A 212,445-nucleotide genomic window follows, 5' to 3' on the forward strand; every position below is an offset into this window, starting at 1 on the left:
CTTCGTTTCGCTCTACCTGATCTGTCTGTTCTGTCTGGTCTGCATCAGCAGCTGACTCAGTAGCGAAGCTCGCCACCGCGACGGTGCGGTGCTCCCCGCTTTGTGGACGTGCCAAACATCCGCAGTCGAGAAAACGTCCTCATTCCGGGTAGTTCCACTCGTCGTCGGCGGTCTTTCGTTGCCCGTTGCGAAGGAGCCTGCCCATGTCGATGATTCGCGACCTGCGCGCCGCAGTCCGCCCGTCCCGCCCCGCTCTGCGCAAGGACACCGGCGGCTACGACACCACTCGCGACCCCGCGACCTCCTCGGCCGTCGTCGACTGCGCCGTCTACCGCGACGGAGCCCGCGTGGCCAGCTCCCGGCCGCTGACGCCGCAGGAGGCGATGCGCCAGGTGCGCCGCGACGGAGGGTTCGTCTGGATCGGGCTGCACGAGCCGACCGAGGCCGAATTCGCCGGTATCGCCAGCGTGTTCGGGCTGCACCCGCTGGCCGTGGAGGACGCCGTCCAGGCCCACCAGCGGCCCAAGCTGGAGCGCTACGACGACTCGCTCTTCACCGTCTTCAAGACCATCCACTACGTCGAGCACGACGAGCTGACCGCCAACAGCCAGGTCGTCGAGACCGGCGAGGTGATGTGCTTCACCGGCCAGGACTTCTTCATCACCGTCCGGCACGGCGGCCAGGGCTCGTTGCGCGGGCTGCGGCACCGGCTCCAGGACGAACCGGAGCTGCTGGCCAAGGGCCCCTCGGCGGTGCTGCACGCCATCGCGGACCATGTCGTCGACGGGTACATCGCGGTCGCCGACGCGGTGCAGGACGACATCGACGAGGTGGAGACCGAGGTGTTCTCGCCGGGGCGCAAGGGCACCCCGCGCGGCACCGACGCCGGGCAGATCTACCAGCTCAAGCGTGAGGTGCTGGAGTTCAAGCGGGCGGTGTCGCCGCTGGTGCGGCCGATGCAGCTGCTGAGCGAGCGGCCGATGCGGCTGATCGACCCGGACATCCAGAAGTACTTCCGGGACGTCGCCGACCACCTGGCCCGGGTGCAGGAGCAGGTCATGGGCTTCGACGAGCTGCTGAACTCCATCCTCCAGGCCAACCTCGCCCAGGCGTCCGTCGCGCAGAACGAGGACATGCGGAAGATCACCTCGTGGGCGGCGATCATCGCCGTACCGACGATGGTGTGCGGCGTGTACGGGATGAACTTCGACTACATGCCGGAGCTGCGGTGGAGGTTCGGCTACCCGATGGTGCTCGGGATCACCGCCATGATCTGTTTCGGGATCCACCGCACGCTGAAGCGCAACGGCTGGCTCTGACCCGGGCCGGGCGCGAGGGCCTGGATAGGCTGGGCCCATGACAACCGAGCTGCTCGACCGGGCCCTCGTCGAGGAGGCCACGAAGAAGTCCGGGCTCATCTGGGTGAACGGCCCCGGGGTCCCCGCCCGTGCGCTGTGGCACGCCTGGCACGAGGGTGCGGCGTGCGTGGTCGGCGACGGGCCGGGCGAGCAGCCGCTGCCGGGGCTCACCGACGGGGCCACCGCCGAGGTGACGGTGCGCAGCAAGGACAAGGGCGGCCGGGTGGTGGCCTGGACGGCGACGGTCGTGGAGCTGGCGCCGGAGTCCGAGGCGTGGGAGGCCGCGGTCGCCGAGCTGAAGGGCAAGCGGCTCAACGCGCCCGACGGCGAGGCGATGCCCGAGCGCTGGCGCCGCGAGTGCAGGGTGCTCCGCCTGGAGCCGACGGGTGTCACGCTGCCGCTGCCCGAGGGCTCCCTCGCACAGGCGCCGCTGCCCAGCCCGGCGACGACCCGGCGTCCGATCCCGGCGGCGCTGCCGCGGCTGCTGATGAAGCGACGCAAGCGCAAGTAGCCCGCCCTGGGGCGGACCGTCCCGGCATCGCCGGACTGCGCGGCGGTGCGATCGCGGATCGCCGCCCAGTGGGCGGGGATGACAGGCGCGCCCCTCCTTACGACGTCGGCAGCTGCCGGCCGTAGTCCACCGTCTCGTTCTTGTCCGGCTCGGTCAGCGGGAAGTCCTTGCCCCAGGCGGAAAAGGTCAGGGTGCCCGCGTCGCCGCCGCGGACCAGGCGCAGGGGGTAGGGCTTGCCCTCGAGGGAGACGTCGAGGGTGCCGCCGGAGCCCTGGTCGCCGGTGATGCGGATGGTGCGCACGCCGGCCTGCCGGTGGCGGCCGTCGGTCTTCAGGGTGCCGTGCAGGGTGAGCAGGCTGTCGAGGAGGACGTCCTTGTCGGTGAAGCCGCTGAAGCGCCGGTAGGAGGGGTCGCCCTCGGGCACCTTGACGTACTTGCCGTTCAGCTTGGCCGCGGCGGCGGCGTCGCCGTTGCCGCCGTTGCCGCCCTCCGGGTTCCAGAACGCGCTGTCCGCCTTCAGATAGAGCTGGTCCCCGATCCGCAGCAGCTCGAAGGACGCCCCGCCGGCGGTGACGGACCCGGTGCCGCCGTCACCCTTGAGCCGCATGTCCAGCTTGTACGTGCGCCCGCTGGTCACGACCGTCCCGGAGAGCCGTACCGCGCCGGCGGACTCCGCGGCGGCCAGGGTCTTGGCCTGGATCTTCTCGGGGGGCAGCTTGCCCACTCCGTTGGTGCCCGCGTCCGGGTCCTCGCTGCTGCATCCCGTCAGCCCCGCCCCGGTCACCACCAGCGCGCACAGCGCGCTCGCCAGCGTGGCCCGACGGATACGGCCCTGGGGAATCGCGGTCACAGGTGGGGCTGCCTTTCTCACGGGGGTCCGGTCGGCGTACCGCAGAGTACCGGGGTGCGGAGGGTCGAACGGAGCCAGTCCGTCCGGACCGCTCACCAGGGCGTATCCGATCCGGACGGGCTAGCCTGAAGCCCACCCGAACGGGCAATCCGGATAACACGCGCGGTACACCGAAACAGCACGGAAGCGGCACAGCGGTCGTACGGAAGCGGCCAGGCTGCCGTACGGAAGCGGGACCGAGCGGCGTCATGGAAGCGGAGGTGCGAACAACATGGCAGCGGGCGCTCCCCGGATCTTCGTCTCGCACCTCGCCGGCATCGCCGTCTTCGACCCCAACGGCGACCAGGTGGGGCGGGTGCGCGATCTGGTCGTCATGCTGCGGGTCGCCCGCCGGCCGCCACGGCTGCTCGGCCTGGTCGTCGAACTGGCCACCCGGCGGCGGATCTTCCTGCCCATGACCCGGGTCACCGGCATCGAGTCCGGCCAGGTCATCACCACCGGCGTGCTGAACGTCCGCCGCTTCGAGCAGCGCCCGACCGAGCGGCTGGTCTTCGGCGAGCTGCTGGACCGGCGGGTCACCCTGGTCGAGACCGGCGAGGAGGTCACCGTCCTCGACCTGTCGGTGCAGCAGCTCCCGGCCCGCCGCGACTGGGAGATCGACCGGGTGTTCGTACGCAAGGGGAGGAAGGGCGGCGCCTTCCGCCGCGCCAAGGGCGAGACGCTGACCGTCGAGTGGTCGGCGGTCACCGGGTTCTCCCTGGAGGAGCACGGGCAGGGCGCCGAGAACCTGCTCGCCACCTTCGAGCAGCTGCGCGCCGCCGACCTGGCGAACGTGCTGCACCACCTCTCCCCCAAGCGCCGCGCCGAGGTCGCCGCCGCCCTCGACGACGACCGGCTCGCCGACGTCCTGGAGGAGCTGCCGGAGGACGACCAGATCGAGATCCTCGGCAAGCTCCAGGGCGAGCGCGCCGCCGACGTCCTGGAGGCCATGGACCCGGACGACGCGGCCGACCTGCTCGCCGAGCTGCCGAAGGAGGAGCAGGAGCGGCTGCTGGGCCTGATGCAGCCCGACGACGCGGCCGACATGCGCCGCCTGATGTCGTACGAGGAGCACACCGCCGGCGGTCTCATGACCACCGAGCCGATCGTGCTGCGCCCGGACGCCACCGTCGCCGACGCGCTCGCCCGGGTCCGCAACCCCGACCTCTCCCCCGCGCTCGCCGCGCAGGTCTACGTCTGCCGCCCGCCCGACGAGACCCCCACCGGCAAGTACCTGGGCACGGTCCACTTCCAGCGGCTGCTGCGCGACCCGCCGTACACCCTGGTCAGCTCGCTCGTCGACGACGACCTCCAGCCGCTCGCCCCGGACGCCGCGCTGCCGCTGGTCGCCGGGTTCTTCGCGACGTACGACATGGTCGCCGCGCCCGTCGTCGACGAGTCCGGGTCGCTGCTGGGCGCGGTCACCGTGGACGACGTACTGGACCACATGCTGCCGGAGGACTGGCGGGAGACCGAGTTCCACCTGGACGAGGGGACGGCCGCCCATGGCACCTGAGCGGGACAGCGCGCGCGAGCGGACGCCGGCCGGGGCGACGGCGACCGGCCGCCCCCGCGCCCGCCTCGACCAGCCGGCCCCGCCGCGGCGCCGCTATCTGCCCGAGTACGACCCGGAGGCCTTCGGGCGGCTGTCGGAGCGGATCGCCCGGTTCATCGGCACCGGGCGGTTCCTGGTCTGGATGACGGTGACGATCATCTGCTGGGTCGCCTGGAACACCCTCATGCCGCGGTCCGTGCGGTTCGACGAGTATCCGTTCATCTTCCTGACCCTGGCGCTGTCGCTCCAGGCCTCCTACGCGGCCCCGCTGATCCTGCTCGCGCAGAACCGGCAGGACGACCGCGACCGGGTCAACCTCGAACAGGACCGCAAGCAGAACGAGCGGTCCATCGCGGACACCGAGTACCTGACCCGGGAGATCGCCGCGCTGCGCACGGGCCTGGGCGAGGTCGCCACCCGCGACTGGATCCGCTCCGAGCTGCACGACCTCGTCAGGGAGCTGGAGCAGCGGCGGGACGGCCACCGGTCGGAGGCGGTCGTATTCCCGGCGGAACGGTCGCACGGACGTGACGTAGACGACCGCTGACAGCCTTTCCGAGGGGTGGCTACCGGGCCGTACCATCGTCCTATGGCTACGGAAGACGCGGTGCGCGAAGCACTGGCGACGGTGAACGACCCCGAGATCAACCGCCCCATCACCGAACTCGGGATGGTCAAGTCGGTGGACATCGGGGCGGACGGAGCGGTCGCCGTCACCGTGTACCTGACGGTCTCGGGCTGCCCCATGCGCGACACGATCACCCAGCGGGTGACCGAGGCGGTCTCCCGCGTCGAGGGCGTCACCCGCGTCGACGTCACGCTGGACGTGATGAGCGACGAGCAGCGCAAGGAGCTGGCGGCGGCGCTGCGCGGCGGCCAGACCGAGCGCGAGGTCCCGTTCGCCAAGCCCGGCAACCTCACCCGCGTCTACGCGGTCGCCTCCGGCAAGGGCGGCGTCGGCAAGTCGTCCGTGACGGTCAACCTGGCCGCCGCGATGGCCGCCGACGGCCTGAAGGTGGGCGTGGTCGACGCCGACATCTACGGCCACTCGGTGCCCCGCATGCTGGGCGCGGACGGCCGTCCCACCCAGGTCGAGAACATGATCATGCCGCCGTCGGCGAACGGCGTGAAGGTCATCTCCATCGGCATGTTCACCCCGGGCAACGCGCCGGTCGTCTGGCGCGGCCCGATGCTGCACCGCGCGCTCCAGCAGTTCCTGGCGGACGTCTACTGGGGCGACCTCGACGTCCTCCTCCTCGACCTGCCGCCCGGCACCGGCGACATCGCGATCTCCATCGCCCAGCTGATCCCGAACGCGGAGATCCTGGTCGTGACGACCCCGCAGCAGGCCGCAGCCGAGGTGGCCGAGCGGGCCGGCTCGATCGCCGTGCAGACCCACCAGAAGATCGTCGGTGTGGTCGAGAACATGTCCGGCCTGCCCTGCCCGCACTGCGGCGAGATGGTCGACGTCTTCGGCACGGGCGGCGGCCAGAAGGTCGCCGACGGCCTGACCCGTACGACGGGCACGAACGTCCCCGTCCTCGGCTCCATCCCGATCGACGTCCGCCTGCGCGAGGGCGGCGACGAGGGCAAGCCGGTCGTCCTGACCGACCCGGAGTCCCCGGCGGGCGCGGCCCTGCGCGCCATCGCGGGGAAGCTGGGCGGACGGCAGCGGGGTCTGTCGGGGCTGTCCCTGGGGATCACCCCGAAGAACAAGTTCTGAGCAGTCTCCAGCGGGTCCATGTGACTCCGGCTGGTCCCACGTGACGCGAAGGGGCGCCGTCCGCCGACGGCGCCCCTTTTTCCGTGCGCGGCTCTGCTCGTCAGGCCGCGTGGCTCTACTCGTACGCGGCGATGTCCTTGATCGCGGCGAAGCCGAGCCCGTACGCGCTCATGCCCCGGCCGTACGCCCCGACGTGCACCCCCTGCTGGGTCGACCCGGCCAGGACCCAGCCGTACTCGGACTCGCGGTAGTGGAACGGCGTCGGCACCCCGTCCACGGGAAGGCTCAGCGTCGACCACTCGGGCCCGTCGAGGTCGTCGGCGAGCTCCCACGCGGTCTCGGTCTGCTGCTCCAGCCAGTCGTCGCGCAGGCTGTGGTCCATCTGTCCGGGCCAGGTGAAGGACAGCAGCCCCACCCCGGCCAGCCAGGCCGCCGAGGAGACCGTGGTGGCCTCCAGCAGGCCCGTGCCGTCGGCGCTCCTGCGGGAGGGGTTCGCCGCGACGGTCACGACGACCGCGAAGCGCTCCCGGACCTCCGCCGCCACGTCCCCCCTTAGCGAGGGCTCGTCGCCGTGTCCGATCGAACCGTGCTCCACGGCTCCGTCGGCCGCCGTACCGACCTGCATCAGCCAACGCGGCCCCGTGAAGGCCTCGTCGAGGCCGTACCACGGGAAGGACGCTCGCAGGTAGCCGTCGACGGCCCGCCGGGCGGCGGGGACCTGTTGTCCACCCTCCGCGGTCGGCGCCTGCGCGACTGACCGACTCGTCGTCTCCATGTACCCGGACGCCTCCTCGCTCTCGTCGGACCGGTCGCCCGCCCCCCTTCGGGCGGCGTTGCTAATTTGCGTACGGTCCGCACAACAACTCGGCAGCATATCCACACCGCTCGGGGCAGCCGGGAATGCGCCCGGCGCGTGGGTCGCCCGAGAGCGGGTTCGAGCCGTGGCAGGGCGCGCGACGCGGTGCGCGCGGGACTCGAGGAACTCGGCGGACTCGGCGGACTCGGTGGCCTCCGCGGTGCTCGGCGAGGCTCAGGTGGCGTCGGCGTCGAACGGCGGGCGGGTGTCCGCGGGCTCGGGCTTCTTGGTCATGTCGACGCGGGAGCCGGAGGACGAAGACGTCGAGGACGCCGAGGCCGGCGAGGAGTCCGTGTCGCGGCCGTGGACCGCGTCCGTGACCTCGGCCATCTCCTTCTTCAGGTCGAAGGTGTTGCGGATCTCCTTGAGCCCCAGGTCGTCGTTGTCCAGCTGCTTGCGGATGAACGTCTTGGGGTTGAGGTCCTCGAACTCGAAGTCCTTGAACTCCGGCCCGAGTTCCTGCCGGATGTCCTGCTTGGCGCTCTCCGAGAACTCACGGATCTTCCGGATCGTGCGCATCACGTCCTGGATGACCTTCGGGAGCTTGTCCGGACCGAACACGAGCACGGCGAGGACGATGAGCGTCACCAGCTCGAGCGGTCCTATGTCATTGAACACCTGAAGCTCCTTGCGATGTCCTCCCGTGGTCCCGGGCCGCATCCACGGTACCCGTCGATCGTGTCCGACCGGTACCGTCCCGTGACCTCCGAGTGTGTGTATGTGAGCGGTTTCTCGGTTTCCGTCCTCGGGTGATCAGTCCTCCGACGAGCCGAGGACCAGGGAGATCGTCCGCTCGTCGCCGTCGCGTACGACGGTCAGTTCCAGGCGGTCTCCGGGGCGGTGGGCGCGGGTCTTGACGATCAGTTCCTCGCCGGAGTGCACGCGCTGACCGTCGACTTCCGTGATGACGTCGCCGGGTTCGATGCCGGCCCGGTCGCCGGGGCCGCCCGGGGTGACCGCGGAGCCGCCGTCACTGCCCTTGGCGCCGACGCGGGCGCCGTCCCCGGTGTAGCTCATGTCGAGGGTGACGCCGATCACGGGGTGGGTGGCCTTGCCGGTGTTGATCAGTTCCTCGGCGACCCGCTTGCCCTGGTTGATGGGTATGGCGAAGCCGAGGCCGATGGAGCCGGACTGGCCGCCGTCCAGGTCGCCGCTGCCGGCGGAGCGGATCGCGGAGTTGATGCCGATGACCCGGGCCCGCGCGTCGAGCAGGGGGCCGCCGGAGTTGCCGGGGTTGATGGGCGCGTCGGTCTGGAGGGCGTCGACGTAGCTCACGTCGCTGCCGTCGCCCTTCTCGCCGCCGGCCGTGATGGGCCGCTCCTTGGCGGAGATGATGCCGGAGGTGACGGTGCCGGCCAGGTCGAAGGGCGCGCCGATGGCCACGACCGGGTCGCCGACCTGGACGTTGTCGGAGTTGCCGAGCGGCAGCGGCTTCATTCCGCTGACGCCGCGGACGCGGACGACGGCGAGGTCGTAGCCGCTGTCCCGGCCGACGACCTCGGCTTCGGCGGTGTCCCCGCTGTTGAAGGTGACCGTTATCTCGCCGTCGGCGCCGGCGGGCTCGACGACGTGGTTGTTGGTGAGGATGTGACCGCGCGTGTCGAGCACGAAGCCGGTGCCGGTGCCCGCCTCGTCGCCGCCGGAGACATGCAGGGTGACCACGCTGGGCAGCGCACGGGCCGCGATCCCGGCGACGCTGTCCGCGGCCCGCTCCGTGTTCTCCTTACCGGCCTGCGGCAGTTCCACCTGCCCGACACCGCCGTTGCGCTCCAGATAGGCCCCCACGAGGCCACCGACACCGCCGGAGACCAGGGCGAGCAGTACCGCGGCGCCGATCAGCGCCTTCCTGGCCCGTCTGCGCCGCTGGCGCTCCGTGGGCACCGCGGCACCGGTCTGCTGAAGCGGGCCGACGGCGGCAGGTGCGGCCGTCGCGGATGCGGCTGCCGCGGCCCAGGGGTCATAGCGCTGCCACGGGTCGGCGGGGGGCGTTGAGGCGGGGCCGCCGGGCGCGGGCGCGGAGGCGCTGGGGGCGCCCGCCATGGGCGCGGCACCGGGTTCGTGCGCTGGGACGGCACCGTGCGCGGGGGTGGTGTCGGGCGCGAGGGCTGCTTGCGGCGTTGCGGAGCGGGGCGCGGCCGGGGCGGAGGGGGGTGGGGCGAGGTGGGTCGCCGGAGGAGGGGCTGCCGCTGGGGCGGACGGGTTCACCGGGGCGGGGGCGGCGGCCATCGGCACCGCCGGGTGCGCCGGGGGGTGGTGGGGTGCGGGGGTGACCAGGGCGTGCGGCGGTGGCACGGGTATCGCCGTGCCCTGAGCGGGCGTCGCCGCCGGGTGCTGTACGGGCGGGGCGGGCGCCCAGGGGCCCGGTTCGCCGTAGGGCGGGGTGCTGTAGGGGTCGGGGTCGTGGAGGGGCTTGGGCGCGTGGGTGGGGGGCGTGGCGGGCAGGACAGCGGCCTCCACGACCGCCGGGGGCTCCGCAACCGCCGGGGGCTCCAGGCCCGACCCGGGCTCCACAGCCGCCGGGGGCTCCACAGCCGCCACGGACTCCAGGCTCGACCCGGGCTCTACGACCGCCGCGGGCTCCACAACCGCCGCGGGCCCCAGACCCGACCCGGACTCCACGACCGCCGCGGGCTCCACAACCGCCGCGGGCCCCAGGCCCGACCCGGGCTCCACGATCGCCGCCGGCTCCAGGCCCCACCCGGTCGCCTCGGCGGGGGCCGCTTCCACGGCCGTGGGCGCATCGGCTTGCCGGGCGGAGCCTGAGCCGGTGGTGGCCGGGCCGGTGGCAGCCAGGGCGGTGGTGGCCGCGGCCTCCGCCTCGGCGGATCCGGTCGCACCCCGGCCCGCGGCGATGGCGGCCCCGGTGGCGCCGTCATACGTCCCGGAGGCCGCCTCCGCGGCGACGCGGGCCGCGTCGGCCCGGTCCTCCGGCTGCTCCGGGCGTCTCAGCTCGAAGTCTCCGTCATCGTCACCATTCCCGTCCCCGGCCCCGTCGGAGGAAGCCACGCCGTCCTCCGGCCGGTCACCGCTCGGCTCGCTCGCCTCCGCGGTGGGAGAGCCGCCACCGGGCGCCCCCACGGAAGCGCCCGGAGCCGTGGGCGTGGGCCGCCTCAGCTCGAAGTCGCCGTCGGGCTCGGCGTCGCGGGCGGGGGCGTCGACGGTCTCCGTCGTGCCCGTTGGCGGCGTCGCCTCGTCCGGTCGGCCCGAAGGGCTCTGCGTGGGCTTCCCCTCGTTCATGCTCTCCCCACAGCCGGCCGCGGCTCGGCTCGTCGATGGTGGCCGCGGTTGGTCGCTTCCGCGTCCCCGTGTGCGGGGGGCGCGGTCCTCCCCGGGATTCAACCAGGTTCGCGGGCCGGTCCGCAGAGGCCGGTCGGCGAACGGAGATCGGTCAGCGAGCGGTGCGGGTACTGCCCGGGTCGGGTGTGGGGGAAGCCGCGAGCAGGCCGGGCACGGTGAACTCGGGCGCCATGGACCAGCCCGTCAGGCTGACCGGTGGGGTCGGGCTGAACGGACGTATCAGGGGGGACATGGCCGACACACCGGCCACCGCTGGCGTGGTGAGGGGATGCGCGGACCCATGGGACGTGACGCCGGGCAGCAGCGGGGCCGACACCCCGGTCGTGGCGGCAGGTGTCTCGCCCAGCGCGCGCCCGCCCTGGCTCTGCGCCAGCAGGGGGCCCACCGCGCGCCGCCGCTGGCTGTCCGGCGTGGTGGCGGTGCCCGCACCCGGCGTGCGCATCGGCGTCACGTTGCTGCCGGAGCCGCCGCGCGCCTCCGGGTCACCGGGCGCGCCGGTGGTGACGCCGCCCAGCGCGATCGCGGCCAGCGACACCGCCCCGGCGGCCACGAACGCGAACCGCCGCCCGCGCGAGGCACGCTCGCCGTCGGACCGGCCGACGTCGTGAATACGGAAGCCGCGCTGCGCGGCCGGGAGCACGGAGCCGTGCGCGCGGGCCGGGAGGTAGTCCAGCTCGAAGCGCTCACCGCCCCGCCGCAGCCCGAAGACGCCCCCGGCGCCGGGGCGCCCGGGCAGGTCACCGGTCAGTCCGCCCCTGCCGAACGGCGGGTCACCGCCGTCCAGGTCGCTTCCCCCCGGCAGCCCCTGGAGCCGGGCCAGGAAGCTCTCGGAGGGCGGCGGCGGGGCCGCTTCCGCGAAGACGTTCTTCAGTCGGCGCTGGGCGTCCACCTCCGCCTTGCACTTCGGGCAGGTCGCCACATGCGCCAGCACGCGCTCGCGCGCGTCATGACCGAGCTCACCGTCGACCAGGGCGGCGAGTCGGTCTCCCAGATGCTGCTCTGCGAGGTGTCCCTCGGCAGGTTCCGGCCGTGATCCACTCACGCGGACGCGCCCCCTCCCCCCAGCGCGGGGACACGGGCGAGGAAGGAGCGGCGCTCGGCGCGCGCCTCCGGAGAGCGGTGCGCGAGGGCCTTGCGGAGCTGGGAGCGGCCGCGGTGGATCCGGGAGCGGACGGTGCCGAGCTTCACGCCGAGGGTCGCGGCGATCTCCTCGTACGACAGTCCCTCGATGTCGCACAGGACGACCGCGGCGCGGAACTCGGGCGCCAGGGTGTCGAGGGCCTGTTGGACGTCGGCGTCGAAGTGCGCGTCGTTGAGGACCTGCTGCGGGGACGGCTCACGGCTGGGCAGGCGCTCCGCCGCGTCCTCGCCGAGGGCGTCGAAGCGGATGCGCTGCTTGCGCCGCACCATGTCCAGGAACAGGTTGGTGGTGATGCGGTGCAGCCAGCCCTCGAACGTGCCGGGGGTGTACGTCGACAGGGAGCGGAAGACGCGGACGAAGACCTCCTGGGTGAGGTCCTCGGCGTCGTGCTGGTTGCCCGTGAGGCGGTACGCCAGGCGGTAGACGCGTCCGCTGTGCGTGCTGACGATCTCCTCCCAGGTGGGCGGAGTCCACGCCTGCCCGTCCGCGTCGGTGGAGAAGGTCGCGGTCTGGGCAGGGCCGACGGCGTGGCCGGCTGCGTGGCTGTGGTCAGCGGTGTCGTTCACGGATTTCGGCCTGCCTGCCGACCCGAGGAAGCGCCGGAGCACTCCTCCCCGGTCCACAGGCGCAGCCGCACCTCCCCTGTCGGCTCTGGTGGTGTCCAGTGGAGCCCCTACCATAGCCACCTCGTCCGTTAGCTCCGGATAAGCGGTTTTACGAGAATTTGATCTGGGCTGCCACGGCTCATACGGCTGCGTCAGCACTTGCTCGCCGCACCGCTCCTCTTCGTGATCCAACTGTGTCCCCCGCTCTCGTCTCCCACCCCTCTAAACGCCCGGTCCCATCTGCGGGTTCCCGGCGCCAACGGATACAGTCACGCCGAGGCAACCGTGGGGACAGGAGAGGGTCATTACCGGCAACCGGCAGACGAGCTGGGCGTTCGCCGACGCCTATGTCGCCGAGGACGAAGCGCTGCGCTGGGCCCGCGACCGGGCCCGTGAGGCGGGGCTGCGCCCGGTGTCGCCCGGCGCGGGCGCCGCGCTGCGGTTGCTGGCCGCCTCCGTGGACGCGAAGGCGATCGCGGAGATCGGCACCGGGACCGGCGTGTCGGGCATCCATCTGCTGCACGGCATGCGCCCCGACGGCGTGCTGACCACCGTGGACCCCGAGCCGGAACACCAGCAGTTCGCCCGGCAGGCGTTCCGGGCGTCCGGGTTCGCGAGCAACCGGGCCCGGTTCATCCCGGGCCGGGCGCTGGAGGTGCTGCCCCGGCTCGCGGACTCCGGCTACGACCTCGTCTTCTGCGACGGCGACCGGCTGGAGGTGCTGGACTACCTCGCTGAATCGTTGCGCCTGCTGCGGCCGGGCGGGCTGGTGGTCTTCGAGGGCGTCTTCGCGCACGGCCGCACGGTGGACTCCGGGCCCCAGCCCACGGAGGTCGTACGGCTGCGCGAGCTGCTGCGCACCGTGCGCGAGAGCCAGGAGCTGGTGCCGTCCCTGCTGCCGGTGGGCGACGGTCTGCTGTGCGCGGTCAAGCGACCGGACACCGCGCGCCCGTAGAGCCGCGGACGCGCGGACCGGGGGGAACGCAGCCGCCCCGGCACCGTGTGCGGTACCGGGGCGGCCGAAAGGGTATGGTCGCTTGCGCGCGTTCAGCCCACGACCTTCTTGAGGGCGTCGCCGAGCGCGTCGGCCTCGTCCGGGGTCAGCTCGACGACGAGCCGACCGCCGCCTTCGAGCGGAACGCGCATGACGATGCCCCGCCCCTCCTTGGTCACCTCGAGCGGGCCGTCACCCGTTCGCGGCTTCATGGCCGCCATGCTCGTTCCCCTTCCTGAAACCAGCTCATCGTCAAAGCCGACGGCCCACTGGGGGGCACGCGCGCTCCGTGAGCGGGACACGCGACACCGGCATCGAACACATTGCTTCCAAGCCATTATCCCGCATCTCACGACCCGATGACCAACATCGGTCGGCATCGCTTGGGCAACGCGCCCGAGCAAAACCACTCAATTCGGCGATGTGACTGCGATACTGCGCGGCCGCAGGTCGCCCCGCCGAGCGGAAACCGGTCCGCATTCTTTGACGCAGGTCACACGACGTTGTCAGTGATCTCCGCCATGCTGTCCTTCGTACCCGGGGCGGCACACAGGGCCCCGTACACAGGACCCGTACCGGAGGGGAAAAGCCATGGCCGACACCGTGCTCTACGAGGTGACCGACGGACTCGCGACGATCACGCTGAACCGCCCCGAGGCGATGAACGCGCTGAACATCGCGACCAAGGTCGCCCTCCGGGAGGCGGTGCAGTCCGCGGCGGCCGACGACGCCGTCCGGGCGGTACTGCTGACCGCCGCCGGGGACCGGGCGTTCTGCGTGGGCCAGGACCTCAAGGAGCACATCGGGCTGCTGGCCGCCGACCGGGAGGCGGGCGAGGGGCAGACCATGAGCACCGTGCGGGAGCACTACAACCCGATCGCGCGGGCGCTGGTCGGGATGCCCAAGCCCGTGGTCGCGGGCGTGAACGGCGTGGCGGCCGGGGCCGGGTTCGGGTTCGCGCTGGCCGCGGACTACCGGGTGGTGGCGGACACCGCCGCCTTCAACACCTCCTTCGCCGGGGTCGCGCTCAGCGCGGACTCCGGCATCTCCTGGACCCTGCCGCGGATCGTCGGCCCGGGCCGCGCCGCCGACCTGCTGCTCTTCCCGCGCAGCGTCAAGGCACAGGAGGCGTACGAGCTGGGCATCGCCAACCGGGTGGTGCCGGCGACGGAGCTGCGCGCCGCGGCGGAGAAGGTCGCCCGCGAGCTGGCCGAGGGGCCGACGGTGGCGTACGCGGCGCTGAAGGAGTCCATGGCGTACGCGCTCACCCACACCTTCGAGGAGTCCCTGGAGAAGGAGGACGAGCTCCAGGGACGGGCGGGGTCCTCCGAGGACCACGCGATCGCGGTGCGGGCGTTCGTGAACAAGGAGAAGCCGAAGTACCTGGGCCGCTAGCGGGGACCGGTCAGGCCGCGCGGCGTGCGGTGCAGTCGGCGAGGTGGTCGTCGACCAGGCCGCACGCCTGCATCAGCGCGTACGCCGTCGTGGGGCCGACGAAGCGCAGGCCCCGCTTCTTCAGCGCCTTGGACAGGGCCGTCGACTCCGGCGTGATCGCGGGGACGTCGGCGAGGGTCTTGGGGACCGGGCGGCCGGCCGGGTCCGGGGCGTGGGACCAGATCAGCTCGTCCAGCTCGCCGGGGGACCACTCGGCCAGCACCCGCGCGTTGGCGAGCGTGGCGTCGATCTTGGCGCGGTTGCGGATGATGCCGGGGTCGGCGAGGAGGCGGGCCCGGTCCTCGTCGGTGAAGGCGGCGACCGAGGCGATCTCGAAGTCCGCGAAGGCGGCGCGGAAGCCGGGGCGGCGGCGCAGGATGGTGATCCAGGACAGCCCGGACTGGAAGGCCTCCAGGCAGAGGCGTTCGAAGAGCGCGTCGTCGCCGTGGACCGGGCGGCCCCATTCCTCGTCGTGGTACGTGAGGTAGTCCGGCGCGGACAGCGCCCAGGGGCAGCGAAACGCGCCGTCCGGGCCCTTCAGGGGGGTGCCGTCGGTCACCGCTCGCCGTCCTGTCCGGGCTGGTCGGCCCGGTCGGGCTTCTCCATGGAGATCCGGTCGTCCCGGTCACCGGCGCTCCCGGCGGCCCGGGCGCCGGTCAGGGCGGTCTCCAGGTCGGCGATCCGGGCGTCGCGCTCGGCGAGTTCGGCGGCGAGGCGGTTCAGGGCGTCGTCGACGTCGCTCATGCGGTAGCCGCGGGCGGCGAGGGGGAAGCGGAGGGCGTCGACGTCCGCGCGGCCGACCGGGCGGTCCGGCGGCAGCGGGTCGTACAGCCGTTCGGGCGCTGCCTCCGGCAGCGGTGCCTGGTCGCCGCCGCCCACCACGGCGAGCGTCACCGCGGCGACCACGACGGCGAGCGCGACGACCAGGAACAAGAACATCACCATCGCTGGGGCCCCCACGGTCGGGTAAGTCGAGTCGGATGAATCGAGTCGGACGTGTCAGGGTCCGATCGTGCCATGCGAGTCTGACAGTTAAGGTCGCAGGCGGCCGAAAGGCCACTGGTCGCGGTACCCGCGACGCACGGCGCACGACGCACGAGGAGAGGTCACAGGGGATGCTCAGGCTGGGCAGGCGTGAATTCGACCCGCACGAGCCGGTGATCATGGCGATCGTGAACCGGACCCCGGACTCCTTCTACGACCAGGGGGCGACGTTCCGCGACGAGCCCGCCCTCGCGCGCGTGGAGCAGGCGGTGGCCGAGGGCGCCGCGATCATCGACATCGGCGGGGTCAAGGCCGGCCCGGGCGAAGAGGTGACGGCCGAGGAGGAGGCGCGGCGGACCGTCGGGTTCGTCGCCGAGGTGCGGCGGCGCTTCCCGGACGTCGTGATCAGCGTGGACACCTGGCGGGCGGAGGTCGGCGAGGCCGTCTGCGAGGCGGGCGCGGATCTGCTGAACGACGCGTGGGGCGGGGTGGACCCGCGGCTCGCGCAGGTCGCGGCCCGCTACGGGGTGGGTCTGGTGTGCACCCACGCGGGCGGGGCGGAGCCGCGGACGCGCCCGCACCGGGTGACGTACGACGACGTCATGGCCGACATCCTGCGCGTGACGCTCGGGCTCGCCGAGCGGGCCGTGGCGCTCGGGGTGCCGCGTGAGTCGGTGCTGATCGACCCGGGGCACGACTTCGGCAAGAACACCCGGCACAGCCTGGAGGCGACGCGGCGGCTCGGCGAGATGGTGGAGACCGGGTGGCCGGTGCTGGTGTCGCTGTCCAACAAGGACTTCGTCGGGGAGACGCTGGACCGCCCGGTCAAGGAGCGGGTGATCGGCACGCTGGCGACGACCGCGGTGTCCGCGTGGCTGGGCGCGCAGGTGTACCGCGTCCACGAAGTCGCCGAGACGCGTCAGGTGCTGGACATGGTGGCGTCGATCGCCGGGCACCGCCCGCCGGCGGTGGCCCGCCGCGGCCTGGCGTGACGCCAGGCCGGACGGGGTGGGACGCTAGCGGCCCGCCTCCTTCGACACGAGGGCGACCGCCTCGTCGACGTCGTCGGTGAGGTGGAAGAGGGTGAGGTCCTTCATGGCGGCCTTGCCCTGGGCGATCAGGGTGTTCTTGAGCCAGTCGACCAGCCCGCCCCAGTACTCGGTGCCGAACAGCACGATGGGGAACTGGGTGACCTTCTGGGTCTGGACGAGGGTCAGCGCCTCGAAGAGTTCGTCGAGGGTGCCGAGCCCGCCGGGCAGGACCACGAACCCCTGCGCGTACTTCACGAACATCATCTTCCGCACGAAGAAGTAGCGGAAGTTCAGGCCGATGTCGACGTACGGGTTCAGCCCCTGCTCGAACGGCAGCTCGATGCCGAGGCCGACCGAGATCCCGCCCGCCTCGCAGGCGCCCTTGTTGGCGGCCTCCATCGCGCCGGGCCCGCCGCCGGTGATGACGGCGAACCCCGCCTCGACCAGCCCGCGGCCGAGCCGCACCCCCACCTCGTACTCCGGCGAGTCCACCGGGGTGCGCGCCGATCCGAACACGCTGATGGCCGGCGGCAGTTCGGCGAGGGTGCCGAAGCCCTCGATGAACTCCGACTGGATGCGCAGGACCCGCCACGGGTCGGTGTGCACCCAGTCGGAGGGAGCGCGCTCGTCCAGCAGCCGCTGGTCCGTGGTGCTCGTCTGCACCTGATCCCGCCTCCGGAGGACCGGTCCCAGGCGCTTCTCCTCCGGCGGCTGCTTGCTGCCCTCAGGGTTGCCGGTAGCCATGTGCGCTCCCTCCGGTTGCCACGTCTTTCGGTCTTCAGCGTAGATCTACGCGGGTTACGGAGGGGGGACGCGCGCGTGTCCGCCGTCGAGCGCCCTGGGGCACACACCGCCGGGCGCCCGGGGCACACCACCGGGGTGCGCGCTCAGGCGGTCAGCCAGGCGCGCAGCCGCTCCTCCGCCGCGAGGATCTTCCTCGTCTCTACCCGCTCGTCCCGCTTGTGTGCCAAGTGCGGGTTCCCGGGGCCGTAGTTGACCGCGGGGACGCCGAGCGCGGAGAAGCGGGAGACGTCCGTCCAGCCGTACTTCGGCATCGGGGTGCCGCCGACCGCCTCGATGAAGGCCGCGGCGGCCGGGTGGGACAGGCCGGGCAGTGCGCCGGGGCTGTGGTCGTCGACCACGAACTCCGTCACCCCGCAGTCCGCGAACACCTCGCGGACGTGGGCGATCGCCTCCTCGGGCGTGCGGTCGGGCGCGTAGCGGAAGTTCACGGTCACCACGCACTCGTCGGGGATCACGTTCCCCGCGACGCCGCCCGAGATGAAGACCGCGTTCAGGCCCTCGCGGTACTCCAGCCCGTCGATCACCGGCCATCGCGGCTCGTACGCGGCCAGGCGCTCCAGGATCGGCGCCGCCGCGTGGATCGCGTTGGAGCCCATCCAGCCGCGCGCCGAGTGGGCCCGCTCGCCGGTCGTCTTCAGCAGCATCCGCAGGGTGCCCTGGCAGCCGCCCTCGACCTGGCCGTCGGACGGCTCCAGCAGCACCGCGAAGTCGCCCTCCAGCCACTCGGGGTGGGCCTCGGAGACATGCTTGAGTCCGTTGAGGTCGGCCGCGACCTCCTCGTTGTCGTAGAAGACGAACGTCAGGTCGCGGTTGGGGGCGGGGACGGTGGCCGCGATCCGCAGCTGGACGGCCACGCCCGACTTCATGTCGCAGGTGCCGCAGCCCCACAGCACGCCGTCCTCGTCCAGCCGGGACGGCACGTTCTCGGCGATCGGGACGGTGTCGATGTGCCCGGCGAGGATCACCCGCTCCGCCCGGCCCAGGTCGGTGCGCGCCACGACGTTGTTGCCGAAGCGGTCGACCGTGAGGTGCGGCAGGGCGCGCAGCGCGGTCTCGATGGCGTCCGCGAGCGGCTTCTCGCCGCCGCTCACCGAGGGGAAGTCGACGAGCTGCGCGGTCAGCCGCGCGGCGTCCAGCGTGAGATCAAGCGGGATATCGGCCATGCCCCCGACCCTAGCGCCCGCACCGCGCCCACCGGCCGGGCCGAGGCTCCCGCGGGGACGTGACCTGCGAAGCAATGGCCCCACCCGGCGCCGGGTGTCCGACGGGCTCCAGTACCTTGTACGCGTGCCAGAGCCGTCCCCTTCTCCCAAGCGTCGCGGCCGTCTCCTGCGTTGCGGGGCGGCCTTCGTGGTCCTGCTCGCGGTCGCGGGGTATCTCGCGGTGCAGTACATCACCGGCGGGGCAGGCGGTCCGGGCTGCAAGGTCGTCTCCGGCAAGGGCGACGGGGCGACCTACGAGTTCTCGCCCGAGCAGGCGGTGAACGCGGCGACGATCACGGCCGTGGGCACCGCGCGCGGACTGCCCGAGCGGGCGGTGACCATCGCGCTGGCCACGGCGCTCCAGGAGTCCGCCCTGCGCAACATCGACCACGGCGACCGCGACTCGCTCGGCCTGTTCCAGCAGCGGCCCTCGCAGGGCTGGGGCACCGAGCGGCAGATCATGGACCCGATCTACTCGGCGGGCATGTTCTACGACCATCTGGTCGAGGTGCCCGGCTACACCCGGCTGCCGCTCACCGTGGCCGCCCAGCGGGTGCAGCGCAGCGGCTTCCCCCAGGCGTACGCCAAGCACGAGCCGGACGCGACGCTGCTCGCCGCCGCCCTGACCGGTCGCGCCGAGGCCACCCTGACCTGCGCGGGGCGCCCGGACGCCACCCGGGTCACCGGCCCGGACGCGGTGCGCTCGGCGCTGGTGCGGGACTTCGGGCAGGACGCGATGCAGGAGACCGGCGCCGAGGTGAGCGGCGCGGCGACCCCGCGGCCGACCGTGACCGCCGAGACCAGCGGGCGGACCGTGACCGTGCCGGTCACCGAGGAGGGCTCCGGGGACGGGCGGGCCACGCGGGAGCGCGGCTGGCAGCTGGCGCACTGGGCGGTGGCCAACGCCTCCCGGCTGCACATCGAGCGGGTCTCGTACGCGGGCCGGGAGTGGGTGGCCGGCACCACCGACAGCCGGTGGCGAGCGGCGGACGAGGCGCCGGACGGCGGCTCGGCGGACGGTTCCGCGGGCGACGGGAAGAACGGCGCGGGCGCCGACGCGGTGCGGATCGTCACTGCGCAGTAGTACGGACGCTCACCCGCACGGGTTAATACCGGCGATGCGGGCACGACGGTGTGCGCAGGTTTTCGCCCGGTCACCCCGACAACCCGGAGATCCCTTGGGAGCAAAGGGCTGTAAGGATTCCGCAGACTTTCGGACCGACAGCCCTTTGCCCCTTTTTATCCACAGCCGATAATGCGACGCATTGCCAACTCTTTACGTTTGCCGTGCGCAACCTCGGCGGGGGGTCGAGCGGTAGTAACGGCGCACGTCCTTTCACGTTCCATCCCGTCAAAGGAGCAACATGTCCTTCCCCCTGACCCGCCGGATCGCCCGTGCCGCGCTGCTCACCGCAGCGGGAGCGGCCTCCGTGGTCGGTGCGACCGGCTCCGCCAACGCCGCTCCCGACCTGTCGGCCGCGCAGAACCTCGGCGGGCTGTCCGCCGTGGACGCCGCGAGCGCCGGCACCACCGTCGACGGCGCCACCACGAAGGTCACCGACCTCACGGGCGAGACCGGCGGCAAGGCGGTCAAGCAGTCCGGCAAGACCACCGGCAAGGCTGCCAAGAAGGCGACGCCGGCCGCGCAGAAGGCCGCCGGGGACGTGGCCGGTTCCGCCGGGGACATCGTCGGCGACACCACCAAGACCGCCACCAAGGGCGGGCTGCCCACCGACTCGCTCACCAAGGGCGGCGGGCTGCCGACGCAGCAGCTGCCGACCAAGGGCCTCCCGCTCGGCTGACGCACCGCCGGTACGGCGCGATGGGGTCCGGGGAGACACTCCCCGGACCCCTTCGTCGTCTCCCGCGACAGGCGAGCCCGCGGCTAGCGCGCCAGCCGCTCCACCGCCGCCCGCACCCGCTCGTCCGTGGCGGTCAGGGCCACGCGCACGAAGCGGTCGCCCGCCGGGCCGTAGAAGTCGCCCGGCGCGACGAGGATGCCCAGCTCGGCGAGGTGCGCCACGGTGTCCCAGCAGGACTCGTCGCGGGTGGCCCACAGGTAGAGGCTGGCCTCGCTGTGCTCGATGCGGAAGCCGTGGCCGAGCAGCGCCTCGCGCAGGGCGGTGCGGCGGGCGGCGTAGCGCTCGCGCTGCACGCGCACGTGCTCGTCGTCGCCGAGGGCCGCCACGACGGCGGCCTGGGTCGGCGCGGAGGTCATCATGCCGCCGTGCTTGCGGATCTCCAGCAGCGGGCCCAGGACGGCCGGGTCGCCGGCGATGAAGGCCGCGCGGTAGCCCGCCAGGTTCGAGCGCTTGGAGAGGGAGTGGACGGCGACGATGCCGTCGTACGAGCCGCCGTTGACGTCCGGGTGCAGCACCGAGACCGGGTCGGCCTCCCAGCCCAGCTCGAGGTAGCACTCGTCGGAGAAGAGCAGCACGCCGTGCTCGCGGGCCCAGGCGACGATCCTGGTCAGCTCCTGCTTCGACAGCACCTTGCCGGTCGGGTTGGACGGGGAGTTCAGCCACAGCAGCCTCAGACCCGACGGGTCCAGCTCGGTCGGGTCGTCGTACACCTCGTACTCGGCGCGCGCGAGGCGGGCGCCGACCTCGTACGTCGGGTAGGCCAGGCGCGGGTAGGCGACCCGGTCGCCGGGGCCGAGGCCGAGCTGGGTGGGGAGCCAGGCGACGAGTTCCTTGGAGCCGACGACCGGCAGCACATGGTGGTGGGTGACCCCGCGGGCGCCCAGGCGCCGCTCCAGCCAGCCGGTGATCGCGTCCCGCAGCTCCGTCGTGCCCCACACCGTCGGATAGCCCGGCGAGTCGGCCGCGGCGACCAGCGCCTTCTGGATCAGCTCGGGCACCGGGTCGACCGGCGTGCCCACCGACAGGTCGACGATGCCGTCGGGGTGCGCGGCGGCCGTTTTCTTGTAGGGCGCGAGCTTGTCCCAGGGAAAGGTGGGAAGACGGTCGGAGACTGCGGACACGGTTTCGCTCACTCTCTTCGATACGGCAAACGCCTCGGTCCCGTGCGGTGATCAGGGGCGATCAGACCGTACGGGACCGAGGCGGCGCGAATGACGGGCCGCTGACGCGGGCCGGGTGTTACTCGCCCTGCGGCGGCAGACCGGCGACGAACGGGTGGTCGCGCTCGATCAGGCCGAGCTTGCTGGCACCGCCGGGCGAGCCCAGCTCGTCGAAGAACTCGACGTTCGCCTTGTAGTAGTCCTTCCACTCCTCCGGCACGTCGTCCTCGTAGAAGATCGCCTCGACCGGGCAGACCGGCTCACAGGCACCGCAGTCGACGCATTCGTCCGGGTGGATGTACAAGGACCGCTGGCCCTCGTAGATGCAGTCGACCGGGCACTCCTCGATGCACGCCTTGTCCTTGACGTCGACACAAGGCTGCGCGATGACGTAGGTCACGCTGTCGTTCCTCCTCGATAGGGCGCTGGCGGGCCTCCTCAGGCTCCGCCGCCTGGCGCGCGGGAGCGCGGCGTCGTCGATGCCCGCACCTAGTATCTCCGTTCTTGGGCATGATCCGAACAGGAGGGGTGAACCGACCTGTGGAAATCTCTGCGGCAGGGCGCCTTGAGGTCCGTATCACCGCTGCTGACGTGGGCAAACGCGTCTCCGTACGGCGCTTGAGCAACACTAGTGCCAGTGCGGTAACGGGTGAGAAATTCACCGACACGGTCGGTGTTCTCACATCGTGGAACGAGGGTGTGCTGGTGATCACACGGCGGGACGGCGAACTCGTCCGTATCCCGGAATCCTCACTGGTGGCGGGCAAGGTCGTGCCCGCGGCACCGGCCCGCCGCCGGGGCCCCGCCGCCTCCTTCCCGGAGCTGGCGCGAGTCGCCGCCCGGGCGTGGCGTCCGGTGGAGAGCGAGCGGCTGGGCGAGTGGGAGCTGCGGGCCGCCGGCGGGTTCACCCGGCGCGCCAACTCGGTCCTGGCGCTGGGCGACCCGGGGATGGCGCTCGACGACGCCCTGACCGTCGTGCGGCGCTGGTACGGCGCGCGCGGCCTGCCCTCCTACGTCCAGGCCGCCACCGGGGCCGAGGGGACCCAGGAGGCGCTGTGCGCCGCGCTGGCGGAGCGAGGGTGGGTGCGCGAGGTGACCGCCGAGCTGTGGATCGGCTCCCTCGCTCCGCTCGCCGACCGGGAGGCGCCTGCCGGGGTGGTGCTGTCCCGGGAGGCCGACGAGGCGTGGCTGGCCCGCTATCAGCGCAAGGGGCTGAGCGAGGTCGCGCTGCGAGTGCTGCACGGAGGTCCGTCCGTGTGGTTCGCGACCGTGCCGGGTGGGACGGCGGGGGCGCCGCCCGCCGCGATCGGGCGGCTGGTGGTCGACGGGCGGTGGGCCGGGTTCGCCGCCGTGGAGGTCGATCCGGCGCTGCGGCGGCGCGGGCTGGCCACCGCCGTGATGGCCGCGCTCGCCGGGCGGGCCCTGGAGGAGGGGGCGTCCGCCGGCTGGCTGCAGGTCGAGACGGACAACGCGGGCGCGCGGGCGCTGTACGGCGAGCTGGGCTTCGCCGCGCACCACGCGTACCACCACTACCGGGAGCCGGAGGCGCGGGGCGCGTCCGGAGCCGGGCGGGGCTGAGGGGTGCCTGCCGTGCTGCGTCCTCCGTTCCCGCCGCCGCCCGAGCGCGCCGCCGAGCTGCGGCTGCGGTTCGCCGACGAGGCGCGGGCCGAGCGGCCCGATCTGTCGCTGCTGTGCCTGCTGGTGGCCGCCGCCGGGGACGCCGCGCTGGACGAGCCGGGGATCGACGGCGCGCAGATGGAGCTGGACCGGCTGGCCGGGATGCTGCCGTACCGGCCCGGCGGGCCGCGCGACTGGGCGGAGGCGACGCGGGAGCTGCTGGGCGAGCGGCTGGGCTTCCGGGGCACGCCCGGGGACTACCGGCGGCTGGAGTCGTCGCTGCTGCACGAGGTGCTGCGGCGGCGCCGGGGGCTGCCGATCCTGCTGTCCGTGGTGTGGATGGAGGTCGCGCGGCGGGCGGGGGCGCCGGTGTACGGGGTGGCGCTGCCGGGGCACTTCGTCGTGGGGTTCGGGGCGGCCGGGGAGCGGGTGCTGGCCGATCCGTTCGACGGGGGGCGGGTGCTGAGCGGGATGGACGCCGAGCTGCTGGTGGTCGGCGCCACTGGGGCGCCGCTCGATCCTTCGCTGCTGTCGCCCGCGCCGACCGGGGAGGTCGTGCTGCGGATCCTGAACAACATCCGGGCGTGGGCCGCCGCGCGGCCGGAGCGGTCGGATGTGTCGCTGTGGGCGGTGGACCTGTCGCTCCTGCTGCCGTCGCATCCGGCGCGGTTGCGGTACGAGCGGGCCCGGCTGCTGGTGCAGCGGGGGGAGTTCGCGGCGGGGGCGGAGGAGCTGGAGGCGTACGCGGACGTCGTCTCCGCGGTGGACGCCGCCGCTGGGGAGCGGGTGCTGGGGGAGGCTCGGGCGGCTCGGGCGTTGTTGAATTAGCCCGTCGCCGTGGGGGGTGCTGTTCGATCGCGGGTGCGGATTGTTCGTGGCTGGTCGCGCAGTTCCTCGCGCCCCTTAAGAGGTTGGGGGCACCCGGCGTCTCGCAGGGTGCCCCTCATTTTGAGTCTTTAGTTCGGGTTGGTTTCGATCACTGCCGTTCTGTTCGTCTTGCTCGTCAGGGCCGTGCGCAGGGCGCCGTAGACGTCCTCGGGGGTCACCGGGGTCTTCTCGCCGGTGGCCCGGGTGATGAGGACGCCGTCGAAGGTGCTGCCGTAGAGCTGCTTGAGGGCGGTCAGGTCGGGGCTGTCGACCAGCTTGCCGTCGACGGCCTTGACGCGGAGGAACCTCCAGAGGGAGTTCTCCGGGCTGAACTTGATCGAGTGCGCCGCGTCCGTGCGGACCGTGACGAAGCCGGACATCGCGGGCTGCGCGAACTCCTTCATCATCCGGTCGACCTCGGCGTTCGAGACCGTCGGCTGCCGGGTGGTGGTCGGCAGGGCGACCGCCTCGGCGTCGCCGGTCTCGACCTGGGTGCGGTAGGCCGCGGCGACCGCGTCGGTGGCGCCGTCGACGTCGACACCCTTGCCGGGCTTGCCGTAGACGGGTACGGCCTTGCCGGAGACGAACTTGATGGTGCCGTCGCTCGCGCTGCCCGCGCCGCCCGCCGCCTTCTCCAGCGCGGCGTGCAGCTTCTCCTCGTCGACCGGCATGACGGGCTCGACGACCCGCTGCTCGCCGAAGAGGGAGCCGATCACGGAGACCGGGTTGTAGTCGCTGGTCGCGGCCTCGCGGACGGTGGCCTGGGCGTCGAGGGACAGGCCCGCCTGGTCCGGCCGGAGGGTGACCGTGTCACCGTCGACGGTGAGCTTGACCGGGTCGTCGACGCGGTCGCCCAGGGCCTCGTCGAGCTTCTTGACGGCGTCGTCGCGGGTGCCGCCGCCGATGTCCACGCCGAGCACGGTGGTGCCCTTGGGCACGTCGGAGTGGTTCATCAGCAGCCCGGCGCCGTAGGCGACACCGGCGAGGGCGATCACGCCGCCGCCGAGCAGCACCAGCTTGTTGCGGCCCTTCTTCTTGCGGGGCGCGGCGGCCGGGGCGCTCTGCTGGGCGGGGGCGGGCGCCGCGGGGGTCGCGGCGGGGCCGGCCGGCGGGAAGCCGGCGGCGCGGTCGGGGCCCGGGACGACCGGGATGCCGCTGGTCACCGTGTGCCCGGAGACGTTGTCGTGCGGCGGGGTGCGGAAGTCGGCGCCGGGCGGGGGCTCGGGGACCTGCTTCTGCGGCGTGAGGATGGCGGTGTCGTCGCTGAGGCCGCCGCCGGGGCCGGGGGCGCCGCCGCCCGCGGGCGCGGTGCCGGGACCGGCGGGGACACCGGGGGCTCCCGGTGCGCCGGGCGGGACCATGGGGCCGTCGCCGGTGACCGGGCCGCCGGTGGGGCCGGACGGAGCGGAGGGGCCGCCGGTGGGGCCGGAGGGGCCGCCGCCGTAGCCGTTCGCGCCGGAGGGGTCCGCGTAACCGGCCGGCGCACTCTGCCTGTTCGGCCCGTTCTGCCCGTTCTGCCCGCCGGGCTGGGACGAGGGCCGCGGGCCGGTCTGCTCGTTCTCCGGGAAGTACGCCAGGTCCTCGCGGCGCGGTCCGGTGGAACGGCCGCCGTTGCCCAGCGGACCCGCGGCGAGTGCCTCGGTGACATCGAAGGAGCCGGTGCCGCCGCCGTGGCCGGGCGCGACCGGACCACCGGTGGCGCCGGGCAGCCCGGAGCCGTTGGTGGAGCCGGACCGGCCGGTGCCGGGCACGTTCACGGAGCCGACGACGCCGCCGGGGCGGCCGGCTCCGGCCGCCGGGCGCGCGCCGCCGGACGGGGCCGCGCCGGACCCGCGGGACCCCGCGCCGGACGCGGGCGCCGCGGCGCCCGAACCGCCGGACGTGCCGGGCGCGTTGCCGGAGCCGCCGGTCTGACCGCCCTTGGGGGCCGCCGACTTGCGGGGAGCGAACCAGTCGCTCGTCTTCTCCTCGGCCTGCGCGGCGGGCTCGGCGGGGGCGGGAGGCTCGACGGTCCCCGTGGTCGTGGCGGCGCCCGGCGCCTGGGCCTCGGCCTCGGGGCCGTCGGCGGACTCGGCGTCCCCGACGGGCTTGCGTACGACGACCGGCGGGATGGGCCGTGATCCGGGGATGTTGATCCGGATACGCGTCGTCAGCGTGGTCTCGGTCTTGCGTTCCTCCGGCCGCGCGGCCGAACGCCCCGCTTGCGTACCGCCGTCGGAAGCCATGGGGGTACCGTACGGCGGCGTGCCCGAGGGGTAAGCGGCTCCGCCGCGCCCGTGGGGCCCGGAGGACGGACTGTCAGTTTCACGACTCAAGGCAGGTTCTCCCGGTTGGCTCCGCCGCCCGCGGTACGACCTCACTCTGTTCGGGCGGCTCGGCGGCGCGCACAACCATACTGTCCGCTTCCGGCGCTTATCCCATGACCGCTGGGGAAACCCACACGGGACTCGCACGTGCGCTTGACGGCGAAGTGGTACGTCACTTGCCAAGTCGGACGGCGGGACCCCCGGGTTGCCGTACGACGCCGAGGGTGGCGCAGATCACAGCCACGGCCATGCCGCCGAGCAGGAAGAGATACGAGCCGACGCCCGCCGCGAAGACGAAGTCGCCCTCGGGGCGGCTGGTGGTGAGCAGCACGACGGCGATCATCCAGCCCGCGGCGGGCGCCAGGGCCCCGCCCCGGCCGCCGGTGGCCCGGGACCCGCCCAGGAACGCCCCGGCCGCGCCGGCGAGGGCGAGCAGCAGGCCGCCCGGGAACCAGGCGCTCTGCACCAGTGCGCCGGCCGCGCCGACGACCGCGCCGAGCAGGAAGAGCCCCAGATGGGCGGCGATCCGGCCCGCGGAGGGCCGGGTCAGGGGCTGGGCGAGCGGGGAACCTCGGTCCGTCATGACGCCTCCTCGGTGGCGATCCCGGCGAACAGGTCGGTCTCCCGGCCCACGCCGGCCTCCCCCCGGCCTTCGGCCGGGGGGACCCCCGTCTCGCCTCGCTCGCCCCGTACCAACTCGTAGTACTCGGTACGCAGGACGGGCTGCGCCAGTTCATTGGAGAGGACGAAGAAGTCGCCCTCGACCGTGATCTGGGTGGCGTGCGCGGCCATCGCGGCGGCCTTGGCGGCGGCGTACGCGTCCCCGCCGTCGATCTCGGTGGTGATCCGCTCGTCGTCGACGACGCCGGGGACGTCGTCGAGGGCGGCGGCCCGGGTGAAGGAGAGGCCCGGCAGTTCCTGGTGGAGGCGGGCGAAGGCGGCCTCGCCCGCGGTGCGCGGGACGCGGTTCCAGTAGACCTTGGCGGGGGCGCAGCCGGCCTGCTCGGCCAGTTCGACGGCGCGCATGGCGACGCGGTGGGCCTGGATGTGGTCGGGGTGGCCGTAGCCGCCGTCGGGGTCGTAGGTGACGAGGACCTGGGGGCGTACCTCCCGGATCACCGCGAGGAGGTGTCCGGCGGCCTCGTCGACGTCCGCCTGCCAGAAGCAGGCCGGGTCGTCGTTGTCGGGCAGGCCCATCATCCCGGAGTCGGCGTAGCGGCCGTCGCCGCCGAGGCGGCGGAAGTCGGTGACGCCCAGCTCGGCCATGGCGGCGGTCAGCTCGCGCAGGCGGTGCGCGCCGAGGGCGGAGCCGGTCAGGTGCGCGAGCGCGGGCGGGATGACCTCGCCGCGCTCGCCGAGGGTGCAGGTGACCAGGGTCACGTGGGCACCCTCGGCCGCGTACCGGGCCATGGTGGCGCCGTTGTTGATCGACTCGTCGTCCGGGTGCGCGTGCACCAGGAGCAGACGCCGGGAGGGCAGGTCACTCATGAGGCCCACCCTAAAGGGATCAGAACTTGATACTGCCGATCATCCCGGCGATGTTGGTCGTCAGCTCGCTGATCGTCGGGGCGACCGTCGAGGAGGCGAGATAGAAGCCGAGGAGCATGCAGACCACGGCGTGGCCGGCCTTCAGTCCTGACTTCTTGATGAGCAGGAAGACGATGATCGCCAGCAGCACCACCGCCGAAATCGAGAGTGCCACGGCGGCTCACCTCCAAGGTCCCGGGAACGTGGGGGCACAGAGCAGGGGAACGTGTAAATCCATACAGCGGCCAGCAGGTTCATACCCACACAGCGCTAGTGATCATAACTATCCGTGCGCGCGCATCTCTCGGCGCACAGCCGCACAAGGGGGCGCATGGCCAATATGGTCGGGGCATGACGACCGAGCCTGATTCCTTCCCCCGACGGCACGCGCGGACCCAGCGGTTCACGCTCGGCGCGCCGCGTTCGTTCACCGTGGCGCCCGACGCGTCGCGGGTGGTGTTCCTGCGCTCGCGTTCCGGTACCGACCGGGCGAACGCGTTGTGGGTGCTCGACCTGGCGGAGGGCGCCGAGCGGGTGGCCGCCGACCCGGCCGTGCTGCTGGGCGGCGCCGCCGAGGACCTTCCGCCGGAGGAACGGGCGCGGCGGGAGCGCAGCCGCGAGGGGGGCGCCGGGGTGGTCGGCTATGCCACCGACACGGCGGTGGAGTTGGCGTCTTTCGCCTTGTCAGGGCGGCTTTTCACGGCGGAGCTGCGGGCCGGTACGGCGCGTGAACTGCCCGTCGCCGGCCCGGTGATCGACCCGCGCCCCTCCCCCGACGGCCGCCTGGTGGCGTACGTGGCGGGAGGTGCGCTGCGGGTGGTCGGCGCGGAGGGCGCGGGCGACCGGGCGCTCGCCGAACCGGAATCGGACGGGGTGACCTACGGGCTGGCGGAGTTCATCGCGGCCGAGGAGATGGGCCGTTCGCGGGGTTTCTGGTGGGCGCCGGAGTCGGACCGGCTGCTGGTGGCGCGGGTGGACGACACGCCGGTGGAGCGGTGGTGGATCTCCGATCCGGCGGAGCCGAAACGTGACCCACAACACGTCCCCTATCCGGCGGCGGGGACGGCCAACGCGGAGGTCCGGCTGTTCGTCGTGGACCTCGACGGGGCCCGCACGGAGGTCGTCTGGGACCGGGCACGCTACCCGTATCTGGCGCGTGTGCACTGGTCAGCGGCGGGTGCGCCGCTGTTGCTGGTCCAGGCGCGGGACCAGCGCAGCCAGTTGTACCTGGCGGTGGATCCGGACACCGGCGCGACCCGGATGGTGCACGCCGACGAAGATCCGATTTGGCTTGATCTTTTCCCTGGGGTGCCCTGCTGGTCGCCCTCGGGGCAGCTGGTGCGGATCGCCGACGAGGGCGGTGCGCGGGTGCTGGCGGTCGGCGAACGGGTGCTCACCGGGGGGCAGTTGCACCTTCGCGCGGTGCTGGACGTGTCCTCCGACGACGTGCTCGTCTCGGCGTCCGCGGGCGCGGAAGCGGAACGGCCGGAGACCGGTGAGGTGCATGTCTACCGGGTCAACGAGCTGGGTGTCGAGCGTCTGTCGGAGGAGCCCGGGGTGCACTCGGCGGTGCGGTCCGGGGACGTGACCGTGCTGGTGTCGGCGACGCTGGAGCGGCCGGGGGCGCGGGTGCGGGTGTTGCGGGAGGGGAAGCAAGTCGCGGTCATCCCGTCGTACGCCGAAGACCCCGGTATGTCCCCGCGGGTCACTCTCACCCAGGGGGGCGCACGGAGAATTCCGTGCGCCGTGCTTATGCCACGGGACTACCCCGGTGACACTCCCCTGCCCGTCCTCCTGGACCCCTACGGCGGCCCCCACGGTCCGCGGGTGGTCGCCGCCCACAATGCCCATCTGACCTCGCAGTGGTTCGCCGACCAGGGCTTCGCGGTGATCGTCGCCGACGGGCGCGGCACCCCCGGCCACTCCCCCGGCTGGGAGAAGGCGATCCACCAGGACTTCACCGTCTCCCTCGACGACCAGATCGAGGCACTTCAGGATTTGGCGCGGAATCGTCCGCTGGATTTGAGCCGGGTGGCCATTCGCGGCTGGTCCTACGGCGGCTGGCTCGCCGCCCTCGCGGTGCTGCGCCGCCCGGACGTCTTCCACGCGGGCATCGCGGGAGCACCGGTGACGGACTGGCGGCTGTACGACACCCACTACACCGAGCGCTATCTCGGCGACCCGGCGGCGTCCCCCGAGGCGTACGCGCGCAGCTCGCTGGTGACGGACGAGGGCCTGTCCGCCCCCGCCGAGCCGCACCGGCCGCTGATGATCGTGCACGGCACGGCCGACGACAACGTGGTCTTCGCCCACGCCCTGCGGCTGTCCTCCGCGCTGCTGGCGGCCGGCCGCCCGCACGAGGTGCTGCCGCTGTCCGGCGTCACCCACATGACCCCGCAGGAACAGGTCGCGGAGAACCTTCTGCTGCTCCAGGTGGACTTCCTCAAGCGGGCCCTGGGGCTCGGGTAGGACGGCAACGGGCCGGGACGACATGGCGCGTCCCGGCCCGTTTACGGCACCCGCACGGCCGTACGGTGTTCAGCCTGACGCGTCCGTATATCGGAACAGGGTCGGGGGAGTTGCCGGTGTGTTACCGCGGTTGCTCCGAAGGGACGACGTGCTTCTCCTCGGCGAAGTGGCAGGCGCTGGGGTGGGCGGCGGGGCCGGTCGCGCGCCGGAAGGACTCGGGGACGGCGAGGGCCGGGACCTCCAGGGCGCAGCGTTCGCGGGCCTTCCAGCAGCGGGTGCGGAAGCGGCAGCCGGAGGGGATCTTCGTGGGGGACGGGACGTCGCCGTGCAGGATGATGCGCTCGCGGTGTTCGCGGGCTTCGGGGTCGGGCACGGGGACGGCGGAGAGCAGGGCCTGGGTGTAGGGGTGCGTGGGGTGGTCGTAGATCTCGGTGTCGCTGCCGGTCTCGACGATCCGCCCCAGGTACATCACCCCGACGCGGTCCGAGATGTGCCGGACGATCGACAGGTCGTGGGCGATGAAGACGTAGGAGAGGTCGAACTCGTCCTGGAGACGTTCCATCAGGTTGATCACCTGCGCCTGGACCGAGACGTCCAGGGCGGACACCGGTTCGTCGGCGACGATGACCTCCGGGCGGAGCGCCAGGCCGCGGGCGATGCCGATGCGCTGGCGCTGGCCGCCGGAGAACTGGTGCGGGTAGCGGTTGACGTACTCCGGGTTCAGGCCGACGACGTCCAGCAGCTCCTGCACCCTGCGGCGCCGGTCGCCCTTGGGGGCCGCCTCGGGGTGGATGTCGAAGGGTTCGCCGATGATGTCGCCGACCGTCATCCGGGGGTTGAGGGAGGTGTACGGGTCCTGGAAGACCATCTGGATGTTGCGGCGTACGGCCCTGAGGGCGCGGCCGGAGAGCCGGGTGACGTCCTCGCCCTTGTACCTGATCGAACCGGAGGTCGGCCGCTCCAGGCCGACCAGCATCCGGGCGACCGTGGACTTGCCGCAGCCCGACTCCCCGACGATGCCCAGGGTCTCGCCGCGGTGGAGGGTGAAGTCCACTCCGTCGACGGCCTTGACCGCGCCGATCCGCTTCTTGAGGAGGACGCCCCGCGTCAGCGGGTAGTGCTTGACCAGTCCGCGCACCTGGAGGATCGGCTCAGCCATGCAGGCACTCCCTCCAGAAGTGGCAGGCGCTGCCCCGGTCGCCGTCCACCTCGTACAGGGGCGGTACGTCGGTGCGGCAGACGTCCCGGGCCATCGGGCAGCGGGGGTGGAAGGGGCAGCCGGGCGGGATGTCCAGCAGGTTGGGCGGCAGGCCCTTGATGGCGTACAGGTCCTGGCCCTTCTGGTCCAGGCGGGGGATGGAGTCGAGCAGGCCGCGGGTGTAGGGGTGCGCGGGGGCCTTGTAGATGTCGTGGACCGGGGCGGACTCGACGATCCGGCCCGCGTACATGACGGCGATGCGGTCGGCCACGTCCGCGACGACGCCGAGGTCGTGGGTGATGAGGATCAGGCCCATGTGGTACTCGCGCCGAAGCTCCGCCAGCAGGTCCATGACCTGGGCCTGGACCGTCACGTCCAGCGCGGTCGTGGGCTCGTCGGCGATGATCAGCGCGGGCTCCAGGGCCATCGCCATGGCGATCATGATGCGTTGGCGCATCCCGCCGGAGAACTGGTGCGGGTACTGCCGGACCCGTTCCCTCGCGGCCGGGATCCGCACCCGGTCCATCAGCTCCACGGCCTTGGCGCGGGCGTCCTTCTTCGACATCCCCCGGTGCACGACGAACATCTCGCCGAGCTGGTCGCCCACGGTCAGCACCGGGTTCAGCGCGGACAGCGCGTCCTGGAAGATCATCGCCATCTCCGCGCCGCGCACCTTACGCCGTTCGTCCTCCTTCAGTTTCAGCAGGTCGCGGCCCCGGAAGAGGATCTCCCCCGCCGTGATCCGCCCCGGCGGCATGTCGAGGATGCCCATGACGGCCTGCGCGGTGACCGACTTGCCGGACCCGGACTCCCCGAGCACGGCCAGCGTCTCCCCCGCGTCCACGCCGTAGGTGACCCCGTTGACGGCCCGGGCGACGCCCTCCCGGGTGCGGAACTCCACATGCAGATCACGCACTTCCAGCAGCACGTCTCACCTCAGCTTCGGATCGAGGGCGTCGCGGACCGCGTCGCCGAGCATGATGAAGGCCAGGACCGTGATCGCCAGGGCGCCGGAGGGCCACAGGAGGGCGTGGGGGGCGTTGCGGATGTAGGGGGAGGCCGCGGAGATGTCGATGCCCCAGGAGACGCTGGGCGGTTTCAGGCCGACGCCGAGGTAGGACAGGGTGGCCTCCAGGGCGATGTAGGTGCCGAGGGCGATGGTCGCGACGACGATCACGGGGGCCACGGCGTTGGGCGCGATGTGGCGCAGCAGCATCCGGGAGTTGGAGGCGCCGAGGGCGCGGGCGGCCTGGACGTAGTCGTTCTGTTTGACGGTGATGACGGAGCCGCGGGCGATCCGGGAGATCTGCGGCCAGCCCAGCAGCACCATGAAGCCGATGACCGGCCAGACGGCGTTGCTGGTGACGACCGACAGCAGGACCAGGCCGCCGAGGACGACCGGGATGGCGAAGAAGATGTCGGTGACGCGCGACAGGACCGAGTCCCAGACCCCGCCGAAGAAGCCGGCGAGTCCGCCGAGCACGCTGCCGAGGATCGCGACGCCGAGGGTGGCGCAGACGCCGACCGCGACGGACGTACGGGCGCCGTAGACGGTGCGGGTGTAGACGTCGCAGCCCTGGCCGTTGAAGCCGAAGGGGTGGCCGGGCTGGGAGCCCTGCTGGGCCTTGGCGAGGTCGCAGTGCAGGGGGTTGCCGGAGGCGATCAGGGACGGCCACAGGGAGATGACGACCAGGAAGAGGATCACCAGGCCGGAGACGAGAAAGACCGGGTTGCGGCGCAGGTCGTGCCAAGCGTCGGACCACAGCGAGCGGGGTCTGCCGGCGGGGCCGCCCGCGCCCTCGGGGCCCTTGCCGCCTTCCAGGGGTTTCTCCAGCGTCACCGCCTCGCTCGCCGCGAGGTCCATCTGGCCGCCCATGCCGGTGCCGGCGATGGTGCGCTCGGGCTCGAACGGCTGCTGCTCAGGCATAGCGGATCCTCGGGTCGAGTACGGCGTACAGGAGGTCGACGAGGAGGTTGGCGAGCAGGAACACCAGGACGAGGACGGTCACGAAGCCGACCACGGTCTGGGTGTTCTGGCGGAGGATGCCCTGGTAGAGCTGGTAGCCCACGCCGTGGATGTTGAAGATCCGCTCGGTGACGATCGCGCCGCCCATCAGCGCGCCGATGTCGGTGCCGATGAAGGTGACGACCGGGATGAGGGAGTTGCGCAGCAGGTGCCGGGTGACGACCCGGTGGCGGGGCAGGCCCTTGGCGATCGCCGTACGGACGTAGTCGGAGCGCTTGTTCTCGGCGATGGAGGTGCGGGTCAGCCGGGTGACGTAGGCGAGGGAGACGGAGGCGAGGACGAGGCCGGGGACGATCAGCTCGCCGAAGCCCGCCTCCGGGGACACCGAGGGTTTGATCCAGCCCCACTTCACACCGAGCAGCAGCTGGAGCAGCAGGCCGGTGACGAAGGTGGGGACGGAGATGACGACGAGGGTGACGAGGAGGACCGAGGTGTCGACCGGCCGGCCGCGGCGCAGGCCGGTGACGACGCCGAGGGTGATGCCGATGACGATCTCGAAGAGGACCGCGACGATCGTCAGCCGGATGGTGACCGGGAAGGCGGAGCCCATCAGCTCGGTGACCGGCTGCCCGTTGAAGGCGGTGCCGAAGTCGCCGGTGAAGACGTTGCCCATGTAGGTCAGGTATTGCTCCCACACCGGCTTGTCGAGGCCGAACTCCCGTCTGAGCTGGGCGGCCGTCGCCGGATCGCACTGCCGCTCGCCGCACAGGCCCGCGATGGGGTCGCCCATCACGTTCACCATCAGGAAGATCAGCAGCGTGGCCCCGACGAAGACCGGGATCATCTGGAGCAGCCGCCGGACGACGTACAGTCCCATGGCGGTGTCCTCAGCTCACCTTGATCTGGTCGTACACCGGGACGCTGAACGGGTTGAGCCGCACGTTCGACAGCCGCTCCGAGTAGCCGGCGCTGCCGTTCTGGTACCAGAGCGGGATGGCGGCCATGTTGTCCCGGACGACCTCCTCCGCCTGCTGGAACTTCTCCACGGCCCTGGTGGTGTCGGTCTCGGCGTTGGCCTCGTCGACGAGCTTGTCGAACGCGGCGTCGGACCACTTGCCGTCGTTGGAGGAGGCGTTGGTGTAGTAGAGCGGCTGGAGGAAGTTCTGGATGAGCGGGTAGTCCATCTGCCAGCCCGCGCGGAACGGCCCGGACATCTTCCGGTCGGTGATCTGCTTGCGGAAGTCGGCGAAGGTGCCGACGGGGTTGCCGACGCAGGCACGGTCGTTGCCGAGGGTGTTGTTGATGGAGTTGCAGACGGCGTCGACCCACTCCTTGTGGGAGCCGGTGTCCGCGTTGTACGTGATCTTCACCTGGCCGCCGGGGAGCCCGCCGCCCTCCTGGATGAGCCTCTTGGCCTCCTCCGGCCGGTACTCGCAGGCCTGACCGCACAGCCCCGCCCGGTAGCCGCCGTCCTCGCCGAGGACCGGGGAGGACCAGTCGGTGGCGGGGGTGCGGGTCTTCTGGAAGATCGTCTCGGTGATCTGCTCGCGGTCGATGGCCATGGACAGACCGCGGCGGACCTTGTCCATGCCCTCCCTGCCCCAGGCCCGGTCGTAGTACGGGAAGGCGAGGGTCTGGAGGATGCCGGCGGGGGTGTTGAGGTAGCGGTCGCCGAGGTCGCTGCGCACGTTGCGCAGCTGGGCGGCGGGCACGTCGTCGACCAGGTCGAGGTTGCCGGCCATGAGGTCGGTGTAGGCGGTGTTGTTGTCGGTGTAGACCTTGAGGTCGACGCCGCCGTTCTGCGCCTTGTCCGGGCCGGGGTACTCCTCCCAGGCGCGCAGGGACATCTGTGAGCCCCGGGTGTACGACTGCACGGTGTAGGGCCCGTTCCCGACGGGTCTGGCCAGCCAGGCGTCGTGGTCGTCGAAGAAGACGCGGGGCAGCGGGACGTAGGCGTTGTAGCCGAGGGTGTCGGGGAAGGTCGAGAACTTCTGGGTGAGTTCGACGGTGAAGGTGCGCTCGCCGGTGACCCTCAGTCCGGAGAGGGTGTCGGCGCTCTGCTTCCCCTTCGCCGGGTGGACCTTGTCGTAGCCCTCGATGTAGCTGAAGAAGTGCGCGTTGCGCTGGTTGTTCCGCAGGCTCGCGCCGTAGTTCCAGGCGTCGACGAAGGACTTGGCCGTCACTTTCTCGCCGTTGCTGAAGGTCCAGCCGTCCTTGACGGTGATGGTGAAGGTCCGGGAGTCCGTCGTCTCGATCTTCTCGGCGAGCATGTCCTCGGCCTCGCCGGTCTCCGGGTCGTACCGCTTGAGGCCGCGGAAGACCATGTCGAGGACCTTGCCGCCCTGCACCTCGTTGGTGTTGGCCGGTTCGAGCGGGTTCTGCGGGTCTCCCCAGGAGGAGCTGAGCACCGCGTCGGCACCCCCGCCGCTGCCACCGCCGCCCCCGCAGGCGGTGGCCGCGAGGGCTGCCGCCGCCGCGCATGCGACCCACTTGGCGTGCGTGGCTCCGCGCATGGTGTGCCTCCTCAGACCCAGCCGATCCGGCACCGGCGAACACCGATGCGTTACCGGCAAATATCGGCGCAAACAGTGCACACCGCATACGCTCCCGTCCTTTGGGGTGATCTTGTCCCCGGCTGTCCCGTGAGCGGAAGTGGACCGTCGAATCCCGTGCAACAGATCGACGGGATCCGATGCCGAACCGTTGAAAACCGAACCCGGCATGTACACATTTCGACACCTCGCCGTCCGCATATCGAACACATCGCCCGTTTGGCGCAGTTGGCCGGATGTAAGACACAACTTGATCACGGAAGCGCTACCCGCGTAGCTACGAGGTGGTCAAGCGGAGGCAAAGAAGGTAAAGAGCAACCCAACTCGGACCAGATTTTGTTGACCTTGAATGAATTGCGTTGAAAAAGTCCCGCGTAGCCCGTAGGGAACGCCCTGCGGAGCCTTGACCCGCAAGGCACGGAGCATCATGACCCCCCCAACCCCTTCCACGGCCACCCCTGTTGAGGTGACCGACGAAGACAACGCGAAACCGGCGAAGTCCTCGGCCCCGCAGGGCAGCGAGAGCCGCTCGCCGGGGCGGCTCGCCTGGAACCGCTTCAAGCGCGACCGGACGGGCGTGATCTCCGCCTGTGTGGTGCTCTTCTTCTTCGTCATCGGCATCTGCGCGCCGCTGATCGCCAAGCTCTACGGGAAGGACCCGTACACCACGTACGGGATGAACATCCCGGGTCTGCTGAACGAGTTCAACTTCCCGGTGAAGCCCAACGGCGGCATCGACTCGGAGTTCTGGTTCGGCATCGAGCCGCAGCTCGGCCGGGACGTCTTCACGTTCCTGCTCTACGGCATCCGCAACTCGCTGCTCATCGCGGCCGTCGCCACGCTGCTGACCGCGCTGCTCGGCGTCGTCATCGGCATCACCGCCGGCTACCTCGGCGGCAAGACGGACTACCTCGTCGGCCGGGTCATCGACATCCTGCTGGCCTTCCCGCAGACCCTCTTCTTCATCGCCTTCTGGCCGGTGGTGCTGGCGATCTTCGTCTCGCCGGAGGAGAACACCCCGGTCTGGCTGACCGTCACCAGCCTCATCCTCGTGATGACCGCCTTCGGCTGGGCCTCCGTCGCCCGCCTGCTGCGCGGCGAGGTCCTCGCCCTGCGCGAGCGGGAGTTCGTCGAGGCGGCGAAGGTCACCGGCGCGTCCCCGGCGCGGATCATCTTCAAGGAACTGCTGCCGAACCTCTGGACGCCGATCCTCATCCAGTCGACGCTCATGCTGCCGGCCTACGTCACGGCCGAAGCGGGCCTGGCCTTCCTCGGCGTCGGTCTGTCGGACCCCACCCCCGACTGGGGCGTGATGATCCAGAACGGCGCCAAGTACTACCAGGACGACATCACCTTCATGCTCTTCCCGGGCGTGTCGATGATCATCTTCGTCGTCGCCTTCAACCTCCTCGGCGACTCGGTCCGCGACGCTCTGGACCCCAAGACCAAGCGCTGAGTTTCCACCCCGGCCGCGGCGACGGGGCCCGGCCGGGGCGCCAGTACCACCCTTCCTTCCTCCACAGAACGGGGCCAGCCATGTCCTTTTCCCGCAGAAACTTCCTGATCGCGACCTCGGTCGCGGCCGCCGGCTCGACGCTGCTGTCCGCGTGCAGCAGCGGCAACGCCGGCGGCGGCAAGGGCACCCCGAGCGCGGGCGCCACGGAGTACACCGGCACCCAGGTCACCATCGGCACCGCGGCCGACTCCACCGGCCCGGCCCCGGAGATCCCCGGCGCGAAGAAGGGCGGCACGATCTACGGCTTGGCCCCGGACGACGTCTCGCACCTCGACCCGCAGCGCATCTACTACGCGTACAACTCCACCGTCGCGCTGCTGCTGCACCGCTGCCTGACCGGCTACAAGATCGACTCCGAGGGCCGGCAGAAGCTGGTCGGCGACCTGGCCACCGACACCGGCACCGCCTCCGACGACAACAAGACCTGGACCTTCACGCTGAAGGAGGGTCTGAAGTGGGAGGACGGCAGCGAGCTGACCGTCGAGGACGTCCGCCACGGCTTCGAGCGCGCCTGGGCGCCGTTCATCACCGAGGGCGCGGACTACGCGCAGCGCGCGCTGACCGGCAAGGGCGGCAAGTGGCGTGACGCCTACGAGGGTCCGTACGGCGGCAAGCACCTGGACGCGATCGTCACCGACAAGGCGAAGCGGACCATCACCTTCAAGCTGGCCGAGCCCAAGCCGGACTTCAACTTCACCTTGGCGATGCACTCCTACGCCGCGGTGCCGGTGAAGCTGGACACCAAGGAGAAGTACGACAAGAAGCCGGTCGCCTGCGGCCCGTACAAGATCAAGGCGCGTACCACCGACAAGTCGATGGTGCTGACCCGCAACAAGCACTGGGACCCGAAGACCGACTCGATCCGCAACGCCTACCCGGACAACTTCGAGTTCACCTTCGGCATCGAGACCCTGGACTCGACCGACCGTCTCATCGCCTCCCAGGGCACCGACGCCTACGCGGTCTCCATCTACAAGGGCGTGCCCGCCGAGCGCATCCAGAAGGTCCTCACCGACCCGGAGCTGAAGAAGCGCACCTTCAACGGCCTGCTCACCGGCACCTACTTCTACTGGATCAACACCAAGCGGGTCACCGACCTGAAGGTCCGTCAGGCCCTCATCCACGCCTGGCCGCTCCAGCAGATCCGGCAGATCTACGGCGGCCCGTCCGCCGGTGACCTCGCCACCTCGGTGCTCAGCCCGGACATCATCGGCTTCCAGAAGACCGACGTCTACGGCAAGCTGAAGAAGCCGCAGGGCGACCCGGAGGCCGCGAAGAAGCTGCTGAAGGAGGCCGGCAAGCTCGGCCAGAAGATCGTCTACGCCTTCCCGCAGGACCCGACCTACAACAAGACCAAGGTCGTCATCGAGAACGCGCTCAAGGCGGCCGGCTTCACCCCGGTCATCAAGCCGGTCGACTCCACGTCGTACTACGACCAGATCCAGCAGACCGACAACAGCTACGACGTGATGTGGGGCGGCTGGTCCCCGGACTGGCCCACCGCCTACACGATGATCCAGCCGCTGCTGGACGGCGACGCCATCGGCAACGGCAAGAACAACGTCTCGCAGACGGACGTCGACTGGATCAACGAGGGCATCAAGGAGAACGCGGTCATCGCGGACCAGGAGGAGGCCGGCAAGGCCTGGGCCGCGCTGGACAAGCGGATCATGGAGGAGGTCGCTCCGATGATCCCGGAGACGTACTCGCGTCGCTTCTACGTCTACGGCAACAAGGTCGGCGGGGCCCAGTTCGACCCGAACTTCTCCGCGACCCTGCTCTACAAGACCTTCGTCAAGGCCTGACGAACGGCCCTTTGGCGGGGCGGCCCGCGTGCCGCCCCGCCGTCTCACCCCCTACGGCATCCGTCAGGAAACCCCAACTGCCATGTTCCGCTTCCTTGCCCGCCGGATCCTCGGCGCCGCGGTGATCCTGCTGATCATCAGCGCCCTGGTGTTCGTCCTGTTCTACGCCGCTCCGCGCGACCCCGCCCGCATCGCGTGCGGCAAGGTCTGCACCCAGGAGACCCTGGAGTTGGTCAAGCAGAACCTGGGGATCGCCGACCCGCTCCCGGTGCAGTACTGGGAATGGCTCAAGGGTCTGTTCGTGGGGCGTGACTACACCTCGTTCGGGCGCTGCGACGCGCCCTGCCTGGGCTACTCGTTCCAGAACCGCGAGCCGGTGCTGGACACCATCCTCGACCGCTTCCCCACCACGATCTCGCTGGCCATCGGCAGCGCCGCGGTCTTCCTGCTCTTCGGCATCGGCACCGGCATGCTGGCCGCCGTCAAGCAGGGCAAGGCCCTCGACAAGATCGCCAGCTCGGCATCGCTGATCGCGTCCTCGATGCAGATCTACGTCGTCGGCGTCTTCGCCACCTACCTGCTGGTCGACCAGTTGCAGGTGCTGGACCGCGCGCACTACACGCCGTTCACGGACAACCCGGCGGAATGGGCCACGGGACTGCTGCTGCCCTGGCTGGTGCTGTCGCTGATCTTCACCGCCAACTACACCCGGATGACGCGCTCGCAGATGGTCGAGACGCTCAGCCAGGACTACGTCCGCACCGCCCGCGCCAAGGGCCTGTCCGGCCGCACGGTGTTCTTCCGGTTCGCCTGGCGCGGCGCCATGGGCCCGATCGTCACGATCTTCGGCCTCGACCTCGGCACCCTGCTCGGCGGCGCCATCATCACCGAGTCCACCTTCAGCCTCCAGGGCCTCGGCATGCTCTCGGTGAAGGCGGTCAGCACCAACGACCTGCCCATGCTGCTCGGTGTCGTCCTGGTCGCCGCCGGCGCGATCGTGCTGTTCAACATCCTCGTGGACGCCGTGTACGCCCTCATCGACCCGCGCGTGCGCCTCGCCTAAGGAGAGACCCATGAGCACCCCCTTCCTCTCCATCCGCGACCTGAAGGTGCACTTCTCCACCGAGGACGGCATCGTCAAGGCCGTCGACGGGCTCTCCTTCGACCTGGAGAAGGGCAAGACCCTCGGCATCGTCGGCGAGTCCGGCTCGGGCAAGTCCGTCACCAACATGGCGATCCTGGGCCTGCACGACCGGCGCAACACCGCGCTCGACGGCGAGATCCTGCTCGACGGCAAGGAGCTGATCACCGCCACCGAGAAGGAGCTGGAGCGGCTCCGCGGCAAGAAGATGGCCATGATCTTCCAGGACGCGCTGGCGTCCCTGTCGCCGTACCACACCATCGGCCGGCAGATCGGTGAGACCTACCGCAAGCACACCGGCTGCTCCAAGAAGGAGGCCCGGGACCGCGCGGTGGAGATGCTGCGCCGCGTGGGCATCCCGCAGCCGGATGTGCGGGTGGACGACTACCCGCACCAGTTCTCCGGCGGTATGCGCCAGCGCGCGATGATCGCGATGGCGCTGGTCTGCGACCCGGAGCTGCTGATCGCGGACGAGCCGACGACCGCGCTGGACGTGACCGTGCAGGCGCAGATCATGGATCTGCTCAAGGACCTCCAGCAGGAGTTCGGCACCGCGATCATCTTCATCACCCACGACCTCGGCGTGATCGCCGACGTGGCCGACGACGTCCTGGTGATGTACGGCGGCCGGTGCGTGGAGCGCGGGACGAAGAAGGAGGTGCTGGCCGCCCCGCGGCACCCGTACACGCTGGGGCTGCTGGGTTCGATGCCGAGCCTGGACGGACCGGTCGACGTACCGCTGGCGCCGATCCCCGGCTCGCCGCCCTCGCTGCTCAACCCGCCGTCCGGCTGCCGCTTCCACCCGCGCTGCCCCTTCGCCGAGAAGGTCGCGGGCGGGCGGTGCTCCGGCGAGGCCCCGGTCCTGGAGATCGTCGACGGGCGGGGTGCGGCCTGCCATCTGACGCCGGAGCAGAAGCGCGAGCTGTTCGACGACCACGCCGCGGCCCGCACGCACTGACGGACCTCAGACGGGACTTCACCACCATGAGCAGCACCACCCCCCTCCTGGACGTCTCCGGGCTCACCAAGCGCTTCCCGATCAAGGGCGGCTTCCCCATCCGCCGCACGGTCGGCGCCGTCCAGGCCGTCGACGGGCTGGACTTCCAGGTCGCCGAGGGCGAGAGCCTGGGCCTGGTCGGCGAGTCCGGCTGCGGCAAGTCGACGACGGGCCGCCTGATCACCCGGCTGCTGGAGCCGACGGCCGGCACCATCTCGTACCGCGGCCGGGACATCACCCACGCCGACCGCAAGCAGCTGGCCCCCATCCGCTCCGAAATCCAGATGATCTTCCAGGACCCCTATGCCTCGCTGAACCCGCGGCACACGGTCGGCAAGATCATCTCCGGTCCGATGGAGATCACCGGCATCAACCCGGCGGGCGGGCGCGAGAAGCGCGTCCGGGAGCTGCTGGAGATCGTCGGCCTGAACCCCGAGCACTACAACCGCTTCCCGCACGAGTTCTCCGGCGGCCAGCGGCAACGCATCGGCGTGGCCCGCGCCCTGGCCCTGGAGCCGAAGCTGATCGTGGCCGACGAGCCGGTCTCCGCGCTGGATGTGTCCATCCAGGCACAGGTCGTCAACCTGCTCCAGCAGGTCCAGCGGGACCTCGGCATCGCGTTCGTCTTCATCGCCCACGACCTCGCGGTCGTGCGGCACTTCTCACAGCGCGTCGCCGTCATGTACCTCGGTAAGATCGTGGAGATCGCCGACCGCGACGACCTGTACGGCAACCCGCGCCATCCGTACACCCGGGCGCTGCTGTCCGCCGTACCGGAAGCCACGGTCGCCGACGACGGCCAGGCTCGTGAGCGCATCCGGCTCACCGGCGACGTGCCGTCTCCGATCAACCCGCCGTCGGGTTGCCGCTTCCGCACACGCTGCTGGAAGGCGACCGACAAGTGCGCGACGGAGGCGCCGCCGCTGGTGCAGGTGGAGGGCAACAAGCCCGGCCATCTGACCGCCTGCCACCACCCCGAGACGGAGGGAACCGTTCCGGCCCCCCGTCTCTCCAAGGACCCCCAGGCGACGGCCTGACAACACCCCTTTTCCGTCAGCCGCCGCCGCGGAACGGACCTTCACCGGCCCATTGACCCGAGCCCGCGAACGTCCGCTTCCCGGGGCGGAAGGCCCGCGCCTCCCCAGGTGCGGGCCTTCCTTTTCCCGCTGCGTCAGTGCCGCGCCGGTGCCGGTGGTGCCGCGTCAGTGGCCGCCCTCCTCCAGCGCCGCCAGCGCCGGGTCCAGCACGATGTCCTCGGCGCGGGCCTCGGTCGTCGGGTCCTCCGGGAAGTGACAGGCCGTCAAGTGGCCCTCGCGGTTGCCGGAGAGCCGGATCAGCGGCGGCTCCTCGGCCGCGCACTTGTCCTGCGCCTTCCAGCAGCGGGTGCGGAACCGGCAGCCGGACGGCGGGGAGATCGGGGACGGCACGTCGCCGGCGAGGCGGATGCGCTCGCGCGGGCCCGCCGACTCGCCGGCCACGGACACCTCGGGCACGGCGGAGAGCAGGGCGTGGGTGTACGGGTGCCGGGGCCGGGTGTAGATGGAGGCGCGGTCGCCGACCTCGATGATCTTGCCGAGGTACATGACGGCCACACGCTGCGAGAAGTGCCGTACGACGGCCAGGTCGTGGGCGATGAACAGGAACGCGATGCCGAGGTCCCGCTGGACCTGCTGGAGCAGGTTGACGACCTGTGCCTGGATGGACACGTCCAGCGCGGAGACCGGCTCGTCGGCCACGATCAGCTTCGGCTCCAGGGCCAGGGCGCGGGCCACGCCGATACGTTGCCGCTGGCCGCCGGAGAACTCGTGCGGGAAGCGGTTGTAGTGCTCGGGGTTCAGGCCGACGATCTCCAGCAGCTCCCGGACGCGCTTCTCCCGGCCGCCCGCCGGGTTGATCCCGTTGATCTCCATCGGGCCCGAGATGATCTTGCCGACCGTCTGGCGCGGGTTCAGCGAGGAGTACGGGTCCTGGAAGATCATCTGGATCTCGGAGCGGATGGGGGCCAGCTGCTTGCGCGTGGCATGGGTGATGTCCCGGCCGCGGTACGAGATCCGGCCCGCCGTCGGCTCCATCAGGCGCGTGATCAGGCGGCCCGTCGTCGACTTGCCGCAGCCCGACTCCCCCACCAGCCCGAAGCTCTCCCCCACGTGCACGGTCAGGTCGATGCCGTCCACCGCCTGGACCTGGCCGACGGTGCGCCGGACGGGGAAGCCGCCCTTGACCGGGAAGTGCTTGGTCAGCCCTGCCACCACGAGCAGCGGTTCCTCCTCCCGGTCGCCGGCCGCCTCGCGCGGGGCGGGGAGGACGAGGTCTTCCTTCATTGCTCCTCTTTCTCCTCTGTCAGCCCAGCCGGGGCTTGATCTCTTCGATGAAGACGGTCCGCTTCTGCTCCGCCGTCAGATGGCAGGCGGAGGCCCGGTCCGGTGCCAGCGTCGGCCGCTCCGTGACACAGCGGTCGCCGCCGACGCGGTCCTGGAAGGTGCAGCGCGGGTGGAAGCGGCAGCCGGACGGCGGGGTGAGCAGCGAGGGCGGCGTGCCGGGGATGGGCGCCAGGGGCACGGAGACGTCCGAGTCGAGGCGGGGCATGGAGTTCAGCAGGCCCCAGGTGTAGGGGTGCTGGGGTGCCCTCAGCACCTCGTCCACCGTTCCGCGCTCCACCGCGTTGCCCGCGTACATCACCATGATGTCGTCGGCCATGTCGGCGATCACGCCGAGGTCGTGGGTGATGAAGATGATGGCCGAGCCGAACTCCTGCTGGAGGTCCTTCAGCAGGTCCAGGATCTGGGCCTGGACCGTCACGTCGAGGGCCGTGGTCGGCTCGTCGGCGATCAGGAGGTCCGGGTCGCAGACCAGGGCCATGGCGATCATCGCGCGCTGGCGCATACCGCCGGAGAACTGGTGCGGGTAGTCCTTGGCCCGCTGCTTCGGGTTGGGGATGCCGACCTTGCCGAGCATCTCCACAGCCCGCTCCCAGGCCTCCTTCTTGGAGGCGCCGGTGTGCTTGCGGAACGGCTCGGCGATCTGCCGGCCGACCGTGTAGTACGGGGAGAGCGCGGTGAGCGGGTCCTGGAAGATCATGGCGACCTTGTTGCCGCGCAGCTTCTCCAGCTCGGACTCGCGGGCGGTGGTCAGCTCCTTGCCGTCGAGCACGATCTCGCCCTCGACCGTGGTGAACATCGGGTTGTGCAGGCCGAGGATGGTCAGGTTGGTGACGGACTTGCCGGAGCCCGACTCGCCGACGATGCCGAGGGTCCGGCCGCGCTCCAGGTCGAAGGAGAGCCCGTCGACGGCGCGGACGATCCCGTCCTCGGTCCGGAAGCTGACGTGCAGGTCCCGCACCGAGAGGAAGGCGTCCCCGGCGGCCGGGCGCGGGGCGCCGGCTTCCTTGGTCAGAGTGGTCACGACAGTGCTCCTAGGACAGCCGGACGCGCGGGTCGATGAAGGCGTAGGCGGCGTCGACGACGATGTTGAACAGCAGGATCATCGAGGCCGAGAAGAGCATCACGCCGAGCAGCAGCGGCAGGTCGCTGAAGGCGACCGCGTCCACCGCGAGCCGGCCGAGCCCCGGCAGGCCGAAGGTGTACTCGGTGATGATGGCGCCGCCGAACAGGGACCCCATGTCGATGCCGAAGATGGTGACGATCGGGATCAGCGAGCCGCGCCAGGCGTAGCGGAAGAAGACGTATCGCCGGGACATGCCCTTGGCGCGGGCGGTGCGCACATGGTCCTCCTGGAGCTGCTCGATCATCGCCGAGCGCGCCATACGCGTGTACTGGGCGGCGAAGATCGTCGACAGGATCACCCAGGGGATGATCAGCCCGGTGAACCAGGCGACGGGGTCCTCGGTGAACTCGTTGTAGGCCGGCTTGTCGAACAGCTGCATCTGGTAGACGAGGATCGCCAGCGCCAGCGGGCCGAGGAAGTAGATCTGCATCGAGCTGACGACCATGGCGGTGGCGGTGGCCGTCTTGTCGATGAGGGTGCCGCGCCGCCAGGCGGCGAGCAGTCCGGCGCCCAGACCGAAGGCCAGGAAGCAGACGGCCGCGCCGAGGGTGAGCGAGATGGTGGTCGGCAGCCGGTCGATGAGGGTGCCCCAGACGGCTTCACCGGTGTGGAAGGAGTAGCCGAAGCAGGGGGCGGGGCAAGGGCCTTGCAGATAGTCGTCGCTACCCAGGACCAGGTTGTGCAGGAACAGCCAGTACTGCTCGGGGATCGACTTGTCGAGGCCGAGCACATGCCGGATGTTCTCCAGGTTGGCCTGCGTGCACGACTTGCCGCAGATCAGCAGCGCCGGATCGCGTGGCATCCCGTAGAAGATCAGGAACGTCACGATGGAGAGCAGGAAGAGGATGACGGCGGCGCCGAGGGCGCGGCGGACGAGGAAGCGCAGCATGGCAGGGGCAGCTCTCAGACGTCAGCGGGCCGGGCGGTGCCCGGTGCCCGCCGCCGGGTCGCGGACGGGGGCACCGGGTGCCGGGCGGGCAGGGGTTACTTGACGTACAGGCGACGCGGGTCGACGCCGCTGATCACGTCGTCGTAGACGAGACCGCCGATCTTCGAGCCGGCGATCTGGACCTGCTTGTAGTACGCGGTCGGGACGACGTTGACGACGTCCTTGACGATGTACTCGTTGAGCTTGCCCCACTCGGCCGCGGCCTTCGCCGGGTCGGTGATCTTGCTGATCCGGTCGATCTCGCTGTTGATCTTCGGGTCGTTGACCTGCGAGTAGTTCTGCGCGCCCTCGGCGATCGCGCGGCCGTCGTACAGCGGCGGGATCACGGTCGAGGCGGACGGCCAGTCGGCGCCCCACGCGGTGTGGAAGATGTCGAAGTTGTTGTCCAGGGCGCTGACCTGGTCGTAGTAGGTCTCGGCCGGGATCTCCTGGCGCTGGACGTCGAAGCCGGCCTTCTCCAGGCCCGCGGCCATGGCGGTGGAGTACTGCTGGCCCTCGGGGGTGTTGATGTAGCCGAAGGTCAGCTTCATGCCGGACTTGCCGGCCTCCTTCAGCAGCTGCTTGGCCTTCTCCGGGTCACCGGCGGGGTTCTTCTTCTTGCCCCACGGGTCGAAGGCCGGGTTGTAGCCGCTGACGGTCGGGGAGAGGATGCCGCCGGCGACCTCCATCGCGTCGGTGCCGCCGTAGGCGCGGACGAACGGCGTGACGGGCAGCGCGTAGGCGATGGCCTGGCGGACCTTGATGTCCTTCAGCTCCGGGTGGCTGAGGTTGATGTTCATCTGGCCGACGTACGGCTGGTAGCCGGTGACCGTACGGTCCTTCAGCTTCGGGTCGTTCAGGACCTTGGACAGGTTGCCCGCGTCGACCGCGTTGCTGAAGCTGACGGCGGTCTTGTCCTTGCCGCTGTCGGCGAGCATCGCCTTGGTGGACTGCTCGTACTGGTGGTTGAAGGTGATGTCGAACCGGTCGACGTACTGGTGGCGCAGCGGGTCCGTCTTCGGGTCCCAGTTCTCGTTGCGCACCAGGGTCATCGACTTGCCGGACTTGAACTCCTGGATCTTGTACGGCCCCGCCGCCACCGGGTCCTTGTCGTACTTGGCCTTGGTGTCGAGCTTCTCGGGGACGATCGCGTAGCCGGCCATGGCCAGGGCGTACGGCAGGTCGGGGCGGGCGGTCTTGAACTTGAAGACGACCGTCTTGTCGTCCGGGGTCTCCAGGAGACTGTCCGGGAGGTGCTTGCCCTTGTAGGGGCCGTCCTTCAGGAGCTTGCGGTAGTCGGCGCCGGGCGTGTCGGCCAGCCACTGCTGGAGGTAGGGCGGACCCTGGTTGATGAACGGCGCGAACAGGCGCTCGACGCTGTGGCGGACGTCCTTGGACGTGATCGGGGAGCCGTCCTCCCACTTGATGCCGTCCTTGAGCGTGTACTTCCAGGTCTTGCCGCCGTCCGTGGTGGTGCCCGGGTCGGTGGCGAGGTCGCCGACGACCTCGTGCTTCCTGCCGTCGCCGCTGGTGGCCTTGTAGCCGGTGAGGCCTCTGTGGATCAGCTGCGAGACCGCCATCTCGTCCTGGACGTAGATCTGGCCCGGGTCGAGGTGGGCGTAACTGTCGCGCGCCAGCACCGAGATGGTGCCGCCGCTCTTGGCGCCGGGCACCTCGGGCGCGGGGCCCTCGGAGTCCTTGGCGTCGCCGAACGGGATGGAACTCTGCTGCCGCTGGGCGTTCTGCTGCTGCTCCTTGTCGTTCTTGCCGTTCCCGGTCTTGCTGCCGCCCTCGCTGCAAGCGGTGAGCACGAGAGCTCCGGCCGCGACTGCTGAGATTGCGGCGTATATGTGGCGTCCGCCCCTACTCATCACTCAGATTCCACCCATCTGTGTTGCACCAGTTGCACATGGAATGGTCAGCGCGCTGTCTTGGGATCGAAGGCGTCCCTGACCGAGTCCCCGAGCAGGTTGAAAGCCACGATGAAGATGATCATCGAGACGCCGGGGAAGAACATGTACGTGATGTCGTTCTGCATCACGAGTTCGGTGGACGCCTTGGAGAACATCTGTCCCCAGTCCGGCGTCGGTTCGACGATGCCCACCCCGAGGAAGGACAGACCGGCCTCGGCGGTCACGAAGTTGGGCAGCAGATACGTGGCCTGTACGAGGATCGGGGTGACCACGTTCGGCAGGACCTCCTTGCGGATGATCCGCCACGGCGAGGCCCCGCTGACCTTCGCCGCCTCGATGAACTCCCGTTCTCGCAGGGCGAGTGTGGTGCCTCTGAGGATCCGGCCGAGACTCATCCAGCCCAGGAACCACTGCACCATGATCAGGGCCAGCACCCGCACATAGGTCGGGGTCTCGTCCTGCGGGTGGACGAAGAGGGCGACCACCACGGGCATGCTGGCGATGAAGAACAGCTGGGCCGGGAAGGCGAGCAGGAAGTCGATGATCCGGCTGATCCAGTAGTCCGTCCTGCCGCCGAGGTAGCCGGCGGTGATGCCGAGCAGGATGCCGGTCAGGACGACCGTGATCGTCACCGCGACGGAGATCATCAGCGAGGTGCGGATGCCGTAGAGGAGCTTGGTGAAGACGTCGTAGCCGTTGCCGGGTTCCAGACCGAACCAGAACTCGCTGCTGATACCGCCGTTGGGCTGCACCGGCACGCCCGCGCTGTCGAACAGCTCGGGCCGCTCGTCGGCGTAGACGGTGTACGGGTCCTTGCCGTACAGCTTCGAGATCACCGGTGCCAGCAGGGCGATGAGGAAGTAGAACCCGACGACACAGGCGGCGATCACGCCCGTGCGGTCGCGTTTGAAGCGCAGCCACATCAACTGGCCGGGAGAGCGGCCGACGAGCTTGGCCTCCTCGGCCTTCTTCGCCGGTCCGGGTTCGCCGTCGGTGACGGCCGAGGCTCCGCCGCCCTCAAGGTCGATAGGACTTGTCACAGTTCGCCCATTTCACAGGTGTGGGTGTGCCGAACCGCCGGCTCGCGGGGATGTGCGAGCGCGGTTTCGGTGCATGAAGAGGCGTCAGGGCACCCTGAACCAGACGGGAAACCCGCAGCCGGACGCGCGTAGGCGCGGGGCGTCAGCGGCTTCCCGGGCGGGGCTCAGCGCGGATCGGTGTACGGCGAGGGCCGGTGGACGACGGCCTGCGATGTGACTGTGGCCCGCCTCGCGCTTGTGACACCGCGCATGGGACTCCTCCTCATGACTCCACGTGTTCACCAACAGGAGGGGGCACTTCCGCTGAACCTCCGACACCCCTGACGGAAGTTCAGACACCCCCCGGTGCTCGTGAGTCGGGCGCTGTCCCCACAGCGCGAGACCCATTGACCCGAGCGCTACGCGGCTAACTATCTGCCATGAGCCAACTACCGACCACCGTTCTTAAATCTCAATTCAGTCACAGCTCACCTGTAGACCTTCCAAAATCTGGACAAAGTGTTCGGGCGAAGAAGGCCGCGAAACGGACGTGTTACATGGCTATCGGGCGGCGATCTCCGCGTTTCGGACAACACGGGGGTCGGACGGCGTGAAAAAACGGGTTGAAAAAGGCCCGGGCGCCCCCATGCTGGGGACGCCCGGGCCTGGATGCCGGTGCGGGTGCCGGTGAACCGGCGCCGGATCAGCTGTGCTTGGCGCGGCTCGCGGCGCGGGCACGCTCACGCTGGTCGAGCACGACCTTGCGGATGCGAACGGCCTCCGGGGTCACCTCGACGCACTCGTCGTCGCGGCAGAACTCCAGCGACTGCTCCAGCGACAGCTTGCGCGGCGGGACGATCGACTCGGTCACATCGGCCGTGGACGACCGCATGTTCGTGAGCTTCTTCTCCTTGGTGATGTTGACGTCCATGTCGTCGGAGCGGGAGTTCTCGCCGACGATCATGCCCTCGTACACCTCGGTGCCGGGCTCCACGAAGAGCACGCCGCGCTCCTGGAGGTTCGTCATCGCGAACGCGGTGACGGCGCCGGCGCGGTCGGCGACCAGGGAGCCGTTGTTGCGGGTCTGCAGCGGACCGAACCACGGCTCGTGGCCCTCGTGGATGGAGTGGGCGATGCCCGTGCCGCGGGTCTGGGTCAGGAACTCGGTACGGAAGCCGATCAGACCGCGGGACGGCACCACGAACTCCATGCGGACCCAGCCGGAGCCGTGGTTCGACATGTTGTCCATCCGGCCCTTGCGGACGCCCATGAGCTGGGTGACCGCGCCCATGTGCTCCTCGGGCACGTCGATGGTCATGCGCTCGACGGGCTCGTAGACCTTGCCGTCGACCTCCTTGGTGACCACCTGGGGCTTGCCGACGGTCAGCTCGTAGCCCTCCCGGCGCATGGTCTCGACGAGGATCGCCAGCGCCAGCTCGCCACGGCCCTGGACCTCCCAGGCGTCCGGGCGGTCGGTGTCCAGGACGCGGAGGCTGACGTTGCCGATCAGCTCGCGGTCCAGGCGGTCCTTGACCTGGCGGGCGGTGACCTTGCGGTCCTTCACGGCCGCCTTCGCGTCGGCGCCCTTGCCGGTGCCGCCGCGGCCGACCAGCGGGGAGGTGTTGGTGCCGATGGTCATCGAGATCGCGGGCTCGTCGACCGTGATCAGCGGCAGCGGAACCGGGTTCTCCGGGTCGGCCAGGGTCTCACCGATCATGATCTCCGGGATGCCGGCGACGGCGCAGATGTCACCGGGGCCCGCCTTCTCGGCCGGCTTGCGGGTCAGCGCCTCGGTCATCATCAGCTCGGAGATGCGCACGTTCTGCACCGAGCCGTCGCGCTTCATCCAGGCCACGGTCTGGCCCTTCTTCAGCTCGCCCTGGTGGACGCGCAGCAGGGCGATACGGCCGAGGAAGTTGTCGGCGTCGAGGTTGGTGACGTGGGCCTGGAGCGGGGCGCCCTCGTCGTACGTGGGGGCCGGGATGTGCTCCAGGATCGTCGAGAAGAACGGCTCCAGGCTGGTGGAGTCCGACGGGACCGTGCCGTCCTCCGGCTTGGTCAGCGACGCGACGCCGTCCCGGCCGCAGGCGTAGACGATCGGGAACTCGATCTGCTCCTCGTCGGCGTCCAGGTCGAGGAAGAGGTCGTACGTCTCGTTGACGACCTCGTCGATCCGGGAGTCCGGGCGGTCCGTCTTGTTGATGCACAGGATGATCGGCAGCCGCTGCTGGAGCGCCTTGCGCAGCACGAAGCGGGTCTGCGGGAGCGGGCCCTCGGACGCGTCCACGAGCAGCACGACACCGTCGACCATCGACAGGCCGCGCTCGACCTCGCCGCCGAAGTCGGCGTGGCCGGGGGTGTCGATGATGTTGATGGTGATCGGGTCCCCGCCGTCCTTCGGGTGATACTTCACCGCGGTGTTCTTGGCGAGGATCGTGATGCCCTTCTCACGCTCCAGGTCGTTCGAGTCCATCATGCGGTCGTCGACGGAGTCGAGCTGGTGAGCGGCGAAGGCACCGGCCTGCTTCAGCATGCCGTCGACGATGGTGGTCTTGCCGTGGTCGACGTGGGCGACGATGGCGACGTTGCGGATGTCGTGGCGCGTGGCCATATTGAGGCGTACTCCCGGAGTGTGCGGACGGCTGCGCGTAGACCTGCGTTACGCGCGCCCTGCCGGGCTTGACATGCCACGGCCTCACCCCATGTTACGGGGCCGCGCCCGAACCAACCTCCCGAGCCCCACCCGGCCCGGCCTCCGGGGGCCGCCGGGGGCGATCCGGCGACCCCGTCCGCACCCGTCCTCGCGGGTCCGGCCCGGCTCAGTTCCCGGAGGGGCTCGGGGACACCCGGACGCCCTTCTTCAGGAAGCCGATGTCCTGGAAGACCGGGGTCTGGAAGCCGAAGGCGCCCGCGTTGGCGAGGTTCTTGCGGGCCGCGATGAGCTGGGGGCGCTGGTAGAGGGGGATGGAGCCGGCCGCGGCCCAGATGCGGGCGTCGGCCTTGCGGATCAGGGAGCGGGACTCGGACTCGTCCAGGGTGCCGATGGCCTGGTCGAAGAGCTGGTCGACCTGGTCGGTGCCGACCCGGGTCCAGTTCTGCTCGACCGCGAGGGAGCCGTCGGCGGCCGGGACCGGCTTGGCGTAGATCGGGCGGGCGTCGGTGGCGGGGAAGGCGGAGGCGGGCCAGGAGTAGAGGGCCAGGTCGTACGCGCCCGAGGCGATGTGGTCCTTGAAGTAGCTCTCGTCGCTGACCTTGATCAGCTCGGTGCGGATGCCGATCCGGTCCAGCATGCGGCTGATCCGCTGCGCGACCGTGTGCAGGCTCTCCGAGCCGGGCCCGGAGGGCAGCACGAAGCGCAGCGCGAGCGGCTTGCCGTTCTTCGCCAGCACCCCGGTCCGCGCGCCCGCCGGGGCGGCGGTGCCCTTCGGGGCGTACGCGCCGGGAGCGCCGCCCTGCCGGAGCTGCTGGGTGCCGTCCTGGGCCAGGTGGTGCCGGCCGTCCTGCCCGTCGTGGTCCTTCCGGGCGGCGCGGGCCTTGTCGTCCTGGCCGACGATGTACACGCCGTCGTCGTCGCTGCCGGAGCTGTCCTCACCGTCCGCCGGCCGCTGTGCCTTCTCGCCGCGGGCGCCCGCCGCCTTCTCGCCCTGCTCGGTCGCGTCCAGCGGCCCGCCGCGCACCCATCCGGCGTCCGCGAGCAGCGCCTGCGCCGCGTCGGTGTCCTGGCTGCCGAGGGCGCCGCTGTTGTCGGCGTAGGCGGCCTGGCCGGCGAGGGCGAGGTGGCTGCCGACGGGGACGGCGGGCAGGCCCAGCGGCTTCAGGACGGCCTCGGCCAGCTCCTCGCGGTCGAGGGCGCGGGCGACGGCCCGGCGCACCCGTTCGTCGGCGAGCGGGCCCTCGGAGCCGTTCAGGGCCAGCTGGGTGTACGCGGGCTCCAGGGACTTGCGGACCTCGAAGGTGCTCAGCTCCCGCTGGCGGCGGATCTGCTTCCCCTCACGCCCCTGCGCGCGGCTGCCGGCCTCCCCGTCGCCGCCCCCGTCACCCGAGGACGCGGAGGCCCCGCCGTCCGGCGAGGCGGTGGTGGCGGGTGGGCCCGCGGCGGCGGTGATCCGGCGGGCGGCGGCCGGGTCGATCTCGGCCAGGTCGACCTTACCGGCGGCAAGCGCGGCGGCCCGCTCCTCGCGGTCCACGGCGGTCAGCACGATCTGGGAGAGCTTGGTCGGGTCGCCCCACCAGCGCGGGTTGCGGGTCAGGGTGACCTCGTCGCCCTTGCGGTCGACCTTCTTGACGGTGAACGGCCCGGCGGTGATCTTCAGCTTCCTGCGGGCGCCGTCGTTGAAGGCGTCCGGGGTGCCCATGACCTCCTTCGGGTAGAGCGGGGAGAACAGCGAGCGCCAATCCGCGTAGGGGCGGCTGAAGGTGACCCGGACCTCCAGGTCGTTCGCGCCGCGCTCGATCCGCTCGATGCGGTCGTAGCCGGCGTTGCGGGCGGTCCAGTAGGCGCTGTCCTTGCCGGACAGGGCGCGCCACTGGGCGGCGAAGTCCGCGGCGCCGATCTCCCGGCCGTCGCTCCAGACGGCCTGCTGGTTGAGCTTGTAGAGGACGACCTGCCGGGGCTCGGTCTCGACGACCTCGGCCGATTCCAGGTAGTCGGAGTCGGGCTTCGGGCGGCCGGCGGCGTCGAGCCGGTACATCGAGGGCAGGACGGCCTGGGCGATCCGGGTGGTGGCCGCGTCGGCGTCCGCCTGGAAGGTGTTCAGGGTCTCCGGTACGGCGTCCACCGCCCAGCGCAGCGTGCCGCCGTCGGCGACCTGGCCGCGCGCGGCGGGGGCGATGTCCTGGGCGGCCAGCGGCTTGCCCGCCGGGTCCTTCGAGCTGCACCCGGTCAGCACGGGCACGGTGAGCACGCCCGCGGTCAGGAAGGCGACCGAGCGCATGACCGCGCGTGTGCTGACGACGCCGTCGTGGGACATCTCGTGTTACCTCCGGGGGCCGCGGGCGTTACGCTCACTTTTGGCGGTATATGGAAGCTGATCACATGTATTGCGGATGTATGCGGCCACTGAAGAGGAAAGGGTTCGGCAACGGACGGCGACACGGCGGTGACCGACCGGAAGGTCACCCGTCCGGCGCAGCGCACCACGGGATGCACCCACACGCCTCGGCCAATCGGTGCACATCCCCTTCCCACCGACAGGTGTGACGCGCAACACTCGCAGGCGCATGACCGTTGCCGCCCACGGCCAGCCGGCCGACGGAAGTGAGGTCACGTCATGTCCGTGCACGATGAACTGGCATCCGTCCAGCGGTGCCTCGACGACCTGAGCCGGTCGGTGAGCCGTCTGGAACAGCAGATGGGCAGCGGCGGAATCGACATCCGCCGGGTCCGCGCCGACTGCGAGCACCTGCGCGAGAGCGTCGCGCTGCTGCGCGAGACGGCCTCCGGGGCCGCCTCCGCCCGGCACCCGGAGCTCGTCACCATCTCCGACGACCCGTACGACGTCACCCTGTGGAGGGACTCGGACGACGAGGGTCTCGGGGCTCGTGACCGCCGCGCCCCCTGAGCCACCGAGCCGACCGGAGTCACACCTTGGCCACTGGTACGGAACCTCCGACAACAGAACAGCCTCCGGCCGCCGGCGGCGTACGCGCCGCCGGCCGCGCCGCGATCGCCGCGCCGCATCTGCGGACCGACCGCTGGTGGCTGGCACCGGCCGCCACCGCCGCCGGACTGCTCGCCTTCGTCGTCTACTCGACCTGGCGGGCCTTCGCCAACGCCGACTACTACGCGGCCCCCTACGTCTCGCCGTTCTACTCCCCGTGCCTCGCGGAGAACTGCGAGCCGATGAAGGCGGGCCCCAACTGGGAGATCTTCGGCAGCTGGTGGGGGATCTCCCCCGCGATCCTCATCCTGATCTTCCCGCTCGGCTTCCGCCTGACCTGCTACTACTACCGCAAGGCCTACTACCGGGGCTTCTGGGCGTCCCCGCCGGCCTGCGCGGTCGCCGAACCGCACGAGAAGTACACCGGTGAGACCCGCTTCCCGCTGATCCTGCAGAACATCCACCGCTACTTCTTCTACGCGGCGATCCCGGTCGCGGGCATCCTCACCTACGACACGGTGCTCGCCTTCCGCGACGAGCACTACGACTGGGGCCACATGGGCCTCGGCAGCCTGGTGTTCCTGATCAACATCGTGCTGATCTGGGCGTACACCCTCTCCTGTCACTCCTGCCGGCACATCGTCGGCGGCAAGCTCAAGCACTTCTCCCGGCACCCCGTGCGCTACCGCATGTGGCAGTGGGTGGGGAAGCTCAACGCCCGGCACATGCTGCTCGCCTGGACGTCGCTGGCGAGCGTGGCGCTCGCCGACTTCTACGTCTATCTGGTCGCGTCCGGTGTCTTCGAGGATCCGAGGTTCTTCTGATGTCCGTGGTGGAGCGGCAGGAGTGGGACGTCGTCGTGGTCGGGGCCGGCGGGGCGGGGCTGCGCGCCGCCATCGAGGCCCGCGAGCGCGGCGCGCGTACGGCGGTGATCTGCAAGTCGCTGTTCGGCAAGGCGCACACGGTGATGGCCGAGGGCGGCATCGCCGCGGCGATGGCCAACGCCAACGAGAACGACAGCTGGCAGGTCCACTTCCGCGACACGATGCGCGGCGGCAAGTTCCTCAACCAGTGGCGGATGGCCGAGCTGCACGCCCGGGAGGCGCCGGAGCGGGTGTGGGAGCTGGAGACCTGGGGCGCCCTGTTCGACCGTACGAAGGACGGGCGGATCTCCCAGCGCAACTTCGGCGGCCACGAGTACCCGCGCCTCGCGCACGTCGGCGACCGCACAGGTTTGGAGCTGATCCGCACCCTCCAGCAGAAGATCGTCGCGCTCCAGCAGGAGGACCACCGGGAGACCGGGGACTACGAGTCCCGGCTGAAGGTCTTCCAGGAGTGCACGGTCACGCGGGTCCTCAAGGACGGCGAGCGGGTGTCCGGGGTCTTCGCCTACGAGCGCGAGACGGGCCGTTTCTTCGTCCTGGAGGCGCCCGCCGTGGTGATCGCCACGGGCGGTATCGGCAAGTCCTTCAAGGTGACGTCGAACTCGTGGGAGTACACCGGCGACGGCCACGCGCTGGCCCTGCTGGCCGGGGCTCCCCTGCTGAACATGGAGTTCGTGCAGTTCCACCCGACGGGCATGGTCTGGCCGCCGTCGGTGAAGGGCATCCTCGTCACCGAGTCGGTGCGCGGCGACGGCGGGGTGCTCAGGAACTCCGACGGCAAGCGGTTCATGTTCGACTACATCCCGGACGTCTTCAAGGAGAAGTACGCCGAGACCGAGGACGAGGCCGACCGCTGGTACGAGGACCCGGACCACAACCGGCGCCCGCCCGAACTGCTCCCCCGCGACGAGGTCGCCCGGGCCATCAACACCGAGGTCAAGGAGGGCCGGGGCTCCCCGCACGGCGGGGTGTTCCTGGACGTGTCGACGCGGATGCCCGCCGAGGTGATCAAGCGGCGGCTGCCGTCGATGTACCACCAGTTCAAGGAGCTGGCCGACGTCGACATCACCGCGGAGCCGATGGAGGTCGGCCCGACCTGCCACTACGTGATGGGCGGCATCGCCGTCGACTCGGACACGGCGGCGGCGCGCGGCGTGCCGGGGCTGTACGCCGCGGGTGAGGTCGCGGGCGGGATGCACGGCTCCAACCGGCTCGGCGGCAACTCGCTGTCCGACCTGCTGGTGTTCGGCCGGCGGGCGGGCCGGCACGCCGCGCAGTACGCGCAAGGGCTGACCGGCCGGCGCCCGGCCGTGGACACCGCCCAGGTGGACGCGGCGGCCGAGGAGGCGCTGCGGCCGTTCTCGGTGAGCGGCGAGAACCCGTACACCCTGCACCAAGAACTCCAGCAGACCATGAACGACCTGGTCGGCATCATCCGCCGCGAGGCGGAGATGGAGCAGGCACTGGCGGCCCTCGCCGCGCTGCGCGCCCGGGCGGCGCACGCGGGCGTGGAGGGGCACCGCCAGTTCAACCCGGGCTGGCACCTGGCCCTCGACCTGCGGAACATGCTGCTGGTCAGCGAGTGCGTGGCCCGGGCGGCGCTGGAGCGCACCGAGTCGCGCGGCGGCCACACGCGGGAGGACTTCCCGTCGATGGACCGGGCGTGGCGGCGGGTGAACCTGCTGTGCGCGCTCGGCGCCCGGGAGGAGGTCGTCCTGACCCGGGAGACCACCGATCCCATCCGCCCCGACCTGCTCTCCCTGTTCGAGAAGGAGGAGCTGGTCAAGTACCTCGCCGAAGAGGAGCTGGTCACATGAGCGGCTACGAGGCGCGCTTCAGGGTGTGGCGGGGCGACGCGGACGGCGGCGGCCTGGAGGACTTCCGGGTGGAGGTGAACGAGGGCGAGGTGGTCCTCGACATCATCCACCGCCTCCAGGCGACGCAGGCGCCCGACCTGGCCGTGCGCTGGAACTGCAAGGCGGGCAAGTGCGGTTCGTGCTCGGCGGAGATCAACGGCCGGCCGCGGCTGATGTGCATGACCCGGATGTCGGTGTTCACCCGCGACGAGACGGTCACGGTGACCCCGCTGCGGGCGTTCCCGGTCGTGCGGGACCTGGTGACGGACGTCGGCTTCAACTACGCCAAGGCGCGCGAGGTGCCGGCGTTCGTGCCGCCCGCCGGGGTCGGTCCCGGTGAGTACCGGATGATGCAGGAGGACGTGGACCGCTCGCAGGAGTTCCGCAAGTGCATCGAGTGCTTCCTGTGCCAGGACACCTGCCATGTGGTGCGCGACCACGAGGAGAACAAGGCCGCGTTCGCGGGCCCGCGCTTCCTGATGCGGATCGCGGAACTGGACATGCACCCGCTGGACGCGGCGGCCGAGAGCGGCGTCGACCGCAAGAGGACGGCGCAGGACGAGCACGGCCTCGGCTACTGCAACATCACCAAGTGCTGCACGGAGGTCTGCCCCGAGGGCATCAAGATCACCGACAACGCGCTGATCCCGCTGAAGGAGCGGGCGGTGGACCGCAAGTACGACCCGCTGGTGTGGCTGGGCTCGAAGATCAGGCGCCGCTCCTCAGCAGGCTGAGGGTCTGCCGGAGGTTGTGTTCCGCGATGGCCCGCATCGGCTCCGGGTGCGGGAAGTCGCCGTCGAGGAGGCGCAGCGGCCCGGCCACCAGGGACAGGTGCGTGGCCAGGCGGTACAGGCGCAGCCGGTCCTCGTCGAGGTCGGGGGCGCGCAGCACCTCGTAGTGGGGGCCGAAGCGGATCCGCAGGGCGCACGACCGGCTGACCGCTGCCGGTGTACGCACCCCGCGCCTGCTGTACGCCGACGCCACGCACACCCGACCGAGGCCGGCGGGCGGTGGCGGCCGAGGGCGGTTCGGGCCAGGGGGGCGAGGTCGTCGCGGGACAGGGGCGTACGGGTCACGGGGTGCGCCTCCGGGCGTACGGGTCGAACCGCGGATTTTCGCAGCCGGGCCGCCGGGGCCGGGAGGGAATTTCCGTCCGCGAGGGCCCCACCGGGGACGCACCCCGCTCGCGGCGGGGCAATCCTGCTCATACGCTCCGAAATGTGACGAGCTCCTTGATCCGCGGCCGGCCCCGGCGAGCGGCCTCGCACATATCGGCACGGGTGGCGCACGCCGTGCTGGGCGCGGTGGTCGCGGTGCTGTGGCTGGTCCTGCCGGGGATGACGCCGGACCGGGGCACCCCGGCCGGGCCGGCGCCGAGCGCGGCGGCGCAGGGCCAGGAGGTCGAGGAGACGGCGACCGCCGATCTCGTACTGCCGCTGCTGGCGCTGGGCGCGGCGGTGGTGCTCGGCGCGTACGGGTACCTCCGGCGCAGCCGCCGCACCCGTACCCGCACCACGCCGGGCGGGCCTCGCCCGGGCCCCGGGTCCGGCGCGCCGCTCGCCGAGCTGGACGAGCGGGCGCGGGCGGCGCTGGTGGTGGCGGACGACTGCGTGCGGGTCGGTGCCGAGGAACTGGACTTCGCCGCCGCCCGCGCGGACGCCGACGCCGTGGCGCCGTACGCGCGGGCGATGGCGGCGGCGCGGGCCGAGCTGACGGAGGCGTTCCGGATGCGCCGGCGGTACGACGAGGGGGTGCCGGCCGAACACGCGGCCCGGCGGCAGGCGCTCGCCGGGATCGTGGGGCGCTGCGCGGAGGCGGGCCGGCTGCTCGACGAGGAGGCGGCCGGGTTCGACCGGCTGCGCGATCTGGAGGAGGCGGAGGGGTTCGGCGGGGCGCTGGACGTGGCGGAGGCGCGGTTCCGGGGGCTGGCGGGGCGGACCGGGGCGGCGGAGGCGGCGTTCACGGATCTCGCCCGGCGGTATCCGCCCGCCGCGCGGGCACCGGTCGTGGGGTGCGTCGAACAGGCCAAGGACCGTCTGGTGTTCGCCACCACCCGGCTCAACCAGGCCCGCCAGTGCGCCGACCGCGGCGAGCGCGGCCGGGCGGTCGCCCATCTGCGTGCCGCCGAGGGCGCCGTGGCCCAGGCCGGGATCCTCGTCGGCGCCGTCGACCGGCAGGTGGCGCTGCTCGCCCGGGCCGCCGAGCTGGTCCCGGCCGCGCTGACCGGGGCGGAGGCGGAGCTGGCGGGGGCGCGCGCACAGGCGGGGGCGGCGGCCGTGCCCGCCGGTGAGCTGCGGGCGCGGCTGCTGCACGCCGACGCGGTGCTGTCCGTCGTACGGGAGGAGCTGACCTCCGGGCCGTACGACCCGCTGGACCTGCTGCACCGGATCGTGCGGGTGACCGCGCCGGTCGCGGCCGGGCGGGCGGCGGTGCTGTCGGCCGCGGCGGCGCTGGTGGCCCGCGGTGCCGTGGCCGCCGCGGCGGACTACGTCGCCACGCACCGCGGCGCGGTCGGCGCGGAGGCCCGCACCGTGCTGGCCGCGGCGCAGGACGCGGAGGAGGCGGACCCCCTGGCCGCGGAGGCCCTCGCCCGCCAGGCCCGGCAGCTCGCCGAACGCGACGTCCGCGCCCACGGCCACCCCGACGCCGCCCCCGGCACCGGCACCGCCGGAGCCCTCCTCGGCGGCATCCTCCTGGGCCCCGACCCCACCGAGGCGCCACCGGCGAGCTACGGCGGCCCCCGCACCCGCGCCCGACGGACCCCACGACTGCCCTGACCTGCCGGTTGCGGACCGCCGACGCGCAGGACCGGAAGGGGGGGCGGCAGGGGCCCTCCGCCCTGGTCAGAAGAGGCTCAGCAGGGCCTCCGCCGGGTCCGTCACGCCGTTCTCGCCGTCCGGGAGGGCCAGTTCGAACCAGACCGTCTTGCCGCGGTGGGTGCGGCGGGAGCCCCAGGCGGCGGAGAGGAGGCCGACGAGCTGCAGGCCCCGGCCGCCCTCGTCGGTGTCGCGGGCGCGGCGGCGGCGGGGCTGGACGAGGCCGGAGTCCCAGACCTCGCAGACCAGGGTGCGGTCCAGCAGCAGACGGAGTCTGATCTCGCCCTCGCCGTAGCGCAGGGCGTTGGTGACCAGCTCGCTGACCAGGAGTTCCGCCGTGTCCACCAGCGGCTCCAGGTCCCAGGACAGCAGCTGTCCGCGGGCGTACTCGCGGGCCCGGCCCACGCTGCGCGGCTCGCGCGGCAGCGTCCAGTCGCCGACGGACTCGGCGGGCAGGCCCTGGACGCGGGCCATGAGCAGGGCGATGTCGTCCTCGCCGTGGTGGGTGTCGAGGGTGTTGAGGACGTGGTCGCAGACGTCCTCCAGAGGGCTGTTCGGGTCCCTCAGGGCTCCGACGAACGCCTGGAGGCCCTCGTCCAGCGGGTGGTCACGGGACTCGACGAGGCCGTCGGTGTAGAGGGCCAGCAGCGCACCCTCGGGGAGTTCGATCTCCACCTCCTCGAACGGCTCCCCGCCCACGCCGAGCGGCAGCCCCGGCGGCACGTCCAGCATCAGCGCGGACTCGCCGGGCTCCACCAGCACGGGCGGCAGATGGCCCGCGTTGGCGAAGGTGCAGCGCCGGGTGACGCTGTCGTAGACCGCGTACACACAGGTGGCCAGATACACCTCGGACAGGTCGGCCTCGCGGGGGCGGCGGGCGGCGCGGGTGGCCTGCTGGATGCCCCCGGAGGTGCCGAGACCGCGCGCGATCTCGTCCAACTGGGAGAGCACCTCGGCCGGTTCCAGGTCGAGCTGCGCCAGCGTCCGTACGGCCGTGCGCAGTTCGCCCATGGCGACCGCGGCGCGCAGGCCGCGCCCCATGACGTCGCCCACCACCAGCGCCGTGCGGTGGCCGGGCAGTTCGATGACGTCGAACCAGTCGCCGCCGACCTCACTGGGGCGCCCCGTGGAGGCGTTGCCCGGCAGATAGCGGCAGGCGATGTCGAGTCCGGCGGCCACCGGGTCGCCGGGCGGCAGCAGGGACCGCTGCAGTATCAACGCGCGTTCGTGCTCACGCCGGTAGAGACGGGCGTTGTCGATGCAGACGGCGGCGCGCGCGGCCAGCTCCACGGCCAGGTCGCGGTCCCGGTCGCCGAACGGCTCGCTGCCCTTCGTACGGGAGAACTGGGCGAGTCCGACGACGGTGTCGTGGGCGACCATCGGCACCGCGAGGGTGGACTGGACGAGTCCGCCCTCCTCCGGTGGGACGAGCCGCGGGCGGGCGGTGCGCAGGGCGTGCGCGCACGGGGAGTTGAAGGGATAGTGGTGGACGGCGCCGACCTTGACGGGCTTGCCGGTGCCGGTGAAGGGGGCGTCGGAGACGGCGCTGGCGAAGGCGACGCGGCGCAGTTCGGCGCTGCCGTCGGGCAGGCCGGGCGGGGTCTCGTCGCCGACGAGCAGGCCCTGGTAGAGGTCGACGGTGGCCAGGTCGCAGAAGCCGGGGACGACGACGTCGAGGAGTTCGCGGGCGGTGGTCTCCAGGTCGAGGGAGTTCCCGATGCGGGCACCGGCCTCGTTGAGCAGGGCGAGATTGCGCCGCGCGTTGGCGGCCTCGCGGGCGGCGGCGCGGCGGGCGGTGATGTCGGTTCCCAGCCAGGCGATACCGATGGGCCGGCCGCTGCCGCTGTGCACCCGGTAGAGGTTGATCGACCAGTGGCGGCGCTCCTCGGACCCCGGCACGAACCCCGTGACGTGCATGTCGGTGATGGAGTCGCCGGTCTCCAGGACGCGGCGCAGGGTCGCGGAGACGCGCTCGGCCTCGGCGCGCGGCAGATAGTCGTGGACGCCCTTGCCGCGGTGGTCGTCGGGGGTGCCGCCGAAGATGGAGGCGAACCGCTGGTTGGCGCGGCGCACCCGCAGATCGGTGTCGATCAGCAGGAACCCGAAGGGAGACTGACCGAAAATCGCCTGCGAGGCGGCGAGGTCGGTCTCGATGCTGCGCAGCACCCGGACGTCGACGACGATGCAGACCGCGGCCTTCTCGCCGTCCTCGGTCCGGGTCGGCATCACATAGACCTCGGCGAGCCCCTCCGTGCCGCGCCCGCCCTCCGGGTCCGGTGTCCGGAAGGGGACCACGCCGGTCCACTCCCGCCCGTCCAGGATCTCCGCCATCTTCCGCTGGCCGCGCTCGCGCAGGTCGGGGTCGATGAACGCCTCGATGGGGTCCATGCCGACGGCCCGCCGGGCGGGGATGCCGAACAGTTGCTCCGCGCGCAGGCTCCACTGGTCGACCAGCCCGTCGGGTCCGATGGAGAAGGAGGCGACCTTTATGTAGTCGTACATCGAGCCGGGTGGGCTGCTCTGCCAGAGGGCGTCGGCGGGCGGCGCCGGTGCGTCCGTGCCCGTGGTGCCCGCGGCACCCCCGGCCCGCACCCTCGCGCCGTCCGACGGGTCCTCGGACTCCGTGGCCTTCGCTGGTATCTCGCTCACGCGAACCGTCCCCTCCAGCTCACCGCGTCCGGTACCGGTCACCGGGGGCGGCTGCCCGCAGTATCCAGCACTACGGCGCCGCGCAACACGGTGTTCACGATCACAGCACGGTCCAGGTGCTTTTCGGACCGTGCTGCGAGAACACTTCCAGACTTCTAACCAGGGGACCCGCCCGCGAATCACTTCTCGGACCACCGGCTGGTGGCCTGATCCGCAGGTTTGGACAGTCGTGCGGGAACAGTACGACCGTGCGCCGGTCGTGATGCGCCCCTCAGGTGGGCACCGAGAGTTCGAACCAGACCGTCTTGCCCCGGTCGCCGGGGCGGCTGCCCCAGCGGCGCGAGGCGCGGGCGACCAGTTGCAGTCCGCGCCCGCTCTCGTCCTCGGGCCGGGCGACACGTTCGCGGGGCAGGTCCGGGAGCGGGTCGGAGACCTCCACGAGGAGCACGGCGGGCAGGCCGGCGGGGCGCAGCAGCCGTACGCCGATGGGGCCGGAGGCGTGCCGCAGGGAGTTGGTGACGAGTTCGCTGACCAGCAGGGCCGTCAGGTCACCGAGGCTGTCCAGGCCCCAGCCGTGCAGCTGGCGCCGGACGGCGGAGCGGGCGGTTCGCACGGCTCCCGGGTCCGCGGGGAAGGTCCACTCGACGCAGTCGCCTTCGGTGTCGAACACACCGATCACATCCCAGGCCAGCAAGCCCACCCATGTCCGGTTTCATGGGGTTAATGGGCACATACCCGATATTCGGGGGTGGTACCGCGCGAGAGGGCGCACTGTGGCACGGACGGCGTACGGGAGAGAAGGGGGCGCACGCGCGATCATCGGCGCGTGGCCTCCACGCCGTCACCTTCACTCTCGTTCCCGGCCCGACCCGCGCTCTCGCTCTGGCCTTCGCCCCCGCCCGCGCTCTCGCTCTGACCTTCGCCCCCGCCCGCGCTGTCGCCCTGGTCTTCGCCCCCGCCCGCGCTGTCGCCCTGGTCTTCGCCCCCGCCCGCGCTGTCGCTCTGCTCTTCGCCCCCGCTCGCGCTGCCGCCCTGGTCTTCGCCCCCGCCCGCGCTCTCGCCCTAGCCCTCGCCCCCGCCCGCGCCCTGGCTCTCGTTCCCGCCCTGCCCCTCGCCCCCGCCCGCGCTCTCGTCGGTGAGGCGGGCCGCGACCTGGCGCACCGCCGGGACGTCCTGCTCGAGCCAGTCCACGTCCCAGATCTCCGCCGGGGTCAGCCAGCGCAGCGCGTCATGGTCCTGGAGGGGCTTGGGCGCGGCGGAGCCGGAGCGCAGCCGGGCGGTCCACACGTGCAGGACGTACGGGCTCCTCAGGGGCCACTCCCCCGGTACCCGCTCGACGGCCTCCGTCTCGACGCCCAGCTCCTCGCGCAGCTCGCGCACGAGGGCGGCGTCCGGGGCCTCGCCGGGTTCCACTTTGCCACCGGGCAGCTCCCAGCGGCCGGCCAGCTCCGGGGGCGCGCTGCGGCGCGCGGCGAGGAGGCGGCCGTCGTCGAGCAGGGCGGCGCCGACCACCACGGTCCGTTGCGTCATGCACCGGAGCCTATCGGGGGCCGATCTGGTCGTTCGGGCCGATCCGGCCGACCTGGTCGACCCGCTGGACCCAGTACAGCTGCTTGTGTCCGCGGCGGTCGAGGCTGTCCGCGATCTTCTGGGCCTCGTCTCGGGTCGCGTAGCGGCCGACGCTGTAGCGATTGCCGTTGTCGTCCTGGCGTATGACGAGCCAGGGAAGAGTGACCGTCCCGTCGTTCATCGCGCCCCTCCGCTTCCCGCCCTGCGCGCCCCGCCCGCTAAGGAAACCGCAATCCGCATATGCCCGAGCCTACGCCTAACCTTCACTCAGCGAATACGGCTTTTCACGAAGAGGTACGCAACAAGCCAGCGCTCAGGGGGCGCACGGTATCGAACGCGCCGTCGACGCGGACCGGCGGGTCCGGTCAGCGGCATTCCCGTCATCGCACGGGCGACCTGCGAAAACGACCGGATTCCAACCGGCGCGCGCCGCTCGGCCGATGGGCCGATGCCCCCGGCAACTGCCGCCAGGGCGCGCGCCGTCGGACGCGTGCGCGCTCCTGCGGCCCGTGTGATTCCCGGGGGCGGCGCACGCGACTCGCGGAAAGGGGAGGGAACCCGCCTCGGCGAGCGGAAGGAACCCCTACTTCACGGGCAGGTGGTACGCCACCCGGTAGCGGTCCGCCGGGATCACCACGTCGGCGGTCTCGACGGGGCGGCCGGAGGCGTAGAAGGTGCGCTGGACGACGAGGACGACATGGCCGGGGACGCCGCCGAGGGTGAGGAGTTCCTCGGCGAGGCCGGGGCGGGCGCCGACCTCCTCGGTGACGTTGTCGACGACGACGTCGATCGCGGCCATGCGCTCGACCACCCCCATGCCACCCAGCGGCCCCTCCTCGGGCAGCATCACGGGGGTGCGGCCGGTGACGGCGAGGGGTTCCCAGGAGGTGGAGAGCATCATCGGCTCGCCGGCCTCCCGGTAGACGTACTTGGTGCGCATCACGCGGTCGCCGGGCTTGATCGCCAGTCGTTCCGCGATCACCCCGCTCGCCTCGGTCTGCTCGCTGCTGGACTCCCAGGTGCCACGCACGGAGCTGTCGGCCTGCTCCTGCCGGAACGGGGTGGCGGTGTCGGCGGGCCGGAATCCGGAGCGGGCGATCCGGCGGGGCACCGGCCGCTCCCGGACGTACGTCCCGGAGCCGGAGCGGCCCTCCACCAGCCCCTCGGCCATGAGCACCTTGCGCGCCTCCAGCGCGACCGTGTCCGAGACGCCGTACTCCTCGCGGATGCGGGCCTGGGACGGGAGGCGGGTGTGCGGCGGCAGCAGTCCGTCGACGATCTTCTTGCGGAGATCACCCGCGACACGCAGGTACGCCGGCTGCTCACCGAATGTCACTGGCCGCTCCCATCAGGTTGTACAGACAGCAACAGCGTGGCAACCGTAGGTTGTGCCGAGCAAGCAAAGGCCAGAGAATCACTCGATGTGATGACATAAGCCCGCGAGGGGCTTTACGCAGGCACTTTCTCCCCGCTATAGCCGTGATCACACATCGAGATCGCCGCCGCTGTCCTCCCCGCTGTCGTAGTCGTACTCCGGCGGGCTGGTGTCCAGTCCCAGCGCCTCGCGCACGTCGATCGTCTTCGCGCCGTCGTAGAACGCGTACCCGGCGTCGTAGTGCTCGTAGAAGGTGTCCGGGTCGCCTGCCGTCGCCGCGTTCGCCCAGTGCTTGCGGGCCGTCTCCAGCTCCTTGACCAGGGCGGTGACGGGCCGCTCGGCGTCGCCGGTCCAGGTGTGCCCGCGCAGCGCCTCGGTCTGGGCGGCGACCGCGTCACGGACCTCGCCGGCCCACTCCGTGTTGGCGTCCAGGTCGTCCTCGGCGTAGGCCTCGGGCTCGCGGTCCAGGACGGTGTCGAGGTCGCGCACCGACTCCAGGTAGGCGAGCTGGTCGGCGTCGAGGGTGGTCGCGTCGTTGCGCAGCGAGCCGGTCAGGGTGCCCTTCTCGTCGGTGTTGCCGAAGGCGCAGGTGATCTCGCGGTCGCCGAGCCGCCAGCTCTGCCGGGTCGGGGTGAGGTAGTACACGTCCACGTGGTCGGGCACGGCCCAGACGTCCATGGCGTAGTCGTTCTGGAGCGCGTAGCACTTGTCGTCGGCGATGCTCGTGATGCGGTCGTCGCCGGGGTAGGAGCCGTCCGGCACGGTGACCGTGGCGAACACCTCGCCGTCGTGCTCACCGTCGCAGGGCACGATGTCGAGGTCGTACGTCTCGCCCTCCAGCGACCCGCCGGGCGCGTCGAAGCACTGGCCCTTCCTCACGGACAGGGTCTCCTCGGCGGCGCCCTCCTTGAAGCCCTCCCAGGCCTCGGAGGCGACCCCCGTGGGGATCGCCAGCGCCCACAGGGCCAGTCCGACGGACGACAGCGCGGCACCGGCGATCGCCATACCCTTGCCCCGCTCGCCCCGCTTCTTGATCTGCCGCAGCGCCACCAGGCCCAGCACCAGCCCGACCCCCGGCAGGAAGCACAGCACGCCCAGCACGAGGGCGGCGATGGCGACACCGTTGTGCGAGGGCTGCGGCGGGTGCGGGTACGGGTTCCAGACGCCGTACGGCGGCGGCGCGTAGGGCCCCTGGGGGTACGGGCCCTGCGGGAAGGAGTCGTGGGGGTACGGGCCTTGCCCGTACGGGCCCTGCGGGTGCGGAGCCGGGTACTGGCCCTGGGGACCCTGGGGCTGCTCCGGCCCTGGGGGCGGCGGTGTGGACACGAGTACCGTGCTCCTGACTTGGATCATGAGGAACTGACGTACGACGTGGCGCATCGTAAGCGCGGGACGGGCGGGGGCGGTATGGGGGTCGCGAAAGCGACGATCCGGGCGGTCAACGGGTTGACGGCGCGCTGGGCGCCGACGGTAGAGGGCGGCACCGTGTTCTCCGCGCCCGGGGTGTGGCCGCTGCTCGCCCTCCTCGCGGACGGCGCCGGGGGCACGGCCCGCGACGAACTGGCGGACGCGGTGGGGCTGCCGGCGGACCGGGCGGGAGCGGCGGCACGGGAGTTCCTGTCCGGGCTCGCGGCGCTGCGGGGCCTGGACTCGGCCGTGGGGCTGTGGACCAAGCGCACCCTGGAGCTGCGGGAGGCGTGGCGCGCCGGGCTGCCCGCCGGGGCACACGGGGTGCTGACCGGTGACGCGGGCGCCGACCGGGCCGCCCTCGACACCTGGGCCGCCCAGCGGACCGGCGGTCTGATCAAGGGAATGCCGGTGCAGGTGACGGACCGGACCGAGCTGGTGCTGGCCGGTGCGCTGGCGATGCGCACCCGGTGGCTGCGGCCGTTCCACGAGGAGCCGCTGTGCCCGGAGACCGGGCCGTGGGGCGAGCGGACCCTGCTCGGGCTGTGGCGCCGCAGCGAGGTGCTGGACCGGGTCGGCGTCGCGGACACCGCGCACGGCTTCGTCACCGAGCTGAAGGTGCTGGGCGACAACGCGCTGGACGTGCATCTGCTGCTCGGCGAGGAACACATGACGCCGGGGCAGGTGCTGGCCGCGGGCGTGGACGTGCTCGGCCGGCGGTGTCCGGTCGTGCCCGGTCCACGGCTGCCGTTCGGCGAGGCGGGTCCGGGCCTGCGGGTCGTCCGGGAGCGCTCCACGCGGCCGCGGCCGCCGGTGCTCGACGTGACGACGGCGGCGTACGACCTCACCGGCAGCCACGATCTGCTGGAGCGACACGCGCTGTTCGGCCTCACCACGGCGCGGGACGACCGGGCCGGGCACTTCCCCGGCGTCAGCGCCTTCCCGCTCGCCGTCGGCTCCGCCGAGCAAGCCGCGATGGCAAGGTTCGGGGCCCTGGGCTTCGAGGCGGCGGCGGTCACGGCGTTCGGCGCGGCCGGCGCGGGGATCCCGCAGCTGCGCTGGCTCGTCACCACCGTCGAGGCCCGCTACGACCGCCCGTTCGGCTTCCTCGCCGTCCACCGCCACACGCGCCTCGTCCTCGCGGCGGGCTGGGTCACGGACCCGGAGCCGTTCCGCGAGGACGAGGAGGTCGACCTGGGTCGGACCTGACGGGAAATCAGGGCCGACCCGGGTTCAGAGCCGACTCGATCAGAACTGGAGCGCCCAGGCGTCGATCCGCCCGGTGTCCAGGTTGGCGTTGTCGCTCACCCGGAGCTTCCAGGTGCCGTTGGCCGGCTCCGAGGAGGCGTTGACCGAGTAGGTGGTGTTGATGTTGTCCGAGCTGCCGCCGGTGCCGTAGCCCTTCAGCGTGTACGCCGTGCCGTCGGGGGCGATCAGCTGGACCTGGAGGTCGCCGATGTAGGTGTGGACGATGTTGACCTGGACGGCGAGGGTGGCGGGGGCGTTGCCGGAGACGCCGGAGACGGTGATCGGGGACTCGACGGTGGAGTTGTCGTTGATCGCGTAGTCACCGGTGTTCTCGAACCGCGGTCCGGGCGGGGTGGTGGTGCCGCCGCCGACGTACAGCAGCCGGTTGGGCGAGCCGGTGCCCGGGTTGGTGACGACGTTCGGGGTCGCCGCGGTCGTCAGCGCGGAGGACACCTGGGCGGGCGTGGCCGTCGGGTTGTCGGCCAGGTAGAGCGCCGCGGCTCCGGCGACGTGCGGGGTCGCCATGGACGTGCCGGAGATGGTGTTGGTGGCGGTGTCGCCGCTGTTCCAGGCGGAGGTGATGGAGGAGCCCGGGGCGAACAGGTCGAGGACCGAGCCGTAGTTGGAGTAGCTGGCGCGGGCGTCGGAGGAGGTCGTGGCGCCGACCGTGATCGCCTCGGTGACACGGGCGGGCGAGCGGGTCGAGGCGTTCGTGTTCTCGTTGCCCGCCGCGACGGCGAACGTGACCCCGGAGGCGATGGCGTTGCGTACGGCGGTGTCGAGCGCGGTGTCGGCGCCGCCGCCGAGGGACATGTTGGCGACGGCCGGCTTGACCGCGTTGCGGGCGACCCAGTCGATGCCGGCGACGACCTGGGCGGTGGTGCCGGAGCCGGAGTTGTTCAGCACCCGGACGCCGACGATCTTCGCCTTCTTGGCGACGCCGTACGCGCTGCCCGCGACGGTGCCGGCGACGTGCGTGCCGTGGCCGTGGCCGTCCTGGGCGACGTTGTCGTTGTCGATGGCGTCGTAGCCGTTGAAGGCCCGGCCGCCGAAGTCGCTGTGGCTGATGCGGACGCCGGTGTCGATGACGTACGCCGTCACGCCCTGCCCGGCGGAGTCCGGGTAGGTGTAGGAGTTGTTCAGCGGCAGCGCGCGCTGGTCGACGCGGTCCAGGCCCCAGGAGGGCGGGCTGGGCTGGGTGGCGTCGATGCTGAAGGTGCGGTTCTGCACGACGGAGGCGACGGCCGGGTCGGCGGCGAGCCTCTTGGCCTCGGACTCGGAGGCCTCGATCGCGTAGCCGTTGAGCGCCTTGGTGTAGGTGCGCTCGATGGTGGCGCCGTACTTCTTCGCCAGCGCGCGGCCCTCGGCGGAGCCGGAGCGGGCCCGGTCTGCCTTGAGGGTCACGATGTAGCTGTCGGCGACGGCGTTCGCCGCGCCCTCGTACTGGATGCGGCCTTCGGCGGCGGCGGGCGGCGCGGAGACGAGGCCCGCGGCGAGGGCCGCGGTGCTCGCGACGGCGAGGGCGGCCAGTCTTCGCCGGGTGGTGCTGTGGGGAGTACGCATCACTGCCATCTGAGGGGTCCTCCTCAATCGGTGGTGCGTTGGTGGGGTTACGCGCCGCATGGCAGGATCATGTCAATCCGTCGCCGCACGGTCGCGTCAGCCGAAAGATTGAGGCCTCCACAGGAATTGCACAAGGGTCCTGCACAGACGTAACCGCACCGCCTCAGATGTTGCATGACGAACCGTCACCTTTGCCGGAGGCGGATCGCGCCCCCGGCGGAAGGTGCCCGTCAGGCGTCGAAGCCGGTGTCCCGGGTGCGCTTCTCCCAGGCCGTCACGTCGCCCCGCACCTGGTCGAGGTGGTCGAGGACGGCGGTGACCGCGTCGTCGCCGAGCGGCAGGCGCAGCGGGGTCCGCTCGGCCTCCAGGGCGGCGCGGATCAGGGCCGCCGCCTTCGCCGGGTCACCGGCCTGGGTGCCGTCGCCGTTCGCCACGTAACCGCGGGTCTGGGAGACCTTCGGGTACGCGCCGCTGTCGGGGCTGAAGCCGGCCCGGTTGCCCTCGAACAGCGAGGTGCGGAAGGCGCCCGGCTCCACGATGAGCACCTTGATCCCGAACTCCGCCACCTCGTCGGCGAGCGCCTCGGACATGCCCTCCAGCGCGAACTTCGTCGCGCTGTACGCGCCGAACCCGGCGAACGACATCTGCCCGCCCACGCTGCTCATCTGCACGATCGCGCCCGAGCGCCGCTCCCGCATGTGCGGCAGCACCGCGCGGGTGAGCGCGGCGGGCCCGAAGACGTGCAGGTCGAACAGGGCCCGCAGCTCCTCCTCGGTGGTCTCCTCCACGGCGCCGACGTGGGTGCGGCCGGCGTTGTTGACCAGCACGTCGATCCGCCCGTGCCGGGCCACCACGTCCTGGACGGCCGCGTCGGCGGCGCCCGTGTCGGTGACGTCCAGCCGCAGCGCCTCCATCTGGTCGGGATGCGCGGCCACCAGATCGTCCAGGGCCTCGGTGCGCCGCGCGGCCCCCACCACCACATCCCCGGCGGCCAGCGCCGCCTCGGCGATCGACCGCCCGAATCCGCTGCTCGCGCCCGTGATCAGCCAGACCTTGCTCATGTCCCCTCCTCATATGGCTGTCGTGACGCGAACAAGCCTGTGGGAAAACGATGTTGCCCGTCCAAGATTTCCGGTGATAACCGTGAGGCATGACAACCGACGCACACGGCAGGGAACTTCGCGCCTTCGTCGCCGTGGCGGAGGAGCTGCACTTCACCCGCGCGGCGGACCTGCTGTACGTCTCGCAACCGGCACTCAGCAAACGGATCCGCTCGCTGGAACGCCAGTTGGGCGTCGAGCTGTTCCGGCGCGACCGGCACAGCGTGGCGCTCACCGAGGCGGGCGAGGCGCTGCTGCCGCACGCCCGGCGGGTGCTGGCCGCGTGGGAGGAGGGGGCCGGCGCGGTCGCGCGGGTCCGGGCGGCCCGGCGGACGACCCTGGTGGTGGGCATGAGCACCAGCCCCGGCCGGGGCGGGCTGCTCCCCGCGATCCGGTCCCGCTTCAGCGCCGCGCACCCGGAGGCCACCGTACGTCTGCGCCAGGTGAGCTGGGAGGACCCCACCGCGGGCCTGGCGGACGGCGAGGCCGACGTCGCCTTCGTCTGGCTGCCGCTGCCCGACCCCGGCCGCTACGCCTGGACGGTGGTCGCCGAGGAACCCCGCCTCGTCGCCTTCCCGGACACCCATCCGCTCGCCGCCCGCCCCGAGGTGGACTTCACCGACCTGCTCGACGAGCCCTTCCTCGCCCTCCCGCCCAGCGCCGGCGCCCTGCGCGACCACTGGCTCGCCCTGGACGCCCGGGGCGGCCGTCCCCCGCGCATCGGCGCGGAGATCGCCGGCACGGAGGAGACGTACGAGGCACTGGTCGCCGGCCTCGGCGTCTGCCTGGTCGCGGAGGGCAACGCCCCCCTGATCCGCCTCGGCGGCGTCACCACCCGCCCGGTCCGCGGCATCGGCCCGACCCGGTACGCCCTGGCCTGGCGGCGCGAGGACGGGGGGCGGGCGCTGGTGCGGGGGTACGCGGAGGCGTGCAGGCGGGTGCGGGACCGGGGGTGAGGGAGATCTGGCCGGGGACGGAGCTTGGTTCGGGGCTGGAGTCGGGGGCTGGGAGCCCGGAGCTGGGGTCCCGGGGCTGGGGTCGGGGCCTGGGGGAGCCCGGGGTTGGGAGTCCGGGGCTGGGGGTTCGCGGCTGGTGGTTCGGGGCTGAGGTCAGTGAACGCTCCGAGGCGGCCCGCCATCTTCCTCCCTGTGTACTCCCCGAAGATCATCCGGTTCGCCCCTTCCGCCACGGATCGACGGCGCCACCCCGTGGCGACGGCGTCCCCCCGTCTGGCTGCCACCGGTGCTGTGGACCCTCGCCCTGGGTCTGTGGGGTCTGTCGCGGCAGGGCAGCGTATGGCGGGACGAGGCGGCGACCTGGCAGGTGGCCCGGCGTTCCACCGCCGAGATCTGCCACCTGCTGGAGAACGTGGATGTGGTGCACGGCTGCTACTACCTGCTGATGCACCTGCTCTTCGAGTGCTTCGGCCCGGGCACGACGACGCTGCGGCTGCCCTCGGTGCTGGCCATGGCCCTGGCGGCGGGGTGTGTGGCCGTCATCGGCCACCGGCTGGCGGGCGTGCGGGCGGGCACGGCGGCCGGACTGGCCCTCGGACTCCTCCCGGCAGTCCAGTTCCACCTCCAGGAGGGCCGCCCGTACGCCCTGGTCGCCGCAGGGGCCGCCATCTCCACCCTCCTCCTGGTGACGGCCCTGCAACGACCGGTCCGCGCCCGGCACTGGCTCGCCTACGGCAGCACCCTCGTGCTCATGGGCCTGCTGAACTGGCTGTCCCTGATGATCGTCCCGGCCCATCTGGTGACGCTGCTCTGGAGCCGGACCCGGCGCGAGGTCCGCATCCGCTGGACGGCTGCCACCGCGACCGCCACGCTCTGCGTCCTGCCCCTGATCCTGTTCAGCCGGACCCAGTCCCGGCAGGTGTCCTGGATACCGCCGCTGACCTGGCACATGCTGATCGGCCCCGCGATCCTGCTGGCGATCGCCGGCGTCTGCGCCCTCCTGACCCGACCGCGGACGGCCCGCGTGTCCCCCGCGAGCGTCGGCCTCCCGCTGCTCGCCATCCCCCACCTCGGCCTGATCGCCCTCTCCCTGAACCGGCCCCTGTTCCTGGACCGGTACATCCTCTACAGCCTGCTGGGCCTGGCCCTCCTCATCGGTGCCGCCGTGGACACGGCGATACGGGCCCTCTCCCGCCGGAACCCGCCCGCGTCACGCTGCCTCCTACCGGTCGTGATCACGATCGCGGTGATCGCCCTGCTGCCGCAGTCCCTCGCCAAACGCTCCCCGGAGAGCCGCGTGGACGACGTCATGGCCATAGCCTCGGACGTACGCCGCGCGAAGCAGCCCGGAGACGCGGTCCTCTTCCTCCCGGCGGCCCGCCGCGACACCAAGTCCGTCTCCCCCGCCTCCTTCACCGGCCTGCGTGACATCGCCCTCCGCGAGACCCCCGAGGAATCCGGAACCCTGAAGGGAGTCGAGGCCGGCCCGGAGCGCATACGGGCCGCCATGCTCGACCACCGGCGCATCCTGCTCGTGACGGACGCCACCGCGGTGGCGAGACCGCCGACGGCAGAGCGGGAGCGGGTGAAGGCGTCCGTGCTGAGCACGTACTTCCGGCCGGTGTCCGACGAGGAGGTCAGGGGCCGGAGGCTGACCGTGTACGAACGACTGGAGCGTCAGCCGGCCCCCGGCATGGTGGGGAATCACAGTGAGGTGAAGCCAGGTTCGTCAGCACTCTCGGCAGCCGAACGCAGTGATCACCGTTACTCTCCCCAGTCCTCTTCGACATCGGGCGCGAGCGCGAGCACCACGGGGCTCAGCGCCACGATCTCCAGCTCGATGCGACAGCCCGCGCACTCCAGAATCTCGTTGAGCCGCACCGAATCGCCGATCTCCACCGACTCCTCGCACTCCGGGCAGGCGTGTGCAATGGCCGTGGTCATGAGATGCGCTCCTTCCGATCGGTAGGCATCGCTCTCCGCAGCAGCGGGGGCGGCCGGATTTCTGTGACGGCCGGGGATATCCACCGGTGCGCATATCCCTTTTCCGACGGAGGACATCGCCCATGCCCTTCAAAGGCATCGTTGACCTGGATCACCTGCGGGGTGATGTGTCCGGCGGCGGGAGAGGCCAGCCAGTGCAGGGTCTCGGCGACGTCCTCGGGCGTGCCCGCTCTTCCGTTGGAGGTCTCGGCGATCCACATCACCCGCCGGTCCTCGGGCGCCTTCCCGCCGAAGAACCCGGTGTCCTCGATGAAGCCGGGCGCCGCCAGATTCACCGTGATCCCGCGCGGCCCAGAACGCGGGCCGGTTCATGGGCGTACAAAGTTGACCGTCCAGTCGTGGGCGATCGCATCCAGCGGATCGTCCGAGGTGACCGGGGGCTCGAGGCCACCGTTGCCGCCCACGCCGTGAATCAGCACATCGACCCGTCCGCCGAGCTCCGCGGCCACGAACTCCCTTACGCCCCTCACCTCTTCCGGCTCGGTCAGATCGGCCGGGTACACGAGCGCGCCCGGCACCCCGGCCTTCTCCAGCACCTCGCGTCGCCGCCCGAGCAGCAGCACCCGGTCCCCGCCCGCCGCGAAGGTCCGCGCGGCCGCGAGCCCGATCCCCGTTCCCCCACCGCTGATCACCACATTGTTGCGCGTCATGCGATGGTCGTACCGTCGAAGATCTTCTCCGCTCGGCGTGGACTGCGCGACTGGGATTCCTCCTCCCATGCCATACGGGAATAAGGCGGGGGCGCACCATCTGGCAGAGGACGAAGAGGGATGCTATCCGGTCCGCATGGCGGCGGCGATCCGCTCGACGATCTCCTCGATCTGAACCAGGCACTCGTGCACTTGTGGTGGAGGTGCGCCAAGCGGGTCCGCTACGTCCACGTCACCCGTGCCTGTCGACAGGGCACCACGGCGAGCGGCCGCGCCCCGGACGAGGATCACAAACCGTGCGGCCGGATCCACCACGCCCGCGGCGTCCTCCGAACGCACCAGCCGGGCGAACTCACGGAAGGTGAAAGCACGGGACAGCGCCCGCACAGGGGACAACCGCACAGCGGCCTCACGATGCTCCGTCTCAGCGCCCAGCACCAGGTCCGCGTTTTCGACCATCTCCTTGGTCAGCCGGCAGGAGCCCATCGCGCCGGGCTGGACGCCACGTCCGAGGAGGAAGGAGGCGACAGCAGCCGCCATTGGCATACCCGTGACGGCTTGGGTGCCGGCACTGCTCAGATGGACCACTTGCCGATACTCGAGCAGTTGGTGCCTGAGCAGGCACTCGGCAAGCGGAGAGCGATAGACGTTGCCGGTGCACACCACAAGTACGCGGAACGGGGGCACACACCCTCCAGGAGGAGAAGAAAAGGGGACCAAGACGTGAGACGCAATGTCAGTATTAATCCGCGATCTCCGCCGGGTGAGGACTTCAAAGAGCGTTTCTTCCCGGCTGTGGTGTTGGTGTCGGGTTTCAGGATCGCGCCATCCGGTCAAGCGGCGGTCGTCGGGTGAGCGTCGCGGCCCGGGCGGTGCTGACGCTCGACGACACCGGCTTCACCAGGAAGGGAGTGGGCCGACCCAGGGAATCACCGGTCAGGCCAGTCGCCACAGGGCGGGCCAACCGAATGGCGCATATCGGCCCCCTTCGCTCCTCGCACCCGGGGACTGACGGCTGATCCGGTGATCTGCATACGCCATACAGCGCCTTGTCTCCCGAAAATGCTTAACAGGCGCTATTAGGCGCTACTTATGCCCATACCGCACTCGCGGGCCGGACCATGCCGTCGCCTGATTCCACTTGAGGAGCGTGAATACGATGACGGCGTCATCGAAGTGTCGTGCCGCCTTCGCGGCCACAGCAGCCTCTGCTGTCCTGGCCGCAGTCCCCGTCGTGGGGGCCCAACCAGCCCACTCCCAGCCGTATCCACCCGATGCCCCGAGCCTGACCCTCAGCGCCACCACCGTCAGACCAGGAGACATCCTCGGCTTCACAGGGACCGGGTTCATCCCGTTCGAGGGGGTGGACGCATTCCTCCTCTCCAAGCCGATCAAGCTGGGCCACTTCACCGCCGACGCGAACGGGACGGTGGAGGGTACCGTCACCATCCCCAGGTGGACCGATCCGGGCGAACACATCTTCCGTCTCAAGGGAGAGAAATCGAAACTGACCCTCTCGGCCGAGATCACCGTACTCCCGAACAAGCCTCACCTCGCCGACACCGGTGAGGACCACTCGGCCGTTCTGTTGGGCGGAGCCGCAGGGCTGCTGGCGCTCGGAACCGGCACGATGATGGCCGTCCGGCGACGGAAGCAGAACTGACCACCCCGCCCCATCGGGCAGCTGCGAAGGCCGTAGCACTACCGGCGGCCGGCAGCGGAAATTCCGACACATGACCCCAGGTTGCCGTCAGGGTATCCGCCTTCGGCCGCTGCTGCTTTGACCTCCTGAAGCAAGCCCCTCCCGGAAGGCGGTCGAAGCCGAGGCGGCCGGACCCCGGTGAGGCACAGCAAGCAGTCCGCCGTATGACCTGGCATCCCGCCTTCCAGGGCTATGCGGCGTCGATGAGTTCATGCCGGACGCCCGACCTTGCGCCACCCCAACAGAACGGCCAGGGCACCAGCGTGACGCCGAGCCCTCTGCCTATGTCGAAGTGATCGATGTAGGCGCCCTCGCACACTTCGACGGGAAGCCCCGTGGGCTGAGCCGGCCGACGTGCCACGCCGACCAGGACGACACGTGCGCCGGCCCCTCCCAGGCGGCTTCGCAGACAGCGGGGCCGTGTCACGTGGCTCTGGCCGTCACAGGACAGGGGTCGTCAGGAGCGGGCCGCGGGCTCTTCCGCGGATGCCGCCGCGGGGGCGGTTCGCCTTCGGCCCTCCCCCCCCGGCCGCCGCGGAGTCCGTCAGTGCCGCAGTGTGCCGGACTCGAGATTTTCCACGTACCAGGCGTACGTCCGGGCGATTCCTTCTCGCAGGCCGATACGAGGGACCCAGCCGAGCGCGGTGAGCCGGGATACGTCGAGGAGCTTGCGCGGGGTACCGTCCGGCTGCTTCGTGTCCCACTCGACGCTCCCCCGGTACCCGACGACGTCCGCGACGAGCTCCGCCAGTTCCTTGATGGTCAGGTCCGTGCCGGCGCCGACGTTGACCGGACTGTCCGCGTCGTAGTGCTCGATCAGGTGCAGGCACGCCCGTGCCAGGTCGTCCACGTGAAGGAACTCCCGACGAGGCGTGCCACTGCCCCAGTTCGTTACCCGTCGCGCACCCGACTCCTTCGCCTCGTGGAAGCGCCGCATCAGGGACGGCAGCACGTGAGAGTGCTCGGGGTGGAAGTTGTCGCCCGGACCGTACAGATTGGTCGGCATGGCGGAGATCCACGGCAGACCGTACTGACGTCGTACCGCCTGCACCTGCAGAATGCCGGCGATCTTGGCGATGGCATAAGCGTCATTGGTCGGTTCCAAAGGACCCGTCAGCAGCGCCTCCTCGCGGATCGGCTGCTCGGCGAACTTCGGGTAGATGCAACTGGAACCCAGGAACAGCAGCCGCTCGACCCCGTGAGTCAAGGCCGCGTCCAGCACGTTCACCTGGATGCGCAGGTTGTCGGAGAGGAAATCGGCGGGCCGCGTGGCGTTCGCCTTGATCCCGCCCACGCGCGCCGCGGCCAGTACCACCACGTCCGGCCGTATGGCGGCGAACCAGTCCAACACTGCCTGACGCTCCGTCAGGTCCAGCACGGCCGAGCCGGGTGCGACCACATCGGTGAACGCTTCCCGGCGGAGCTCCCTGCGCACCGCCGAACCGACCAGCCCCGAGCCCCCGGCCACGAACACGCGCGCCGAGCGGTCGAGGGGGCGGTGCACCCTGGCTTGGACCGTGGCACCTGTATCAGTACAGGCGGACATGGGCTTCGACGTCCTCCTTCACGGGCGGTGCGTCGAAAGCCGCCGCCTCCGCACAACCTTTGAAAACTGAGGGCCTGTCAACTGGTGGACTCGACATGTAATCCACGAAAAGCGACACAAGGTAATGATACGGATGATAGCGCCCATATCCGTAATCTTTGTCGGGTGCCACAGGTTCCGGAAGTGCCGGAGGTGCCGGAGTTAGGGGCCACATCTTGTCCGTCCTGACGGCTCTGCCGAAAGACGAGGCGCCTGACCGTCGAGACGTGCAGCGCCGCACGACACGTGGCCAGGAGGAAGCAGCATGCTGAAGACAAAGATCGCCGATCCCACGAGGCCGGGATCCCTTGCCCACTCGGCGCGCGCCAAGCGCTGGGACGAACTGCTGCGATGCTTTCCCGATCTGGCCGAGATGCACGTTCTCGACCTCGGCGGCACCCCGACCGCCTGGCGTGGCGCACCTGTCCGGCCGGCGCACGTGGTGACCGTCAATCTCGACCCGCGCACCGCCCGGCATGCCGAGCCCGGGATCACCCCGGTCGTCGCGGACGCGTGCAGCCTCACCCTGCCGACCCACCTGGTCCCCCGGCGATTCGACCTCGTGTACTCGAACTCCGTCCTGGAGCACGTGGGAGGTCACTACCGGCGGAAGCAGTTCGCCGACACGGTGCACAGCCAGGCGGACCACCACTGGGTACAGACCCCCTACCGCTACTTCCCCGTCGAGCCCCACTGGCTGTTCCCAGGGCTGCAGTGGCTCCCGTTCCGGGCTCGCGTGGCCGTCTCCCGGCACTGGCCGCACGGACACGTCCCACGCGCGGGGCATGCGCAGGCCACCCGCGACGTCCAGGAAGTCGAGCTCCTGTCCGCGGCCGAGATGCGGTCCTACTTCCCTGCTTCCACCATCTGGTTCGAACGCTTCGCCGGACTTCCCAAATCACTGGTCGCGAGGAAGTGAGCCGTGCCCGCCGTCCTCCCCCGCCCAGGTGCGTTCAACAGCCCCACAGCCCAGCAGAAGGAGTCCGCATGACGGACAAGACCGCGCTCATCACCGGCATCACCGGCCAGGACGGCTCCTACCTCGCAGAATTGCTGCTGCAGAAGGGGTACGTGGTGCACGGAATCGTCCGCCGGGCCTCGACCTTCAACACGCAACGCATCGACCATCTCTACCGGGATCCGCACGACCCCGAGGCGCGCCTCTTCCTGCACTACGGCGACCTGACCGACGGAACCCGGATCACTGGGCTGCTCGAGCGGCTGCGGCCCGACGAGGTCTACCACCTGGCCGCCCAGTCCCATGTACGCGTGTCGTTCGACGAGCCGGAGTTCACCGGGGACTCCACCGGGCTGGGCACCACGCGGTTGCTCGAGGCCATCAGGACGACGGGCCTGCCCTGCCGGTTCTACCAGGCGTCCAGCTCGGAGATGTTCGGTGCTTCCCCGCCGCCTCAGCACGAGGGCACCCCGTTCCACCCGCGCTCCCCGTACGGGGTCGCCAAGGTGTACGCGTACTGGGCGACGCGCAACTACCGGGAGGCGTACGGGATGTACGCGGTCAACGGCATCCTGTTCAACCACGAGTCTCCTCGCCGTGGCCCGACCTTCGTCACCCGCAAGGTGGCGACGGCCGCCGCACGCATCAAGGCCGGCCTGGAGGACGTCGTCTACCTGGGCAACCTCGACGCCCGACGGGACTGGGGATACGCGGCGGAATACGTCGAGGCGATGTGGCGGATGCTGCAACAGGACGAACCGGATGACTATGTGGTCGCCACCGGCGTCAGCTACAGCGTGCGCGACTTCGTCGAGCAGTGCTTCGCTCATGTCGGCCTCGACTGGCGCGACCATGTGCGGTTCGACGAGCGATACCTGAGGCCGACCGAGGTGGACGACCTCGTCGGAGACGCCTCCAAGGCAGAGCGGATCCTGGGGTGGCGGCCGACGGTGCGAGCCCCGGAGCTGGCCCGCCTCATGGTCGACGCAGAAATCGCGGCCCTCTCCCCGGCGCCTGCCGCTCCCATCGGTGCACCCGCCGCAGCAACGGCGCTCGAGCTGGTCGGGCAGTGACGCGTACAGGAAGGGCGACGCCGGGGAAGGCAGCCCTCCTGATGAGCAGCCACCCCCTCACGTCCAACCATCACCTGCCCTTCTGAAACGTCCCTTCACAGCCACGGCATGCCACCGCGTGCTTGCGCCTCCGGCTCACCCCCCTCAGGACGGACCAACGGTGCACGACCTAGCCGTCACCTCGGACATCACTCTGACCCTCTTCATGGGACTGGCGCTCCTCGCCGTCCTGTTGTGGATCTTCGCGCAGCACTGCAACACCGCCATCGGCCTCCTCCTGGGCGTACAGGTGTGGATGATCGCCGCCGATGGAGAGATCCCGGTCTTCGATGTCGGCGTCACCCTCCACGCAAGTGATCTGCTGGCCGCCTGCGCCATGCTGGTGGCCGGCGCCCGGCTGCTGCGGCGGGGCGTGCCGCCGCGGGCCGAGTTGCTGCTCGTACTGGCGGTGATGTGCCTGATCGCATGGTCGATCCAGCGGGGAGTCGGCCCATGGGGTCTGCAGACCGCCGCCAATGACGCCCGCGTCTACTTCTGGCAGGTCTTCGCCTCGGTCCTGTATGTCGCGACCGCACCCCTGCATCCCGGCAGGGGCCGGGCCGTCGTGCGGCTGTGGCTGGTCTCAGCCGCCGCGTACGCCGCACTGAGCCTGGCCGGATGGCTGAACACGGGACTGCATTCGGTCGTCGATGCCGTCACCGTAGGAGGGGTGCTGTACGACCCCAGGCCGGTGCCGGCCAGGTCTGCTCTGGTCCTCGCGCAGAGCGCGGTGCTCTTGCTGTGCCCCTTGGGCGGGGGCTCGTCCGGGCCGAACACGACCGCGGAGAACGGCCCGGGAAGAGACCGGCCGGGGCGGAAAGGCCGGCCGGACGGCGGCCGCGGCAAGATCCTGCCGGCGTTGCTCTGTCTGGCCTTCGTGGTGCTGCTGCAGCACCGGACCGTCTGGGCGACCACCATCGTGATGGCGGTCGTGTGGTGGGCGCTGATTCCTTCCCGACCAGGTCAACGCCTGGCCTACGCCGCGGCAGCCGTGTTGTCGTCGTGCGTGGCCGCACTGACGTTCGCCGCCGGCATGTTCGGCGGGATCGGCAGCGTCCTCGCCGACTCCTTCACGGAGACTCAGAGCGCGAACAGCACCTTCTCCTGGCGGGTTCACGGCTGGCAGGAGCTCATGGACGGGCCCAAGACCCTGACCGAATGGTTGCTGGGCAGCCCGTTCGGCTCCGGCTACGACCGGTGGGTCGGAGGCGTGCTGATCTCCGTCACCCCGCACGACTACTACCTGCACGTCGTGCTTCGCCTGGGCGTGGTCGGACTGCTCACGTTGCTGACCCTGTACGTTCTCTTGTGGCGGCGGCTCGGTCGCGGCGGGAACGGCACGCCGGCATTGCGTCTGATGGTCGTCTCCCAACTCGTGCTCTTCGTCTCGTACGCTCCGTTCCCCGAGCAAGGGGTCCTCCTCGGGCTGTGTCTGTGGCAGGTGCGTGCCGACGCGGCGGGCCGGTTCAGCGATGTGCGGAGCAAACCGCTCGTCGGCCGGCAGAGAAGTGACACAGAAAAGGAGCGGATCCGGAGCACGGTGAATACCGGGAAGGGACCCGAGTAGTCCCGACAATGGGGAAATGACTCTCCTTCACCGCGTCCGCGTCGCCGCTCAGCGCGTCGGCCTTGATGTGAACCGGTTTCCGCAGTGCTCACCCGATTACCGCGTCGTGCGGCTGATTCTCCGCAGCCGCGTCGATGTGGTGCTGGATGTGGGGGCGAACCGTGGTCAGTACGGAACGATGCTGAGGCGGTTCGGATACCGGGGAAGGATCGTCTCGTTCGAGCCGCTCCACGAGCCCTTGCGAACACTGCGCCGCCGCGCCGCGGCGGACGCGCTGTGGAAGGTGTTTCCGTATGCCCTCGGTGACAGGAACGGCACCGTCCACGTCAACGTGGCCGGTAACGGAGGTGCCAGCAGTTCCGTACTGCCCATGTTGTCCAGGCACGCAGCGGCCTGCCCGGAATCCCGATACGTGGACGTCCAGGAAACCGAGCAGTTTCGTCTCGATGCCATCTGGCCGCAAGTGGCCGGGCCCGAGGAGCGCGTGTTCCTGAAACTCGACGTCCAGGGATATGAAGGAGCCGTCCTGGAAGGGGCCGCGGACCGCGTCGGTCAGTGCACGGGACTGCAGATGGAAGTCTCGTGCGTCCCGCTGTACGAGGGAGGTCTGCTCCTGGAGGACGCGCTGGGAATCGCGCAGCGCCGGTACGGGATGACTCTGGCGGCACTGGTGCCCGGCTTCAGCGACAACCGGACCGGGCAGATGCTGCAGTGCGACGCGGTGTTCCTTCGTGATCTCGCACGGGGTGACGGCGCAGCATCACGGATGACGGGGGCAGTCGACCGCCCTTGATCAACACGGTCGGTCGGACGGATCCGTGGCCGCAGACGGCGGGGGCGGGGAAGTGGCCGCTCTCCGGTTCCGCAGCAGGCCCGTGGCGACAGCAACCGTGAACACGGGAATCCGGCCACGCAGAAGCACGCACACCAGGATGACCGGCAGCATGGCGACCAGGCCATATCCCAAGGCCACCGCCGTGGAACGGTCCGCGGAGCCGAGCGCGGCGGCGCCGCCGAGCGCCGCACCGACGACGAGGTGCATCCCGTGCATGCGCAGGGCGGTACCGGCAGGCATCAGGCCGGACCGATGCCAGGCCGCCAGCTGCACGAGATGGCCCACCGTTTGCCCCACGGCGGCCGCGACCGCCACCAGCAGAAGGTCCTGGGTGAGCGCGGCAGCGGCAACCCCCGCCACGGTCGCGACGACCGTGGCCGTCAGCGTGCCGAGCAGGGCCCGTGGTGCGTTCCGTACCTGGTCGATCAGCCCTCCGCAGTAGCACAGCAAGGTCATGGCCGCCGCCGCGGACAGGACAGGCACCAGTGCCACGGCCGGCTCCCAGCCCGGTCCCAGCAGCAGGCGGAGGACCCCCGGCCCGATGCCTGCCGTGATGCCGAACCCGATGAACGCCACGGCCGACGCCGCACACAGCGTTCGCTCCACATCCTGGCCGAAGCGGAGACCTTCGGCGCGCCGCTCGGCGAGCAGCGGAGTCACAGCCCAGTTGATCCCTTGGTACAAGAACGTCAGAAGCAGTCCGGTGAACAGGGACGCTCGGGAGTACGCTCCCGCGGCACCCGAGCCGAACAGCCGGCCCGAAACCCACAGGGGGATGTTGTTGGTGATGAACTGCCCCAGGCTGTGGCTCGTCATGAATCCCGAAGGGGCGAGGAGATCGCGAGCCCTGACGGGTGGCCCGGGAGGCAGAGGCCGACGAGCAATCCAGGCCGTGCCCACGGACAGGGCCACGGCCGCCGCGACCGGCTGTGCGAGAGCCAGTCCGAAAGGGCTCCAGCCGCATACGAGGAGACCAGTCGCCGTTGCCACACCCACCGCCTGGCCCAGCGACTCGGCCAGCACCGCCATCGGGGCCGCACCCGCGCGGCGCATGGCCGTGACGGTCACGTTGGCGCTCGGCTGCACGAGGAACACGCAGGCCAGCAGACGCGCCATGACGGTGAGGTCCGGCATGTGGAACAAGGAGCCGAAGACCGGGGCCACCGCTTCCACGAGGAGGAAACACACGGCGCCGGAGATCATTCCGAGACGCCGGGCGGCACGCACGAAGGGCAGCGTCAGGCGCTCCGACCGGAGCACGCAGGCCGACAGCCCGGCGTTCGCGAAGTAGCCGAAGAACGGCACCACGGTCAGCGTGATGGCGTAAACGCCGTAGGCATGGGCATCCACGGTGCGGGCGGTGTAGGCCGTGTAGCCGAGCTGGAGCAGCACGACCACCACGGAACCGGCGATGTTCCAGCGCAGGTTGATCACGGCTGACCGGGATGCGGTTTCCGAAGATCGAGGCTGGGCGGAGCCGGTCGCACGGTGAGCCGCTGACATGTCCGATGGTTCAGCCGTTCACGATGCTCTGCCGGGTGAGTTCGCCCGCGCGCAGGCTGGAGATCGCGTCCACGGCCGGGGCCAGCTCAGGGCTCGCCAGTACGATGCATCCCCGCTTCGCGCCGGTCTCGTCGACCGAATCGCTCTTCGGGTAGAAGGCTTTCCACCCGGGGAGTCCGGGGAGGTAGTTCACATCCAACGGAATTCCGTGGTACGAGGTGAACTGATAACCGGGGTCGCCCGGTACGCGGAAGTCGTCGATCATCACGACCGCTCTGCTCCAGCGCGCCTCGATGATCTCCAGTTCCTGGTATCGAGGCACGTCCTCCTGCCAGTGAGCGTCGAGATAGAAGAGCAGCGCGGGGTTTCCCGGCCGCTTCGAGAGGACGTGCAGCATCTTCCGTGAGTCCGCGTGGTACAGCCGGATCCCTGGAAGACCGCGGCATTTCACCGCGGCGTACCTGTAGAACCTCTCCTCGATCTCCGCGGAGTGGACGGGCAGGCCGGAGATGTCACTCAGGAACCTCGTCGTGGTGCCGCGGAAGGAGCCCGTCTCGACGATCTCATCGAAGCTGATCGCCGCCAACAGCCCGCGGATGATCTCCTGGCGCTTGAGCTGCCCGTTGAACGGCCCCAGTTCGGGCAGCCCCAGGCGTGGGAACAGCAGATCCGTCCGGAAGGAGAGCGCGGCGGGCAAGGCGGCGCTGACCTTGATGTAGGCCCGCTGCGAAAGGTTCACCGTCCGCTCCGATGTGTCGGGTCGCCTTCCGGCTTCACCACCACCGCGACCATCATGTTCCCCAGCCGGTTCACCGGCCGCAGCACTTGATAGATCGCTTTGGCCACTGTCAGGCGCCAGCGCTCCGGGAAGCGGCCCGCCGCCTTGCCGACGGCGAGATTGTGGTCCCACAGCCTGCGGAGCAGCACCTCGGCCTGCGGGCACAGGAGATAGCTTCGGGTGGTCTGGTTCACCAGCGAGTGATTCCACCGGAAGACATAGTTGACGAATTCTCCTTGCCGCTCCCATTCGGTGCCGATGAGCCTGCCCACCAGACCGTCGTGCGGCTCGATCACGATGACGGCCTTCCGGGCCACCCGTAGCATCTCCGTGAAACCCAGGACCGGGCGCGGCAAGTGGTGCAGGCCATCCTGGACCAGGACCAGGTCGTAACTGGAGTCGGGAATCTCGGCCATGCTCTCCGCGTTCAGAGGCATGGTCCGAATTTTCGGTTCCAGACTGCGGCAGACTCCGAGTGCCTCTTCGGACAGATCACTGACAGTGACGTCGGTGAACCCACTGCGGCTGAGGAAGAAGCCTTCTCCGCCCACACCGCCGCATACGACCAGAACACTCTGTCTTGCTGGATCGAGCAGTCCGCGCACACGCAGCATGCGCAGAGCGATCCGCAAGCGTCGATCGCGCAGGAAACGGGTCAGCGGATCGCTGGTGACGTGAAAGGACCAGTCATCCCTGTTGCTGCAGATTTCCGCCGTCGCGGCACGCTGCATATCAATTCCGCTTGTCACGGTTCCTCCTCTGCAGCGCGTGGTCGTCCACGCCGGATCAGTTTGTCACGACTGTATGCAATGAATCCGTCGCACGCGCCGCACGGACATGAAGTCGGGATTGCCGGCCGTCCGGGCGATCGGAATTCACGGACTGCTCCGGAACTATCTGACAAGGACCCGCGCTCCACTGCGCATTCGGACGAGAGCAGCACCGGCGAGGAGCCGCGCGTAGGGCGAGAGCCAGTACACCGGCCACACGGGGCCGGCGTGCCGCCGCGTGAACCGCAACCAGCTGCCCGGTGGCAGGCCCTTGGGGGCGCACGCCAGACGCAACCTCTGCCGGACGGGCAGTGCGGGGTCGGTCCAGTTCCCCGCTGTGGGGTTGCGTGCACAGGTGCCCAGCGTTCCGGGGGCGACCCAGACGGCACATCCGAGACGCCCGGCGCGCAGGCCGTAGTCGAAGTCCGCCAGCCCATGGCTGAAGCCCGCGTCGATCTGCCCGACACGTTGGACCACTGGACGGGGAATCAGCACCAGGTTCCCGTTCATGGTCTCGGCTCGAACCGGCCTGTCGGCCGGAGTGACCATGGTGAAGTGCACCGGGCGCAGACGGCTGCGCCGGTGAACACCCGAGTACGTCACCGCGCCGGTGTGCGGATCGCGCAGACCGCCCGCGACGATCAGGTCGCCCTTGTCCGAACCGGAGAGCGATGCGTGGGTCCGGAGCAAGCGCGACAGCGCTCCGGGGTCCAAGGTCACGTCGTCATTGAGCCAGAGGAGGAAGTCGCAGTCGCCCGCGGCCGACGCCGCGAGTGCCATCGCCTTCGCCCAGAACAGCTTGCCGCTGCCCTGGAGCACGTGGATGCCGGGCCATACCTCGCGGGCAGCGTGGGCGGTGCCGTCGGTGCTGCCGTCGTCGGTGAGCACGACACGCACGGATACCTCGGGCCCGCCCTGCCCGATCAGCGACCGCAGGCACCGGACCGTGGTCTCGCGACGGTTGTGACAGGCGATCAGCACGACCACCCGCGTCATCGGCGCCGTCGACGGTCCCAGGGCTGTCTCTCCTGGTTCACGCCTCACCGCTCGGGCACTGCGAGAGCTTCGGCGCGACGCACTTCAGGGAGCTCGGACACCTGCTGTGCGACGTCCGGGGCGGCCAGCACCACGCAACCGCGGCGGCGCCCGCTCTCCATGCTGGACGGGCAGTTCGGCCAGAAGGTGTCGTAGGGCGCGACGGTCTCTCCCAGATAATCCATCGACAGCTGCAGGTCGCCGTAGGTGTCGAATTCATAACCGTCGTCGTCGGGGACCTTGAAGTCGTCGATGACGATGACCGAGTCCGTCCACGCCTTGGTGATGATGTCGACTTCCTCCCGGAGGGGAAGATCCTTTTCCCAGTGGGCATCCAGGTAGAACAGGACCCGCGATCGGGGAAACCCCGCGGAGTCGCGCAATGTCCGCAGCGCGTCCCGGGAATCCGCGTTGAGCACCCGGACCTCTGGATTTCCGCGGAAACGTCTCTGGGCGCAACGGGCGAACCCGCGATTCTTCTCGACGGTGAACACAGGAGCGCCCGACACGTGCCACAGGAACTGCGTCGACCCTCCGCAGTAGGTGCCGGATTCGAAGACCGCCCGGGGCTGGAGTTCGCGGACCAGGGAGCGGAACAGGTTCTGCCGGAATCGCTGCCCGTTGAGGGCGGCGGGCAAGGGTCCGTAGAGCCATGGCCGCATAGTGCGGATGGGCTTGGTGATCGAGCGCCGGAGCCGAGCGGGCAGGACGCCGTCCGGACGTGGATCGGTCCGTCTGTCCGCCGGTCTTGGAATGGTCATTTCAGTGACCCCTTCATGAAAACGGCTCGTCGGTCTGCGAAATGCATCAATGGACTCACGTATTTCTATCGAGCATATGCAGCAAACCGTCGCAGAAACGCTCCGCCATGCCGTCTGCCGTATAGTCGGCGGCGTCCTTGCGGCAGGCTTCGCGAAGCGATTCCAGGCGGGAGCGGTCGGTCAGTACTCGTTGCACCGCCAACGCATAGGCCTCCGGATCGTCTCGGCTGACCACTGCGTTTCGCCCATGTTCCAGGTATTCGAACTCCGGCGCGTGCCAGGGCCAGTCGGTGGTGACGATGGGTGTTCGGAGGGCGAACGAGTCCACCGCGCACAGTCCCACACGCCCGGGCATCAGCATGACGTCCGACACTGCTCCGAGCAGCGCGACGTCCCGTCCGGCTCGGTGGCCGAGAGCCACCACCGGGCTGTCCGGGGCGGAGGCCACGGCTTCCACCAGGGGCCGGTCGACACCGTCGCCGGCCACCAGCAGCTTGAACCCCGGCAGGCCGGTCGCGAGACGCCGCGCGCATTGGAGCAGGAAGGGAATCCGCTTCGGGGCGTCAAGTCCCCCCACGTAAAGGGCTGTTCGTCCCGGCTCGAGGTGGTGGCGTGCGCGCAGCGCGGCGGCTGCGGCATGCTCGGGCGTGCCCTGGACGTCCGCGCGCTCACGCGTGACGGTCAGCTCCGTGGTGTCCACGGAGTTGCGCAGCACCGTGATGCTGTCGCGCGGGAAACCCCGCGATGCGACGTATGAGGCTCCCCCCTCCGTGTAGGCGAAGAACCAGGCGGCCCGCCGCGTGAGGGCGTCTTTGGCGCATTCCTGGAGCCGGCTCGTCTTCTTGGTGTAGGTGCGGCCGTGGCCCCAGAACGCGACCCGCGGAGGGCGCCCGCCGACCCGTCGGGACAGCTGACGCAACAACAGCGGATATGCCTCCAGATTTCGAAGTGCCTGCTCAAGCACCACCGCATCGGCGGCAGCGGCCCGGTCCGTCACCTGACGCCAGAGGAGGGACCGTCCGCCAGGGGCGGGCAGCCGTCGCGAGGGCACCTGAACCGCGCAAGCGCAGGGAGCGGCGTCGCGCCGGGCCGCCTGCTGCGGTGGTACGAGCCCGTACAGCACTTCCAGGGCAACACCCGTGGAGTTCAACCGGTCCTGCAGGTGATTGAAGAACGACGTCCGATAACCGGGGACGTAGGGCTGTACCACGACGACGCGCCGCCGGGTCTCTCGGGGTGTCACCGAAGTGATCGTCATGGCCGCACCCTAGGAATCCTGGCGGGGATTTCCCGGCCATGGCCGACGAGTCGGCCCGGATTCAGGCGATCGGATGTCGCGTGCACCGAGCCGCTGTCCGGTCGTACCGGGCGGGTCGCCTGGCGCACCACCCCGTGGACGAAGCGCGCGTTGCCGAACAGGTACCGACGCCACAGGCGGCGTGGTTCGCACCCGAGCCGGAAAAGCCATTCCAGCCCGTTGTGCCGCATCCAGTGCGGTGCCTGCGGTTTGCTGCCGGCGATGAAGTCGAAGGCCGCGCCCACGGCCACGGCCACCACGGGCAGTGCCGCACACAGTTCGGCGGCCCAGCGGTCCTGCTTGGGCGTGCCGAGTCCGACCCAGACGATGTCCGCCGCGGCGGAACGGATGTCCTCCACCTGCTGCCGCCGTTCGTGGTCGGTCAGGGGCCTGAAGGGCGGGGAGCACGTGCCGACGATCCGCGCCCCGGGATAGCGCCGCCGCAGTTCCCGGTGCAGTGCGTCGAGCACCTGGGGCGTGGAGCCGAGGAGGTAGTGGTTCAGTTCGGTGTGCTGGCTCAGGGCGAAGACGTCCATGAGGAGGTCGGGGCCGTAGACACGTGTGCCCGGCAGTGCGGCGCCGCGGTGGAGCAGTCGGTTGGCCCACACGACCGGCTGCCCGTCGGGGAGGTTGAGGGAGGCCGAGCGGAGGATGCCGCGCAGCTCGGGGTCCCGGTCCGCCAGGGCGAGCGTGTAGGCGTTGGACAGGTGTACGTCACTGCCGCGCCGGATGTCCGAGGCGCCGGGTCCGTCGGTGAGCCCATGCCGTGCCTCACGCATCCGGCCGGCCAGGTGCACGACGTGGCGGGCCGCACTGGCGCGGGTGTGCGCGGTGATGGGCACACCGAGGCACTCGACCACGGGAGCCGCCGTCACCGATGTCGTTCGACTGCTCACAGGGGCGGTCATGAGCGGGCGGCTTCGGAGCTCGGGGTGGATCCGGCGGGCCGCGCGCCGTTCCCGGTGTACTCCCCGAGGGCCAGACGCCGGCGGAAGTCCGCGATGGTGTCGCACAGGCCGCGCTCCAGGGGAGTTGTGGGCTCCCAGTTGAGCAGCTCACGGGCCAGTGTGATGTCCGGACGCCGTCGCTCGGGGTCGTCCTGGGGACGAGGAGTGAGCGTGATCTCGGAGCGGGACCGGGTGAGCTTGCCGATCCACTCAGCCAGCTCCAGCATGGAGACCTCGTGGGGATTGCCCAGGTTGACGGGTCCGCAGTGGTCGCCGGCCAGCATCAGCAGCAAGCCCTCGACCACATCGTCGACGTAGCACAGGGACCTGGTCTGGCTGCCGTCGCCGGTGACCGTGATCGGCTCCCCGCACAGCGCCTGGCGGATGAAGGTGGGGATCGCCCGTCCGTCGTCCGGGCGCATCCGCGGCCCGAAGGTGTTGAAGATGCGCACGATCTTGGCGTCCACCCCGCGGCTCCTGCGGTAGGCCATCGTCAGCGCCTCGCCGAAGCGCTTCGCCTCGTCGTACACCGAACGCGGGCCCACGGGGTTCACATGGCCCCAGTAGCTCTCGGGCTGAGGATGGATCAGGGGGTCGCCGTACGACTCGGACGTGGAGGCCAGCAGGAAGCGGGCGCCCTTGGCGGCGGCAAGGTCCAGGGCGTGCCAAGTGCCGGCCGAGCCCACTCGGAGTGTCTCCAGAGGCAGTCTCAGGTAGTCCGCGGGCGAGGCAGGTGAAGCCAGGTGGAAGACGGCGTCCACGGGCCCCGGCTCGTCCACGCCCTCGGTGATGTCCCAGTGGCGGAACTGGAAGTGCCGGTCGCCCATGAGGTGCTCGATGTTCTCGGGGCTGGAAGTCAGGAAGTTGTCCACGCAGACCACTTCGTGGTCTGCCTGAAGCAGCCGCTCGCACAGATGGGAACCGATGAACCCGGCCCCACCCGTCACTACTGCACGCATGCAGGTCCTCTCGGCCGCCCCGCCCGGGCTGGTGGACGAGGGCAAGCTTCGGTGTCATTGCCGAAGCTCGGAACGATGTCGTGTTTCTATTCATTAGTCAGAAATGACCCAAATGAGACGTCGTGCGGGTCGAAATGCCCCTAGCCAGGGCAGGTTTCACCCGTTCTGCCGCAGAAGGCGAAGGGATGCGGAATGCCGGTGTCCACTGCTAAGACGGCTCATCACCGGCCGGCTCCGTGTGAGCGAGCGCACTGGGGAATCCGGGCGGCCAAGCGGTCCATCGACTGTGTGGGGGCCGCCGTCCTGCTCCTGCTGGTGGCGCCGGTGCTCCTCGCCGCCGCCGTCGCGGTGAAGCTCGACACTCCGGGCCCGCTGCTGTTCCGCCAGCGCCGCACCGGCTGGCGGGGCAAGGAGTTCCACGTCCTCAAGTTGCGGACCATGTACGTCGGTTCGGAGCGGATGCGCGCGGCCATGGAGGTGCGCAACGAGGCGGACGGGCACCTCTTCAAGATCCGGGAGGATCCGCGGGTGACCGCGGTCGGGCGGTGGTTGCGCCGTTATTCCCTGGACGAGCTGCCGCAGTTGGTCAACGTGCTGCGGGGGCAGATGTCCCTGGTCGGTCCCCGTCCGCTCCCCGTCGAGGACTCGGCGTTCACCGGGAGGGCCCGCCGCCGTCTGCTGGTCCGGCCCGGGATCACCGGACTGTGGCAGGTGAGCGGACGGTCCGACCTCGCCTGGGAGGACGCCCTGCGCCTGGATCTCGAGTACGTCGACACCTGGTCGATCAGGCTGGACCTGGCGATCCTCTGGCGGACCCTCCCCGCCGTGCTGCGCGGTGAGGGCGCCTACTGAACCGGCGCGCGCGTCGCACGGTGGGGCTCACCTCCACACCCGGCGCCCCGAAGGGTGTTGCACGGGGGCGGCCACAAGACCCATCGAACGAGATCAGCCAGGGAGTGACACCAGATGTCCGAGACTCGCCGGGATGGGTCGCGTGTGCAGGAGCTCCCGCTCAGTGCCGAGCGTGCCGGACGGATCCCGCGCCGGCGGAGGAAGCGGGTTTTGCCCGTCGTCATCGTCCGCCGGCTGCGCGACCGTCGCGTCAGGATGCCGGTGTACGCCGCGGCGGGACTGCTCCTGGCCGGTGCCGCCTGGATCGCGGTCACCGGAGTGCTCGCCCGCAATGAGCTGCTGGCCGCCCAGCGGAGTCTGGAGACGCTGCGGCGGCAGCACCTCGTGCAGCCCGCAGCGGACCCGGCCACCGCAGCCGGCCCGCCGGCGACGCGGACCGCGTCAGCGCAGGACGCGGTGCGCAGCGCCGCCGGCCATGCCGCCCGGGCGCATCGGCTCACCACCGGCCCCGCCTGGTTCCCGGCGGCCCATCTGCCCGTCCTCGGCGGCCCCTTCCGTACCGTACGCGGTATCGCGGAGGCCTCCGACCGGCTGACCCACGACGTGCTGTCCCCCATGGCGCGCGCCGTCGCGGAACTCCATTCCACCGGCACGGACGACGGCGGACACCTGAACCTCTCCGCGCTGCGCGGTGTGGCTCCGCGTCTCGAACAGGCCTCGCGCACCGCGTCGCAGGTGCGCGCCGATGTCGACGACCTCCCGGACGGCACCTGGCTGCCGGCCACCGACCGGGCGCGCACCGAACTCGCCCGACAGCTCGACCGGATCGCCCCTCTCACCCACGATGCCGCCGCGGCGGCCCGGTTGATGCCCTCGATGCTCGGGGCGGACGGACCGCGGCGATACCTGGCGGTGTTCGAGAACACCGCCGAGGCTCGTGGAACGGGCGGGCTCCCCGGGGCCTTCGCGGTGCTCAAGGCGGACCGGGGCCGGCTGGGCTTCGAGTACTTCGGCAACGACACCGAACTGAGCGAGGCGCATGCGGACATCGAACTGGGAGCGGAGTTCGACGCGCTGTACGGCCCCAACGCCCCCACCCGGACCTGGGTGAACTCCAACATGAGCCCGCACTTCCCCTACGCGGCGCGGATCTGGGCCGCGGCGTGGCAGCGGCACAGTGGCCAGAGTGTGGACGGTGCCTTCGGTCTGGACCCCGGTGCGGTCTCCGGGTTCCTCGCCGCCTCCGGCCCCGCCCGGATGCCCGACGGGAGCGCCATCGCCGCCCACAACCTCGTGGACCTCAGCGAGCGCGCCAGCTACGCGCTCCACCCGGACTTCAAGCAGCGCAAGGCGTACTTCCTCGACGTGGCGCGGGCGGTGGCCGTCCGGTTGCTGGGTGCCTCGACCGACCCCGCGCGCCGGGCCCTCCTCTTCTCGGCACTGCACCGGCAACTGGATGAGGGGCGGATCAAGGTGTGGAGTGCCCACTCGGCGGAGCAGCGCGAACTCCTGGCGCGGTCGTTCGGCGGGGCGCTGCCCGAAGGGTCCGGTCCGCTGGCCGGACTGGTCGTCAACAACGCGGCGGGCACAAAGCTCGACTACTACCTCGACCGCCGGCTCGTGTGGGCACCGGGCCGGTGTGTCGGCGGCCGGCGCGAGGTCACCGTGACCGTCCGCCTGACCAACCGGGCTCCGGTGTCGGGGCTCCCCCCGTACGTCGTCCAGCGGGTGGACGACCCGCCCTACGACACCCGGCCAGGTGACAACCGCCTGCTGGTGTCCTACTACGCCAGTGCGGAGGCCACCCTGTCCCGTGCCACCCTGGACGGCCGCCCCACTCAAGTCGGCCACGGTGCCGAGCGGGGCCACCCGGTCTTCACCCTCGATGTCGAGCTGCCCGCGCGCGGCACGCGCACCCTCGTACTCCACTTGCTGGAGCGGCCTTGGGACCGTTCTCCCGTCGTGCTGCGTCAGCCGCTGGTGCATCCCCTGCGGGCCACGGTGCTCCCGAACGGTCCGTGCGCCGGCTGATTTCCCGCCCCCGCGGCGGGAATACCCTCGGCGCACGCCCTGCCGTTGCAGCGCGTGCGTTCACACGGCGCGAATTCGCCGGCCGCTGTGGGCCGGGACGCACGGGAGCCAGCCGGTCCCACCGACCGGCTCACCGCTCGTCCGGGGAGCGGCCGCCCGGCGCGGAGCCGAGCGGGCGCAGGACGATGACGATGACGTGGCCGGTCCCATGGGGCCGCCCCCAGCAGGCATGGCAGTGCGTGATGCGCGTCGAGGAGTCGGCGGAGACGATCGCCGCCGCCGTGCGGACCGCTGAGGCGTAGGACAGATGGTCGTACGCGCCTCCGGCTGAACTCGGCGGAAGGTCGCCACTCCTACACGTTTTCACCGGATATCACAGATATGGTCACTCGGCTAATGAATGTCCATATTGCCGCCTCCTTGCACCCCTGGGATGGGTACCTTGGATCTGTCCGACTACCTCCGGTTCCTGATCAGGCGTTGGCGCGCCATCGCGGTGCTGGGCCTGCTCGGAACAGCGGTCGGCGTGTTCGTCACCAACGCCACCACACCGCAGTACCGGGCCACCTCGACGCTCTTCGTGTCTCTTCAGGACTGGGACGACACGGTCAAGCTCAATCAGGGCAACACCTTCGCCCAGGCTCGCGTCCGCTCCTACGCGGAGGTGGTCACGAGCCACCGCGTGACCGGGCCGGTCGTCGAGTATCTGCGCCTGGATATGCCGCCCTCACAGCTGGCCCGAAAGATCACCACAGAGGTACCCCTCGAAACGGTGCTTCTCAAGATCACGGTCACAGACACCCGACCGTCCCGGGCGGCCCGGATCAGCAACGCGGTCGCCCGCCGCTTCGCCGAGGTCATCGCCGAGATCGAACGACCGGAGGGTGCCCGGCTCTCGCCCGTCCGGCTGAGCATCACCGAGCCCGCCCACACCCCGAACGCGCCGGCTTCTCCGAACCTGGTGCTCAACCTCGCGCTGGGGCTCGTGGCCGGCCTGATCCTCGGTACCGGCCTGGCGGCCGCGCGGGAGTCGCTGGACACGTCGGTGCGCAGCCGCAGCGACCTGACCCGGTGTCTCACCGATGTCGGCGGACCGGCCGTACTCGGCAGCGTCGTCCTCGACCAGCGGGTCTCCCGGCACCCGGTGGCGATGAACGACGACGCGTTCGGTCGGCGGGCGGAGGACTTCAGACGGCTGCGCACCAGCCTCCGGTTCGTGGACATCGACGCTCCGCCCAAGGTCATCGCGGTCACCAGCGCCGTGCCCGGCGAGGGGAAGACGAGCATCTCGATCAACCTGGCATCCGCCTTGGCCGAGTTCGGCTCCTCGGTCTGCGTGGTCGACGCGGACCTGCGGCGCCCAAGCGTGGCCCATGCGCTCGGTCTGGTACAGGACGCCGGACTGACCACCGTGATGATCGGCCAGGCGAACGCCGAGGACGTGATGCAGTCGGCGGGCTCCTTCTCGGTGCTGGCCAGCGGGGTGCTGCCGCCGAACCCGGCGGAGATGCTGGGCTCGGCGCAGTTCCGCACCGTGGTGCGCTCGCTCGCCGACAGGTTCGACCACGTGGTGATCGACACCGCACCGGTGCTCCCGGTGGCGGACACACCGGCGATGGCGTCGGCGGTCGACGGCTACCTGTTGGTGGCCCGGTACGCGAAGAGCACCCGGGGCCAGCTCGCCGACGCCGTGCGCGCCCTGCTGGACGGCGGCACGCCTTTGCTCGGCAGCGTCCTCAACATGGTGCCCGCCAAGCGCGACAGCGAACACTACGGCTACGGGTACGCGTACCGGCCCAGGACCTCGGGACGCCGAGACTGGCTCCCGAGCCGGCTCCGGCTCCGCCGCCGCGGCAGGCCCGCGACGATCGGGGCCTTCCCCGCGCCGACCACGCCAGCGGGGGAGGACACCGCCCCGGCCGCTGCCAGGGAAGGCGGAGAGCATCACTGAGCGAACGGAGGATGCCGCGGACGCCCGGGACCGTACGGCAGGCCCGGGCGCCGGCGTCCGGCAGGCGTGGCACCGCCGGCCCGGCGTTCGTGGGCGCCGGGGATCCGGCGCGGCGGTTCGCGTCTGCCGGCCGATGGCCCGGTCCGCGCGGACGCGTGCGCTCCTGGCGCTCCCCACCATCGCGGCCGCGGCCCTGGCGGGCGCGACACTGCTTGCCTCGTGTGCGGCTGACGGCCGCTCACCAGTGCGCAGACAGGCCGCGGCCGGGTCTGCCGCGGAGCGGGTCGAGCAGCTCGGGGTCAGGGTCCTCGGCGTCCTGCCCCATGACCCGAATGCCTACACGCAGGGCTTGGAGATGGCCGGGCGAACCCTCTACGAGGGGACGGGCCTGGCCGGCGAGTCGTCGATCCGTCTGGGCCCGCCCGGCCGGCCTCCCACCGTCCGCGCCGACCTGCCGGCACCGCTGTTCGGGGAGGGGATCACCGTCCTCGGACCGACGCTGTGGCAGCTGACCTGGCGGGATCACATCGCGATCGAACGGGACGCCGGAACCCTGGCCGAGCTGCGCCGTCTCCCCTACGCACAGGAGGGCTGGGGGGTATGCCACCAGCCAGGGCGCGGGCGGCTGGTCACCAGTGACGGTTCCGCCCGGCTGACCTTCCGGGACCCGCGGACGCTTGCCCCGACGGGTGAACTCCTCGTCACCCTCCATGGCCGTCCGGTACCGCGGCTCAACGAGCTGGAATGCGTGGGCGACAGTGTGTACGCCAATGTCTGGCCCTCCCACCGGATCGTGCGCGTCGACGCGGGCACCGGCGTGGTGACCGCTCAGATCGATGCCTCAGGGCTGTTGACCTCGAAGGAGCAGCAGCGCGCCGAGGTGCTGAACGGCATCGCCGCCGTCCCCGGCACCGATGAGTTCCTGCTCACCGGCAAATGGTGGCCGAAGATGTTCCGAGTGCTCTTCGTCGCCAGGTGATCCGGTCTCCGGTCCGGTCGGCAGGGACGCGCGGACGGGCCGGGGACGGATCAGTGCGGGGGCGACCGACGCCCAGGGGGTGGCAGGCGCACATCCCTCCGGCGGTGCGCTTGCGCCACAAAGCCCTCGCAGCGCACACAGCGACCGCTGCCCCTCACCCGGGGACGGTTGTATCCGCGGCGGAGTCGGCCGAATCATTGGCCGCGCCCCGTATGCCGCACTCCCCACCGCACCCGACCCACCGCCCAGCAGCATGGGCTGCTCGTAGCGGAGCCTCCGGGCCGGCTTCGGCGACCGGCATACGGGCCCGCCCCGAAGCCGCCCGCTAAACGTTGAAGCGGAACTCCACCACGTCCCCGTCCTGCATCACATAGTCCTTGCCCTCCATGCGCGCCTTGCCCTTCGCGCGGGCCTCGGCGACCGAGCCGGCTTCGACGAGGTCGTCGAAGGAGATGACCTCGGCCTTGATGAAGCCCTTCTGGAAGTCGGTGTGGATGACACCGGCGGCCTCGGGGGCGGTGGCGCCCTTCTTGATGGTCCAGGCGCGGGATTCCTTGGGGCCGGCCGTGAGGTAGGTCTGGAGGCCGAGGGTGTCGAAGCCGACGCGGGCGAGGGTGGCGAGGCCGGGCTCGGTGGCGCCGACGGACTCCAGCAGCTCCATGGCGTCCGCCTCGTCCAGCTCGGCCAGGTCCGCCTCCAGCTTGGCGTTCAGGAAGATCGCCTCGGCCGGGGCGACCAGGGCGCGCTGCTCGTTCTTGAAGTCCTCGTCGACCAGCTCGTCCTCGTCGACGTTGAAGACGTAGAGGAACGGCTTGGTGGTGAGCAGGTGCAGGTCGTGGAGGAGCTCCGCGCGCTCGCTGCCCTGGACGATGCCGTGCGCGAAGAGCGTGTCGCCCTTCTCCAGGATCTCCTTGGCCTCCTCGACGGCCTTGACCTTCGGCGCGACGTCCTTCTTGATCCGCGACTCCTTCTGGAGGCGGGGCAGGACCTTCTCGATGGTCTGGAGGTCGGCGAGGATCAGCTCGGTGTTGATCGTCTCGATGTCGTCCTTCGGCGAGACCTTGCCGTCGACGTGGACGACGTTCTCGTCCTTGAAGGCGCGGATGACCTGGCAGATCGCGTCGGACTCGCGGATGTTCGCGAGGAACTTGTTGCCCAGGCCCTCACCCTCGGACGCGCCGCGCACGATGCCCGCGATGTCGACGAAGTCCACCGTCGCCGGCAGGACGCGCTCCGACTTGAAGATCTCGGCCAGCTTCGCCAGACGGGGGTCGGGGACACCGACCACGCCGACGTTGGGCTCGATCGTGGCGAACGGGTAGTTGGCCGCCAGCACGTCGTTCTTGGTCAGGGCGTTGAACAGGGTCGACTTGCCGACATTCGGCAGACCGACGATTCCGATCGTGAGCGACACGTTGCGACTTCCCGTACGTGAGAGATGAGGACTGGCAGAGTGGGCCGATCCACCAGTCTACGGGGTACCTGTCCGGGGCCGACGATGCGTCGAACGCTTGGCCAAGCCGGGCGCACGGCGTGTCGGACGGGCTATTCGACACATAAAACGACCTAAGTTGGGCCAGTGGAGCAACACAGGACACGTTCCCCGCAGCAGCACGGACCGGGCCGCGACACCTCGCCGCCCCTGCCACCGCAGGCGACCCGCGGCGGCGTCCGTACGCCCGGGCAGCCTCCGCCGCAGCCCCCACAACCACCGCGGCCCCCGCAGCAGGCGCGTCCGCAGGCGCGTCAGGTCCCGCAGGGGCGGCCGGCGCAGGCACGCCCAGCGACGCGACCCACGGCGCGGCCCGCCCGGCCCGGGCCCCAGCGCGGTGCGGCGGCCGTCCGGCGGCCCGCTCCGCCGCCCGCCCAGGCACCGCGCCGGCTGCCCAACCCGCGGCTCACCGGTCTCGGCTGCGGCCTGTTCTGCGGCACCCTCATGCTCACCCTGGGCTTCCTGGACCGGCTCCTCTTCGGGGCCTCCCACCTCGTGTACGGCGTGCTGTTCCTGCCGGTGTGCGTGCTGACCGGGCTCTGGGTGCGCCGCGGTGACCTGGTGACCGCGCCGGTCGTGGTCCCGATCGCCTTCGCCCTGGGCCTGTTCCCGATCACCCACGCCGACGGACCCGGCGCCCGTCTGATGGCCCTTTTCACGGCACTGGCCACGCAGGCCGGGTGGCTGTACGGCGGCACGCTGATCGCCGGTTCGATCGTCACCGTCCGGAAGCTGAGGCTGATGGCCCAGCGGGCCGCGGTGGCCCGCCGCCACCCGGCCGCGGGCGCCTAGCCGGCGTTGCCGCCCGGCCGCGGGCACCTGGTCGGCGTTCCCGCCCTGGCGAGCCCGGACCGGCTGCCCTGCCCGGCGCCCCGCCCGGCTCGCACGAGGCCGGTCGGTCAGGCCCGTGCGCTCTCTCTGTTCTCCCTGTCCTGCGCCGCGTGCATCGCCGCTCCCACGATGCCCGCGTTGTTCTGCAGCTCGGCCGGGACGATCTCGGCCTTGATGCCCTCGATGTAGTGCAGGAACTTGTGCGCCTTGCGGCTGACGCCGCCGCCGATGATGAACAGCTCGGGGGAGAACAGCATCTCCACGTGCGCGAGATACCTCTGGACGCGGGCGGCCCACTCCTGCCAGGAGAGGTCGTGGTCGTCCTTCACCTTGCTGGAGGCCCGCTTCTCCGCGTCGTGCCCGTTCAGCTCCAGGTGGCCCAGCTCGGTGTTGGGCACGAGCGTGCCGTCGACGAAGACGGCGCTGCCGATGCCGGTGCCGAAGGTCAGCAGGATCACGGTGCCCCTGCGGTCGCGGCCGGCGCCGAAGGCGACCTCGGCGACGCCCGCCGCGTCCGCGTCGTTCACCACCGTCACCGGAAGGCCGCCGAGCCGCTCGGAGAACAGCGCTCTGGCGTCGGTGTCGATCCAGCTCCGGTCGACGTTCGCCGCCGTACGCACCGTGGAACCGCCGGTGACGACGCCCGGGAAGGTCAGCCCGACGGGCCCGGTCCAGCCGAAGTGGTCGACGACCTGCCTGACGCCGTCGGCCACCCCGTCGGGCGTCGCCGGGTGCGGGGTGAGCACCTTGTGGCGCGCCTCCGCCAGGTCGCCCCTGTCCAGGTCCACCGGGGCGCCCTTGATTCCCGATCCGCCGATGTCCACGCCGAAGATCTGCATGGCTCCACGTTACGACGGACGACTGACAGTCACTCCCCCGCCGAGGTCACTCCCCGGCGGCACCCGCGGCCGGACCGGCCCCGCCGCGGTCGGCGACCAGCGCCGCCGCCTCCTCGCGCAGGTCGCGGCGCAGCTCCTTCGGCAGCGAGAAGGTGATGGACTCCTCGGCCGCCTTAACGATCTCGACGTCCTCGAAGCCGCGCTGCGCCAGCCACTCCAGCACCTGCTCGACCAGCACCTCCGGCACGGAGGCGCCCGAGGTGACGCCGACCGTGGTCACGCCCTCCAGCCAGGCCTCGTCGATCTCGTCGGCGAAGTCCACCAGGTACGCGGCGCGGGCGCCGGCGAGCTTGGCGACCTCGACGAGCCGCTTGGAGTTGGAGGAGTTCCGGGAGCCGACGACGATCACCAGGTCGGCCTCGGCGCCCATCTGCTTGACCGCGAGCTGGCGGTTCTGCGTGGCGTAGCAGATGTCGTCGCTCGGCGGGGAGATCAGCTGCGGGAACTTCTCCTTGAGGGCGTCGACGGTCTCCATGGTCTCGTCGACGGAGAGGGTGGTCTGGGACAGCCACACCACCTTCGACGGGTCGCGGACCTCGACCTTCTCCACGTCTCCCGGTCCGTCGACGAGCTGGATGTGGTCGGGGGCCTCGCCGGAGGTGCCGATGACCTCCTCGTGGCCCTCGTGGCCGATCAGGAGGATGTCGTAGTCCTCGTTGGCGAAGCGGACGGCTTCCTTGTGGACCTTGGTGACCAGGGGGCAGGTCGCGTCGATGGTGGCGAGCCGGCCGCGCTTGGCCTCCTCGTGGACGACGGGGGCCACTCCGTGCGCCGAGAACATGACGATGTTCCCCGGGGGCACCTCCTCCGTCCGCTCGACGAAGATCGCGCCCTTCTTCTCCAGGGTCTGCACCACGTACTTGTTGTGGACGATCTCGTGCCGGACGTAGACGGGAGCCCCGTACTGCTCCAGGGCTTTCTCGACGGCGATCACGGCGCGGTCCACACCCGCGCAGTAGCCCCGGGGGGCGGCGAGCAGGACACGGCGGCCAGGCGAAGCAGTCATGGCACCCATCGTAAGGCCGCGTTCGGCGGGTCAAAGATCGCGTCCCCGTCGCGTCCCCGGGGAGACTGGCGGGAGCTGTGCGGAGGGAGCGGCGGGACGAGGCAGGACGGACGCGACGCGCGGAGGAACGGATGTCCGACACCGGCACGGCGGTGCCCCGGGCCGACGAGCATCACCGGTTGCGCCGCAGCCTCGGCTTTCGCGACCTGGTGGTCTACGGGCTGCTGTTCATCGCGCCCATGGCCCCGGTGGGGGTGTTCGGCACCCTGGACGCCCGCTCGCACGGCGCGGTGGCGCTGGTCTACGTCGTCGCCACGGTGGCGATGGCGTTCACCGCTTTCAGCTACGCCCAGATGGTGCGGGTCGTCCCGCAGGCGGGCTCGGTCTTCGCCTACGCGCGCGTGGCGCTCGGCAAGGAGGCCGGTTTCGTCGCCGGCTGGATGGCGATGCTGGACTACCTGCTGATCCCGGCGGTCGCCTACCTGTTCTCCGGGATCGCCATGGAGGCCCTGGTTCCGCAGGTCTCGCGGTGGGTGTGGACGGCGCTCGCGGTCGTCGTCACGACCCTGCTGAACCTGTGGGGCGTACGGGTCGCCGCGCGCGTGGGTTTCCTCGTGCTCGCGATGGAGATCGTGGTCCTCCTGGTGTTCGTGGTCGCCGCGATCGTGGTCCTCGCGCGAGGCGGCGCCGAGCGGGGCTGGCTGTCGCCGCTGTCCGGGGACGGCTCGCAGGGCGCGTTCGCGCTGTCGGCGGTGGTCGGGGCGGTGTCGATCGCGGTGCTGTCGTATCTCGGCTTCGACGCGATCGCCTCGTTCGCGGAGGAGGTCACGGGGGGCTCGCAGAAGGTGGCCCGCGCGGTGCTGTTCTGTCTGGCGCTCGCCGGGGTGCTGTTCGTCGCGCAGACGTATCTGGTCGCGCTGTTGCAGCCGGTGTCCTCGGCGGAGCTGGCCGCCGATCCCGCCCGGCAGGGCTCCGCGTTCTACGACGCCGTCGACGTCTCCGTGGGGACCTGGCTGCACGACCTGGTGGCGGTGAGCAAGGCGATCGGCGCGGCGTTCGCGGCGCTGGCGGGGCAGGCGGCGGCGGGCCGGCTGCTGTTCGCGATGGGCCGCGCGGGGCGCCTGCCGCGCGCGCTGTCCCGCACGGACGCGGGGGTGCCGCGCGTGGCGCTGCTGTGCGCGGCGGTCGTCACGCTGGTCGCCGCCGTGTGGGCGGCCCGCCGCGACGACGGGATGGACCATCTGGTCTCGGTGGTCGACATCGGCGCGCTGACCGCGTTCACCCTGCTGCACGCGAGCGTGCTGGCGTGGTTCGCGCTGCGGCGGCGCGGGGGGCCGGTGAGCTGGTGGCGGCATGTGCTGGTGCCGGTGCTGGGGGCGGCGATCACGCTCGCGGTGATCGTGGAGGCGTCGGGGGCGGCGCAGGTGGTGGGCGCCGTCTGGCTGGCGGTGGGCCTGGTGGTGCTGGTCGTCCGGCGGGGCCGCGCGGGCCCCGCCGAGGAGGGCTGAACCGTGGACACGGAAACGGACGCCCGGGACGGCAGCGGCACGCACCCGGCCGGCGGCACGCGCCACGCCGGATTGTCAGTCGCTGCCGTTACGCTCACGAGCATGGCTGTCAACACGTCCCCGGAATCCCCGCTCCCCGTCGGTGAGGTGTCGCGGCTCATCGGGGGCTGGATCGACCGGCTCGGCGCGGTGTGGGTCGAGGGGCAGATCACCCAGTTGTCCCGGCGGCCGGGCGCCGGCGTGGTGTTCCTGACGCTGCGGGACCCGTCGTACGACATCTCGGTGAGCGTGACCTGCTACCGACAGGTGTTCGACGCGGTGGCCGACGTGGTGAGCGAGGGCGCGCGGGTGATCGTGCTCGCGAAGCCGGAGTGGTACGCCCCGCGGGGGCAGCTCTCGCTGCGCGCGGCGGAGATAAGGCCGGTGGGCGTCGGCGAGCTGCTGGCACGGCTGGAGCAGCTGAAGAAGGCGCTGGCGGGCGAGGGTCTGTTCGCGCCGGAGCGGAAGAAGCCGCTGCCGTTCCTGCCGCAGCTGATCGGCCTGGTCTGCGGCCGGGCGTCGGCGGCGGAGCGGGACGTGCTGGAGAACGCCCGGCACCGCTGGCCGCACGTCCGCTTCGAGGTGCGCAACGTCGCCGTGCAGGGCGTGCACGCCGTGCCGCAGGTCGTGCAGGCGGTGAAGGAACTCGACGAGATCGACGACGTGGACGTGATCGTCATCGCGCGCGGCGGCGGCAGCGTGGAGGACCTGCTGCCGTTCTCCGACGAGCAGCTGGTGCGCGCGGTGGCCGCGTGCCGGACGCCGGTGGTGTCGGCGATCGGCCACGAACCCGACAACCCGCTGCTGGACTACGTGGCGGACCTGCGCGCCTCCACCCCGACCGACGCGGCCAAGAAGGTCGTGCCGGACGTCGGTGAGGAGCTGGAGCGGGTGCGGCAGCTGCGCAACCGCGCGCTGCGCTGCGTGGAGGCCTTCGTCGACCGGGAGGAGCGCGGCCTGGCGCACGCGCTGGCCCGGCCGGCGATACAGAATCCGCACCGGATGATCGACGAGCGCGCCGACCTGGTGGACTCGCTGGCCGAGCGGGGCCGCCGCTGCCTGGGCCACCTCCTGGACCGCGCGGAGTCCGAGCTGACCCATACCCACGCGCGCGTGGTGGCCCTCTCGCCCGCGGCCACGCTCCAGCGGGGGTATGCCGTGCTGCAGAAGGCCGACGGGCATGTGGTCCGCGATCCCGGCGAGGTCTCGGCGGACGAGCCGCTGCGCGCGCGGGTGGCCGAGGGCGAGTTCTCCGTACGAGTCGAACCTAGGGTGGGTGGATGACCAGCAAGGTGGATGAGGCGCTCGGGTACGAGCAGGCCCGGGACGAGTTGATCGAGGTCGTACGACGGCTGGAGGCCGGCGGGACGACGCTGGAGGAGTCCCTGGCGCTCTGGGAGCGCGGCGAGGAGCTGGCCAAGGTGTGCCGGCGCTGGCTGGAGGGGGCGCGGGCGCGGCTGGACGCGGCGCTGGCCGAGGAGGCCGCGGTGGAGGAGGCCGAGGCCGAGCGGGAGTAGCCCGGCGGCGGGCGCCGGGGATTCACGGTGCGGGCTGTGAAGCGGATCACCACGCTCCCCTTTTGATTGAACGTTGAACTTCAACGTCGTAAGGTCGTCGTCGTTCAGCACCACCCGTGGAAAAGGTTCAACCATGTCCCTCGTTCTTGACCCCGCCGCCCAGGACCTGCTCTTCCGTGAGGCCCGCACCGCGAACACCTTCACCGACGAGCCGGTGACCGACGAGCAGGTCCAGGCGATCTACGACCTGGTCAAGTACGGCCCGACCGCGTTCAACCAGTCCCCGCTGCGCATCACCCTGGTCCGCTCCGCCGAGGCCCGCGAGCGCCTGGTGAAGCACATGGCCGAGGGCAACCAGCCGAAGACGGCCGCCGCCCCGCTGGTGGCGATCCTCTCCGCGGACAACGAGTTCCACGAGGAGCTGCCCGCGCTGTTCCCGCACTTCCCGCAGGCCAAGGACGTCTTCTTCGCCGAGCGCCCGGTGCGGGAGAACGCCGCCGCGCTGAACGCCGCCCTCCAGGCCGCGTACTTCATCATCGGCGTCCGCGCCGCCGGCCTCGCCGCCGGCCCGATGACCGGCCTGGACTTCGAGGGCGTCCGCAAGGAGTTCCTGGACGACGACCACACCCCGCTGATGGTGGTCAACATCGGCAAGCCGGGCCCGGACGCCTGGTTCCCGCGCTCGCCGCGCCTGTCGTACGAGCAGGTCGTCACGACCGTCTGAGGTCCGCCGCACCCCCGCGGACCCGAAAAGGGCCCCGGCACTCGCCGGGGCCCTTTCGCGTTCCGTCGACGGCTCACGCCGCAGCGGCTCACGCCAGCTTCAGCGCCGCCGCCATCTGCTTGAGCTGGGCGAAGGAGCCCGTCCCCGCCACCACGGTCGTCGCACCCTCGGCGCCCGCCTCGGCCGCCTTGTCCGTCTTACCGGCCTTACCCGTCTTGCCCGCCTCGTCGGCCGTCAGCACCAGCGCGTCGTAGCGGCCGCCGGTCCAGCGCGTCCAGGTGCGGCCGGCGATCTCCTCGGTGGCCTTGGTCGCGTGGGCGCCCTTGGTCGCCTCGTCGATGAACCGCGACGGCTTCTCGGTGGACTGCTTGACCTGGACGTACTGGCCGTCGGGCGTGTGGAAGCCCAGGTGCCAGGTGTCGTTCTCGGCGCCCTGGAACCGCACGGACGTCGCCTTCCAGCCCTCCGGCAGGCCCCCCGGCGCGGCCACCGGGTAGGGCGCCGCACGGCGGGCCGTGAGCAGCTCGACGCGGTAGTCGACCGGCTTCAGCTCCGGTTCGCTGTCGTCATGCGGGATGAAGAGGTACATGACCCCTCCCGCGAGCAAGGTCACGCCCAGGGAGAGCACCATGCTCCGGGCCGTCTTCTGCTTGCCGTTCGTACCTGCCACATCTCTATCGTCGCAGGTGCCCTGGTCCGCTCATCCGTGGGGTGCCCTGCTCATTTTGTCTGCCCGAGGATAGAGTCATGGCCAAGACCCTCATCCGGCCGTCGTCGTATCAGAAAGGTGCGCTCCGATGACCGAGCATCATCTGCCGTCCGAGCTCGATGTCCCCTCCGAGGCCCCCGACCGCAACCTCGCCCTGGAACTCGTCCGCGTGACCGAGGCCGCGGCGATGGCCGCCGGCCGCTGGGTGGGACGCGGCGACAAGAACGGCGCCGACGGTGCCGCGGTGCGCGCCATGCGGACCCTCGTCTCCACCGTCTCCATGAACGGCGTCGTCGTCATCGGGGAGGGCGAGAAGGACGAGGCGCCGATGCTCTTCAACGGGGAGCGGGTCGGCGACGGCACCGGTCCCGAGTGCGACATCGCCGTCGACCCGATCGACGGGACCACCCTGACCGCCAAGGGCATGCCGAACGCGATCGCCGTGCTGGCGGCGGCGGAGCGCGGGTCCATGTTCGACCCGTCCGCCGTGTTCTACATGGACAAGCTGGTCACCGGCCCCGAGGCGGCCGACTTCGTCGACATCGACGCGCCGGTGTCGGTCAACATCCGCCGGGTCGCCAAGGCCAAGCGGTCCACGCCGGAGGACGTGACGGTCGTCATCCTCGACCGGCCGCGGCACGAGGGGATCATCCAGGAGATCCGGGAGACCGGGGCGCGCATCAAGCTGATCTCGGACGGCGACGTCGCCGGCTCCATCCTGGCGCTGCGCGAGGGCACGGGCGTGGACCTGCTGCTCGGCATCGGCGGTACGCCGGAGGGCATCATCTCGGCCTGTGCGGTGAAGTGCCTCGGCGGCACCATCCAGGGCAAGCTGTGGCCGAAGGACGACGAGGAGAAGCAGCGGGCGATCGACGCGGGGCACGATCTCGACCGCGTGCTGACGACCGAGGACCTGGTGACCGGGGAGAACGTGTTCTTCGTCGCCACCGGCATCACCGACGGTGAGCTGCTGCGCGGGGTGCGGTACCGGTCGGAGACGGCGACGACCGACTCGATCGTGATGCGGTCGAAGTCGGGGACGGTGCGGCGGATCGACTCGGAGCACCGGTTGAGCAAGCTGCGGGCGTACAGCGCGATCGATTTCGACCGGGCGAAGTAGCGGCTTTCGGGCACCTTCTGAGGGGGTGGCGCGGAGCGTCGGCGGGTGCGGGGTCGTGGGGGGTCTCGCGCAGTTCCCCGCGCCCCTATAGGTGGGACATCCCGCCCGGCGTTCAGGACAGCCCCCCCGTGCGGAAAGAAAACGGCGCCCCCTGTGCGGAGGGGGCGCCGTTTCGCGTGTTCGGGCGGTCAGCCCGCCGCCGCTATGTGGTTCGCCGCCCTCGCCGCCTTCTTCAGTTCCAGGTCGCGGCGGCGGCGTCGGGCCAGGACGACGCGGCGTTCGGCGGCGGTGAGGCCGCCCCAGACGCCGTAGGGCTCGGGCTGGAGGAGGGCGTGCTCGCGGCACTCGACCATCACCGGACAGCGCGCGCAGACGCGTTTCGCCGCCTCCTCGCGCGACAGGCGCGCGGCGGTGGGCTCCTTGGAGGGGGCGAAGAACAGTCCGGCCTCGTCGCGTCGGCACACCGCCTCGGTGTGCCAGGGGGCGTCTTGATCCCTGTCTCGCGCTGGCACCCGCGGGGCCGGAACGGCAGCTACCTGCAGGGACGAATGCGGCGGTTGCAGCACGGTCTACTCCTGACGACGGCTTCGCGAGCGAGAGACGATGCAGCAAGGTCTACCCGCTGTACGCGCGCCTATGCAGGGAGTCCCCGACCGCCGGGTCGGTCGCCCGTGACGAGCGCCGACGCACGACCGTCAGCGGTCCTGGCGGCCCCGCAGACCCCGGTCGGCCGTGCGCCGGACGCGGTCGAGGATGTCCGCGACGGTCCGTCCCCGCCGGGGGCGGGCCTCCACGTTCCCGAGGACCGACCAGCCGTCGACGTAGACGACCGGCGCGTTCGGGTCCTCCGCGTCCAGCGAGTCCACCTCGAACTGGCCGAGGACGCCACCGCCGGTGCCGCGCAGCGAGACGTTCTCCGGGACGGTGACCTCGACGTGCCCGCAGAGCGAGAAGGCCTTCACCACCACCTGCTGGTACTCGAACAGCGCCTCGCTGAGGTCGATCTCCACACTGCCGAAGATCGCGTACGCGTGGATCCGGCGCCCGGCGCGCCAGCGGCCCTTGCGCATCGCGCCGCTGAACACCGCGACCACGTTCTCGTCCGGGTCGGGCGGCAGGGCGGCGGTGGGGCGGTCCGGCGCGTGGCCGTACGCCGGCGTGGCCGCTCGCTGCCGGTGCGGGCCGGGCAGGTCGCGGACCAGCGGTTCCAGCTCGCCGACCGTACGGGCCCGGAAGGCCTCCTCGATCCGCTCGGCGTGCTCGTCGGCGGTGAGGCGGCCCTCGCCGAGGGCCTGGCCGAGGAGGTCCGCGACGCGGTCGCGGTCGGCGTCGGAGGCGCGGAGTTCGGAGGCGGGCGCGGTCTGCTTCTGAAGGTCCACGGCAGCAGCGTAGCGAAACACGATAGATCGCGATAGCCCCGCCGGGCCGGGAACTGAGCCTTACCTCACAGGCTCGCCGTCAGAGGCAGGTTCTACGCTGGGGGGCGCTGCCAATGGATGCCAGCCGCTGTCTGTCGTGAGTGAGGAATGGGCGAGATGCCTGAGTTCGCGTACACCGATCTGCTCCCCATGGGAGAGGACACCACCCCGTACCGGCTGGTGACCTCCGAGGGCGTGTCCACGGTCGAGGGACCGGACGGGCGGACGTTCCTGAAGGTGGAGCCGGAGGCGCTGCGGAAGCTGGCCGAGGAGGCGATCCACGACATCCAGCACTATCTGCGGCCGGCCCACCTGGCGCAGCTGCGACGGATCATCGACGACCCCGAGGCGTCGAGCAACGACAAGTTCGTGGCGCTGGACCTGCTGAAGAACGCGAACATCGCGGCGGCGGGCGTGCTGCCGATGTGCCAGGACACCGGCACGGCGATCGTCATGGGCAAGCGCGGGCAGAACGTGCTGACCGAGGGCCGCGACGAGGAGGCCCTGTCGCGCGGCATCTACGACGCCTACACCAAGCTCAACCTGCGGTACTCGCAGATGGCTCCGCTCACCATGTGGGAGGAGAAGAACACCGGCTCCAACCTGCCCGCGCAGATCGAGCTGTACGCGACGGACGGCGGCGCCTACAAGTTCCTGTTCATGGCGAAGGGCGGCGGCTCCGCCAACAAGTCGTTCCTGTACCAGGAGACGAAGGCCGTCCTGAACGAGGCCTCCATGATGAAGTTCCTGGAGGAGAAGATCCGCTCGCTGGGCACGGCCGCGTGCCCGCCGTACCACCTGGCGATCGTCGTCGGCGGTACGTCGGCGGAGTACGCGCTGAAGACCGCCAAGTACGCCTCCGCCCACTACCTGGACGAGATCCCGACCGAGGGTTCGCCGCTCGGGCACGGCTTCCGGGACAAGGAGCTGGAGGAGAAGGTCTTCGAGCTGACGCAGAAGATCGGCATCGGGGCGCAGTTCGGCGGCAAGTACTTCTGCCACGACGTGCGCGTGGTGCGACTGCCGCGGCACGGCGCGTCCTGCCCGGTGGCGATCGCGGTGTCGTGCTCCGCCGACCGGCAGGCCGTCGCGAAGATCACCGCCGAGGGCGTGTTCCTGGAGCAGCTGGAGACCGACCCGGCGCGGTTCCTGCCGGACACGACGGACGCGCAGCTGGAGGAGGCCGGTGACGTCGTCAGGATCGACCTCAACCAGCCGATGGACGACATCCTCGCCGAGCTGACGAAGTACCCGGTCAAGACGCGGCTGTCGCTGTCCGGGCCGCTGGTTGTGGCGCGGGACATCGCCCACGCCAAGATCAAGGAGCGGCTGGACGCGGGCGAGGAGATGCCGCAGTACCTGAAGGACCACCCGGTGTACTACGCCGGGCCCGCGAAGACGCCCGAGGGGTACGCGTCGGGGTCCTTCGGTCCGACGACGGCGGGCCGTATGGACTCGTACGTCGAGCAGTTCCAGGCGGCGGGCGGCTCGAAGGTGATGCTGGCCAAGGGCAACCGGTCGAAGCAGGTCACCGACGCGTGCGCCGCGCACGGCGGGTTCTACCTCGGGTCCATCGGCGGCCCCGCGGCTCGCCTCGCCCAGGACTGCATCAAGAAGGTCGAGGTCATCGAATACGAGGAGCTGGGGATGGAGGCGGTCTGGAAGATCGAGGTCGAGGACTTCCCCGCGTTCATCGTCGTCGACGACAAGGGCAACGACTTCTTCCAGAACCCGGCCCCGGAGCCGACGTTCACGCACATCCCGGTGCGGGGGCCGGGCCTGGCCTAGTTGCCCCTTCCGGGGGGCGCGCGTCGCCCCCCGGAACATCACACCGGCGCCGATCGCTATAGCCGGTATGAGCGAATACCGCATCGAGCACGACTCCATGGGCGAGGTCCGGGTCCCCGCGGACGCGAAGTGGCGGGCGCAGACGCAGCGGGCGGTGGAGAACTTCCCGATCTCCGGGCAGCGGATCGAGCGGGCGCACATCGAGGCGCTGGCGCGGATCAAGGCTGCGGCTGCGAAGGTGAACGCCCGGCTGGGAGTGGTGGACAAGGACGTCGCGGAGGCCATCCAGGAGGCCGCCGCGGAGGTGGCGGAGGGGCGCTGGGACGAGCACTTCCCCGTGGACGTGTTCCAGACGGGGTCCGGGACCTCGTCGAACATGAACACCAACGAGGTCATCGCCACCCTCGCCAGTGAGCGGCTGGGGAAGCCGGTGCACCCCAACGACCACGTCAACGCCTCGCAGTCCTCCAACGACGTCTTCCCGTCCTCCATCCACATCGCCGCCACCGCCGCCGTCACCCGCGACCTGATCCCCGCGCTGGAGCATCTCGCCGCCGCCCTCTCCCGCAAGGCGGAGGAGTTCGCGGACGTCGTGAAGTCGGGGCGTACGCACCTGATGGACGCGACGCCGGTGACGCTGGGCCAGGAGTTCGCGGGATACGCCGCCCAGGTGCGGTACGGGGTGGAGAGGCTGCGGGCCTCCCTCCCCCGGCTCGCCGAACTCCCGCTCGGCGGGACCGCCGTCGGCACCGGGATCAACACGCCGCCCGGGTTCTCCGCCGCCGTCATCGAGGAGGTCGCCCGGGCCACCGGGCTGCCGCTGACCGAGGCCCGCGACCACTTCGAGGCGCAGGGCGCCCGGGACGGGATCGTGGAGACCAGCGGGCAGTTGCGGGTCATCGCCGTGTCCCTGACGAAGATCGCCAACGATCTGCGGTGGATGGCCTCCGGGCCGCGCACCGGGCTCGCCGAGATCTCCCTGCCCGACCTCCAGCCGGGCTCCTCGATCATGCCCGGCAAGGTCAACCCGGTCATCCCCGAGGCCACCCTCATGGTCGCCGCGCAGGTCATGGGCAACGACGCCACCATCGCCGCCGCGGGAGCCGCCGGCAACTTCGAACTCAACGTGATGCTGCCGGTCATCGCGAAGAACGTGCTGGAGTCCGTGCGGCTGCTCGCCAACGTCTCGCGGCTGCTCGCCGACCGGACCGTCGACGGGATCGTCGCGCACCGCGAAAGGGCCCGCGAGTACGCCGAGTCGTCGCCCTCCGTCGTCACCCCGCTCAACAAGTACATCGGCTACGAAGAGGCCGCCAAGGTCGCCAAGAAGGCGCTCGCGGAGCGGAAGACCATCCGGCAGGTGGTGCTCGAGAGCGGGTACGTCGAGCGGGGCGACCTCACCGTCGAACAGCTCGACGAGGCCCTCGACGTGCTGCGGATGACACATCCGTAACCAGCGGTTCCGCACGTGTGAACCGTGACGCGTACCGCAGCGTCGTATGACAGTGACACCTAATATCTGTGCATGGCAGACGACGGAGCGGTGAGAGAAGTGGAAGCGGGCGGGACGACGGACTTCTGGGCGCCCGGGAGTCAGATCCTGTGGCGGTACCGGGAGAACGCCGGCGACCGCTTCCACATCGCGCGCCCCGTCACCGTCGTCCGCGACGACGAGGAGGTGCTGGCCGTCTGGATGGCGCCCGGCACCGAGTGTGTGAAGCCGGTGCTCGCCGACGGCACTCCCGTGCATCTGGAGCCGCTGGAGACCCGCTACACCAAGCCGCGCACCGTGCAGCGCGACCGCTGGTTCGGCACCGGGGTGCTGAAGCTGGCCCGGCCCGGTGAGCCGTGGTCGGTGTGGCTGTTCTGGGAGCCGGGCTGGCGGTTCAAGAACTGGTACGTCAACCTGGAGGAACCGCTGGCTCGTTGGGACGGCGGCGTGGACTCCACGGACCATTTCCTGGACATCTCCGTGCACCCGGACCGCAGTTGGCACTGGCGCGACGAGGACGAGTTCGCGCAGGCCCAGCGGGACGGCCTGGTGGACGCCCGGCTCGCCGAACGGGTCCGCGCGGCGGGGCGGGACGCGGTGGAGGTGATCCGCGCCTGGGGCCCGCCGTTCTCGGACGGCTGGCAGCACTGGCGCCCGGATCCGTCCTGGTCCGTCCCCGTCCTCCCGGACGACTGGGATCGCACGCCCGCGCATCTGTCCTCATGAGACCCTTGATGCGCCCCCGGGCAAGAAACGTAGGATCGTCCTCCGCAAGGGCGCGCGGCGGCAAATCCCGGGGCGCGCAACGGGCCTGACCACATGTCACCGAGGGGCGGCAGGACGTGAGCGAGGGGTACGAGCGCACTGGCCGTGCGGGCCGCGGCCGGTCCGCGGGTGGTACGGGAACAACCTCTGACCACGCGGGAAATCCGTTCCCCAGGCGCGTATTCGGGGTATCGGCCTTCCTGCGGGACGAACTGCAGCGGCGCACGCGGAACGCGCGGCGCGCAGCCCCGGACGGATGGATGCGACACGCGTGACGGAGCAGCCGACCTCCTTCGAGCGCCCCCAGGCGGGCACCGACCCCGTGGATCCCCGCGGGGCGCTCCTGCGTGCCCCGGGGCCACAGCGCGGCGCCCCCGGCGGCACCGGGTTACCCCAGCCGCAGGCCGCCCAGGCCCAGGCCCGCGGCGCCGGTGAGACGCCCGCGGGCCCGCCGGGTCAGCCGGTGGCCCCCGTCCCCGACGGCACCGGCCCCGAGCACTCCCAGCCGGCCGCCGACGAGACGGTGGGGGCACCTCCCGCGCGGGCGAAGCCGGGCGTGGGGGAACACCGGCCCCGTCCCACGCCGGCGCCGGACGCCATCCCGGTGCAGCCGCCCGGCCTGGAGCAGGAGCGCCGCACCGGCCAGGGCCTGCCGCCCGGCCGGCCCACCCCGATGCGCCGGGACGGCGACCGGCTGCGCTTCGTGGGCGCCGCGACCCGGCGGATCGCCCGCGGCATCGACCTGGACGAGATCGTCATGGGGCTGTGCCGGGCGACCGTGCCGACCTTCTCCGACGCGATCCTGGTCTATCTGCGCGACCCGCTGCCGGTCGGCGACGAGCGGCCCACCGGCCCGGTTGTGCTGCGGCTGCGCCGCACCGACCGGATCCCGGAAGAGCGGGACACCGAGGGCGGTTTCCTGCCCGTGTTCCAGCCTGAGCCGTCCGAACTGTCCGCGCTCACCGCCGAACTGTGCGAGGTCCGCCCCGGCGGCGCCCTCAACGAGGTGCTGCGCGGCGTCCGTCCGGTGTTCGCGGACGCGCCCGCCGCCCGTGCCGCGCTGCCCGAACTTCTCGGCGAGGACGGCGAGTCGCTCGTCCCGGGCGGCCAGCGGGCCATCCTCGCGCCGCTGCGCGGGCGCCGCCGGGTGATCGGCGCGGCCGTCTTCCTGCGCGGGCCCGAGCGCGTCGCCTTCGAGGCCGACGACCTCCTCGTGGCCGCGCAGCTCGCCACGCACAGCGCGCTCGGCATCGACAAGGCGGTGCTGTACGGCCGTGAGGCGTACATCGCCGACGAGTTGCAGCGCACCATGCTCCCGGAGACGCTGCCGCAGCCGACCGGCGTGCGGCTCGCCTCGCGCTATCTGCCCGCAGCGGAGACCGCGCGGGTGGGCGGTGACTGGTACGACGCGATCCCGCTGCCCGGCAGCCGCGTGGCGCTCGTGGTGGGTGACGTCATGGGCCACTCCATGACCTCCGCCGCGATCATGGGCCAGCTGCGGACGACCGCGCAGACCCTCGCCGGGCTTGACCTGCCGCCGCAGGAGGTGCTGCACCACCTCGACGAGCAGGCCCAGCGGCTGGGCACCGACCGGATGGCGACCTGCCTGTACGCCGTCTACGACCCGGTCTCGCACCGCATCACCATCGCCAACGCCGGCCATCCCCCGCCCGTGCTGCTGCACCTGGGCGGGCGCGCCGAGGTGCTGCGGGTGCCCGCGGGCGCCCCGATCGGCGTGGGCGGCGTCGACTTCGAGGCCGTGGAGCTGGACGCGCCCGCCGGGGCGACGCTGCTGCTCTACACCGACGGTCTGGTGGAGTCCCGGCTGCGGGACGTGTGGACCGGCATAGAGCAGCTGCGCGAGAAGCTCGCCGCGACCGCGCAGCTCACGGGGCCCGATCACCCGCCGCCGCTGGAGGCGCTGTGCGACGAGGTGCTGGACATGCTCGGGCCGGGCGACCGGGACGACGACATCGCGCTGCTCGCGGCGCGGTTCGACGGGATCGCGCCGAGTGATGTCGCCTACTGGTACCTGGACCCGGAGGACGCCGCGCCCGGCCGGGCCCGGCGGCTGGCCCGGCGGGCGCTGGCCCGGTGGGAGCTGGAGGAACTGACCGACTCGGTGGAGCTGCTGGTCAGCGAGGTCGTCACCAACGCGGTGCGGTATGCCTCGCGACCGATCACGCTGCGGCTGCTGCGGACCGATGTGCTGCGGTGCGAGGTCGGGGACGACGTGCCGCAGCTGCCGCGGCTGCGGCAGGCCCGGGCCACCGACGAGGGCGGGCGAGGGCTGTATCTCGTCAACCGGATGGCCCGGCGGTGGGGAGCCACTCGGCTGAGCACCGGGAAAGTCGTCTGGTTCGAGCTGAACCGCACCTAGGGGGTGTCTCGTCGATCATGCCGGGCTCCCGGCGCCTGGCACCGTGCCTCGCCGCGTTGTCGTCGGTCGCCAACTCCCCCACGCTCGGCTGCGCTCGCGCGGGGGCACCCCCATCGCATCGACTCCCTCCTCCGCCTTGCGATGCACGGCACCAGACGCCGCTCGCTGATCCGGCCTGATCGACGAGACACCCCCCAGCGCGCACCCGCCGTGACGACGTTCGTCGTCCGGCGGGTGCGGGCTGTCTACTGATCCTCGTCTTCTTCCGGGTCGAACGGGTTGTCCGGGATGCCTCCGCCGCCACCGTTGCCGCCCCCGCCGTTCGCCGGCGGAGTCGTCGTGGGCGTCGTCCTCGTCGGGGTCGGCGTCGGGGTCGGGGTGGGCGTCTGGCTCGGGGTCGGCGAGGGAGACTCCGTCGGGGACTCCGACACGCTCGCGGACGGCGACGGGGACTCCGTGGTCGGTTCCTCGGTCGGCGTCGGGGTGGGCGTCGCGGTCCGGGTGGGCTGCACCGCGGCGCCCTGGGTGGTGTTCAGGTCGAACCTGGTGACCTTGCCCATCGCGCCGAAGGTGTACTGGGCCCAGATCTGCGCCGGGAAGCCACCGCCGTTGATCCGGGGCTCGCCGCCCGCCTTGTACATCGGGACCTGCGGGTGCGGGGCCTTGTCGTCCTCGCCGAACAGGCCGACCGAGGTGACCAGGTTCGGGGTGTAGCCGGTGAACCAGGCCGACTTGTTGTCGTCGGAGGTACCGGTCTTGCCGGCGACCTGCTGGCCGTTGCGCAGCGGGTTCTCGCGGACCGAGCGGCGGGCCGTACCGTCGTCGACCACGCCGGTGAGGACCGAGGTGACGGTGTCGGCGGCCTCGCGGCTGATGACCTGCTCGCCGACCGGGTCGGGCAGCTCGACCGTGGTGGCCCGGTGCTCGGCGGACTTCAGCAGGGCCGGGGTGACCTGCCTGCCGTGGTTGGCGAGGGTGGCGTAGGCGCCGGCCATCTCCAGCGGGCTCGCGCCCATCGAGCCGAGGGTCTGGGCCGGTACGGCCTCCAGGCCCTCGGTGTCCATGCCCAGCTCGCCCGCGACGTCGAGCACCTTCTGCATGCCGACGTCCACGCCCATCTGCGCGAAGACGGAGTTGACGGACTTGTTCATCGCCGTCTGGACGGTGATGTCGCCGTAGTCGACGTCGTCCTCGTTCTCCGGGGCGAAGCCGACCCGGGTGCCGTTGTCCACGACCGGGCGCTTGCTGTCGCCGTCGTAGATCGTGTTGGCGGCGATGGGCGTGCCGTCCTGGGTGGTGGCGCCCTCCTCCAGGGCGGCGGCCAGGATCATCGGCTTGAAGGTGGAGGCGGGCTGGTAGTCGTCGCGGGTGGCGTTGTTGGTGTAGTGCTCGACGTAGTCCGTGCCGCCGTACATGGCGAGGACCTTGCCGGTCTTCGGGTCGACGGATACGGCGCCGGCCTGGACGTCCGCGTCGACGTCCCGTTTCTTCGGGTCGAGCCTGCTGGTGAGCTGGTCCTTGACGGCCTTCTCCAGCAGCTTCTGCTTCTTGCTGTCGATGTTGACCGTGATGGTCCAGCCACCGCGCTTGATCTTGGTCAGGGCCTCTTCCATGTCGGCGGCGGCGCCCTGGGCGACCAGCTGCCGGGCGAGTTCCCGGTTGGCCTCCTCGACGATGTAGCCGTTCTGGCCCTCCATGCCGGGGGCGGCCTTGGGGTCCTCGGGCACCGGGAACTTCATGGCGGCGCGCTCGCCTGCGTCGAGCCAGCCCTCCTCGACCATGTTGTCGAGGACGTAGTCCCAGCGCTCGCGGACCAGCTTCTTGCCGGTCGGCGAGGCGGTCGACCAGTCGTAGGAGTTGGGCGCCTGGAGCAGGGCGGCCAGGTAGGCGCCCTGTTCGAGCTTGAGGTCGGCGGCGTCGACGCGGTAGTAGGACTGGGCGGCGGCCTGGATGCCGTAGGCGTCGCGGCCGTAGAAGCTGGTGTTCATGTAGCCCGCGAGGATCTCGTCCTTCGACATCCGGCGGTCCACCTTCAGGGAGATGACCAGTTCCTTGAGCTTGCGGCTGACCGTCTGTTCCTGGGTGAGGTAGTAGTTCTTGACGTACTGCTGGGTGATCGTCGAGCCGCCCTGCTTGCCCTTGCCGGAGAGGGTGTTGAGGACACCGCGGGCGGTGCCCTTCAGGTCGACGCCGGAGTCGCTGTAGAAGGACTTGTTCTCGGCGGCGACGAAGGCCTTCTGGACGGGCTTGGGCACCTCGGCGAGGTCGACGACCTCACGGTTGAGGCCCTTGCGGGCGAGGGTGCTGCCGTTGCTGTACTTGTAGACGTTGCCCTGCTCCTTGGCGAGGGCGTTCCCCTTCGGGATGTCGATCATCAGGTAGAGCACGACGAACGCGCCGATGCCGAGCAGGCACACCCCGAGGAACGTGCCGAGGATCTTCTTCCAGGTGAACAGCCGGCGTATGCCGCTCTTGCCGGTCGCGCCAGCCGCCCCCGACGAACGGCGGCGCCGGGGCGCCGCGCGGCGGCCACCGCGCTGTCGCGCTCGTCTCTCTTCCGCTCGTCCCATGACTGCGTCTGCTCCGCTTCGTTCTCGGTTGTCACACAAGTCGCGTGCGTCAGGTCAGCTCTGAAAGCTAACACCGCTCTATGTGACCAAGTCGGTTCGATCCGGTCTTTTCTGGACGTGACAATCAGCACCCGTCCCAACGGAACCGACGCTCGGGAGGGGGTTGTGGTTGCCGTGACGGGGTAATCTGTTATCACTTAGCTAGACCGAAGCTATGCAGTCGCAGCCACCGCTGCGCAGCCACGCAGTACGAGAACGGGGGACCACCCATGGCCAGAAACGAGACCGCGGCCGTCGCCGACCTGCCCGAGATGCCCGAGCCCCGCGTCCGGGAGTTCACCGCGCACAGCATCGGCGGCGGGCTCGCCCTGCTGCTGGGCCTGCTCGGGGTGCTCACCGGCATCGGCCTGGTGCTCTCCGCCACGGCCGTCCCGACGACCGGCGCCAAGGCCGCGCTGGTCATCGGAGGCATCGTGCTCGGCCTCGCCTCCTTCATCGCCATGTCCGGGCTGAACATGGTGGCGCCGGGCGAGGCCCGCGTGGTCCAGCTCTTCGGGCGGTACCGGGGCACGATCCGGCAGGACGGCCTGCGCTGGGTGAACCCGCTGACCTCCCGCACCAAGATCTCGACGCGGGTCCGCAACCACGAGACCGCCGTCCTGAAGGTCAACGACGCCTACGGCAACCCGATCGAGCTGGCCGCGGTCGTGGTGTGGAAGGTCGAGGACACCGCGCAGGCCACCTTCGAGGTGGACGACTACATCGAGTTCGTCGCCACCCAGACCGAGGCGGCCGTCCGGCACATCGCCATCGAGTACCCGTACGACGCCCACGACGAGGACGCCCTCTCGCTGCGCGGCAACGCCGAGGAGATCACCGAGAAGCTGGCCCTCGAACTGCACGCCCGCGTCGAGGCGGCCGGCGTGAAGATCGTCGAGTCCCGCTTCACGCACCTCGCCTACGCCCCCGAGATCGCCTCGGCGATGCTCCAGCGGCAGCAGGCCGGCGCGGTGGTCGCGGCGCGGCGGCAGATCGTGGACGGCGCGGTCGGCATGGTCGAGGCGGCGCTGGACCGGATCGCCGAGCGGGACATCGTGGAACTCGACTCCGAACGGAAGGCGGCGATGGTGTCCAACCTGATGGTGGTGCTGTGCGGGGATCGCGCCGCGCAGCCGGTCCTCAACACCGGGACGCTCTACCAGTGACGGACTCTCCGGACGGACCCACTCCCCGGCGCCGGCCGCAGCAGCAGCGCAAGCAGGTGCTGCTGCGGCTCGACCCGCTGGTGTACGAGGCGCTGGCCCGCTGGGCGAGCGACGAGCTGCGCTCGGCCAACGCGCAGATCGAGTTCCTGCTGCGCCGGGCGCTGGCCGAGGCCGGCCGGCTGCCCGGCGAGGCGGGACCGATCCCGCGCCGGGGCCGGCCGCCCAAGAGGCCGGGGGACGGCCCGGACGACGAGCAGGCCAAGGCGTAGACACAAGGTGTAGACACAAGTTGTAGACACAAGGCGTATACACGCGACGTATACATGGTGTGTAGAGTGGCGGCCATGTCCATCGGTCACACCCTTCTCGGCCTGCTCGAGTCCGGCCCCCGCCACGGCTACGACCTCAAGCGCGCCTTCGACGCGAAATTCGGTCAGGACCGGCCGCTCCACTACGGCCAGGTCTACTCGACGATGTCCCGCCTGCTGAAGAACGGGCTCGTCGAAGTCGACGGCATCGAGCCCGGCGGCGGCCCCGAGCGCAAGCGGTACGCGATCACCGACGCCGGGATCACCGACGTCGAACGGTGGCTCGCCACCCCGGAGAAGCCCGAGCCGTACCTCCAGTCGACCCTCTACACCAAGGTCGTCCTCGCGCTGCTCACCCACCGGAACGCGGCCGACATCCTCGACGGCCAGCGCGCCGAACACCTGCGCATGATGCGGATCCTCACCGACCGCAAGCGCAAGGGCGACCTCGCCGACCAGCTCATCTGCGACCACGCGCTGTTCCACCTGGAGGCCGACCTGCGCTGGCTGGAGCTGACCGCCGCGCGTCTCGACAAGCTGGCCGCGGCGGTGGTGTCCGAGTGAGCGCCCCCGCCGGTGCCCTGCTCGTGGCCGAGGGGCTGCGCAAGACGTACGGGCCGACGACGGCGCTGGACGGCGCCGAGTTCTCCATCCACCCCGGCGAGGTCGTCGCCGTCATGGGCCCCTCCGGGTCCGGCAAGTCCACCTTGCTGCACTGCCTCGCCGGGATCGTCACCCCCGACGCGGGATCGATCACGTACGCCGGACGCGAGCTGGCCACCATGAGCGACGCCGGGCGCAGCGCGCTGCGGCGCAGCGAGTTCGGGTTCGTCTTCCAGTTCGGGCAGTTGGTGCCGGAGCTGAGCTGTGTGGAGAACGTGGCACTGCCGCTGCGGCTGAACGGCACGCCCCGCAAGACCGCCGAGCGCACGGCCCGGGAGTGGATGGCCCGGCTGGAGGTCGAGGACATCGCGAAGAAGCGGCCCGGCGAGGTCTCCGGCGGTCAGGGGCAGCGCGTCGCGGTGGCGCGGGCGCTGGTCACGAGCCCCAGGGTGCTGTTCGCCGACGAGCCGACCGGCGCCCTCGACTCCCTCAACGGCGAGCGCGTGATGGAGCTGCTGACGGACGCGGCCCGGTCCACCGACGCGGCGGTCGTGCTGGTCACCCACGAGGCGCGGGTGGCCGCCTGGTCCGACCGCGAGATCGTCGTACGGGACGGCAGGTCGCGGGACATGGAGCGGATCGTATGAACCTGCGGCAGTGGACGAGGGACCTGGGCCTCGGGTTCCGGTTCGCGTTCGCCGGCGGGCGGGAGGGGTGGATCCGCACCCTGCTGACCGCCGTCGGAGTCGGCCTCGGGGTGGCGCTGCTGCTGCTCACGACCGCGATCCCGAACGCGCTGGAGGCACGGCACGACCGGGAGAGCGCCCGCTCGGACCTCCTGTTCAGCCAGACCGAGCCGGAGAAGGGCGACGACACCCTGCTGGTCGCCGACGCCGGTACATCCTTCCGCGACAAGGACATCCGGGGACGGGTGCTGGAGCCGGAGGGGCCGCACGCTCCCGTGCCGCCCGGCCTCGACAGGCTCCCCGGCGTGGACGAGATGGTCGTCTCCCCCGCCCTGAAGCGGCTGCTGGAGTCGGACGAGGGGAAGCTGCTGCGCGACCGGCTGCCGCAGCGGATCGTCGGCACCATCGGGGAGAGCGGGCTGATCGGCTCGCAGGAACTCGCCTTCTACCGGGGCGGCGAGGGGCTCGCGGCACGGCTGGACGACGGGGCGTCCCGGATCGAGCGGTTCGGTGATCCGCTGCCCTCGTCGGAGCGGATGGACCCGGTGCTGCTCCTGCTGGTGCTGGTCGTCTTCGTGGTGCTGCTGATGCCGGTCGGCGTGTTCGTCGCCACGGCCGTGCGGTTCGGCGGCGAGCGCCGCGACCGGCGGCTCGCGGCGCTGCGGCTGGTCGGCTCCGACAGCCGGATGACCCGGCGGGTGGCCGCGGGCGAGGCGATGGCCGGGGCGCTGCTCGGGCTGGTCTTCGGCACCGGGTTCTTCCTGATCGGCCGTCAGTGGGCCGGATCGGTGGAGGTCTTCCGGTTCAGCGCGTTCCCGAGCTACCTGGACCCCTCGCCGCTGCTGGCACTGCTGGTCGCCGTCGCGGTGCCCGCCGCGGCCGTGCTGGTCACCCAGGTCGCGCTGCGCGGAGTGGTGATCGAACCCCTCGGGGTGGTGCGCACGGCACGGCCCGCGCGGCGCCGGCTGTGGTGGCGGCTGCTGCTGCCGCTGGCGGGTCTCGCGATGCTGTACCCGATGATCGGCAACGGCCGGGACGAGGGCGAGTTCAACCAGTACCTCGTCACCGGCGGTGTGCTGCTGCTCCTGGTCGGCGTGACCGCGCTGCTGCCGTGGATCGTCGAGGCGGTCGTCGCCCGGCTCGGCGCGGGTGCGGTGTCCTGGCAGCTCGCCGTACGGCGGCTCCAGTTGAGCAGCGGCTCCGCGGCCCGCATGGTCAACGGCATCGCTGTGGCGGTGGCCGGGGCGATCGCGCTGCAGATGCTGTTCGCGGGCGTCGAGGACGACTACACGAAGAACACCGGGCAGGACCTCACCCGCGCCCAGATGCAGGTCGGCGTCCCGGCGGGCCTCTCGCTCGACGCCGCCCGCGCCCGCTTCGAGGCGACCGAGGGCGTCACCCGGGTCTACGGCTTCTCCGAGGGCGTGTTCGGCGACCGGGCCGAGGACCCGGAGCGGTTCACGCAGGTGGCCGTCGGCGACTGCGGATCCCTGCGGGAGCTGGCCGCGCTGCCCTCCTGCCGGGACGGCGACGTGTTCGTCCTGGAGGGCGCCGAGTACGACACCGCCGGGCCGGCCCTGGCCCGGCCCGGCGGCACGCTGTACATCGGCTCCACCCCGTCCGGCGACGAGTCGAAGCCGGTCGCCTGGCCCGTGCCGGAGGACATCAAGCGGGCCCGCTCGGTCCCGGACCCCACCGGCACCCGGCGCGGCGGCATCCTGCTCACCCCGAGCGCCCTGCCCCGCGAGGCCGCGGCGGCCGTGCCCGGCCAGCTCTATCTGCGGCTGGACGAGTCCGTGCCGGACGCCCGGGAGTACGTGCGCAACACCGCCGCGGACATCGACCCGTTCGTGGAGCCGATGACCTGGGTGGCCGCCAAGCAGAGCAACCGGTTCGCGGCCATTCGCACCGGCCTGTTCGTCGGCGCGACGTGTGTGCTGCTGCTGATCGGGGCGAGTCTGCTCGTCTCCCAGCTGGAGCAGTTGCGTGAACGCCGCAAGCTGCTGTCCTCGCTGGTCGCCTTCGGCACGCGGCGCCGGACGCTGAGTCTGTCGGTGCTGTGGCAGACGGCGGTGCCGATCGCGCTCGGTCTCGCGCTGGCCTGCGTGGTGGGGCTGACGCTGGGCACGGTGCTGCTGAAGATGACGGACACCGCGGTGCGGGTGGACTGGGCGAGCGTGCTGGCGATGACGGGGATGGGCGCGGGCGTGGTCCTCGCCGTGACTCTGCTCAGCCTGCCGCCGCTGATCCGGCTGATGCGTCCGGAGGGCCTGCGCACGGAGTAGCTCCGCCGGGCCGCCCCAGTGCCTACTGAGAGGGGTGGCTCGGGCCGTGGGCGGCTGCGGGCCGGTGGGGGTTGATCGCGCAGTTCCCCGCGCCCCTGGGCGGGGTGCCTTGGCCCGGGTCCGCCGGCGCTCTGGGTGGGGCCTCCCCGGCCGCCTCCTTCAGCGCCCTGGGTGGGGCGCGTCAGGTTGGTTCGTCCAGCACTCGTACCGGTAGCGGGCGCAAGGCGTCGCGCAGGGCGGAGGCGAGTTCCGTGTACTCCGCGCCGCGTGCCGCGCCCGCTCGCATGGCGAGGGCGATGCGGCGGGTGGGGGCGGGGTCGGCGAAGTAGCCGGTGAGGAGCTGGTTGCTGCGGCTGGTCTCCACCTTGAGGGCGGTGCGTGGCAGCAGGGTGCAGCCGAGGCCGCCGGCGACCAGCTGGACCAGGGTGGACAGGCCGGCCGCGGTGGTGGTCACGGGGGCGTCCTCGCGGCCGGCCTCGCGGCAGATGTCGAGGGCCTGGTCGCGCAGGCAGTGGCCCTCGTCCAGCAGCAGCAGGTTCAGCTCCTTCAGGGCCTCGCGCGGGATGCCCTCACGGCCGCCGAGCGCGTGGTCGAGGGGCGTGACCAGGACGAAGTCCTCGTCGAACAGCGGCAGTTCCACCACCCCCGGCACGCCCAGCGGAACCGCGAGCAGCAGCAGGTCGAGCCGGCCGGTGGTGAGGCCGTCGAGGAGGTTGGCGGTCTGCTCCTCGTGGACCTGGAGGTCGAGGTCGGGGTAGCGCTCGTGGACCAGGCGCAGCACGGTCGGCAGCAGATACGGCGCGACGGTCGGGATCACGCCGAGCCGCAGCGCCCCGGTGAACGGCGCCCGCACCGCCTCGGCCTCCTCCATCAGCGCGCCCACTTCCTCCAGGACCGCTTTCGCGCGGACGGCGAGGCGCTCGCCGGCGGGCGAGAGCAGCACCTTGCGGGTCGTACGCTCGAGGAGGGTGACTCCCAGCACCTCCTCCAGGGCGGAGACGGCGCCGGAGAGCGCGGGCTGGCTCATGCCGATCGCCGCTGCGGCGTCGCGGAAGTGCAGATGCTCGGCGACGGCGGCGAAGGCCCGGAGCTGGGCGAGACTGGGCTGGCGGCGCTTGCCGGCATGACCCATGGGGTTCACGTTACCTACAGTCACTAATAGCTACCTCCGATCAACACGACCGAGTGTAGCTATTTCACTAATCAATGCGCGCTGTGCCACGATCATGCACGTCCAACCCATGGGAAACACCCGTCAAAAGCGGGTGTTTCTTCGCTGCGCTGCAAGGAGAGCTAGTGCTCACTGTCGGTGACAAGTTCCCCGAGTTCGAACTGACCGCCTGCGTCTCGCTGGAGAAGGGCAAGGAGTTCGAGAAGATCAACCACAAGACCTACGAGGGCAAGTGGAAGGTGATCTTCGCCTGGCCCAAGGACTTCACCTTCGTGTGCCCGACCGAGATCGCGGCCTTCGGCAAGCTGAACGACGAGTTCGCCGACCGTGACGCTCAGGTCCTCGGCTTCTCCGGCGACTCCGAGTTCGTCCACCACGCCTGGCGCAAGGACCACGACGACCTGCGCGACCTGCCGTTCCCGATGATGGCCGACTCCAAGCACGAGCTGATGCGTGCCCTCGGCATCGAGGACGAGGAGGGCTTCGCCAAGCGCGCGGTCTTCATCGTGGACCAGAACAACGAGATCCAGTTCACCATGGTGACCGCCGGCTCCGTCGGCCGTAACCCCAAGGAGGTCCTGCGGGTCCTCGACGCCCTGCAGACGGACGAGCTGTGCCCCTGCAACTGGAACAAGGGCGACGAGACCCTGGACCCGGTCGCGCTGCTGGCTGGTGAGTGACGCATGTCGCTGGACGCGCTGAAGTCCCGTATACCGGACTACGCCAAGGACCTGAAGCTCAACCTGGGCTCGGTCATCGGCAACTCCGAGCTTCCCGCCCAGCAGCTGTGGGGCACCGTGCTGGCGACCGCCATCGCCTCGCGCTCCCCGATCGTGCTGCGTGAGCTGGAGCCGGAGGCGAAGGCGAACCTCACGCCGGAGGCCTACTCCGCGGCCAAGTCCGCGGCGGCCATCATGGCGATGAACAACGTCTTCTACCGCACCCGCCACCTGCTGTCGGACCACGAGTACGGCAACCTGCGCGCCGGTCTGCGGATGAACGTCATCGGCAACCCCGGCGTCGACAAGGTCGACTTCGAGCTGTGGTCGTTCGCCGTGTCCGCGATCAACGGCTGCGGCATGTGCCTGGACTCGCACGAGCAGGTGCTGCGCAAGGCGGGCCTCGACCGCGACGTGATCCAGGAGGCCTTCAAGATCGCCTCCGTGATCCAGGCGGTCGGCGTCACCCTGGACGCCGAGGCGGTCCTGGCCGAGTGACCCGGCCGACCCGCTGACGAAGCGCCGAAGGCCCCGTCCACCCACCGGTGGACGGGGCCTTCGGCGTGCGCGGGACCCGTCAGGCGTCCGGCTCCGAGGGCGGCAGGCCGGAGGCCGCGTCGCTCGCCGTGGCCCCGTGGGGCGGCGGGGAGTGCCGTAGCGCGGACTCCTGTGCGTATGCCCGCAGATAGCCGACGACCGTGTTCGTCACCGCCACCAGCGGTACGGCGACCACCGCGCCGCCGATCCCGGCCACCATGCCGCCCGCCGCGACGGACAGCACCACGGCGAGCGGATGCACCCGCACGGCCCGGCCGAGGATGAACGGCTGGAGGATGTGCCCCTCGATCTGCTGTACGGCGAGCACCACGGCCAGCGTCATCACGGCCGTGAACACGCCCTGGGTCACCAGCGCGACGACCACCGCCAGGGCCCCGGACACGACCGCGCCGACCAGCGGGATGAACGCGAACAGGAAGATGAAGACGGCCAGCGGGACGGCCATCGGCACGTCCAGGAAGTAGATGCCCAGGCCGATGAAGATCGCGTCGATCAGGGCCACTATCACCGTGCCGCGCACATACGCGGTCAGCGTCCGCCACGCCCGGGGCCCCGCGCCCGCCACCCCCGGCCGGGCGGCGGCCGGGACCAGCTTCAGCGTCCACTCCCAGATGCGCCGGCCGTCGTAGAGCAGGAACAGCGTCGAGAAGACGGCGAGCAGGATGCCGGTGAGCGCCTCGACGACGACCGTCACACCCTCCAGGCCCGCGCTGGTGATCTGCTCGGTGTTGGCGCCGACCGCCTCGCGCAGGTTCTCCGCGATGTCGTTGATCTGCTTGTCGGTGACGTGGAACGGGCTGGCCAGCAGCCAGCGGCGCAGCTCGTCGATGCCGCCCTGGACCTGGTCGGAGAGGTCGTCGATGTTCTCCATGACCTGCCAGGTCACGAACCAGCCGACCAGGCCCATCACCACGAACCCGAGCAGCGCGGCCAGCGCGGTGGCGAGCCCGCGCGGCACCCCGAGACGCCGCAGCCGGACGACGGTCGGCTGGAGCAGCGCCGTCATCAGCAGCGCGGCGACGAACGCCAGCACCACCAGCTGGACGGCGCTGATGACCCGCATGAGCACCCAGACCGTGCCGGCCAGCACCAGCAGCCGCCAGCCGGCCTCGGCGGCGACCCGGACGCCCCACGGCACGGCCTGCGCCGGATCGGGGCGGGGCGCGACGGCCGGGGCGTAGCCGGGAGGCGGTGGCACCTGCGCGGGCGACCCGGCCGGCTCACGCTCGGCGTCCGCGTGCTTCTGCTCCGCCTCCGCCCGGCGTTCCTCCCACTGTCTGCCCATGCGGTTCAGGCCGGCGCCCAACCGGCCCAGCCATCCTGGCACTCGCGACATGTTCCGCCCCTTCCCCCGTCGGTCCCCACCACTCCTCCCTGGAGTCGTCCCGACAGACCGTACATGGCGACAGCCCCTCACCGTAGAACGGCGAGGGGCTGCGCGGAGCCGGGCGGGGTACGGGCCGCGGCCTAGTACCAGTGGTTGGCCTGCCAGAACGACCAGGCGCCGCAGGGGCTGCCGTAGCGCTCGTTCATGTAGTTCAGGCCCCACTTGATCTGGGTGGCCGGATTGGTCTGCCAGTCGGCGCCGGCGGACGCCATCTTGGACCCGGGCAGCGCCTGGAAGAGGCCGTAGGCGCCGGAAGAGGGGTTGACCGCGCGGTAGTTCCAGTCCGACTCGTGGTCCACGATGTTGCTGAAGCAGGTCCACTGGTCGCCCGGCACCATCTGACGGGCCATCGACTGGATCTGCGCGATGGAGTACGAGCTCTGGACGGCGAAGGACGAGGCGTCGGCGCGGGCGGCGTCGCGGCTGGCCTTCTGCTCGGCCTCTTCCCGCTCCTTGGCTTCCTTCGCCTCCTGCGCCGCCTTCTCGGCGGCTTCCTTCTTCGCGATCGCGGTCTCGGCGGCCTTCTTGCGGGCCGCCTCCTCGGCGTCCTTCTTCGCGGTCGCGTCCGCGGCGATGGCCTGTACGTCGGCCTGCTGCGTCAGGGACGCGGTCTGCACCTGGGCCTGCTGGCCCGCGGGGATGTCCGCGAGAAGCGTCAGGTCGGTTGCCGCCGCCTCGGCGTCGTTGTTCTGCGCGGTGCTGCCCGAGGCAACGCCGACGACGCTTCCGACTGCGGTGACCGCGGTGGCCGAGGCCACTGCGAATCCCCGGACCGAAATCCGGCTCACACGGTTTCCTTCCAGCATCGCCCGCTTCGGTGACCCTGGCGGACGCAATCGTGCCCCTGGCACTGGCCTCCCCAACTACGGGGTCACGGGAGGCGCGGGCCCGGTGGGCAACTCCCTCGCGGGGAGCGCCGCATGGTGCGCGGGCGGCATACGACGGTTGCTATGGAGTTAGCGGGTGGTTCTGAAGTTGTGCCGTACCTCCCCCACTGCCTTAAGGGCGTGGGCGGTACCCCCACGGGTACAGGTGTGTCGTATGCGGGGCCTGACAGGAGTGAGACTCTGCCGCAAGGCGACGCCGCAAGGCAATTCCCAGTTGCGTGTGAAAGCTCACATCCCGTTTGGGTGCCGGGATTTCATCGTTTCCGCACAAGCGAAGGCGCCGCCCGGCTAGGCTCTTCGCCTTTCCGGACGGCGCCAACTCGCCTTCAATCGCCCCGAGATGGGGCGGACGGATCAGAAGGTCGGAAGAAACTCAGATCTGCCCTTCCTCCAGCATTTCGGTCACAAGTGCGGCGATCTGGGACCTCTCGGACCGGGTCAGGGTGACATGCGCGAACAGCGGATGTCCCTTCAGCTTCTCCACGACGGCCACGACACCGTCGTAGCGTCCGACCCGGAGGTTGTCCCGCTGGGCCACGTCGTGGGTGAGCACCACCCGGGAATTCGCCCCGATCCGGGACAGAACGGTCAGCAGGACGTTCCGCTCCAGCGACTGGGCCTCGTCCACGATCACGAACGCGTCGTGCAGCGAACGCCCGCGGATGTGGGTGAGCGGCAGCACCTCCAGCATGCCGCGCGCGGTGACCTCCTCGATGACCTCGCGGCTGGTGACCGCCGAGAGGGTGTCGAAGACGGCCTGCGCCCAGGGGCTCATCTTCTCCGCCTCGGTGCCGGGCAGATAGCCGAGCTCCTGCCCGCCGACCGCGTACAGCGGACGGAAGACCATCACCTTCTCGTGCTGACGGCGCTCCAGCACCGCCTCCAGGCCCGCGCACAGCGCCAGCGCCGACTTGCCGGTGCCGGCCCGGCCGCCCATCGAGACGATCCCGACGTCCGGGTCGAGCAGCAGGTCGAGCGCGATGCGCTGCTCGGCGCTGCGCCCCTTGATGCCGAACGCCTCCCGGTCGCCGCGCACCAGCCGCACATTGCCCTCCGGCGTCACCCGGCCGAGCGCCTTGCCGCGCTCGGACTGGATGGTCAGGCCGGTGTGCACGGGCAGGCCGGCGGCCTCGGGGACGTGGATGTGCCCCTCTTCGAACAGGATGTCGACCTGCTCGCCCGACAGGGTCAGTTCGGACATCCCGGTCCAGCCGGAGGCGTCCGTGATGGCGAGTTCGGCGCGGTACTCCTCGGCGAGGAGCCCGACGGAGGACGCCTTGATCCTCAGCGGCAGGTCCTTCGACACGACGGTGACGTCGAACCCCTCGGCCTGCAGATTGCGGGCGACCGCGAGGATGCGGGAGTCGTTGTCCCCCAGGCGGTAGCCGCTGGGCAGCACGCTGGGGTCCGAGTGGTTGAGCTCGACACGGACGGTACCGCCGAGATCCCCGGTGGGGATGGGGGCGTCGAGACGGCCGTACCGCACCCGGAGGTCGTCGAGCAGGCGCAGGGCCTGCCGGGCGAAGTACCCGAGTTCGGGATGGTGCCGCTTGGCCTCCAGCTCCGTGACCACGACGACGGGGAGCACGACCTCGTGCTCGTCGAAGCGGCTCAGGGCGTTCGGGTCGGCCAGCAGGACGCTGGTGTCGAGAACATAGGTGCGCCGGTCTGGCTTGTGGCGCTGTGCGCTGGTCACCACGGAAGGACGTACCCCCTCGGATGAGGTCGGGGAGCGACGGAGTGGAAGCTGGGCCGGGAGGCGGAGGAAATCCAGGCCGGTCGCCGGCCCTCGTGCACCACGGGCCGAAAACCGGCCCTCCGCCGCTGCTTCCGTGCCGAGACCGCACGGTGGGGCTGGTGCAAAGGGCCTCCCGGGCGGACGACCCCGTGCCGCCCGCTGAGATCCGACACCCGTGGTTCGGGCGTCGACCTGTCTGGTCTATGCCCTCGAACAGGCGATGCCATGCCACGGCATATGACGGCGCGCCGGTGAACTCCACGTGACATGCGCCGTCTTGCCGCCGTTTGCCCCACGCCGGAAGGGGTACCCGTACGCCCCTCGGAGGGACGTTTGTGCGTCAGCCGCCGTAACGGCGGTGGCGTGCCGCGTAGTCACGCAGGGCGCGCAGGAAGTCCACCTTGCGGAAAGCCGGCCAGAAGACGTCGCAGAAGTAGTACTCCGAATGGGCCGTCTGCCACAGCATGAATCCGGACAGCCGCTGCTCGCCGCTGGTGCGGATCACCAGGTCGGGGTCGGGCTGGTCGCCGGTGTACAGGTGCCGCCCGATCATGTCGATGTCGACGGCCTCGGCCAGCTCCTTCAGGGAGGTCCCCTGCTCGGCGGCCTCGTGCAGCATCGAGCGGACCGCGTCGGCGATCTCCTGCCGGCCGCCGTAGCCGATGGCGACGTTGACCAGTATCCCGTCGATGCGGGCGGTGGCCTCCTCGGCCTCCTTCAGGGTGGTCTGCATGCCCGCCGGCAGCAGGTCCATGGTGCCCACGTGGTGCACCCGCCAGCGACCGTCGGCGGCGAGGGTGCGCACGACGTCCTCGATGATGCCGAGCAGCGGGACGAGTTCCTCCTGCGGCCGGTCGAAGTTGTCCGTCGACAGCAGCCAGAGGGTGACGACCTCGACGTCCGTCTCGGTGCACCAGCCGAGGAACTCCTCGATCTTGTCGGCGCCGGCCCGGTGGCCGTGCACGGTGCTGGAGCCCGCCGCCTTCGCCCAGCGGCGGTTGCCGTCCATGATCACGCCGATGTGCTTGGGCACCTGAGCGTGGTCCAGGTGGCCTTCCACCCGGCGTGCGTAGAGCCTGACCAGCAGGCCGCGCAGCTTGTCGCGCAGGTTCACGTGATTGTCAGCCCCTCCGGTGCGGATCGGACAGGGGACGGGCACGGCGCGCCGGCGGCGCCTGGGCCGGGCGCGGATTCGGGTGCGCCCCTGTCCGTATGGCGGTCCCCGGGGCGAAGCCTACCCCTGCGGTGGGGGGTGGCCGGGTGTGGGGGCGGGGGCGGGCGGTTCCGGGGGACGGGAGCCGTCGGTTCCGGGCGCCAGGGCCGGCGGCGGGCGGGGCGGACGGCTGCCGGCACGGGAGCCATCGGTTCTGGGCGCCGGGGCCGCGGGCCGGGGCGGGCGGCTTTTGGGCGTCGGCGCCGCCGGCCGGAGCGGGCGGTTTCGGGTGCTGGTTCCGCGGACTGCCGGGGAAAGAAAAACGGGCCGGTCCGTGGGGGGGAGACGGACCGGCCCGAGGGGGGGTTTCCACCATAACCCTTCGTAAGGGTTGGCGCGCACATCGGCGCGCCACAACTACTCTCCGAAGTTGCCCGGCGACGCCGCGCTGGGCGCGGAAAGCCCCGTTCACAGGGGGTGAGTGGCCGGTTCACAGCCCTCCGCAGACCCGCGCGGCATCCCCCGTGCGGGCGACACCGGCATGTCGGCGTCCGCTTGACGCGCGTCGGCCGGGGCGAAAGCGGAGGCGGGGCGGGGCGCCGCGCAGCCCCCTCCACTGCGCGATGCCGCCCGCGCAGCTTTGCTGACGCGAATTACCTGACCTGAACTTACGTGAGGGGGAGGCGCAAACGAGTCGTTTCCCATAACGATGTGAAAACAGTGTGAATGAAGAGACGGATGTGGTGACTGCGACAGCTGTGTGACGGAGGCTAGAGGGTGGGCTTCCGCGCCTCGAACAGATGCCGGGTGCTGTGGGCGACGAACGCCCCCTCCGCCCGGATCCGCTCGTGCAACGCGCGCAGCTGCGGCTCGTACGCCTCGACGGTGAAGCCGGGCACCATCCAGACCACCTTCCGCAGGAAGTGCACGACGGCGGCGATGTCGTGGAACTCCATCCGCAGCCGCTCCGCCCGCAGGTCCACGACCTCGAGGCCCGCCGCCTCGGCGTCGGCGCGCTCCCGCTCCGGGTCACGCCCCCGGCGTACCTCCTCGGGCTGGGGCCCCAGGAAGTACTCCACGAGCTCGAAGACGCTGCTCGGCCCGACGTGCTGGGCGAAGTACGTGCCGCCGGGCCGGAGCACCCGCGCGATCTCGGCCCAGTGGGGCGTGACGGGGTGCCGGCTCGCGACCAGGTCGAAGGCGCCGTCCGCGAACGGCAGCGGAGCGTCCTCGGGGGCGGCGACGACCACGACGCCGCGCGGCGCGAGCAGGGCGGTGGCCTTGGCGACGTTCGGCGGCCAGCCCTCGGTGGCGGCGACGAGGGCGGGGGCGGAGGGCGCCCGGCCGAGCGCGAAGTCCAGGACCTCACCTCCCCCGGTCTGGACGTCCAGCACGGCACGCGCCGCGCCCAGCCGTCCGGCCAGCGACTCGGCGTACCGCCAGGAGGGCCGTGCCTCGGTGGCCCGGCCCTCGAACCAGGAGAAGTCCCAGCCCTCGGTGGGGACGGAGGCACCTTCGACGATCAGTTCCTGGAAGGTGCGGGTGTGCGCGCTGTCCATGGACTGATCGTCGCCGACTCCCGCGCGGGCGACCAACGGGTTTCTGCCGCGGCTCCCGCCGCTCAGTCGACCAGCGGCCGGACCCGCTCCGCCGCGAACCGGATGAACCCCTCGGGGTCGGGCTCGTCGGCGGTCGGCTGGAGGACGACGGTGTCGGCACCGGCCTCGGCCAGCCGCCGTACGGCCTCGGCGACGTCCGCCGCGTCCCCCGCGACGCCGAGGTCGGGGACATCGGCGAGGCCTTCGGCGGCCAGCTCGGCACGCAGCCGGTCGGAGGCGCCGGGACCGGTGGCGGTCAGCAGATAGACGACGACGTGATGCGGCGGCTCGGTCCCGTCACGGCCGGCCGTCGCGCGCCCCTCCTCGATGAGCTGCCGGGCCCGCCGTACGCCGTCCGGCGGGGTGGACGCGGTCAGGATGGTCCCGTCGGCGGCCTCTCCCGACAGCCGCAGCGAGCGAGGACCGGTGACTCCGGCGAGCACCGGGGCCGGTGCGAGGGGCGGCCAGTCGAGGGCGACGTCGTCGAGCCGTACGTACCGCCCCTCGGTGGTGACCCGCTCCCCGCGCAGCAGGGCCCGCAGCGCGACCAGGTACTCCCGCAGCAGGGTCACCGGCGACTCCGCCCGGGCTCCGACCTGCCCCATCCAGTCCTGTACGCCGTGTCCCACGCCCAGGATCGCGCGGCCGGGGAACATCCGGTGCAGGGACGCCGCCTCCATCGCCGTGACCGCCACATTCCGCAACGGCACGGGCAGCAGCCCGACCCCCACCTTCATCCGCTCGGTCCAGGCGAGCGCGGCGGCGGCCGTGGAGATCCCGCCCTCCAGGAAGCAGTCCTCCCACAGCCACAGCTCGTCGAGTCCGGCGTCGTCGGCGAGGCGCGCGAGGGCACGCAGTCGCTCGGGCGGAAGTTGCGGGCGGAACACTGCGCCGAGTCCAGTCATGAACACTTCCTAGCCGGAGCGGTGGACACGGACAACTCCTTTACGTCACCCGCTGGTTGTCGGCCTCTGGCGCAGCACCTCGTCGACGCGGTGCCGGCTGATGTCCTGGCCCGGGCCTTCCATTCATCCAACGAGGGCGACGGACATCTGGAGCAGGCTCTTGCGCATGCTGGCAGTCTGATCCACCGGAACGTGCCGGAACGGAAGGTGGGCTCGCATGGGTCGGCGGTGGCGCGACGGGCGGGGGACGCTGGTGGTCCACGGGGCCACGGGCGAGATCCGAGTCCCCCTGGAGATCGCGACGTCCTACCGGGCCCGCACAAAAGGCCTGCTCGGCCGGGACACGGTGCACGGCGCGCTGCTCCTCTCCCCCGCCGGCAGCATCCACACCTTCGGCATGCGCATCCCCATCGATGTCGCCTACCTCGACCGCCGGCTCCGGGTCATCGCCGTACGCACGATGCAGCCGGGGCGGCTGGGGCTGCCCCGGCTGCGGGCTCGGCATGTGGTGGAGGCGGGGGCGGGGGTGATGGCGGGGTGGGGGTTGAGCGCGGGGGTGGCGGTGAGGATCGTGGCTCGGGGACAGGAAGAGAAGGCAGGGAGCGATGGGTAACGTCACGCTCCGCCTGGACGGCCGGGTGCTCCCGGGGACGCCGTATGACCGAAGCCCTCACGCGAGGGTGGGTGGGCAGGGCAGCGGCACGGCGGCCGGGTGGGGAGTCAGCGGCTCCCTCCAGGCTGTGGCAGTTTCAGCTTCAGCGGGCCGCAGCCGAGGCGGGCGGCCTCGGCCTCGACGTAGCGGGGGAAGAGGGTGCGTACGTCCGCGCTCATCCCGCTGTCGTTGACCTGTACGAGGAACACCGTCGTGCCTGTCTGGCAACGGGCCCGGAAGACGCCGAGGTTGGGGCCTATGCCCCCGAGGCCGGCGTCGGAGCTCACCCGGTCGCCCTCGTCGAGCGCCATCCTCCCGAAGATCGCGGCCAGTCGCGGGTCCTCGACGGTCATCAGGCGCTGTTTCGGCTGCGAGCCGGTGATGCCCCGGTCGCAGGTGCGCACCGGGCCGCGCCCGTTGGTGATCACGGGGTAGTAGTCCGGCTTGCGTTTCTTGCCCAGGGACAGTCCCTTGATGCCGCAGAGCGCGTCCGGCTTCTCCGTGCGGGTGTAGCGGGCGGCCTTCGGCAGGCGTTCGACCGGATCGGCGATCGTGCCGGTGCAGCCCAGGTCCGCGCTGACCTTGTTGACGAGCTTCACGACCATGCGGGCCATCCAGTCCCGCTCCTCGGTACGCGGCTCCAGGTCACCGATCCAGCCGCCCCGGGCGATATCGACGACGGTCGGCCCGTCCAAGTCGCCGGGCCGGCCCAGGCAGCCGTCCGGGATGGCGAGCCAGGCGCGGTTGTCCGAGGCCATGCCCAGGAGCCCGCCGCCGAGCGGGGTGAGACGGGCGGAGAGGAACTCATCAGCCCACGTGCCATCGTCGCCGGCCCGATCGTCCAGCCGGTGCACCCGGGCGGTGAGCGCCCATTCGTCGCCATCGCTGTTGGTCAACTGGCAATTGCCGGTGGGACCGTCCAAGCGCTTACCGTGCAGTACGGGCGCCTCGACCGCCTTGACGTCCTCGGGCTCGCGGAACATCGGCGCGAGGTCGTCGCGGGACAACGCGCCCCAGCACACCTCGTCCGACGCGAACGGCCCGGCCTGCGTCTGCCAGGCCGTGCCGCCGACGCCGAGCAGCACCCCGGCGAGACCTGCGGCCAGCAGCGGCCGGACCCGGCCACGAAGCAGTCTGCGCCAGTGCCACCAGCGCAGGCGCCGCTCGCTGAGCAGCTCCCGCTCGGCGGGCAGGGGCCGCTCGTCCCGGCTCGGCTCGTCAGCAGTACTGCTCACCGGGCGGCTCCCTTGGGGGCTATGGGGGCACAGCCCAGGCGAGCGGCGGCCGCGTTGACGAAGGCGGCGAGATGGCCTGCGTCGGTGGAGGCGCCCATCAGGAAGGTGGCGGGCCGGCCGGCGCAGTCGGCTCGTACGATCGCGTGCTTCTCACCGATGGTGCCCGTGCCGCGCCAGCCGGGGGCCACGGGGCGTTCGCCCGCGATGCCGTCGAACACCGCGGCCAGCCGGGGCTGCGCGACCATCGCCAGCCGCAGGTACGGCACGTCGTCGCGATCGCCGCGGACGCTGCACGTCTGCAGGTCACGGGTGACCACGCCGATCTGGTCCTCGAGGTCCTCCCTGTCGGGGCGCAGGCCGCGGATGCCGCAGACGTCGTCCGAGGTCCTGAAGACAAGCTCCCACTCTCCCGGCAGGTCGTAGACCGGCGAGCTGATCCTCAGCGGCTCGTCCGGCGCGCAACCGGCCGCCGCCATCCCACGGTTGGCCGCCTCGACGAGCAGCACCGCCGCCTGACGGGCGCCGCCCAGATCGGCTGGATCGCTCTGGGTGTTCGAAGCGCTGGTATACGTGCCGGACGCGTACATGGTGACGACGGTCGGCCGGCCGTCCTGCGTATCGCAGGACTTCGGGAGCACCAGCAGGCCACCGCGCCCGTTCACCGTGCCCGGCAGGCCGTCCGGGAGCGGGACCATGTCCCCGCCCAGAAAACCGTCATGGATCATCGCGAGCCGGGCCTCCGCGGCCTCGGGGACCGGCCCGTACTCGACGGACACCTGCTGGTCGATGGTGACCTTGCCGCCGTCGTAACTGCTTTCGTAGTCGCCGGCGATGGCGACCTCGCACCTGCCGGTCGGGCGCTCGGGAGTGGGAACCGTCTCCGTGCTGGTGCGTATCCCGTCGTCATCGTCTCCGAAGGCCTCTTCGCCGAGAAAGTCCGGGCCGCTGTCCTGCTCCCATGCGCCCCAGCAGTACCGGTCCTTCGGCCACGGCCAGGTGTCCGCCGCCCACGTCCCGAACCCGGTGCCCGCGAGCGCGAGCACCAGCGCGGATACCAGCGACAACCGGCCGCGCCTGCTCTGCGGCAGCGCTCGGCGCAGCCGACCGGACGCCGCAGACATCCCGTCTGCCTCACTCACCCCATGATCCCCCTCCGACGCAGACAGGCGTCGTGGACCGCCACGGCCTACCCGCGTCCTTGCCGTAACCACCCGCTCCCCTGTGGGCACCGCAGGCGGCGCATATCAGGGCCCGCGCCCCACCGGAAGCACCGGTGCCTCGACGGACCGAGCTCATACAGCATCCGGTACTCGAGTCGGCAAACCGGCCTGCGACGCACAGCCCGCGGCCTCGGCCACCGCCCTTGCCATTGAGTTGAGGATGACCATGACGTCTCTTGCTTCGGTATCCCCCCGCAACCGGTATGTGTCTCTATACATCTCGGCCTTCACATAGTCCGTATCTCCGATGTATGCATCCTTGGCCGGCGCGTCGGTCGGGCAATGAAAGAAGAGGTCAGCTCCGTTGCTGCCTACCTGCGCAAAGACACCGATCGGGTATCGAGTTTTCCTCTCACCCGAATCCCCATTTCCTGAGGGGTGGGACGCAGACGCCGAGAAACGGACCTGAAACAGCGGCTTGTCGTCACCTACCTGATAAATCGAACACTCACTCTGGTTCCGGTATTCGTCATGGAGGTGCTTGACCGACCTACTCACGGAGAATTTGTTCGACCGGCCTGCCTGATTCACTCCGGTGGCCTCTTCAAACCTTTCCGCGCCCGCCAGGCGCTGCAGAGCATCCGCCGCTGCAGCGTCAAGCGACCCATCACACAGGTTACTTGCAGGTGTCCCTGCCTTTTCACTCTCAGCATCACTGGTGTGGGAGCCACTACTGCAACCGCCCATCAGCATCGCAGCCGCTGCAAATAGGGCAGCCGGCCTCGGAACTCTGCCCCGTGCTGTCGGAAGCATCATTACTCACTCCTTGTAGGAGGGTCGACCTCGGTAGTCGTTCTCCAGCGTCCCCGTACCCATGTAGCTGCCCTTGATCCCTTCCACCCAATCCTGATCATCCGCCTTGTCGGCAGCCTTCGGATGACCCTCGAAGTATGCTTTGTAGGTCTCTCCCAAGTCTTCCGTTCCTTCGAGATAGAAATCCCTGCTGGCCATCTGCGAAGGACCACTGGGATCGGCTGCTGCTTCTTCCGTTGCCTTATCGATTTCGTGACCGAGCAGTGTATTAGCTGCGTTGACGATCTGATCCGCAGCGACAGGAGCAATCACCAGGGCAGCAGCAGTGGAGCCAGGAAGAGGAACAGCGGCGACTCCGCCGGCCACCACTGCACCCGCCATCAGCTTCTTCCAGTCGGACGAGCGGGCGAGTTCCTTGTTTGCTTCCTCGGATTCCTCACCGTAAGTCGTGGCTGCCTGCTGCACGCGAGAGTGATCAAGAATTCCTCGGGCTTCCGCACCGACTGACATAGCGTCTCTAGCGCGGTTCATGTTTTCTTCACTGGTGGCCGGGTTGGCATCCAAGAGGCTCAGGGTGTACATGTGCTGCGCCGCGGTGACAATTTTGTGTGAGTCCTCATTTTGGCCGAGGACACTCAGGAAATCGATGGCCCCTTGATTTCCAATGCTTGCCCGACCGTCGTAACGAGCCGGGAAGTTGCCCGCGTCCTTTCCGTGATCGTTGATGCCGGAAAGCTCGTAGTCGATGTCGTCGATGTATGCACCGCCGATCTTCCCCAAACTGTCAGCGAGTTCAGGCTGCGTGTGCAGCAACTTGGGGCCGTTCTCGCCTCCGTAGAGGTACGCAACCTGTTCAAAAACAGCTGCGGTGTTCGCCGTACGGCGGTCACCTGCCACGGTATCCTTTGCGTCGGCGTCGTACGGGTATCCAGTCGTCGCTGCCTCCAGCGCGTGACCGAATGCGTCGCGCCCGGCGACGTAGCCATCTTTACCGTCCATCGCGGTATCGGGTAGCCAGAGACGTTCACTGGTCAGATACTTGAGATGCTCGTTGACCTCGGATTCGGCGTTCACCGTGTCTCTTTCCAGCGTCGGCATGGAAGTATCCGAGAAGTCCGGGCGGGCGAAGAACTTCTCCGAAGCGCCAGGGTTGTGACCCAACGCCTCTAGGAAGCCCGTCACGGGGTCCCGGCCACGGTCATTCTTGTTGCCCCACAGGTTGAGATCTCCCGTGTTCCAGTTGTTGACCCACGGAGTGGTGGCCCGTCCGTTGACCTGCTTGTCGTACGCGAGGAGTTCGTCACCGTATCGGTAGAGGAAATCGTCGTCGTAGTCACCGAAGCGCATGAGATTACTCATGACAGCGTAGCCGGTGGGATTGCCGGCATCGCCAATCCCGAGCTGGTTCGGACCCAATTTGATCATCTGGTCCTTCCAGTTCGCCATCTGGTCACTGTCGGAGAGTGTGGCTTGACCCAGAATGATTCCGAGGTTCTTCTGAAGCTGCTTGGCCTGCTTGTCCCGCGCGGGGTCGTGGTTGAATTCCCCCTGGTACGGGTCAGCAATACCAGCCCAGAAAGTAAGCGCCTTCTTCGGCCCTACCTGCGCAGCGAACTCCTCTGCGAAAAGCGGATCATTCTTGTATTTGACCAGGGCGCTGTTGAGCGAAGCGAGTTCTGTGCTCGTAACGTCGCGAGGATCCTTCGCGAGGATCTTGGCCATCCTGTCAGCCTCTGAAATGGCCTTGGCCGCTGAATCCCGGCTGTCATAACTGGCACCAGAGAACCCGTACTTGGCCTGATCCACGATGAGGCGCAGTGCCTTCGCTGCGGTGGAGTCGCTCTGAGTGGCCTTGCTCAGGATGCGCTGGATCTCGTCGCGAGTATCGTCAACCTCCTTCTGGCTGACTGCACCTTGCTCGCCGCTCGGGTCGGACGCCCAGTCGGGACGGGTGTTGGCCACGACCGTGAACGAGCCGTTCCCTGTGTCCGCAACGGTCAGGTGCTTCTTAGCGGCGCGGTCGATGGCGTCGTTGAGTTGGGTCCGGTAGTCAATGAGTTCCTGTCGGGTGTCCTTGAGGATCTTGGCGACCGTGTTCGCCTGGGCATGCGCGTCAGCGAACTCAGCGGCGGTCTTCGTGATGAACTCACGGCTGACAGTGGCGTTGACGCCCGTCCACTGGGCCTTGTCGGCCTTGGCTTTGAAGTTGTCCTCGGCATCCTTCTTCAGATCGGCAAGTTTCTTCGTCATCTGTTCCCAGTCGGTGATCGCTTCACCGAGCTGGGAGAAGTTGCCGTAGCGCAGGGCATCGAGGTCCATCGGCGTCAGTGGCCCTTCCGGTCGTCGAAACCCTCGTCGAGCGTGGCGATGCTGCTGACTGCGCCGGCGATGTAGGTGTCGTCGGCAGCGTGCTGGTTCTTCGTGAACCGCAGGTGGTTCGAGATGTGGGCACAGGCGTCCAGGAGTGTCTTGGTCTGCTCGCTCCAGCGCGCCGTCACATGCTCGAGTGCGCCGCCGAGAGCAAACCCCTCACCCTTGAGGCCGCCCGCGGCCGTCTCGGAGGCAACTCGTGCGTGCCCGCTGTAGGTGGTGAAGTCGTTGAACAGGTCGCGGGCTGCCTTCCCCACGGCTTCCAGATCCTGGTTGCCGACCTTGAGGTCTCCCTGGGTGCTCCCTTGGTCGGCGGGGTACTGATTGAGCTGCATCCGTGTGGGACGATGCTCCGCCGCCGATGCCTTGAGCTGTTCCCACTCTTCCCACGCCATAGGCGTTTCCTCCCCGTGTCAACTCATTGCGAACAAACACAAGCCTGGTACTGCTGCGGGGGCGCGGGGCCATGCCGCCATGGCCCGCGCAAGCACGGGCGGGCGTCGTGGATGAAGGCCCATGGCATTGCGTCAGGGCGACTCTCGGCGGCTATACGGGCTGCCGTGTGGCGTACCGCCGTCCGGACCAGGCTGGGTGAACTGCCCACCTCCGTACGCGGTCTGCCGCAGGGGCGAGCCGGGCGGCGGTGGTGGGGTGGCCCTGCGGCGTGTGCGGGCGACGACGACCGCTGCACCGGCGGCTGCGAGCACGACGGCGGCCCCGACGCCCAGGGCCACCCGCAGTGTGCTGTCGTCGTCCTGTGCCCCCGTGGCGTTCGCTCCGGTCGTGTCGTGGTCCTCCGCCGCTGAGCCCGCTTCCGGTGATGCGGGGGCGCTGGCCGCCGGGGACGGCGAGGAAGCCGCCGCCGGGAGGTCGGGCAGCGGGTAGTCATCCGCGGGGCCGGGGTCGCCGGGGTTCTGCAAGGCGATGCGGGGGCGGACGATGCCGTAGCCGATGGAGTCGTTGCGCTTGGCGCCGTCCGTGGGGGCGCCGATGGTGTTCAGCATGACCCGGAGTACCTGGTTGTTGGTCCAGGTCGGGTGCTTGGACCAGATGAGGGCGGCGCTGGCGGAGGCGAGGGCGGTGGCGTCGCTGGTGCCGCTGGTCTTGCACAGACCCGTTTCGGTCCCGCAGGCGTGGACCATGTCCTCGCCCGGGGCGGCCATGTCCACTTGGGGACCGTACTGCGAGAACGAAGTGCGGTGGAGGTCCTTGCCGACGGCGGCGACACCGACGACTCCGGGTTCTGCTGCCGGGTATTCGCGATCGTTGTTCTTGTCACCGTTGTTACCGACGGCCGCGAAGACCAGTGAGCCCTTCTTCAAGGCGTACCGCACGGCGGAAGTCAGCTGCGGCGACCGGGGGAGGCCCACCGACAGGTTGATCACCCGGGCGCCGGCATCCGCCGCGTAGCGGATCGCCTCTGCCACCTTCTCGTTGAACTTCTTCGCGTTGTAGTCAGCCGTCGCAGGCAGTCGGACGGGAAGGATCTTGGCTCCGGGCGCTAGACCGAAGGCGCCTTTGCCACCGCCGTATGCGCCTGTCCCGGCGATGAGGCCTGCCATTCCCGTGCCGTGGCCCAGTTCTTCGTCGTAGTCGGTGTGCTCGTCCCCCGGGCGGTCGGCAGGCGCGAAGTCTCTGCCCTTGAGTACTCGGCCTCGCAAGTCCGGGTTGTCGGGGTCCACACCGGAGTCGAGGACGGCCACGGTGATGCCCTTACCTGTGGTGACCTGCCACATCTCCTCAGCTCGCATGGCGTCCAGGTGCCACTGCTGAGAACGGGTGGAGTCGGCGTGCGCCTGGTTGGCTGTGCCGCCCACCAGCAGGAAACCTGCGATCAAGCAGGCCGCGGCACGAAGCCGGGGGTGCGTGGTCCTGTTGGTGGGCATGTACGACCCTTTCCTCTGTGTCCTCAATCGGCAGTCCGCGCGCTTCGGCGATCGCTTGGCTGCCTTCGACTCTGTTGAGCGCCATGCGCCGGCTCGGAAGCGCCTCGACCCGCGGTGTGGGCGGCACCCGTGCTCGGCAGGCCCCCCGAGACCCCGTCACGCGTCGGAGCGGTGGGTACCGAGGTGCCTGGCCACACGGGTGGACGGCCGGCCTGCTGTGGGGTACCACCGACTACACCGCTCTGCGCGGTGGGCAGAAGGCGGCCAGTGTTCGCTGCGCCATCGGAGCGGGCAACCGTCGGAAGCCCTGTCGGCCCTGCCGTGGGGACACGGCCGGCCGAACCACGGTCCACAGCAGGGCCGACTCCGACGACCGTCCCACCTGGCAGGCGCCCCGATGGCTTGCCCGTGGTGGGCGTGGCAGCCGGATGTCCGCCGACGGTGCTCTGATTGAGGGGGCGTCCGCCCGTAACACCGGTATCCGTTGGCCGTCCACCTGTGACACCGCGGCCTGCCGGCCGACCACCCATGGCGCCGGGCCCCATCGGCCGTCCGCCCGTGACACCGGGCTGAGCGGGAGCTACGGGCGTTGCCCCGGCGGCAAAGGGAACACTGCGGCCCGTGGTCTGACCGGGAATGTTCCTACCGGCAGTCGGCCCGGGTGTCGGTCCGGCGGGGAGCTGACCACTCCCCGGGATTCCACGGCTGCTGGGCAGCCCCGTGCCTCCCTGCCCAGACGGAAACGGTGTGCGTCCGCCGGTGATCGCCCTATCCCTCCCTTGGACCGTGGCCACACGGCGCGCACCGCTGCCGGAAATTGGCGGGATCATTCCTGACGCGGACGGCGGTACGGCCATCTCCGGACGAGGCGGTGTGGTCGGCCCCGGTGTGGGCGCCGGTCCTGTGGAGGGGCGGAGAGTTTCCGGGAGCGTGCTGACCGAGTCGATTGTGACGTGCGTCGGGCGCTCAGCCTCCACAGGGCGAGGCTGATGAACCGACACGCCACTGGGTGTCCCGTCAGCAACGGCTCGCTCCACGGCGTCACCACCCGCGGCGGTCGCAGCAGCAAGAGTAAATGCGCCGCCCCTCCCACCTTCCGAGCCAGTGCCCGGAAGGGCCAAGCTCTGGCCAGCATCGTCGTGTCCGGGCTTCGACGGCACGATCGCCTTGGGCGGCGGCGGAAACTTCGGCCGCTCCAAGCTGTCCATCTGCGTCGCCGACAGGTCATACGCCTGCGCCAGCTTCCGCATCTCGGCTACCGCCTCCTGGCGGACCTTCTCCTTGTGCGCCTTCAGCGCCGCGAGTTCGGCGGCGGACTTGGCGGCGACCGCGTCGGCGTCGGGGTCGTTGTGGTGGGCCTGGGCCGCCGCGAGATTGGCGGAGGCGCTCGACGCGTCGCGTGGGATGGACGCCTGGGCGGTGGCGATCGCGCTGGAGGCCTGGGAGAGCCACTTGCCGGAGTCGCCGCCGAAGTCGGCGAGGCGCAGTGCGGAGTTGGCGAGGTCGCCGGCCCAGGTGCGGAAGGCGTCCGCGCCCTGGCCCTTCCACTCCACCCACTGCGGGCGGATCCTCAGCTCCTCCGCGATCTTGCGGATCTCCTCCGCCGCGGAGGCCAGCTTCTCGGCGGCGGCCTGGACCGTCCCGCTGTCGGCCTGGTCCAGCCACGCGAGCATCTGCTCGTGGCTCATGCCCTCGAAGGGCGTGCCGCCACCGGATCCACCAGGTCCCTTGCCTGCCATCAGCCGTCTCCCCCTCCCCGTTCTCGTACCGTGCCCATCGCCCTCTGGGTCAGATCGTGCCGCCGGCGTCGCCGCTCGGCGGCTTCTGACCGCCGGTTTCGGTGGCGCCGCCCGTGGCGCCGTGATGCTTCGCACGCTCCGGGTCGTACGGGCCGCCGTAGTGCTCCGTCGTCTCGGCGGTGATCGCGGCCATGCGGTTGCGGACGTCCAGGTCGATGTTCTCGTAGCCCTTGTGGGAGGCCAGGACCGCGATGGACATGGCCTCCATGCAGTCCGAGAGCAGCTTGGAGAAGCTCTCCAGGTCGGTGATGACCTTCTCGTACGACGTGTGCAGGCCCGCCGCCTCGACCCAGGATCCGTCGCCGCCGCCGAACTGCTTGCGTGCGAGCTGCTCCTGACCCACCTTGGTGGGACCGGCCGGCGACTCCTTCAGGTCGCGGATCAGTTCGTCGACCCGCTGCCGGAATTTTGTGAACGACGACAGCTCGGTGGACAGGTCCTGGACCGCGTCCCTCGCCGTGTCGAAGATGCCGGACAGCCAGGACGAACCCGTCGCGCCCGTCGACGCGCTCCCCGAACCGCCACTGTCGCTCGGCAGCACTGGCGCCTCCCCGTTTCCCCGTCCGGCCTCCGGATCAGACGAGACCGCGCCCATTACTCTAGTGATCGGCTGTGACAGCCGGTTCGGGTCATGCGTCACAGAGTGAACATTCAGCCATCAGGCCACGGGCTCTCCGCGAACCATCAGGGCCAACCTCCGCACCGCGCTTCCACTCATACCGATGCCCGCCTGAGCTCGGCGTTTGCCGGGACGGTCGTCGCTTCTGTCTGTCCCGGGCATCACTGGCCACTCCGATGACCACTTCAGACAGGGAGCCGACTCCATCTTCCGTACCGATCCGGCGAGACTCCGCCGCTGAGCCTCGTGACTGGATCGATGGGGATACGGGTCCTGACACCGGCCATGAGCGGGTCACACCCCTCACCCAGTCCATCGACAACAGCCGGCCATGCTGGCGGTCCATCGGCCTGGGGTGCAGCGACCCAAGCTCTCGCCAGGTAAGAGCATCTCCACGATCACCTGGCTCGACTACAACGCTCCCGACACCATCCCACAAGCAGTGAGCGGCCGATACGCGGAAGAGGGCGGTCCGCGCCTGTACGACTACCTCCCGGGCAACAGGACAGCCCACGAGAACGCAGTTGGAAACACGGCCCACACCACCGTCATCGGGCACAGTTATGGCAGCACTGTTGTCGGCGTCTCGGCACAGTCCGGGACCTGGAGAGACCCGGAGGCAGTCAATGACTACGTCTTTGCGGGGAGCCCGGGCGTCCAAGCGGATCACGCGGGTGACTTCGGCATCGGCGCGCAACACGTCTGGGCGATGGGCGGCCCATGGGATGACCAGGCGGTACGCCAAGGCGGTCGGCTGGTGGGGCTCGGCGACAATTGGACCTTTCCCACGGACGAATCGTTCGGCGGCAATGTCATGAAAAGCGACTCGGGTGGGCATAGCGGATTCTGGGATGAGGAATCCCTGACTCTACGAAACCAGGCCGCCGTGATCACCGGCAAATACCATAGGGTGGAACTTGAATAGGAAAATTTCGATACTTACTCACATTGTCGCGACCTGGGCAATGCTGGCCGCGTGCTCACAGGGGAGTGTGGCGGCTGACGTGAAAGTTCGTGACGGGGATGTGGTCAAGGCAGAGGTCGAGCAGGCATCGAGCCGAATTCTGGAAATCATGGCGCTCAAGGGCAAGGTGACCGATACGGGAGCCATGATTACGCGGTGCGCGGACTATGATCAGGAGGAGGAGGTCTACCGAGCCCGCCATCCGTGGAGCGTCTACCAGGCCCCTGTGGCAGACATGCAAAAGGCCATGGACCGCCTTCGTGACGAGCTACCCAAGAGAGGCTGGAAGATCGTCAAAGACGGTGTGGATAACAGTCCAGCCAAGAGTCCACAGCTTGTCGCTCAATCCAAGGAGGACGAATTTGCGGTGGACGTGCGGCTGCTTGACGAGCGCAAGTATGGCGACGATCCGTCGCTGATCGAAGTGACAGTTGAGTCAGCCTGCTATCGAGCCAAATAGGCGAGCAGCGGCCGAGACCTGGGCCCGAGAAATGGAATAGCTGGCGCACACCCTTCGGCGCACCGACGTGATGTCTTTGGCCCGATGAACTGGCATCCCCATGACAACTGAGGCAGCGGCAGGGTCGCCGGAACCGTCAGCCCGCCAGCGGCTCAAGCGGAGTCTCGTTGGGTGTTGCCAGCCCATCCGACGCATGGCAGGCGCAGCCGCAGCGGCACATAAGCGGCAGTCCCCCGCCGTACGGCAGCGGGGTATCTCTCAGGCGTCGGCAAGCGCTCTGCATGTCCACGTAGCCGGGCCAGCTCGCCAGTGTGCACTCTGAAAACAGCGCTCGTTCGCCGGCTGTCGTGCCGGAACGCCCGCTCGCCCCCTCGACCCCGGCTTGGCGGGGCAGGGCGGACGTACCCTGCTGCCCCATCTCCCACTGGCGACTCAGGTCGGCGTTTCAGCGTCGCGCCCCAGGAACCGGGATGACAGTCGTCGCTCCGCCACCTATCCGGGAGGCAGGATCAACAAGGGCTTGGTGGGGTGTGCCGAGCTGGCGGAACGCAGGGTCGGGGGGGCGCAGGATCTGGCTGGAGGGAAGGGCCGTTCTGCTGGAGCAGAAGGGAACGCGTCGGCGGATACCGCTCGCGGCGATCGAAGGGGTCCGGACTCTGGGCGCCGGGCAGCGATCGGTCGAGATCGCTCTCTGGGGCAGTGAGGGCGCTCCGGGACCGGTTCATGCTGGAGGGCCGGGACGCCGCTCAAGCGCTCCGCCTCGTCGAGGTGGTCAACCGGGCGCGGTCGGAGAGCGCTCCGCCGGGCGGTGGGGGCGGGCCAGGTGCAGGTGTTGTCCGTGGGCCCCTCAGCCGGCGTAAGCGAATGAGCCCTCGCGAGGTGTCATCGCGGCACCTGCCGACCCCGCCGAGGGCGACCAGTCCGGCGACTGAGAAGAGCTTCGCTCCTAGCTCTCCCCTCGCGGGAACGACACCTCCACCCTTCGGTTCTTCTTGCGGCCCTCTTCCGTGGTGTTGGAGGCGATGGGGTAGTCCTCACCGTAGCCGCGGACTTCGAAGGTGACTCCTGGGTCGTTGAGTTCGGTGGACAGGATTTCGTGGACGGCGTTCGCGCGCTGCTTTGAGAGGACGTCGCCGTGGGCGGAGGAGCCCAGGTTGTCCGTGAAGCCGAAGACGCGGATGCGGGTGGCGTTCTGGGCTTTGATCTCCTCGGCGATCGACCGGATGCGGGCCTTCGACTCCGCGCCGAGTTTGGCGCTGTCCCTCGGGAACAGCACCTCTGCCTGGAGGGCGAACTTCACGTCCGCGTTCGTGTCCTCCCGGCGTTCCTCGCCGCTTTCGTCCTCCACGACCTGCTTGATGTCGAGCACTTTCGGCTCGGCCAGCGTGGCGCCCTCGGGGAGTTTCAGATCCGGGTCGTTGGCGTCGAGTTCGACCGGGGCCGTGGCGGTGGCCTCGGTGCCGGGCGGGACGCTGGGGTTGTCGTCGGCGTGGGCGGTGGTCACGGTGTAGAGGGTGGTGGTGAGGAGGAGGGTGGTGGTGGCGAGGGCCAGGGGGAGACGTTGGGTTGGGGTCATCGGTGGCCTCACCCGGAGATGGAGATGGTGGCGCTGGCGAATGTGGGGAGTTGGAAGGTCACTTCGGTCGTGTCGGACGGGGGCGCCGGGAACTGCATGAAGACGGCGACGCTCTCACCTGACCTGATCGTCGACAGACCCGTTGTCGTGAGCGGGCGGCCGTCCGTGTCGCGCAGTACGTAGTAACGCTTCTTGCCCTGGGAGTCCACCAAGGTGGCGCCTCCGAGGGACCTGCCGTTTCTGATGATCTCCGTCTCGTTGCCGCTCAGAGAGGCGGGGATGGCGACGCTCTTCGCGCCGTCGTTCTTCAGGTCTCCGTTGACGGTGACGAAGCCGCCGGAGTCCCGTTCCGCCGAGGTGATCTGGAGCAACAGACCGTTCGAGCCCTTCAGCTCGGCCAGTGGCGCCTCATCCTGCCCTTCCTGAGCGCTCGGCTGGGACCCGCCGGTCCTGGAGGCTGATGCCGAGTTCTCCGGTTTCTTGTCGTCGCCGTCTCCGCCGCCGCATCCGGCCACGCCGAGGGCCAGGCCGGCCACCACGGACAACGCGGCCATCCCCCTGCGGGCCTTCGCTGTGAACCGAACGCTCATGCCTCTGCTTCCTTCGTTCGCTCGTCGTTCGCGTGTCAGTCGGCCAGGTGGACCTCGAAGAGGTCCTCCGGGGCCGGTAGATCGGCGGGGTCGTCGTCCGGGGACAGGTCCCACTCCTCGCCCTCGCAGTCGAGCGGGGGCAGCTCTTCATCGCCCGCGCCCTCCGCCGACAGCTCGAAGGTGCAGCGGGGCTCGACGACCGCCTTGGCCGACGCCTTCGCGTACATGCCTTCCGTGCCGGGCACGACGGAGTCCCCCACCGGCTCGTCGGTCTCGACGTCGACCCGGTAGCCGAGCGGCCCCTCAGTGCCGCAGCCCTGTACGTGGGCGTCGTTCCGCGCGGCGAGCTGGTGGGCTCGCCAGCAGGCGTCAGCCACCTGCACCTCGCCGTTGAAGATGCCCTCCCACGCGGCCGGGTCCTTCAGGTTGTCCAGCCACTCCCCCGCCAGTTGGTCCCGGACCTCCAGCGCCGCGGCCAGCGCCGCCGCATCAGCCGCCGTCTGAGCCTCATTACGGGTTCCCGCGGCCTGGCCGACCGCAAGGTAGGCGAACGCGAGAAAGAGCAGGCCCGCCACCACCGTGATGTAGATGGGGAAGGCCTGCCCTGAGTCTCCGCCGTACCTCCGTGGCCGCATCAGCCGCCGGTGACTTCGGCGATCTTGGTCGTGATCGCATCGAAGATCGTCTGCCCGATGTCCGTCCCCGTGATAGCCAGCACGATCGCCACCACCACCGCGATGATCCCCAGGTACTCCACCGCGGTCTGGCCCTTGTCGTCGTTCCACTTGTGCATGGGGTTTCCCTCCGGAAGGCGCGCTGTCGGTGGCGGGAGGGTAGGGCGGGGCGGGGGTGGGGGTCGAGGGTCCGGGGGCCCAAAGGCGGGCCCAAGGGGGTGGGGTCATCGGTGGCCTCCGGGGGAATCGGGGGCCGTGCCGAGCCACTTGGCGGTGGCTTCGGCTCGGGTGGTGCTGTGGAGCTTGGCGAAGATGCGGTTGATGTGGTTCTTGACCGTCTTCTCGCTGATGAAGCAGGCGGCGGCGATCTGCTGGTTGCTCATGCCGGACGCGATGAGGTCCATGATCTCCGCCTCCCTTGCGCTGAGTTGGTACCGCGACTGTGCCATAGTCCGTTGCATTCGCGAAAGCGGTTCGGGGGAAAATGGTGGCGCGTCGGGGTGATCCGGGGTATCCGGAGTGTTTGCATCCGCAGGGGGAGGGGGTCCCTCGCGGAGTTGGGCCAGCAGTGCGTCCGCCGCCGTCGTCGTGAAATGTGCTCTGCCCTCCCTGGTGTCCCGTACGGCCGTCACCAGTTGGTCGGTGGTGAACTCGCCGTGGACGAGGTAACCGGCCGCCCCGCGGCGCAGGGCCTCGTGGACGATGTCCGACTTACGGCTGTAGGTCAGCATCAGGACCGGGGCGAGCCGGACGAGGTGCGGGAGTGCGGACAGGCCGTCCACGCCGGGCATGCGGACGTCGAGGAGGATCACGTCGGGGTGGTGGGTGCGCGCCGCCTCGTACGCCTCGCGGCCGTCGACCGCCTCCGCGACGACCGTGATGTCGGGGCGGCCGGTGAGGAGGGCGGTCAGGCCGGCGCGGACGACCGGGTTGTCGTCGCACACCACGACCCGCAGGGGCGGCGGGGGTGCGGGTTCCTGGAAGGGGGACGGCGTCTCGTCAGTGTTCATGCTGCGTCACCTGAGGTCGTCGGGGTCGTCAGCGCGGTCAGCGCCGTCAGAGGGACGTCCACGCGGACCTCCGTGCCCCGCGCGTGTGCGCCGCGGCCGATGCGGATGCGGGCGCCCACGGACGCGGCGCGCTCGACCATGCCCAGGAGGCCGAAGTGGCCGGTTCCGCGGAGGTGTTCGAGGGTGGTGTCCGGGGGGAGGCCGCGGCCGTCGTCGTACACGGTCAGGAGCAGGTGGTCGTCCCCCACGCCCGCTGTCACCCGCACCGAGGTGGGGGACGCGTGGCGGTGGGCGTTCTCCAGGGCCTCCTCCGTGATGGTGAGCAGTTGGCGGGCCACCGTGGGAGGGACGGGGGGCATGGGGCGGGCGTCCGCCGTCGGTTCGTACGTCGCCGGGACCCCGGTCCGTGTCGTGAAAGCGCGCGTACGGGCCCTCAGTTCCGCCTCCAGGTCCAGCGGGCTCGCCGGGTCCGGGGCGCGGCGCAGGTCCGTGAGGAGTTCGCGGGACTCGGCGGCTGCTCTGCGGGCCGCGCGGGCCACCAGGTCCGCCTGGCGGCGCAGCACCGCCGCGTCCGGGGTCGGCGCGCTCGCGGAGGCGGCCAGGCCCTCCGCGGCCAGCGCCACGCCGTGCAGGGTCTTGGCCACCGAGTCGTGCAGTTCGCGGGCCAGGCGCGCGCGTTCCTCCGCCACCGCCTCGGTCGCCGCCAGGCGGGCTTGGACGGTCGTCAGCGCCCGCGTCGCCTCGCCGAAGCGCAGCATGAGGTTGCGCAGGGTCGAGCCCACGGCACCCGCGATCACGCACAGGCCGGGGACCAGCAGGGCCTCCGCAGGCGTACGGTCGCCCGTCCGGGCCAGCGTCGCCTGCACCAGCAGCAGGATCAGCGACTGGAGCGAGGCGAAGCAGGCGGCGCCGCGCCAGCTGTAGGCGAGGCCGGCGAGGAGGGGCGTACAGACACTGACGTACGCCAGTGTGGTGTCCGGGCCCGCCGAGACCAGGAGCAGCGAGCCGAACAGGGTGTCCGCCGCGAGGAGGGTGGGGTGGCGCAGGAGCAGCGGGCCGAAGCGCTCCCAGTCCCGGAAGAGGGCGTACGACCCCATGAAGGTGACCACCACCGCCGCGCCCACCAGGTTCTGACCCAGGCCCGGTGACGCGTTCAGGAGCGCGGCGGGTGCCGCCAGGGCGATCATGGCCAGGCGGAAGCCGAAGACCTGGCGGCACAGCGCCTGCAGGGCGTTGACCTGGAGGGAGAGGGTGGGGGCGGCCGAGGGCTCGGCGGAAACCGATGGGTGCGCGGAGGCTGGGGCGTGCGTGGAGGCTGGGGTCTGCATGGACGCTGGGGCCTGCATGGACGCTGGGGTCTGCATGGACGCTGGGGCGTGCGTGGAGGCTGACGGTGCTTTCAGCAAGGTCCGTGCCACCAGGCCGCCCCGCCCCACCAGACGGCCTCCGCGCCCCGCCAGACGGCCTCCCCGCCCCGCCAGACGGCCTCCCCGCCCCGCCGGCCCGCCCCGCCTCGCCCACGTCGACATCGTCGCCACAGCTCACTCACCCGTGATCGTGCCGAAGTCCGTCCCGGACCCCAGCAGCAGGCCCGCGCCCAGGAGCAGCATCGTCGCCGGGACCATGAAGGTAGTGATCATCATGGTGGCCTTGGGGACGGCCCGGGCCGCCTTGCGGCGGGCGTTCTGCGCGTCCGTGCGCCGCATGTCCTTGGCGAGGGCGACGAGCGTGTCGACGATCGGGGCTCCCAGTTCCTCGCCCTGCTGCAGCGCGGTCACGAACATGGCGACCTGCTCGGAGTCGTTGCGCCGGCGCAGTTCGGCGAAGGCCTGGCGGCGGCTCATGCCGAGGTCCATCTGGCGGAGGGTGATGCGGATCTCGTCCGCCCAGGGGCCCTCGTAGCGCGACGCCACGCGGTCCAGTGCCTGACGGAAGCCGAGGCCCGCGCTGACGACGACGGCGAGGACGTCCAGGAAGTCGGGCAGGGTGCGCTCGATGACGTCCTTGCGGACCCGGATCGCCGACCAGATCCCGACCTCCGTCCACAGCGCCCCGAAGGCGAACAGCAGCAGCGTCATGAGGACGTTGCCCTGAAACAGGAAGATCAGGCCGCCTACGGCGCCCAGGGTGCCGTAGACCGCGCGGCGGGCCGCGTAGCGGTCGATGGTGAGGCCGCCCGGGTTGCCCGCCAGGTCGATCTTGCGGCGGTACTTGGCGACCTGCTTGGGGCCCATCAGGCGCAGGACGGCGGGCGCGTACCGCATGCCGAGGCGGTCGACGAGCGAGTCGACCGCGCCGGTGCGGGTGGCGCCGACCTCCAGGGCGAGCGCCAGGTCGGTGGGCAGTTTCGCGTCCGCCCGGTACATGCGGATCCCGGCGAAGACACCCCAGACGGCCAGGCCCATCAGCAGAGCCAGCAGTAACGCCATGTCGGACTCCCTTTCCTCTCCCTCGGATTCCTCGGATTCCTCGGATCCCTCTGCTTCCTCGGGCTCCTCAGACGTCGATCCGGGACATCCGGCGGATCAGGACGAAGCCGACCGCGTACAGCGCGAACGCGATGATCACACAGGCCTGGCCGATCGGGGAGCCGGTCATCCGGTCCAGGGCGCCGTCCTTCACGCCGTTCATCAGGAAGAGGGAGCCGATGCCCATGACCGGGACGGCGTACGAGGTCATGCTCACCTGGGAGAGCTGGGTGCGGATCTCGCGCCGGGTCTCCTTGCGCTCCTCCAGGGTGTCCGTCAGGTTCCGGAGCGCGCCGACGAGTTGGCCGCCCGCGCGGTTGGCGAGCACGAGGGTCGTCACGAGGACGACCAGTTCGCGGGAGGGGAGCCGTTCCGCGAGTTCGCCGAGGGCGTCGTCCATGGACGCGCCGACCGCCAGCTGGTTCGCCACCTTGGCCAGTTCCTCGCCCGCGGGGGCCTCCAGTTCCTCCGCCGCCATGCCGATGGCCGTGCGCAGCGCGAGGCCGGCGTGGGTGGCGTTGGCGAGGATGCGGGCCAGTTCGGGGAGCTGGTTGATGAACCGTTCGATGCGTTTCTGGCGCTGCCAGTTCAGGAACTGCATCGCCGCCCATACGCCGAGCAGGCCCGCGATCGGGCCGAAGAAGGGCGCGAGGGTGGCCTGGCCGATCAGCCACAGGCCCGCGACGGTGGCGAGCATCGCGGCGAAGAACTCGCCGGGGGTGACGTCCAGGCCGGTCGCCGCGAGCCGCAGTTCCAGGCGCCGGCCGAACGCCGTACGGCGCAGGCGGCGGTCCAGGGTGTGGAAGCGGCGCCGGCGGCCGGTGAGCGGGACCTGTCCGGCGGCCGTGAGGCGGTCGACCAGGGCCTGGCGCTGGGCCCGGCCCGTGGCGTAGGCGTGGACGCCGGCGACGGCGAGGACGCAGGTCAGCAGGGCGACGCCGGTCGTCAGGGAAACCAGGGTGTTCAGTTCCATGTCCTCAGTCCCACGTCCTCAGTTCCATGCCCTCGGTTCCCTGTCGTCGGTCCCATGTCCTCAGTCCCACGTCCTCAGTCCCACGTCCTCAGTTCCATGTCCTGGTGGCGAGCTGGTCCTCGGTGTGGGCGACGCCGAAGGCCTGCGGGATGGGCTGGCCCGCCATGTAGAGGCGGTCGGCGGTGCGGCGGGGCAGCGGGAAGTACCGGAAGGCGCCGTGGACCCGGCCGTCGGGCGTCATCGGCCGGGCGTCGAAGCGGGCGACGGTGGCCAGGCGGTACGGCTCTCCGCCGTGGCTGTCGAGGACGGCGATCTCGGTGACGCGGCGGGCGCCGTCGGCGAAGCGGGTGAGCTGGACGACGACGTCGACGGCGCTGTTGATCTGGTCGTGGAGCGCCACGAAGGGGACCTCGACGTCCGACATGGAGGCGAGGGTCTGCAGCCGCATCAGCGCGTCCTCGGCGCTGTTGGCGTGGACCGTCGCCAGCGACCCGTCGTGGCCGGTCGACATGGCCTGGAGCATGTCCAGGGACTCCCCGCCGCGGACCTCGCCGACGACGATGCGGTCGGGGCGCATGCGCAGCGAGTTGCGGACCAGGTCGCGGATGGTGACCTGGCCCTTGCCCTCGACGTTCGGCGGGCGGGACTCCAGGCGGATGACGTGCTGCTGCTGGAGCTGGAGTTCGGCGGAGTCCTCGATGGTGATGATGCGCTCGGTCTCGGGGATCAGGCCGGACAGGGCGTTGAGCAGGGTGGTCTTACCGGTGCCGGTGGCGCCGGAGACGATGATGTTGAACCGTGCCTGCACCAGGCCCGCGAGCAGGTACAGCATGTGCTCGTCGAGGGAGCCGAAGCCGATCAGCTCGTGGAGGGTGAAGGAGCGCGGGAAGCGGCGGATGGTGAGGGTCGGGCCGGTGAGGGAGAGCGGGGGGATGATGACGTTGACGCGCTCGCCGGAGGGGAGGCGGGCGTCGACCATGGGGTTCGACTCGTCGACCCGCCGGTTGACGGTGGACACGATCCGCTCGATCGTCTGCATCAGCTGGTCGTTCGACGCGAAGCGCAGCGGGAGTTGTTCCACCCGGCCGCCGCGCTCGACGAAGATCGCGTCGGGGCCGTTGACCATGATCTCGGTGATGGAGGCGTCTTCGAGGAGGGGTTCGAGGATGCCGAGGCCGAGCGCCTCATCGACCACCCGGCGGATCAGCTGGGAGCGCTCGACCGTGGACAGCACGGGGCCCTCACGGCTGATGATGTGCCCGAGCACGCGCTCCAGGCGCGCCCGGCGCTCGGCGGCGGCCAGCGCGCTCATCTCGGCGAGGTCGATCTCCTCCAGCAGCTTGGCGCGGTAGGAGGCCACGAGGTGGCCGTCCTCGCCCCGGCTGCCGTGTTCCTCGGGGGAGTTGATGCGTGCGCGCAGGCTCATGGTCGGTGCTCCCGGTTCCCGCGTCAGTCGTCGTCGGTGGTCGAGTCGAGCGGCATGGTGGCGGTCTTGCGGGCGGGGCCGAAGTCCCAGCCGGGGACGACGGAGGGGATCTCGACCGTGGCGGTGACGGTCACCTCGTCGCCTCCGCGCGCCTCCCCGCACGCGGTGCCGTCGGCCAGCCAGCCGCTGACCGCGCGGACACAGCCGTCCTGGGCGCCCTGGTCGAGGGAGGCGGCCCGCGCGCCCGCCCTTGCCGCCGTACCGGCCTGCTGGGCGGCGTACGCGATGAGTCCGAGCTGGACGCCGGCCAGCGCGACGAGGATCAGCACCGGGATGAACCCGAGGTATTCGAGGGCGACCTGGCCGCGATCACGTGCCTTCCCGTCGTACGGCATCTCAGTCCCGCTCCTCCTCGACGGCGCCCGCCTGGCCCCGTACCTCGAAGGGGAAGCCGAGCGCGCCGGGGAAGAGGACCGGCACCTTCAGCGTCACCTCGGCGGTGACATAGCCCTCGCCCCCGCAGTCCACGCTCGCGCCCCCCTCCCAGGCCCCCGGCAGCTTGTCCCGCCCGGCCGCCGCGCAGGCGCCCTGGCGCTCCCCCGGTGCCGCCGCGGTGGCCGCCCGTACCGCCTCGTCGGCAGCGTTACCCGCGAGCACGAAGGTGTATCCCACGAGCACGAACTGCCACAGCAGCACCAGCGTGATCAGGATCAGCGGGGTCATGCCGAGGAACTCGACCGTGACCTGGCCGCCGTCACGGGGCCGGCGTATGCGTGTGCGCCGTGTGCGCGGCATGGTCATCCCCCAGAGTCCCTGCGCCTGCGGAAGCTCACGGACCCTCGGTCGCCGCGCAGCCGTCCGCCCGCCCGGCGGTCCCCCGCCGCCGGTTTCACCAGGCCGAGTTCGCCGGCGAGCCCCCACAGGGCCTGCTTCACGGTGCTGCGGTTGTCCAGTTCGTGCAGACGGCCCGCGTCCACGGCGGCCTGGAGTTCCTTGAAGTGGGCGGGGACGGTGGTGGCCGCCACCGCCGTACCGGTGATCTTGCGGACGAGGGCGGGCTGGATCTCCGTACCGCGCGTGTGGCGGTTGACGACGACGGTGGTCTCCTCCGCCTTGCGGATCTGGAGCCGGTCCCACATGCGCACCATGCGTTTGGCGCCGCGGACGGCGACCACGTCCGGGGTGGTGAGCAGCAGGGCCGTGTCGGCCATCTCGACGGCGGCCGCGCCGGCGCCGGTCAGCTGGGCGCCGCAGTCGATGACGACCGTCTCGTAGCGGGAGCGCAGGGCGCTGACGATCTGGCGGGCGGCGCGGTCGGTGACCTCCTCGCCGCGTTCGCCCTCGCCGGGGGCGAGCAGCAGGGCGAGGCCGGTGTCGTGGCGGAAGACGGCGTCGGCGAGGACGCGCGGCGAGATGTCGGTGATGGCGGCGAGGTCGACGACCGAGCGGCGGAACTGGACGTCGAGGTAGGAGGCGACGTCACCGGCCTGGAGGTCCATGTCGACGAGGGCGGTGGCGCGGCCGGAGGCCTGGGCGGCGAGGGCCAGCTGGATGGCGGTGACCGTGGTGCCGACGCCGCCCTTCGCCCCGCTGACGGTGACGACGGTGCCGCCGGCGCCGGTGAACACGTCGCCGCCGTGGCCGAGGTGACGGCGTACGCCGACCGACCACTGGGAGACGGCCTGGACCCGGCTGGCGAGTTCCTCGTAGCCGAGCGGGAGGGTGACCAGGCCGCGGGCGCCGGAGTCCATGGCCGCCTGGAAGAGGCCGGGGCTCGCGTCGGAGGTGACGAGGATGACGCCGACCGCGGGGAAGCGCAGGGCGACCTCGCGGATCAGTTCGAGGGCGGGGACGGGGCCGATCCGCTCGTGCACGACGACGACCTCGGGGAGTTCGTCGACGGATTCGGCGGCGAGCCGGGCGAGGGTGTCGACGAGCTGGGTGGAGTCCGCCACCGGGGCCACCGGCTCGGCGTCCGGGAGCTGGCTGAGCAGGGTGGTGACGGAGCGGGCCGCGTCCGCGTCGCCGACCGCCGGCAGGATCCTCGTGGGCATGCGGGCCTCTCACTTGTCCTTCGCGAGTTCGTACGTCCGGTCCTTCTCGGGGACCGTGGAGTCACCGCCGGGCGCGACCAGGGCGAGCCGGACCCGCTCGGCGAAGGACTCGGCGTAGGTGAGGCGCTGGGCGTCGAGGGCGGAGAGGGCGAAGGTGATGGGGACGGCGTCCGTGGGCTCGCGGCCGCGGTCGCCGTCGTCCGGCCGGAGGGCGGTCAGCTCGCCGACGTCGAGGACGCGGGCGCCGGTGACGATGATCTTCGACTGGTCCGGGTCGCCTTCCCGCGCGCCCTCGAAGGTGGCGTAGACGTTGACGCGGGCGCCCGGGGTGATCTTCCCGGCGACGCCGGTCGCCGCGTCGATCATGATCGCGACCTCCTGTTCGCCCGGCTGGAGGGCGGGCCGCGCCACGATCATGTCGGTCTGGAGGAGGGAGCCCTCCCGGAGGGTGGTGACGGCGATCTTGCCCCGGATCTCCGACAGGTCGCGGACCGCGTTGGGCGACAGCCAGCGCTCGGGCATCGAGATCTTTTCGAACTGCCCGGCGGTCAGCGGCGTGTACGGCTCGATCTTCTGCCTGAGCCGGTACGCCGTCACCTCGGGGCCGACCTTGGACTTCGCGTCGTTGACGACGGACAGGACGCCCGCGAACGCGCCGAGGGCGCACAGGACGGAGAGGAGGAGCAGTATCACGCCGCGGCGCTGACGGGAGTTCATGAAGCGGGCAACCTCATCGGGGGGTGGCGGTCGGGGCTTCTGGGTCGCCGTGCTCTATCCGGCGGTGAGCTGGTGATGCTGGACGGGCGGGGGCGGTGCGGTGGCGGAGCAGAAGACGCAGCGGTCGCCGATGACGTCGATGCCGCACCAGTGGCAGACGCCCTGCCGGACCGACCCGACCAGTTGGTAGAGGACGGACAGGTCGGGCAGGTAGGAGCAGAACTCGATCAGCTTTCCGGTCCCCCACCAGGCGGCGGACTCCGCGGGCAGCGCCGTCTCGCGCAGCCCCTGCACCTTCCAGGCCGGGCCGAGGGTGTTGGTGACCCAGTCGGACTGCAACTGCCCCTTGGCGGTGAGCATCCAGGTGGCGAACTCGGGGCCGGTGAGGGCGGGGGCGGGGCTGCCGGGACTGCCGGGGTTGCGGGGGTCGCCGGGGCTGCGGAGGTTGCCGGATCCGCCCTGCCGGCCCGCGCCGCCCGATCCGCCGAGCCGCACGAGCTGCGGCTGCGGATGCGCCACGACGGCGAACTGGCTGCCCGGCAACCAGGACTTGGCGTGCGCCTTGAGGTCGACGGGGACGCGGTCGAGGCGGGCGACCGAGCCGAGCAGGGCGCCGGCGTGGACGTAGTGGGTGAGCAGCCGGCCCGCCGAGGCGAGGACGCCGGGGCTCAGGTCACAGGAGGCGAGCTGGCGCAGCTGCCGGGCGAGGACGGCGACGCCGAGCGGCGGCAACTCCGGTTTGAACAGGGCGATCCGGTCGCTCTCCAGCAGGGAGCGCACGGTGTGCAGCCGGCGCTCGACGGCGGCGGGGACGGCGGCCGAGTACACGACGACGAGATGGCCGTGGGTCTCCAGGAGGCCGGTGACCTCGGCGAGGACCTGCTCCAGCGGGCGCCGGTCCAGGTCGCTCAGGACGACGGCGGGCAGGGTCCGCTGGTCCTGCGGTGGCAGCGCCAGGTCGGCGCTGGTCACGGCAATGGCAGTTGGCACGCGCAGCTCCCCGTCTCACGCCGGTCGGTCCACCGGGGTTACTCCGGCGCACCGAGGTGACTTCATTGCGTGACTACCTCAGCACTGTATCCACGGCTCTGTGACCGGAGAACAGCGTTTGTGTAGCTCGGGAGCAACTGCCTTCGCACAAGTCGCGCCAAATCGGGGCAGGTTGTGCACACGAAAGCGCGAGGCCGCCCCCTACGGGTGAACAGGCCGACCCCCTCCGGTGACGCCCCTCGCGATCCGGCCCCCTTGACAACCTAATTGGTCTGGACCAACTTTGAGGCCAGCGGTGGCCACCGTCGTCCCGAACGACCCCCACTCCCCACCGGAGGCCCCAGTGGACCTCGTACGCAGACGCAGCAGGCGGTCATCGCGCATCCGCCTCTGGTCCGGCGCCGTCACCACCGCCCTCGCCCTGCCCCTCTCCCTCATCACCGCCACCCAGGCGTCCGCGGCCGACGTCAACAACGTCAGGAACGCCGGCTTCGAAGCGGGCCTCGCCGACTGGACCTGCTCGGCCGGCAGCGGTACGACCGTCTCCTCCCCCGTGCACGGCGGTACGGCCGCGCTGAAGGCGACGCCCGCCGGCCAGGACAACGCCCGCTGCACCCAGACGGTCGCCGTCAAGCCCCACTCGACGTACACGCTGAGTGCCTGGGTGCGGGGCGGCTACGCGTACCTCGGCGCGACCGGCACGGGCACGACGGACGTGTCGACCTGGACCCCGGACAGCACGACGTGGAAGGAACTGAGGACGACGTTCACCACCGGGGCGTCCACCACCTCGGTGACGGTGTACACCCACGGCTGGTACGGCCAGGCGGCGTATTACGCGGACGACATCTCCGTCTACGGCCCCGACGGCGGCGGAGGCGGCGACCCGGCCCCCACGATCCCCGGCGCCCCCGGCGGCCTCCGGGTCTCCGGCACGACCTCCACGTCCGTCTCCCTGACCTGGAACACGGTGTCGGGCGCGACCGGCTACACCGTCTACCGCGACGGCACGAAGGCGACGGCGGTGACCGGCACCTCGGCGACGGTGACCGGCCTCACGGCCGCCACGTCGTACTCCTTCCAGGTCACGGCGACGAACGCGGCGGGTGAGTCGCCGAAGTCGGCGACCGTGACGGCGACGACGGCGCCGAGCGGAGGTGGCGGCGGAGGCGGCTCCCTGCCCAAGCACGCGGTGACCGGCTACTGGCAGAACTTCGACAACGGCGCCACGGTGCAGAAGCTGTCCGACGTCCCGTCCCACTACGACATCATCGCGGTGGCCTTCGCGGACGCCACCGGCACGCCGGGACAGGTCACGTTCAACCTGGACTCAGCGGGGCTGGGCGGCTACACCGTGGACCAGTTCAAGGCCGACATCAGGGCGAAGCAGGCGGCCGGCAAGAAGGTCATCATCTCCGTCGGCGGCGAGCGCGGCACGGTCACGGTGAACGACGCGGCGTCGGCGACGAACTTCGCGAACTCGGTGTACGCGCTGATGCAGACGTACGGCTTCGACGGCGTCGACATCGACCTGGAGAACGGCCTCAACGCGACGTACATGACGCAGGCGCTCCGGTCGCTGTCCGCGAAGGCGGGCCCGTCGATGATCCTGACCATGGCGCCGCAGACGATCGACATGCAGTCGACGTCGAACTCCTACTTCCGGACGGCCCTGAACGTGAAGGACATCCTCACGGTCGTCAACATGCAGTACTACAACAGCGGTTCCATGCTGGGCTGCGACGGCAAGGTCTACAGCCAGGGCTCGGTGGACTTCCTCACCGCCCTCGCCTGCATCCAGCTGGAAGGCGGCCTGTCCCCGTCCCAGGTGGGCCTGGGCCTCCCCGCCTCGACCCGCGCGGCGGGCAGCGGCTACGTCTCCCCCTCGGTCGTCAACAACGCCCTGGACTGCCTGACCAAGGGCACGGGCTGCGGCTCCTTCAAGCCCCCGCGGACGTACCCCGACCTGCGGGGCGCGATGACCTGGTCCACGAACTGGGACGCGACGGCGGGCAACGCCTGGTCGAACGCGGTGGGGCCGCACGTGCACGCGCTGCCGTAGACCACACCCTCCCAGCGCTACGGGCCTGCGTGCCCCGCCGCCTGCCACGGCGGGGCGCGCAGTGGCTTGACTGCGACGCCCGGCTCGGGTCCGCTTTGCGGTACGCAAAGCGCAGATGCGCCGAGGAGCACTACTACTATGACCGCTGACCGTTTTCTTGCCAATCCGCAGGTGCTGGAGTCCCTCTACGGCCACCCCCCTGAACTTCGGGGAGTGAGGGTTCGGTCAGTCAATCTCAACTGGCGTGGTCCTACTCTGACGCTGCGCGTCGACATGCCGACGTACCCCAGGGTGCCGCCACAGGAATGGGCGGACGCCGGGATGGACACCGTGCAGTGCCAGCTGCAATTCCTAGCTGTGGAGCGCCTTGCACTCAGCGGTTGGTCCCCGCCGGTGGTCGGCGACATCGAGACGGCTTCACTGGGCATCGAGCGGCGCATGCGGGTGACGATCGACGGCAAGGGGACTTCGTTGCGGTTCGACTGTGCCGAATCCGTACGCGTCGGTCACGTCAGCGCCTTCTCCATCGGCGCCGACGGCTCGGATGATGGACGGCACCTCTTCATGAGCAAAGTCGATGCGCGACGGTATTCCACCCTTCCCGGAACCGAGGAGAAGACGTTCTATGAGCGCTGAGTGGGAGCGGTTGCTCACCTCACAGAACAACCTTGGGTCACTCTACGGCGATGCTCCACCCAAGCTGGAAGACTGTCATCTTTTCTACGTTCATCTAGATGAGCGCGACAAGTCAGTGACCCTCGGTTTCGAGACACGGCACCTGCCTGCCGAGATCCCCGAGGAATGGGCGGGGAACAAATTCAACACCGTGGAGTTCTACCTTGTATTCGCTGACGTGGTGGGGTTCCAGGCAAACGGCTGGGGGGCGTCCGAGGCCAGACACGTCCGGCTGATCGCCCGCACGGACGGACTCTTCGAGGTGACGCTCGGGACCACGGCTTCAGGCATCTGGTTCCAAGCCCCTGCGCCCCGACTGACGAAGGTGCGCACATACCTGGCGGCCCACCAGTGAAGCGTCAGCCCTCGGCGCCCTCTTGCAGATCTTGTGTGAAACATTTCCCCCACTCCACCGCATCGAAGCAGTGAGAGCACCACACACCAGGGGCGGGGAGCGCGGATGGGGCAGGGGTGGGCGGATGAGTTCGCGGGGGCGCGTGCCGGGCATCTGTACCGGTCGGCGTGTCTGCTCACCGCCGGGGACACCCATCTCGCCGAGGACCTGGTCCAGGAGACCCTGGGGCGGTTGTACGTCAGCTGGCACCGGGTCAGCCGGGCCGGGAACCCCGCCGCGTACGCCCAGACCGTGCTCACCCGAACCTTCCTCGCCCAGAGGCGGCGGCGCAGCAGCACCGAGCGGGCGACCGATGTGCTGCCCGAGCGGGCCGACACTGCCGGGGGCGACGCGTCGCTGCGCCTGACCTTGCTGGAGGCGCTGGCCCGGCTGCCCGTCAAGGACCGGGCCGTCGTCGTGCTGCGCTACTGGGAGGACCGCAGCATCCAGGAGACGGCCGACGTCCTCCACGTCAGCTCGGCCGCCGTACGCACCCGCTGTGTGCGCGCGCTCGCGCGGCTGCGGGAACTGCTCGGTGAGGATCTGGCCGAGTACGCCGCGACCTGAGCCCGCTTCCGCAGGACACCTCCTCATCTCACGACTCGTAGAAACGGTGGTTCGCCATGCCCGTGGAACCCACGCAGGACCCCTTCGAGAGCCGGCTCGGCGCCGCCCTGCGCGAGACCGGTGACACCTTCGACACCGACCGCCCCGCCCTGGTCGCCGCGGGGCAGGCGCGCGGACGCCGGATGCGGCTGCGCCGCCGGGCCGCGGTGTTCGGCGGCGCGGCGAGCCTCGCGCTCGTGGGTGTGGGCGTCACCCTCGTCATCAACGGGAAGGGGATCGGGAGCGGTGCTGATATGGATGGTCGTGCGTCCGTCGGGCGGGCGGGCGCGGCTTCCGCCGCCGCGGCCGTGCCCGACGACGGCGTGAGCGGCGAGGAGCTGGTAGCCACGCTCAAGTCGCTGCTTCCCGAGGGGAAGGTCAGCGACGCGACCGGGCAGGGCACGCACGAGGGGCCGTCGCCGCACGTGCGGGTGGTGTTCGACGACGGTCGGGGCGCCGGGGCCGTCGCCGTCGGCCTGGACCGGGTCGAGCCGGGCAGCGAGACGGCCCGTCAGTGGACCACGTGCCCGGACAAGGTCGTGATCCCGCACGACGGCTGCCGCACCAGCCGGCTGCCCGACGGCTCGGTCCTCATGACCTTGCGGGGGTACGAGTATCCGGACCGGCGCGTTGACACCAAGCGCTGGCAGGCGGAGCTGGTCACCGCCGAAGGGCAGCACATCAGTGTCAGCGAGTGGAACGCGGCGGCGGAGAAGGACGCGCCCGTCACCCGGCCGGAACCGCCGCTGTCCGTCGCACAGTTGGAGAAGGTGGCCACCGCGTCCGCCTGGCGGGCGGTGGTGGACGCCATTCCGGAGGATCCCGGAAACCCGAAGCCCACCTCCGGCACGGAGGCACCGGCGTCCCCGCCCCCGGCCGCCGACGGTGCCGCCGTCCGCGACACGCTCGTCGGGCTGCTGCCGGACGGGGCCGAGGTCGTCTCCCAGGGCGGCCAGGAGACCGAGTACGCGTACGTCGTCGTCGACGACGGAAAGGGGCGGAGTCTCGTGCAGATCAATGTGCAGCCGGACATGCGGGACGTCGCCGATCAGCTGTACGCCGACGCGGAGACCCTGGCCGACGGCACCAAGGTCGCCGTCCGGCAGGGGCCGGGCGAGAAGGGCGGCGAGGGGGTCGTCATGTGGACCGTCGACACCATGCGCCCCGACGGCCGCCGCGTCGTGATCAGCGCCTTCAACTCCGGCGCCCAGCACACGGCCGCGACCCGCGAGGCCCCCGCTCTGACGATCGGGCAGCTGCGACAGATCGCCCTCAGCCCGCAGTGGCTCAAGCTGCGCTGAGCAGGCGGCTATCCTCGGGGAGCACATCACCTTCCGGGGGACTCCAGCGACGATGACCACGCAGCCGCCGCCGTACGGTTACGGCCACCAGCCCGCATACGGCCGCCCGTCCCCGCCCCCGCCGGCGGCTCCACCGGCGGCTCCGCCGGCAGCTCCGCCGATGGCTCCCCCGGCGGGCTTCGGCCCGCCCCCTCCTCACTACGCCGCCCCGGTACCACCGCCTCAGCCGGTCCTCCAGGGACCGGAGTTCATGGCGGTGGACCGGCACAACTCCATCGTCGTCGACTCCGCGGGCGTGACCTTCGAGGTCAACGGTGTGTCCGCCGAGTTCCCCTGGCAGGAGATCCGCAGCGTCCACTACCGGCCCAGCCCCTCCGGCAAGCACCTCATGATGGGCGTGGTCCACCTGGACGGCCTCTTCTACGAGTGCGTGGTCGAGGCCAAGCCCAGGGCGAGGATCCAGGAGTGGTTCGCCCAGCTGCCCGCGGTGCTCGGTTACTACCGCCCGATGGGCTGACCCCAGGGTCTGGCTAGAAGAACTCCGACCACGGCTGATCCCAGACCTGCTTCACGCCCAGCACCAGGAACAGCAGGCCCGCCAGTGCCAGCATGCCGTTGCTGAGCCAGCTGTTGCGCCATTCGCGGGGAGTGCGGGACGAGTTGAGCAGCCAGAGCAGCGTGCCCGCCAGGAAGGGGAGGAACGCCGCGCCCAGGACGCCGTAGAGGATGATCAGGCGGAAGGGCTGGCCCTGGAAGAGGAGGACGATCGGGGGGAAGGTGAGCCAGAGCAGGTACGCGCGGAAGGGCCAGGAGCGTTCGCGGGTGCCGGAGGCCACCGCCTCGGCCTTCGGGGCGTCGCCCCTGCGGTAGCGCGCGACGAAGTCGGCGAACATCAGGCTGACGCCGTGCCACACGCCGATCAGGGACGTGAAGGACGTGGCGAAGAAGCCGATCAGGAAGAACTTGGCCGTCGCCGTGCCGTACTTCTGCTCCAGGATGTCGCCGAGCTGGATCAGGCCCTTGTCACCGCTCGCGATCGCCACGTTCGCGGAGTGGAGCAGTTCCGCGCCGACGAAGAGCATCGCGATCACGAAGATGCCGGTCGTCGCGTAGGCGACCCGGTTGTCCAGGCGCATGATCTTCATCCAGCTCGCGTCCGTCCAGCCCTTGGCGTTGACCCAGTAGCCGTACGCCGCGAGGGTGATCGTGCCGCCCACGCCGCCGATCAGGCCCAGGGTGTTGAGGACGGAGTCCTTCTCGTCCGGGAGGACCGGGAGCAGGCCGGCCAGGGCGTCGCCGAGGTTCGGGGTGACCCTGATCGCCAGGTACACGGTCACCACGAACATGACGCCCACCAGGACCGTCATGACCTTCTCGAACACCGCGTACTTGTTGAACCAGACGAAGACCAGGCCGACCAGGCCGCAGGCCACCGCCCACCACTTCAGGTCCATGACGTCGGGGAACAGCGCCTGCAGCGGGAGCGCGCTGGACGACATCGCCGCCGCGCCGTAGACGAAGCCCCAGATCACCAGGTAGACGGCGAAGAACCAGGTGGTCCAGCGGCCGAGGCTGGCCCAGCCGTCGAAGAGGGTGCGGCCGGTGGAGAGGTGCCAGCGGCCGGCCGCCTCCGCCAGTGAGATCTTCACCAGGCAGCCGACGACCGCGGCCCACAGGAGCGTGTACCCGAAGCTGCTGCCGGCGATGAGCGTCGCCACCAGGTCTCCGGCGCCGACGCCCGTCGCGGCCACGACGATCCCGGGGCCGATGTACTTCCAACTGGACTTGCGGGGTGGGGAGTCGGGGCCCCCGACCTGTGGTTCCGTGGTGTTTCCCGTGGTGTCCGCCATGCTGGCCAAGAAAGCCGATCAACGGCCGCGCGGCAAGAGGGCGTGCGGGATCTCCACAGATCGAGTGCTCCTGGCGTACGCCGGGCTACGGCTGTCGCCGGCCGCAGCCGTCGCACGCGCACGTGCCGAGCTCGAACCACACGGTCTTGCCCGGCCCGTCCTGGTGGCAGCCCCAGCGCCGGGCGAGCGCGTCCACCAGGAACATCCCCCGGCCGCTCTCCGACGTCCCCGCCTGGAGCACCTGCGGGACCCGGCGGCCCGCGTCCGCGACCTCGCAGCGCAGGACGCCGTGGGCGGCGGACAGGGTCAGCCGGAAGCGGCTCGCCGAGTGCAGCAGGGCGTTGGTGGCCAGTTCGCTGACCAGGAGTTCGGCGGTGGCCACCAGGTCGTCCAGGTCGTCGCGCTCGGCCAGCCCCCATCCCTCCAGCTGCCTGCGGACCTCCGCGCGGGCCTCGCCGACCGCGGAGGGGCGGGGGTCGTACTCGCTGCTCGCGTGTCCCGCGCCCATGGGGGGCTGCGGGTACGCGCCGTACCGGGGGTGGGGGGCCGGAAGGAGGCCCCCGGTGAGTGGCGGCATGGGTTCAGGCTGTCCCGGGGGCCGGCCCGCCACACGGGGAGGACTACCCGATTCCATACCTGCGTGGCGGCGCGGCACCGGCAGGGACTACGCGTATTGGAGGCGGACCGAGGCCCCGTCAGGGTCGTCGCGGATGTCGACGTACGCGCAGACCTGGCGGGCGAACCACAGGCCCTGGCCGGGCCGCGGCTCCGGGGCGGGCGGGGGGACGAAGCCGGCGAGCGGGTCGTCGAGGCGGCGGGTGGTGCGCAGTTCGCAGACGCAGGACGGCGCCTCGCCCCACAGCAGGACGCCGGTGACCGGGTCCACGGCGGCCTCCGCCACCGCCGTGGCGAACAGGTCCGCGTCCGCGGCGGCCAGGCCCCGGGCGACCGCCCAGGCGCGGACGGCGTCCGGGTCGGGCGCGTCCAGCCGGTGCGCGTCGCGGGGCGCGGGCGGCAGGGGTACGGCGTCCAGTTCGGCGGCGACCAGCAGCGGGTCGGCGTACACCTCGGTGTCGGGGTGGGCGCGGCGGGCGGCGGCGATGACGGCGGGGCCCGCGGTGCGGGTGTCGTAGACGCACATCGCGGTGGTGGCGTACGGCGCGAAGAGGACGTTGGCCAGGGCCTCGTAGCGGATCCACTCGGCGGACTCGCGGGCGGAGCGGCCGGCGCGGCCGGCCCAGTCGGGTTCCATGAGGAGGTGGATACGGCCGCCGGGGCCGGCCTGGCCGGCGAGGTGGCCGGCGGCGCGGGCGATGGCGTTGGCGGCGGAGCCGGTGTACCAGTCGGTGTGCGGGACGGTGACGACGCGCTGCGCGTCGGCGTCGGGGAGCGCGTCGCGCAGCAGGTCCAGCTTGGCGGGGGCGGCGATGGCGACGGGCGGGGGCTCGTCGGGGGCGGCGAGGCCTTCGGCGAGGAAGGGCAGGGCGGTGGCCAGGAACTCGTCGTCGGTGCTGTGGACGGCGATGCGGTGGTCGAAGGGGCCGGGCGGGGTCGGCCGGGTGGCTGGTCGGGTGGTGGTCATGGGTCCCTCGGAGGTGGTGGGGCGGACACGGGTGTGTCCGGATGAGCGGTGGTGACGGGGATGCCGCCGGGGTGGGGATGCGGTGCTGCCGTGGTGACAGGGGCCGGTGGGGTGCGGCTGCCGGTCGTCGTCAGCGCTGGGCCGTCACCCAGGCGGCGATCTGGCTGCGGTTGCTGAAACCGAGCTTGCTGAGGATGCGTTCGACATGGCCTTCGGCGGTGCGGCGGGCGATCACCAGGCGGTCGGCGATCTGCTGGTTGGCGAGTCCTTCGGCGACGAGTTCGGCGACCTCGGTCTCGCGGCGGGTGAGGCGGACGCCCTGCGGGGGGCGTTCCGGCTCGGGCGGTTCGGGGGGCCGGTGTTCCTCCAGGGCGTAGCCGACCAGGTCGGGCAGGGCGAGGGCGGCGCCCTGGGCGTAGGCCCGGTCGAAGGCCTGGGCGCCGGTGGCCTCGCGGGCCCGGGCCTCGGTGGAGCGGCGGGCGGTGTCGAGGGCGGCGGAGCCCCAGCGGTCGCGGTCGACGTCGGCCCACACCCGGTCGGCGCCGCCGAGGAGGACGGCCGCGCGTTCGGGGGCGCCGCCGTGGCCGGCGATCTGGGCGAGCAGATCGAGGGTGAGGCCGATGCCGACGATGTCGTGGACGGCGAGTTTGCGGCGCAGCGCCTCGCGGGCGTGGTGTTCGGCGCGCGGCCAGTCCCGCTTCACGGTGTGGGCGAGGGCCAGCATGCGCAGGACGTACGACCGCACCCATTCCTCGCCGTGCTCCTCGCACAGCCGCCGGGTCTCCTCGCAGAGCGCGATGGCCTCGTCCGCCTCGCCGAGGAAGGAGAGGGCGCAGGCGAGTTCGACGCGGTCGAGGCCGACGAGGCTGAGGTGCTGGCCGGGCAGGGGGCCGCGGGCGACGCCGGCCCGGAAGTGGTCGAGGGCGGCGCGCAGGTCGCCGCTGAAGAGGCGGATGACGCCGATGACGTACTCGGCGTGGGCGGCTTCCGCCTCGTCGCCGAGCCGGCGGGCGAGGGCGGCGGCCTCCTCGGCGCGGCGGCGGCCGCGGGTGAGGTCTTCGGGGCAGCCGGCGAGGAGGCCGGAGATCCACAGGGCGCGGGCGCGTTCGCGGGTGGGTCCGGGATGGGCGTCGAGGGCGCGGTCGAGCCAGTAGCGGCCTTCGCGGGGGGCGCCGCAGGCGTGCCAGTAGAACCAGAGGGTGCCGGCGAGGCGGAGGCCGGCGAGGGCTTCGCCGGGGGCGGTGAGGCTGTAGTCGAGGGCGGCGCGGAGGTTGTCCTGGTCGGCGCGGAGGCGGGCGACGGTCGCGCGCTGGCCGGGCCCGAACCAGGTGCGTTCGCAGGCGGCGGCCCGTTCCTGCATCCAGTCGCGCTGGCGGCGGCGGGCGGCGTTCTCCTCGCCGGGGAGTTCGCGGAGTTTCTCCAGGCCGTAGTGGCGCAGGGTGTCGAGGAGGCGGTAGCGGACGCCGTCGGGGCCGGCTTCGCGGCTGAGGACGCTCTTGTCGACGAGTCCGACGACGGCTTCGAGGACGTCGTACGCCCGCACCCGTTCGCCGTCCGCGCAGACCGCCTCGGCCGTCTCCAGGTCGAAGCCGCCGGCGAGTACGGCGGCGCGGGCCCAGACCAGTTGCTCGCGCTCGGTGCACAGGTCGTGGCTCCAGTCGACGGCGGCGCGCAGGGTCTGGTGGCGGGGCAGGACGGCGGGGCTGCCGGCGGAGAGCAGGCGGTAGCGGTCGTCGAGGCGTTCGAGGAGCTGTTCGACGCTGAGGACGCGCATCCGGACGGCGGCGAGTTCGATGGCGAGGGGCAGTCCGTCGAGGCGGCGGCACAGGCGGGCGACGGCGGCGCGGTTGGCGGGGGTGAGGCGGAAGCCGGGGTCGACGGCGGCGGCGCGGTCGGCGAAGAGGGTGAGCGCGGGGCTCGCGTCGGCGGCGGAGAGGTCTCCGTCGGGGTCGGGGACGGGCAGCGGCCGTACGTCCATGAGGTGTTCCTCGGTGAGGCCGAGGCGGTGCCGGCTGGTGGCGAGGATGCGGACGCCGGTGGTGCCGCGCAGCAGGGCGGCGGCGAGTTCGGCGCAGGCGGCGAGCAGGTGTTCGCAGTTGTCGACGACGAGCAGCAGGCGCCGGGCGCGGACCTGTTCCACCAGGGCGTCGAGCGGGGGCTGGGCGGAGTAGTCGTGCAGGCCGAGGGCGTCGGCGGCGGCGAGCGGGACGAGGGCCGGGTCGTGCAGGCCGGCGAGGTGGACGAAGCGCACGCCGTCGGGGAAGGCGCGGGCGACGCGGGCCGCGATCCGGGTGGCCAGGCGGGTCTTGCCGACGCCGCCGGGTCCGGTCAGGGTGACGAGCCGGGCGCGGGCCAGCAGGTCGCGGCCCTCGGCCTGTTCGTCCCGCCGGTCGACGAAGCTGGTCGTCTCGACGGGCAGGTGACCGTCTCGTCTCGGCGCTGATCCGCCCATGATCAGCCAGTCCTCTGGGGTGTGAGCGGGGGTCGGCTGTCCGTGGCTCCCGGTGCACGGGCCTTCACTCTTCCCCGGCTTGCACATATATGCACGCGGCGCTCACACCCACGGGTGCACTTTGCCGGGGTGCCCGCCGGGGGCGGGGGCCGCGCGTACACTGCGCGGCCGTTTTCCGCCTGGTTCAGGCCGTCTGGCTCCGCCATGCTATTGACCTGCTCATGCCATCCGCTCACCATGAGCGCCACACCCACACCAGTAGGTCGTACGTCGCACGGAAGAACCACCCCCAGCTCCACTCCCCACTTCCGGAGACCCCGGAATCCCTGGAGAACCAAGGAGACTTCATGCGACTTCGCATCCGCGGCCGAGGCGCCCGCGCCGGCCAGGCCACCCGCGCCGGCCGAGGGACCCGGGGCGGCAGACGCACCGCCGCGCTCGCCGGTCTGCTCACCCTCGCCCTCGCGGCCCCCGTCTCGGCGACGGCCGGCGAGGCCGGCGCCGACAGCGCGGCGAAACCGGCCGCCTCGGCGGACGACATCCGCCAGTACGAGATCCATCTGCACTCGACGGCCGAGGACCGCACCGCGTTGCAGCGGGCCGGCGTCTCCGTGGACGAGGTCCACGGGCACGGCGTGGTCGTCTCCGGCCGCGCGGACCAGATCCGCGAGCTGCGCCGACTCGGTTACGACGTCGCCCCGTTGGGCGCCGTCCCGGACCGGTCGGCCCCGGCGGACGACATCCGGATCAACGACTTCCCGTCGGCCGACTCGCGCTACCACAACTACGCGGAGATGACGAACGAGATCAACTCGATCGTCGCGGCCCACCCGTCGATCGCGAGCCAGCGCACCATCGGCACCTCCTACCAGGGCCGCAACATCGTCGCCATCAAAATCAGCGACAACGTGGCCACGGACGAGTCCGAGCCTGAGGTGCTGTTCACCCACCACCAGCACGCCCGCGAGCATCTGACCGTCGAGATGGCGCTCTACCTGCTGCGCGAGCTGACCTCCGACTACGGCAGCGACTCGCGCGTCACGAGCATGGTGAACAACCGCGAGATATGGATCATCCCGGACCTCAACCCGGACGGCGGCGAGTACGACATCGCCACCGGCTCCTACCGCTCCTGGCGCAAGAACCGGCAGCCCAACTCCGGTTCCTCGTACGTCGGTACGGACCTCAACCGCAACTGGAACTACCGCTGGGGCTGCTGCGGCGGCTCCTCCGGCTCACCGTCCTCCGAGACCTACCGCGGTACGGCGCCGGAGTCGGCGAAGGAGGTCAAGGTCGTCTCCGACTTCGTGCGCAGCCGGGTCGTCGGCGGCAAGCAGCAGATCAGGGCGGGCATCGACTTCCACACCTACAGCGAGCTGATCCTGTGGCCGTTCGGCTACACCTACGCCGACACCACCACGGGCATGACGGCCGACGACCGCAACGCGTTCGCCACGGTCGGGCAGAAGATGGCCGCCAGCAACGGCTACACCCCGGAGCAGTCCAGCGACCTGTACATCACCGACGGGTCGATCGACGACTACCTCTGGGGTGTGCACAAGATCTTCGGATACACCTTCGAGATGTACCCGAGGTCCAGCTCCGGAGGCGGGTTCTACCCGCCCGACGAGGTGATCGAGCGGGAGACCTCACGCAACCGGGACGCGGTCCTGCAACTGCTGGAGAACGCGGACTGCATGTACCGGTCGATCGGCAAGGAAGCCCAGTACTGCTAGGCGTCCTCGCTCTCCTCCGCCTTCGCGTCGTCCTCGAAGTAGGCGTCCAGCACCGCGTCGAGCTGTGACTCCCACTCCGCGAAGCGCGCCCTGGCCGGCGCCTCGATCTCGATCGGGTACCAGCGCCGGTCAGGGGTGTGCACCGTGACGGTGAACCGCTTGCCGAAGCGGGCCGTCTCGGTCTCCACCGCGCCGATCTCGTCCCAGCGGAAGTCGCAGCTCTCCTCGTCGAGGCTGAGACGGATGCCCCGGGCGTCGGCGACGATCCGGGCGCGCCGGTCGGCGGCCTCGAAGACGGGGCCGTCGGCGGGGGGTTCCTCCTCGGGGGTCACCTCCTCCGCGGCCTCGTCCGTCTCCTCTTCCGCCACGGCCGTCTCCGGCGCCGTCTCCGGCGCCGCGGGCGTCTCGTCCGGCTCGTCGGGGCGCGGGCCCGTGATGCCGGGGACGAACGCCGGGTCGGCCGCGGCGCCTTGCAGGGGCTGAATGCTGGGTCCTATGCGCTGCTCCACGGCGGAAGTATGGACGACGGAGCTGTGCGGGCGACAGCCAGGCTCACCCGCACCCCTGTTCCCGGGCCTGTTTCGCAGGCCTGTTCCCCTGCCTGTTCCCGGGGTGTCCGCTTAGACGAACAGGCTGAGCACCGCCGCCACCGCGAACCCGGCCAGCGACAGCACCGACTCCAGCACGGTCCACGTCTTCAGGGTGTCCCGCTCGCTGATGCCGAAGTACTTGGCGACGATCCAGAAGCCTCCGTCGTTGACGTGGGAGGCGAAGATGGAGCCCGCCGAGATGGCCATGATGACCAGGGCGACGAACGCCTGGGAGTGGCCGCCGTCGGCGAGCAGCGGGGCGACGATCCCGGCCGTGGTGACGATGGCGACGGTGGCCGAGCCCTGGGCGACGCGCAGCACCAGGGAGATCAGGTACGACAGCACGAGCACCGGCAGGCCCACGTCGTTGAAGGTGTCCGACAGGGCCTGGGCGACGCCGCTGGCCTTGAGGACGGCGCCGAAGACCCCGCCCGCGCCGACCACGAGCAGGATGTTGCCGACCGGCTTCAGCGAGGACGTCGACACGGTCTCCAGGGACTTGCGGGACCAGCCGCGGCGGACGCCGAGGACGTAGTACGCGAGGAGCAGGGCGAGGGTGAGGGCCACGAAGGGGTGGCCGAAGAACTCGATGACCGAGCGGAGGGTGGAGGGCTCCAGGGCGATCGAGGAGAAGGTGGCGGCGAGGATCAGGATCAGCGGCGTGCCGATGATGGCGAGGACCGTGCCGAGCGCGACCGGCTGTTCGCGGGGTGCGGCCCGCTCGGCGAGCACCGCGCGCTTGGCCTCCTCCGCGGCCTCCACCATGTCCTGCGGGACGGGCACGAAGATGCGGCGGCCGATCCACGCGGAGAACGCCCAGGCGGCCAGGACCGCCGGGATGCCGCAGACGACGCCCATGAGGATGACCCAGCCGAGGTCCACGTGGAGCAGCCCGGCGGCGGCGACGGGGCCGGGGTGCGGGGGCAGGAAGGCGTGGGTCATGGACAGGCCGGCGAGCAGCGGCAGGCAGTAGAGGAGGATCGACTTGCCGCTGCGCTTGGCGGCGGCGTAGACGATCGGCGCGAGGACGAAGATGCCGACGTCGAAGAAGACGGGGACGCCGAAGATGAGGCCGGTCAGGCCCATGGCGAGCGGGGCGCGCCGCTCCCCGAACAGGTTCAGCAGCCGGGAGGCCAGCACCTCCGCGCCGCCGCTGACTTCGAGGATCGCGCCGAGCATGGTGCCCAGGCCGATGATGATGGCGACATGGCCGAGGATGCCGCCCATGCCGGACTCGATGGTGGAGACGGCGTCCGAGCGCTGGACGGTGCCGAAGAGTTCGGTGACGGACAGACCGGCCATCAGGCCGACGGCTATGGAGACGGCGAGCAGGGCGACGAACGGCTGGAGGCGCGCCTTGATGATGAGGAAGAGCAGCAGCGCGATGCCGAGGGCGGCGACGGTGAGCAGTCCGGCGGTGCCGTCGATCAGCAGCAGGAGGCCGCCGGTGTGCGGCGGGGACGAAGGGGATGAAGGGGACATCAGGGGGTCCTCTGGATAAGTACATACTGCTTTCGGGCAGGGGGGATCGCGGCATGGCGTCCGGGAGTGCGCGGACACCATGCCGTTCACGGCGTGCGGGAGATGAGGAGGGGTCAGCCGAGGACGGCCAGCGCGTCGATCTCGATGAGGAGCCCCGCGGGCAGACCGACGTAGACCGTGGTGCGGGCGGCGGGCGGCTGGGTGAGGCCCTGCTCCTCGAAGTAGGCGTTGTAGATCTCGTTCATCTCGGCGAAGTGGTCCACGTCCGTGAGGTAGACGCGGATCATCATCACGTCGTCCCAGCTCGCGCCGCCCTCCTCCAGGATCGCCTTGACGTTGGCGAGGGTCTGGAGGGTCTGCTCGCGCAGGGTGGGGCCGGCGGGCGTCGGGGGCTTGCCCTCCTCGGCGGGGAGGAAGCCGACCTGGCCGGCGACCTGGAGGATGTTGCCCTTCTTCACGCCGTGCGAGAACTTCGCGGGCGGGGTGGTGTGGGTCTTCGGGGTGAGTGCGATCTTGTCCGTCATGCGGGGTCCCTTACTGGCGTTCTTCCGGAGTACTCGCCGCTGATGTCCTCCGCCGTACGGCGCACCAGCGGGAGCAGGGTGAGGAGTTCGTCGGCGGTGACGACGACGTTCGGCGCGGAGACCGACATCGCGGCGACGACCCTGCCGTCGGCACCGCGGATGGGTGCGGCGACGCAGTTGATGGACTCCTCGTGGCCGCCGAGGTCGGTGGCCCAGCCCTGTTCGCGCACCTTGGCCAGCTCCGTGAGGAAGGCCTCGGCGTTCGGCGTCGAACGGGCCGTGTAGAGGGGGTAGTCGAGCTTCTCCGCCACGGCGCGCCGCTCCGGCTCGGGCAGGTCGGCGAGGAGCAGCTTGGCGACGGCGGCGACGGTGATGGCGACGGGTTTGCCGATCCGGGAGTACATGCGGACCGGGTAGCGGCTCTCCACCTTGTCGATGTAGAGGACCTCGTCGTCCTCGTAGACGGCGAGGTGGACGGTGTGTCCGCACTGTTCGTTGAGGCGGACGAGGTGGGGGTGGGCGATCTCCCGGATGTCCAGGTTCTCCATCGCCTCCTGGGCGAGGGCGAAGAGCCGGGCGCCGAGGCGGTAGCGCTGGTCGGACTGGCGGTAGACGAAGCCGTGTTCGTTGAGGGTGCGCAGCAGCCTGAGGGCGGTGGACTTGTGCACGCCGAGGCGGTCGGCGACCTGTCCGAGGTCGGCGGGGCCCTCGGCGAGCAGCGGCAGGATGCTCAGCGCGCGGTCGACGGTCTGGCTCATGGCGTACGTACCTCCTCCTCGGCCCCTTGGGTGGCGGCTGTCCAGCCGGGGCCGAGTCGAAGTCTCCCCCACGCGGTGTCGTCGAGGGCGGCGAGCCGGTCGGCGTGGCCGCGGGCGGGGGGTGCGGCGAGGTCGCCGGGGGCGGTGAGGGCGGCGGCGGCCCACAGGTGACCGTGGCGGAGGCGGTCCCGCACGGGCAGGCCGCGCAGGGTGGCGGAGAGGAACCCGGCGGCGAAGGCGTCTCCGGCGCCCACGGCGGCGACGACGTCCACGGTGAGGGCGGGCACGAAGGTGGCGTTGCCTCCGTGGAACGCGGTGGCGCCCGCCGGGCCCTGCTTGACGACGAGCACCTCGGGCTCGGGCAGCGCCGCCCGGACGGCCTCCGGGTCCGTCAGTCCCCATGCCTCGTCCTGGCCGACGAAGACCACGTCGGCGCGGCGGGCGAAGTCCCTGAGCAGGGCGGGCCCCTCGGGGTCCGGCCACAGGCCGGGGCGGTGGTTGACGTCGAAGGAGACGAGGGGGCGGCCGGGGCGGGGCGCGGTGAGTTCCCGCATCAGGTCCCGGCAGTCGTCGGAGAGCGCGGCCGTGATGCCGGACAGGTGCAGGATCCGCGCGGCCCGGACGGCCGTCGGGTCGACGCTGTCCGCGCTCATCGCGGACGCCGCCGACCCCGCCCGGTAGTACGCCACCTCGTGCGCGTCCGTCGCCCGGTCGCCCGCCGTGCGGAAGTACACGCCGGTCGGGCGCGCGGGGTCCCGCCGCACGGAGGTGACGTCGACGCCGTACGACCCGATCGTCTCGACCAGGTGGTCGCCGAACCCGTCGGCGCCGACCCGGCTGACCCAGCGCGCCGAGTGCCCGGCGGCGGCCAGCATGCAGGCCACGTTGGACTCCGCGCCGCCGATCGCCCGCTCGAAGGACGGCACGTCGGCGAGACGGCCGGGGCGGGAGGGCAGGAAGGTGACCATGGACTCGCCGAGCGCGACGACGTCCACGACGCCGGGGGCGTTGCACGGTCCGGTGGCGGTCACGATCGTCGTAGCTCCTCGGTGTCGTACGGGGTGGTGGCCGATCCGTTGACCCCGCGTTGGCCGAGATGTTAGACAGCGGTAAGCGACATACGCAATGGACGTTGCATAACATGCAACGCACCTGATCAGGAGGCTCTTGATGAGCAGCGAAGCCCTCGCCCGCCTCACGGAGGCAGTCGTCGACCACCGCTTCCGGGGCCTCCCGCCGGACGCCGACGGGCTCACCGTCGGCGAGCTGGCCGCCCAGCGCCGCAACCTTTTCACCGGCGGCTTCACCACCCCCGTCCTGGCGCTGTCCGCCGAGCACCTGGAGCACAACCTGCGGCTGATGGCCGAGTACACCGAACGCCACGGCCTGGCCTTCGCCCCGCACGGCAAGACCTCCATGGCCCCGCAGCTGTTCGCCCGCCAGATCGAGCACGGCGCCTGGGGCATCACCCTCGCGGTGCCGCACCAGGTGCGGGTGGCGCGGGCGTTCGGCGTGGAGCGGGTGTTCCTGGCGAACGAGCTGGTGGACGCGGCGGCCCTCGGCTGGATCGCCGCCGAGCTGGCGGACCCGGCGTTCCGCTTCGTCTGCTACGTCGACTCGGTGCGCGGTGTGGAGCTGATGGACGCGGCGCTGACGGAGGCCGGCACGCCCCGTCCGGTGGACGTGGTCGTGGAGCTGGCGGCGGGCGAGGGCGCCCGGACCGGGGTGCGCACGGAGGCGGAGTGCGCGCGGGTCGCGGACGCGGTGGCCGCGGCCCGGTCGCTGCGGCTGGCGGGGGTCGCCGGGTACGAGGGCGAGGTGCCGGGGGCGACGCCGGAGCGGGTGCGGGCGTGGCTGGACCGGCTGGTGGCGCTGGCCGTGGAGTTCGACAAGGCGGGCCGGTTCGCGGGGCTGGACGAGATCGTGGTGAGCGCGGGCGGCAGCGCCTGGTTCGACACGGTCGCCGAGGCCTTCGCCGCGATCCCCGAACTCTCCGCGCCCGTGCTGAAGCTGCTGCGCTCCGGGGCGTACGTCTCCCACGACGACGGCCACTACCGCAGGCTGACCCCGTTCACCCGGGTCCCCGAGGAGGGCGCCCTGGAGCCCGCGTTCCGGCTGTGGGCGCAGGTGGTGTCCCGGCCGACGGCCGAGCAGGCCTTCGCCAACGCGGGCAAGCGGGACGCGGCTTACGACCTGGACCTGCCGGTCGCCCGGGTGGTCCGCCGGGACGGCGTCGAGCGCCCGGCCACCGGGATCGAGGTGACGGGCCTGTCCGACCAGCACGCCTGGCTGCGCACCTCGCCGGAGGCGGACCTGGAGGTCGGCGACTGGCTCGGCCTCGGGCTGTCCCACCCGTGCACGTCGTTCGACAAGTGGCAGCTGATCCCGGTGGCCGAGGCGGACGGCACGGTCGTCGACTACGTCCGCACGTTCTTCTAGGGGGCACGGCGATGGAAGATCTCGTCATCCGGGACGCGGAGGTCGTCGACGGCACCGGCACGCCGTCCTACCGCGCCGACGTGGTGGTGGACGGCGGCCGGATCGTGTCGATCGTCAAGGAGGCCGCGGCGGCGGGCTGCCAGCGCCCGTCGGCGGTGCGGGAGCTGGACGCCGAGGGCCTGGTCCTCTCCCCCGGCTTCATCGACATGCACGCCCACAGCGACCTCGCGCTGCTGCGCGACCCCGACCACAGCGCGAAGGCCGCGCAAGGCGTGACGCTGGAGGTGATCGGCCAGGACGGGCTGTCGTACGCGCCGGTCGACGACCGTACGCTCGCCGAGGTGCGCCGCGCGATCACCGGCTGGAACGGCTCGGGCGACGACATCGACTTCGACTGGCGGTCGGTGGGCGAGTACCTGGACCGGCTGGATGGGGGCATCGCGGTCAACGCGGCCTATCTGATCCCCCAGGGCACGGTCCGCGCGCTCGCCGTCGGCTGGGAGGACCGCGAGGCGACCCCGGCCGAGCTGGACCGGATGCGGCGACTGGTCGCGGAGGGCCTGGAGCAGGGCGCGGTCGGCATGTCGTCCGGGCTGACGTACACGCCGGGCATGTACGCGAAGGACGCCGAACTGACCGAACTGTGCCGGGTGGTGGCGTCGTACGGCGGCTACTACTGCCCGCACCACCGCTCCTACGGGGCGGGGGCGCTGGAGGCGTACGCGGAGATGGTGGCCCTCGCCCGGGAGGCGGGCTGCGCGCTGCATCTGGCGCACGCCACCATGAACTTCGGCGTGAACGAGGGCCGCGCGCCCGAGCTGCTGGCGCTGCTCGACGAGGCGCTGGCGGCGGGCGCGGACATCAGCCTCGACACCTACCCCTACACGCCCGGCAGCACCACGCTCGCGGCGCTGCTGCCGAGCTGGGCGAGCGAGGGCGGCCCGGACGCGGTGCTGGCCCGGCTCGCGGACGCCGCGACGGCCGAGCGGATCCGTCACGACCTGGAGGTCACCGGGTCGGACGGCTGCCACGGGGTGCCGGTGGAGTGGGACACGATCGAGATCTCCGGGGTCGGCGACCCGGCCCTCGCCGGCTGGGTCGGCCGCCGCGTGGACGGCTGGCCGGCGGCCCGCCGGCTGCTCCTGGAGGACCGTCTGGCCACCTCGATCCTCCAGCACGTGGGCCACGAGGAGAACGTCCGGGCGATCATGCGGCACCGCGTCCACACCGGCGGTTCCGACGGCATCCTCCAGGGCGCGAAGCCGCATCCGCGCGCCTACGGCACCTTCCCGCACTACCTCGGCCACTACGTCCGCGAGCTGGGCGTGCTGTCCCTGGAGGAGTGCGTCGCGCACCTCACCTCCCGCCCGGCGGCCCGGCTGCGGCTGCCGGACCGGGGCGTGGTGCGCGAGGGACACCGGGCGGACCTGGTGCTGTTCGACCCGGCCACGGTGGCGGCCGGGTCGACGTACGACCGTCCGCGCGCGCTTCCGACGGGCATCCCCTACGTTCTGGTGGACGGCCGGTTCGTGATCGAGGACGGGCGGCGCACGGACGTCCTGGCGGGCCGCTCGGTGCGCAGGACGCCCGTGTGAGCGGTCACGGCTTGGGCAGGGTGCAGCCGCTCGCATGGAGGTCGAGCTTGTTGTCGAGGCCGAAGCAGGCGGCGAACTGGTAGGTCTGCTGGGCGTAGTTGATGCCCTGGCGGACGGTGACGTTGCCGTTCGCGTCCACCTCGCACGGGTTGTTGAGGGTGCAGCGCTCGCCGCTCTCGTTGCCGGTGTTGTTGACGGCGACGACCCGGCCGGTGGACTGGTCGACGACCGGGGAGCCGGAGGTGCCGCCGATGGTGTTGCACGTGGAGGTGTAGCGGACGGAGTCCTTCCAGGTCCAGTCGCCCTCGCGCAGCTGGTGGACGAAGCCGTCTATGGAGCAGTTGTAGATGCGCTTCCAGTAGCCGGAGACGACGCTGATGGCGGTGCCGGCGACCGGGTGGGTGTCGTTGAGGGTGAGCGCGTCGATGCCGTAGGAGCTCTTGATCTGCGCGTAGGTGCGGGTGAGCTGGTAGACGGCGGCGTCGGTGTCGGTCATGGTCGCGTAGGCGATCTTGTTCGCGCGCAGCGTCGCCACCCGGGTGCCGGCGGAGTTCAGCAGGCCGAAGGAGCGGGTGGAGGCCCGGTCGACGACGACCTCGCCGGGGTCGAGGAAGCCGGACTCCAGACAGTGGCCGTTGGTGAGCACCAGCGCCGGGTCGTCGGCCGCGGAGTCCGGCATGCGGATGACCGAGCCGGAGCAGTTGCTGAGCGCGACGGTGCCGGCGAAGTTCACCGCCTTCACCGCGGGCGCCGTCTCGGTGTCCGGCGTGGCCGCGACGGCGGGCGCCGCGCCCGCCCCGGTGATCACCAGGGCCGCGAGCGTGGCGAGGAGAGGCTTCTTCATGTGGGGGTCCCCTCTGTACGACGGAGGCGACCGGAGGTCGTCCGGCCGCCCGCTGTCTTGTCATGCACATCCTCATGAAGGAGGGAGGGGTGGGCAAGGAGCCGTTTTCCGCCACACGTTCGGGGCATGAGCGAGACCCCGCGCCCCGGTCACCGGGTACTCGGCCGCCTCGGCGGGCCGCTCCGGCGTGGCCGGAAGCCCGCGTTCGACGACGGTGAACGGCGGGCCGCCGAGCTGCGGGCGCAGCGGCCCCGCCGGCGCCGACAGCAGCACCCCCGGCCGGAGCAGGGACAGGGGCGCGGCGTGGAGCGCCAGGACGTCGGTCAGGGCCGTCGCCGCGTGGAACGAGCCGGTCGCGGTGCGGGACGTTCGGCGGCGCGGGGCGTTCGGCGGGATCAACGATCGTTCAGCGGCCACGAGGCGATCGCCGACCGGGCGTACGGGCCCCCCTTGGCCCTACTTGGGACCCTTGGTGCCGCCCTGGCCGTGGCCCGGGTTGCCGTTGGCGTTTCCGGGGCCGTCGTCCGGGGCGGGGGTGACGGTGGGGGCGGAGACCGGGGCCGGGGCGGTGGACGGGGCGGCCGTGCCGGAGGGCTCGGAGGTGCGGGACGGGGAGGCGGAGGGCTCGTCGGCGGACGGCTCGGGGGTGCCGGCGTCGCTCGCGGTCGCGCTCGGCGACGGGGACGAATCCGGCGTGGTCCGTGCGCCGCCCGCGGTGGGCGGGGCGGAGGTAGCGGCGTCCCGGGTGGTGTCCGGGGCCGTGTCGGACGGCGTCCCGGAGCCCGGGTCGGCGGCCGTCGGGCTGGTCCGGCCCTTCTCGCTCTGCGCTCCCCCGCCGGACGACGAGAACCCGGCGATCAGCGCCGCCGCGGACACCGCGCCCACGGCCACCGCGACGCCGGCCGCTCGCCGCTGCCGCCAGGGACTGGGCTTGCGCCGCGAACGCCGGGGCCCCGGCGCCACGACCGGTGGCAGCTCGCGGGTCTCGTCGTAGGTGTTCTGCCAGCCGTGTGCCGCCGCCGGGTCGGCGTACTCCTCGTAGGCCGGGATGTGCTCCGGCTGCGGCTGGTACACCATCGGCGGACCGTGGTGTTCACCCGTTCTGGGGGGCTCGGACATGGCCGCGCATTCTAGGGACTGGAGTGTCTCCAGGGACAGCGCGGAGACATATCCATCCAAACCAGCCGTCTCACGTGGCGGAAAACACGACCCGCGCAGCGATACCCGGCCGTAAGCTCCCAGACATGCAGGTGATCCAGTCGACCAAGCTCGCCAACGTCTGTTACGAGATCCGGGGCCCGGTGCTCGAGGAGGCGATGCGGCTGGAAGCTGCCGGTCACCGCATCCTCAAGCTGAACACGGGCAACCCGGCGGCGTTCGGCTTCGAGTGCCCGCCCGAGATCCTGGAGGACATCCTCCGGAACGTGTCCTCCGCGCACGGCTACGGCGACGCCAAGGGCCTGCTGGCCGCCCGCCGGGCGGTCGTCATGCACAACCAGACCATTGGCATCGAAACCGACGTCGAGCACGTCTTCATCGGCAACGGCGTCTCCGAGCTGATCGTCATGGCGATGCAGGGCCTGCTGGACGACGGCGACGAGGTGCTGGTCCCGGCCCCGGACTACCCCCTGTGGACGGCCGCCGTCTCCCTGTCCGGCGGTACGGCGGTGCACTACCGCTGCGACGAGCAGTCCGACTGGATGCCGGACCTGGCCGACGTCGAGCGCAAGGTGACCGACCGCACCAAGGCGATCGTCATCATCAACCCGAACAACCCGACCGGCGCGGTCTACGACGAGACCGTCCTCAAGGGCCTCACCGACATCGCCCGCCGCCACAACCTGCTGGTCTGCTCGGACGAGATCTACGACAAGATCCTCTACGACGGCGCCACGCACACCCCGACCGCCGCCGTCGCCCCCGATCTGCTCACCCTCACCTTCAACGGCATGTCGAAGGCGTACCGGGTGGCCGGCTACCGGGTCGGCTGGATGTCGATCTCCGGCCCGCGCGCCCACGCCGACTCCTACATCGAGGGTCTGACGATCCTGGCGAACATGCGGCTGTGCGCGAACATGCCGGGCCAGCACGGGGTGGTCGCCGCGCTCAGCGGACGCCAGACGATCAACGACCTGGTGCTGCCGGGCGGGCGGCTGAAGGAGCAGTTGGACGTCGCGTACGAGATGCTGACGCAGATCCCGGGCGTGAGCTGTGTCCGCCCGAAGGGCGCGCTGTATCTCTTCCCGCGCCTCGACCCCAAGGTCTTCAAGATCAAGGACGACCGGCGGATGGTGCTGGACCTGCTGCGGCAGGAGAAGATCATGGTCGTCCAGGGCACCGGCTTCAACTGGCCCGAGCCGGACCACTTCCGCGTCGTGACGCTGCCGACGGCGGGCGATCTGCGCGACGCGATCGGGCGGATCGGGAACTTCCTCGACGGCTACAGCCAGCTGTAGGGGCCGTCGCGCGCGCCCTGGAACCTCACGGCCCGGCTTTTCGGGATCGCGCTCAACTTTAGAACGAATCCAATGTAGGATGGCTTCTGTCAGAGCACAGGAGGCCATCCCATGTACGAACCGATCCGCACCAAGTCGGTCCACACGATGGCCGGCACCCCGGACTTCCCCCACCGGTCGCGTGAGGAGGAGCTGGACATCCAGCTCGCGGGTCATCTCGCGGCGCTGCTCGCCGTCACCGACGAGCTGCGCGCGCTGGCCCCGTCCGACGACCTGGACACCGCGGCCACGCGGCTGGCGGAGCAGGTGGCCCGGCTGCGCGGCGGGCGGGAGCCGGTCCGCACCGCGGTGAGCACGGTGTCCGAGCCGCATCTCGCCGCGCTGCATCAGCGGGCGCACGCGCTCGCGGGGCGGGCCCTCGTCGTCGCCGCGTCCCGCGCGGACACCGCTGCGGCGATCCTCGCGGCCGAGCGGATGGACGCTCACGCGGAGGCGCTGGGGCCGCGGGAACTCGCGTCCCGCTGAGTCCTTCCTTTTCGAAGGGCTCCCTTTGACGGCCCCGGTCCGCGTGCACGCAGCGACGCGCGGACCGGGTTGCCACAAATTCACCACGTTGGCTTGAGCGGTTGTTCGCCGTAGGGCGCCTTGTCGTCTGCGGCTGCCCGTTGTCCGTGGCTGGTCGCGCAGTTCCCCGCGCCCCTGGCCGTCACCCCTTTAGGTCGACAGTTCACCGTCGTACGAACACCGTCGCCGACGCCGTCGAGCCCGTGTGCAGGGTGTCGCCCGGCCAGGTCACCGTATAGGTCACCTCGCGGCGGGTGCGCGGGATGTCGTTGATGGTGAAGGTGCCGTCCGCGGCGACCGTCACCGGGGTGAGCGTGCCGGTGCCCAGGCGGTCGGTGCGCTCCACCTTCAGTACCGCCCGCTCGGGCAGGGCCTTGCCCTGGGCGGTGAACGTGCCGGTGATCTCGATGCCGCCGTCCAGGGTCGCCTCCGCCGGGGCGGTGAGCGTGAGGGAGCTGGGCGCCTTGCCGACGGACACCGTGCGGGTGAGGTCGGTGGCGGGGCGGTGGGTCAGGTCGCCGAGGTAGGACACCGTGTAGACCGCGTCGCCGACGAGGTCGGGCTCGTCGAGGACGGTGAAGGTGCCGTCCTCCCGGACGGTGAAGGTGCCCAGCTCATGGGTGCCGTTCGCGTCGGTGCGGGTGGCGGTCACCTTCAGCGGCTGGGCGGGCGCGGGGCCGTCGTACTCCAGTCGCCCGCGGACCGCCAGCGGCTCCCCCGCCACCGCCTGGGCGGGGCTGTGGGCGAGGTCGCCGGTGAAGCGGACGTCGTACTGGACGGCCGGGGGCTGGATGACGTGCAGCCAGAACTGGTTGCCGGACGCGTTGGTGGTGACCGTGAACAGCCGGGAGCCGTCCGCGGACCACTCCATGCCGCGCGGCACGACCCGGTCGCCGTCGAGGCTGCCCTCGAAGACGAACTCCAGCGGGGTCGTGGCGTCGGCCGGGTCGGCGGGCTGGACCAGCAGGTCGGGGGTCGCGCCCGAGGCGGCGGCGCCCCGCGCGATGTACGTGCCGTCGCCGCTGAAGGCGACCGCGCTGGCGGTGGCCCCGGCGGGCAGCGGCCGGTAGGCGGTGTCGGCGTCCGACAGGTCGCCGGTGTTCAGCAGGCGGGTGCCGGCGGACGCGTCGGCGAGGGCGACCTTGCCGCCGTCGGCGGAGAGCGCCATGTCCTTCAGGTTCAGGGCGCCCTTGCCGTCGCTGTCGGCGAAGCGGCGCGCGGCGTTGCGGACCAGGCTGCCGTCCCTGGTGTCGAACACGGTGACGAACGGGTTGGACGCCTTGGCGTTGAGCGGCTGGCCCATGAGCATCCGGTCCCCGGCGCCCGCCTCCAGCAGCAGCTGGCCGGAGTCGTTCCACCCGGTGCGGGTGTACAGGCCGTCCACGATGCCGTCGAGATGGGTCGTGGCGGTGGGGCAGTCGGAGGAGTACTGGGCCTGCGGCGCCGTCATGTAGAGCTGGCCGCCGGACTCGGCGACCTCGCGGCCGCAGTTGTCGGAGGAGGCGACGGCGGCGGACGTGCGCTGATAGGTGACCGTGTCGTAGGTCTCGACGCGCTCGCGCAGGCCGACCCACAACTTGCCGCCGTCGGCGCTGACCGCGAGGCCGGAGACGTGCTGCTGGTTGGTGGTGATCGTGGTCAGCCGCTCGCCGTCGAAGTCGTAGACGGCGATGGTGCCGGAGTTGAGGTAGTAACCGACGTTCCGGTCCGCCACGAAGACCCGCTGGTGCACGTTGTCGACGGCCAGTGCCGAGAACGAGGAGATCGGCAGCTTGGCGACGACGTCGGAGGCCGCCGCGTGGGCCGCGGGCGCGGCGGCGACGGTCAGGCCGGTTCCGGCGAGAGCGGTGACGAGAGCGGTCGCCGCGAGTCTCCGGGAACGGTGTGCTGTATTCAACTGTGCCCCCCACAGGCTGAATTAGAGCGCCCCACGGTATGTCGTGAGACACCTGTAAAGAGCATGAAACAGCCGTGAAGATCGGGCCGCAAGGGGAAACACCGGAGCCCCGCACGCCGTTGTGCGGGGCTCCGGTGCCGTGACGAGGTCACCGCGGCCGGCCGTGACGATGTAGCTGGTCAGGGCACAGTCGGTTCAACCGGCCGCGGGGTCTTGGGGGTGGGGGATCAGCCCAGGCGCTCCACGAGGGCGCGGTACTCGTCCCACAGCTCCTTGGGCGTGTGGTCGCCGAAGGTGTTCAGGTGCTCGGGGACCAGGGCGGCCTCCTCGCGCCACACCTCCTTGTCGACCGTCAGCAGGAACTCCAGGTCGGACTCGGACAGGTCGAGGCCGTTCGTGTCCAGGGCGTCCTTCGTCGGCAGGATGCCGATCGGGGTCTCGACGCCCTCGGCCTTGCCCTCCAGGCGCTCCACGATCCACTTCAGGACGCGGGAGTTCTCGCCGAAGCCGGGCCAGACGAACTTGCCCTCGTCGTTCTTGCGGAACCAGTTGACGTAGTAGATCTTCGGCAGCTTGGACTGGTCCTTGTCCTTGGCCACGTCGATCCAGTGGGCCATGTAGTCGCCCATGTTGTAGCCGCAGAACGGCAGCATCGCGAACGGGTCGCGGCGCAGCTCGCCGACCTTGCCCTCGGCGGCGGCGGTCTTCTCGGAGGCCACGTTCGCGCCGAGGAAGACGCCGTGGTTCCAGTCGAAGGACTCCGTCACCAGGGGGACGGCGGTGGCGCGGCGGCCACCGAAGAGGATCGCGGAGATCGGCACGCCCTTGGGGTCCTCCCACTCGGGCGCGATGATCGGGCACTGCGAGGCGGGGACGGTGAAGCGGGCGTTGGGGTGGGCCGCCGGGGTCTCGGACGCCGGGGTCCAGTCGTTGCCCTTCCAGTCGGTGAGGTGGGCCGGGGGCTCCTCGGTCATGCCCTCCCACCACACGTCGTTGTCGTCGGTGAGGGCGACGTTGGTGAAGACCGCGTTGCCCCACAGGGTCTTCATCGCGTTGGCGTTGGTGTGCTCGCCGGTGCCGGGCGCGACGCCGAAGAAGCCGGCCTCGGGGTTGATGGCGTACAGGCGGCCGTCCTCGCCGAAGCGCATCCAGGCGATGTCGTCGCCGATGGTCTCGACCGTCCAGCCGGAGATCGTGGGCTCCAGCATGGCCAGGTTGGTCTTGCCGCAGGCGGACGGGAAGGCGGCGGCGACGTACTTGGACTCGCCCTGCGGCGGGGTGAGCTTGAGGATCAGCATGTGCTCGGCGAGCCAGCCCTCGTCGCGGGCCATCACGGAGGCGATGCGCAGGGCGTAGCACTTCTTGCCGAGCAGGGCGTTGCCGCCGTAGCCGGAGCCGTAGGACCAGATCTCGCGGGTCTCCGGGAAGTGCGAGATGTACTTGGTCTGGTTGCAGGGCCAGGGGACGTCCTCCTGGCCGGGCTCCAGGGGGGCGCCGAGGGTGTGCACGGCCTTCACGAAGAAGCCCTCGGAGCCGAGCTCGTCGAGGACGGCCTGTCCCATGCGGGTCATCGTGCGCATCGAGACGGCCACGTACGCGGAGTCGGTGATCTCGACGCCGATCGCGGACAGCGGCGAGCCGAGCGGGCCCATGCAGAAGGGCACGACGTACATGGTGCGGCCGCGCATGGAGCCGCGGAAGAGGCCGCCTTCGCCGCCGGAGCCCTGGAAGATCTCCCGCATCTCGGCGGGGGCCTTCCAGTGGTTGGTGGGGCCGGCGTCCTCCTCCTTCTCGGAGCAGATGAAGGTCCGGTCCTCGACGCGGGCGACGTCGGTGGGGTCGGAGGCGGCGTAGTAGGAGTTCGGGCGCTTGATCGGGTCGAGTTTCCGGAAGGTGCCCTTCTGGACGAGCTCTTCGCACAGCCGCTCGTACTCGGCCTCGGATCCGTCGCACCAGACCACGTTGTCCGGCTGGGTCAGTTCCGCGATCTCGTTCACCCACGAGATCAGTTCCTGATGGGTGGTCGGGCTGACGGTGCTGGGAGCCGCGTTGTCGCGCGCCACGATCGCTCCTAAATGAGGGATTTTTGTCCTGTCTGCCCCGTGGGGGCCGCGACCCGGATGCTTCGTAGCCGCTCATCCGGTGCCGACCGCACTCATTTGATCATCCGAGGCGACTGCGCATTTGTCCAGAGGACCGCACACCTGAGCGCCGTGAGGAACGCCACGTCCTGCGGTTTTCGCCGGGATTTTTTACGTCCACCTTGGGTTCGGGTGACCTTTTCTTTGTGTTCCTCACCGACGGTCGCGCACTGTTGTCAGGAGACTCTGATCCGTCACTTACGACCCCGTAGGTACGATGCCTCGCATGACTGCGTCCGCCTCCGACGCGCCCACGGACACGCCGGTCGCCGACCGTGGTTCCGCTGGGCTGCATCTGCCGCATCCGTCCCTGCCGGACACCATCAAGCCGAAGCTGCGGGGCTGGCTGCACCTCGGCATGTTCCCGGCGGTGCTGATCGCGGGCCTCGTGCTGACGGCCCTCGCGAGCTCGACCCGCGGCCGCATAGCGTGCGGTGTCTACGCCCTGACGGCGTGCCTGCTGTTCGGCGTGAGCGCCCTCTACCACCGGGGCAACTGGAGCCCTCGGATGGACGGCGTGCTGCGCCGCCTGGACCACGCCAACATCTTCCTGATCATCGCGGGCACCTACACCCCGCTGACCCTGCTGCTCCTGCCCGGGACGAAGGGGCGGTGGCTGCTGTGGGGCATCTGGGCCGCGGCCCTGGCCGGCATCGTCTTCCGGGTCTTCTGGGTCGGTGCCCCGCGCTGGCTGTACACCCCGTGCTACATCGCCATGGGCTGGGCGGCCGTGTTCTTCCTGCCCGACTTCATGCGCACGGGCGGCATCGCCGTCCTCGTCCTGGTGATCGTCGGCGGAGTCCTCTACAGCCTGGGCGGAGTCGTCTACGGCATCAAGCGCCCGAACCCGTCACCGCGCTGGTTCGGGTTCCACGAGGTCTTCCACGCCCTGACCCTGGCGGCGTTCATCGCCCACTACATCGGGATCTCCCTGGTGGCCTATCAGCACGCGTAGGGAACCACCCCCCGTCGGGCCCTCCCCGGGCCACCTTCGGGCCACGGCTTTGCGAGCCGTGGCCCTTTTTCATGCCCCGACACCAGCCCTGCCGGGCAGCCTGCTCGCGGCGGCCTACCGGGCCCGGCTGGACACCGCCGGGCTGCCCGGCGCCGCCGCCGACGCCGCCGGGGACGCGGTGATCGCCGCGCATCTGATCGCCGGACGGACCCACTCCCCGGCGCTCGCCGCCTCCGCCGACCAGGCCTACGTCCACGGCATGGGTGTCGCCCTGCTGGTGTGCGGGGTCGCGGCCCTGGCCGCCGCACTGCTCGCGGCGGCCTTCCTGCCGGAGGACCCGGCGCCCCGGCGGCTCCCGGACGCCGCGGGACCGGTCATGGCGACCCCCGGGGAGGATGTTCGACAATGACCTCCATGACGGCCGCACGAAGCACCTCCCCCGCCGACCACCCTCGGATCGGACTGCGCGAACGCAAGAAGATCAAGACGCGGGAGGCGATCCGCTCGGCGACGTACGAGCTGATCCGGGAGCAGGGGTACGACGCCACGACGATCGACCAGATCGCCGAGCGCGCCGAAGTGTCGCCGTCGACCGTCTTCCGGTACTTCCCGACCAAGGAGGACATCGTCCTCACCGACGAGTACGACCCGCTGGTGCTGGCCGATCTGCGCGCCCGGACCGCGGACGAGCCCTGGCCGCAGGCCATCCGGCACGTGCTGCGGGAAGCCGTGCGCACGGGGGTGGAGGAGGACGCGGAGATCGCGCGGCTGCGCACCCACCTGATGGTGCAGGTGCCGGCGGTGCGCTCGCGCATGATGGAGAGCATGTCGGTCACCGGCCGCATGCTCTGCCAGGCCATCGCCGAACGCACCGGCCGCGACCCCGGTGATCTTGAGGTGCGGGTGTTCGCGATGTCCCTGATCGGCGGTCTGATGGAGGCATCCCTGTACTGGGCCGAGAACGGCCACCGGGACGACTTCGCCACCCTCGTCGACCGCGCCCTGGACGTCCTGGAGCACGGCCTCCCCCAGCGGAAACCCTGAGGTCCGGCACTCCCGCCCATGCCATCCTTGGCCGTGTGAACGCACCCGAGATCCACGTCGAAGTCGCCCCCGAACTCGCCCTGTTCGTGCCGCAGCACCGGCGTTCCGGCGCCACCCGGCTCGCCACCGACGGCGTCTCGACGCTCGGGCATGTCGTCGAATCGCTCGGGGTGCCGCTCACCGAGGTCGGTGGACTCCTCGTCGACGGCCGGCCCGTGCCCGCCGGTCACGTCCCGAAGGACGGCGAGCGGGTCAGCGTACGGGCCGTGCCCCGTCCGCAGCGGATCCCGGACGCTCCCCTGCGCTTCCTGCTCGACGTGCACCTGGGGACCCTCGCGCGCCGGCTGCGGCTGCTCGGCGTGGACACCGCCTACGAGTCGACGGACATCGGCGACGCCGCGCTCGCCGCCCGCTCGGCCGCGGAGCAGCGGGTCATGCTCAGCCGCGACCGGGGGCTGCTGCGCCGCCGTGAACTCTTCGCCGGCGCGTTCGTCTACAGCACCCGCCCCGACGAGCAACTGCGGGACGTCCTCGACCGGTTCCGCCCCGAGCTGCGCCCCTGGACCCGCTGCACCGCCTGCAACGGCCTGCTGAAGGAGGCCACCAAGGAGGAGGTCGCCGACCGGCTGGAGGCCGGCACCCAGCGGACGTACGACGTGTTCGCGCAGTGCCGGGAGTGCGGGCGCGCCTACTGGAAGGGCGCGCACCACGAACAGCTGGAGGCCATCGTGGAGCGCGCCCTCGCGGAGTTCGCGCAGCGCGGCTAGCGCCGCTTGAAGTCCCCCTTTCCGCAGGCCACGCCGTCCTTGTCGCGGTCCAGGGCGAGCGGGTCGTCCGCGCCGTTGACCTTCAGGCGGCCGTAGTCGTTCTGCTTCAGCCAGGTGCAGCGGGCGGCCGTCGTCTTCTTCACCTGGGGCGGGAAGGCGGTGGGGACGCAGACGTTGGCGGAGCCGTAGTGGCGGTCGCAGCCGGAGACGGTGGGGCTGACCGGCTGGGAGGCGCGCTTCTTGCCGGGGCGCTGCACCTTGCCTTCGAGGTCGTCCGCGAAGGAGTGGATGTGCGGGGAGGCGTCGGCGGCCTTGAGCGCGGACGGCCCCTGGAGGTGCACCCACTTCGCCACCGAGGGCACCCCGTTTGCGTCGACCGCGAAGAGCATGTACCAGCCGGGCGGGGCCACGTTGGGGTTGTTCGTCACGTTCAGGTCGACGTTGTTCCCGTCGACGGTGAGCGGCAGGTCCACGAACCGCTGGTTGGGGTCGGAGGAGTGGGTGACGGCGGCCGGGCGGATCAGCTCCGCCTTGGCGATGGGCCGGTCGACGGTGATCCGCTGGGTGTCGCCGTAGGTCCACTCGGTGTCGATCAGCGAGGTGATCGTCGGGCGGGGGCCCTTGAGGAGGTACGGCGGGGTGTAGACGGACACGTTGTGGTTCCAGCTGCCGTTGCCCGGGTTGTCGCCGGTGGTCATGACCCGGCCGTCGGGGAGCAGGAACGCGGAGGAGTGGTAGCCGCGGGCCTCCGGGTCGGCGGTCACCGGGTCGAAGGTGTTCGTCTGCGGGTCGTAGAGCGAGGTCTCGAAGACCGGGTCGGCGCGGTTGTGCAGGGCGCCGCCCGTCTCCATGACCTTGCCGTCGGGCAGCAGCACCGCGGAGACGTACATCTTGCCCTGGTCGCCGGTCTGCGGGACCTTGCCGTCGCCGAAGTCGACGGTGCCCTGCGGCAGCGGCGGTCCGGCGACGTAGGACGGGTTCGGCTGCTTCAGGTCGATGACGTCGGTCAGCCGGTTCGCGTCCGGGTTGCTGTCGATGTTGCCGCCGCCGATGGTGAGGACCTTCTGGTCCTGCGCCGGGGGCAGCAGCACGCTCGCCGACTGGTCCCGCTCGTCCTTCTTCCGCAGGCCGGGGACCTGGGTGATGGTGTTGGCGTCGTAGTCGTAGATCGCGGCGCCGGTGCCGGGGATGTTGTTGCCGAAGACATGGCTGCCGGAGTAGAAGAGCCGGCCGTCCTGCATGAGGATCATCGACGGGTACAGGCCCCAGAACGACCAGGTCTGCTTGACCTGCCAGGTCGGCAGCCAGCGCTGCTCGGCCTGCGACCAGCGCTCGGCGGTGACCGAGCCGGTGGAGTCCTCCTTCAGCCCGCCGAAGGAGAGCACGTCACCGTTGCCCAGGACGGTCGCCGACGGGTACCAGTGCCCGTCGTTCATGTCGCTGGTCCTGGTGTAGGTCTCCGTCCCGGGGTCGAAGACGTACGAGTCCTTGTACCCCTGGTAGCCGATCTTCCCGTCCGCGGTCGGGTAGCCCTTGTTGCCGCTCATGACCAGCACCCGCCCGTCCTGGAGCTGGACGTGTCCGGCGCAGAACATGTCCTTCGGGGTGGGGATGATCTTGTAGCTGCCGTTCGCGGGGTCGTAGACCGCGGAGGTGAAGGTGCCCGCCTCGAACTTCTCCGGGTCGTTGCCGGAGCCCGCGATCAGCAGCACCTTGCCGTTGTGCAGGACCACCGAGTGCATGGAGCGCACCGGGTTCTGCGCGGGCAGCACCTCCCACTTCCCGTTCGCGCACTCGTCCGCCGTGCCGGTGCACCGCGGCGGCGGGACCGGGTCGGCGACCTGCTCCATCGTGTAGTCGTCGGTGGTGGCCGAGCCGGTGCCGTAGACGGAAACGCCCCAGCTGATGCGGTCGGTGCCGGGCGGCACCTCGGGGGTGCGGACGGACGCCTGGGTCCAGTCCCCCGCCATCGGGAGCGTCTTCAGGTCGGTCCAGTACTGCCAGCCCGCCGTGGTGTCGTGCCGGAACAGGGTGATGTTGGCGTCCGGTGTCGTCGTCTTGTACCAGAGCGACAGGTCGTACTGCTTGCCGGCGGTCACCCCCGGCGCGCAGTCCGCGGACTCGGTGATCAGCGCCTTGCGGTCGCCGTCGGCCCGGCGGGTCAGCGTCACCTTCATCGCCTTGCCGCCGGAGTGGGCGTCGGCGACGGTCTCGAAGGTGAAGTCGTTGTCGCCCCAGCCCGACTTCTGCCAGCAGTACGGCATGTCGCCGGTGCCGGCGGTCTCGAACCCGGGGTTTCTGATCAGGTTGGCGGCGGAGGCGGGCTGCGGAGTGGTGAGCAGCAGGCCCCCGGTGAGTCCCATGACGGCCACGAGGGCCGCTCTCCGTCCGGATCTCATGCGGTGCTCCTTGTGGCTGTGCGGCTCCTGCGGGGCAGATAGACCAGCGCCTCGGTGCCGACGAAGCGCAGGACGAAGGTGATGGCGAGGGCGAGCGCCGTGGCCGGCAGCACGGCGAGCCCGAACTGCGCCACCAGCAGCGCGATCAGCGGGATACGCAGCACCAGGTCGGCGTTGGACAGCAGCGCGAACCGCAGGGTGCGGTCGGCCCAGTGGCGGTGCCGCCGCCGGTCGCGGAACAGCAGCTTCTCGATGAGCAGGAAGTTCCAGGCCACGCCGAACTGGTTGGCGACGATCTCGGCGGGCACGTAGTGCAGGCCCGCCTCGGTCATGGCCCACAGGGCGGCCAGGTTCGGCACGAAACCCGACAGCCCGATCAGCCCGAACACCACCAGCCGGGCCAGCGGGTCGGCGGTGCGCAGCCCGGCGAGATGGCGCAGGAAGCGCATCCCCTCCTGCGCGGTGGACTTGGACTCCCCGGCGAACCGCTCCTGGAAGACGAACGGGACCTCGCTGACCTCGCGGGGGCGGCTGCGCACCGCGAGTTCGAGGAGGATCTTGTAGCCGAGCGGCTGGAGCAGTTCGGCGGTGATGTCGCTGCGCCGGATCGCGAAGAAGCCGCTCATGGGGTCGCTGATGCCGTGCAGCCGGCGCGGGAAGAGGACCTTGGTCAGCCAGGTCGCGCCCCGGGAGACGGCGACGCGGTAGCTGCCGGCCAGCCCGGCGCGGCTGCCGCCCTTGAGGTAGCGGGAGGCGACGACGAGTCCGGCGCCCGCGCGTTCGCCGGTGGCGACGAGTTCGGGGACGAGGGAGGGCGGGTGCTGGCAGTCGCCGTCCATGACGACGATCCAGTCCGAGCCGGCCGCCTTCATGCCCTCGACGACCGCGCCGCCGAGCCCGCCCACGGGCTCCTCGCGGTGCAGCACGGTCACCGGGAACGGGCAGTCCGCGGCGGCGGCTCGGATCACCTCCGGGGTGTCGTCGGTGGAGTCGTCGACGAAGACCACCTCGCAGGGCAGCCGGGCCGGCACGTACTCGGTGATCTGGTGCAGCAGCTGCCGTATGTTCGCCGACTCGTTGAAGGTCGGGACGACGATGGTGACGGCGCCCGGCTCGGCGACCCCGGCGACCTCGGTCGCGGCGACGGTCTCGTCGGGGACGGTGGACTCGTGGCTCATCGCTCGCCTCCTGGGGCGCCCGCGGTCTGGATGCGCCGGATCTCGATCCGGTCCGCGCCGGTGCCGAAGACGGCGACCGGCGTCGAGTGCTCGATGGCGGCCTTGACGTTGGGCAGGTCGACCGCGTCGCGCCGCACCGTCGGCGAGGCGACCACGTAGTCGAGGTCCCGCCAGCCGCGCGGCATGGTCCTGGTGACGGCCGGGTCGAGGTCGGCCTTGTAGAACCAGATGGCGCCGAGGCCGGGTTCGTAGCCCTGGTGGACGAGGTCCAGCCAGAGCGCGTCGTCGACCAGGACCCGGGTGTCCCCCGGGTCGGGCACCTCGGTGGCCAGCCACTCGGCGGCGGCCCGGTAGGGGGCGTTGGCGTCGGCGGTCACGGCGGTGCGGGCGCCGTCGTACCAGCGCGGCAGCACGTAGGCGCTCGCGGCGAGGGCGAGGACGGCGGCGACCGCGTACCGCGCGTGCGGCCGGCGGCCCGCGTGGCGCCGCTTGTGCAGGACGGCGTGGGCGACGCTGGCGGTGCCGCCCGCGAGGACCAGGGCGAGGAACGGCAGCGCCTGGATGATGTACATCGCGGGCAGGTAGCCGTTCGGGCGCAGGGCGACCAGGGCGAGGATCGCGACGGTCAGCGCGGGCCCGGCGAGCGCGCGGGCGGTGACCGACCAGCGCCAGGTCAGCAGGAGCAGCAGGGCGCCGGCGAGGCCGCCGAGGGGCAGGACGCGGTCGTAGTACAGCCAGGACTGAAGCACGCCATGGGAGCCGGTGCCCTCGTCGAGGATGAACCCGGAGCCGGGGCGGCTCATCTGGTAGACGATGCCGTCCCACAGCGACACATGGCCCGTGCCCGGCAGCAACTCGCCCTTGAGCAGGGCGAACAGCGGGTACGACAGGCCGATCAGGACACAGGCGGTGATCGCGCCGGTGACCGCGAACTTGCGGGTGTCGCGGTGACTGTGCCGCCACATGGTGAGCAGCAGGGCGGGCAGGACGACGAGTATCGTCTCCTTGGTGAGCACGGCCGTCGCGGCGGCGATGCCGGCGCCGAAGTGGTGCCAGAGGTGGCGGCTCGGGGAGGCGGCGAGGGTGAACGCGAGCAGCGTCCACATCACGGCGAGGTTGTCGAGAAAGATCTCCCGCTGGAGGACGACCGACAGCGGGGAGAGCCCGAACAGCGCCATGCCGAGCGCGGCGGCCCAGCGGGGCAGGGCGAGGCGGCGCCCGAGGACGTAGACGAGGACCGCGCTGACCGCGGAGATCAGCAGCATCGCGGCGCGCATGGTGCCGACGGTCATCGCGTCCGGGCTGATCAGCGCGGGTATCCAGGTCAGGACGGCGAGCTGGATCCAGCCGAGCGGCGGATGGTCGTACCAGTAGGTGTAGTGGGCGAGGCCGCGGCCCTCCTGGACGGCCCAGGCCTGGGCGAGATAGGTGCCCTCGTCGTCGCTGAGGGTGGGGTAGTCGGCGATGTTCCAGCCCTGGACGACGAGGATCGCCACGAGGAGGACACCGCACAGGACCAGGTCGGAGCGGGAGGAGCGCAGTCGCTGCGGAGGCTGTGTCCGACCGGTCGGACGGGTCATGGGCGCAGCGGTGCGCTGCGCGGGGACCTTGATTCCGGTCGCCGCGGGAAGGGTGGAGGTCACGCAGGAACGTCCTCTCGGTTCGCGTGCGCGAGATGAGCGCCGACATGGCTGGTCAGCTCCCAGTCGTTACGGCCGCGCTGTTCCCGCCATACGGCGCGGACGGCGGCCCCGGCGAGGAGCACCTGGTAGAAGGGGCCGCCCACGATGAGCTTCAGATAGTGGACGAACCGGACGCGCAGCCCGTACTGCTTGCCGAAGTCGTGGAGTCCGACCAGCTCGAAGACGAAGGTCACCAGGGCGGTGACGGCCGGCAGGAAGGTGATGAAGGCGACGCCGACGGGCACGTCCAGGAAGAGCGCGATCCCGACGTTGAGCGGGATGACCACCCCGGAGACGGCTTGCAGATACGGCGTCATGAGGGTGTAGCGGGCGAGCAGGCGCTGTCCGAAGGTGGGCAGCTGCTTCCAGTCCCGCTTCCGGTAGACCTGGAGGAAGCCCTGGTTCCAGCGGGTGCGCTGCTTCAGCAGGCTCATCAGCGAGCCGGGTGTCTCCTCGCGGGTGACCATCTCGGAGTCGTAGGCGACGACGACCTTCTTGCCGACGCTGGACAGCCGCACGCCCAGGTCGCAGTCCTCGGCGAGGCAGTTGGGGTCCCAGCCGTCCGCCTCGCGCAGCACGTCGGTGCGGACGAAGACGGTGTTGCCGCCGAGCGGGATGAACCCCTTCTGGGCGTGCAGGTGCAGCCGGGAGCGGAACCAGAAGAAGTACTCCAGGCAGTTGCGCAGGCTGTACCAGCTCGAGTGGAAGTTGATCAGCTGGACGCCGCCCTGGACGACGTCCGCGCCGGTGGCGCGGAAGGCGTGGTCGACGTGGGCCAGCAGCTCCGGATGGACCTGGTCCTCGGCGTCGAAGACCCCGACGACGTCGCCGCGGCAGTGCGGCAGCGCCGTGTTCATGGCCTTCGGCTTGTTCTTCTTCTCGTGGGTGTCGACGACGACCCGCACCCGCGGGTCACGTGCGGCGGCGCGCTCGGCGACCTCGGTGGTCTCCGGGTCGTCGTGGCCGACGATCACGATGATCTCGAAGTCGGTGTGTGTGGACTCCAGCAGCCGCTGGATGGTGTGGTCGAGCACGGCCTGCTCGTGCCGCGCGGGAAGCAGCAGCGAGAAGGACAGCTGCTCGGCCCCTTCGGGCCGGCTGAACCGGGTGGAGGCGAGCACTTCGGGCGTGCGCCACGCGTGCATCTGCCACCACAGGGTGAACGCCGCCATCCAGAACAGGGCGAGCGAGACGGCAGCGATGAAGACAGACGTCAGCAAACAGATCCCCCCAGATCCCAAATCCCCCCGCCATGACGGCCGGCAGCGGCCGGGCGTCACGGCATGTGCAGAGACTAGGGGGGAACTGTGAAGCGTGGGAGCTGTTCCGATAAAAAGCGTGTTTCCGGCCGGTGAGGTGCCTAGCGGGATCTAACCGAACACCTGCTCAGTTTCCGATCATTTCAGACAGCGCTTTCCGGCCCGGAAGCCCAGCGCTCACCGCCCTGCGCGCCCCGCGCCCACCGGCCCGGAAGCGCGGCGCTCACCGCTACGAAAGCGCCGCGCGCAGCCGCTCGGGGTCGGTCGTCGGAGCGTCACAGGTGAAGTTACGGCAGACGTACGCGGCCGGTTCACCGCCGACCAGCGGCCGGTCCGCGAGCAGCGGGAACTCCTCGCCGCCAACCGGGCCGTAGGCGACGACGGCACCAGGCGCACTGGAGAGCAGCGCCGTACGGTGCAGCTCCCGCGCGCCGGTGTCGTCCGCCGCGCGCCCCACGATCGCCACCTCCCGCGGCCCGTCGAGCAGCGCCTCCGCCACCGCGAGCCCCCAGCCGATGAACCGCGGCACCCGCGGCCCCAGCACCTTCACCACGCCCAGCGCCCGCTCGGCGGCCGTGCGGTGGGGCTCGGAGCCGGTGTGCGCGGCGTAGCTCAGCAGCGCGCCCGCGGCGGCGGTCCAGCCGGACGGGGCGGCGTTGTCGGTCGGGTCCTGCGGCCGGCGGATCAGCCGCTCGGCGTCGGCGGCGGTGTCGAACAGCGCGCCGGTCTTCTCGTCGGCGAACCGGGTGAGCACGTGGTCGAGCAGCAGCCCGGCGAAGTCCAGCCACACGCCCTCGCCGGTGACGGAGGCCAGCGCGAGGAACCCCTCGGCGACGTCCGCGTAGTCCTCCAGCACGCCCGCGTTGGCGCCGGTGCGCCCGTCCTTGCTGGTGCGGGCGAGGTGGGCGCGGTCGTCGAGGTGCACCCGGACCAGCAGGTCGGCGGCGGCGAGGGCGGCGTCGACGAGGTCGGGGCGGTCGAAGTAGGCGCCGGTCTCGGCGAGCGCGGCGATGGCGAGGCCGTTCCAGGCGGCGACGACCTTGTCGTCCCGGCCGGGTGCGGGCCGCTCCTCGCGGGCCCGCAGCAGCCGCTGCCGCACGCCGTCGATCCGCGCGGCGTCGAAGACGCCCTCGTGCTGCGGGAGTTGCAGCACGGAGGAGCCGTGCTCGAAGGTGCCCTCCTCGGTCACGCCGAAGTACTGCGCGGCGAGCCGGGCGTCGTCGTCCCCGAGGACGTCGCGCAGCTGCTGCGGCGTCCACACGTAGTACGCGCCCTCGACGTGCCGCCCCGTCCCGTCGTCGCTGTCGGCGTCGAGCGCGGAGGCGAAACCGCCCTCGGCCGTGCGCAGTTCGCGCACCATGAAGTCGGCGGTTTCCAGGGCGACGCGGCGGGCGAGGTCCGATCCGGTGGCCCGCCACAGGTGGGCGTAGACCCGGCAGAGCAGCGCGTTGTCGTACAGCATCTTCTCGAAGTGCGGCACGACCCACTCCCGGTCGACGGAGTAGCGGGCGAAGCCGCCCCCGAGCTGGTCGTAGATCCCGCCCCGGGCCATCCGCTCGCAGGTGTCCCGCGCCATCTGCAGGGCGCCCTCGGAGCCCGTGCGCGCGTGGTGGCGCAGCAGGAACTCGATCACCATCGACGGCGGGAACTTGGGCGCGCCGCCGAAGCCGCCGCGCTGCGGGTCGTACTCCCGGGTCAGCCCCAGCAGCGCCTGCGCCAGCTCCTGCTCCCCGGGCACCTGCTTGCCGGCGCCGTAGTCGATCTCCCGCCCGGCGAGATCGCGCACGATCTTCCCCGCGACGTCGGCGACCTCCTCGCGCCGGTCGTCCCACGCCTGCCGCACGCCCTCCAGCACCTGCCGGAACGAGGGCATCCCGTGCCGCGGCGCGGGCGGGAAGTACGTGCCGAAGTAGAACGGCTCCGCCTCCGGGGTCAGGAACACGGTCATCGGCCACCCGCCGTGCCCGGTGGCCGCCTGCACGGCCTCCATGTAGACGGCGTCCACGTCGGGGCGTTCCTCCCGGTCGACCTTGACGCTGACGAAGTGCTCGTTGAGGTAGGCGGCCGTGGCCTCGTCCTCGAAGGACTCGTGTGCCATCACGTGGCACCAGTGGCAGCTCGAGTAGCCGACGCTCAGCAGCACGGGAACATCCCGGCGCCGCGCCTCGGCGAACGCCTCCTCGGACCAGGGCCACCAGTCGACGGGGTTGTCCGCGTGCTGGAGCAGGTAGGGGGACGTCTCGTGGGCGAGTCGGTTCGGCATGGTGTCCATCCTGCCGCAGTACCCGTTCCTCGGCTCACGGCACGGATGCGGAGCCCCGGGTTCCGGCGGTCCCGCCCTCTCCCCTGGACTCGTCATGCGCATCACACTTGGCCGGGAACGCCGTTGCCGCCGGAGGGGGACGTGCCATGCGGGACAGTCATCGGGCCGAGGCCGAGCGGCTGCTGGTGAGGGCCGTGGAGGAGGAGGTGCGGCGGTCCGGAGGCCGCACCGACGGAAAGGTGCTGCTGGCGCGGGCGCGCGGGTCGCTGGACGCGATGGCGCGGGCGGCACGGGAGGAGTACGACGCCTACACCCGGGCGCTGGACGAGGCGGAGGCCGGGCGGCTGACGTTCGGGCAGCGGTACGCGCGCGAGGGCGCCGGGACGCCGCTGATGGTGGCGGTGGTCGCCGCCGTCGCCGCGGCCGTCGCCGACCTGGCGCTCGGCACCGGCACGGGCACCGCGCTCGGCGCGGGGGTCACCGTCGGGTTCGCGGGCGCGGCGGCGACCGTCGTGAAGGTGGCCGGGGCGCATCTGCCGGCCGCGCATCACCGCGCGGGGGCGGCCGGGCAGCCCGGCGGACCGGAGCAGCTGCGGCTGCAGTGGCTGACGGCGCTGGAGGTACGCGGGATCCGGCCGTTCCTCGATCAGCAGCGGGTGCTCGCCGCGTCGACGGGACCGAAGAAGAGCGGGCCGCAACTGCTGGGCGCGGACAAGAGCGCGGCGGCGCGCGGGCGGGCGGCGCTGGAGCAGTCGTTCGGACACCTGCCGGAACCGGCGGGCGCGTTCGCGGGGCGGCGGCAGGAGCTGGCCCGGATCCGGCAGTGGGTGCAGGCTGCCCGGGCGAGTACGAGTACCCGGCCGACGGTGGTGGTGCTGCACGGGGCGCCCGGCAGTGGCCGTACGGCGCTGGCGGTGCGGGCCGCGCACGATCTGCGGGACCAGTTCCGCGGGGCGTGCCTGGTGGATCTGCGCGGGGACAGCCCGGAGGAGGAGCCGCTGTCCACGCGGGAGGCACTGCTGCATCTGCTGAACCGGCTGGGCGCGCCGCGCGAGCAGTTGCTGTTCCGGGAGCGGTCGTCGGCGGACCAGCAGGTGAAGCGGCTCGGCGAGCTGTACCACCAGCATCTGACGGGGGTGCCGGTCACGGTCGTCCTCGACGACGCCTCCGATCCGGAGCAGGTGCGCGCGCTGGTCCCGGAGCGCTCCGACAGCCTGGTGCTGGTCACCGCGCCCGAGCCGCTGAGCCTGCCGGAGGACTTCCCGGCCTGGGTGCACCACCTGGAGGTGCCGGCGCTTCAGGCGGCCGGTGCGGAGGAGCTGCTGCGCGAGGCGGCGCAGGGGGATCCGGGGCCGTACGACGCGGAGTCCGCGGACCGGGTCCGGGAGCTGTGCGGCGGGCTGCCGCTGGCGCTGCGCATCGCGGGCTCCTCGCTCGGCGCCCGGTCGCCGCGGCGGCTGGCCGCGGATCTGGAGGCGTACGGTCCGGTGGGGCCGGTGGAGCGGGCGCTGTGGCTGCGCTACACCGACCAGCCGGAGCCGGGGCGCAGACTGCTGCGCCGGCTGGCGCTGGCCGGGCGGGCGTCGCTGGGCGCCGCGGCGGCGGCCTCGCTGCTGGCGACGGACGAGGCGGAGGCGACCCGGCACCTGGTGGCGCTGTCCCGCGCGGGCCTGATCGACCACGTCCGCGGCCACCGCTACCGCCTGCACGACCTGGTCCGCGCCTTCGCGCACGCCCGCCTCCTCGACGAGGAGGACCCGGCGGAGCGTACGGCGGCGCAGGAGCGGCTGATCGTGAACTACGCCGAGCTCGCGGACTCGGTGCTGCGCCTGGTGGACGGCAACATGTCGACCCGCTCGGACCGGTTCGGCCCGCACGGTTTCACCTCGCTCGACGAGGCGCTGCGCTGGCTGGACGACGAGTCGAGCTTCATCACGGCGGCCCTGCGGCACGCGGAGGGCGTGGACCAGGGGGCGGTGCTGAACCTGCTGGGCGCGCTGTGCGACTACTGCCTGCTGCGCGGCGACCTGTACCGGCTGGGCGAGATCAGCGAACTGGCGCAGGCCGTGGACCAGGGGCTGCTGATCCGCTCGGTGCAGTGGCGCACCGGTATCGCGGCCCGGCAGCTCGGCGAGCTGGACCGGGCGCGGGCCACGCTGACGTCGGTGGTCGACCTGTACCGGGAGGCCCACCACGACGCGGGCGCCGCGCGGGCGCTGTGCTCGCTCGGCATCACCCTGCATCACCAGGGCAACCTGACCGAGGCGGCGGCGAAGCTGCGGGAGGCGCTGGACATGCAGGCCGCGCCGGCGCTGGCGACGGACCGGGCGTGGACGATGCACGCGCTGGCGGCGGTGGAGCGGGACCGGGCCCGTCTCGCGGAGGCGCTCGAGCTGCTGACCCGGTCGCTGGAGCTGCACCGCGCGGGTGAGTCCGTGCACGGCGAGGCGTGGGCGCACTTCCAGCTCGGCCAGCTGTACATCCGCCTCGGCGACGCGGAGCGCGCCCGCGCGGAGCTGGGGCAGGCCCTGGAGCGCTACGGCCGCACCCGCGACGCCCGCGGCGAGGCCTGGGCGCTGACCCAGCTGGCGCGGACCCTGCTGCTGACCGGGGACGGCGGCCCGGCGGCGGAGGAGCTGCGGCAGGCGGCGGCGCGGCACCGGGAGAACGAGGACGCGCGCGGGGAGGCGTGGACGCTGTACTACCTGGGACAGGCGCTGGAGGAGACCGGCGACCTGGACCGGGCGGTACGCGAGCTGGAGCGGTCCCGCACGATGTTCTCCCGGATGCGGGACGTGTACGGCCTGGCCTGCGCCCGGCACCACTCAGCGCGGGTCACCCGCGACCAGCGGGCGGCGCAGACCGGCTCGCTGCGCAACTCGGGCTTCGCCCGTCAGCTCCTGGTGGACGCCCGCGCCGACTTCCGGCGCATCGGTGTCGCCCACGGCGAGGCGTGGACGTGCCTGGAGCTGGCCGTGGTGGACGCGGGCAACGCGCGTACGGCGCAGGCGCTCGCCCTGTGCGACGAGGCGGCGGGCCTGTTCGCGTCGTACGGCGACCGGCGGGGCGAGGACTGGGCGCGCTTCCTGCGCTGCACCCTGCTGCCGTACGCCGCCCCGGGCGGGGTGGAGGTGGGGACGGCGGTGGCGCAGGAGGAGCTGGCCCAGCTGGCCCGCGCCGGGCATCCCGCGCGCGACGAGAAGCTGGACGGGTACGTCGAGGCGTACGGGCTGCTGCTGGAGCGCGGGGTCAGCCTGGAGGCGGGCTGGCAGGCCTGGCGCCTGGGCATGGTGCCGAGCCGCCACGCCCGGGAGGTGATGGGCGTGGCGGTGCGGGCGGCGCGTGACGCCCGCTGACCGCGCGGGTCAGCTCTTCTTCGCCTCGGAGGCCGCGGCCGGGGACTTCGCGTCGTCGGCCGGGGCCTCCTCGAAGTCGACCTTGCCCATGTGCTTGTTCATGGACTTCATCAGGGCCCAGACGGCCAGGCCCATCACCGCGAAGACGATGAAGCCGAGGACACCGGGGGTGACCTTGTCCTTGTCGAACTCCTTGGCGATGGTCACGAAGTGCGTCATGGCCAGGCTTGTGCTTGGGGTCATGTCAGGCATTGTCCCGGATGCCCGCGAAGAGGTCGTCCTCGGGGAGGGAGGTATCGACGAGGGACTTCGCCAGCTCGTACTCCTCGGTGGGCCAGACCTCCTTCTGGAGCTCCAGCGGGACGCGGAACCAGCCGCCGTCGGGGTCGATCTGCGTGCGGTGCGCGATCAGCGCCTTGTCGCGGATCTCGAAGAAGTCGGCGCAGGGCACGTGGGTGGTGAGAGTGCGGTTCTGGAAGCCGGACTCGTCCCAGCGCTTGAGCCAGTCCGCGTAGGGGGACTCCAGGCCGCGGTCGAGCATCGCCTGGTGCAGGGCCTCGGTGCGGGGGCGGTTGAAGTTCTGGTTGTAGTAGACCTTCAGCGGCTGGTAGGCCGGGCCGTACTCGGCCTCGGGGTACTTCTCGGTGTCCGCCGCGCCCTCGAACGCCACCATCGTGATCTTGTGGGTCATGATGTGGTCGGGGTGCGGATAGCCGCCGTTCTCGTCGTAGGTGGTGATCACCTGGGGACGGAAGGAGCGGATCCTCCTCACCAGCTCGCCGGCCGCGTGGTCGACGTCCTCGAGGGCGAAGCAGCCCTCCGGCAGCGGGGGAAGCGGGTCGCCCTCCGGCAGGCCGGAGTCGACGAAGCCGAGCCACTCCTGCTTGACGCCGAGGATCTCCCGGGCCTCGTCCATCTCCTTCTTGCGCACCTCGTGGATGTTCTCCTCGATGTACTTGTCGCCCTGGAGCTTCGGGTTGAGGATGGAGCCGCGTTCCCCGCCGGTGCAGGTCACCACCAGCACGTCCACCCCCTCGGACACGTACTTCGCCATGGTGGCCGCGCCCTTGCTCGACTCGTCGTCGGGGTGGGCGTGGACGGCCATCAGTCGCAGCTGGTCAGTCAAGGCTCTTCCTCGGTCGTTGTGTCGGCGCCCGGTGGACCGGGTGCGAACGGCGGCTTCTATAGTGACCGAACCGGAGGGTGAATAATTCCGGGGTAAGGCCGGAAGGCCCGTTTCGGAACAGGGTGTCCCGCCCGGCCGAGAGGATGATCATGAGTACGGTGCGTACGCCACTGCGCGAGGGCCGCTACGGCCGTTCCTCCGACGAGCGCACGGACCGCACGCTCAAGGTGATCGGCGGGGTCCTGGGAGCGCTGCTCGTCGTCCTGGTCGGGTACTTCGCGTACCACTACGTCGGCCAGAACAAGATCAGCGCCGAAGTGATCAGTTTCGATCTCCAGGACGACGCGGTGAAGGTCGAACTGCGCGTCGAGAAGGACGCCGGCGCATCCGGCTACTGCACGGTACGGTCCCAGGCGGAGAACGGCGCCGAGGTGGGCCGGGCGGACTTCCGCTTCGACGGGGACGCCACCCGCCTCACCGAGGTCGTCACGCTGCGGACCACCGCGCCCGGGACCACGGCCGAGCTGCTGGGCTGCCACGCGGACTGAGCGCACCACCGCGCACCGCCGACGCACCACCCGGAATATCGACCGGCTGACCTGCGTTGACGCGGCTTTGGTGACTTATGTCCTCCCCCTTCCGTCCCTGAATTGTTAGGCTCGTGGTTTCGCCCACTCCTGAAGGAACATTCTTCTGGGTAGGGCGATGCTTTGTATTCCCAGTACCGACGAGGAGCACCTGTGACCCAGACCAGCGAGAACGTCACCTGGCTGACCCAGGAGGCGTACGACAAGCTCAAGGAAGAGCTTGAGTACCTGTCTGGTCCCGCGCGCACCGAGATCGCGGCCAAGATCGCCGCGGCGCGTGAGGAGGGCGACCTGCGGGAGAACGGCGGGTACCACGCGGCCAAGGAGGAGCAGGGCAAGCAGGAGCTCCGCGTGCGCCAGCTGACCCAGCTCCTCGAGAACGCCAAGGTGGGTGAGCCTCCGGCGACCGAGGGTGTCGTCGCGCCCGGCATGGTCGTCACGATCGCCTTCGACGGCGACGAGGACGACACGCTGACGTTCCTGCTCGCCTCCCGGGAGTACGCGAGCGAGACCATCGAGACGTACTCGCCGCAGTCCCCGCTGGGCACCGGCGTCAACGGCAAGAAGGTCGGCGAGGACGCGCAGTACGAGCTGCCCAACGGCAAGAAGGCCTCGGTGAAGATCCTGAAGGCCGAGCCGTACAGCGGCTGATCCCGGCCGCAGCCACTGCTTCACGCCCCCGGTGTCGTGTGACACCGGGGGCGTCGGCCTACGTCACTCGATGACCGTGTAGCCCGCCGTGCGCAGCGCCTCGCCGACCTCGGCACAGTGCGCCGGGCCCTTGGTCTCCAGGTGCAGCTCCACCTCCGCCTCGGTGAGGCCGAGGCGCGGATCGGTGCGTACGTGGCTCACGTCGAGGACGTTCGCGTCGACCGCCGACAGCACCCCGAGCAGCGTCGCGAGGGCACCGGGCCGGTCCGTCAGCCGCAGCCGTACCGCCAGGTAGCGGCCCTGCGCGGCCATGCCGTGGCGCAGGACGCGCTGCATCAGCACCGGGTCGACGTTGCCGCCCGACAGCACCGCCACCACCGGCCCCTCGAAGGCGCCGGGGTCGCTCAGCAGCGCCGCGACCGGGCTCGCCCCGGCCGGCTCCACGACCAGCTTGGCCCGCTCCAGGCACAGCAGCAGGGCGGCGGACAGCTCGTCCTCGGTGACCGTGCGCACCTCGTCGACGAGCGCGCCGACGATCCCGAAGGGCACGTCCCCGGGCCGCCCGACCTTGATGCCGTCGGCCATGGTCACCGGGTTCTCGATGGAGACCGGGCGGCCCGCCGCCAGCGAGGGCGGATACGCCGCCGCGCCCGCCGCCTGCACGCCGACGATCCGCACGTCCGGCCGCAGCGCCTTCACCGCGATCGCGATGCCCGCCGCGAGCCCGCCGCCGCCGATCCCGACGACGATCGTGCGCACCTCCGGGCACTGCTCCAGGATCTCCAGGCCGACGGTGCCCTGGCCCGCGATGATGTCGGGGTGGTCGAAGGGGTGGATGAAGACCGCGCCGGTGTCGGCGGCGTACTCCTGGGCGGCGGCCAGCGTCTCGTCGACGACGTGACCGTGCAGGCGCACCTCGGCGCCGTAGTCCCTCGTCGCACTGATCTTCGGCAGCGGGGCGCCCCTCGGCATGAACACCGTCGAACGCACCCCGAGCAGGGACGACGCCAGCGCCACGCCCTGCGCGTGGTTGCCGGCGCTCGCGGCGACCACTCCGGCGGCCCGCTCCTCGGGCAGCAGCCCGGCGATCCTGACGTAGGCACCGCGCAGCTTGAACGAGCCCGTCCGCTGGAGGTTCTCGCACTTGAGGTGCACCGGTGAGCCGACGAGCCCGCTCAGGTGCCGGCTGCCCTCCATCGCGGTCACCCGCGCGACCCCCGTGAGCATCTTCTGCGCCCCGCGTACATCGTCGAGGGTGACGGTGCGAAAGGAGTCAGCGGTGCGGTAGCTCATGACTCCAGCATCGCAGTTCACGGGCGGGAAGCGCGGTTGTGACCAACCTCCGAGACTGGTTTGCGCAGCGCCGGTACGACCCGCCTCCGGGCCGCGTACCCTGTCCCCCAACCCAGCACCCATTCATGAAGTGAGCCCCCGGCCATGCCCACAACACCTGAAATGTCGATGGACATGACGACCGTCGGTGACACCGGTCTTCTCGACGCCCTCCAGCACGAGGTGGCGGTGTTCGCCCGCCGCGCCGAACAGACCCGGCTCGGCGGCGTCGGGCAGGTGCGCAACTCCATGGACCGCGCCGCGTACCTGCTGCTCAACCGGCTCGACAAGGAGGGCCCCATGGGCGTCAAGGCGCTCGCCTCCAGCATGGGCATCGACTCCTCGACGGTCACCCGCCAGGTCGCGCCGCTGGTCGACTCCGGCCTGGTCAAGCGCACCTCGCACCCCGAGGACGGGCGGGCCGTGGTGCTCCAGCTCTCCCCCCGCGGCCTGTCCCGCCTGGAGGAGGTGCGCTCGTCGCGGCGCCGGCTGATGGCCGAACTGACCCAGGACTGGGCACCGGAGGAACGTGAGGCCTTCTGCACCCTCCTCACCCGCTTCAACGTGGCCCTCTCGGCCCGCATGAGCGCAGCGGGAGCCCCGGTGGCGGAACCCACCCCACCGTCCTGACCCGGGCGACGCCCGACTGCCCCTGGCCGCAACCCCGGCTGAATCCGGCCGCGCCCCTGCCGACCCTGGCCGCGCCCGGCCGGCCGTAGGTCCCGGCTGACCGTAGATCCCGGCTGCCCCCCTGCCTGCCCCGGCCCGTAAGCGGGCCGTCCCTCAGTCCGTACCCGAGCCGAACTCAGGTCGCACCCGGCCCGGCACAGGCCGTGCACGGCTCTTGACCGAAACGCTTCGCCTGGCCTCATATGAGACCGGGTCCTCGGATCCGCGTCCTTGGTCGCCCTCAGGGGGGAGGCGTGGTGCGACGACGGCAAGCGTCCCTGGGCGATCGCCGGGCCCTGGAGTTCCGGGCGTTCGTCGCGGGTGCGGCGGGGCGGCTGTTGCACACCGCCACGTTGCTCACGGCGGAGACACCGGACGACAACCCGCGCGCACGGCGCCTGCTCACCTATGCCCTCGCGCACACGTACGCGTGCTGGGACCGGCTGCGCGGGGAGGATCCGTACGACCGGGCCCGTCAGTTTTTGGCCACCCGCTTCGCGCGGGAGGCCTGGCACCATCACGGCGGGGCCCTCGCCCGGTTCCGGCCGGGCCCCGGCACCGTGCTCGCCGCGCTCGGCCCGCAGGAGCGGCTGATCCTGGTGCTGAGGCTCTTCGAAGGGGTCGCGGAGGAGCAGACCGCCGCGCTGCTCGGCCTGCCCCGCGAGCGCGTCCGCACGGTCTGCGACCGGGCCACGGCGACGCTGCTGCACCCGCCCCGCACCCCCGCGCCCGCGGCGGCGAAGACGGTGCCGTCATGAGGCGGCAGCGGTGAACCGGCTCGAACGGGAGGCCGCCGTACGGCGGATCATGGAGCGGGCGGCACCGACGGTGCCACCGGATCTCTACGCGCAGGTACTGCGCCGGGGCGGCCGGATGCTGCGCCGCAGGGTGCTCGCCCGCCGCGTGGGCCGGCTGCTGCTGCTCGCGGCGGTGGTGGCGTTCACCGTGTGGGCGCTGACCGCCCGCCCGTGGGTGGAGCCGCCGTCGCGGACGACCCCACCGCTCACGGGCTGGTGAGAAACACCGGTCAGCCGAGGGCCTGCTGAAGGTCTTCCAGCAGGTCGTCGACGTTCTCGATGCCGACGGACAGACGCACCAGGTCGCCGGGAACCTCCAGCGCGGAACCCGCCGCGGAGGCGTGCGTCATCCGGCCGGGGTGCTCGATCAGCGACTCGACGCCGCCCAGGGACTCGCCGAGGGTGAAGATCTTCGCGCGGTTGCAGACCTCGACGGCCGCCTCCTCGCCACCCTCGACCCGGAAGGAGACCATGCCGCCGAACGCCCGCATCTGCTTGGCGGCGACCTCGTGACCGGGGTGGTCCGGCAGGCCCGGGTACAGCACGCGGGTCACGCGCGGGTGCCGGGTCAGCATGTCGGCGATCCGCGTGGCGTTCTCGCTGTGCCGGTCCATGCGCACCGACAGCGTCTTGGTGCCGCGCAGCACCAGCCAGGAATCGAACGGCCCGGCGACCGCGCCCATCGCGTTCTGGTGGTAGGCCAGCTCCTCGCCCAGGGTCTCATCGGAGGTGATCAGCGCGCCGCCGACGACGTCCGAGTGGCCGCCCATGTACTTGGTCAGCGAGTGCACGACGACGTCCGCGCCGAGCGCCAGCGGCTGCTGGAGGTAGGGCGTGGCGAAGGTGTTGTCGACGACGAGCTTCGCGCCCGCGTCCCGGGCGACCTGGGCGACGGCGGCGATGTCGGTGATGCCGAGCAGCGGGTTGGAGGGCGTCTCGACCCACACCGCCTTGGTCTTCGGGGTGATCGCGGCCCGTACGGCGGCCGGGTCGCCGGTGTCGGCGACCGACCACTCCACGCCCCAGCGGGCGACGACCTTGGCGAACAGCCGGAAGGTGCCGCCGTACGCGTCGTTCGGGATGACGACGTGGTCGCCGGGGCTGAGCAGCGTACGCAACAGGCAGTCCTCGGCCGCCAGTCCGGACGCGAACGCGAGGCCGCGGCGACCGCCCTCGAGGGCGGCGAGGTTCTCCTCCAGGGCGGTCCTGGTGGGGTTGGCGCTGCGGCTGTACTCGTAGCCGCCGCGCAGGCCGCCGACGCCGTCCTGCTTGTAGGTCGACACCTGGTAGATGGGCGGGACGACCGCGCCGGTCAGGGGGTCGGCGGTGTTGCCCGCGTGGATCGCGAGCGTCTCGAAGTGCTGACTGATGTGCCTGTCGCTCATGGGGCCGAGCGTAGTGCGCGGACGCGGAAACCGGCGGACCGCGGAGTTTTCCACAGGTCGCGCACCGGGTTGGCCAATTGTCACAGGCGTCTGGAACGCTGGAGGCATGGAGATTCTCTGGGTCCTGATGGCACTGCTCATGCTGAGCTTCGTGCTGCTCCCCTACCTCAGGCGCCGGCGCGGCATGATCGAGCAGGTGGCGCCCGGCCACCCGGACGCCGCGGACCCGGCGAACTACGGCTTCGTGCGCCAGGAGCAGCTGGACGTCCGGATGCCGGGTCCCGACGAGGACCTGCTGGACGTCCTGGACCTGGTGCAGCGCACCCAGGACTACCGCGCGGCGGCCCAGCTGCTGGCCGGCACCGAGGCGGAGGGCGAGCTGCGCTGGCAGCGGGTGCAGGCGTTCGCGGGCGCCGCGTCCCTGGAACTCCAGCAGCGGCCGGGGAACGCCGGCGAGACGCCCGGCGGCCAGTGGCTCCGGGTGTGGCGGGCCGAGCAGCCCAAGGACGCGGGCGGCGCGGCGGTGCACGCGGAGTTCCTGGTGCAGCAGGCGTGGCGGACGGCGACGCCGGGCACGGACGAGTTCCGGATCATCATGGAGGAGGCGAAGGCGGCGTGCGGCGAGGCGGCGCTGCTGGCCCCCGGCGACCCGGTGCCGTACATCGTGGAGCTGTCGGTGGCCCGCGGTCTGTCCTATCCGCGCGAGGAGTTCGAGCAGCTCTGGCTGAAGATCCTCGACCGGGCTCCGAACCACATGGGGGCGCACCTGGCGGCCCTGCACTACTGGTGCGAGAAGTGGCACGGCTCGCGTGAGCTGGCTGCCTCGTTCGCGGAGGCCGCGGCGGCCCGCGCGCCGCAGGGCTCGCTGCTGGCGGCCCTGCCGCTGTTCGCGGTGTTCGAGCATCTGCCCGAGGTCAACCTGGTCAGCGGTTTCTACCAGAGCGAGGTCGTCACCAAGGCGATCCACGGCGCGCTGCACGCGGTCCACTCCGCACGCGCCGACGACCCCATGCTGGCGCACGTGCGCCATCTGCTGATCTTCTTCCTGGTGCGCGGCGAGCGCTGGGCGGAGGCCATGAGCCAGCTCGTCCACGTCGACGGCCATGTCGGCGCCCTCCCGTGGACCCTCTCCCCGGACCCGGCGGCGGAGTTCGCGGTCTACCGCGCCCTGGCGGTGGCGGGCTACGAGGCGAACGGCGGCAGCCCGGCGACGCTCCTGCACTGAGGCGCGGTCGCACCGAGACACGCGTGGCCCCGTGGCAGGCCGGCAGACGGCTCGGAAACCGGCCTGCCATGGACACGTCTTGCACGTCAACCCGCCGGTAGGCGATACTCCGCTTCCCCCCACAACCACTGATCACGACAGGCACTGAGCCCACCTCACACCGGCCGCGATCAGGCGCTGACCCGTGTCGCCGCGCCCCGCGGCACCCGCGTCGCGCACCCGCGGCACCGTGTCGCCGCACCCCGCTATCGTCAATCGCACATCCCGTGGGGGGACCCTGCCCGATGGGCGCGACCTTGCGCGCGCTGCGCGCTCTCCTGCTGCTCGCCGGCTTCTACCTGCTCGGCGTCCTGCTGCTGGCGGCCCTCGCCGGCATCGACTACCTGCTGTATCTGCACGCCCCGTCGGCCGTCGCGGCGAAGCTGTACCTCGTCTCCGTGCTGCTGGCGATCCCGCTGGTCCGCGGCCTGTTCATGCTGCGCACCCCGAAGGCGGAGGAACCTCCGGGCCTGGCCGTCACGGAGGCCGACGAACCCGCGCTGTGGCACACGGTGCGCGAGCTGGCCGACCGGACCGGCACCCGCGCCCCGTCCCGCATCGTGCTGACCGCCGAGGTCAACGCGGCCGTCACCGAGGACGCCCGCCTGCTCGGCCTGCTGCCCGGCCCGCGCCGCCTCTACCTCGGCGTACCACTCCTCCAGGGCCTGACCGAGGCCCAGCTCCGCTCGGTCCTCGCCCACGAACTGGGCCACTACTCCAACGCCGACACCCGCCTCGCCGCCCTCACCGTGCGCGGCCGGGCCCAGATCCTGCGCACCATCGGCCAGTTCGAGGAGCGCGCCGGGAAGACCGCCGAGCGCGAGCGGGCCCGGCAGGAGAAGAAGAACGCCAAGGCCGCGGCCAAGGGCAGGAAGACGAGCGAGGTCGACACCCGGCACGCGGGCCTGACGTACCGCGCGATGGCCCGGCTCTACACCGCGTACGCCAAGCTCTACTTCCGCGCCACGCTGGCCGGCGCCCGCCGCCAGGAGTACGCCGCCGACGCCGCTGCCGCCAGCATCGCCGGCCGGGACGCCACCGCCTCCGCGCTGCGCGAGATCCCGGTCCTCGACGCCGCGTTCGGCTTCTACACGCACCACTACCTCACCCTGGGCGAGAACGCCGCCCTGCTGCCGCCGCGCGGTGAGGTGTTCGGCGGCTTCGGCCGGATGCTGAGCGCCCGCCAGCTCGAACTCGCCGGGCTGTGCACCGAACTCCCGACCGAGCCCGTCTCGCCGTACGACTCCCACCCGCCGATCGCCGACCGCGTCCACCGCGTCGAGGCGCTGCCCGCCGACCACCGCACGGACGAGGGCCGGGGCGCCGCCCTCGGCCTGCTGTCCGACCCCGACCGCACCCTCGCGGCCCTGGAGGACGCGGCCCTGTCGGACGACGTACGACGGTGGCGGCGTACGGCCGACTGGCCGGAGCTGCTCGACGGCTCGATGACCGCCCAGCTCGCCGGCCTCGACACCCCCCTGCACCGGGCGCTGGCCCTCTACACCAAGGCGCGCCCCACCCTGCCCGCGCTGCTCGACCTGATCGATGAGGGCCGGCTGTGGCAGCTGGCGCGGCGGTTGCCGCTGTCCGACGAGGCGGCGGCGGCGAAGGGCCGCGCCTTCCGGGAGTTCGTCCGGCCCGCGCTGGCCGAGTCGCTGCACCGCATGGCGCTGGCCGAGTTCAGCGCCCACGCGCGGCTGCGCTGGGAGTTCTCCTGGGAGCGGAGCGCGACCGCGCGGCTGCTGCCCGCGCCGGGCGAACCGGCGCCCGCGACCGACACCGACCTGAGCGACCTGCTCGCTCCCGCCGTCGCCGCCGCGGTCGCCGACCACCCGGCCACCGCCCCGCTGCGCGCCCTGCTGCCCTCCGCCCCGACCGACCCCGCGAACCGAGAAACGGACAGTTCCCGATGACCGTAGTGCTGTGGATCCTGGCGATCCTGGCCGTCCCCACGCTGATCTTCTTCGGGTGGCTGGCCTGGGTGTTCCTGAAGGAGTTCTTCTCCCCGAGCCATGACGAGGACGCCGCCGCCGAGGCGGCCGGGAAGCTCGGGTTGCTGCCCGCCACCCGGCAGAACACCGAGCACGCGGGGCCGCTGCCCGCGGGCTGGGAGACGGCGCTGGCGGCCGTGCGCGGCGGCGACTGGCAGGCGGCGGCCGGTCTGATGCGCGAGACGGGACGCGACTGGGACCGCCGTTCCATGGCCGCGTACCTGCTCGGCGACATCGCGGCCGAGGAGGACGAGTGGCTGCTCGCCTGGGAGGCCGCGCGTCCCGAGGACCCGGACGCGGCCGTGGTGCGCGCCCGCAGCACGGTGATCCTGGCCTGGAAGCTGCGGGGCGGAAAGCGGGCCAAGTACACGACGAGCGAGCAGTTCGCGGGCTTCCACCGGACGCTCGCGGGCGCCCGCGAGGACATCGCCCGGGCGGCGGCGCTGAACCCCGACGACCCCACGCCGTTCATCACGGAGATCTGGGTGGCGCTCGGGCTCGGCTATCCGCACGCGGAGATGGACAAGCTGTGGGCGGAGATCACCGCCCGTGCCCCCCACCACTACGAGGCGCACTTCTCGGCGCTCCAGTACTGGTGCGACAAGTGGCGCGGCTCCGAGCGGCTCGCCATGGAGTTCGCCGAGCAGGCCGCGGCGAAGGCGCCGCTGGGCAGCCTGCTGACCGTGCTGCCGCTGATCGCCCACTTCGAGCACGACGAATCGGACGACGCCGAGGGCGACCGCACGCCGGAGATGGTGGCCCGGGTGGACGCGGGCCTCGCGGACGCCGCCGCGGCCGACCCGGCCCACCCGCGCCTGCCGGAGCTGCGCCACCTGCTGGCGTACTACCTCTCCCTCCAGGACCGGGACGAGATGGCGATCGAGCAGTTCCGCCTGGTGGACGGCTACGTCAACGCGCTGCCCTGGCGTTACCGCGGCGACGGCATGTCGGCGTACTACTGCCGGATCCGCGACTCGTCGGCGCTGGCGGTGGCCTCCGCTGACTGACACCGGCCGGCACACGACCGGAATTCGGGGCGGCACTCGGACGTTCACCGAGTGCCGCCCCGATGTCGTCCGGCGAGAAGGAGCCCCACCATGCTGTTCGGCCGCACCCCCGTCCTGCCCACCCCGGAGCAGGCACTGAAGGGCCGCCCGGAGCCCACCTTCGCCGTCCCCGAGCGCCACACGGTCCTCGGCACCCCCCTCCTCGGCCCCTACCCCGAGGGCCTGGAGATCGCCGACTTCGGCCTCGGCTGCTTCTGGGGCGCCGAGCGCAAGTTCTGGCAGCTCCCGGAGGGCGTGTACACGACCCTGGTCGGCTACCAGGGCGGCTACACCGAGCACCCCACCTACGAGGAGGTCTGCTCCGGCCTGACCGGCCACACGGAGGTCGTCCGCGTGGTCTACGACCCCTCGGTGATCTCCTACGACCGCCTCCTGAAGACCTTCTGGGAGTCCCACGACCCCACGCAGGGCTTCCGCCAGGGCAACGACGTCGGCACCCAGTACCGCTCGGCGATCTACACCCACACCCCCGCCCAGGCGGCCACCGCCGAGTCCTCCCGCGAGGCCTACCAGAAGGTCCTCTCGGACTCCGGCTACGGCGAGATCACCACGGAGATCCTCCCCGCGGACGGCCGCCCCTTCTACCCGGCCGAGGACTACCACCAGCAGTACCTTTCGGACAGCAAAAACCCGAACGGGTACTGCGGGCTGGGCGGGACCGGGGTGTCCTGCCCGATCGGTGTCGCCAAGGCCGACGGGTGACGGCTGGCGTTGCGCCGAAACTGCTGGAAGCGTTGTGGCGGGAACGACGGCCGTCGAGCCCGCCCCTCGCCCACACGTTTTGCAGCACGTACGCGGATCGCTGGGTGCGTTTCCACAGCCTCCTGGCTCCAGCGCTACCCGGAGTCCGAAGACGAGTACCCGGTTGTCCTGGAGCGGTACAACACGGTTCTCGACGAGTTGTTCACGGGTCTGGAGGTGTTCGTCGTGACCATGGACTGGTCGTGCACACCGACCGGTCCCGCCGGCTAGGCCGTGTTTTGAAAGTCGGCTCTGCTTCTCGTCCCGCATCGCGATGATCTCGGTGTGGGGCGAGGGGATCTTTCTGACGATCAGTGGGCTGTGCTGGAGCCGCTGTTGCCGGTCGCGGTGCTGGGGCGGCCGTCGTTGGGCCGGCGGAAGCTGATCGACGGAATCCGGTGGCGCGTGCGGACCGGTGCTCCGTGGAGGGATCTGCCGTCGGAGTACGGGCCGTGGCAGACGGTCTACGGACTCTTCCGCCGCTGGCAGCGTGACGGCACCTGGCCCGAACTGCTGACCCGGCTGCAGGCCCGGGCGGACGCGGCCGGGCTGATCACGTGGGAGGTCAACGTCGACTCCACGATCTGCCGGGCCCATCAGCACGCCGCAGGCGCCCGCCGCGACGGCCAGGCCCAGAAAGAACCGCCGGGCGGAACCCGCACCGAGCGCGAGGATCACGGCCTGGGCCGGTCCCGGGGAGGCTTCACCACCAAAATCCATCTGGCCTGCGAGCAAGGCCAGCGGCCGCTGTCTCTGCTGGTCACCGCAGGTCAGCGCGGTGACAGTCCTCAGTTCACCGCCGTCCTGGAAGGCATCCGGGTGCCCCGCACCGGACCGGGCCGTCCCCGTGTCCGGCCGCTGCGAGTGCGGGGCGACAAGGCGTACTCCTCCCGCGCCAACCGGGCCTACCTTCGAAAGTGCGGAATCCGCTGCACGATCCCGGAGCCTGCTGACCAGGCCGCCCACCGCAAACGGCGCGGGAAGGCCGGCGGGCGGCCTCCGGCCTTCAATCGCGAGGACTACAAGGCCCGGCACGCGGTCGAGTGCGGGATCAACCGGCTCAAGCGCAACCGTGCGGTCGCCACCCGGTTCGACAAGCTCGCCGTCCGCTTCGAAGCCACCGTCCTGATCGCCGCGATCGGCGAATGGCTGTGACCGGCCTGAGCTGTCGGTTCCTCATGCCATGCTGACCGCGACCAGGGTCGACAGCGAGGGGGAGGCAACGATGGGGGCTCAGTACTACGGCGCCGACAGCGAGAACGGCGACCGCATCGACGACCCCTCCGAGGACGCGCTGTTCATGATGATCAGCGACCTCAACGACTCCGACAACACCTTCGTCGTCGTCCAACCCGACGAGGACGACCCCGTCTGGTTCGCCTCCGTGGCCGTCCTGGACGAAGGCGGCTACGAGATCGTCCGCCGCGACACCACCCGCAACGAGCACGAGGTCACCACGGCGACCAGCATCAACGACATCGCCCGCGACCTCACCATCTGGATGGCCGCCCGCGACTTCCCCGGACGGCCAACCAGGCAGGCCAGCGAGTTCTAAAACACGCCCTAGGTGTATTGATCACGAGCGTTGTTGACACTCGCAGGTCTTGATCATGGCGAAGACCTCCGGTGTGGTGGAGCTGTCTAGGACTGCACCACACGGAGGTCTTCGTGTCCCACCGTAATGCCCGGCTGACCGTCTTCGGTAGGCGGTTGCTCGTTCAGCGTGTCTGCTCAGGCCGTCCCATCGCGCACGTAGCTGCCGAGATGGGCATCTCGCGGGCGACCGCCCACAAGTGGATGCGACGGTGGCGGGCCGAGGGTGACCGCGGGCTCGCCGACCGCTCCAGCCGGCCGCTGACCACCCCGCACCGAACCCCGGCCGCCATGGAGGCCCGTGTCTGCAAGCTACGGCAGGCCCGCAAACTCGGGCCGGCCCGCATCGGACCGATCCTGGGCCTGCCCGCCTCGACCGTGCACCGCATCCTGGCCCGCCACGGCATGAACCGCCTGGCCTGGCTGGACCGCCCGACCGGCGAGCCGATACGCCGCTACGAACG

The 212,445-nt window shown here is 71.1% G+C and carries 188 protein-coding genes and 2 pseudogenes; 83 read left to right on the forward strand and 107 right to left on the reverse strand.

Going from position 1 to position 212,445, the window contains the following annotated elements; genetic code table 11:
* Positions 1-203 precede the first annotated feature (203 nt).
* Entirely contained in the window at positions 204-1,319 is a 1,116-nt protein-coding gene (locus ACIG0D_RS14070; RefSeq protein ID WP_399799827.1) for a magnesium and cobalt transport protein CorA, read from the forward strand.
* 37 nt (positions 1,320-1,356) lie between these two features.
* Positions 1,357-1,869 (forward strand): hypothetical protein, encoded by a 513-nt coding sequence (locus tag ACIG0D_RS14075; RefSeq protein ID WP_399799830.1) that lies wholly within the window; start codon positions 1,357-1,359, stop codon positions 1,867-1,869.
* 97 nt (positions 1,870-1,966) lie between these two features.
* On the opposite strand, the gene ACIG0D_RS14080 is transcribed toward ACIG0D_RS14075, so the two are convergent.
* Positions 1,967-2,719 (reverse strand): hypothetical protein, encoded by a 753-nt coding sequence (locus tag ACIG0D_RS14080; RefSeq protein WP_399799832.1) that lies wholly within the window; start codon positions 2,717-2,719, stop codon positions 1,967-1,969.
* A 271-nt stretch (positions 2,720-2,990) separates the two neighbouring features.
* Between ACIG0D_RS14080 and ACIG0D_RS14085 the strand changes: the two genes are divergently transcribed.
* Genes ACIG0D_RS14085 through ACIG0D_RS14095 form a run of 3 tightly spaced genes read left to right on the forward strand, consistent with a single transcriptional unit; the run spans position 2,991 to position 6,036 of the window.
* Positions 2,991-4,274 carry a magnesium transporter MgtE N-terminal domain-containing protein gene (locus ACIG0D_RS14085; RefSeq protein WP_399799835.1) on the forward strand — a complete coding sequence of 428 codons (1,284 nt, stop codon included), beginning with the start codon at positions 2,991-2,993 and terminating at the stop codon, positions 4,272-4,274.
* The gene (locus ACIG0D_RS14090; protein ID WP_399799838.1) at positions 4,264-4,860 is read left to right on the forward strand and encodes a DUF1003 domain-containing protein; all 597 of its coding nucleotides are present in this window, start codon (positions 4,264-4,266) and stop codon (positions 4,858-4,860) included. Before ACIG0D_RS14085 ends, ACIG0D_RS14090 begins: the two co-directional genes overlap by 11 nt.
* A 42-nt stretch (positions 4,861-4,902) precedes the next feature.
* The gene (locus ACIG0D_RS14095) at positions 4,903-6,036 is read left to right on the forward strand and encodes an Mrp/NBP35 family ATP-binding protein (protein WP_399799840.1); all 1,134 of its coding nucleotides are present in this window, start codon (positions 4,903-4,905) and stop codon (positions 6,034-6,036) included.
* Between the two features lie 115 nt (positions 6,037-6,151).
* Here the strand turns inward: ACIG0D_RS14095 and ACIG0D_RS14100 are convergent, their stop codons facing one another.
* From ACIG0D_RS14100 to sigE, 5 genes are all read right to left on the reverse strand, one after another.
* Positions 6,152-6,811 (reverse strand): hypothetical protein, encoded by a 660-nt coding sequence (locus ACIG0D_RS14100; protein WP_399799843.1) that lies wholly within the window; start codon positions 6,809-6,811, stop codon positions 6,152-6,154.
* 255 nt (positions 6,812-7,066) lie between these two features.
* Positions 7,067-7,510 carry a sec-independent translocase gene (locus ACIG0D_RS14105; protein WP_399799846.1) on the reverse strand — a complete coding sequence of 148 codons (444 nt, stop codon included), beginning with the start codon at positions 7,508-7,510 and terminating at the stop codon, positions 7,067-7,069.
* Between the two features lie 135 nt (positions 7,511-7,645).
* A complete protein-coding gene (locus ACIG0D_RS14110) occupies positions 7,646-9,349 on the reverse strand; it encodes a S1C family serine protease (RefSeq protein WP_399800288.1) in 1,704 nt (567 codons plus the stop codon).
* A 931-nt stretch (positions 9,350-10,280) separates the two neighbouring features.
* A complete protein-coding gene (locus ACIG0D_RS14115; protein WP_399799848.1) occupies positions 10,281-11,231 on the reverse strand; it encodes an anti-sigma factor family protein in 951 nt (316 codons plus the stop codon).
* The gene (gene sigE / locus ACIG0D_RS14120; protein WP_365758160.1) at positions 11,228-11,938 is read right to left on the reverse strand and encodes an RNA polymerase sigma factor SigE; all 711 of its coding nucleotides are present in this window, start codon (positions 11,936-11,938) and stop codon (positions 11,228-11,230) included. The genes ACIG0D_RS14115 and sigE overlap by 4 nt, the downstream gene beginning before the upstream one ends.
* 235 nt (positions 11,939-12,173) lie before the next feature.
* Between sigE and ACIG0D_RS14125 the strand changes: the two genes are divergently transcribed.
* Positions 12,174-12,890, forward strand: a complete 717-nt coding sequence (locus tag ACIG0D_RS14125) for an O-methyltransferase (RefSeq protein WP_399800291.1) — start codon at positions 12,174-12,176, stop codon at positions 12,888-12,890.
* A gap of 92 nt (positions 12,891-12,982) precedes the next feature.
* Here ACIG0D_RS14125 and ACIG0D_RS14130 read toward each other — a convergent pair whose 3' ends face one another.
* Positions 12,983-13,150 (reverse strand): DUF3117 domain-containing protein, encoded by a 168-nt coding sequence (locus tag ACIG0D_RS14130; protein WP_003966491.1) that lies wholly within the window; start codon positions 13,148-13,150, stop codon positions 12,983-12,985.
* Between the two features lie 370 nt (positions 13,151-13,520).
* Here ACIG0D_RS14130 and ACIG0D_RS14135 point away from each other — a divergent pair, with 370 nt between their 5' ends.
* On the forward strand, positions 13,521-14,324 hold the full coding sequence (locus ACIG0D_RS14135; RefSeq protein WP_399799850.1) for an enoyl-CoA hydratase/isomerase family protein: 804 nt from the start codon (positions 13,521-13,523) through the stop codon (positions 14,322-14,324).
* 10 nt (positions 14,325-14,334) lie between these two features.
* On the opposite strand, the gene ACIG0D_RS14140 is transcribed toward ACIG0D_RS14135, so the two are convergent.
* A complete protein-coding gene (locus ACIG0D_RS14140; protein WP_399799852.1) occupies positions 14,335-14,922 on the reverse strand; it encodes a DNA-3-methyladenine glycosylase I in 588 nt (195 codons plus the stop codon).
* Complete coding sequence (locus tag ACIG0D_RS14145; RefSeq protein ID WP_399799854.1) at positions 14,919-15,308, reverse strand: DivIVA domain-containing protein; 390 nt, start codon at positions 15,306-15,308, stop codon at positions 14,919-14,921. The genes ACIG0D_RS14140 and ACIG0D_RS14145 overlap by 4 nt, the downstream gene beginning before the upstream one ends.
* A 170-nt stretch (positions 15,309-15,478) precedes the next feature.
* On the opposite strand from ACIG0D_RS14145, the gene folP reads away from it, so the two are divergent.
* A complete protein-coding gene (folP, locus tag ACIG0D_RS14150; RefSeq protein ID WP_399799857.1) occupies positions 15,479-16,339 on the forward strand; it encodes a dihydropteroate synthase in 861 nt (286 codons plus the stop codon).
* A gap of 24 nt (positions 16,340-16,363) precedes the next feature.
* On the opposite strand, the gene ACIG0D_RS14155 is transcribed toward folP, so the two are convergent.
* Positions 16,364-17,122, reverse strand: coding sequence for a TIGR00730 family Rossman fold protein (locus ACIG0D_RS14155; protein ID WP_399799859.1), 759 nt, complete (start codon positions 17,120-17,122; stop codon positions 16,364-16,366).
* A gap of 143 nt (positions 17,123-17,265) precedes the next feature.
* Positions 17,266-18,345, reverse strand: a complete 1,080-nt coding sequence (gene dapE, locus ACIG0D_RS14160) for a succinyl-diaminopimelate desuccinylase (protein WP_399799861.1) — start codon at positions 18,343-18,345, stop codon at positions 17,266-17,268.
* Positions 18,346-18,469: 124 nt separating this feature from the next.
* Here dapE and ACIG0D_RS14165 point away from each other — a divergent pair, with 124 nt between their 5' ends.
* A complete protein-coding gene (locus ACIG0D_RS14165; protein WP_399799864.1) occupies positions 18,470-19,468 on the forward strand; it encodes a heavy metal transporter in 999 nt (332 codons plus the stop codon).
* A gap of 280 nt (positions 19,469-19,748) precedes the next feature.
* On the forward strand, positions 19,749-20,186 hold the full coding sequence (locus ACIG0D_RS14170) for an ATP-binding protein (protein ID WP_399799866.1): 438 nt from the start codon (positions 19,749-19,751) through the stop codon (positions 20,184-20,186).
* Between the two features lie 83 nt (positions 20,187-20,269).
* Here the strand turns inward: ACIG0D_RS14170 and ACIG0D_RS14175 are convergent, their stop codons facing one another.
* Positions 20,270-21,367 (reverse strand): bifunctional succinyldiaminopimelate transaminase/glutamate-prephenate aminotransferase, encoded by a 1,098-nt coding sequence (locus tag ACIG0D_RS14175; RefSeq protein ID WP_399799868.1) that lies wholly within the window; start codon positions 21,365-21,367, stop codon positions 20,270-20,272.
* Between the two features lie 118 nt (positions 21,368-21,485).
* The gene (gene fdxA, locus ACIG0D_RS14180; RefSeq protein ID WP_043503874.1) at positions 21,486-21,806 is read right to left on the reverse strand and encodes a ferredoxin; all 321 of its coding nucleotides are present in this window, start codon (positions 21,804-21,806) and stop codon (positions 21,486-21,488) included.
* 140 nt (positions 21,807-21,946) lie between these two features.
* Between fdxA and ACIG0D_RS14185 the strand changes: the two genes are divergently transcribed.
* Both ACIG0D_RS14185 and ACIG0D_RS14190 read left to right on the forward strand, forming a co-directional pair.
* Positions 21,947-22,984 carry a GNAT family N-acetyltransferase gene (locus ACIG0D_RS14185; RefSeq protein WP_399799870.1) on the forward strand — a complete coding sequence of 346 codons (1,038 nt, stop codon included), beginning with the start codon at positions 21,947-21,949 and terminating at the stop codon, positions 22,982-22,984.
* A gap of 15 nt (positions 22,985-22,999) precedes the next feature.
* Positions 23,000-23,851: a transglutaminase-like domain-containing protein gene (locus ACIG0D_RS14190; protein ID WP_365766342.1), complete on the forward strand. Its 852-nt coding sequence runs from the start codon at positions 23,000-23,002 to the stop codon at positions 23,849-23,851.
* Between the two features lie 128 nt (positions 23,852-23,979).
* Here the strand turns inward: ACIG0D_RS14190 and ACIG0D_RS14195 are convergent, their stop codons facing one another.
* From ACIG0D_RS14195 to ACIG0D_RS14210, 4 genes are all read right to left on the reverse strand, one after another.
* Positions 23,980-26,205, reverse strand: coding sequence for a hypothetical protein (locus ACIG0D_RS14195; protein WP_399799877.1), 2,226 nt, complete (start codon positions 26,203-26,205; stop codon positions 23,980-23,982).
* Positions 26,206-26,368: 163 nt separating this feature from the next.
* Complete coding sequence (locus tag ACIG0D_RS14200) at positions 26,369-26,779, reverse strand: DUF6113 family protein (protein ID WP_399799879.1); 411 nt, start codon at positions 26,777-26,779, stop codon at positions 26,369-26,371.
* Positions 26,776-27,684, reverse strand: a complete 909-nt coding sequence (gene mshB / locus ACIG0D_RS14205) for an N-acetyl-1-D-myo-inositol-2-amino-2-deoxy-alpha-D-glucopyranoside deacetylase (RefSeq protein ID WP_399799881.1) — start codon at positions 27,682-27,684, stop codon at positions 26,776-26,778. Before mshB ends, ACIG0D_RS14200 begins: the two co-directional genes overlap by 4 nt.
* 19 nt (positions 27,685-27,703) lie before the next feature.
* Positions 27,704-27,898, reverse strand: coding sequence for a hypothetical protein (locus ACIG0D_RS14210; RefSeq protein ID WP_019755516.1), 195 nt, complete (start codon positions 27,896-27,898; stop codon positions 27,704-27,706).
* A gap of 176 nt (positions 27,899-28,074) precedes the next feature.
* Here ACIG0D_RS14210 and ACIG0D_RS14215 point away from each other — a divergent pair, with 176 nt between their 5' ends.
* Complete coding sequence (locus ACIG0D_RS14215; RefSeq protein WP_399799884.1) at positions 28,075-30,192, forward strand: prolyl oligopeptidase family serine peptidase; 2,118 nt, start codon at positions 28,075-28,077, stop codon at positions 30,190-30,192.
* A 121-nt stretch (positions 30,193-30,313) separates the two neighbouring features.
* Here ACIG0D_RS14215 and ACIG0D_RS14220 read toward each other — a convergent pair whose 3' ends face one another.
* From ACIG0D_RS14220 to ACIG0D_RS14240, 5 genes are read right to left on the reverse strand one after another with little or no spacing between them, the layout of a single operon-like run.
* Positions 30,314-31,351 (reverse strand): ABC transporter ATP-binding protein, encoded by a 1,038-nt coding sequence (locus ACIG0D_RS14220; protein WP_399799886.1) that lies wholly within the window; start codon positions 31,349-31,351, stop codon positions 30,314-30,316.
* On the reverse strand, positions 31,344-32,318 hold the full coding sequence (locus ACIG0D_RS14225; RefSeq protein ID WP_399799889.1) for an ABC transporter ATP-binding protein: 975 nt from the start codon (positions 32,316-32,318) through the stop codon (positions 31,344-31,346). Before ACIG0D_RS14225 ends, ACIG0D_RS14220 begins: the two co-directional genes overlap by 8 nt.
* Before the next feature lie 3 nt (positions 32,319-32,321).
* Complete coding sequence (locus ACIG0D_RS14230; protein ID WP_399799891.1) at positions 32,322-33,317, reverse strand: ABC transporter permease; 996 nt, start codon at positions 33,315-33,317, stop codon at positions 32,322-32,324.
* Entirely contained in the window at positions 33,310-34,233 is a 924-nt protein-coding gene (locus ACIG0D_RS14235) for an ABC transporter permease (protein WP_399799893.1), read from the reverse strand. Before ACIG0D_RS14235 ends, ACIG0D_RS14230 begins: the two co-directional genes overlap by 8 nt.
* A gap of 10 nt (positions 34,234-34,243) precedes the next feature.
* On the reverse strand, positions 34,244-35,869 hold the full coding sequence (locus ACIG0D_RS14240) for an ABC transporter substrate-binding protein (RefSeq protein ID WP_399799896.1): 1,626 nt from the start codon (positions 35,867-35,869) through the stop codon (positions 34,244-34,246).
* Between the two features lie 466 nt (positions 35,870-36,335).
* Between ACIG0D_RS14240 and ACIG0D_RS14245 the strand changes: the two genes are divergently transcribed.
* The 5 genes from ACIG0D_RS14245 (at position 36,336) to ACIG0D_RS14265 (ending at position 42,404) form a co-directional block, all read left to right on the forward strand.
* Positions 36,336-37,364, forward strand: a complete 1,029-nt coding sequence (locus ACIG0D_RS14245; protein WP_399799899.1) for an ABC transporter permease — start codon at positions 36,336-36,338, stop codon at positions 37,362-37,364.
* Positions 37,365-37,444: 80 nt separating this feature from the next.
* On the forward strand, positions 37,445-39,229 hold the full coding sequence (locus ACIG0D_RS14250; RefSeq protein WP_399799901.1) for an ABC transporter substrate-binding protein: 1,785 nt from the start codon (positions 37,445-37,447) through the stop codon (positions 39,227-39,229).
* Between the two features lie 82 nt (positions 39,230-39,311).
* Positions 39,312-40,292, forward strand: a complete 981-nt coding sequence (locus ACIG0D_RS14255) for an ABC transporter permease (protein ID WP_399799904.1) — start codon at positions 39,312-39,314, stop codon at positions 40,290-40,292.
* Positions 40,293-40,302: 10 nt separating this feature from the next.
* Positions 40,303-41,328 (forward strand): ABC transporter ATP-binding protein, encoded by a 1,026-nt coding sequence (locus ACIG0D_RS14260; RefSeq protein ID WP_399799908.1) that lies wholly within the window; start codon positions 40,303-40,305, stop codon positions 41,326-41,328.
* A 26-nt stretch (positions 41,329-41,354) separates the two neighbouring features.
* Positions 41,355-42,404: an ABC transporter ATP-binding protein gene (locus tag ACIG0D_RS14265; RefSeq protein WP_399799911.1), complete on the forward strand. Its 1,050-nt coding sequence runs from the start codon at positions 41,355-41,357 to the stop codon at positions 42,402-42,404.
* 165 nt (positions 42,405-42,569) lie between these two features.
* Here ACIG0D_RS14265 and ACIG0D_RS14270 read toward each other — a convergent pair whose 3' ends face one another.
* The 7 genes from ACIG0D_RS14270 to ACIG0D_RS14300 all read right to left on the reverse strand — a co-directional run bounded on the left by ACIG0D_RS14270 (position 42,570) and on the right by ACIG0D_RS14300 (position 53,701).
* Entirely contained in the window at positions 42,570-43,688 is a 1,119-nt protein-coding gene (locus ACIG0D_RS14270; protein WP_399799914.1) for an ABC transporter ATP-binding protein, read from the reverse strand.
* Between the two features lie 19 nt (positions 43,689-43,707).
* The gene (locus tag ACIG0D_RS14275; RefSeq protein ID WP_399799917.1) at positions 43,708-44,769 is read right to left on the reverse strand and encodes an ABC transporter ATP-binding protein; all 1,062 of its coding nucleotides are present in this window, start codon (positions 44,767-44,769) and stop codon (positions 43,708-43,710) included.
* A gap of 10 nt (positions 44,770-44,779) precedes the next feature.
* Positions 44,780-45,760 carry an ABC transporter permease gene (locus ACIG0D_RS14280; protein ID WP_399799920.1) on the reverse strand — a complete coding sequence of 327 codons (981 nt, stop codon included), beginning with the start codon at positions 45,758-45,760 and terminating at the stop codon, positions 44,780-44,782.
* A gap of 95 nt (positions 45,761-45,855) precedes the next feature.
* Positions 45,856-47,670: an ABC transporter substrate-binding protein gene (locus ACIG0D_RS14285; RefSeq protein ID WP_399799923.1), complete on the reverse strand. Its 1,815-nt coding sequence runs from the start codon at positions 47,668-47,670 to the stop codon at positions 45,856-45,858.
* 47 nt (positions 47,671-47,717) lie between these two features.
* The gene (locus tag ACIG0D_RS14290) at positions 47,718-48,752 is read right to left on the reverse strand and encodes an ABC transporter permease (RefSeq protein WP_399799925.1); all 1,035 of its coding nucleotides are present in this window, start codon (positions 48,750-48,752) and stop codon (positions 47,718-47,720) included.
* A 682-nt stretch (positions 48,753-49,434) separates the two neighbouring features.
* The gene (gene typA / locus ACIG0D_RS14295; RefSeq protein WP_365763716.1) at positions 49,435-51,342 is read right to left on the reverse strand and encodes a translational GTPase TypA; all 1,908 of its coding nucleotides are present in this window, start codon (positions 51,340-51,342) and stop codon (positions 49,435-49,437) included.
* Positions 51,343-51,550: 208 nt separating this feature from the next.
* The gene (locus ACIG0D_RS14300) at positions 51,551-53,701 is read right to left on the reverse strand and encodes an ABC transporter family substrate-binding protein (protein WP_399799928.1); all 2,151 of its coding nucleotides are present in this window, start codon (positions 53,699-53,701) and stop codon (positions 51,551-51,553) included.
* A gap of 300 nt (positions 53,702-54,001) precedes the next feature.
* Here ACIG0D_RS14300 and ACIG0D_RS14305 point away from each other — a divergent pair, with 300 nt between their 5' ends.
* Genes ACIG0D_RS14305 through ACIG0D_RS14320 form a run of 4 tightly spaced genes read left to right on the forward strand, consistent with a single transcriptional unit; the run spans position 54,002 to position 57,805 of the window.
* The gene (locus ACIG0D_RS14305) at positions 54,002-54,292 is read left to right on the forward strand and encodes a hypothetical protein (RefSeq protein ID WP_399799931.1); all 291 of its coding nucleotides are present in this window, start codon (positions 54,002-54,004) and stop codon (positions 54,290-54,292) included.
* A gap of 26 nt (positions 54,293-54,318) precedes the next feature.
* Complete coding sequence (locus ACIG0D_RS14310) at positions 54,319-55,155, forward strand: hypothetical protein (protein WP_399799934.1); 837 nt, start codon at positions 54,319-54,321, stop codon at positions 55,153-55,155.
* Complete coding sequence (locus ACIG0D_RS14315; protein ID WP_399799937.1) at positions 55,155-57,032, forward strand: fumarate reductase/succinate dehydrogenase flavoprotein subunit; 1,878 nt, start codon at positions 55,155-55,157, stop codon at positions 57,030-57,032. Before ACIG0D_RS14310 ends, ACIG0D_RS14315 begins: the two co-directional genes overlap by 1 nt.
* Entirely contained in the window at positions 57,029-57,805 is a 777-nt protein-coding gene (locus ACIG0D_RS14320; RefSeq protein WP_399799940.1) for a succinate dehydrogenase/fumarate reductase iron-sulfur subunit, read from the forward strand. The genes ACIG0D_RS14315 and ACIG0D_RS14320 overlap by 4 nt, the downstream gene beginning before the upstream one ends.
* Here the strand turns inward: ACIG0D_RS14320 and ACIG0D_RS14325 are convergent.
* Positions 57,780-58,028: a hypothetical protein gene (locus ACIG0D_RS14325; RefSeq protein ID WP_399799943.1), complete on the reverse strand. Its 249-nt coding sequence runs from the start codon at positions 58,026-58,028 to the stop codon at positions 57,780-57,782. The genes ACIG0D_RS14320 and ACIG0D_RS14325 overlap by 26 nt on opposite strands.
* 263 nt (positions 58,029-58,291) lie before the next feature.
* Here ACIG0D_RS14325 and ACIG0D_RS14330 point away from each other — a divergent pair, with 263 nt between their 5' ends.
* Positions 58,292-59,848, forward strand: coding sequence for a hypothetical protein (locus ACIG0D_RS14330; protein WP_399799946.1), 1,557 nt, complete (start codon positions 58,292-58,294; stop codon positions 59,846-59,848).
* 66 nt (positions 59,849-59,914) lie between these two features.
* On the opposite strand, the gene ACIG0D_RS14335 is transcribed toward ACIG0D_RS14330, so the two are convergent.
* From ACIG0D_RS14335 to ACIG0D_RS14360, 6 genes are all read right to left on the reverse strand, one after another.
* Complete coding sequence (locus ACIG0D_RS14335) at positions 59,915-62,536, reverse strand: SpoIIE family protein phosphatase (RefSeq protein WP_399799949.1); 2,622 nt, start codon at positions 62,534-62,536, stop codon at positions 59,915-59,917.
* 271 nt (positions 62,537-62,807) lie between these two features.
* Positions 62,808-63,236 (reverse strand): ATP-binding protein, encoded by a 429-nt coding sequence (locus ACIG0D_RS14340; protein ID WP_399799951.1) that lies wholly within the window; start codon positions 63,234-63,236, stop codon positions 62,808-62,810.
* A 362-nt stretch (positions 63,237-63,598) separates the two neighbouring features.
* On the reverse strand, positions 63,599-64,066 hold the full coding sequence (locus ACIG0D_RS14345; protein WP_399799953.1) for a (deoxy)nucleoside triphosphate pyrophosphohydrolase: 468 nt from the start codon (positions 64,064-64,066) through the stop codon (positions 63,599-63,601).
* Positions 64,067-64,076: 10 nt separating this feature from the next.
* Entirely contained in the window at positions 64,077-64,286 is a 210-nt protein-coding gene (locus ACIG0D_RS14350) for an SPOR domain-containing protein (RefSeq protein WP_399799958.1), read from the reverse strand.
* Between the two features lie 402 nt (positions 64,287-64,688).
* Positions 64,689-65,441, reverse strand: coding sequence for a GntR family transcriptional regulator (locus ACIG0D_RS14355; protein ID WP_399799961.1), 753 nt, complete (start codon positions 65,439-65,441; stop codon positions 64,689-64,691).
* Between the two features lie 147 nt (positions 65,442-65,588).
* Positions 65,589-66,806 (reverse strand): DUF4190 domain-containing protein, encoded by a 1,218-nt coding sequence (locus ACIG0D_RS14360; RefSeq protein ID WP_399799964.1) that lies wholly within the window; start codon positions 66,804-66,806, stop codon positions 65,589-65,591.
* 81 nt (positions 66,807-66,887) lie between these two features.
* Here ACIG0D_RS14360 and ACIG0D_RS14365 point away from each other — a divergent pair, with 81 nt between their 5' ends.
* Complete coding sequence (locus ACIG0D_RS14365) at positions 66,888-68,096, forward strand: serpin family protein (protein WP_399799967.1); 1,209 nt, start codon at positions 66,888-66,890, stop codon at positions 68,094-68,096.
* 39 nt (positions 68,097-68,135) lie between these two features.
* Here ACIG0D_RS14365 and ACIG0D_RS14370 read toward each other — a convergent pair whose 3' ends face one another.
* Both ACIG0D_RS14370 and ACIG0D_RS14375 read right to left on the reverse strand, forming a co-directional pair.
* Entirely contained in the window at positions 68,136-69,707 is a 1,572-nt protein-coding gene (locus tag ACIG0D_RS14370; protein WP_399799969.1) for a S8 family peptidase, read from the reverse strand.
* Positions 69,708-69,928: 221 nt separating this feature from the next.
* Positions 69,929-70,759: an oxidoreductase gene (locus tag ACIG0D_RS14375; RefSeq protein WP_399799972.1), complete on the reverse strand. Its 831-nt coding sequence runs from the start codon at positions 70,757-70,759 to the stop codon at positions 69,929-69,931.
* Positions 70,760-70,848: 89 nt separating this feature from the next.
* Between ACIG0D_RS14375 and ACIG0D_RS14380 the strand changes: the two genes are divergently transcribed.
* Both ACIG0D_RS14380 and ACIG0D_RS14385 read left to right on the forward strand, forming a co-directional pair.
* On the forward strand, positions 70,849-71,754 hold the full coding sequence (locus ACIG0D_RS14380; RefSeq protein ID WP_399799974.1) for a LysR family transcriptional regulator: 906 nt from the start codon (positions 70,849-70,851) through the stop codon (positions 71,752-71,754).
* 235 nt (positions 71,755-71,989) lie between these two features.
* A pseudogene (locus ACIG0D_RS14385) lies at positions 71,990-73,423 on the forward strand (glycosyltransferase family 39 protein); the annotation flags it as partial.
* 95 nt (positions 73,424-73,518) lie between these two features.
* On the opposite strand, the gene ACIG0D_RS14390 reads toward ACIG0D_RS14385, so the two are convergent.
* The 3 genes and pseudogenes from ACIG0D_RS14390 to ACIG0D_RS14400 all read right to left on the reverse strand — a co-directional run bounded on the left by ACIG0D_RS14390 (position 73,519) and on the right by ACIG0D_RS14400 (position 75,095).
* Positions 73,519-73,698 carry a lysine biosynthesis protein LysW gene (locus ACIG0D_RS14390; RefSeq protein ID WP_399800295.1) on the reverse strand — a complete coding sequence of 60 codons (180 nt, stop codon included), beginning with the start codon at positions 73,696-73,698 and terminating at the stop codon, positions 73,519-73,521.
* Positions 73,695-74,408 (reverse strand): annotated as a pseudogene (locus tag ACIG0D_RS14395) (SDR family oxidoreductase). The gene ACIG0D_RS14390 and the pseudogene ACIG0D_RS14395 overlap by 4 nt, the downstream one beginning before the upstream one ends.
* 123 nt (positions 74,409-74,531) lie before the next feature.
* Positions 74,532-75,095 (reverse strand): low molecular weight phosphatase family protein, encoded by a 564-nt coding sequence (locus ACIG0D_RS14400; RefSeq protein WP_399799978.1) that lies wholly within the window; start codon positions 75,093-75,095, stop codon positions 74,532-74,534.
* Positions 75,096-75,567: 472 nt separating this feature from the next.
* Here ACIG0D_RS14400 and ACIG0D_RS14405 point away from each other — a divergent pair, with 472 nt between their 5' ends.
* Positions 75,568-76,071 (forward strand): LPXTG cell wall anchor domain-containing protein, encoded by a 504-nt coding sequence (locus ACIG0D_RS14405; protein WP_399799980.1) that lies wholly within the window; start codon positions 75,568-75,570, stop codon positions 76,069-76,071.
* A gap of 583 nt (positions 76,072-76,654) precedes the next feature.
* On the opposite strand, the gene ACIG0D_RS14410 is transcribed toward ACIG0D_RS14405, so the two are convergent.
* A complete protein-coding gene (locus ACIG0D_RS14410; RefSeq protein ID WP_399799983.1) occupies positions 76,655-77,656 on the reverse strand; it encodes a GDP-L-fucose synthase family protein in 1,002 nt (333 codons plus the stop codon).
* A 304-nt stretch (positions 77,657-77,960) separates the two neighbouring features.
* Between ACIG0D_RS14410 and ACIG0D_RS14415 the strand changes: the two genes are divergently transcribed.
* The 4 genes from ACIG0D_RS14415 to ACIG0D_RS14430 all read left to right on the forward strand — a co-directional run bounded on the left by ACIG0D_RS14415 (position 77,961) and on the right by ACIG0D_RS14430 (position 82,125).
* Positions 77,961-78,614, forward strand: a complete 654-nt coding sequence (locus tag ACIG0D_RS14415) for a class I SAM-dependent methyltransferase (RefSeq protein WP_399799985.1) — start codon at positions 77,961-77,963, stop codon at positions 78,612-78,614.
* Positions 78,615-78,682: 68 nt separating this feature from the next.
* Positions 78,683-79,726, forward strand: a complete 1,044-nt coding sequence (gmd, locus tag ACIG0D_RS14420) for a GDP-mannose 4,6-dehydratase (RefSeq protein WP_399799988.1) — start codon at positions 78,683-78,685, stop codon at positions 79,724-79,726.
* Positions 79,727-79,886: 160 nt separating this feature from the next.
* Positions 79,887-81,332, forward strand: coding sequence for a hypothetical protein (locus tag ACIG0D_RS14425; protein WP_399799991.1), 1,446 nt, complete (start codon positions 79,887-79,889; stop codon positions 81,330-81,332).
* Between the two features lie 16 nt (positions 81,333-81,348).
* Positions 81,349-82,125, forward strand: coding sequence for an FkbM family methyltransferase (locus ACIG0D_RS14430; protein WP_399799993.1), 777 nt, complete (start codon positions 81,349-81,351; stop codon positions 82,123-82,125).
* Here the strand turns inward: ACIG0D_RS14430 and ACIG0D_RS14435 are convergent, their stop codons facing one another.
* The 8 genes from ACIG0D_RS14435 to ACIG0D_RS14470 form a co-directional block, all read right to left on the reverse strand.
* Positions 82,126-83,601 carry an oligosaccharide flippase family protein gene (locus ACIG0D_RS14435; RefSeq protein WP_399799995.1) on the reverse strand — a complete coding sequence of 492 codons (1,476 nt, stop codon included), beginning with the start codon at positions 83,599-83,601 and terminating at the stop codon, positions 82,126-82,128.
* Positions 83,602-83,680: 79 nt separating this feature from the next.
* Positions 83,681-84,409, reverse strand: a complete 729-nt coding sequence (locus ACIG0D_RS14440) for a hypothetical protein (protein ID WP_399799998.1) — start codon at positions 84,407-84,409, stop codon at positions 83,681-83,683.
* Positions 84,406-85,197 (reverse strand): class I SAM-dependent methyltransferase, encoded by a 792-nt coding sequence (locus tag ACIG0D_RS14445; protein WP_399800000.1) that lies wholly within the window; start codon positions 85,195-85,197, stop codon positions 84,406-84,408. Before ACIG0D_RS14445 ends, ACIG0D_RS14440 begins: the two co-directional genes overlap by 4 nt.
* A gap of 144 nt (positions 85,198-85,341) precedes the next feature.
* Positions 85,342-86,205: a glycosyltransferase family 2 protein gene (locus ACIG0D_RS14450; RefSeq protein WP_399800003.1), complete on the reverse strand. Its 864-nt coding sequence runs from the start codon at positions 86,203-86,205 to the stop codon at positions 85,342-85,344.
* Positions 86,206-86,258: 53 nt separating this feature from the next.
* Entirely contained in the window at positions 86,259-87,014 is a 756-nt protein-coding gene (locus ACIG0D_RS14455) for a hypothetical protein (RefSeq protein WP_399800006.1), read from the reverse strand.
* Between the two features lie 55 nt (positions 87,015-87,069).
* Positions 87,070-88,272, reverse strand: a complete 1,203-nt coding sequence (locus ACIG0D_RS14460; RefSeq protein WP_399800008.1) for a glycosyltransferase family 4 protein — start codon at positions 88,270-88,272, stop codon at positions 87,070-87,072.
* Positions 88,269-89,207 carry a WecB/TagA/CpsF family glycosyltransferase gene (locus tag ACIG0D_RS14465; RefSeq protein WP_399800011.1) on the reverse strand — a complete coding sequence of 313 codons (939 nt, stop codon included), beginning with the start codon at positions 89,205-89,207 and terminating at the stop codon, positions 88,269-88,271. Before ACIG0D_RS14465 ends, ACIG0D_RS14460 begins: the two co-directional genes overlap by 4 nt.
* Before the next feature lie 8 nt (positions 89,208-89,215).
* On the reverse strand, positions 89,216-90,217 hold the full coding sequence (locus ACIG0D_RS14470) for a UDP-glucuronic acid decarboxylase family protein (RefSeq protein WP_399800014.1): 1,002 nt from the start codon (positions 90,215-90,217) through the stop codon (positions 89,216-89,218).
* A 192-nt stretch (positions 90,218-90,409) separates the two neighbouring features.
* Here ACIG0D_RS14470 and ACIG0D_RS14475 point away from each other — a divergent pair, with 192 nt between their 5' ends.
* From ACIG0D_RS14475 to ACIG0D_RS14490, 4 genes are all read left to right on the forward strand, one after another.
* Positions 90,410-91,069, forward strand: a complete 660-nt coding sequence (locus tag ACIG0D_RS14475) for a sugar transferase (RefSeq protein WP_399800017.1) — start codon at positions 90,410-90,412, stop codon at positions 91,067-91,069.
* Positions 91,070-91,279: 210 nt separating this feature from the next.
* The gene (locus ACIG0D_RS14480; RefSeq protein WP_399800020.1) at positions 91,280-93,100 is read left to right on the forward strand and encodes a DUF4012 domain-containing protein; all 1,821 of its coding nucleotides are present in this window, start codon (positions 91,280-91,282) and stop codon (positions 93,098-93,100) included.
* 433 nt (positions 93,101-93,533) lie between these two features.
* The gene (locus tag ACIG0D_RS14485) at positions 93,534-95,051 is read left to right on the forward strand and encodes a polysaccharide biosynthesis tyrosine autokinase (RefSeq protein ID WP_399800023.1); all 1,518 of its coding nucleotides are present in this window, start codon (positions 93,534-93,536) and stop codon (positions 95,049-95,051) included.
* A gap of 133 nt (positions 95,052-95,184) precedes the next feature.
* Positions 95,185-96,030, forward strand: coding sequence for a glutaminyl-peptide cyclotransferase (locus ACIG0D_RS14490; protein ID WP_399800025.1), 846 nt, complete (start codon positions 95,185-95,187; stop codon positions 96,028-96,030).
* A 325-nt stretch (positions 96,031-96,355) separates the two neighbouring features.
* Here the strand turns inward: ACIG0D_RS14490 and ychF are convergent, their stop codons facing one another.
* The gene (gene ychF / locus ACIG0D_RS14495; protein WP_365763662.1) at positions 96,356-97,444 is read right to left on the reverse strand and encodes a redox-regulated ATPase YchF; all 1,089 of its coding nucleotides are present in this window, start codon (positions 97,442-97,444) and stop codon (positions 96,356-96,358) included.
* A gap of 165 nt (positions 97,445-97,609) precedes the next feature.
* On the opposite strand from ychF, the gene ACIG0D_RS14500 reads away from it, so the two are divergent.
* Positions 97,610-98,314, forward strand: coding sequence for a DUF6542 domain-containing protein (locus tag ACIG0D_RS14500; RefSeq protein ID WP_399800028.1), 705 nt, complete (start codon positions 97,610-97,612; stop codon positions 98,312-98,314).
* 107 nt (positions 98,315-98,421) lie between these two features.
* On the opposite strand, the gene ppgK is transcribed toward ACIG0D_RS14500, so the two are convergent.
* Positions 98,422-99,192 carry a polyphosphate--glucose phosphotransferase gene (gene ppgK / locus ACIG0D_RS14505; protein WP_399800031.1) on the reverse strand — a complete coding sequence of 257 codons (771 nt, stop codon included), beginning with the start codon at positions 99,190-99,192 and terminating at the stop codon, positions 98,422-98,424.
* Between the two features lie 46 nt (positions 99,193-99,238).
* Positions 99,239-100,267, reverse strand: a complete 1,029-nt coding sequence (locus tag ACIG0D_RS14510; RefSeq protein ID WP_399800034.1) for a 4-hydroxy-3-methylbut-2-enyl diphosphate reductase — start codon at positions 100,265-100,267, stop codon at positions 99,239-99,241.
* 122 nt (positions 100,268-100,389) lie between these two features.
* On the opposite strand from ACIG0D_RS14510, the gene ACIG0D_RS14515 reads away from it, so the two are divergent.
* The 4 genes from ACIG0D_RS14515 to ACIG0D_RS14530 all read left to right on the forward strand — a co-directional run bounded on the left by ACIG0D_RS14515 (position 100,390) and on the right by ACIG0D_RS14530 (position 104,046).
* On the forward strand, positions 100,390-101,766 hold the full coding sequence (locus ACIG0D_RS14515) for an APC family permease (RefSeq protein WP_399800037.1): 1,377 nt from the start codon (positions 100,390-100,392) through the stop codon (positions 101,764-101,766).
* Between the two features lie 102 nt (positions 101,767-101,868).
* Complete coding sequence (xseA, locus tag ACIG0D_RS14520; RefSeq protein WP_365758186.1) at positions 101,869-103,089, forward strand: exodeoxyribonuclease VII large subunit; 1,221 nt, start codon at positions 101,869-101,871, stop codon at positions 103,087-103,089.
* Positions 103,086-103,322, forward strand: coding sequence for an exodeoxyribonuclease VII small subunit (locus ACIG0D_RS14525; RefSeq protein ID WP_399800041.1), 237 nt, complete (start codon positions 103,086-103,088; stop codon positions 103,320-103,322). Before xseA ends, ACIG0D_RS14525 begins: the two co-directional genes overlap by 4 nt.
* Positions 103,323-103,455: 133 nt before the next feature.
* Entirely contained in the window at positions 103,456-104,046 is a 591-nt protein-coding gene (locus ACIG0D_RS14530; RefSeq protein ID WP_365758190.1) for a malonic semialdehyde reductase, read from the forward strand.
* Positions 104,047-104,134: 88 nt separating this feature from the next.
* Here ACIG0D_RS14530 and ACIG0D_RS14535 read toward each other — a convergent pair whose 3' ends face one another.
* On the reverse strand, positions 104,135-104,716 hold the full coding sequence (locus tag ACIG0D_RS14535; RefSeq protein ID WP_399800045.1) for a DUF4245 domain-containing protein: 582 nt from the start codon (positions 104,714-104,716) through the stop codon (positions 104,135-104,137).
* Positions 104,717-104,843: 127 nt separating this feature from the next.
* Between ACIG0D_RS14535 and glpX the strand changes: the two genes are divergently transcribed.
* Positions 104,844-105,875, forward strand: a complete 1,032-nt coding sequence (gene glpX / locus ACIG0D_RS14540) for a class II fructose-bisphosphatase (RefSeq protein WP_365758194.1) — start codon at positions 104,844-104,846, stop codon at positions 105,873-105,875.
* A 188-nt stretch (positions 105,876-106,063) separates the two neighbouring features.
* Here the strand turns inward: glpX and ACIG0D_RS14545 are convergent, their stop codons facing one another.
* Both ACIG0D_RS14545 and ACIG0D_RS14550 read right to left on the reverse strand, forming a co-directional pair.
* Positions 106,064-106,441 carry a WhiB family transcriptional regulator gene (locus tag ACIG0D_RS14545; RefSeq protein ID WP_365758196.1) on the reverse strand — a complete coding sequence of 126 codons (378 nt, stop codon included), beginning with the start codon at positions 106,439-106,441 and terminating at the stop codon, positions 106,064-106,066.
* A 129-nt stretch (positions 106,442-106,570) separates the two neighbouring features.
* Positions 106,571-107,254: a DUF1707 domain-containing protein gene (locus ACIG0D_RS14550; protein ID WP_399800049.1), complete on the reverse strand. Its 684-nt coding sequence runs from the start codon at positions 107,252-107,254 to the stop codon at positions 106,571-106,573.
* A gap of 147 nt (positions 107,255-107,401) precedes the next feature.
* On the opposite strand from ACIG0D_RS14550, the gene ACIG0D_RS14555 reads away from it, so the two are divergent.
* The 4 genes from ACIG0D_RS14555 (at position 107,402) to ACIG0D_RS14570 (ending at position 113,718) form a co-directional block, all read left to right on the forward strand.
* Complete coding sequence (locus ACIG0D_RS14555; RefSeq protein ID WP_399800052.1) at positions 107,402-109,081, forward strand: fumarate hydratase; 1,680 nt, start codon at positions 107,402-107,404, stop codon at positions 109,079-109,081.
* A 67-nt stretch (positions 109,082-109,148) separates the two neighbouring features.
* Positions 109,149-110,534 carry a class II fumarate hydratase gene (locus ACIG0D_RS14560; RefSeq protein WP_365758202.1) on the forward strand — a complete coding sequence of 462 codons (1,386 nt, stop codon included), beginning with the start codon at positions 109,149-109,151 and terminating at the stop codon, positions 110,532-110,534.
* A gap of 72 nt (positions 110,535-110,606) precedes the next feature.
* Positions 110,607-111,299 carry a DUF402 domain-containing protein gene (locus tag ACIG0D_RS14565; RefSeq protein WP_399800055.1) on the forward strand — a complete coding sequence of 231 codons (693 nt, stop codon included), beginning with the start codon at positions 110,607-110,609 and terminating at the stop codon, positions 111,297-111,299.
* Between the two features lie 295 nt (positions 111,300-111,594).
* Positions 111,595-113,718 carry a SpoIIE family protein phosphatase gene (locus tag ACIG0D_RS14570; protein WP_399800058.1) on the forward strand — a complete coding sequence of 708 codons (2,124 nt, stop codon included), beginning with the start codon at positions 111,595-111,597 and terminating at the stop codon, positions 113,716-113,718.
* 245 nt (positions 113,719-113,963) lie between these two features.
* Here the strand turns inward: ACIG0D_RS14570 and ACIG0D_RS14575 are convergent, their stop codons facing one another.
* A complete protein-coding gene (locus tag ACIG0D_RS14575) occupies positions 113,964-116,288 on the reverse strand; it encodes a transglycosylase domain-containing protein (protein WP_399800060.1) in 2,325 nt (774 codons plus the stop codon).
* Positions 116,289-116,557: 269 nt separating this feature from the next.
* On the opposite strand from ACIG0D_RS14575, the gene ACIG0D_RS14580 reads away from it, so the two are divergent.
* The 5 genes from ACIG0D_RS14580 to ACIG0D_RS14600 all read left to right on the forward strand — a co-directional run bounded on the left by ACIG0D_RS14580 (position 116,558) and on the right by ACIG0D_RS14600 (position 121,375).
* Positions 116,558-117,493, forward strand: a complete 936-nt coding sequence (locus tag ACIG0D_RS14580; protein WP_399800063.1) for an SPFH domain-containing protein — start codon at positions 116,558-116,560, stop codon at positions 117,491-117,493.
* Positions 117,490-117,762 carry a hypothetical protein gene (locus ACIG0D_RS14585; protein WP_399800066.1) on the forward strand — a complete coding sequence of 91 codons (273 nt, stop codon included), beginning with the start codon at positions 117,490-117,492 and terminating at the stop codon, positions 117,760-117,762. Before ACIG0D_RS14580 ends, ACIG0D_RS14585 begins: the two co-directional genes overlap by 4 nt.
* 75 nt (positions 117,763-117,837) lie before the next feature.
* A complete protein-coding gene (locus ACIG0D_RS14590; protein WP_399800069.1) occupies positions 117,838-118,365 on the forward strand; it encodes a PadR family transcriptional regulator in 528 nt (175 codons plus the stop codon).
* Positions 118,362-119,051 (forward strand): ABC transporter ATP-binding protein, encoded by a 690-nt coding sequence (locus ACIG0D_RS14595; RefSeq protein ID WP_399800072.1) that lies wholly within the window; start codon positions 118,362-118,364, stop codon positions 119,049-119,051. The genes ACIG0D_RS14590 and ACIG0D_RS14595 overlap by 4 nt, the downstream gene beginning before the upstream one ends.
* On the forward strand, positions 119,048-121,375 hold the full coding sequence (locus ACIG0D_RS14600) for an ABC transporter permease (RefSeq protein ID WP_399800074.1): 2,328 nt from the start codon (positions 119,048-119,050) through the stop codon (positions 121,373-121,375). The genes ACIG0D_RS14595 and ACIG0D_RS14600 overlap by 4 nt, the downstream gene beginning before the upstream one ends.
* Positions 121,376-121,556: 181 nt before the next feature.
* Here the strand turns inward: ACIG0D_RS14600 and ACIG0D_RS14605 are convergent, their stop codons facing one another.
* Entirely contained in the window at positions 121,557-122,507 is a 951-nt protein-coding gene (locus tag ACIG0D_RS14605; RefSeq protein WP_399800076.1) for a LysR substrate-binding domain-containing protein, read from the reverse strand.
* A 164-nt stretch (positions 122,508-122,671) separates the two neighbouring features.
* On the opposite strand from ACIG0D_RS14605, the gene ACIG0D_RS14610 reads away from it, so the two are divergent.
* A complete protein-coding gene (locus ACIG0D_RS14610) occupies positions 122,672-123,226 on the forward strand; it encodes a peroxiredoxin (RefSeq protein WP_166002055.1) in 555 nt (184 codons plus the stop codon).
* A 3-nt stretch (positions 123,227-123,229) separates the two neighbouring features.
* On the forward strand, positions 123,230-123,763 hold the full coding sequence (locus ACIG0D_RS14615) for an alkyl hydroperoxide reductase (RefSeq protein ID WP_399800079.1): 534 nt from the start codon (positions 123,230-123,232) through the stop codon (positions 123,761-123,763).
* 79 nt (positions 123,764-123,842) lie between these two features.
* On the opposite strand, the gene ACIG0D_RS14620 is transcribed toward ACIG0D_RS14615, so the two are convergent.
* The 6 genes from ACIG0D_RS14620 to ACIG0D_RS14645 form a co-directional block, all read right to left on the reverse strand.
* The gene (locus ACIG0D_RS14620; RefSeq protein ID WP_399800082.1) at positions 123,843-125,159 is read right to left on the reverse strand and encodes an AI-2E family transporter; all 1,317 of its coding nucleotides are present in this window, start codon (positions 125,157-125,159) and stop codon (positions 123,843-123,845) included.
* Between the two features lie 131 nt (positions 125,160-125,290).
* The gene (locus ACIG0D_RS14625) at positions 125,291-125,998 is read right to left on the reverse strand and encodes a transglycosylase SLT domain-containing protein (RefSeq protein WP_365758226.1); all 708 of its coding nucleotides are present in this window, start codon (positions 125,996-125,998) and stop codon (positions 125,291-125,293) included.
* A 472-nt stretch (positions 125,999-126,470) separates the two neighbouring features.
* Positions 126,471-127,796, reverse strand: coding sequence for a PhoH family protein (locus tag ACIG0D_RS14630; protein ID WP_399800086.1), 1,326 nt, complete (start codon positions 127,794-127,796; stop codon positions 126,471-126,473).
* Between the two features lie 379 nt (positions 127,797-128,175).
* The gene (locus tag ACIG0D_RS14635) at positions 128,176-128,949 is read right to left on the reverse strand and encodes an isoprenyl transferase (protein WP_399800088.1); all 774 of its coding nucleotides are present in this window, start codon (positions 128,947-128,949) and stop codon (positions 128,176-128,178) included.
* An 809-nt stretch (positions 128,950-129,758) separates the two neighbouring features.
* Positions 129,759-130,547 (reverse strand): class I SAM-dependent methyltransferase, encoded by a 789-nt coding sequence (locus ACIG0D_RS14640; RefSeq protein WP_399800091.1) that lies wholly within the window; start codon positions 130,545-130,547, stop codon positions 129,759-129,761.
* Between the two features lie 62 nt (positions 130,548-130,609).
* Positions 130,610-131,491: an LLM class flavin-dependent oxidoreductase gene (locus ACIG0D_RS14645; RefSeq protein ID WP_399800093.1), complete on the reverse strand. Its 882-nt coding sequence runs from the start codon at positions 131,489-131,491 to the stop codon at positions 130,610-130,612.
* A 217-nt stretch (positions 131,492-131,708) separates the two neighbouring features.
* On the opposite strand from ACIG0D_RS14645, the gene ACIG0D_RS14650 reads away from it, so the two are divergent.
* Positions 131,709-132,104, forward strand: a complete 396-nt coding sequence (locus ACIG0D_RS14650; RefSeq protein WP_399800095.1) for a DUF192 domain-containing protein — start codon at positions 131,709-131,711, stop codon at positions 132,102-132,104.
* Positions 132,105-132,211: 107 nt separating this feature from the next.
* Here the strand turns inward: ACIG0D_RS14650 and ACIG0D_RS14655 are convergent, their stop codons facing one another.
* The 6 genes from ACIG0D_RS14655 to ACIG0D_RS14680 form a co-directional block, all read right to left on the reverse strand.
* Entirely contained in the window at positions 132,212-133,378 is a 1,167-nt protein-coding gene (locus tag ACIG0D_RS14655; RefSeq protein ID WP_399800097.1) for a hypothetical protein, read from the reverse strand.
* Positions 133,375-134,517, reverse strand: coding sequence for a hypothetical protein (locus ACIG0D_RS14660; protein ID WP_399800099.1), 1,143 nt, complete (start codon positions 134,515-134,517; stop codon positions 133,375-133,377). The genes ACIG0D_RS14655 and ACIG0D_RS14660 overlap by 4 nt, the downstream gene beginning before the upstream one ends.
* An 840-nt stretch (positions 134,518-135,357) precedes the next feature.
* The gene (locus tag ACIG0D_RS14665) at positions 135,358-137,670 is read right to left on the reverse strand and encodes a hypothetical protein (RefSeq protein ID WP_399800102.1); all 2,313 of its coding nucleotides are present in this window, start codon (positions 137,668-137,670) and stop codon (positions 135,358-135,360) included.
* A 5-nt stretch (positions 137,671-137,675) separates the two neighbouring features.
* Positions 137,676-138,116, reverse strand: a complete 441-nt coding sequence (locus tag ACIG0D_RS14670; protein ID WP_399800105.1) for a hypothetical protein — start codon at positions 138,114-138,116, stop codon at positions 137,676-137,678.
* 132 nt (positions 138,117-138,248) lie between these two features.
* Positions 138,249-139,607 carry a type VII secretion-associated serine protease mycosin gene (mycP, locus tag ACIG0D_RS14675; protein ID WP_399800107.1) on the reverse strand — a complete coding sequence of 453 codons (1,359 nt, stop codon included), beginning with the start codon at positions 139,605-139,607 and terminating at the stop codon, positions 138,249-138,251.
* A gap of 1,788 nt (positions 139,608-141,395) precedes the next feature.
* The gene (locus ACIG0D_RS14680; RefSeq protein WP_399800110.1) at positions 141,396-141,947 is read right to left on the reverse strand and encodes a hypothetical protein; all 552 of its coding nucleotides are present in this window, start codon (positions 141,945-141,947) and stop codon (positions 141,396-141,398) included.
* Between the two features lie 409 nt (positions 141,948-142,356).
* Here ACIG0D_RS14680 and ACIG0D_RS14685 point away from each other — a divergent pair, with 409 nt between their 5' ends.
* Positions 142,357-142,950, forward strand: coding sequence for an alpha/beta hydrolase (locus ACIG0D_RS14685; RefSeq protein ID WP_399800112.1), 594 nt, complete (start codon positions 142,357-142,359; stop codon positions 142,948-142,950).
* A 67-nt stretch (positions 142,951-143,017) separates the two neighbouring features.
* Positions 143,018-143,449 carry a hypothetical protein gene (locus ACIG0D_RS14690; RefSeq protein ID WP_399800114.1) on the forward strand — a complete coding sequence of 144 codons (432 nt, stop codon included), beginning with the start codon at positions 143,018-143,020 and terminating at the stop codon, positions 143,447-143,449.
* Positions 143,450-144,395: 946 nt separating this feature from the next.
* Here the strand turns inward: ACIG0D_RS14690 and ACIG0D_RS14695 are convergent.
* The 14 genes from ACIG0D_RS14695 to ACIG0D_RS14760 form a co-directional block, all read right to left on the reverse strand.
* A complete protein-coding gene (locus tag ACIG0D_RS14695) occupies positions 144,396-145,025 on the reverse strand; it encodes an OmpA family protein (protein WP_399800116.1) in 630 nt (209 codons plus the stop codon).
* Between the two features lie 8 nt (positions 145,026-145,033).
* On the reverse strand, positions 145,034-145,615 hold the full coding sequence (locus ACIG0D_RS14700) for a hypothetical protein (RefSeq protein WP_399800119.1): 582 nt from the start codon (positions 145,613-145,615) through the stop codon (positions 145,034-145,036).
* A 35-nt stretch (positions 145,616-145,650) separates the two neighbouring features.
* Positions 145,651-146,250 carry a pilus assembly protein TadG-related protein gene (locus tag ACIG0D_RS14705; RefSeq protein ID WP_399800122.1) on the reverse strand — a complete coding sequence of 200 codons (600 nt, stop codon included), beginning with the start codon at positions 146,248-146,250 and terminating at the stop codon, positions 145,651-145,653.
* The gene (locus ACIG0D_RS14710; protein ID WP_166002041.1) at positions 146,250-146,408 is read right to left on the reverse strand and encodes a Flp family type IVb pilin; all 159 of its coding nucleotides are present in this window, start codon (positions 146,406-146,408) and stop codon (positions 146,250-146,252) included. Before ACIG0D_RS14710 ends, ACIG0D_RS14705 begins: the two co-directional genes overlap by 1 nt.
* A gap of 105 nt (positions 146,409-146,513) precedes the next feature.
* On the reverse strand, positions 146,514-147,299 hold the full coding sequence (locus ACIG0D_RS14715; RefSeq protein ID WP_399800125.1) for a response regulator: 786 nt from the start codon (positions 147,297-147,299) through the stop codon (positions 146,514-146,516).
* Complete coding sequence (locus tag ACIG0D_RS14720; RefSeq protein WP_399800128.1) at positions 147,296-148,627, reverse strand: sensor histidine kinase; 1,332 nt, start codon at positions 148,625-148,627, stop codon at positions 147,296-147,298. Before ACIG0D_RS14720 ends, ACIG0D_RS14715 begins: the two co-directional genes overlap by 4 nt.
* A 213-nt stretch (positions 148,628-148,840) precedes the next feature.
* Positions 148,841-149,728, reverse strand: a complete 888-nt coding sequence (locus tag ACIG0D_RS14725) for a DUF5936 domain-containing protein (RefSeq protein ID WP_399800131.1) — start codon at positions 149,726-149,728, stop codon at positions 148,841-148,843.
* Positions 149,729-149,795: 67 nt separating this feature from the next.
* Entirely contained in the window at positions 149,796-150,740 is a 945-nt protein-coding gene (locus ACIG0D_RS14730) for a type II secretion system F family protein (protein ID WP_399800133.1), read from the reverse strand.
* Between the two features lie 88 nt (positions 150,741-150,828).
* On the reverse strand, positions 150,829-152,166 hold the full coding sequence (locus ACIG0D_RS14735; protein WP_399800136.1) for a CpaF family protein: 1,338 nt from the start codon (positions 152,164-152,166) through the stop codon (positions 150,829-150,831).
* A gap of 23 nt (positions 152,167-152,189) precedes the next feature.
* Entirely contained in the window at positions 152,190-152,561 is a 372-nt protein-coding gene (locus tag ACIG0D_RS14740; RefSeq protein ID WP_399800139.1) for a TadE/TadG family type IV pilus assembly protein, read from the reverse strand.
* Position 152,562: 1 nt separating this feature from the next.
* Positions 152,563-152,961: a TadE/TadG family type IV pilus assembly protein gene (locus ACIG0D_RS14745; protein WP_399800141.1), complete on the reverse strand. Its 399-nt coding sequence runs from the start codon at positions 152,959-152,961 to the stop codon at positions 152,563-152,565.
* Positions 152,962-152,963: 2 nt separating this feature from the next.
* Complete coding sequence (locus tag ACIG0D_RS14750) at positions 152,964-154,220, reverse strand: CpaE family protein (protein ID WP_399800144.1); 1,257 nt, start codon at positions 154,218-154,220, stop codon at positions 152,964-152,966.
* Between the two features lie 9 nt (positions 154,221-154,229).
* A complete protein-coding gene (cpaB, locus tag ACIG0D_RS14755; protein WP_399800147.1) occupies positions 154,230-154,937 on the reverse strand; it encodes a Flp pilus assembly protein CpaB in 708 nt (235 codons plus the stop codon).
* Positions 154,938-154,991: 54 nt separating this feature from the next.
* On the reverse strand, positions 154,992-155,927 hold the full coding sequence (locus ACIG0D_RS14760) for a hypothetical protein (protein ID WP_399800150.1): 936 nt from the start codon (positions 155,925-155,927) through the stop codon (positions 154,992-154,994).
* Between the two features lie 343 nt (positions 155,928-156,270).
* Between ACIG0D_RS14760 and ACIG0D_RS14765 the strand changes: the two genes are divergently transcribed.
* The 6 genes from ACIG0D_RS14765 to ACIG0D_RS14790 all read left to right on the forward strand — a co-directional run bounded on the left by ACIG0D_RS14765 (position 156,271) and on the right by ACIG0D_RS14790 (position 161,482).
* Positions 156,271-157,989, forward strand: coding sequence for a chitinase (locus ACIG0D_RS14765; RefSeq protein WP_399800153.1), 1,719 nt, complete (start codon positions 156,271-156,273; stop codon positions 157,987-157,989).
* Positions 157,990-158,127: 138 nt separating this feature from the next.
* Positions 158,128-158,625, forward strand: coding sequence for an Imm50 family immunity protein (locus tag ACIG0D_RS14770; RefSeq protein ID WP_399800155.1), 498 nt, complete (start codon positions 158,128-158,130; stop codon positions 158,623-158,625).
* Positions 158,615-159,019 (forward strand): Imm50 family immunity protein, encoded by a 405-nt coding sequence (locus ACIG0D_RS14775; RefSeq protein ID WP_399800158.1) that lies wholly within the window; start codon positions 158,615-158,617, stop codon positions 159,017-159,019. The genes ACIG0D_RS14770 and ACIG0D_RS14775 overlap by 11 nt, the downstream gene beginning before the upstream one ends.
* A gap of 105 nt (positions 159,020-159,124) precedes the next feature.
* A complete protein-coding gene (locus ACIG0D_RS14780; protein WP_399800161.1) occupies positions 159,125-159,625 on the forward strand; it encodes a SigE family RNA polymerase sigma factor in 501 nt (166 codons plus the stop codon).
* Positions 159,626-159,681: 56 nt separating this feature from the next.
* Complete coding sequence (locus ACIG0D_RS14785; protein WP_399800163.1) at positions 159,682-160,965, forward strand: hypothetical protein; 1,284 nt, start codon at positions 159,682-159,684, stop codon at positions 160,963-160,965.
* 250 nt (positions 160,966-161,215) lie between these two features.
* Positions 161,216-161,482 (forward strand): hypothetical protein, encoded by a 267-nt coding sequence (locus ACIG0D_RS14790; protein ID WP_399800166.1) that lies wholly within the window; start codon positions 161,216-161,218, stop codon positions 161,480-161,482.
* Between the two features lie 13 nt (positions 161,483-161,495).
* On the opposite strand, the gene ACIG0D_RS14795 is transcribed toward ACIG0D_RS14790, so the two are convergent.
* The 4 genes from ACIG0D_RS14795 to ACIG0D_RS14810 all read right to left on the reverse strand — a co-directional run bounded on the left by ACIG0D_RS14795 (position 161,496) and on the right by ACIG0D_RS14810 (position 166,849).
* The gene (locus tag ACIG0D_RS14795; protein ID WP_399800168.1) at positions 161,496-162,815 is read right to left on the reverse strand and encodes an Nramp family divalent metal transporter; all 1,320 of its coding nucleotides are present in this window, start codon (positions 162,813-162,815) and stop codon (positions 161,496-161,498) included.
* 85 nt (positions 162,816-162,900) lie between these two features.
* Positions 162,901-163,323, reverse strand: a complete 423-nt coding sequence (locus ACIG0D_RS14800) for an ATP-binding protein (RefSeq protein WP_399800298.1) — start codon at positions 163,321-163,323, stop codon at positions 162,901-162,903.
* A 156-nt stretch (positions 163,324-163,479) separates the two neighbouring features.
* Positions 163,480-164,397, reverse strand: a complete 918-nt coding sequence (locus ACIG0D_RS14805) for an anti-sigma factor RsbA family regulatory protein (RefSeq protein ID WP_399800170.1) — start codon at positions 164,395-164,397, stop codon at positions 163,480-163,482.
* Between the two features lie 130 nt (positions 164,398-164,527).
* Positions 164,528-166,849, reverse strand: a complete 2,322-nt coding sequence (locus tag ACIG0D_RS14810) for an ATP-binding protein (protein WP_399800173.1) — start codon at positions 166,847-166,849, stop codon at positions 164,528-164,530.
* A gap of 347 nt (positions 166,850-167,196) precedes the next feature.
* On the opposite strand from ACIG0D_RS14810, the gene ACIG0D_RS14815 reads away from it, so the two are divergent.
* On the forward strand, positions 167,197-168,585 hold the full coding sequence (locus ACIG0D_RS14815; RefSeq protein WP_399800175.1) for a M14 family metallopeptidase: 1,389 nt from the start codon (positions 167,197-167,199) through the stop codon (positions 168,583-168,585).
* Here ACIG0D_RS14815 and ACIG0D_RS14820 read toward each other — a convergent pair.
* The 5 genes from ACIG0D_RS14820 to ACIG0D_RS14840 form a co-directional block, all read right to left on the reverse strand.
* On the reverse strand, positions 168,582-169,094 hold the full coding sequence (locus ACIG0D_RS14820) for a hypothetical protein (RefSeq protein WP_399800178.1): 513 nt from the start codon (positions 169,092-169,094) through the stop codon (positions 168,582-168,584). The two genes, ACIG0D_RS14815 and ACIG0D_RS14820, sit on opposite strands and share 4 nt — an antisense overlap.
* A 111-nt stretch (positions 169,095-169,205) precedes the next feature.
* The gene (locus ACIG0D_RS14825; protein ID WP_399800181.1) at positions 169,206-170,657 is read right to left on the reverse strand and encodes a GntP family permease; all 1,452 of its coding nucleotides are present in this window, start codon (positions 170,655-170,657) and stop codon (positions 169,206-169,208) included.
* Between the two features lie 113 nt (positions 170,658-170,770).
* Entirely contained in the window at positions 170,771-171,181 is a 411-nt protein-coding gene (locus ACIG0D_RS14830) for a RidA family protein (protein WP_383324496.1), read from the reverse strand.
* Positions 171,178-171,939, reverse strand: a complete 762-nt coding sequence (locus ACIG0D_RS14835) for an IclR family transcriptional regulator (RefSeq protein ID WP_399800184.1) — start codon at positions 171,937-171,939, stop codon at positions 171,178-171,180. Before ACIG0D_RS14835 ends, ACIG0D_RS14830 begins: the two co-directional genes overlap by 4 nt.
* Positions 171,936-172,970, reverse strand: coding sequence for a sugar kinase (locus ACIG0D_RS14840; RefSeq protein WP_399800186.1), 1,035 nt, complete (start codon positions 172,968-172,970; stop codon positions 171,936-171,938). Before ACIG0D_RS14840 ends, ACIG0D_RS14835 begins: the two co-directional genes overlap by 4 nt.
* 139 nt (positions 172,971-173,109) lie before the next feature.
* Between ACIG0D_RS14840 and ACIG0D_RS14845 the strand changes: the two genes are divergently transcribed.
* Positions 173,110-174,378, forward strand: a complete 1,269-nt coding sequence (locus ACIG0D_RS14845) for an amino acid deaminase (protein ID WP_399800188.1) — start codon at positions 173,110-173,112, stop codon at positions 174,376-174,378.
* An 11-nt stretch (positions 174,379-174,389) separates the two neighbouring features.
* Positions 174,390-175,973: an amidohydrolase family protein gene (locus ACIG0D_RS14850; protein WP_399800191.1), complete on the forward strand. Its 1,584-nt coding sequence runs from the start codon at positions 174,390-174,392 to the stop codon at positions 175,971-175,973.
* 4 nt (positions 175,974-175,977) lie between these two features.
* Here the strand turns inward: ACIG0D_RS14850 and ACIG0D_RS14855 are convergent, their stop codons facing one another.
* The 3 genes from ACIG0D_RS14855 to ACIG0D_RS14865 all read right to left on the reverse strand — a co-directional run bounded on the left by ACIG0D_RS14855 (position 175,978) and on the right by ACIG0D_RS14865 (position 177,894).
* A complete protein-coding gene (locus ACIG0D_RS14855; RefSeq protein ID WP_399800194.1) occupies positions 175,978-176,817 on the reverse strand; it encodes a serine protease in 840 nt (279 codons plus the stop codon).
* A gap of 72 nt (positions 176,818-176,889) precedes the next feature.
* Positions 176,890-177,234, reverse strand: coding sequence for a hypothetical protein (locus tag ACIG0D_RS14860; protein ID WP_399800197.1), 345 nt, complete (start codon positions 177,232-177,234; stop codon positions 176,890-176,892).
* Positions 177,235-177,273: 39 nt separating this feature from the next.
* Complete coding sequence (locus ACIG0D_RS14865; RefSeq protein WP_399800200.1) at positions 177,274-177,894, reverse strand: hypothetical protein; 621 nt, start codon at positions 177,892-177,894, stop codon at positions 177,274-177,276.
* 167 nt (positions 177,895-178,061) lie between these two features.
* Between ACIG0D_RS14865 and ACIG0D_RS14870 the strand changes: the two genes are divergently transcribed.
* Both ACIG0D_RS14870 and ACIG0D_RS14875 read left to right on the forward strand, forming a co-directional pair.
* Positions 178,062-179,273: a pyridoxal phosphate-dependent aminotransferase gene (locus ACIG0D_RS14870; protein WP_365758316.1), complete on the forward strand. Its 1,212-nt coding sequence runs from the start codon at positions 178,062-178,064 to the stop codon at positions 179,271-179,273.
* A gap of 111 nt (positions 179,274-179,384) precedes the next feature.
* Entirely contained in the window at positions 179,385-179,798 is a 414-nt protein-coding gene (locus ACIG0D_RS14875) for a hypothetical protein (RefSeq protein WP_399800204.1), read from the forward strand.
* Between the two features lie 202 nt (positions 179,799-180,000).
* Here the strand turns inward: ACIG0D_RS14875 and ACIG0D_RS14880 are convergent, their stop codons facing one another.
* Together ACIG0D_RS14880 and ACIG0D_RS14885 are read right to left on the reverse strand one after the other, a co-directional pair.
* Positions 180,001-181,734: an Ig-like domain repeat protein gene (locus ACIG0D_RS14880; RefSeq protein WP_399800207.1), complete on the reverse strand. Its 1,734-nt coding sequence runs from the start codon at positions 181,732-181,734 to the stop codon at positions 180,001-180,003.
* Positions 181,735-181,961: 227 nt separating this feature from the next.
* Complete coding sequence (locus tag ACIG0D_RS14885; RefSeq protein WP_399800210.1) at positions 181,962-183,797, reverse strand: phosphoenolpyruvate carboxykinase (GTP); 1,836 nt, start codon at positions 183,795-183,797, stop codon at positions 181,962-181,964.
* Between the two features lie 304 nt (positions 183,798-184,101).
* On the opposite strand from ACIG0D_RS14885, the gene ACIG0D_RS14890 reads away from it, so the two are divergent.
* The 4 genes from ACIG0D_RS14890 to ACIG0D_RS14905 are packed head-to-tail and all read left to right on the forward strand — an operon-like array spanning position 184,102 to position 186,641.
* Entirely contained in the window at positions 184,102-184,830 is a 729-nt protein-coding gene (locus ACIG0D_RS14890) for a hemolysin III family protein (RefSeq protein ID WP_399800213.1), read from the forward strand.
* Positions 184,831-184,888: 58 nt separating this feature from the next.
* Positions 184,889-185,239 (forward strand): hypothetical protein, encoded by a 351-nt coding sequence (locus ACIG0D_RS14895; protein ID WP_399800215.1) that lies wholly within the window; start codon positions 184,889-184,891, stop codon positions 185,237-185,239.
* The gene (locus ACIG0D_RS14900; RefSeq protein WP_399800217.1) at positions 185,236-185,874 is read left to right on the forward strand and encodes a TetR/AcrR family transcriptional regulator; all 639 of its coding nucleotides are present in this window, start codon (positions 185,236-185,238) and stop codon (positions 185,872-185,874) included. Before ACIG0D_RS14895 ends, ACIG0D_RS14900 begins: the two co-directional genes overlap by 4 nt.
* A 35-nt stretch (positions 185,875-185,909) precedes the next feature.
* Positions 185,910-186,641 carry a Mut7-C RNAse domain-containing protein gene (locus ACIG0D_RS14905; RefSeq protein WP_399800220.1) on the forward strand — a complete coding sequence of 244 codons (732 nt, stop codon included), beginning with the start codon at positions 185,910-185,912 and terminating at the stop codon, positions 186,639-186,641.
* On the opposite strand, the gene ACIG0D_RS14910 is transcribed toward ACIG0D_RS14905, so the two are convergent.
* The 5 genes from ACIG0D_RS14910 to ACIG0D_RS14930 all read right to left on the reverse strand — a co-directional run bounded on the left by ACIG0D_RS14910 (position 186,638) and on the right by ACIG0D_RS14930 (position 195,422).
* Complete coding sequence (locus tag ACIG0D_RS14910) at positions 186,638-189,040, reverse strand: galactose oxidase-like domain-containing protein (protein ID WP_399800223.1); 2,403 nt, start codon at positions 189,038-189,040, stop codon at positions 186,638-186,640. The genes ACIG0D_RS14905 and ACIG0D_RS14910 overlap by 4 nt on opposite strands.
* The gene (locus tag ACIG0D_RS14915) at positions 189,037-190,218 is read right to left on the reverse strand and encodes a glycosyltransferase (protein WP_399800225.1); all 1,182 of its coding nucleotides are present in this window, start codon (positions 190,216-190,218) and stop codon (positions 189,037-189,039) included. Before ACIG0D_RS14915 ends, ACIG0D_RS14910 begins: the two co-directional genes overlap by 4 nt.
* Positions 190,215-191,861, reverse strand: a complete 1,647-nt coding sequence (locus tag ACIG0D_RS14920; RefSeq protein WP_399800227.1) for an ArnT family glycosyltransferase — start codon at positions 191,859-191,861, stop codon at positions 190,215-190,217. The genes ACIG0D_RS14915 and ACIG0D_RS14920 overlap by 4 nt, the downstream gene beginning before the upstream one ends.
* The gene (locus ACIG0D_RS14925; protein ID WP_399800230.1) at positions 191,858-193,120 is read right to left on the reverse strand and encodes a glycosyltransferase; all 1,263 of its coding nucleotides are present in this window, start codon (positions 193,118-193,120) and stop codon (positions 191,858-191,860) included. Before ACIG0D_RS14925 ends, ACIG0D_RS14920 begins: the two co-directional genes overlap by 4 nt.
* A gap of 268 nt (positions 193,121-193,388) precedes the next feature.
* A complete protein-coding gene (locus ACIG0D_RS14930; protein ID WP_399800233.1) occupies positions 193,389-195,422 on the reverse strand; it encodes a thioredoxin domain-containing protein in 2,034 nt (677 codons plus the stop codon).
* Positions 195,423-195,568: 146 nt separating this feature from the next.
* Here ACIG0D_RS14930 and ACIG0D_RS14935 point away from each other — a divergent pair, with 146 nt between their 5' ends.
* Entirely contained in the window at positions 195,569-198,778 is a 3,210-nt protein-coding gene (locus ACIG0D_RS14935) for a tetratricopeptide repeat protein (RefSeq protein WP_399800235.1), read from the forward strand.
* 9 nt (positions 198,779-198,787) lie between these two features.
* Here ACIG0D_RS14935 and ACIG0D_RS14940 read toward each other — a convergent pair whose 3' ends face one another.
* Positions 198,788-199,030 (reverse strand): hypothetical protein, encoded by a 243-nt coding sequence (locus tag ACIG0D_RS14940; protein ID WP_399800238.1) that lies wholly within the window; start codon positions 199,028-199,030, stop codon positions 198,788-198,790.
* Positions 199,023-199,883: a mycothiol conjugate amidase Mca gene (gene mca / locus ACIG0D_RS14945; RefSeq protein ID WP_399800301.1), complete on the reverse strand. Its 861-nt coding sequence runs from the start codon at positions 199,881-199,883 to the stop codon at positions 199,023-199,025. Before mca ends, ACIG0D_RS14940 begins: the two co-directional genes overlap by 8 nt.
* A gap of 170 nt (positions 199,884-200,053) precedes the next feature.
* Here mca and ACIG0D_RS14950 point away from each other — a divergent pair, with 170 nt between their 5' ends.
* Together ACIG0D_RS14950 and greA are read left to right on the forward strand one after the other, a co-directional pair.
* On the forward strand, positions 200,054-200,452 hold the full coding sequence (locus ACIG0D_RS14950; protein ID WP_365758347.1) for a DUF4307 domain-containing protein: 399 nt from the start codon (positions 200,054-200,056) through the stop codon (positions 200,450-200,452).
* Positions 200,453-200,644: 192 nt separating this feature from the next.
* On the forward strand, positions 200,645-201,142 hold the full coding sequence (gene greA / locus ACIG0D_RS14955) for a transcription elongation factor GreA (protein ID WP_399800241.1): 498 nt from the start codon (positions 200,645-200,647) through the stop codon (positions 201,140-201,142).
* 63 nt (positions 201,143-201,205) lie between these two features.
* Here greA and ilvA read toward each other — a convergent pair whose 3' ends face one another.
* Complete coding sequence (gene ilvA, locus ACIG0D_RS14960) at positions 201,206-202,435, reverse strand: threonine ammonia-lyase (protein ID WP_399800243.1); 1,230 nt, start codon at positions 202,433-202,435, stop codon at positions 201,206-201,208.
* 162 nt (positions 202,436-202,597) lie between these two features.
* Between ilvA and ACIG0D_RS14965 the strand changes: the two genes are divergently transcribed.
* The 3 genes from ACIG0D_RS14965 (at position 202,598) to ACIG0D_RS14975 (ending at position 204,160) form a co-directional block, all read left to right on the forward strand.
* On the forward strand, positions 202,598-203,104 hold the full coding sequence (locus ACIG0D_RS14965; protein ID WP_399800303.1) for a MarR family winged helix-turn-helix transcriptional regulator: 507 nt from the start codon (positions 202,598-202,600) through the stop codon (positions 203,102-203,104).
* A 296-nt stretch (positions 203,105-203,400) separates the two neighbouring features.
* Complete coding sequence (locus tag ACIG0D_RS14970) at positions 203,401-203,901, forward strand: sigma factor-like helix-turn-helix DNA-binding protein (RefSeq protein ID WP_399800245.1); 501 nt, start codon at positions 203,401-203,403, stop codon at positions 203,899-203,901.
* A gap of 10 nt (positions 203,902-203,911) precedes the next feature.
* Positions 203,912-204,160 (forward strand): hypothetical protein, encoded by a 249-nt coding sequence (locus ACIG0D_RS14975; RefSeq protein ID WP_365758355.1) that lies wholly within the window; start codon positions 203,912-203,914, stop codon positions 204,158-204,160.
* Positions 204,161-204,170: 10 nt separating this feature from the next.
* Here the strand turns inward: ACIG0D_RS14975 and ACIG0D_RS14980 are convergent, their stop codons facing one another.
* Positions 204,171-205,325, reverse strand: a complete 1,155-nt coding sequence (locus ACIG0D_RS14980) for a cystathionine gamma-synthase (protein WP_399800248.1) — start codon at positions 205,323-205,325, stop codon at positions 204,171-204,173.
* A 106-nt stretch (positions 205,326-205,431) separates the two neighbouring features.
* Here ACIG0D_RS14980 and ACIG0D_RS14985 point away from each other — a divergent pair, with 106 nt between their 5' ends.
* The 7 genes from ACIG0D_RS14985 to ACIG0D_RS15015 form a co-directional block, all read left to right on the forward strand.
* Positions 205,432-206,550 (forward strand): hypothetical protein, encoded by a 1,119-nt coding sequence (locus ACIG0D_RS14985; RefSeq protein WP_399800251.1) that lies wholly within the window; start codon positions 205,432-205,434, stop codon positions 206,548-206,550.
* A 284-nt stretch (positions 206,551-206,834) separates the two neighbouring features.
* Positions 206,835-208,502, forward strand: a complete 1,668-nt coding sequence (locus tag ACIG0D_RS14990; protein WP_399800254.1) for a M48 family metalloprotease — start codon at positions 206,835-206,837, stop codon at positions 208,500-208,502.
* Entirely contained in the window at positions 208,499-209,587 is a 1,089-nt protein-coding gene (locus ACIG0D_RS14995; RefSeq protein WP_399800256.1) for a hypothetical protein, read from the forward strand. Before ACIG0D_RS14990 ends, ACIG0D_RS14995 begins: the two co-directional genes overlap by 4 nt.
* A 90-nt stretch (positions 209,588-209,677) precedes the next feature.
* On the forward strand, positions 209,678-210,349 hold the full coding sequence (gene msrA, locus ACIG0D_RS15000) for a peptide-methionine (S)-S-oxide reductase MsrA (RefSeq protein WP_399800259.1): 672 nt from the start codon (positions 209,678-209,680) through the stop codon (positions 210,347-210,349).
* A 324-nt stretch (positions 210,350-210,673) separates the two neighbouring features.
* Positions 210,674-211,543, forward strand: coding sequence for an IS5 family transposase (locus tag ACIG0D_RS15005; RefSeq protein WP_399800261.1), 870 nt, complete (start codon positions 210,674-210,676; stop codon positions 211,541-211,543).
* Positions 211,544-211,571: 28 nt separating this feature from the next.
* A complete protein-coding gene (locus tag ACIG0D_RS15010) occupies positions 211,572-211,943 on the forward strand; it encodes a hypothetical protein (RefSeq protein WP_399800264.1) in 372 nt (123 codons plus the stop codon).
* Between the two features lie 113 nt (positions 211,944-212,056).
* On the forward strand, positions 212,057-212,445 hold a 389-nt coding region (locus tag ACIG0D_RS15015), incomplete at its 3' end, for a leucine zipper domain-containing protein (RefSeq protein ID WP_399800267.1).

The organism is Streptomyces sp. NPDC052773 (genome assembly GCF_044547145.1).
Classification (GTDB): domain Bacteria; phylum Actinomycetota; class Actinomycetes; order Streptomycetales; family Streptomycetaceae; genus Streptomyces.

Coding starts and splice junctions, on each gene's coding strand:
- ACIG0D_RS14965 (WP_399800303.1), top strand. CDS start 202,598: ATGTCGATGGACATGACGACCGTCGGTGACACCGGTCTTCTCGACGCC.
- ACIG0D_RS14825 (WP_399800181.1), bottom strand. CDS start 170,657: ATGTCCCCTTCATCCCCTTCGTCCCCGCCGCACACCGGCGGCCTCCTG.
- ACIG0D_RS14260 (WP_399799908.1), top strand. CDS start 40,303: ATGAGCACCCCCTTCCTCTCCATCCGCGACCTGAAGGTGCACTTCTCC.
- ACIG0D_RS14835 (WP_399800184.1), bottom strand. CDS start 171,939: ATGAGCCAGACCGTCGACCGCGCGCTGAGCATCCTGCCGCTGCTCGCC.
- folP (WP_399799857.1), top strand. CDS start 15,479: ATGCTCAGGCTGGGCAGGCGTGAATTCGACCCGCACGAGCCGGTGATC.
- ACIG0D_RS14665 (WP_399800102.1), bottom strand. CDS start 137,670: ATGGACCTCGATGCCCTGCGCTACGGCAACTTCTCCCAGCTCGGTGAA.
- ACIG0D_RS14815 (WP_399800175.1), top strand. CDS start 167,197: ATGCGACTTCGCATCCGCGGCCGAGGCGCCCGCGCCGGCCAGGCCACC.
- ACIG0D_RS14640 (WP_399800091.1), bottom strand. CDS start 130,547: ATGGACAGCGCGCACACCCGCACCTTCCAGGAACTGATCGTCGAAGGT.
- ACIG0D_RS14100 (WP_399799843.1), bottom strand. CDS start 6,811: ATGGAGACGACGAGTCGGTCAGTCGCGCAGGCGCCGACCGCGGAGGGT.
- ACIG0D_RS14455 (WP_399800006.1), bottom strand. CDS start 87,014: ATGACCATTCCAAGACCGGCGGACAGACGGACCGATCCACGTCCGGAC.
- ACIG0D_RS14995 (WP_399800256.1), top strand. CDS start 208,499: ATGACCGTAGTGCTGTGGATCCTGGCGATCCTGGCCGTCCCCACGCTG.
- ACIG0D_RS14725 (WP_399800131.1), bottom strand. CDS start 149,728: ATGGCGTTACTGCTGGCTCTGCTGATGGGCCTGGCCGTCTGGGGTGTC.
- ACIG0D_RS14865 (WP_399800200.1), bottom strand. CDS start 177,894: ATGGTGTACCAGCCGCAGCCGGAGCACATCCCGGCCTACGAGGAGTAC.
- ACIG0D_RS14245 (WP_399799899.1), top strand. CDS start 36,336: ATGACCCCCCCAACCCCTTCCACGGCCACCCCTGTTGAGGTGACCGAC.
- mshB (WP_399799881.1), bottom strand. CDS start 27,684: ATGAGTGACCTGCCCTCCCGGCGTCTGCTCCTGGTGCACGCGCACCCG.
- ACIG0D_RS14235 (WP_399799893.1), bottom strand. CDS start 34,233: ATGGGACTGTACGTCGTCCGGCGGCTGCTCCAGATGATCCCGGTCTTC.
- ACIG0D_RS14555 (WP_399800052.1), top strand. CDS start 107,402: ATGGGCGAGATGCCTGAGTTCGCGTACACCGATCTGCTCCCCATGGGA.
- ACIG0D_RS14915 (WP_399800225.1), bottom strand. CDS start 190,218: ATGAGCCACGAGTCCACCGTCCCCGACGAGACCGTCGCCGCGACCGAG.
- ACIG0D_RS14070 (WP_399799827.1), top strand. CDS start 204: ATGTCGATGATTCGCGACCTGCGCGCCGCAGTCCGCCCGTCCCGCCCC.
- ACIG0D_RS14850 (WP_399800191.1), top strand. CDS start 174,390: ATGGAAGATCTCGTCATCCGGGACGCGGAGGTCGTCGACGGCACCGGC.
- ACIG0D_RS14285 (WP_399799923.1), bottom strand. CDS start 47,670: ATGAGTAGGGGCGGACGCCACATATACGCCGCAATCTCAGCAGTCGCG.
- ACIG0D_RS14685 (WP_399800112.1), top strand. CDS start 142,357: ATGCTGGCGGTCCATCGGCCTGGGGTGCAGCGACCCAAGCTCTCGCCA.
- ACIG0D_RS14430 (WP_399799993.1), top strand. CDS start 81,349: ATGACTCTCCTTCACCGCGTCCGCGTCGCCGCTCAGCGCGTCGGCCTT.
- ACIG0D_RS14405 (WP_399799980.1), top strand. CDS start 75,568: ATGACGGCGTCATCGAAGTGTCGTGCCGCCTTCGCGGCCACAGCAGCC.
- ACIG0D_RS14560 (WP_365758202.1), top strand. CDS start 109,149: ATGAGCGAATACCGCATCGAGCACGACTCCATGGGCGAGGTCCGGGTC.
- ACIG0D_RS14345 (WP_399799953.1), bottom strand. CDS start 64,066: ATGACGCAACGGACCGTGGTGGTCGGCGCCGCCCTGCTCGACGACGGC.
- ACIG0D_RS14705 (WP_399800122.1), bottom strand. CDS start 146,250: ATGCGGCCACGGAGGTACGGCGGAGACTCAGGGCAGGCCTTCCCCATC.
- ACIG0D_RS14990 (WP_399800254.1), top strand. CDS start 206,835: ATGGGCGCGACCTTGCGCGCGCTGCGCGCTCTCCTGCTGCTCGCCGGC.
- ACIG0D_RS14250 (WP_399799901.1), top strand. CDS start 37,445: ATGTCCTTTTCCCGCAGAAACTTCCTGATCGCGACCTCGGTCGCGGCC.
- ACIG0D_RS14490 (WP_399800025.1), top strand. CDS start 95,185: ATGGCCCGGTCCGCGCGGACGCGTGCGCTCCTGGCGCTCCCCACCATC.
- ACIG0D_RS14470 (WP_399800014.1), bottom strand. CDS start 90,217: ATGCGTGCAGTAGTGACGGGTGGGGCCGGGTTCATCGGTTCCCATCTG.
- ACIG0D_RS14795 (WP_399800168.1), bottom strand. CDS start 162,815: ATGGCGGACACCACGGGAAACACCACGGAACCACAGGTCGGGGGCCCC.
- ACIG0D_RS14600 (WP_399800074.1), top strand. CDS start 119,048: ATGAACCTGCGGCAGTGGACGAGGGACCTGGGCCTCGGGTTCCGGTTC.
- ACIG0D_RS14220 (WP_399799886.1), bottom strand. CDS start 31,351: ATGGCTGAGCCGATCCTCCAGGTGCGCGGACTGGTCAAGCACTACCCG.
- ACIG0D_RS14265 (WP_399799911.1), top strand. CDS start 41,355: ATGAGCAGCACCACCCCCCTCCTGGACGTCTCCGGGCTCACCAAGCGC.
- ACIG0D_RS14590 (WP_399800069.1), top strand. CDS start 117,838: ATGTCCATCGGTCACACCCTTCTCGGCCTGCTCGAGTCCGGCCCCCGC.
- ACIG0D_RS14240 (WP_399799896.1), bottom strand. CDS start 35,869: ATGCGCGGAGCCACGCACGCCAAGTGGGTCGCATGCGCGGCGGCGGCA.
- ACIG0D_RS14515 (WP_399800037.1), top strand. CDS start 100,390: ATGTCCGACACCGGCACGGCGGTGCCCCGGGCCGACGAGCATCACCGG.
- ACIG0D_RS14615 (WP_399800079.1), top strand. CDS start 123,230: ATGTCGCTGGACGCGCTGAAGTCCCGTATACCGGACTACGCCAAGGAC.
- cpaB (WP_399800147.1), bottom strand. CDS start 154,937: ATGAACTCCCGTCAGCGCCGCGGCGTGATACTGCTCCTCCTCTCCGTC.
- ACIG0D_RS14575 (WP_399800060.1), bottom strand. CDS start 116,288: ATGGGACGAGCGGAAGAGAGACGAGCGCGACAGCGCGGTGGCCGCCGC.
- ACIG0D_RS14580 (WP_399800063.1), top strand. CDS start 116,558: ATGGCCAGAAACGAGACCGCGGCCGTCGCCGACCTGCCCGAGATGCCC.
- ACIG0D_RS14350 (WP_399799958.1), bottom strand. CDS start 64,286: ATGAACGACGGGACGGTCACTCTTCCCTGGCTCGTCATACGCCAGGAC.
- ACIG0D_RS14930 (WP_399800233.1), bottom strand. CDS start 195,422: ATGCCGAACCGACTCGCCCACGAGACGTCCCCCTACCTGCTCCAGCAC.
- ACIG0D_RS14415 (WP_399799985.1), top strand. CDS start 77,961: ATGCTGAAGACAAAGATCGCCGATCCCACGAGGCCGGGATCCCTTGCC.
- ACIG0D_RS14460 (WP_399800008.1), bottom strand. CDS start 88,272: ATGACGATCACTTCGGTGACACCCCGAGAGACCCGGCGGCGCGTCGTC.
- ACIG0D_RS14900 (WP_399800217.1), top strand. CDS start 185,236: ATGACCTCCATGACGGCCGCACGAAGCACCTCCCCCGCCGACCACCCT.
- ACIG0D_RS14695 (WP_399800116.1), bottom strand. CDS start 145,025: ATGACCCCAACCCAACGTCTCCCCCTGGCCCTCGCCACCACCACCCTC.
- ACIG0D_RS14475 (WP_399800017.1), top strand. CDS start 90,410: ATGCCGGTGTCCACTGCTAAGACGGCTCATCACCGGCCGGCTCCGTGT.
- gmd (WP_399799988.1), top strand. CDS start 78,683: ATGACGGACAAGACCGCGCTCATCACCGGCATCACCGGCCAGGACGGC.
- mca (WP_399800301.1), bottom strand. CDS start 199,883: ATGGCCGTCCACGCCCACCCCGACGACGAGTCGAGCAAGGGCGCGGCC.
- ACIG0D_RS14710 (WP_166002041.1), bottom strand. CDS start 146,408: ATGCACAAGTGGAACGACGACAAGGGCCAGACCGCGGTGGAGTACCTG.
- ACIG0D_RS14510 (WP_399800034.1), bottom strand. CDS start 100,267: ATGGGTGCCATGACTGCTTCGCCTGGCCGCCGTGTCCTGCTCGCCGCC.
- ACIG0D_RS14715 (WP_399800125.1), bottom strand. CDS start 147,299: ATGAACACTGACGAGACGCCGTCCCCCTTCCAGGAACCCGCACCCCCG.
- ACIG0D_RS14985 (WP_399800251.1), top strand. CDS start 205,432: ATGGAGATTCTCTGGGTCCTGATGGCACTGCTCATGCTGAGCTTCGTG.
- ppgK (WP_399800031.1), bottom strand. CDS start 99,192: ATGCAGATCTTCGGCGTGGACATCGGCGGATCGGGAATCAAGGGCGCC.
- ACIG0D_RS14620 (WP_399800082.1), bottom strand. CDS start 125,159: ATGTCGCGAGTGCCAGGATGGCTGGGCCGGTTGGGCGCCGGCCTGAAC.
- ACIG0D_RS14130 (WP_003966491.1), bottom strand. CDS start 13,150: ATGGCGGCCATGAAGCCGCGAACGGGTGACGGCCCGCTCGAGGTGACC.
- ACIG0D_RS14670 (WP_399800105.1), bottom strand. CDS start 138,116: ATGGCGTGGGAAGAGTGGGAACAGCTCAAGGCATCGGCGGCGGAGCAT.
- ACIG0D_RS14980 (WP_399800248.1), bottom strand. CDS start 205,325: ATGAGCGACAGGCACATCAGTCAGCACTTCGAGACGCTCGCGATCCAC.
- ACIG0D_RS14855 (WP_399800194.1), bottom strand. CDS start 176,817: ATGAAGAAGCCTCTCCTCGCCACGCTCGCGGCCCTGGTGATCACCGGG.
- ACIG0D_RS14270 (WP_399799914.1), bottom strand. CDS start 43,688: ATGAAGGAAGACCTCGTCCTCCCCGCCCCGCGCGAGGCGGCCGGCGAC.
- ACIG0D_RS14645 (WP_399800093.1), bottom strand. CDS start 131,491: ATGACTGGACTCGGCGCAGTGTTCCGCCCGCAACTTCCGCCCGAGCGA.
- ACIG0D_RS14170 (WP_399799866.1), top strand. CDS start 19,749: ATGTCCTTCCCCCTGACCCGCCGGATCGCCCGTGCCGCGCTGCTCACC.
- msrA (WP_399800259.1), top strand. CDS start 209,678: ATGCTGTTCGGCCGCACCCCCGTCCTGCCCACCCCGGAGCAGGCACTG.
- dapE (WP_399799861.1), bottom strand. CDS start 18,345: ATGGCCGATATCCCGCTTGATCTCACGCTGGACGCCGCGCGGCTGACC.
- ACIG0D_RS14700 (WP_399800119.1), bottom strand. CDS start 145,615: ATGAGCGTTCGGTTCACAGCGAAGGCCCGCAGGGGGATGGCCGCGTTG.
- ACIG0D_RS14775 (WP_399800158.1), top strand. CDS start 158,615: ATGAGCGCTGAGTGGGAGCGGTTGCTCACCTCACAGAACAACCTTGGG.
- ACIG0D_RS14810 (WP_399800173.1), bottom strand. CDS start 166,849: ATGGGCGGATCAGCGCCGAGACGAGACGGTCACCTGCCCGTCGAGACG.
- ACIG0D_RS14910 (WP_399800223.1), bottom strand. CDS start 189,040: ATGAGATCCGGACGGAGAGCGGCCCTCGTGGCCGTCATGGGACTCACC.
- ACIG0D_RS14300 (WP_399799928.1), bottom strand. CDS start 53,701: ATGTCCCACGACGGCGTCGTCAGCACACGCGCGGTCATGCGCTCGGTC.
- ACIG0D_RS14790 (WP_399800166.1), top strand. CDS start 161,216: ATGGCGGTGGACCGGCACAACTCCATCGTCGTCGACTCCGCGGGCGTG.
- ACIG0D_RS14875 (WP_399800204.1), top strand. CDS start 179,385: ATGTACGAACCGATCCGCACCAAGTCGGTCCACACGATGGCCGGCACC.
- ACIG0D_RS14380 (WP_399799974.1), top strand. CDS start 70,849: ATGACAACCGACGCACACGGCAGGGAACTTCGCGCCTTCGTCGCCGTG.
- ACIG0D_RS14780 (WP_399800161.1), top strand. CDS start 159,125: ATGGGGCAGGGGTGGGCGGATGAGTTCGCGGGGGCGCGTGCCGGGCAT.
- ACIG0D_RS14570 (WP_399800058.1), top strand. CDS start 111,595: ATGGATGCGACACGCGTGACGGAGCAGCCGACCTCCTTCGAGCGCCCC.
- ACIG0D_RS14075 (WP_399799830.1), top strand. CDS start 1,357: ATGACAACCGAGCTGCTCGACCGGGCCCTCGTCGAGGAGGCCACGAAG.
- ACIG0D_RS14530 (WP_365758190.1), top strand. CDS start 103,456: ATGTCCCTCGTTCTTGACCCCGCCGCCCAGGACCTGCTCTTCCGTGAG.
- ACIG0D_RS14800 (WP_399800298.1), bottom strand. CDS start 163,323: ATGGGCGCGGGACACGCGAGCAGCGAGTACGACCCCCGCCCCTCCGCG.
- ACIG0D_RS14135 (WP_399799850.1), top strand. CDS start 13,521: ATGGCCGACACCGTGCTCTACGAGGTGACCGACGGACTCGCGACGATC.
- mycP (WP_399800107.1), bottom strand. CDS start 139,607: ATGCCCACCAACAGGACCACGCACCCCCGGCTTCGTGCCGCGGCCTGC.
- ACIG0D_RS14870 (WP_365758316.1), top strand. CDS start 178,062: ATGCAGGTGATCCAGTCGACCAAGCTCGCCAACGTCTGTTACGAGATC.
- ACIG0D_RS14200 (WP_399799879.1), bottom strand. CDS start 26,779: ATGACGGACCGAGGTTCCCCGCTCGCCCAGCCCCTGACCCGGCCCTCC.
- ACIG0D_RS14410 (WP_399799983.1), bottom strand. CDS start 77,656: ATGTCCGCCTGTACTGATACAGGTGCCACGGTCCAAGCCAGGGTGCAC.
- ACIG0D_RS14745 (WP_399800141.1), bottom strand. CDS start 152,961: ATGCCGCGCACACGGCGCACACGCATACGCCGGCCCCGTGACGGCGGC.
- ACIG0D_RS15010 (WP_399800264.1), top strand. CDS start 211,572: ATGCTGACCGCGACCAGGGTCGACAGCGAGGGGGAGGCAACGATGGGG.
- ACIG0D_RS14935 (WP_399800235.1), top strand. CDS start 195,569: ATGCGGGACAGTCATCGGGCCGAGGCCGAGCGGCTGCTGGTGAGGGCC.
- ACIG0D_RS14095 (WP_399799840.1), top strand. CDS start 4,903: ATGGCTACGGAAGACGCGGTGCGCGAAGCACTGGCGACGGTGAACGAC.
- ACIG0D_RS14390 (WP_399800295.1), bottom strand. CDS start 73,698: ATGACCACGGCCATTGCACACGCCTGCCCGGAGTGCGAGGAGTCGGTG.
- ACIG0D_RS14750 (WP_399800144.1), bottom strand. CDS start 154,220: ATGCCCACGAGGATCCTGCCGGCGGTCGGCGACGCGGACGCGGCCCGC.
- ACIG0D_RS14785 (WP_399800163.1), top strand. CDS start 159,682: ATGCCCGTGGAACCCACGCAGGACCCCTTCGAGAGCCGGCTCGGCGCC.
- ACIG0D_RS14740 (WP_399800139.1), bottom strand. CDS start 152,561: ATGCCGTACGACGGGAAGGCACGTGATCGCGGCCAGGTCGCCCTCGAA.
- ACIG0D_RS14950 (WP_365758347.1), top strand. CDS start 200,054: ATGAGTACGGTGCGTACGCCACTGCGCGAGGGCCGCTACGGCCGTTCC.
- ACIG0D_RS14145 (WP_399799854.1), bottom strand. CDS start 15,308: ATGGTGATGTTCTTGTTCCTGGTCGTCGCGCTCGCCGTCGTGGTCGCC.
- ACIG0D_RS14565 (WP_399800055.1), top strand. CDS start 110,607: ATGGCAGACGACGGAGCGGTGAGAGAAGTGGAAGCGGGCGGGACGACG.
- ACIG0D_RS14770 (WP_399800155.1), top strand. CDS start 158,128: ATGACCGCTGACCGTTTTCTTGCCAATCCGCAGGTGCTGGAGTCCCTC.
- ACIG0D_RS14215 (WP_399799884.1), top strand. CDS start 28,075: ATGACGACCGAGCCTGATTCCTTCCCCCGACGGCACGCGCGGACCCAG.
- ACIG0D_RS14830 (WP_383324496.1), bottom strand. CDS start 171,181: ATGACGGACAAGATCGCACTCACCCCGAAGACCCACACCACCCCGCCC.
- ACIG0D_RS14090 (WP_399799838.1), top strand. CDS start 4,264: ATGGCACCTGAGCGGGACAGCGCGCGCGAGCGGACGCCGGCCGGGGCG.
- ACIG0D_RS14375 (WP_399799972.1), bottom strand. CDS start 70,759: ATGAGCAAGGTCTGGCTGATCACGGGCGCGAGCAGCGGATTCGGGCGG.
- ACIG0D_RS14650 (WP_399800095.1), top strand. CDS start 131,709: ATGGGTCGGCGGTGGCGCGACGGGCGGGGGACGCTGGTGGTCCACGGG.
- ACIG0D_RS14605 (WP_399800076.1), bottom strand. CDS start 122,507: ATGGGTCATGCCGGCAAGCGCCGCCAGCCCAGTCTCGCCCAGCTCCGG.
- ACIG0D_RS14890 (WP_399800213.1), top strand. CDS start 184,102: ATGACTGCGTCCGCCTCCGACGCGCCCACGGACACGCCGGTCGCCGAC.
- ACIG0D_RS14735 (WP_399800136.1), bottom strand. CDS start 152,166: ATGAGCCTGCGCGCACGCATCAACTCCCCCGAGGAACACGGCAGCCGG.
- ACIG0D_RS14230 (WP_399799891.1), bottom strand. CDS start 33,317: ATGCCTGAGCAGCAGCCGTTCGAGCCCGAGCGCACCATCGCCGGCACC.
- ACIG0D_RS14845 (WP_399800188.1), top strand. CDS start 173,110: ATGAGCAGCGAAGCCCTCGCCCGCCTCACGGAGGCAGTCGTCGACCAC.
- ACIG0D_RS14525 (WP_399800041.1), top strand. CDS start 103,086: ATGACCAGCAAGGTGGATGAGGCGCTCGGGTACGAGCAGGCCCGGGAC.
- ACIG0D_RS14320 (WP_399799940.1), top strand. CDS start 57,029: ATGAGCGGCTACGAGGCGCGCTTCAGGGTGTGGCGGGGCGACGCGGAC.
- ilvA (WP_399800243.1), bottom strand. CDS start 202,435: ATGAGCTACCGCACCGCTGACTCCTTTCGCACCGTCACCCTCGACGAT.
- typA (WP_365763716.1), bottom strand. CDS start 51,342: ATGGCCACGCGCCACGACATCCGCAACGTCGCCATCGTCGCCCACGTC.
- ACIG0D_RS14255 (WP_399799904.1), top strand. CDS start 39,312: ATGTTCCGCTTCCTTGCCCGCCGGATCCTCGGCGCCGCGGTGATCCTG.
- ACIG0D_RS14720 (WP_399800128.1), bottom strand. CDS start 148,627: ATGCAGACCCCAGCCTCCACGCACGCCCCAGCCTCCGCGCACCCATCG.
- glpX (WP_365758194.1), top strand. CDS start 104,844: ATGACCGAGCATCATCTGCCGTCCGAGCTCGATGTCCCCTCCGAGGCC.
- ACIG0D_RS14315 (WP_399799937.1), top strand. CDS start 55,155: ATGTCCGTGGTGGAGCGGCAGGAGTGGGACGTCGTCGTGGTCGGGGCC.
- ACIG0D_RS14730 (WP_399800133.1), bottom strand. CDS start 150,740: ATGGAACTGAACACCCTGGTTTCCCTGACGACCGGCGTCGCCCTGCTG.
- ACIG0D_RS14365 (WP_399799967.1), top strand. CDS start 66,888: ATGGGGGTCGCGAAAGCGACGATCCGGGCGGTCAACGGGTTGACGGCG.
- ACIG0D_RS14280 (WP_399799920.1), bottom strand. CDS start 45,760: ATGCTGCGCTTCCTCGTCCGCCGCGCCCTCGGCGCCGCCGTCATCCTC.
- ACIG0D_RS14370 (WP_399799969.1), bottom strand. CDS start 69,707: ATGGCAGTGATGCGTACTCCCCACAGCACCACCCGGCGAAGACTGGCC.
- ACIG0D_RS14485 (WP_399800023.1), top strand. CDS start 93,534: ATGGGTACCTTGGATCTGTCCGACTACCTCCGGTTCCTGATCAGGCGT.
- ACIG0D_RS14805 (WP_399800170.1), bottom strand. CDS start 164,397: ATGACCACCACCCGACCAGCCACCCGGCCGACCCCGCCCGGCCCCTTC.
- ACIG0D_RS14085 (WP_399799835.1), top strand. CDS start 2,991: ATGGCAGCGGGCGCTCCCCGGATCTTCGTCTCGCACCTCGCCGGCATC.
- ACIG0D_RS14305 (WP_399799931.1), top strand. CDS start 54,002: ATGTCCGTGCACGATGAACTGGCATCCGTCCAGCGGTGCCTCGACGAC.
- xseA (WP_365758186.1), top strand. CDS start 101,869: ATGGCTGTCAACACGTCCCCGGAATCCCCGCTCCCCGTCGGTGAGGTG.
- ACIG0D_RS14155 (WP_399799859.1), bottom strand. CDS start 17,122: ATGGCTACCGGCAACCCTGAGGGCAGCAAGCAGCCGCCGGAGGAGAAG.
- ACIG0D_RS14940 (WP_399800238.1), bottom strand. CDS start 199,030: ATGCCTGACATGACCCCAAGCACAAGCCTGGCCATGACGCACTTCGTG.